Annotated in this window: 228 protein-coding genes, 2 tRNA genes, 4 pseudogenes and 2 riboswitches (2 of these 236 cut by a window edge); of the genes and pseudogenes, 103 read left to right on the forward strand and 131 right to left on the reverse strand. The window is 70.9% G+C overall.

Annotation, left to right across the window (positions count from 1 at the left end):
• Window positions 1–620: the 5' portion of a gephyrin-like molybdotransferase Glp gene (gene glp, locus KV097_RS13470; protein ID WP_220343582.1), read on the reverse strand. 601 nt of this gene lie to the left of the window's left edge; only the first 620 of its 1,221 coding nucleotides appear in the window; the start codon lies at window positions 618–620; its stop codon lies off the left edge, out of view.
• Window positions 621–630: 10 nt separating this feature from the next.
• Window positions 631–2,016, reverse strand: a complete 1,386-nt coding sequence (locus KV097_RS13475) for a UTP--glucose-1-phosphate uridylyltransferase (RefSeq protein ID WP_220366167.1) — start codon at window positions 2,014–2,016, stop codon at window positions 631–633.
• Window positions 2,017–2,046: 30 nt separating this feature from the next.
• Between KV097_RS13475 and KV097_RS13480 the strand changes: the two genes are divergently transcribed.
• Complete coding sequence (locus KV097_RS13480) at window positions 2,047–2,616, forward strand: 5-formyltetrahydrofolate cyclo-ligase (RefSeq protein WP_220366168.1); 570 nt, start codon at window positions 2,047–2,049, stop codon at window positions 2,614–2,616.
• Between the two features lie 9 nt (window positions 2,617–2,625).
• Here the strand turns inward: KV097_RS13480 and KV097_RS13485 are convergent, their stop codons facing one another.
• The 3 genes from KV097_RS13485 to KV097_RS13495 are packed head-to-tail and all read right to left on the reverse strand — an operon-like array spanning window position 2,626 to window position 7,692.
• Window positions 2,626–5,259: a penicillin acylase family protein gene (locus tag KV097_RS13485; protein WP_308289426.1), complete on the reverse strand. Its 2,634-nt coding sequence runs from the start codon at window positions 5,257–5,259 to the stop codon at window positions 2,626–2,628.
• Between the two features lie 16 nt (window positions 5,260–5,275).
• A complete protein-coding gene (locus KV097_RS13490; protein ID WP_220343579.1) occupies window positions 5,276–6,334 on the reverse strand; it encodes a hemolysin family protein in 1,059 nt (352 codons plus the stop codon).
• The gene (locus KV097_RS13495) at window positions 6,331–7,692 is read right to left on the reverse strand and encodes a hemolysin family protein (protein WP_220366169.1); all 1,362 of its coding nucleotides are present in this window, start codon (window positions 7,690–7,692) and stop codon (window positions 6,331–6,333) included. Before KV097_RS13495 ends, KV097_RS13490 begins: the two co-directional genes overlap by 4 nt.
• A 145-nt stretch (window positions 7,693–7,837) precedes the next feature.
• Between KV097_RS13495 and KV097_RS13500 the strand changes: the two genes are divergently transcribed.
• From KV097_RS13500 to mscL, 3 genes are all read left to right on the forward strand, one after another.
• The gene (locus tag KV097_RS13500) at window positions 7,838–8,170 is read left to right on the forward strand and encodes an FmdB family zinc ribbon protein (RefSeq protein ID WP_220366170.1); all 333 of its coding nucleotides are present in this window, start codon (window positions 7,838–7,840) and stop codon (window positions 8,168–8,170) included.
• Between the two features lie 109 nt (window positions 8,171–8,279).
• Window positions 8,280–8,903, forward strand: coding sequence for an SAF domain-containing protein (locus KV097_RS13505; protein WP_220343576.1), 624 nt, complete (start codon window positions 8,280–8,282; stop codon window positions 8,901–8,903).
• An 80-nt stretch (window positions 8,904–8,983) separates the two neighbouring features.
• Window positions 8,984–9,439 (forward strand): large conductance mechanosensitive channel protein MscL, encoded by a 456-nt coding sequence (mscL, locus tag KV097_RS13510; protein ID WP_255559637.1) that lies wholly within the window; start codon window positions 8,984–8,986, stop codon window positions 9,437–9,439.
• Between the two features lie 17 nt (window positions 9,440–9,456).
• On the opposite strand, the gene KV097_RS13515 is transcribed toward mscL, so the two are convergent.
• The 5 genes from KV097_RS13515 to KV097_RS13535 form a co-directional block, all read right to left on the reverse strand.
• On the reverse strand, window positions 9,457–9,675 hold the full coding sequence (locus tag KV097_RS13515; protein ID WP_220346171.1) for a hypothetical protein: 219 nt from the start codon (window positions 9,673–9,675) through the stop codon (window positions 9,457–9,459).
• A complete protein-coding gene (locus KV097_RS13520) occupies window positions 9,668–10,624 on the reverse strand; it encodes an NAD(P)-dependent oxidoreductase (RefSeq protein ID WP_308289427.1) in 957 nt (318 codons plus the stop codon). The genes KV097_RS13515 and KV097_RS13520 overlap by 8 nt, the downstream gene beginning before the upstream one ends.
• Before the next feature lie 62 nt (window positions 10,625–10,686).
• A complete protein-coding gene (gene mgrA, locus KV097_RS13525; RefSeq protein WP_220343573.1) occupies window positions 10,687–11,760 on the reverse strand; it encodes an L-glyceraldehyde 3-phosphate reductase in 1,074 nt (357 codons plus the stop codon).
• Window positions 11,753–12,664 carry an HAD-IIA family hydrolase gene (locus KV097_RS13530; RefSeq protein ID WP_374106997.1) on the reverse strand — a complete coding sequence of 304 codons (912 nt, stop codon included), beginning with the start codon at window positions 12,662–12,664 and terminating at the stop codon, window positions 11,753–11,755. Before KV097_RS13530 ends, mgrA begins: the two co-directional genes overlap by 8 nt.
• Window positions 12,633–13,241 carry a TetR/AcrR family transcriptional regulator gene (locus KV097_RS13535; protein ID WP_220343571.1) on the reverse strand — a complete coding sequence of 203 codons (609 nt, stop codon included), beginning with the start codon at window positions 13,239–13,241 and terminating at the stop codon, window positions 12,633–12,635. Before KV097_RS13535 ends, KV097_RS13530 begins: the two co-directional genes overlap by 32 nt.
• Window positions 13,242–13,314: 73 nt before the next feature.
• On the opposite strand from KV097_RS13535, the gene KV097_RS13540 reads away from it, so the two are divergent.
• Window positions 13,315–14,343 carry a hypothetical protein gene (locus KV097_RS13540; protein WP_220366171.1) on the forward strand — a complete coding sequence of 343 codons (1,029 nt, stop codon included), beginning with the start codon at window positions 13,315–13,317 and terminating at the stop codon, window positions 14,341–14,343.
• A gap of 9 nt (window positions 14,344–14,352) precedes the next feature.
• On the opposite strand, the gene KV097_RS13545 is transcribed toward KV097_RS13540, so the two are convergent.
• Both KV097_RS13545 and KV097_RS13550 read right to left on the reverse strand, forming a co-directional pair.
• Window positions 14,353–15,372, reverse strand: coding sequence for a CNNM domain-containing protein (locus KV097_RS13545; protein ID WP_220366172.1), 1,020 nt, complete (start codon window positions 15,370–15,372; stop codon window positions 14,353–14,355).
• Window positions 15,369–16,736, reverse strand: a complete 1,368-nt coding sequence (locus tag KV097_RS13550; protein WP_220366173.1) for a hemolysin family protein — start codon at window positions 16,734–16,736, stop codon at window positions 15,369–15,371. The genes KV097_RS13545 and KV097_RS13550 overlap by 4 nt, the downstream gene beginning before the upstream one ends.
• Before the next feature lie 144 nt (window positions 16,737–16,880).
• Between KV097_RS13550 and KV097_RS13555 the strand changes: the two genes are divergently transcribed.
• The gene (locus KV097_RS13555; RefSeq protein ID WP_220366174.1) at window positions 16,881–17,912 is read left to right on the forward strand and encodes an LLM class flavin-dependent oxidoreductase; all 1,032 of its coding nucleotides are present in this window, start codon (window positions 16,881–16,883) and stop codon (window positions 17,910–17,912) included.
• Window positions 17,912–18,403, forward strand: a complete 492-nt coding sequence (locus KV097_RS13560) for a GNAT family N-acetyltransferase (RefSeq protein ID WP_220346164.1) — start codon at window positions 17,912–17,914, stop codon at window positions 18,401–18,403. Before KV097_RS13555 ends, KV097_RS13560 begins: the two co-directional genes overlap by 1 nt.
• A 6-nt stretch (window positions 18,404–18,409) precedes the next feature.
• On the opposite strand, the gene KV097_RS13565 is transcribed toward KV097_RS13560, so the two are convergent.
• From KV097_RS13565 to KV097_RS13575, 3 genes are all read right to left on the reverse strand, one after another.
• On the reverse strand, window positions 18,410–18,838 hold the full coding sequence (locus KV097_RS13565; protein ID WP_220343566.1) for a protein-tyrosine phosphatase family protein: 429 nt from the start codon (window positions 18,836–18,838) through the stop codon (window positions 18,410–18,412).
• A 16-nt stretch (window positions 18,839–18,854) separates the two neighbouring features.
• Window positions 18,855–18,927, reverse strand: a tRNA-Arg gene (locus KV097_RS13570).
• A 26-nt stretch (window positions 18,928–18,953) separates the two neighbouring features.
• On the reverse strand, window positions 18,954–19,523 hold the full coding sequence (locus KV097_RS13575) for a protein-L-isoaspartate O-methyltransferase (protein WP_220366175.1): 570 nt from the start codon (window positions 19,521–19,523) through the stop codon (window positions 18,954–18,956).
• A gap of 22 nt (window positions 19,524–19,545) precedes the next feature.
• Between KV097_RS13575 and KV097_RS13580 the strand changes: the two genes are divergently transcribed.
• Window positions 19,546–19,890 carry a hypothetical protein gene (locus tag KV097_RS13580; RefSeq protein WP_220346161.1) on the forward strand — a complete coding sequence of 115 codons (345 nt, stop codon included), beginning with the start codon at window positions 19,546–19,548 and terminating at the stop codon, window positions 19,888–19,890.
• A gap of 35 nt (window positions 19,891–19,925) precedes the next feature.
• Here the strand turns inward: KV097_RS13580 and KV097_RS13585 are convergent, their stop codons facing one another.
• The 3 genes from KV097_RS13585 to KV097_RS13595 all read right to left on the reverse strand — a co-directional run bounded on the left by KV097_RS13585 (window position 19,926) and on the right by KV097_RS13595 (window position 23,715).
• Entirely contained in the window at window positions 19,926–20,465 is a 540-nt protein-coding gene (locus KV097_RS13585) for a PGPGW domain-containing protein (RefSeq protein ID WP_220343563.1), read from the reverse strand.
• Window positions 20,466–20,538: 73 nt separating this feature from the next.
• Window positions 20,539–22,881: a bifunctional diguanylate cyclase/phosphodiesterase gene (locus KV097_RS13590; RefSeq protein WP_220343562.1), complete on the reverse strand. Its 2,343-nt coding sequence runs from the start codon at window positions 22,879–22,881 to the stop codon at window positions 20,539–20,541.
• 132 nt (window positions 22,882–23,013) lie between these two features.
• On the reverse strand, window positions 23,014–23,715 hold the full coding sequence (locus KV097_RS13595; RefSeq protein ID WP_220343561.1) for a metal-dependent transcriptional regulator: 702 nt from the start codon (window positions 23,713–23,715) through the stop codon (window positions 23,014–23,016).
• Between the two features lie 54 nt (window positions 23,716–23,769).
• Here KV097_RS13595 and KV097_RS13600 point away from each other — a divergent pair, with 54 nt between their 5' ends.
• The 4 genes from KV097_RS13600 (at window position 23,770) to KV097_RS13615 (ending at window position 28,350) form a co-directional block, all read left to right on the forward strand.
• Window positions 23,770–25,116, forward strand: coding sequence for a deoxyribodipyrimidine photo-lyase (locus KV097_RS13600; RefSeq protein WP_220366176.1), 1,347 nt, complete (start codon window positions 23,770–23,772; stop codon window positions 25,114–25,116).
• 44 nt (window positions 25,117–25,160) lie between these two features.
• The gene (locus tag KV097_RS13605) at window positions 25,161–25,913 is read left to right on the forward strand and encodes a hypothetical protein (RefSeq protein WP_220366177.1); all 753 of its coding nucleotides are present in this window, start codon (window positions 25,161–25,163) and stop codon (window positions 25,911–25,913) included.
• Between the two features lie 70 nt (window positions 25,914–25,983).
• Window positions 25,984–27,600 (forward strand): glycoside hydrolase family 13 protein, encoded by a 1,617-nt coding sequence (locus tag KV097_RS13610; RefSeq protein ID WP_220343558.1) that lies wholly within the window; start codon window positions 25,984–25,986, stop codon window positions 27,598–27,600.
• 126 nt (window positions 27,601–27,726) lie between these two features.
• Window positions 27,727–28,350 carry a PadR family transcriptional regulator gene (locus KV097_RS13615; protein ID WP_220366178.1) on the forward strand — a complete coding sequence of 208 codons (624 nt, stop codon included), beginning with the start codon at window positions 27,727–27,729 and terminating at the stop codon, window positions 28,348–28,350.
• On the opposite strand, the gene KV097_RS13620 is transcribed toward KV097_RS13615, so the two are convergent.
• Complete coding sequence (locus KV097_RS13620) at window positions 28,351–29,619, reverse strand: MFS transporter (protein ID WP_220366179.1); 1,269 nt, start codon at window positions 29,617–29,619, stop codon at window positions 28,351–28,353.
• 313 nt (window positions 29,620–29,932) lie between these two features.
• The gene (gene pdxH / locus KV097_RS13625) at window positions 29,933–30,574 is read right to left on the reverse strand and encodes a pyridoxamine 5'-phosphate oxidase (RefSeq protein WP_220366180.1); all 642 of its coding nucleotides are present in this window, start codon (window positions 30,572–30,574) and stop codon (window positions 29,933–29,935) included.
• 52 nt (window positions 30,575–30,626) lie between these two features.
• Between pdxH and KV097_RS13630 the strand changes: the two genes are divergently transcribed.
• Window positions 30,627–31,745, forward strand: a complete 1,119-nt coding sequence (locus KV097_RS13630; RefSeq protein WP_220343554.1) for a citrate synthase 2 — start codon at window positions 30,627–30,629, stop codon at window positions 31,743–31,745.
• Window positions 31,746–31,850: 105 nt separating this feature from the next.
• Here KV097_RS13630 and meaB read toward each other — a convergent pair whose 3' ends face one another.
• From meaB to KV097_RS13655, 5 genes and pseudogenes are all read right to left on the reverse strand, one after another.
• Complete coding sequence (gene meaB / locus KV097_RS13635) at window positions 31,851–32,825, reverse strand: methylmalonyl Co-A mutase-associated GTPase MeaB (protein ID WP_220366181.1); 975 nt, start codon at window positions 32,823–32,825, stop codon at window positions 31,851–31,853.
• A pseudogene (gene scpA, locus KV097_RS13640) lies at window positions 32,825–34,906 on the reverse strand (methylmalonyl-CoA mutase); the annotation flags it as partial. The gene meaB and the pseudogene scpA, both read right to left, overlap by 1 nt.
• A 98-nt stretch (window positions 34,907–35,004) precedes the next feature.
• The gene (locus KV097_RS13645) at window positions 35,005–36,852 is read right to left on the reverse strand and encodes a methylmalonyl-CoA mutase family protein (protein WP_220366183.1); all 1,848 of its coding nucleotides are present in this window, start codon (window positions 36,850–36,852) and stop codon (window positions 35,005–35,007) included.
• Window positions 36,853–36,937: 85 nt separating this feature from the next.
• On the reverse strand, window positions 36,938–37,762 hold the full coding sequence (locus KV097_RS13650; protein ID WP_220343550.1) for an ABC transporter permease: 825 nt from the start codon (window positions 37,760–37,762) through the stop codon (window positions 36,938–36,940).
• Complete coding sequence (locus KV097_RS13655) at window positions 37,759–38,769, reverse strand: ABC transporter ATP-binding protein (protein WP_255559639.1); 1,011 nt, start codon at window positions 38,767–38,769, stop codon at window positions 37,759–37,761. The genes KV097_RS13650 and KV097_RS13655 overlap by 4 nt, the downstream gene beginning before the upstream one ends.
• 57 nt (window positions 38,770–38,826) lie before the next feature.
• Between KV097_RS13655 and KV097_RS13660 the strand changes: the two genes are divergently transcribed.
• A complete protein-coding gene (locus KV097_RS13660; RefSeq protein WP_220366184.1) occupies window positions 38,827–39,648 on the forward strand; it encodes a TetR/AcrR family transcriptional regulator in 822 nt (273 codons plus the stop codon).
• Here KV097_RS13660 and KV097_RS13665 read toward each other — a convergent pair.
• The 3 genes and pseudogenes from KV097_RS13665 to KV097_RS13670 all read right to left on the reverse strand — a co-directional run.
• Window positions 39,639–40,589 carry an alpha/beta hydrolase gene (locus KV097_RS13665; RefSeq protein ID WP_308289474.1) on the reverse strand — a complete coding sequence of 317 codons (951 nt, stop codon included), beginning with the start codon at window positions 40,587–40,589 and terminating at the stop codon, window positions 39,639–39,641. The two genes, KV097_RS13660 and KV097_RS13665, sit on opposite strands and share 10 nt — an antisense overlap.
• Window positions 40,565–40,693: pseudogene (locus KV097_RS19360) on the reverse strand (DNA-binding response regulator); the annotation flags it as partial. The gene KV097_RS13665 and the pseudogene KV097_RS19360, both read right to left, overlap by 25 nt.
• A 94-nt stretch (window positions 40,694–40,787) precedes the next feature.
• Window positions 40,788–41,162, reverse strand: a pseudogene (locus tag KV097_RS13670) (ATP-binding cassette domain-containing protein); the annotation flags it as partial.
• Between the two features lie 29 nt (window positions 41,163–41,191).
• Here KV097_RS13670 and serC point away from each other — a divergent pair.
• The gene (serC, locus tag KV097_RS13675; RefSeq protein ID WP_220343543.1) at window positions 41,192–42,298 is read left to right on the forward strand and encodes a phosphoserine transaminase; all 1,107 of its coding nucleotides are present in this window, start codon (window positions 41,192–41,194) and stop codon (window positions 42,296–42,298) included.
• Here the strand turns inward: serC and KV097_RS13680 are convergent.
• From KV097_RS13680 to KV097_RS13700, 5 genes are all read right to left on the reverse strand, one after another.
• Complete coding sequence (locus KV097_RS13680; RefSeq protein WP_220343542.1) at window positions 42,295–43,194, reverse strand: esterase-like activity of phytase family protein; 900 nt, start codon at window positions 43,192–43,194, stop codon at window positions 42,295–42,297. The genes serC and KV097_RS13680 overlap by 4 nt on opposite strands.
• A 104-nt stretch (window positions 43,195–43,298) precedes the next feature.
• Complete coding sequence (locus KV097_RS13685) at window positions 43,299–44,111, reverse strand: maleylpyruvate isomerase family mycothiol-dependent enzyme (RefSeq protein WP_220366185.1); 813 nt, start codon at window positions 44,109–44,111, stop codon at window positions 43,299–43,301.
• A gap of 2 nt (window positions 44,112–44,113) precedes the next feature.
• Window positions 44,114–45,541 carry an MFS transporter gene (locus KV097_RS13690; RefSeq protein ID WP_220366186.1) on the reverse strand — a complete coding sequence of 476 codons (1,428 nt, stop codon included), beginning with the start codon at window positions 45,539–45,541 and terminating at the stop codon, window positions 44,114–44,116.
• The gene (locus tag KV097_RS13695) at window positions 45,538–45,951 is read right to left on the reverse strand and encodes a MarR family winged helix-turn-helix transcriptional regulator (RefSeq protein ID WP_255559640.1); all 414 of its coding nucleotides are present in this window, start codon (window positions 45,949–45,951) and stop codon (window positions 45,538–45,540) included. Before KV097_RS13695 ends, KV097_RS13690 begins: the two co-directional genes overlap by 4 nt.
• Before the next feature lie 105 nt (window positions 45,952–46,056).
• Entirely contained in the window at window positions 46,057–47,508 is a 1,452-nt protein-coding gene (locus KV097_RS13700) for an NCS2 family permease (RefSeq protein ID WP_220346138.1), read from the reverse strand.
• Between the two features lie 55 nt (window positions 47,509–47,563).
• Between KV097_RS13700 and KV097_RS19800 the strand changes: the two genes are divergently transcribed.
• A complete protein-coding gene (locus tag KV097_RS19800) occupies window positions 47,564–48,151 on the forward strand; it encodes a DUF2530 domain-containing protein (protein ID WP_308289428.1) in 588 nt (195 codons plus the stop codon).
• Window positions 48,152–48,212: 61 nt separating this feature from the next.
• Here KV097_RS19800 and KV097_RS13710 read toward each other — a convergent pair whose 3' ends face one another.
• The 9 genes from KV097_RS13710 to lon all read right to left on the reverse strand — a co-directional run bounded on the left by KV097_RS13710 (window position 48,213) and on the right by lon (window position 59,114).
• A complete protein-coding gene (locus tag KV097_RS13710) occupies window positions 48,213–49,784 on the reverse strand; it encodes an MFS transporter (RefSeq protein ID WP_308289429.1) in 1,572 nt (523 codons plus the stop codon).
• A complete protein-coding gene (locus KV097_RS13715) occupies window positions 49,781–50,314 on the reverse strand; it encodes a MarR family winged helix-turn-helix transcriptional regulator (protein WP_220366187.1) in 534 nt (177 codons plus the stop codon). Before KV097_RS13715 ends, KV097_RS13710 begins: the two co-directional genes overlap by 4 nt.
• Before the next feature lie 173 nt (window positions 50,315–50,487).
• On the reverse strand, window positions 50,488–51,300 hold the full coding sequence (locus KV097_RS13720) for a DUF3027 domain-containing protein (protein ID WP_220366188.1): 813 nt from the start codon (window positions 51,298–51,300) through the stop codon (window positions 50,488–50,490).
• A gap of 52 nt (window positions 51,301–51,352) precedes the next feature.
• Window positions 51,353–51,748: a cold shock domain-containing protein gene (locus tag KV097_RS13725; RefSeq protein WP_220343535.1), complete on the reverse strand. Its 396-nt coding sequence runs from the start codon at window positions 51,746–51,748 to the stop codon at window positions 51,353–51,355.
• Window positions 51,749–51,802: 54 nt separating this feature from the next.
• Window positions 51,803–52,444 (reverse strand): HAD family hydrolase, encoded by a 642-nt coding sequence (locus KV097_RS13730; protein WP_308289430.1) that lies wholly within the window; start codon window positions 52,442–52,444, stop codon window positions 51,803–51,805.
• A gap of 271 nt (window positions 52,445–52,715) precedes the next feature.
• Window positions 52,716–55,337 carry an FtsX-like permease family protein gene (locus tag KV097_RS13735; protein ID WP_220366189.1) on the reverse strand — a complete coding sequence of 874 codons (2,622 nt, stop codon included), beginning with the start codon at window positions 55,335–55,337 and terminating at the stop codon, window positions 52,716–52,718.
• Entirely contained in the window at window positions 55,334–56,074 is a 741-nt protein-coding gene (locus tag KV097_RS13740) for an ABC transporter ATP-binding protein (RefSeq protein WP_220366190.1), read from the reverse strand. Before KV097_RS13740 ends, KV097_RS13735 begins: the two co-directional genes overlap by 4 nt.
• On the reverse strand, window positions 56,071–56,631 hold the full coding sequence (locus KV097_RS13745; RefSeq protein ID WP_220366191.1) for a PadR family transcriptional regulator: 561 nt from the start codon (window positions 56,629–56,631) through the stop codon (window positions 56,071–56,073). Before KV097_RS13745 ends, KV097_RS13740 begins: the two co-directional genes overlap by 4 nt.
• Before the next feature lie 143 nt (window positions 56,632–56,774).
• Window positions 56,775–59,114, reverse strand: a complete 2,340-nt coding sequence (lon, locus tag KV097_RS13750; RefSeq protein WP_220366192.1) for an endopeptidase La — start codon at window positions 59,112–59,114, stop codon at window positions 56,775–56,777.
• A gap of 140 nt (window positions 59,115–59,254) precedes the next feature.
• Between lon and KV097_RS13755 the strand changes: the two genes are divergently transcribed.
• The 4 genes from KV097_RS13755 (at window position 59,255) to KV097_RS13770 (ending at window position 62,652) form a co-directional block, all read left to right on the forward strand.
• On the forward strand, window positions 59,255–59,845 hold the full coding sequence (locus KV097_RS13755) for a TetR/AcrR family transcriptional regulator (RefSeq protein WP_220366193.1): 591 nt from the start codon (window positions 59,255–59,257) through the stop codon (window positions 59,843–59,845).
• A gap of 73 nt (window positions 59,846–59,918) precedes the next feature.
• Entirely contained in the window at window positions 59,919–60,968 is a 1,050-nt protein-coding gene (locus tag KV097_RS13760; protein WP_255559702.1) for an ABC transporter permease, read from the forward strand.
• Entirely contained in the window at window positions 60,965–61,792 is an 828-nt protein-coding gene (locus KV097_RS13765) for an ABC transporter ATP-binding protein (RefSeq protein ID WP_220366195.1), read from the forward strand. The genes KV097_RS13760 and KV097_RS13765 overlap by 4 nt, the downstream gene beginning before the upstream one ends.
• On the forward strand, window positions 61,789–62,652 hold the full coding sequence (locus KV097_RS13770) for an ABC transporter ATP-binding protein (protein WP_220366196.1): 864 nt from the start codon (window positions 61,789–61,791) through the stop codon (window positions 62,650–62,652). The genes KV097_RS13765 and KV097_RS13770 overlap by 4 nt, the downstream gene beginning before the upstream one ends.
• Before the next feature lie 7 nt (window positions 62,653–62,659).
• On the opposite strand, the gene KV097_RS13775 is transcribed toward KV097_RS13770, so the two are convergent.
• Window positions 62,660–63,694 (reverse strand): YihY/virulence factor BrkB family protein, encoded by a 1,035-nt coding sequence (locus KV097_RS13775; RefSeq protein WP_220366197.1) that lies wholly within the window; start codon window positions 63,692–63,694, stop codon window positions 62,660–62,662.
• Between the two features lie 72 nt (window positions 63,695–63,766).
• Window positions 63,767–64,150 (reverse strand): VOC family protein, encoded by a 384-nt coding sequence (locus tag KV097_RS13780; protein WP_308289431.1) that lies wholly within the window; start codon window positions 64,148–64,150, stop codon window positions 63,767–63,769.
• A 201-nt stretch (window positions 64,151–64,351) separates the two neighbouring features.
• On the opposite strand from KV097_RS13780, the gene KV097_RS19365 reads away from it, so the two are divergent.
• Entirely contained in the window at window positions 64,352–64,828 is a 477-nt protein-coding gene (locus tag KV097_RS19365) for a CGNR zinc finger domain-containing protein (protein ID WP_255559641.1), read from the forward strand.
• 16 nt (window positions 64,829–64,844) lie between these two features.
• On the opposite strand, the gene KV097_RS13790 is transcribed toward KV097_RS19365, so the two are convergent.
• Window positions 64,845–65,333 carry a type II toxin-antitoxin system PemK/MazF family toxin gene (locus KV097_RS13790; protein ID WP_255559642.1) on the reverse strand — a complete coding sequence of 163 codons (489 nt, stop codon included), beginning with the start codon at window positions 65,331–65,333 and terminating at the stop codon, window positions 64,845–64,847.
• A gap of 50 nt (window positions 65,334–65,383) precedes the next feature.
• On the opposite strand from KV097_RS13790, the gene KV097_RS13795 reads away from it, so the two are divergent.
• From KV097_RS13795 to KV097_RS13820, 6 genes are all read left to right on the forward strand, one after another.
• The gene (locus KV097_RS13795) at window positions 65,384–67,249 is read left to right on the forward strand and encodes a helicase-associated domain-containing protein (RefSeq protein WP_220366199.1); all 1,866 of its coding nucleotides are present in this window, start codon (window positions 65,384–65,386) and stop codon (window positions 67,247–67,249) included.
• Window positions 67,246–68,094: a thioesterase family protein gene (locus KV097_RS13800; protein WP_301022138.1), complete on the forward strand. Its 849-nt coding sequence runs from the start codon at window positions 67,246–67,248 to the stop codon at window positions 68,092–68,094. Before KV097_RS13795 ends, KV097_RS13800 begins: the two co-directional genes overlap by 4 nt.
• 175 nt (window positions 68,095–68,269) lie before the next feature.
• The gene (locus KV097_RS13805) at window positions 68,270–68,860 is read left to right on the forward strand and encodes a CGNR zinc finger domain-containing protein (protein ID WP_220343522.1); all 591 of its coding nucleotides are present in this window, start codon (window positions 68,270–68,272) and stop codon (window positions 68,858–68,860) included.
• Complete coding sequence (locus KV097_RS13810) at window positions 68,857–70,491, forward strand: DNA repair helicase XPB (protein WP_220343521.1); 1,635 nt, start codon at window positions 68,857–68,859, stop codon at window positions 70,489–70,491. The genes KV097_RS13805 and KV097_RS13810 overlap by 4 nt, the downstream gene beginning before the upstream one ends.
• 295 nt (window positions 70,492–70,786) lie before the next feature.
• Window positions 70,787–71,371, forward strand: a complete 585-nt coding sequence (locus tag KV097_RS13815) for a TIGR03086 family metal-binding protein (protein ID WP_220366201.1) — start codon at window positions 70,787–70,789, stop codon at window positions 71,369–71,371.
• A gap of 80 nt (window positions 71,372–71,451) precedes the next feature.
• Window positions 71,452–72,021, forward strand: coding sequence for a calcium-binding protein (locus KV097_RS13820; RefSeq protein ID WP_220366202.1), 570 nt, complete (start codon window positions 71,452–71,454; stop codon window positions 72,019–72,021).
• Between the two features lie 3 nt (window positions 72,022–72,024).
• Here KV097_RS13820 and pflA read toward each other — a convergent pair whose 3' ends face one another.
• A complete protein-coding gene (pflA, locus tag KV097_RS13825) occupies window positions 72,025–72,834 on the reverse strand; it encodes a pyruvate formate-lyase-activating protein (RefSeq protein WP_220343519.1) in 810 nt (269 codons plus the stop codon).
• Complete coding sequence (gene pflB / locus KV097_RS13830) at window positions 72,834–75,101, reverse strand: formate C-acetyltransferase (protein ID WP_220366203.1); 2,268 nt, start codon at window positions 75,099–75,101, stop codon at window positions 72,834–72,836. The genes pflA and pflB overlap by 1 nt, the downstream gene beginning before the upstream one ends.
• Before the next feature lie 186 nt (window positions 75,102–75,287).
• Here pflB and KV097_RS13835 point away from each other — a divergent pair, with 186 nt between their 5' ends.
• From KV097_RS13835 to KV097_RS13910, 16 genes are all read left to right on the forward strand, one after another.
• Window positions 75,288–75,977 (forward strand): GntR family transcriptional regulator, encoded by a 690-nt coding sequence (locus tag KV097_RS13835; RefSeq protein ID WP_220343517.1) that lies wholly within the window; start codon window positions 75,288–75,290, stop codon window positions 75,975–75,977.
• A gap of 107 nt (window positions 75,978–76,084) precedes the next feature.
• Entirely contained in the window at window positions 76,085–77,266 is a 1,182-nt protein-coding gene (locus KV097_RS13840; RefSeq protein WP_220366204.1) for a branched-chain amino acid ABC transporter substrate-binding protein, read from the forward strand.
• Window positions 77,267–77,333: 67 nt separating this feature from the next.
• Entirely contained in the window at window positions 77,334–78,227 is an 894-nt protein-coding gene (locus KV097_RS13845) for a branched-chain amino acid ABC transporter permease (RefSeq protein ID WP_220343515.1), read from the forward strand.
• A gap of 4 nt (window positions 78,228–78,231) precedes the next feature.
• On the forward strand, window positions 78,232–79,404 hold the full coding sequence (locus KV097_RS13850; RefSeq protein WP_220343514.1) for a branched-chain amino acid ABC transporter permease: 1,173 nt from the start codon (window positions 78,232–78,234) through the stop codon (window positions 79,402–79,404).
• Window positions 79,401–80,201: an ABC transporter ATP-binding protein gene (locus KV097_RS13855; protein WP_220343513.1), complete on the forward strand. Its 801-nt coding sequence runs from the start codon at window positions 79,401–79,403 to the stop codon at window positions 80,199–80,201. The genes KV097_RS13850 and KV097_RS13855 overlap by 4 nt, the downstream gene beginning before the upstream one ends.
• Window positions 80,198–80,908: an ABC transporter ATP-binding protein gene (locus KV097_RS13860; RefSeq protein WP_220343512.1), complete on the forward strand. Its 711-nt coding sequence runs from the start codon at window positions 80,198–80,200 to the stop codon at window positions 80,906–80,908. The genes KV097_RS13855 and KV097_RS13860 overlap by 4 nt, the downstream gene beginning before the upstream one ends.
• Window positions 80,909–81,012: 104 nt before the next feature.
• Entirely contained in the window at window positions 81,013–82,191 is a 1,179-nt protein-coding gene (locus KV097_RS13865; protein ID WP_220366205.1) for an FAD-binding oxidoreductase, read from the forward strand.
• A complete protein-coding gene (locus tag KV097_RS13870) occupies window positions 82,188–82,517 on the forward strand; it encodes a (2Fe-2S)-binding protein (protein ID WP_308289433.1) in 330 nt (109 codons plus the stop codon). The genes KV097_RS13865 and KV097_RS13870 overlap by 4 nt, the downstream gene beginning before the upstream one ends.
• A gap of 1 nt (window position 82,518) precedes the next feature.
• Entirely contained in the window at window positions 82,519–83,964 is a 1,446-nt protein-coding gene (locus KV097_RS19805) for an FAD/NAD(P)-binding oxidoreductase (protein WP_308289434.1), read from the forward strand.
• Entirely contained in the window at window positions 83,961–84,875 is a 915-nt protein-coding gene (locus tag KV097_RS13880; RefSeq protein WP_220346121.1) for a dihydrodipicolinate synthase family protein, read from the forward strand. The genes KV097_RS19805 and KV097_RS13880 overlap by 4 nt, the downstream gene beginning before the upstream one ends.
• A 48-nt stretch (window positions 84,876–84,923) precedes the next feature.
• On the forward strand, window positions 84,924–85,925 hold the full coding sequence (locus tag KV097_RS13885; protein ID WP_220366206.1) for a proline racemase family protein: 1,002 nt from the start codon (window positions 84,924–84,926) through the stop codon (window positions 85,923–85,925).
• Window positions 85,926–85,933: 8 nt separating this feature from the next.
• Complete coding sequence (locus tag KV097_RS13890) at window positions 85,934–87,421, forward strand: aldehyde dehydrogenase (NADP(+)) (RefSeq protein WP_255559643.1); 1,488 nt, start codon at window positions 85,934–85,936, stop codon at window positions 87,419–87,421.
• Complete coding sequence (locus KV097_RS13895; protein ID WP_220346118.1) at window positions 87,421–88,470, forward strand: proline racemase family protein; 1,050 nt, start codon at window positions 87,421–87,423, stop codon at window positions 88,468–88,470. The genes KV097_RS13890 and KV097_RS13895 overlap by 1 nt, the downstream gene beginning before the upstream one ends.
• Window positions 88,467–89,447 (forward strand): ornithine cyclodeaminase family protein, encoded by a 981-nt coding sequence (locus KV097_RS13900; RefSeq protein WP_220346117.1) that lies wholly within the window; start codon window positions 88,467–88,469, stop codon window positions 89,445–89,447. Before KV097_RS13895 ends, KV097_RS13900 begins: the two co-directional genes overlap by 4 nt.
• A 10-nt stretch (window positions 89,448–89,457) precedes the next feature.
• Window positions 89,458–90,030, forward strand: coding sequence for a metal-dependent phosphohydrolase (locus KV097_RS13905; RefSeq protein ID WP_220343504.1), 573 nt, complete (start codon window positions 89,458–89,460; stop codon window positions 90,028–90,030).
• Between the two features lie 29 nt (window positions 90,031–90,059).
• On the forward strand, window positions 90,060–90,419 hold the full coding sequence (locus KV097_RS13910; protein WP_220366208.1) for a hypothetical protein: 360 nt from the start codon (window positions 90,060–90,062) through the stop codon (window positions 90,417–90,419).
• Window positions 90,420–90,427: 8 nt separating this feature from the next.
• On the opposite strand, the gene KV097_RS13915 is transcribed toward KV097_RS13910, so the two are convergent.
• The 8 genes from KV097_RS13915 to KV097_RS13950 all read right to left on the reverse strand — a co-directional run bounded on the left by KV097_RS13915 (window position 90,428) and on the right by KV097_RS13950 (window position 99,058).
• Window positions 90,428–91,201 (reverse strand): SRPBCC family protein, encoded by a 774-nt coding sequence (locus tag KV097_RS13915; RefSeq protein WP_220366209.1) that lies wholly within the window; start codon window positions 91,199–91,201, stop codon window positions 90,428–90,430.
• The gene (locus KV097_RS13920) at window positions 91,201–92,055 is read right to left on the reverse strand and encodes a xanthine dehydrogenase family protein subunit M (protein ID WP_220343501.1); all 855 of its coding nucleotides are present in this window, start codon (window positions 92,053–92,055) and stop codon (window positions 91,201–91,203) included. Before KV097_RS13920 ends, KV097_RS13915 begins: the two co-directional genes overlap by 1 nt.
• A complete protein-coding gene (locus KV097_RS13925; protein ID WP_220366210.1) occupies window positions 92,052–94,529 on the reverse strand; it encodes a xanthine dehydrogenase family protein molybdopterin-binding subunit in 2,478 nt (825 codons plus the stop codon). Before KV097_RS13925 ends, KV097_RS13920 begins: the two co-directional genes overlap by 4 nt.
• On the reverse strand, window positions 94,526–95,035 hold the full coding sequence (locus KV097_RS13930) for a (2Fe-2S)-binding protein (protein ID WP_220366211.1): 510 nt from the start codon (window positions 95,033–95,035) through the stop codon (window positions 94,526–94,528). Before KV097_RS13930 ends, KV097_RS13925 begins: the two co-directional genes overlap by 4 nt.
• A gap of 222 nt (window positions 95,036–95,257) precedes the next feature.
• The gene (locus tag KV097_RS13935) at window positions 95,258–96,391 is read right to left on the reverse strand and encodes an XdhC/CoxI family protein (protein WP_220366212.1); all 1,134 of its coding nucleotides are present in this window, start codon (window positions 96,389–96,391) and stop codon (window positions 95,258–95,260) included.
• Between the two features lie 27 nt (window positions 96,392–96,418).
• Window positions 96,419–97,513, reverse strand: coding sequence for a VWA domain-containing protein (locus KV097_RS13940; protein ID WP_220366213.1), 1,095 nt, complete (start codon window positions 97,511–97,513; stop codon window positions 96,419–96,421).
• Between the two features lie 3 nt (window positions 97,514–97,516).
• Complete coding sequence (locus KV097_RS13945; protein WP_301022390.1) at window positions 97,517–98,398, reverse strand: MoxR family ATPase; 882 nt, start codon at window positions 98,396–98,398, stop codon at window positions 97,517–97,519.
• 9 nt (window positions 98,399–98,407) lie between these two features.
• A complete protein-coding gene (locus KV097_RS13950; protein WP_220366214.1) occupies window positions 98,408–99,058 on the reverse strand; it encodes an NTP transferase domain-containing protein in 651 nt (216 codons plus the stop codon).
• A gap of 57 nt (window positions 99,059–99,115) precedes the next feature.
• Between KV097_RS13950 and KV097_RS13955 the strand changes: the two genes are divergently transcribed.
• The gene (locus tag KV097_RS13955) at window positions 99,116–100,378 is read left to right on the forward strand and encodes an ArgE/DapE family deacylase (protein ID WP_301022388.1); all 1,263 of its coding nucleotides are present in this window, start codon (window positions 99,116–99,118) and stop codon (window positions 100,376–100,378) included.
• A 45-nt stretch (window positions 100,379–100,423) separates the two neighbouring features.
• Here KV097_RS13955 and KV097_RS13960 read toward each other — a convergent pair whose 3' ends face one another.
• Window positions 100,424–100,561 carry a hypothetical protein gene (locus KV097_RS13960; RefSeq protein WP_220343494.1) on the reverse strand — a complete coding sequence of 46 codons (138 nt, stop codon included), beginning with the start codon at window positions 100,559–100,561 and terminating at the stop codon, window positions 100,424–100,426.
• Window positions 100,562–100,598: 37 nt separating this feature from the next.
• Here KV097_RS13960 and KV097_RS13965 point away from each other — a divergent pair, with 37 nt between their 5' ends.
• Together KV097_RS13965 and KV097_RS13970 are read left to right on the forward strand one after the other, a co-directional pair.
• Window positions 100,599–101,411: an N-acetylmuramoyl-L-alanine amidase gene (locus KV097_RS13965; RefSeq protein ID WP_220366215.1), complete on the forward strand. Its 813-nt coding sequence runs from the start codon at window positions 100,599–100,601 to the stop codon at window positions 101,409–101,411.
• A 2-nt stretch (window positions 101,412–101,413) separates the two neighbouring features.
• Window positions 101,414–102,286 carry a metallophosphoesterase gene (locus KV097_RS13970; RefSeq protein WP_308289435.1) on the forward strand — a complete coding sequence of 291 codons (873 nt, stop codon included), beginning with the start codon at window positions 101,414–101,416 and terminating at the stop codon, window positions 102,284–102,286.
• Here the strand turns inward: KV097_RS13970 and KV097_RS13975 are convergent.
• The 3 genes from KV097_RS13975 to KV097_RS13985 form a co-directional block, all read right to left on the reverse strand.
• Entirely contained in the window at window positions 102,241–102,900 is a 660-nt protein-coding gene (locus tag KV097_RS13975) for an FMN-binding negative transcriptional regulator (protein WP_220343491.1), read from the reverse strand. The two genes, KV097_RS13970 and KV097_RS13975, sit on opposite strands and share 46 nt — an antisense overlap.
• An 86-nt stretch (window positions 102,901–102,986) precedes the next feature.
• Complete coding sequence (groL, locus tag KV097_RS13980) at window positions 102,987–104,618, reverse strand: chaperonin GroEL (RefSeq protein WP_220343490.1); 1,632 nt, start codon at window positions 104,616–104,618, stop codon at window positions 102,987–102,989.
• A gap of 225 nt (window positions 104,619–104,843) precedes the next feature.
• Window positions 104,844–105,761: a LysR family transcriptional regulator gene (locus KV097_RS13985; protein ID WP_220343489.1), complete on the reverse strand. Its 918-nt coding sequence runs from the start codon at window positions 105,759–105,761 to the stop codon at window positions 104,844–104,846.
• A 74-nt stretch (window positions 105,762–105,835) separates the two neighbouring features.
• On the opposite strand from KV097_RS13985, the gene KV097_RS13990 reads away from it, so the two are divergent.
• From KV097_RS13990 to KV097_RS14005, 4 genes are all read left to right on the forward strand, one after another.
• On the forward strand, window positions 105,836–106,726 hold the full coding sequence (locus KV097_RS13990) for an EamA family transporter (protein ID WP_220366217.1): 891 nt from the start codon (window positions 105,836–105,838) through the stop codon (window positions 106,724–106,726).
• A gap of 22 nt (window positions 106,727–106,748) precedes the next feature.
• Window positions 106,749–106,833, forward strand: a riboswitch (TPP riboswitch).
• Window positions 106,834–106,841: 8 nt separating this feature from the next.
• A complete protein-coding gene (gene thiO, locus KV097_RS13995; protein WP_220366218.1) occupies window positions 106,842–107,999 on the forward strand; it encodes a glycine oxidase ThiO in 1,158 nt (385 codons plus the stop codon).
• The gene (thiS, locus tag KV097_RS14000; RefSeq protein ID WP_220343486.1) at window positions 107,996–108,196 is read left to right on the forward strand and encodes a sulfur carrier protein ThiS; all 201 of its coding nucleotides are present in this window, start codon (window positions 107,996–107,998) and stop codon (window positions 108,194–108,196) included. Before thiO ends, thiS begins: the two co-directional genes overlap by 4 nt.
• A gap of 5 nt (window positions 108,197–108,201) precedes the next feature.
• On the forward strand, window positions 108,202–108,987 hold the full coding sequence (locus KV097_RS14005) for a thiazole synthase (protein WP_308289436.1): 786 nt from the start codon (window positions 108,202–108,204) through the stop codon (window positions 108,985–108,987).
• Between the two features lie 27 nt (window positions 108,988–109,014).
• On the opposite strand, the gene KV097_RS14010 is transcribed toward KV097_RS14005, so the two are convergent.
• From KV097_RS14010 to KV097_RS14030, 5 genes are all read right to left on the reverse strand, one after another.
• Window positions 109,015–109,290 (reverse strand): MoaD/ThiS family protein, encoded by a 276-nt coding sequence (locus KV097_RS14010; RefSeq protein ID WP_220346103.1) that lies wholly within the window; start codon window positions 109,288–109,290, stop codon window positions 109,015–109,017.
• A gap of 13 nt (window positions 109,291–109,303) precedes the next feature.
• A complete protein-coding gene (gene thrC / locus KV097_RS14015) occupies window positions 109,304–110,578 on the reverse strand; it encodes a threonine synthase (protein WP_220343483.1) in 1,275 nt (424 codons plus the stop codon).
• A gap of 9 nt (window positions 110,579–110,587) precedes the next feature.
• Window positions 110,588–110,729: riboswitch (SAM riboswitch) on the reverse strand.
• Window positions 110,730–110,801: 72 nt separating this feature from the next.
• Window positions 110,802–111,650 (reverse strand): trehalose-phosphatase, encoded by an 849-nt coding sequence (gene otsB / locus KV097_RS14020; RefSeq protein WP_220343482.1) that lies wholly within the window; start codon window positions 111,648–111,650, stop codon window positions 110,802–110,804.
• Window positions 111,651–111,769: 119 nt separating this feature from the next.
• Entirely contained in the window at window positions 111,770–112,318 is a 549-nt protein-coding gene (locus tag KV097_RS14025) for a LytR C-terminal domain-containing protein (protein WP_220366220.1), read from the reverse strand.
• Window positions 112,319–112,327: 9 nt separating this feature from the next.
• A complete protein-coding gene (locus tag KV097_RS14030) occupies window positions 112,328–112,657 on the reverse strand; it encodes a DUF3263 domain-containing protein (protein WP_220366221.1) in 330 nt (109 codons plus the stop codon).
• An 89-nt stretch (window positions 112,658–112,746) separates the two neighbouring features.
• On the opposite strand from KV097_RS14030, the gene KV097_RS14035 reads away from it, so the two are divergent.
• Genes KV097_RS14035 through KV097_RS14045 form a run of 3 tightly spaced genes read left to right on the forward strand, consistent with a single transcriptional unit; the run spans window position 112,747 to window position 115,935 of the window.
• Window positions 112,747–113,763: a Gfo/Idh/MocA family protein gene (locus tag KV097_RS14035; protein ID WP_220366222.1), complete on the forward strand. Its 1,017-nt coding sequence runs from the start codon at window positions 112,747–112,749 to the stop codon at window positions 113,761–113,763.
• A 53-nt stretch (window positions 113,764–113,816) separates the two neighbouring features.
• The gene (locus tag KV097_RS14040) at window positions 113,817–115,292 is read left to right on the forward strand and encodes a trehalose-6-phosphate synthase (protein WP_220366223.1); all 1,476 of its coding nucleotides are present in this window, start codon (window positions 113,817–113,819) and stop codon (window positions 115,290–115,292) included.
• 52 nt (window positions 115,293–115,344) lie between these two features.
• Entirely contained in the window at window positions 115,345–115,935 is a 591-nt protein-coding gene (locus KV097_RS14045) for a GNAT family N-acetyltransferase (protein ID WP_220366224.1), read from the forward strand.
• Between the two features lie 4 nt (window positions 115,936–115,939).
• Here the strand turns inward: KV097_RS14045 and KV097_RS14050 are convergent, their stop codons facing one another.
• From KV097_RS14050 to KV097_RS14060, 3 genes are all read right to left on the reverse strand, one after another.
• The gene (locus KV097_RS14050) at window positions 115,940–117,148 is read right to left on the reverse strand and encodes an MFS transporter (protein WP_220366225.1); all 1,209 of its coding nucleotides are present in this window, start codon (window positions 117,146–117,148) and stop codon (window positions 115,940–115,942) included.
• A gap of 98 nt (window positions 117,149–117,246) precedes the next feature.
• Window positions 117,247–118,191 (reverse strand): hypothetical protein, encoded by a 945-nt coding sequence (locus tag KV097_RS14055; RefSeq protein ID WP_220366226.1) that lies wholly within the window; start codon window positions 118,189–118,191, stop codon window positions 117,247–117,249.
• Window positions 118,188–118,694: an RNA polymerase sigma factor gene (locus tag KV097_RS14060; protein ID WP_220343474.1), complete on the reverse strand. Its 507-nt coding sequence runs from the start codon at window positions 118,692–118,694 to the stop codon at window positions 118,188–118,190. The genes KV097_RS14055 and KV097_RS14060 overlap by 4 nt, the downstream gene beginning before the upstream one ends.
• Window positions 118,695–118,846: 152 nt before the next feature.
• Here KV097_RS14060 and KV097_RS14065 point away from each other — a divergent pair, with 152 nt between their 5' ends.
• From KV097_RS14065 to KV097_RS14085, 5 genes are all read left to right on the forward strand, one after another.
• Window positions 118,847–119,521: a uracil-DNA glycosylase gene (locus KV097_RS14065; protein ID WP_308289437.1), complete on the forward strand. Its 675-nt coding sequence runs from the start codon at window positions 118,847–118,849 to the stop codon at window positions 119,519–119,521.
• Between the two features lie 18 nt (window positions 119,522–119,539).
• The gene (locus KV097_RS14070; protein WP_220343472.1) at window positions 119,540–120,715 is read left to right on the forward strand and encodes an AI-2E family transporter; all 1,176 of its coding nucleotides are present in this window, start codon (window positions 119,540–119,542) and stop codon (window positions 120,713–120,715) included.
• Between the two features lie 346 nt (window positions 120,716–121,061).
• Window positions 121,062–122,090: an iron-containing redox enzyme family protein gene (locus KV097_RS14075; protein WP_220343471.1), complete on the forward strand. Its 1,029-nt coding sequence runs from the start codon at window positions 121,062–121,064 to the stop codon at window positions 122,088–122,090.
• Window positions 122,087–122,329, forward strand: coding sequence for a CDGSH iron-sulfur domain-containing protein (locus KV097_RS14080; RefSeq protein ID WP_220343470.1), 243 nt, complete (start codon window positions 122,087–122,089; stop codon window positions 122,327–122,329). Before KV097_RS14075 ends, KV097_RS14080 begins: the two co-directional genes overlap by 4 nt.
• A gap of 131 nt (window positions 122,330–122,460) precedes the next feature.
• Window positions 122,461–122,931, forward strand: coding sequence for a DUF6328 family protein (locus tag KV097_RS14085; protein ID WP_220343469.1), 471 nt, complete (start codon window positions 122,461–122,463; stop codon window positions 122,929–122,931).
• On the opposite strand, the gene KV097_RS14090 is transcribed toward KV097_RS14085, so the two are convergent.
• Both KV097_RS14090 and KV097_RS14095 read right to left on the reverse strand, forming a co-directional pair.
• Complete coding sequence (locus KV097_RS14090) at window positions 122,887–123,621, reverse strand: GAF and ANTAR domain-containing protein (RefSeq protein ID WP_220366227.1); 735 nt, start codon at window positions 123,619–123,621, stop codon at window positions 122,887–122,889. The genes KV097_RS14085 and KV097_RS14090 overlap by 45 nt on opposite strands.
• Before the next feature lie 102 nt (window positions 123,622–123,723).
• On the reverse strand, window positions 123,724–124,644 hold the full coding sequence (locus tag KV097_RS14095; protein ID WP_220343467.1) for a glycosyltransferase family 2 protein: 921 nt from the start codon (window positions 124,642–124,644) through the stop codon (window positions 123,724–123,726).
• A 138-nt stretch (window positions 124,645–124,782) separates the two neighbouring features.
• On the opposite strand from KV097_RS14095, the gene KV097_RS14100 reads away from it, so the two are divergent.
• From KV097_RS14100 to KV097_RS14130, 7 genes are read left to right on the forward strand one after another with little or no spacing between them, the layout of a single operon-like run.
• Window positions 124,783–125,862 carry a glycosyltransferase family 9 protein gene (locus KV097_RS14100; RefSeq protein WP_220366228.1) on the forward strand — a complete coding sequence of 360 codons (1,080 nt, stop codon included), beginning with the start codon at window positions 124,783–124,785 and terminating at the stop codon, window positions 125,860–125,862.
• Complete coding sequence (locus KV097_RS14105) at window positions 125,859–127,058, forward strand: glycosyltransferase (RefSeq protein ID WP_220343465.1); 1,200 nt, start codon at window positions 125,859–125,861, stop codon at window positions 127,056–127,058. Before KV097_RS14100 ends, KV097_RS14105 begins: the two co-directional genes overlap by 4 nt.
• The gene (locus KV097_RS14110) at window positions 127,055–127,654 is read left to right on the forward strand and encodes an SIS domain-containing protein (protein WP_220343464.1); all 600 of its coding nucleotides are present in this window, start codon (window positions 127,055–127,057) and stop codon (window positions 127,652–127,654) included. Before KV097_RS14105 ends, KV097_RS14110 begins: the two co-directional genes overlap by 4 nt.
• A complete protein-coding gene (locus tag KV097_RS14115; protein WP_220366229.1) occupies window positions 127,651–129,036 on the forward strand; it encodes a PfkB family carbohydrate kinase in 1,386 nt (461 codons plus the stop codon). Before KV097_RS14110 ends, KV097_RS14115 begins: the two co-directional genes overlap by 4 nt.
• Window positions 129,037–129,072: 36 nt before the next feature.
• Complete coding sequence (locus tag KV097_RS14120) at window positions 129,073–129,756, forward strand: SDR family oxidoreductase (RefSeq protein ID WP_220346098.1); 684 nt, start codon at window positions 129,073–129,075, stop codon at window positions 129,754–129,756.
• Window positions 129,753–130,754: a glycosyltransferase family 9 protein gene (locus KV097_RS14125; protein WP_220366230.1), complete on the forward strand. Its 1,002-nt coding sequence runs from the start codon at window positions 129,753–129,755 to the stop codon at window positions 130,752–130,754. The genes KV097_RS14120 and KV097_RS14125 overlap by 4 nt, the downstream gene beginning before the upstream one ends.
• Complete coding sequence (locus KV097_RS14130) at window positions 130,751–131,827, forward strand: NAD-dependent epimerase/dehydratase family protein (RefSeq protein WP_255559645.1); 1,077 nt, start codon at window positions 130,751–130,753, stop codon at window positions 131,825–131,827. Before KV097_RS14125 ends, KV097_RS14130 begins: the two co-directional genes overlap by 4 nt.
• Here KV097_RS14130 and KV097_RS19810 read toward each other — a convergent pair.
• Both KV097_RS19810 and KV097_RS14140 read right to left on the reverse strand, forming a co-directional pair.
• Window positions 131,730–133,271 carry an HAD-IIIA family hydrolase gene (locus KV097_RS19810; RefSeq protein WP_308289438.1) on the reverse strand — a complete coding sequence of 514 codons (1,542 nt, stop codon included), beginning with the start codon at window positions 133,269–133,271 and terminating at the stop codon, window positions 131,730–131,732. The two genes, KV097_RS14130 and KV097_RS19810, sit on opposite strands and share 98 nt — an antisense overlap.
• Window positions 133,268–134,923 carry a carbamoyltransferase C-terminal domain-containing protein gene (locus KV097_RS14140; protein WP_220366231.1) on the reverse strand — a complete coding sequence of 552 codons (1,656 nt, stop codon included), beginning with the start codon at window positions 134,921–134,923 and terminating at the stop codon, window positions 133,268–133,270. Before KV097_RS14140 ends, KV097_RS19810 begins: the two co-directional genes overlap by 4 nt.
• Before the next feature lie 78 nt (window positions 134,924–135,001).
• Between KV097_RS14140 and KV097_RS14145 the strand changes: the two genes are divergently transcribed.
• Together KV097_RS14145 and KV097_RS14150 are read left to right on the forward strand one after the other, a co-directional pair.
• On the forward strand, window positions 135,002–136,306 hold the full coding sequence (locus KV097_RS14145) for a UDP-glucose/GDP-mannose dehydrogenase family protein (RefSeq protein WP_220366232.1): 1,305 nt from the start codon (window positions 135,002–135,004) through the stop codon (window positions 136,304–136,306).
• Window positions 136,294–137,277, forward strand: coding sequence for a glycosyltransferase (locus KV097_RS14150; RefSeq protein ID WP_220366233.1), 984 nt, complete (start codon window positions 136,294–136,296; stop codon window positions 137,275–137,277). The genes KV097_RS14145 and KV097_RS14150 overlap by 13 nt, the downstream gene beginning before the upstream one ends.
• On the opposite strand, the gene KV097_RS14155 is transcribed toward KV097_RS14150, so the two are convergent.
• The 8 genes from KV097_RS14155 to KV097_RS14190 all read right to left on the reverse strand — a co-directional run bounded on the left by KV097_RS14155 (window position 137,252) and on the right by KV097_RS14190 (window position 142,304).
• Window positions 137,252–137,527: a DUF4235 domain-containing protein gene (locus KV097_RS14155; RefSeq protein ID WP_220343457.1), complete on the reverse strand. Its 276-nt coding sequence runs from the start codon at window positions 137,525–137,527 to the stop codon at window positions 137,252–137,254. The genes KV097_RS14150 and KV097_RS14155 overlap by 26 nt on opposite strands.
• The gene (locus KV097_RS14160) at window positions 137,527–137,817 is read right to left on the reverse strand and encodes a hypothetical protein (RefSeq protein WP_220343456.1); all 291 of its coding nucleotides are present in this window, start codon (window positions 137,815–137,817) and stop codon (window positions 137,527–137,529) included. The genes KV097_RS14155 and KV097_RS14160 overlap by 1 nt, the downstream gene beginning before the upstream one ends.
• Window positions 137,818–137,856: 39 nt before the next feature.
• Window positions 137,857–138,282, reverse strand: coding sequence for a ChaB family protein (locus KV097_RS14165; protein ID WP_220343455.1), 426 nt, complete (start codon window positions 138,280–138,282; stop codon window positions 137,857–137,859).
• Between the two features lie 24 nt (window positions 138,283–138,306).
• On the reverse strand, window positions 138,307–139,320 hold the full coding sequence (locus tag KV097_RS14170; protein ID WP_220366234.1) for a DNA topoisomerase IB: 1,014 nt from the start codon (window positions 139,318–139,320) through the stop codon (window positions 138,307–138,309).
• An 11-nt stretch (window positions 139,321–139,331) separates the two neighbouring features.
• Entirely contained in the window at window positions 139,332–140,147 is an 816-nt protein-coding gene (locus KV097_RS14175) for a sigma-70 family RNA polymerase sigma factor (protein ID WP_220366235.1), read from the reverse strand.
• Window positions 140,148–140,272: 125 nt separating this feature from the next.
• Complete coding sequence (locus KV097_RS14180) at window positions 140,273–141,031, reverse strand: MBL fold metallo-hydrolase (protein WP_220366236.1); 759 nt, start codon at window positions 141,029–141,031, stop codon at window positions 140,273–140,275.
• Between the two features lie 22 nt (window positions 141,032–141,053).
• The gene (locus tag KV097_RS14185; RefSeq protein ID WP_220366237.1) at window positions 141,054–141,608 is read right to left on the reverse strand and encodes a hypothetical protein; all 555 of its coding nucleotides are present in this window, start codon (window positions 141,606–141,608) and stop codon (window positions 141,054–141,056) included.
• A gap of 162 nt (window positions 141,609–141,770) precedes the next feature.
• Complete coding sequence (locus KV097_RS14190) at window positions 141,771–142,304, reverse strand: MarR family winged helix-turn-helix transcriptional regulator (RefSeq protein WP_220366238.1); 534 nt, start codon at window positions 142,302–142,304, stop codon at window positions 141,771–141,773.
• Window positions 142,305–142,360: 56 nt separating this feature from the next.
• On the opposite strand from KV097_RS14190, the gene icmF reads away from it, so the two are divergent.
• The 5 genes from icmF to KV097_RS14215 all read left to right on the forward strand — a co-directional run bounded on the left by icmF (window position 142,361) and on the right by KV097_RS14215 (window position 150,003).
• The gene (gene icmF / locus KV097_RS14195) at window positions 142,361–145,582 is read left to right on the forward strand and encodes a fused isobutyryl-CoA mutase/GTPase IcmF (protein WP_220366239.1); all 3,222 of its coding nucleotides are present in this window, start codon (window positions 142,361–142,363) and stop codon (window positions 145,580–145,582) included.
• Between the two features lie 95 nt (window positions 145,583–145,677).
• Window positions 145,678–146,427 carry an MSCRAMM family adhesin SdrC gene (locus KV097_RS14200; RefSeq protein ID WP_220343448.1) on the forward strand — a complete coding sequence of 250 codons (750 nt, stop codon included), beginning with the start codon at window positions 145,678–145,680 and terminating at the stop codon, window positions 146,425–146,427.
• Window positions 146,424–147,218 (forward strand): helical backbone metal receptor, encoded by a 795-nt coding sequence (locus KV097_RS14205; protein WP_220366548.1) that lies wholly within the window; start codon window positions 146,424–146,426, stop codon window positions 147,216–147,218. The genes KV097_RS14200 and KV097_RS14205 overlap by 4 nt, the downstream gene beginning before the upstream one ends.
• 58 nt (window positions 147,219–147,276) lie before the next feature.
• Window positions 147,277–148,611: a M20/M25/M40 family metallo-hydrolase gene (locus tag KV097_RS14210; protein WP_220366240.1), complete on the forward strand. Its 1,335-nt coding sequence runs from the start codon at window positions 147,277–147,279 to the stop codon at window positions 148,609–148,611.
• 48 nt (window positions 148,612–148,659) lie between these two features.
• A complete protein-coding gene (locus tag KV097_RS14215) occupies window positions 148,660–150,003 on the forward strand; it encodes an anaerobic C4-dicarboxylate transporter family protein (RefSeq protein WP_220343446.1) in 1,344 nt (447 codons plus the stop codon).
• Between the two features lie 3 nt (window positions 150,004–150,006).
• Here KV097_RS14215 and KV097_RS14220 read toward each other — a convergent pair whose 3' ends face one another.
• The 3 genes from KV097_RS14220 to KV097_RS14230 form a co-directional block, all read right to left on the reverse strand.
• Window positions 150,007–150,339, reverse strand: a complete 333-nt coding sequence (locus KV097_RS14220; protein ID WP_220366241.1) for a hypothetical protein — start codon at window positions 150,337–150,339, stop codon at window positions 150,007–150,009.
• A gap of 117 nt (window positions 150,340–150,456) precedes the next feature.
• Window positions 150,457–150,618: a hypothetical protein gene (locus tag KV097_RS14225; protein ID WP_220343443.1), complete on the reverse strand. Its 162-nt coding sequence runs from the start codon at window positions 150,616–150,618 to the stop codon at window positions 150,457–150,459.
• A 14-nt stretch (window positions 150,619–150,632) separates the two neighbouring features.
• Window positions 150,633–151,565: a hypothetical protein gene (locus KV097_RS14230; protein ID WP_220343442.1), complete on the reverse strand. Its 933-nt coding sequence runs from the start codon at window positions 151,563–151,565 to the stop codon at window positions 150,633–150,635.
• A gap of 146 nt (window positions 151,566–151,711) precedes the next feature.
• Between KV097_RS14230 and KV097_RS14235 the strand changes: the two genes are divergently transcribed.
• Genes KV097_RS14235 through KV097_RS14245 form a run of 3 tightly spaced genes read left to right on the forward strand, consistent with a single transcriptional unit; the run spans window position 151,712 to window position 153,425 of the window.
• Window positions 151,712–152,182, forward strand: a complete 471-nt coding sequence (locus KV097_RS14235; protein ID WP_220343441.1) for a MarR family winged helix-turn-helix transcriptional regulator — start codon at window positions 151,712–151,714, stop codon at window positions 152,180–152,182.
• Window positions 152,179–152,520: a hypothetical protein gene (locus tag KV097_RS14240; RefSeq protein ID WP_220366242.1), complete on the forward strand. Its 342-nt coding sequence runs from the start codon at window positions 152,179–152,181 to the stop codon at window positions 152,518–152,520. Before KV097_RS14235 ends, KV097_RS14240 begins: the two co-directional genes overlap by 4 nt.
• 41 nt (window positions 152,521–152,561) lie before the next feature.
• Window positions 152,562–153,425: an SDR family oxidoreductase gene (locus tag KV097_RS14245; RefSeq protein WP_220366243.1), complete on the forward strand. Its 864-nt coding sequence runs from the start codon at window positions 152,562–152,564 to the stop codon at window positions 153,423–153,425.
• Window positions 153,426–153,431: 6 nt separating this feature from the next.
• Here the strand turns inward: KV097_RS14245 and KV097_RS14250 are convergent, their stop codons facing one another.
• The 7 genes from KV097_RS14250 to KV097_RS14280 form a co-directional block, all read right to left on the reverse strand.
• On the reverse strand, window positions 153,432–153,854 hold the full coding sequence (locus KV097_RS14250) for a P1 family peptidase (RefSeq protein ID WP_366525439.1): 423 nt from the start codon (window positions 153,852–153,854) through the stop codon (window positions 153,432–153,434).
• Between the two features lie 330 nt (window positions 153,855–154,184).
• Window positions 154,185–154,859, reverse strand: coding sequence for a response regulator transcription factor (locus tag KV097_RS14255; RefSeq protein WP_139105428.1), 675 nt, complete (start codon window positions 154,857–154,859; stop codon window positions 154,185–154,187).
• Window positions 154,856–155,935: a sensor histidine kinase gene (locus KV097_RS14260; protein WP_220366245.1), complete on the reverse strand. Its 1,080-nt coding sequence runs from the start codon at window positions 155,933–155,935 to the stop codon at window positions 154,856–154,858. The genes KV097_RS14255 and KV097_RS14260 overlap by 4 nt, the downstream gene beginning before the upstream one ends.
• A 17-nt stretch (window positions 155,936–155,952) precedes the next feature.
• Window positions 155,953–156,762, reverse strand: a complete 810-nt coding sequence (locus tag KV097_RS14265; protein ID WP_220366246.1) for an ABC transporter permease — start codon at window positions 156,760–156,762, stop codon at window positions 155,953–155,955.
• Entirely contained in the window at window positions 156,759–157,739 is a 981-nt protein-coding gene (locus tag KV097_RS14270) for an ABC transporter ATP-binding protein (RefSeq protein WP_166138369.1), read from the reverse strand. The genes KV097_RS14265 and KV097_RS14270 overlap by 4 nt, the downstream gene beginning before the upstream one ends.
• A 908-nt stretch (window positions 157,740–158,647) precedes the next feature.
• Window positions 158,648–159,286, reverse strand: a complete 639-nt coding sequence (locus tag KV097_RS14275) for a P1 family peptidase (RefSeq protein WP_301021602.1) — start codon at window positions 159,284–159,286, stop codon at window positions 158,648–158,650.
• 44 nt (window positions 159,287–159,330) lie between these two features.
• Window positions 159,331–161,133, reverse strand: coding sequence for an acyl-CoA dehydrogenase (locus tag KV097_RS14280; RefSeq protein ID WP_220366247.1), 1,803 nt, complete (start codon window positions 161,131–161,133; stop codon window positions 159,331–159,333).
• 114 nt (window positions 161,134–161,247) lie between these two features.
• Here KV097_RS14280 and KV097_RS14285 point away from each other — a divergent pair, with 114 nt between their 5' ends.
• The 3 genes from KV097_RS14285 to ppk2 all read left to right on the forward strand — a co-directional run bounded on the left by KV097_RS14285 (window position 161,248) and on the right by ppk2 (window position 164,105).
• Window positions 161,248–162,450: an exonuclease domain-containing protein gene (locus KV097_RS14285; RefSeq protein WP_220346084.1), complete on the forward strand. Its 1,203-nt coding sequence runs from the start codon at window positions 161,248–161,250 to the stop codon at window positions 162,448–162,450.
• A gap of 61 nt (window positions 162,451–162,511) precedes the next feature.
• Window positions 162,512–163,189 (forward strand): GAF and ANTAR domain-containing protein, encoded by a 678-nt coding sequence (locus KV097_RS14290; RefSeq protein WP_220346083.1) that lies wholly within the window; start codon window positions 162,512–162,514, stop codon window positions 163,187–163,189.
• A gap of 22 nt (window positions 163,190–163,211) precedes the next feature.
• Entirely contained in the window at window positions 163,212–164,105 is an 894-nt protein-coding gene (gene ppk2 / locus KV097_RS14295; protein WP_220346082.1) for a polyphosphate kinase 2, read from the forward strand.
• 550 nt (window positions 164,106–164,655) lie between these two features.
• Here ppk2 and KV097_RS14300 read toward each other — a convergent pair.
• From KV097_RS14300 to KV097_RS14310, 3 genes are all read right to left on the reverse strand, one after another.
• Window positions 164,656–165,234 (reverse strand): hypothetical protein, encoded by a 579-nt coding sequence (locus KV097_RS14300; protein ID WP_220346081.1) that lies wholly within the window; start codon window positions 165,232–165,234, stop codon window positions 164,656–164,658.
• A gap of 212 nt (window positions 165,235–165,446) precedes the next feature.
• On the reverse strand, window positions 165,447–165,710 hold the full coding sequence (locus tag KV097_RS14305; RefSeq protein ID WP_220343430.1) for a hypothetical protein: 264 nt from the start codon (window positions 165,708–165,710) through the stop codon (window positions 165,447–165,449).
• A 429-nt stretch (window positions 165,711–166,139) separates the two neighbouring features.
• Window positions 166,140–166,646, reverse strand: coding sequence for a hypothetical protein (locus tag KV097_RS14310; RefSeq protein ID WP_220366248.1), 507 nt, complete (start codon window positions 166,644–166,646; stop codon window positions 166,140–166,142).
• 491 nt (window positions 166,647–167,137) lie between these two features.
• On the opposite strand from KV097_RS14310, the gene ddaH reads away from it, so the two are divergent.
• Complete coding sequence (gene ddaH / locus KV097_RS14315; protein ID WP_255559646.1) at window positions 167,138–168,007, forward strand: dimethylargininase; 870 nt, start codon at window positions 167,138–167,140, stop codon at window positions 168,005–168,007.
• Window positions 168,004–169,056, forward strand: coding sequence for an ornithine cyclodeaminase (locus KV097_RS14320; protein WP_220366249.1), 1,053 nt, complete (start codon window positions 168,004–168,006; stop codon window positions 169,054–169,056). The genes ddaH and KV097_RS14320 overlap by 4 nt, the downstream gene beginning before the upstream one ends.
• Window positions 169,057–169,069: 13 nt before the next feature.
• On the opposite strand, the gene KV097_RS14325 is transcribed toward KV097_RS14320, so the two are convergent.
• Window positions 169,070–169,969: a LysR family transcriptional regulator gene (locus KV097_RS14325; protein WP_220346079.1), complete on the reverse strand. Its 900-nt coding sequence runs from the start codon at window positions 169,967–169,969 to the stop codon at window positions 169,070–169,072.
• 121 nt (window positions 169,970–170,090) lie between these two features.
• Here KV097_RS14325 and KV097_RS14330 point away from each other — a divergent pair, with 121 nt between their 5' ends.
• Together KV097_RS14330 and KV097_RS14335 are read left to right on the forward strand one after the other, a co-directional pair.
• Window positions 170,091–173,546 (forward strand): bifunctional proline dehydrogenase/L-glutamate gamma-semialdehyde dehydrogenase, encoded by a 3,456-nt coding sequence (locus KV097_RS14330; protein ID WP_220366250.1) that lies wholly within the window; start codon window positions 170,091–170,093, stop codon window positions 173,544–173,546.
• A gap of 36 nt (window positions 173,547–173,582) precedes the next feature.
• Window positions 173,583–174,290: a sortase domain-bontaining protein gene (locus tag KV097_RS14335; RefSeq protein WP_220343425.1), complete on the forward strand. Its 708-nt coding sequence runs from the start codon at window positions 173,583–173,585 to the stop codon at window positions 174,288–174,290.
• Window positions 174,291–174,326: 36 nt separating this feature from the next.
• Here the strand turns inward: KV097_RS14335 and KV097_RS14340 are convergent, their stop codons facing one another.
• Window positions 174,327–174,488: a hypothetical protein gene (locus tag KV097_RS14340; RefSeq protein WP_220346076.1), complete on the reverse strand. Its 162-nt coding sequence runs from the start codon at window positions 174,486–174,488 to the stop codon at window positions 174,327–174,329.
• On the opposite strand from KV097_RS14340, the gene KV097_RS19815 reads away from it, so the two are divergent.
• Together KV097_RS19815 and KV097_RS14350 are read left to right on the forward strand one after the other, a co-directional pair.
• The gene (locus KV097_RS19815; RefSeq protein ID WP_220346075.1) at window positions 174,447–175,136 is read left to right on the forward strand and encodes a GlxA family transcriptional regulator; all 690 of its coding nucleotides are present in this window, start codon (window positions 174,447–174,449) and stop codon (window positions 175,134–175,136) included. The two genes, KV097_RS14340 and KV097_RS19815, sit on opposite strands and share 42 nt — an antisense overlap.
• A 65-nt stretch (window positions 175,137–175,201) precedes the next feature.
• Window positions 175,202–176,419: an MFS transporter gene (locus tag KV097_RS14350; protein WP_220366251.1), complete on the forward strand. Its 1,218-nt coding sequence runs from the start codon at window positions 175,202–175,204 to the stop codon at window positions 176,417–176,419.
• Here the strand turns inward: KV097_RS14350 and KV097_RS14355 are convergent.
• From KV097_RS14355 to KV097_RS14380, 6 genes are all read right to left on the reverse strand, one after another.
• Complete coding sequence (locus KV097_RS14355) at window positions 176,404–176,787, reverse strand: hypothetical protein (RefSeq protein WP_220343421.1); 384 nt, start codon at window positions 176,785–176,787, stop codon at window positions 176,404–176,406. The genes KV097_RS14350 and KV097_RS14355 overlap by 16 nt on opposite strands.
• Entirely contained in the window at window positions 176,780–178,234 is a 1,455-nt protein-coding gene (locus KV097_RS14360) for an amino acid permease (protein WP_255559648.1), read from the reverse strand. Before KV097_RS14360 ends, KV097_RS14355 begins: the two co-directional genes overlap by 8 nt.
• An 8-nt stretch (window positions 178,235–178,242) precedes the next feature.
• Entirely contained in the window at window positions 178,243–179,622 is a 1,380-nt protein-coding gene (locus KV097_RS14365) for a glutamate decarboxylase (protein ID WP_255559649.1), read from the reverse strand.
• A gap of 118 nt (window positions 179,623–179,740) precedes the next feature.
• Window positions 179,741–180,112, reverse strand: coding sequence for a methyltransferase domain-containing protein (locus tag KV097_RS14370; RefSeq protein WP_308289476.1), 372 nt, complete (start codon window positions 180,110–180,112; stop codon window positions 179,741–179,743).
• Window positions 180,088–180,276, reverse strand: coding sequence for a hypothetical protein (locus KV097_RS14375; RefSeq protein ID WP_220366253.1), 189 nt, complete (start codon window positions 180,274–180,276; stop codon window positions 180,088–180,090). Before KV097_RS14375 ends, KV097_RS14370 begins: the two co-directional genes overlap by 25 nt.
• Window positions 180,277–180,285: 9 nt before the next feature.
• Complete coding sequence (locus tag KV097_RS14380; protein ID WP_220366254.1) at window positions 180,286–181,617, reverse strand: FAD-binding oxidoreductase; 1,332 nt, start codon at window positions 181,615–181,617, stop codon at window positions 180,286–180,288.
• 81 nt (window positions 181,618–181,698) lie between these two features.
• Here KV097_RS14380 and KV097_RS14385 point away from each other — a divergent pair, with 81 nt between their 5' ends.
• Window positions 181,699–182,388 carry an HD domain-containing protein gene (locus tag KV097_RS14385; RefSeq protein ID WP_308289439.1) on the forward strand — a complete coding sequence of 230 codons (690 nt, stop codon included), beginning with the start codon at window positions 181,699–181,701 and terminating at the stop codon, window positions 182,386–182,388.
• Here the strand turns inward: KV097_RS14385 and KV097_RS14390 are convergent.
• The 5 genes from KV097_RS14390 to KV097_RS14410 form a co-directional block, all read right to left on the reverse strand.
• Complete coding sequence (locus KV097_RS14390; protein WP_220366255.1) at window positions 182,372–183,331, reverse strand: alkaline phosphatase family protein; 960 nt, start codon at window positions 183,329–183,331, stop codon at window positions 182,372–182,374. The two genes, KV097_RS14385 and KV097_RS14390, sit on opposite strands and share 17 nt — an antisense overlap.
• A 128-nt stretch (window positions 183,332–183,459) precedes the next feature.
• Complete coding sequence (locus tag KV097_RS14395; RefSeq protein ID WP_220366256.1) at window positions 183,460–185,247, reverse strand: serine hydrolase domain-containing protein; 1,788 nt, start codon at window positions 185,245–185,247, stop codon at window positions 183,460–183,462.
• A 17-nt stretch (window positions 185,248–185,264) separates the two neighbouring features.
• Window positions 185,265–186,575 (reverse strand): exo-beta-N-acetylmuramidase NamZ domain-containing protein, encoded by a 1,311-nt coding sequence (locus KV097_RS14400; protein ID WP_220366257.1) that lies wholly within the window; start codon window positions 186,573–186,575, stop codon window positions 185,265–185,267.
• A gap of 149 nt (window positions 186,576–186,724) precedes the next feature.
• The gene (locus KV097_RS14405) at window positions 186,725–187,123 is read right to left on the reverse strand and encodes a hypothetical protein (protein ID WP_220366258.1); all 399 of its coding nucleotides are present in this window, start codon (window positions 187,121–187,123) and stop codon (window positions 186,725–186,727) included.
• 63 nt (window positions 187,124–187,186) lie between these two features.
• Entirely contained in the window at window positions 187,187–188,302 is a 1,116-nt protein-coding gene (locus KV097_RS14410) for a YbdK family carboxylate-amine ligase (RefSeq protein WP_220366259.1), read from the reverse strand.
• 151 nt (window positions 188,303–188,453) lie between these two features.
• Here KV097_RS14410 and KV097_RS14415 point away from each other — a divergent pair, with 151 nt between their 5' ends.
• Together KV097_RS14415 and KV097_RS19905 are read left to right on the forward strand one after the other, a co-directional pair.
• Complete coding sequence (locus KV097_RS14415; RefSeq protein ID WP_220366260.1) at window positions 188,454–189,017, forward strand: trypsin-like serine protease; 564 nt, start codon at window positions 188,454–188,456, stop codon at window positions 189,015–189,017.
• Window positions 189,018–189,029: 12 nt separating this feature from the next.
• Window positions 189,030–189,134, forward strand: a pseudogene (locus tag KV097_RS19905) (helix-turn-helix domain-containing protein); the annotation flags it as partial.
• Window positions 189,135–189,146: 12 nt separating this feature from the next.
• On the opposite strand, the gene KV097_RS19400 reads toward KV097_RS19905, so the two are convergent.
• The 5 genes from KV097_RS19400 to KV097_RS14440 form a co-directional block, all read right to left on the reverse strand.
• Window positions 189,147–189,338, reverse strand: coding sequence for a hypothetical protein (locus KV097_RS19400; protein ID WP_255559651.1), 192 nt, complete (start codon window positions 189,336–189,338; stop codon window positions 189,147–189,149).
• On the reverse strand, window positions 189,278–189,865 hold the full coding sequence (locus tag KV097_RS19910) for a colicin D domain-containing protein (RefSeq protein ID WP_374106992.1): 588 nt from the start codon (window positions 189,863–189,865) through the stop codon (window positions 189,278–189,280). The genes KV097_RS19400 and KV097_RS19910 overlap by 61 nt, the downstream gene beginning before the upstream one ends.
• 169 nt (window positions 189,866–190,034) lie before the next feature.
• Entirely contained in the window at window positions 190,035–190,649 is a 615-nt protein-coding gene (locus KV097_RS14430) for a hypothetical protein (protein ID WP_220366262.1), read from the reverse strand.
• Window positions 190,646–191,413, reverse strand: a complete 768-nt coding sequence (locus KV097_RS14435) for a polymorphic toxin-type HINT domain-containing protein (protein ID WP_220366263.1) — start codon at window positions 191,411–191,413, stop codon at window positions 190,646–190,648. The genes KV097_RS14430 and KV097_RS14435 overlap by 4 nt, the downstream gene beginning before the upstream one ends.
• Window positions 191,410–191,562, reverse strand: a complete 153-nt coding sequence (locus KV097_RS14440) for a hypothetical protein (protein WP_220366264.1) — start codon at window positions 191,560–191,562, stop codon at window positions 191,410–191,412. The genes KV097_RS14435 and KV097_RS14440 overlap by 4 nt, the downstream gene beginning before the upstream one ends.
• 280 nt (window positions 191,563–191,842) lie before the next feature.
• Here KV097_RS14440 and KV097_RS14445 point away from each other — a divergent pair, with 280 nt between their 5' ends.
• Both KV097_RS14445 and KV097_RS14450 read left to right on the forward strand, forming a co-directional pair.
• The gene (locus tag KV097_RS14445) at window positions 191,843–192,379 is read left to right on the forward strand and encodes an RNA polymerase sigma factor (RefSeq protein WP_220346057.1); all 537 of its coding nucleotides are present in this window, start codon (window positions 191,843–191,845) and stop codon (window positions 192,377–192,379) included.
• Complete coding sequence (locus KV097_RS14450; protein WP_220366265.1) at window positions 192,376–193,005, forward strand: hypothetical protein; 630 nt, start codon at window positions 192,376–192,378, stop codon at window positions 193,003–193,005. The genes KV097_RS14445 and KV097_RS14450 overlap by 4 nt, the downstream gene beginning before the upstream one ends.
• 129 nt (window positions 193,006–193,134) lie before the next feature.
• On the opposite strand, the gene KV097_RS14455 is transcribed toward KV097_RS14450, so the two are convergent.
• Window positions 193,135–193,207 (reverse strand) — tRNA-Thr (locus tag KV097_RS14455).
• Window positions 193,208–193,239: 32 nt separating this feature from the next.
• The gene (locus KV097_RS14460; RefSeq protein ID WP_220366266.1) at window positions 193,240–193,866 is read right to left on the reverse strand and encodes a DUF4203 domain-containing protein; all 627 of its coding nucleotides are present in this window, start codon (window positions 193,864–193,866) and stop codon (window positions 193,240–193,242) included.
• An 84-nt stretch (window positions 193,867–193,950) separates the two neighbouring features.
• Between KV097_RS14460 and KV097_RS14465 the strand changes: the two genes are divergently transcribed.
• From KV097_RS14465 to KV097_RS14480, 4 genes are read left to right on the forward strand one after another with little or no spacing between them, the layout of a single operon-like run.
• A complete protein-coding gene (locus tag KV097_RS14465; protein ID WP_220366267.1) occupies window positions 193,951–194,361 on the forward strand; it encodes a phage holin family protein in 411 nt (136 codons plus the stop codon).
• A complete protein-coding gene (locus KV097_RS14470; RefSeq protein WP_220343388.1) occupies window positions 194,351–194,623 on the forward strand; it encodes a DUF3618 domain-containing protein in 273 nt (90 codons plus the stop codon). Before KV097_RS14465 ends, KV097_RS14470 begins: the two co-directional genes overlap by 11 nt.
• 59 nt (window positions 194,624–194,682) lie before the next feature.
• Window positions 194,683–195,879, forward strand: a complete 1,197-nt coding sequence (locus tag KV097_RS14475; RefSeq protein WP_308289440.1) for an alanine racemase — start codon at window positions 194,683–194,685, stop codon at window positions 195,877–195,879.
• On the forward strand, window positions 195,876–197,195 hold the full coding sequence (locus KV097_RS14480; RefSeq protein ID WP_220366268.1) for a D-arabinono-1,4-lactone oxidase: 1,320 nt from the start codon (window positions 195,876–195,878) through the stop codon (window positions 197,193–197,195). The genes KV097_RS14475 and KV097_RS14480 overlap by 4 nt, the downstream gene beginning before the upstream one ends.
• 66 nt (window positions 197,196–197,261) lie before the next feature.
• On the opposite strand, the gene KV097_RS14485 is transcribed toward KV097_RS14480, so the two are convergent.
• From KV097_RS14485 to KV097_RS14495, 3 genes are all read right to left on the reverse strand, one after another.
• On the reverse strand, window positions 197,262–198,560 hold the full coding sequence (locus tag KV097_RS14485) for a hypothetical protein (protein ID WP_220366269.1): 1,299 nt from the start codon (window positions 198,558–198,560) through the stop codon (window positions 197,262–197,264).
• Window positions 198,561–198,664: 104 nt separating this feature from the next.
• Window positions 198,665–199,324, reverse strand: coding sequence for a response regulator transcription factor (locus KV097_RS14490; protein ID WP_220346051.1), 660 nt, complete (start codon window positions 199,322–199,324; stop codon window positions 198,665–198,667).
• Window positions 199,321–201,207 carry a sensor histidine kinase gene (locus KV097_RS14495; protein WP_220366270.1) on the reverse strand — a complete coding sequence of 629 codons (1,887 nt, stop codon included), beginning with the start codon at window positions 201,205–201,207 and terminating at the stop codon, window positions 199,321–199,323. Before KV097_RS14495 ends, KV097_RS14490 begins: the two co-directional genes overlap by 4 nt.
• 105 nt (window positions 201,208–201,312) lie before the next feature.
• Between KV097_RS14495 and KV097_RS14500 the strand changes: the two genes are divergently transcribed.
• The gene (locus KV097_RS14500; protein WP_220366271.1) at window positions 201,313–202,536 is read left to right on the forward strand and encodes a DUF4032 domain-containing protein; all 1,224 of its coding nucleotides are present in this window, start codon (window positions 201,313–201,315) and stop codon (window positions 202,534–202,536) included.
• Between the two features lie 80 nt (window positions 202,537–202,616).
• Entirely contained in the window at window positions 202,617–202,904 is a 288-nt protein-coding gene (locus KV097_RS14505) for a hypothetical protein (RefSeq protein ID WP_220366272.1), read from the forward strand.
• Here KV097_RS14505 and KV097_RS14510 read toward each other — a convergent pair.
• The 4 genes from KV097_RS14510 to KV097_RS14525 all read right to left on the reverse strand — a co-directional run bounded on the left by KV097_RS14510 (window position 202,889) and on the right by KV097_RS14525 (window position 206,850).
• Window positions 202,889–204,541: an FAD-binding dehydrogenase gene (locus tag KV097_RS14510; protein ID WP_220343382.1), complete on the reverse strand. Its 1,653-nt coding sequence runs from the start codon at window positions 204,539–204,541 to the stop codon at window positions 202,889–202,891. The two genes, KV097_RS14505 and KV097_RS14510, sit on opposite strands and share 16 nt — an antisense overlap.
• A 74-nt stretch (window positions 204,542–204,615) precedes the next feature.
• Window positions 204,616–205,032 (reverse strand): tetratricopeptide repeat protein, encoded by a 417-nt coding sequence (locus KV097_RS14515; protein WP_220343381.1) that lies wholly within the window; start codon window positions 205,030–205,032, stop codon window positions 204,616–204,618.
• Window positions 205,033–205,123: 91 nt separating this feature from the next.
• Complete coding sequence (locus KV097_RS14520; protein WP_220343380.1) at window positions 205,124–205,915, reverse strand: ABC transporter permease; 792 nt, start codon at window positions 205,913–205,915, stop codon at window positions 205,124–205,126.
• Window positions 205,912–206,850, reverse strand: a complete 939-nt coding sequence (locus KV097_RS14525) for an ABC transporter ATP-binding protein (RefSeq protein ID WP_220366273.1) — start codon at window positions 206,848–206,850, stop codon at window positions 205,912–205,914. The genes KV097_RS14520 and KV097_RS14525 overlap by 4 nt, the downstream gene beginning before the upstream one ends.
• A 66-nt stretch (window positions 206,851–206,916) precedes the next feature.
• Between KV097_RS14525 and KV097_RS14530 the strand changes: the two genes are divergently transcribed.
• The gene (locus KV097_RS14530; RefSeq protein ID WP_220366274.1) at window positions 206,917–207,489 is read left to right on the forward strand and encodes a hypothetical protein; all 573 of its coding nucleotides are present in this window, start codon (window positions 206,917–206,919) and stop codon (window positions 207,487–207,489) included.
• Between the two features lie 87 nt (window positions 207,490–207,576).
• On the opposite strand, the gene KV097_RS14535 is transcribed toward KV097_RS14530, so the two are convergent.
• The 3 genes from KV097_RS14535 to cysS all read right to left on the reverse strand — a co-directional run bounded on the left by KV097_RS14535 (window position 207,577) and on the right by cysS (window position 212,583).
• Window positions 207,577–210,120 carry a carboxylate--amine ligase/circularly permuted type 2 ATP-grasp protein gene (locus KV097_RS14535; RefSeq protein WP_220366275.1) on the reverse strand — a complete coding sequence of 848 codons (2,544 nt, stop codon included), beginning with the start codon at window positions 210,118–210,120 and terminating at the stop codon, window positions 207,577–207,579.
• Between the two features lie 61 nt (window positions 210,121–210,181).
• Window positions 210,182–211,123, reverse strand: a complete 942-nt coding sequence (rlmB, locus tag KV097_RS14540; RefSeq protein ID WP_220343376.1) for a 23S rRNA (guanosine(2251)-2'-O)-methyltransferase RlmB — start codon at window positions 211,121–211,123, stop codon at window positions 210,182–210,184.
• Window positions 211,123–212,583 (reverse strand): cysteine--tRNA ligase, encoded by a 1,461-nt coding sequence (gene cysS, locus KV097_RS14545; protein WP_220366276.1) that lies wholly within the window; start codon window positions 212,581–212,583, stop codon window positions 211,123–211,125. Before cysS ends, rlmB begins: the two co-directional genes overlap by 1 nt.
• Window positions 212,584–212,629: 46 nt before the next feature.
• Here cysS and KV097_RS14550 point away from each other — a divergent pair, with 46 nt between their 5' ends.
• The 3 genes from KV097_RS14550 to ispF all read left to right on the forward strand — a co-directional run bounded on the left by KV097_RS14550 (window position 212,630) and on the right by ispF (window position 214,704).
• The gene (locus tag KV097_RS14550) at window positions 212,630–213,877 is read left to right on the forward strand and encodes a C39 family peptidase (protein ID WP_220366277.1); all 1,248 of its coding nucleotides are present in this window, start codon (window positions 212,630–212,632) and stop codon (window positions 213,875–213,877) included.
• 58 nt (window positions 213,878–213,935) lie between these two features.
• Window positions 213,936–214,154, forward strand: coding sequence for a hypothetical protein (locus KV097_RS14555; protein WP_220343373.1), 219 nt, complete (start codon window positions 213,936–213,938; stop codon window positions 214,152–214,154).
• Between the two features lie 61 nt (window positions 214,155–214,215).
• Window positions 214,216–214,704, forward strand: a complete 489-nt coding sequence (ispF, locus tag KV097_RS14560) for a 2-C-methyl-D-erythritol 2,4-cyclodiphosphate synthase (protein ID WP_220366278.1) — start codon at window positions 214,216–214,218, stop codon at window positions 214,702–214,704.
• Here ispF and KV097_RS14565 read toward each other — a convergent pair.
• Both KV097_RS14565 and KV097_RS14570 read right to left on the reverse strand, forming a co-directional pair.
• Window positions 214,688–215,041, reverse strand: coding sequence for a nitrite reductase (NAD(P)H) small subunit (locus KV097_RS14565; protein ID WP_220343371.1), 354 nt, complete (start codon window positions 215,039–215,041; stop codon window positions 214,688–214,690). The two genes, ispF and KV097_RS14565, sit on opposite strands and share 17 nt — an antisense overlap.
• Window positions 215,042–215,179: 138 nt before the next feature.
• Window positions 215,180–215,665, reverse strand: a complete 486-nt coding sequence (locus KV097_RS14570; protein ID WP_220343370.1) for a CarD family transcriptional regulator — start codon at window positions 215,663–215,665, stop codon at window positions 215,180–215,182.
• 228 nt (window positions 215,666–215,893) lie between these two features.
• On the opposite strand from KV097_RS14570, the gene KV097_RS14575 reads away from it, so the two are divergent.
• Window positions 215,894–216,475 carry a hypothetical protein gene (locus tag KV097_RS14575; RefSeq protein WP_220366279.1) on the forward strand — a complete coding sequence of 194 codons (582 nt, stop codon included), beginning with the start codon at window positions 215,894–215,896 and terminating at the stop codon, window positions 216,473–216,475.
• A 10-nt stretch (window positions 216,476–216,485) separates the two neighbouring features.
• On the opposite strand, the gene KV097_RS14580 is transcribed toward KV097_RS14575, so the two are convergent.
• The 3 genes from KV097_RS14580 to KV097_RS14590 form a co-directional block, all read right to left on the reverse strand.
• Window positions 216,486–217,283 (reverse strand): deoxyribonuclease IV, encoded by a 798-nt coding sequence (locus tag KV097_RS14580; RefSeq protein WP_220343368.1) that lies wholly within the window; start codon window positions 217,281–217,283, stop codon window positions 216,486–216,488.
• 73 nt (window positions 217,284–217,356) lie between these two features.
• A complete protein-coding gene (locus KV097_RS14585; protein ID WP_220343367.1) occupies window positions 217,357–218,037 on the reverse strand; it encodes a response regulator transcription factor in 681 nt (226 codons plus the stop codon).
• Entirely contained in the window at window positions 218,034–219,233 is a 1,200-nt protein-coding gene (locus tag KV097_RS14590) for a cell wall metabolism sensor histidine kinase WalK (RefSeq protein WP_301021613.1), read from the reverse strand. Before KV097_RS14590 ends, KV097_RS14585 begins: the two co-directional genes overlap by 4 nt.
• Window positions 219,234–219,364: 131 nt before the next feature.
• Here KV097_RS14590 and phoU point away from each other — a divergent pair, with 131 nt between their 5' ends.
• Window positions 219,365–220,012, forward strand: coding sequence for a phosphate signaling complex protein PhoU (phoU, locus tag KV097_RS14595; RefSeq protein ID WP_220343366.1), 648 nt, complete (start codon window positions 219,365–219,367; stop codon window positions 220,010–220,012).
• 28 nt (window positions 220,013–220,040) lie between these two features.
• Here the strand turns inward: phoU and KV097_RS14600 are convergent, their stop codons facing one another.
• Both KV097_RS14600 and KV097_RS14605 read right to left on the reverse strand, forming a co-directional pair.
• On the reverse strand, window positions 220,041–220,850 hold the full coding sequence (locus KV097_RS14600) for a sulfite exporter TauE/SafE family protein (RefSeq protein WP_374106998.1): 810 nt from the start codon (window positions 220,848–220,850) through the stop codon (window positions 220,041–220,043).
• A gap of 3 nt (window positions 220,851–220,853) precedes the next feature.
• Window positions 220,854–221,603, reverse strand: a complete 750-nt coding sequence (locus tag KV097_RS14605) for a phosphoglyceromutase (RefSeq protein WP_220366281.1) — start codon at window positions 221,601–221,603, stop codon at window positions 220,854–220,856.
• 79 nt (window positions 221,604–221,682) lie between these two features.
• On the opposite strand from KV097_RS14605, the gene KV097_RS14610 reads away from it, so the two are divergent.
• Window positions 221,683–222,699: an NAD-dependent epimerase/dehydratase family protein gene (locus tag KV097_RS14610; RefSeq protein WP_220343363.1), complete on the forward strand. Its 1,017-nt coding sequence runs from the start codon at window positions 221,683–221,685 to the stop codon at window positions 222,697–222,699.
• Between the two features lie 18 nt (window positions 222,700–222,717).
• On the opposite strand, the gene KV097_RS14615 is transcribed toward KV097_RS14610, so the two are convergent.
• Together KV097_RS14615 and mshA are read right to left on the reverse strand one after the other, a co-directional pair.
• Window positions 222,718–223,251 (reverse strand): YbjN domain-containing protein, encoded by a 534-nt coding sequence (locus KV097_RS14615; RefSeq protein ID WP_374106993.1) that lies wholly within the window; start codon window positions 223,249–223,251, stop codon window positions 222,718–222,720.
• A 19-nt stretch (window positions 223,252–223,270) separates the two neighbouring features.
• On the reverse strand, window positions 223,271–224,512 hold the full coding sequence (mshA, locus tag KV097_RS14620; protein WP_220366552.1) for a D-inositol-3-phosphate glycosyltransferase: 1,242 nt from the start codon (window positions 224,510–224,512) through the stop codon (window positions 223,271–223,273).
• Between the two features lie 111 nt (window positions 224,513–224,623).
• Between mshA and KV097_RS14625 the strand changes: the two genes are divergently transcribed.
• Window positions 224,624–224,803, forward strand: partial view of an SDR family NAD(P)-dependent oxidoreductase gene (locus tag KV097_RS14625; protein WP_220343362.1) — the start only. It continues 579 nt past the right edge of the window; the window shows 180 of its 759 coding nt (coding positions 1–180); the start codon lies at window positions 224,624–224,626; the stop codon falls past the right edge of the window.

The following is a 224,803-nucleotide window of genomic DNA, read 5'->3' on the forward strand; positions in this document are numbered from 1 at the left end:
AGCATGTAGGAGTTGCCGTCGTAGATGGAGTCGTAGTCCAGGCGGGCACCAGGCTCACGCAGCTCGGTCCCGGTCGACAGGACCACGACGCGCGGGCGCGGACGCGCCTTGAGCCGGGCGAAACCGAGCGAGGCGAGGAGCCCCACCTCGCGCGGGCCGAGCACGGTGCCGGCCTCCGCGACCAGCTCACCCGCGGCCACGTCCTCGCCGGAGGGGCGGACGTTCTCGCCGGCCCGACGGGCCTGGTAGACCTGCACCTCGGCGTCGCCGCCGTCGGTCAGCTCGATCGGCACCACCGTGTCGGCCCCGGACGGCAGCGGTGCACCGGTCATGATCTTGACCGCGGTCTTGGAGGTCAGCGCCATCGGCGTGCTGGAGCCGGCGGCCTGCTCGCCCACGACGGGCAGCCGCACCGGGAACTCCCGGTTGGCACCGTGCACGTCGACCGCACGGACGGCGTAGCCGTCCATCGCGGAGTTCGTGAACCGCGGGAGGTCGATCGGGCTCACGACGTCGTCCACGAGCGGCAAGCCCATGGACTCCAGCAGCGGCTGCTCGTACGGCTGGAGCGGGCCGATCAGGTCGAGCAGCTTCGCGAGGTGCTCGTCGACGGTACGCATGAGCGACAGCCTAAGACCCTTCGAGCACCGTTCCGCCGTCGATCGTCCCCGGTGAGCCCTCGGCGGGCACCGTGACCTCCCCGACGACACGGACACCGGCCCCGAAGGTCCAGTCCCCCTGCACCGTGAACGCCGTGGCGTCGGCCAGCGAGACAGGTCCACGGGGGAACCGCGCGTCGAAGTCGCGGACCAGCTTGTAGTGCTCCTTGTCGAGCCTCACCAGCGGCGCGTCCTCGCGGCGCGCGACGAGGTGGAAGTCCTCGTCGAGGTCGTAGAAGTCCGACCGGACCAGCAGCAGGTCGTCGGTCGTCTTGACCGGCAGGAAGCGTTCGCGCTCCACCTCGATGGCGACGGCACCGTCGAAGACCTCGACCGCCGCACCCATCGCGGACTCGACCTGGATCACCTCCGGCGAGGTCGGGTCCGTCGGGTCGACGGTCTTGACGTTCTTGATCAGCGGGAGCCCCAGGACGCCGTCGCGCGCCTCGATGACGGCCGCGAGCGCCTCGAGGTCGAACCAGAGGTTGTTGGTGTGGAACCAGCGGTGGCGGGTGGTGTCGTCGGCGAGCGCCTGGTCCTCCTTCGGCGTCTGTGCCGTCTCGCGCAGCACGAGCCGACCGTCGGACTTGCGACGGACGAGGTAGCCGCCCTTGACGTCGGCCGGAGTGCGGCGGCACACCTCGGCGGCGTACGGCGCGGAGGACTGCGCGAACCACCCGGCCATCCGCGGGCTGGGATAGCTGCCGAGGTTGTCGGAGTTCGAGACGGAGGCGTAGCGGTACCCGGCCTCGATCAGAGCCGCGAGCGTGCCGGACGCGTCGAGCGCGGTGTAGAGGTCTCCGTGGCCGGGCGGAGTCCACTCCAGGGTCGGGTCCTTCGGCCACGACACCGGCGTGAGGTCGTCGGCACGCAGCTTGGGCTCCTTGTTCTGGAGGAAGTCCAACGGAAGGCCCTCGACCGGGACGTCCGGGTGCTGGGTCAGCGCGTCCAGCGTGTCCTCGCGGGTCCGGAAGCTGTCCATCAGGATCAGCGGGAGGTCGGTGTCGTAGACGCTGCGCACGCGCCGTACCTGCTCCACCACGATGTCGAGGAACGTCCGCTCGCCACGGACCGGCAGCAGCGACTTGGCCTTGTCCATGCCCATCGAGGTCCCGAGCCCGCCGTTGAGCTTGATGACGACCGTGCGCGCCAGAGCGTCGCGCATCTGGCTCTCGCCCACCTGGGCGTCGGCCAGCCTCGGCGGCGGGTCGAGCGGGTCGATGTCGGACTCGTGGATCATGCCGGTCGCGCCGGCCTCAAGCTCGGCGTAGTGGTGGGCGAAGACCTCGATCGCCCGAGGAGGGACTCCCGCCGCCTCCATCGTCTCCCGAGCCGCGGTCAGTCCCTGTTCACTCATGCCGCTCATCGTAGGCACTACCGTCGTCGTGTGACGGACAAGAGACTGCTGCGCGAGCAGCTGCTCGAGGCCCGCGCCGACCTCGACGAGGCCGCGGTGGCCGCCGCCGGCACGGCCCTGGGCCGTCGCGCCCACGCTCTCGTCCGCGAGCACGCCGGACGTTCGGTGGCGGCGTACCTGTCGGTCGGTCGGGAGCCGCCCACCTGGCCACTGCTCGACGCGCTGCTCGCCGAGGACGTCGAGGTCGTCGTCCCCCGGGCGCTCCCCCGCAGGCAGCTGAGCTGGGTCCGGTATGCCGGCCGGGACGCGCTGGTCATCGGTCGGTTCGGCATCCCCGAGCCTCGTGGCGAGGCAGTCCCCGACGCCCTGGCGGGCACCGACGTCGCGATCGTGCCCGCGCTCGCGGTCGACGCCGCCGGGTTCCGTCTCGGCCGCGGCGGCGGCTACTACGACGAGGCGCTCGCGTCGTGCGAGCGTCCCCTGCGGGTCGCGCTCGTCTACGACCACGAGCTCGTCGACGACGTCCACCCGGAGGCTCACGACCAACGCGTCGACGTGGCGCTCAGCCCGGCCAGGACCGTCGAGCTGCCTCCGCGCTGACGAGGTCGCTCAGTGTTCGAGCCGGGGCGTCAGCGTCAGCTCGTCGTCGGCCGCCGCCTTGACCTTCTCAGGCGAGAACGGCCAGGCCAGGGTCTTGCCGTCCGCCCACAACGAGGTCTGGTCGACGTAGTTGCCGTGGAACGCGTGCCCGGAGACGCCCGTCAGGTTGATCCACCGTGAGCGGTCCAGGTCGTCCAGGTCGACGACCATCCGCATCGACGGCACCGCGGTCACCTCGTAGCCCTTCGCCGCGTCCCACGCGGTCGCGTCGACGAGACCGGACCCGCCGGCGACAGCGTACGGCCCGCGGTTGAACAGCCGCTCGACGAGCGCGATCCCCGACGTCCCGAGCGTCTGGTTCTCCAGAGTCAGCGTGTGCACCCGTCCCCACGTCCACCGGGTGGGATCCAGCGACTGCAGCCGCGTCATCTCGTCGCGGGCGTCCCGCATCGCCGTCCGAAGGACGTCGTCGCGCGTCTCGCGCTCCCGCTTGGTCGTCCGATCGTCCCACCAGCTGCTGTCGGGTGCGTTGAGGAGCCGGCGGACCACCTCGAACCAGCGCTCGCCACCCGCCGGCCACACGTCCTGGGGCAGGTCGTCGTGGAACGTGCGGGCCAGCAGGTTGCGCCACACCGAGGCGAAGTAGGCAGCGGCCCCGGAGTCGCGGTCCTGCTTCATGTCCCAGTCCCGAAGGAGGTCCTGCCCGTCGGCGTAGTAGCCCGAGCCGAGGTCGACCTCGAGGAGGTACGGCATCAGGGTGTTGGCCTGGCTGTTGTAGGTGTCGTTCTGGATCCGGGACATGTCGTCGACGTCCAGCTTGGACGTCGACGACAGGAGGTCGATGATCCGCTGGCTGCGGTAGCCGGCCGCCTGCCCGGTCCCGATCAGGTACGGGTACTGCCGGCCGATCACCTGCTGGTTGGCCGAGACCACGTAGCCCTCGGCAGGGTTGAGGACCGACGGCAGCTCGGCGTACGGGATGAAGCCCTTCCAGCGGTACGTCCGGTCCCAGCCCGGGACCGGCCACCGACCGTCGCCGCGCGCCCGGATCGGGATCGAGCCCGGCGCCTGGTAGCCGATGTTGCCCGAGCGGTCGGCGTAGACGAGGTTCTGCGACGGCACGGCGAAGTGGCGAGCGGCCTTGCGGAAGCCTGCCCAGTCGCTGGCCTTGCCGATGCCGAAGACGGCGTCCATGGTGCGTCCCGGTGTGAGGGCGGTCCACTGCAGCGAGACGCCGAACTCCGTCCCGCCTCCCTCCCGCTCGGCGACGTCCTCGAGCGTCTCGTCGACGTCGGAGAGGACAGGGCCGTGCCGGGTCTCGCGGACGGTGATCGTCTCCGGCTCGTCCTGGCCCGCGACCTCGAACGTCTCCGTCCGGCGGATCAGCGGACGCCACGTGCCGTCGTACAGATAGCGGTCACCCTCGATCCGCTCGACGTAGAGGTCGGTGACGTCGGCGTACATCGTGGTGAACCCCCAGGCGATGTCGGCGTTGTGGCCGATCACCACCCCTGGCATGCCGGAGAACGTGAATCCGGCGACGTCGAACGGGCAGTCGTCGTCGACCACGCGGCAGTGCAGGCCCATCTGGTGCCAGATGCCGGGCATGCTCGGCGCCAGGTGGGGGTCGTTGGCCAGGATCGGCTGGCCCGTCGCGCTGCGCTCGCCGGAGACCGCCCACGCGTTGGAGCCGGTCCCCTCCCCGAAGCCGAGCAACGTCGGAAGGCCCGCGGCGACCTGGGAGACACCCCGCATCGACCCGACGAGGTCCTTCAGGCCGTCGGCGTCGAGTGCGGGGGAGACCGACGACGACTCGTCGACGGCCGCCACCGCGTCCGCGCTGTCCGGAGCCGCCTCCGCGCGGTCGGTGTCGGCGTTGCGTCGGCGACCAGCCGACTGGTCGAACGCGTCACCGTCCACCGTCCCCCGGGTCACGATCGGGTCGTGCCGGCGGAACGGGAAGCCCGGATAGAGGGTGTCGACCTGCGAACGGGTCAGCTTCTCGGTCGAGAGCACCCGGTCGATCTCGTCGCCCATGTTGCTGCGCAGGTCCCACGCCATCGCCTTGAGCCAGGCCAGCGAGTCGACCGGTGTCCACGGCTCCGGCTCGTAGTCGGGACCGGTGAGCGCGAGGACGGAGTACTCGAGGCCCAGCGCGGCGGGCTCGCGATCGCCGACGTAGGCGTTGACACCACGGGCGTACGCCTCGAGGTAGCGACGCGTCGACGGCGACACCTTGGCGAGCTCCTGCTCGGCGACCCGCCGCCAGCCCATCGTCCGTACGACCTTGTCGGTCTCGAGAGCCGACTCGCCGAAGAGCTCGGCAAGCCGGCCGGCCGTGACGTGGCGACGGAAGTCCATCTCGAAGAAGCGGTCCTGCGCGTGGACGTAGCCCTGCGCCAGGAACAGGTCCTCGGCGGTGTCGGCATAGACCTGCGGGATGCCGCGGTCGTCACGCAGGACCTCCACCTCGGCACTCAGCCCGGGGATCTGGACGGAACCGGTGCGGTCGGGGAACGGCCGACGCACGGTCACCACGGCGACCGCCGCCATCGCGACGAGAGCGACCGCGAGGACGATCGCGACGACCACGACGAGGCGCCGGGTCAGGACAGGACGGAGTCGCAGGGCCAGGGCACGCACCTGTGCATTGTGCCGCTCACGTCCCTCCGCCGGCACGGCGGGACGGGTCACGGACCTCGGCGCGGACTTCTCCGACCAGCTCCTCGAGGACGTCCTCGAGCATCACGACCCCCAGCTCGGCGCCGTCGTCGCCCACCACACGGGCCATGTGGGCGCCTCTCTGCTGCATCAGGCGGAGAGCGTCGTAGAGCCGCGACCCTCGGCGTACGGAGCCGAGCGGGCGGATCCACTTCGCCGGGATCGGGCGTGTCGCCTCCGAGACCTCGAGCGCGTCCTTGATGTGCAGGTAGCCGACGAGCGCGTCGTGGGAGTCGGTCACCGGGAAGCGCGAGTAGCCCGTCCGGGCGCAGGCCTCCTCGACGTCGGCACGGGTCGCCCCGACCGGGACCGCGACGAGCTCGCCGCGTGGCAGCAGGACCCGCTCCACCGTGCCCGCCTCGAAGCCGAGCGCTCCGGACACCAGCTCGTACTCCTCGGAGTCGAGCAGACCCTCGCGGTGCGACTCGTCGATCAGACCGGCGACCTCGTCGGAGGTGAAGGTGCTGCCGACCTCGTCCTTCGGCTCGAGACGGGCCAGGCGGACGGCACCGTTGGCGATCGCGTTCAGCGCGACGACGAACGGCTTCAGCAACCAGATCATCCCGAGCATGAACGGTCCGAGCCACAGCACGGCCCGGTCGGGACCGGCCAGTGCGATGTTCTTCGGGACCATCTCGCCCAGCACGACGTGCAGGTAGGTGACGATCGCCATCGCGATCACGAAAGAGATCGGGTGGACGAGCGCGTGGGGTACGGCGAGCGCCTCGAAGAGCGGCTCGAACAGGTGCGCGATGGCGGGCTCGCCGACGGCACCGAGCCCGAGGGAGCAGAGCGTGATGCCGAGCTGCGCGGCGGCCATCGCGAGGCTGACCCGCTGCATCGCGCGGATCGCCAGCCTGGCGGGTCTCGAGCCCGCGCGCGCCTTCGGCTCCAGCTGGGTGCGGCGCGCGGAGATCAACGCGAACTCGGCGGCGACGAAGAGCGCGTTGAGGGCGAGCAGCACGATGACGAGGAGGATCGCGAGCAGGGGGTTCATCGGCCGTCCTCCTCGTCGTCGACCGGGTCCGCGTCGACGACGAGGATGACGCGGTCGATCCGACGACCGTCCATCCGGTCGACCCGCAGCCGGACCGCGACGGTGGTCACCTGCTCGCCCGCGACCACGGGCACCACGAGCGAGACCACGTCACCGACCGTCGCCAGTCGGCCGAGGTGCTGCACGATCAGGCCGGCGACCGTCTCGTAGTCGTCGCCCTCCGGCAACGGCACGCCGGTCTGCGCACGCACCTCGTCGGGACGCAGCATCCCCGACAGCACCCAGGTGCCGTCGGGCCGTGACCGCAGCTGCGCCGACGCGCGGTCGTGCTCGTCGGAGATGTCGCCGACGAGCTCCTCGACGAGGTCCTCCAGCGTCACGACGCCGTCGGTCCCGCCGTACTCGTCGAGCACGACCGCGATCTGGAGCCGCTGCTCGCGCAGCAGGACCAGCAGCGGATCCAGCTCGATCGAGTCCGGGACCGTCAGTGCGGGCGACGCGAGCTCCGCGAGGCGGACCGTGCGCCGTCGGTCGGGGGGTACGGAGACCGCGTCCTTGACGTGGACGACGCCGACGAGGTCGTCGAGGTTCTCGCCGATCACCGGGAAGCGCGAGTGCCCTGAGGACCGCACGGCGTCGACGAGGTCCTGCGCGGTGTCGCGGCGGTCGAGGAACTTCACCCGGACCCGTGGCGTCCGGACGTCGGCGGCCGTGCGGTCACCGAACTCGATCGACCGGGCGACCAGGTCGGCCGTCGGACGGTCCAGCGCGCCCTCGTCGGCCGACCGCCGCACCAGCGAGCTGAGCTCGTACGGCGAGCGCGCCGACCGCAACTCCTCCTGCGGCTCGATGCCGATGCTGCGGAGCAGCGCGTTGGCGGACCCGTTCAGAGCGCGGATGGGCAGCGCCATCGCGGTCGTGAACCCGCGCTGAAGGCCTTGCACGGCACGAGCGGTGGCCATCGGCGCGGTGAGCGCGAGGTTCTTGGGGATCAGCTCGCCCACGAGCATCGTGACGAAGGTGCTGAGCAGGAGCGCCACCAGGTAGGACGTCGCCGACAGCGAACCGCCGGTGATCCCCGCTCCCTCGAGCGGCCCGCGCAGGAGCTGGCCGATCGCCGGCTCGGCGAGGAAGCCGATCACCAGGTTGGTGATCGTGATGCCCAGCTGGGCGCTGCTCAGCTGGGTCGACAGCGTCCGAAGCCCGCCGAGCAGACCCACGGCCCGCTTGTCGCCGGCGGCGGCGGCGCGCTCGACCGAGGGCCGGTCGACGGTGACGAAGGAGAATTCGGCGGCGACGAAGACGCCGCAGGCGAGCATGAGGAGGAAGGAGGTGAGAAGGAGTAACCACTCGGTCATCAGAGAACCAGCGTAGCGGGGCGCCAGGGAATCTCAGGTGGGGCCGACGTTGTTCTCCCAGGTGGCGCCCCGCACAATGGGCGCTGGAATCGGTACGGCTGCCCGCCCGGGGCGGCCGTACGCGCGAGCGCCAGAAGGAACGACCGTGCCGACTTACCAGTACCAGTGCACCGACTGCGGCGAACCGCTGGAGGTGCAGCAGAGCTTCACCGACGACGCCCTGACGGTGTGCCCGTCCTGCGAGGGACGCCTGCGCAAGGTGTTCAACGCGGTGGGTGTCGTCTTCAAGGGCAGCGGGTTCTACCGCAACGACAGCCGCTCGACCTCCTCGAGCGCCTCACCGGCGACACCGTCGTCCTCGTCGAGCGACGGGGGAAGCGGCTCGTCAGGCACCACGACCGACACCGCGTCCTCGTCGAGCACCTCCTCGTCGAGCACCTCGTCGTCGACCACCAGCCCCGCCAAGACGACCGCCTGACCCGACCACCTCGTCCGCACCCCGTCTCCCTGTGGAGACGGGGTGCGCGACTGTCGGCGGCTGTGGACGGTGGTGACGGGCGCCACCGTCGTCGCGCCAGAGTGCGGTCATGCCCGCCTCGCGCCTTCTCGACGTCCTGGGACCGTGGCGCCGTCGCATCCGGACTCACCGCCGCCCTCTCGCGGCTGCCTGCGCGGCGGCGTCGGTCCTCGTGGCCATCCACGCGGCGCGCCCTGATCCCGGTCCGACCGCGACGGTCCTGGTTGCGACAGAGACTTTGAGGTCCGGGAGCCGGCTGGGCCCTGGCGAGGTCGAGCAGGTCGCGGTGCCCACCGACCTCGCGCCTGCCGAGGCGCTCTCGTCGCTCGAGGAGGCCCACGGACGTGTGGTCGCGGCTCCGGTCCCGGACGGAGCGGTCCTCACCCGGTTCTCCGTCGTCGGGCCTGGTCTCCTCGAGGGTTACCGTCGTGGCACCGCCCTGGTCAGCGTGCGGCTCGCTGACCCGGCGACGGTGACGCCGGTGCGCGTGGGCGACAGCGTGGACGTGGTGGGCACCGACCCCCGCGGCAGCGCGCCGCCACGAGTGCTCGCCCGGAGAGCGCAGGTCGCAGCGCTCCCCGCGGCCGAGGGCGACGACCGCGCCGTGCTGGTCCTCGCCGTGGATGCGACGACCGCGCGGACGCTCTCCGGTGCCGGCGTCTCCTGGCACCTGTCGGTGACCGTGGTCGTCTGAGGGGGGCGACGGGTCGCCCCAGGGGGGCCGATTGTGGTGAGGTTGGTGCGTCACACCACCGCATTCACGGGAGGCTCCGCATGGCCGGGATGGTCGCAGGGTTCAAAGAGTTCATCATGCGCGGCAACGTCGTGGACCTCGCGGTCGCGGTCGTCATGGGCACAGCCGTCACCCAGCTGGTGACCGCCTTCACCGCGTCCTTCATCGATCCCCTCCTGGCAGCGATCGGTGGGACGGACGCCAACGGGCTGGGCTTCCAGCTCACCGGCTCCGGAAAGGACACGTTCGTCGACGTCGGCGCGTTCATCACCGCGGTGATCAACTTCCTGATCATCGCCGCGGTGCTGTATTTCCTCATCGTGCTGCCGATGAACAGGTTCCGAGAGCGGTTCGCCAAGCCGAGCGACGACGCGCCCCCGCCCGAGGACGTGGCGCTGCTGCGCGACATCCGGGACGAGCTGCGCCTGAGCCGCGAAGGCCGCAACCGCCCGAGTGACGGACCGAGCAACCGCCCGAGCGCCACGCCCGACGCCTGACCGACGAAGGTCGTCAGTCAGCCGCCGTGGTGCGGCGGGACGTCTCGGCGCATCTCCTCGTCACGGCCGCCCTCGCGCTCGCTCCATCCCTCGGCGGTCTCGTCGCGGGTCGTCGCCGGGACGATGTCTCCGAGCAGGCGGGCTGCTCGGAGACGTCGCTGGCGCGCCTGCTCGGCCGTGCGGACATCGGACGTCTGCGGAGACGTCCGGTCAGGACCAGGGGCGTCCTCAGGCACTCGCGGCCTCCATCACCATCGGTGCGAGCCACCCGGCGTCGAACCGCGGGTGGGCGGGTGTCCATCCGGTCGCGCGATGGAACCGCTCGGAGCTGACCCGCTGCGACCGCGTCAGCCACTCGAGGCGGTCCCCGCCGAGACGGAGCACGAGGCGTCGGTAGAACCCCGCCTGCTCCTGCCCCACCGCCTCGGCGAACGCAGCGACCAGCTCGCTGCGACGGACTGGCTCCGCCCCGACGTTGTAGGTGCCCGACGGCGCGTCGAGGGCGGCGAGCACCGCGCCCCCGATGTCGTCAGGGTGGACGACGTGGGTCCATGACTGCGGTCTGCCCATGCCGACCGCCTGGCCGGCGCGCGCGCGGGCCAGACGCCACCGGGTGACCGCGTCGTCGCCGACGATCGTCCCGAACCGGAGGACCACGGCCGCCCGGTGCGCTGACGCGAACTGGTCGGCGTGGGTCTCGGCAAGGACGACGGGCTCCGCGGCGCACGACACGGCGATGGGGCTGTCCTCGTCGATCAACCGGTTGCCGTGGTCGGCGTACACGAACGAGACGCTCTCCTGGACCAGTCTCGTGACACCGGCCTCCGCTGCGGCCTCGGCGACGTTGCGAGAGCCCTCGACGTGGATGCGGTCGTTCGACTTCCACGCACCGGGCCTGATGCCGGTGGTGCCGACGGGCATGTGCGTGGCGAGGTTGGCGACGGCCTGGCAGCCTCGCATGGCGTCGACGAGACCAGCGCGGTCGAACAGGCTCGCCCGGACGGAGGCGATGCCACGCGCCCGGTGGGTCGCGGCATTGTCATCGCTGCGGGCGAGGGCGACGACCTCGTGACCGGCGCCCTGGAGGGCTGCGGTCACGGAGCGACCCATCACTCCGGTGCCGCCTGTGACGAAGACTCTCACCGTGGTGCTGCTCCAGGTGCTGTCCGGGGCAGATCGGGCCACGAACGGGGGGGTTCCATCACAAAAGGATAACGGACGTGTCGAAGATCGTCACCGCAGGAGGCTCAGGCGTCGCTCGAGCCCGCCCAGATGTTGAGATTCCCGTTCACCGCGTGCTCGTCGATCCGTCGGATCTCGTCGTCGTCGAAGTCGAGCGTCTTGAGCGCGCCGAGACTGTCCTCGAGCTGCGTCACGCTGGACGCGCCGACGAGTGCGGAGGTCACCCGCGAGTCCCGGAGCACCCACGCGATCGCCATCTGCGCCAGGGTCTGGCCCCGCTCCCGGGCGATGCCGTCGAGGGCTCGGACGTGGGCGAGGTTCTCCTCGATCATCTGCGGGTCGAGCGACTTGTCCTCCGCGGCCCTCGACCCGGCCGGGACGCCGTCGAGGTAGCGGTTGGTCAGGACCCCCTGCGCGAGGGGCGAGAAGGCGATGCACCCGACGCCGGCGTCCTCCAGCTCGTCGAGGAGCCCGTCCTCGACCCAGCGGTTGAGCATCGAGTACGACGGCTGGTGGATGAGCAGCGGGGTCCCGAGACCGCGGAGGATCTCGACCGCCTCGCGGGTGCGCTCCGGGCCGTACGAGCTGATCCCGACGTAGCGCGCCTTGCCGGCACGGACCGCGGCGTCGAGCGCCCCCATGGTCTCCTCCAGCGGGGTGTGCGGGTCGAAGCGGTGGCTGTAGAAGATGTCGACGTGGTCGAGACCCATCCGCTGCAGGGAGTCGTCGAGGCTGGAGAGGAGGTACTTCCTGGAGCCGAGGAACCCGTACGGTCCGGGCCACATGTCCCAGCCTGCCTTGGTCGAGATCACGAGCTCGTTGCGGTACGGCGCGAAGTCCTCGGCGAGGATCCGCCCGAAGTTCTTCTCCGCCGCGCCGTACGGGGGTCCGTAGTTGTTGGCGAGGTCGAAGTGCGTCACGCCGAGGTCGAAGGCACGGCGAAGGATCGCCCGTTGGGTGGCCAGCGGCTTGTCGTCACCGAAGTTGTGCCACAGGCCCAGCGAGACCGCCGGCAGCTGGAGGCCCGAGCGTCCGCAGCGGCGGAACGACGCGAGCCCGCCGTCGTCGGGGCCGGCGTAGCGGTCGTCCGACGCGCGGTAGAGGTCGTGCGGGTCCAGGATCGTGCGTCGCTCACTCATGGTCACTCCGGTCGTTGGGGGGCGGGACGACGTCGTCCACGAGGTCGGCGATCGACTCGACGACGCGTGTCGGACGGTACGGGAAACGCTCGATGTGCTCCTGACGGGTCGAGCCGGTGAGGACGAGGACGGTTCGCAGGCCGGCCTCGATCCCCGACACCACATCGGTATCCATCCTGTCGCCGACCATGACCGTGGTCTCGGAGTGAGCCTCGATGCGGTTGAGGGCGTTGCGCATCATCAGCGGGTTCGGCTTGCCGACGAAGTACGGAGCCACACCGGTCGCGCGGGTGATCAGGGCAGCGACGGACCCGGTCGCCGGGAGCGGGCCGGCCGGCGACGGGCCGGTGGAGTCGGGGTTCGTGGCGATGAAGCGAGCGCCCTTGACGATCAGCTGGATGGCGGCGGTGATGGCCTCGAAGGAGTACGTGCGCGTCTCGCCGAGGACCACGTAGTCGGGGCGCGACCGGGTCAGCACGTAGCCGACCTCGTGCAGCGCCGTGGTCATGCCCGCCTCGCCGACGACGTACGCGCTGCCGCCCGGGCGCTGGTCGGAGAGGAACTTGGCGGTCGCGAGCGCAGAGGTCCAGATGTTCTTCTCCGGGACGTCGAGTCCCGACTCGGCCAGCCGCGCCCTCAGGTCGCGAGGCGTGTAGATCGAGTTGTTGGTCAGCACGAGGAACTTGCAGCCCGACTCGGTGAGCCGGCGGAGGAACTCCGCAGCGCCTGGGATCGCGTCCTCCTCGCGGACGAGGACGCCGTCCATGTCGGTGAGCCACGTCGTGACGGGCCGGTTCTCGGTCATGGCCGAAGTATCGCTGTCCGGACCAGGGCGAGCGACCCAGACGCGGCTCCCCGCGGCGAGGGCGAGCTCACGGTGTCGCAGCGGGGGGTGTGGCGAGATCGGCGAGGTGCGCGCGTACGACCGCCCGCGACATCCGTCCTGCGTCGTCGGTCGTCGCGAGGAGCCCGTGCACGATCAGCCCGTCGACGAGCGCGGAGAGCCGCTCGGCCTCCAGGGCAGGGTCGCGCCCCGCGCCGAGCAGGCCGGCACCGGCCAGGTGGTCGACCATCGATCCGAACGCCTGCTCCAGCCGGCGGTTGGTCAGGGCCCGCTGCTCCGCGAGGTGCTGGTCGGTCAGCGACCGGACGGCGAAGGCGATCCAGACCGTGCACTCGGCCCGGCGTTCGTCGTCGAGCGGCAGCATCTCCTCGATCATCGCCGGAACGAAGACCTGCGGGCCCGCACTCCTGTCGACGCCGACGATGCGTCGCTCGATGCGGTCACCCACCAGCTCGAGCGCGAACCCGAGCAGCTCGGAGTGAGATCCGAACGAGTGCCGGAGCGACCCTGTCGACAGGCCTGCCTCGGCGGCGACGTTGCGCACCGACGCGTGGTCGAGGCCGTCGCGCACGATCACCCGCCACACCGCTCGCCCCAGCGCGTGGTGACGCTCCCGCCTGTCGATGGTCCTCGGCATTGACATTTTCTAGCACACCTGTGATGGTCAGGATCTAGCACGGTCGTACTACTACGTTGCCGGGGAGACTCCGATGAGCCAGGAAACCTCAGCCCCACCGGCTCCTGGGGTGTTCACCCACCCCCGACGGTGGATCGCTGCTGCCGCGGCCGCCTGGATCGCCTCGGCGGTGGTCCTGGTGCTGCTCGGAGGGGACCCTCTCCCTCTGGGGGACGGGCACCACGCGCCGTGGAGCACCGCCGAAAGGCTGACCGCGACGACGGTGGTGGCGGTCGACCTCGCCCTTCTCTCCGTCGTCGTCGTCCTTCTCACGCGGCGCCACCCCGGCCGGCTGATGGCCGGTCGCGGCGACATGGCCGGTCGAGCGCGGGCACGTGGCGATCTTCTGCTCCTCGCCGCGTACGCCGTCGTCGCTCAGATCGTCGGCGCCGTGCTCGGCGAGCAGATCGGAGGCACGGCGATCAGCTCCCACCTGGCGGGATCGATCCACAGCAGCGACGCCACACCCACGGTGGGGTCGGTGCTGGCGTGGGTGACGTTCAACGTGACTGCGTACGTCGTCGTCCCGCTCTGGTGGTTCGCCCGGCGCGGATCGCTCGATCGTCGGTGGTTCCACTCCCACGACCGCGGGACGGACGTCCGGGTGGTGCTGATCGTCCTCGTCTGGGAGTCGGCGTTCCAGATGCTCGTGTTCGGGGCCGCGTTCTTCGCGCTCACCGGCCGGCAGATGGCGGTCGGATCCGTGATCGCCCTGATCGTCTCGTTCCTGGGGACGGTGCTCCCGACCTTGGTGATGGTCACCGCGCTGGTGGTGCCCCTCGTCCTGAGGGCGAGCGGCTCAGCCGCCACCGCCGTCGTCTGCGGAGGTCTGGCGTACACCGCGCTCCACGCCTTCGACGGCTGGACCGACTACCGGTCGGTCACGGCGGCGGTCCTGTCCGTGGCTCTCCTGGTCCTCCAGTACCTGCTGCCCGGCATGTTCAAGGCGCTGCTCACCGTACGGACGGGCAACGTCTGGGTGCATGCGTGGGCGTACCACGCGGTCGCCCCGCACGTCTGGGCGGACACCCCGCTGATGGTCCGCGTCTTCGGCGTCCGGTGACGGTGACGCTCACGCCACCGCGGTCCCTGGGAACAGCATCCGGAGGACGTCGGCGAGGGTGATGACACCGACGGCGCTCTCGTCCGGCCCCGTCACGACCACCAGGTGGTTGCGCCCCTCGCGCATCTGCGCCAGCGCTCGAGACAGCGGCGTCGTCGCCCCCAGCGCGAGGACCGGCCGAGCGACCGGAGCGGCCGGCGCGTCCGCCGGCAGGTCCAACGTGTCGCGGACGTGCACGACCTCACGCAGGTCTGCGCCGTCACCGAGGAGCAGGCGCAGGTGCCCCGACCGCCGGGTGGCGTCCTGCACGTCGGCGACGGTCGCTCCCCGCGGCACGGAGGTGGGTGTCGAGCCGGCGTCGCGCACCAGGTCTCCGAGGGTCGTCGAGTCGAGGTCCAGGGCGCCCGACAGCTGGGCCGAGTACGACGCGTCGAGCGCACCGACGTTCGCCGAGTGCTCGAGCAGCTGGCGCAGTGCGCGCGGGTCCTGACCGGAGGCCGCCTCGTCGACCGGCTCGACGCCCACGGCTCGCACGCACCGGTTGGCCAGTGCGTTGAGCCCGATCAGCACGGGTCGGAAGACGGTCATGAACGCACGCATGGGGATCGCCAGCGCGATCGCCGAGCGTTCCGGGTGCGCGATCGCCCACGACTTGGGGGCCATCTCGCCGACGACGAGGTGGAGGAACGTCACGACCACCAGCGCCAGCACGAAGGAGGCGACGTCGGCGGTCCACAAGGGCATGCCCCACGCCTCGAGCACCGGGGTGATCGCGTGGTGGACGGCCGGCTTGGTGACGGCGCCGAGCGCCAACGTGCACGCGGTGATCCCGAGCTGCGAGCCCGCCAGGACGATCGTGAGCTCGGCGGAGCTGCGCAGGGCGGCGCGCGCCGACCTGCTGGATGCCGCCGCATCCTCGAGTCGGTGCCGCCTGGCCGCCAGCAGAGCGAACTCGACCGCCACGAAGAACGCACTGAGGGCGATGATGACGACGGTCGCCGCCACGACGACCCAGGGTTGGCTGCTCATCGGTCGACCTCCGGCGTACGAGGCGCGAGCACCTGCACGCGCAGTCGGGACGGGACGTGGCGCCCGACGTCGAGCACCACCAGGCGCAGGACAGCACGCGGCGGGTCGTCGTCGAGAGCGAGCTCGGCGGGGTCTGGCGGCAGGACCACGTCGACCGAGTCTCCAACCTCGGGGAACGCGCCTCGGTAGGCGATCGCGAGGCCGGCGACAGTCTCGAAGTCGCCATCGGGGACGACGTGGTCGACGAGACGTGCCAGCTCGTCCAGCGGCAGGTCCCCGGCCGTGACCCAGATGCCGTCACCGACGGACTCGACGAAGACGTCCACGGGGTCGTGCTCGTCGGCGATCTCTCCGACCAGCTCCTCGGCGAGGTCCTCGGAGGTGAGGACGCCGACGAAGCCGCCGTACTCGTCGAGCACGCACACCAGCTGCTCGCTCCCCTCGACCATGGTGTCGAGCACGTTGGGCAGCGTCATGGAGGTCGGCACGAACAGTGGCCGGCGCATCAGGTCTGCGGCGCTCGCCCGGGCATCCTCCCGGTCGCGCACGAGCAGGTCCTCGAGGTGGACGACACCCAAGACGTCCTGGTCCGCGCCGAGAACGGGGTAGCGGGAGTGTCCGTGGCTCATCCTCGCGCGCACCTCCGCCAGGGAGGCGGACGGACCCAAGGTGTCGACACGCGAGCGCGGGATCATCGCGTGCTCGGCATCGCGGTGAGGGAAGTCGAGGATGCGGTCGAGCAGGACCGACAGGTGGGGCGAGAGGTCACCGGACTCGCGGGAGTCGGCCACGATGTGCGCGAGGTCTCGTACGGTCGCCGCGTGCTCGACGTCGTGCACCGGCTCGATGCGCAGGGCCCGCAGCAGCAGGTTGGACGCGCGGTCGAAGACGGCGATGAGCCAGCCGAAGATCTTCAGGTAGAGCACCGTCGAGCGCGCCAGCGCGAGCGCGAGCGGCTGGGGCCTGGCGATCGCGAGGTTCTTCGGGAAGAGCTCACCGAACAGCATCTGCACGAACGTCGAGAACACCAGGGCCAGCACCGTGCCGACGGCGATGCCGACACCGCGCGGGACGTCGGCTCCACCGAGAAGGTCGCCGATCGCCTGGCCGATCAAGGGCTCGGCGACGTACCCGACGAGGAGACCGGTCACCGTGATGCCCAGCTGGGCTCCCGAGAGCATGAACGACGTCCGTCGCGTCACGGAGAGCGCACGCTCGGCTGCGGTCGAGCCGTCCGCCGCCCCGGCCCGCAGGGCCGAGCGGTCGACGGACATGTAGGCGAACTCCTGGGCCACGAAGTACGCCGTGACCGCCGTGATCGCGAGGACGACGACGACGCCGGCCAGCAGCGACAAGAACGTCACCACCGCCGTTCACCCCCTCCCAGAACCCGTTCCGGAAGGGGGTCGATACTGCCTGAGCTCATCTCACACTCTCGGTCTGGGGATCGGGCTCATCAGGACGAACGCGCCCCGCTGACGTTCGTTCCCCGCGCTAGTGTCGGGTTCGTGAGCGACCTCGAGCTGGGCCTCGACACGTTCGGCGACATCTCGGCCGACTCTAGCGGTGAGCCGCTGCCCGCCCCGGTGGTGCTTCGCCAGGTGGTGGAGCAGGCCGTGCGCGCCGACGAGGTCGGGCTCGCGTTCATCGGCCTCGGTGAGCATCATCGCGCCGACTTCGCCATCACCGCGCCGGACATCGTGCTGGCGACCGTCGCCGGTCGCACCGAGCGCATCCGCCTCGGCTCCGCGGTCACGGTCCTCAGCTCGGACGACCCGATCCGGGTGTACGAGCGCTTCTCGACGCTCGACGCCCTCTCGAACGGGCGCGCCGAGGTGATCCTCGGCCGTGGCTCGTTCATCGAGTCGTTCGGGCTGTTCGGGCTGGACCTCGACGACTACGAGGTGCTGTTCGACGAGAAGCTGGACCTGTTCGCACGTCTGCTCGAGGAGAAGCCGGTCACGTGGTCGGGCACGATCCGTCCCCCGTTGACCGACCAGCGCGTCTATCCGCCGATCGAGTCGGGTCGGCTGCGCACGTGGATCGGTGTCGGCGGCACACCGGCCTCGGTCGAGCGCGCGGTGCGCTACCGGATCCCGATGATGCTCGCCATCATCGGTGGTCCACCGCTGCAGTTCGTCCCGTACGCCGACCACTACCGCCGCCGCCTCGCGGAGGAGGGTGTCGGCCCTCTCCCGGTCGGGATGCACTCCCCGGGTTACGTGGCCGAGAGCGACGAGCAGGCACGCGAGGAGCTTCACGACCACTGGATGGCACAGCGCGCGCAGATCGGGCGAGAGCGAGGATGGCCGCCGCCGAGCCGCAACGAGTTCGCCCAGGCGGCCGGCCCCGACGGCGCCCTGTACGTCGGATCGCCGGAGACGGTCGCCCGTAAGATCGCTCGCAACGCCGCCGCGCTCGGCGTGAGCCGCTTCGACCTCAAGTACGCCAACGGCGCGATGCGGCACGACCAGCTCCTGCGGTGCATCGAGCTGTACGGCACGCAGGTCGCACCGCTCGTGTACGACATGCTGGCCTGATGCAGATCCGTCCGGCGCTCGAGGCCGACTGGCCGTCCATCTGGCCGTTCTTCACGACCATCGTCGACTCCGGCGACTCCTACGCCTATCCCCTGGACCTCGACCTCGCGTCGGCACGGGAGCTGTGGATGGAGCGGCCCCAGGGTCGTACGACCGTGGCCGTCGACGACGAGGGCGTGGTGATCGGCTCGGCCACGATGGGACCGAACCGGCCCGGCCGCGGCGCGCACGTCGCGACGGCCAGCTTCATGGTGGATCCGGCCGTTCGCCGGGCAGGCGTGGGGCGAGCGCTCGGCGTCGAGATGATCTCCTGGGCACGCGAGGCCGGCTACCGCGCGATCCAGTTCAACGCGGTGGTGGAGACCAACACGGCCGCCGTCGCGCTGTGGCGCGACCTCGGCTTCGAGATCGTCGGGACCGTCCCCGAGGCGTTCGACCACGCGACGCGAGGCCTCGTGGGTCTGCACGTGATGCACAAGCGGCTGGTCTAGCCTGCGTCACCGCGTGACCAACCCCCCGATCCACCGCCGTTGCCGACGGGTCTCCACCGCACGCGGGTGGTAGTGCCGGCGTACCCACGTCACGGCCTCGTCGACGTCCAGTCCGCCCATGACGGCAAGGGCGGCCAGCGCCGTCCCGGTCCGCCCGACGCCGCCTCCGCACGCGATCTCCACACGCTCGACGGCTGCTCGCTCGTGAGCCGATCGCAGCGCCGTCACGGCGTCGACGGTCGAGGCCGGCAGACCGAAGTCGCGCCAACGGACCCAGCGATAGGGCCAGTCGCTGACCCGCGGGTCACGACCGAGCAGGTAGACAGCGAAGTCGGGCGGGGCGACCCCGCGCCGAGGGCGGCGCAGGCCTGTCCCCCGCACACGTCGGCCGTCGGGCAGCTCCACCACCCCGACGACGGCGCCCCAGGAGTCCACGACCCCACGCTAGTCGTGCCCCCGGCTGGATTCGAACCAGCGACACCCGCTTTAGGAGAGCGGTGCTCTATCCCCTGAGCTACGGGGGCGCACCGCCCAAGACTAGCGGGGAGCCTCACCAGTCGAGCAGCGGCACGAAGCGGTACGACCCGTGCTCGCTGACGGCGACCTCCCCGCCCGCCTGACGGGCGACACGAGTCATCCGCCCGCGAACCGGGACGACCATGGCACCCTGCTCTGCCAGCTGCTCGACGAGAGGCGTGGGGAGCGATCGCGCCTGCGCCGACACCAGCACTCGGTCGTACGGCGCATCGACCGGCCAGCCCAGGACGCCCCGCTCCGCCAGCTCGACCCGAGCCTGGTCGAGATGCAGCCTCCCGAGTGCCGCAGTCGCGCGGACGCGAAGCTGGGGGACGAGCTCCACCCCCACGACCTGACCCTCCGCCCCGACCAAGGTCGCGAGAAGAGCCGTCGTCCATCCAGAACCGGCTCCGACGTCGAGGACCCGCATGCCGGGCAACACGTCGAGCAGCCGCAGCATCGCCGCGACGGTCCTCGGCTGCGAGCTGGTCTGCCCCCACCCGATCGGCAGCGGCTCGTCCAGGTCTGCGAAGCGCTTCTGGTCGTCCGGGAGGAAGTCCTCGCGTCGCAGGCGCCCCATCACCTCACTGATCTGATCCCCCATGGCCTCAAGTATGGTTCGGCCCATGGAGACGCTTCGACTCGTCCTGCTCGCGATCCACCTTCTTTCCTGGGCATTCGTGGTGGGGGCGTGGGCATCACGACTGCGGACCCCGGTCCCGATCGCCAAAGGCGTCTGGCACGCCGCGGCGACCGCTCTGGTGACCGGTCTGCTGCTCGTCGGCGTCCGCGAGATGGACGACCTCGACGTGAACCACGTCAAGATCGGCATCAAGCTGGTCGTCGCGATCGTCGTCACCGTGCTCGCGTTCGTGGCCACCCGCAAGGGCGACCGCGCCCCAGTCTGGATGGCGCACGCGATCGGAGGGCTCGCAGTCCTCAACGTGCTGATCGCGGTGCTCTGGCAGTAGCGCCGCCCGCGCGGCCGGGGCCTCCGGTGCTGCGGCTAGCGGTCCTCGGCATCGCGTCGGCCGTCCTCGCGATCACCGACCTCGGCCTCGAGCAGCTCGGCCTCCACGAGGTCGCCGTCCACCCGTTCGTCGTCGTCACCGCCGTAGCGGAAGCGCGCCACGCTGAAGCCGAGCAGGCCCAGCGCGATGACCGAGGAGATCATGAGGCTCAGTCCGGTGCCCCACCCGCTGAACGGCAGCTCCGGGCCGAGCGGTCCCACGGTCGGGACGGCCGGAGCCATCCACCAGATGACGCCGAAGGCCATCACCGAGAGCGCGCCGAGGACGCTCAGAGCGATCCTGGGCCAGGTCGCGACGCCGTAGCGGGCAGCCTCGAAGGCCTTGGCCTTGACCGGCTCGACCCGCCGCCTCGCCCACTCGTAGCGGTTGGACAGGACCGCGAGGCCCCCGAACACCATGAGCAGACCGGGGCCGGGCAGCACCAGCGCGGCGATGCCGGCCACCACGAGCAGCCATCCCAGCAGCTCCGTCCCCGTGGCGCGCAGCCACGAACCGAATCCTCGTACGGTGCTCATCACCCTCCCTCGTCCCACCGGACCAGCATGCCAAAGCGTCTGAAACGGCCGACCGTCCTGCGGCCCACCGTGGTCACCGCCGCCGCAGCGAGGCCGCCCGCGCCCGCTGCCCCGACCAGCGGACAAGAGTCGCCGGACTCATCGGTCCGCCGAAGTAGTAGCCCTGGAGCGCGAGCGTGCGACGCCCGCGAGCACTCAGGTCCGAGAGGACGGCCTCCACCTGCGACCGCCGCTCGATGCCCTCCACGACCGTCTTGAGATTCGTGGCCGACGCCATCTCGAGCATCGAGGTGAGGAACGCCGCCTGCTCCTCGCCCGTGTCGACGTCTCGCGAGAAGACCCGGTCGAGCTTCAGCACCTGCACGGGCAGCCGCATCAACCGTTCGAGCGAGGAGAATCCCACCCCGAAGTCGTCGACCGCCAGGATCGCCCCGCGTTCGACCAGGTCCTCCATCACCCTCGACTCGATGACCTCCTCACTGATCGTCTCCGTCTCGGTGATCTCGAGCGTCAGCGGATGCGGGGCCAGCAGGCCGATGGCGCGATGGATGCGAGCGAGAAACCGCGGCGAGTCGAGCTGACGCGCAGACAGGTTGATCGCGATCGCGGTGTCGGGGTCGAGCGCGTGACCGAGCTGCTCCAGGTCGTCGCAGACCTGGTCGAGCACCAGCTCACCGATCGGCTCGATGAGGTTGGCATCCTCGGCGAGCGGGATGAACTCCTCCGGTGAGACGACCTCGCCGTCCTCGGTCCACCGGGCCAGTGCCTCCACGGCAAGGAGCCGCTGCTCGTCGGCGGAGACGATCGGTTGGTACACGACACGGAGCCGGCGCTCGTCGATCGCCCGGCGCAACCGGTCGACCAGCTCCAAGGACCGCACGCGCTCCTCCCCCATGGCCGCACGGTAGACGACGACGCGGCCACCGCCTTCTCGTTTGGCCACGTACATCGCGATGTCGGCGTTGCGCAGGAGCTCGGAGGCACTCACGCGTTCCGTGTCGGTCCAGGAGACGCCGATGCTGGTGGCGATCTCGATCGTGCGGGCGTCCAGCACCATCGGTCGGGCGACGATCTCGCCGACCTGCGCGGCGAGATCCATCGTGCGCTCGCGGAGTCCGACCGCTCCGCTCGCCGACGCCGTCACGAGGATGGCGAACTCGTCGCCACCGAGGCGAGCCACCCGCACGTCGTCAGGAAGGTCGGCGACGAGGCGGCGCGCGATCTCCACCAGCGCTGCGTCGCCGCTCGCATGTCCCAGCTGGTCGTTGACCCGCTTGAAGCCGTCGAGGTCGCAGAACAGGATCGCGCACGACTGTCTCCCGCCCTCGGCGGACAACGCCTCGTCCACGGTGTCGAGGAAGACCGCGCGGTTGCTCAACCGCGTCAGCGGATCGCGCTCCGCGCTGTCGACGAGGTCACGGTTCATCCGCATCCGCGAGAGCGCCTCCTCGGCCTGCTGGGCGATCGACTCCAGGGCCTCCGTGCGTCGGAGCGTCGCGGCCTGCGGGCCACCGGTGCCGTGGATCACGAGCCAGTAGACGTCGTCGCCGGAGATGAAGAGCCGCCGGACGTCACCGGGAGCGGGCAGCTCGCTCCGCAGTCCGGAGCCGGCGGACTTCCCGAGTCGCCGGACCCCCGCGTCGAGCACGGCCAGCACCTCCCCCTCCGTCGAGGCGGAGTGGAGCGCGTTCGCGGTCTCGAACAGCACCTTGAGCCGCCGCGCGGTCTCGCGCTCGCGGGTGAGACCCTTCACCGCCATCAGCACGATCGCCAGCGCAGGCAGGACCGCGAGAAGCGCCCACGGTGACACCGCCCGGTAGAGGAGCACCGAGACGTACCCCATCGCGGTCACCCCGACGTACAGCCCGTAGAGGGTGAGGACCTCGTATCCCCGCGCCGCGATGCTCCCGGGGTCGGGCGGCTCGGCGGCGTGGACACGCAGCACCGAGACACCGATGTCGATCAGGAACGCGAGCGTGAAGGCCGCCCCGACAACCATCACCTCGCGATAGCCGGACGTCCCGGTGCCCAGGATCGACACCACGGCGACGGCGACGGCACCGCAGACGATGGAGAGCGACGCGTCGAACGCTCGAGGGGCCCGCGCCACCGGCACGAGCTGGGCCAGCACGACGCCGATGATCCAGAGGGAGAGGGCCTGCGGCCAGTCGAGCGCGAGCGACAGCATCACCAGGACGCAGAACTCGGTGCCCACCGCCAGCCAGTCGTCATAGCGGTCGAGGTAGAGCGGCGCCGCGCTGGTGAGCACGATCGCCGGGACGGCGAGCAGCCACCACGGGTCGAGAGACTCTCCCTGCGCGACGAGCGCCGCCACGGTGAGCACGGTGACGACGACGGCCGCGAGCACCACCGAGGCGCTGAGGAACCAGCGTGCGTGACGCTGCGCTGCGTTCATCGTGTCCCCCCGGTCGTCGGTCGACCTAGCAGCCCGCCGACCTCATGAGCACCCTGCACCATCGGTCCGGCAGCCCGCGAGTCCGAGCGTCGCGGGCACGACGCCGCGAGGAGCCGGAGCCGGAGGCGACGCTCACGGCCGCGTGACGAAGATGTGGCTGGCGGCGTCCGCGTCGATCTCCGCCGTCTCGCCGCCCCGCGCGACGACGACACCGCCGTCGGGCGCCGAGGACACGAGAACGTCGTTGCCGGGGAGCACACCGACGCGACGCAGGACCGACATCGCGGTCGTGTCCTTCTGCAGCTCCTCGCCGATGCGTCGCACCACGAGCCGCGACGCATCACCGTTGGTCGCCAGGGTCGCCGTCAGGTGCATCACGCCGGCCCCGAGGAACGCCTCGGCCTGCACCGCCGCCTCGTCCAGCTCGCCCAGCCCGGGGATGGGCGTGCCGTACGGCGACTCGGTCGGGTGCTCGAGCAGTCGGACCAGCTTGCGCTCGACCTGCTCGGAGATGACGTGCTCCCAACGGCACGCCTCCTCGTGCACGTACTCGATCTCGAGCCCGATGATGTCGGTCAGGAGGCGCTCGGCGAGGCGGTGCTTGCGCATCACCCGCGTGGCGAGCGCGCGCCCCTGGTCGGACAGCTCGAGGTGGCGGTCGCCCTCGACCGTGAGCAGCCCGTCCCGCTCCATCCGGGCTACCGTCTGGCTGACCGTGGGCCCGCTCTGGTGGAGACGCTCGGCGATGCGCGCGCGCAGAGGGACGATGCCCTCTTCCTCGAGCTCGTAGATGGTCCGCAGGTACATCTCGGTGGTGTCGATCAGGTCGCTCACGCGCCTATTGTTCCAGATCGTGCACAGACCCCGTGCACCGTCGAGGATGGGCGGATGCCGATCTCGGTGCTGTGGTTCCGGCGAGACCTCCGCCTCGGGGACAACCCGGCCCTCGTGACGGCGTTGGAGGCCGGCGGCGACGGCGTCGTCCCGCTCTTCGTCCTGGACCCGCGGTTGTGGGACGCGGCCCCGCCGCCGAGACGGGCCTACCTCGCGGGCTCGCTGCGCGACCTCTCCCGACGACTGGGCGCCACGGGACTCCACGTGGTCGCCGGGGACCCTGCGAGAGAGGTGGTCGGGGTGGCCCGCCGGGTCGGCGCGGCCAGCGTGCACGTCGCGGGCGACCACACGCCGTACGGACGCCGCCGAGACACCCGGGTCGCCGACGCCCTCGGCGAGCACGGCGTCGCGCTCGTCCGCACCGGCTCGCCGTACGCGGTCGCTCCCGGCCGGGTGACCAGGCGCGACGGGGGCCGCTACCAGGTCTTCACCCCCTACTACGCCGCGTGGCTCGAGCACGGTTGGCGGGCCCCCGCACGAGACCCCTACGACGGGGCGTGGGTGTCGCCAGGGCCGCCCACCGTCGAGGTCCCGGACGCCGAGCTGCCGGACGGTCTCGCCCTCCCCGTCCCAGGAGAGGTCGCGGCCCGACGGCGGTGGGACGAGTTCGTGGCCGACGGCCTCGACGACTACGCGACCGAACGGGACCTTCCCGGTGACGACCGCACCTCACGGATGTCGGTGCACCTGCGGTGGGGCGAGATCCACCCCCGCACCCTGCTCGCCGGGCTCGGACGTGGCCCAGGCTCCGAGGCGTACCGTCGGGAGCTGGCGTTCCGCGAGTTCTACGCCGACGTGCTCGACCAGCGCCCGGACTCGGCGTGGGATCCGTGGGTGCCGGCCTTCGCCTCGATGGCCTACGACACTCCCGCGGGCGACCTCGAGGCGTGGAAGGAGGGACGTACGGGGATCCCGGTCGTGGACGCGGGCATGCGGCAGCTGCTCGCGCAGGGGTGGATGCACAACCGCGTGCGGATGATCGTGGCGAGCTTCCTGGTGAAGGACCTGCATCTGGCGTGGCAGCACGGCGCACGTCACTTCGCCGAGCACCTCGTCGACTTCGACCTCGCCTCCAACCAGCACAACTGGCAGTGGGTGGCCGGCTGCGGCACGGACGCGGCGCCCTACTTCCGGGTCTTCAACCCGGTCACCCAGGCGAAGAAGTTCGACCGAGACGGCACCTACGTACGCCGGTGGGTTCCCGAGCTCGCCGACGTCCCGACCCGGTGGGTGCACGAACCCTGGCTGCTCCCGGACCCGCCGGCGAGCTATCCGCCGCCACTGGTCGACCACGCCGAAGAGCGCCGGGAGGCGCTGCGGAGGTACGAGGAGATCCGCTGACCCGCCCTGGTCCGACGGGCGCCGCCGCATGAGAGCGTGGCCCGATGACGACCACGACCATCTCGCGGCAGTTCAACGGACCGGACAGCTCCGGCAACGGAGGCTACGTCGCCGGACTGGTCTCGCACCCCGTCGCCGACCACGGCGCCGCCGTGGTGACGTCGACGCTGCGGGTCCCGCCGCCGCTCGACGTCCCGCTGGACCTCGCCTTCGACGGGCACCGGTCGGTGCTCTCCGACGGCGCGACAGTGGTGGCCGACGCGGTCGCAGGAGCCTTCGACGTGGATCCCGCGCCGTTCGTCGGGGAGGTCCTCGCCCGCTTGGGGAGCGAGGCGTACGAGGGGCGTCTCGAGCATCCGTTCCCGCACTGCTTCACCTGCGGGACGGCGCGGACGCCCGGTGACGGGTTGCTCGTGTTCTCGGGTCCGGTCGACGACCCGGGGTTCCCCGGCACGGTGGCGGCGAGCTGGACGCCGCACCCGGCCTTCGCCGACGCCGAGGGCCGTCTCGGCACGGAGGTCGTCTGGGCGGCGATCGACTGCCCGGGCGGCTGGGCAGCACACATCGACCGGACCCCGATGGTGTTGGGGCGGATGACCGGTCAGATCCTCTCGCCCGTCGTCACCGGGCACGACTACGTCAGCGTGGGCACGCTTCGCGGCGTCGACGGGCGCAAGCACCGCACCGGCACCGCGCTCTACGGCGTCGACGGGACGCTCGTCGCGCGTGCGGAGCAGACCTGGATCGCGATCGACATCACCGACTTCCGCCGACCGACTCGTCACGTACCCGCCTAGACTTGTCGTGCCCTGCTCGCACCGCTGAGGGCCGCGGACGCGACCGCCGCCCCCCACGGAGGAACCACTCGTGACCCAGTCCTCAGAGTCTGTCGTGCCATGGTGGCGCAACGCCGTCTGCTACGAGATCTACGTCCGCTCGTTCGCCGACGCCGACGGTGACGGGGTCGGCGACCTCTTGGGCGTCACCTCTCGGCTCGACTACCTGGAGCAGCTCAACGTCGACGCGCTGTGGCTCACGCCGTTCTACCGCTCGCCGCAGGCCGACCACGGCTACGACGTGGCCGACTACCGCGACGTCGACCCGCTCTTCGGCACGCTCGCCGACTTCGACGAGATGCTCGCCGGCGCCCACGAGCGCGGTCTCAAGGTCATCGTCGACCTCGTGCCCAACCACACGGCCTCGGCTCACCCGTGGTTCCAGGAAGCCCTCCGGGCGGGCCGGGGCAGCTCGGCACGAGAGCGCTACCTCTTCCGGGACGGCCGCGGACCCGACGGCTCGCTGCCGCCCAACAACTGGCAGTCGGTGTTCGGCGGCCCGGCGTGGACCCGGGTCGAGGACGGCCAGTGGTACCTCCACCTGTTCGACGCCGGGCAGCCCGACCTCAACTGGGATCACCCGGAGGTCGGCGAGGAGTTCGAGTCGGTGCTGCGCTTCTGGCTCGACAGGGGCGTGGACGGCTTCCGCGTCGACGTGGCGCACGGCCTCTTCAAGGCGTCCGGCATGCCCGACGTCGAAGGGCTCGGACCCGCGGGCGAGACGCTCGACGCCACGATGACCGAGTGGGACCGCCCCTACTGGAACCAGCCGGGCGTGCACGAGGTCTACCGCGGCTGGCGCACGGTGCTCGACTCCTACCCCGGTGACCGGATGATGATCGGTGAGGCGTGGGTCGGCTCGGCCGAGGCGATGGCGCACTACGTCCGCCCTGACGAGATGCACCAGGTCTTCAACTTCCACTGGCTCTCGACTCCCTTCTCCGCGCCCGCGCTACGCCGCGTCCTGGACGAGACGTACGCCGCGGTGGGCCCGGTCGGCGCGAGCCCCACGTGGGTGCTCTCCAACCACGACGTCGTCCGTACGGTCACCCACTACGGTGGCGGCGACCTCGGGCTGTCTCGGGCCAAGGCGGCGATGTTGACGATGCTGGCTCTGCCCGGGTCCGCGTACGTCTACCAGGGCGAAGAGCTCGGCCTCCCCCAGGTCGACGTGGCTCCCGAGGACCGGCAGGACCCGACCTGGCTGCGTGGCGGCGGTGTGGGCCGCGACGGCTGCCGGGTCCCGATGCCGTGGTCGGGCTCGGAGCCTCCGTTCGGCTTCTCCCCCGGCGGACCCGGGGAGGTCCGCACGTGGATCCCGCAGCCAGACTGGTTCCGTGATTACACCGTCGAGCACGAGACCCGCGACCCGTACTCGACGCTGAACTTCCTCACGTTCGCCCTGCAGCAACGTCGAGAGCTCGTCGGCGGCCTCTCGACGACCTTCGAGATGCTGGAGCGCGGTGACGACGTGGTCGCGTTCCGGCGTGACGGTGTCGACGGTGCGCGTGGTCTGGTGTGCGTCGTCAACTGCGGAACGGTCGACCATCCGGTCGACGATCTCGGCACGCCGGTCGTGCTCTCCGCGGCGCTCGCCGAGGGCACCGGTCAGCTCCTTCCCGACTCGGCGGCCTGGTTCCTGTCCTGACGCCGTTCGCCGAGCCCTTCGTCGAGCCGATCGAGATGAACGCAGGCGCTGCGGCGTGCGCGATTGCGTAACGATATATCGCGTTCTATCATCGATACTCCAACGCTTGCCACAGGAGGATGCCTCGTGCGAAACCCAGACTTCGACCTCAGAGAGACCTTCGATCCCACCTCCGGGCGTCGCCGACCGCGTCCAGGTCGTCGCGACCCGCGCGGCCGCGGTCACGGCCATGGTCCCGGATTCGGCCCTGACTTCGGCCCCGGCTCAGGTCCCGGCTTCGGACCGGGCTTCGGCGAGCGCCGGCGTGGCGGGCCCCGCGCCCGCCGTGGCGCCGTACGCCTCGCCGCGCTCTCGGTCCTGGCCGACGGCCCGACCAACGGGTACGGCCTGATCACCACCTTCACCGAGCGCACCGAGGGACGGTGGCGGCCCAGCCCGGGGTCCATCTACCCCGTGCTCCGACGGCTGACCGCGGACGGCCTCGTCGAGCCCGTCGACGCGGAGGGCACCCAGTTCCAGATCACCGAGGACGGTGCCGCCTACCTCGCCGATCACGCCGCGGAGGTCGCGCAGGCCTGGGACAGCGGGCGACCCGGCTCGCAGACCCAGGAGGAGCTGCACGTCAGCGCACGCAAGCTCGTACGGGCCGCCCGCCAGGTGGGCGAGGACGGCAGCGACGACCAGCGCGAGCGGGCCGCTCAGATCCTGGACGAGGCGCGCCGTCAGCTCTACGGCCTGCTGGCCGAGTGACTACGGCGACGGGTCGCGTGCGTCGTAGGTGAGGAAGCCCCGCTGGAGGGCGACCGCCACCAGCGTCCCGACGACGCACGCGACTCCGCCGCAGAGCATCGCGACCCCGATCGTCGTGATCTCGGCGAGCGATCCGGCCAGGAACTCGCCGAGGCGCGGGCCACCGGCGACGACGACCGTGAACAGACCCTGGAGCCTCCCCCGCAGCGCGTCGGGGGCCGCCTGCTGGAGCATCGTGCTCCGGTACGCCGCGCTCACCATGTCGGCCGATCCCGAGAACGCCAGCATCGTCACCACGAGCCACATCAACCCCGGCGCACCGATCGCACTCGCACCCGCGAGCGCCACGGCGACCCCGTACGCGACGACGGCCACCACGATCGCGACCCCGTGACGGTGCACGCGCCCGACCCATCCCGAGAGCATGAACGCCACCAAGGACCCGATCGCCGGCGCGGCCTGCAGCAGCCCGAGCGCCGACGGCCCGCCCGCATAGACCGTCAGCGCGAGCGCGGGGAACAGCGCCCGGGGCTGCGCCAACACCATCGCGCACAGGTCGAGGACGAACGTCATGCGCAGGTTCGGCGCGCGCCGCAACCACGCCATCCCCTCGACCACCGACCGGAAGCCCGGCACCCCCCGAGGCGCCTCGAGGGGCGGGATCGGCGGCAGGCGCACCAGCGCGTAGACGGCGGCGGTGAACGTCACGAGGTCGATCGCGTACGTCGCCGCCACCCCGAGCCAGGCGATCACGACACCGCCGACCAACGGGCCCACGGTGAAGCCCAGGTTGTACGCCGCCATGCTCAGCGCGTTGGCCGCCGGGAGCAGGTGCGCCGGGATCAGCCGCGGGATGATCGCGGACCGCGCCGGGCTGTTCACCGCGAACAGACCCGACTGGACCGCGACCACGGCGTACAGCAGGACCACCGACTCGAGGCCCACCAGCGCCTGCGCCAACAGCACCGCCGTGCACACCCAGAGCCCGACCGCGGTCACGAGCGCGACCGTCCGCCGGTCGAAGTGGTCGACCAGCGCCCCGCCGTACAGGCCGAGCACGATCAACGGGACCAGGGCGACGATCCCGACGACCCCGACCGCGAAGGAAGAGTCGGTGATCACGAAGACCTGGTAGGCGACCGTGACCGTCGCCATCTGCTGACCCAGCTGAGACACCGTGTGACCGACCCAGAGACGCCGGTAGTCGACCGACTCCCGGAGCGGACGGATGTCGGTGAGGATCCGCCCTACGCCCCGTGGTGCCGTCACGGGAACGATTGTCCCGCCCTGCGGATCACCCTGGGGATCGCCTCTGGAACCGGCCCGGGAAAGGGGTTGGCCCGGGCGGGAGCGCGGCGTAATCTCGTCCGTACACGGGAAGGAGGTGGTCCGAAGAATGATTGACTTCAGGACATGTGAGGTGGCTGTCAGCTAGCCACGGTGCCGTGGGAACGCCAGCACCGTGCGGCGAATCCCAGGCAGCCACCCGACCCGCGGGGGCCGAGAGCAAAGTCCGCTCGGCACGCAAACCCCGCGGGTCGTTCCTGTCTTCACCCTCCTGCGGCCCGGCCCTCTGCCCGGCCTACGGCGCGAGGCGCTCGCGAAGCCATTGCCCACCGACGGCACGGAAGCGGATCCGGTCGTGCATGCGGCCCGAGCGTCCCTGCCAGAACTCGATCGAGTCGATGGACACGCGATAGCCGCCCCACCACATGGGACGCGCCACGTCGTCGGGGTACGAGACCTCCGCCGCGTCGTACGCCCGCTCGAGGGCGACCCGGTCGGCGACCACCCGCGACTGGTCGGAGGCGACGGCGCCCAGCTGGGACGCCCGAGGCCGTGAGCTGAAGTAGTCATCGCTCTCGCTGTCAGACACCCGCGTCACCGAGCCCTCGATCCGGACCTGCCGCTGCAACGGGTGCCACAGCATCACCAACGCCGCGTGCGGGTTGCCCTCGAGGTCGTCGCCCTTGCGCGACTCACGGTTGGTGTAGAAGACCGCCCCCTCGGCGTCGAAGCCCTTGAGGAGCACGATCCGGACCGACGGCAGCGCACCGGGCGTCGCCGTCGCCAGCGCCATCGCGTTCGGCTCGTGCATCCCCGAGGCGACCGCCTGGTCGAACCACGTCCCGAAGAGCCACACCGGGTCGTGCCCGGCGTCGGCCTCGCTCAGTCCGGATGCCTCGTACTCCTCGCGCAGTGCCGCGATCGCGTGGGACTCCATGGACAGCACCCTACGAGACCTGGCGTTGCGCGGGCGGGGCAGAATGACTGGCATGACTGACGCATCCGAGACGGTGAAGGTCCACGAGGGCCTCGAAGGCGTCGTCGCCTTCGCCACAGAGATCGCCGAGCCGGACAAGGAAGGCTCCGCGCTGCGCTACCGCGGCGTCGACATCGAGGACCTCGTGGGGCGAGTGCCCTTCGAGAAGATCTGGGGCCTCCTGGTCGACGGCACGTACGAGCCGGGCCTCCCGCCCGCCGAGCCCTTCCCCATCCCTGTGCACTCGGGTGACATCCGGGTGGATGTCCAGAGCGCGATCGCACTGACCGCTCCCGCCTGGGGCCTCCGCCAGCTGTACGACATCGATCCTGAGCAGGCTCGCGACGACCTCGCCCGTACGGCCGTCATGGTGCTGTCGTACGTCGCCCAGGCCGCACGGGGCGTCGGTCAGCCGATGGTCCCGCAGACCGAGATCGACAAGGCGAGCACCATCACCGAGCGGTTCCTCACCCGGTGGCGCGGCGAGGCCAACCCCGCTCACGTCAAGGCCATCGACGCCTACTGGGCCTCCGCCGCCGAGCACGGCATGAACGCCTCCACGTTCACCGCACGCGTGATCGCCTCGACCGGCGCCGACGTCGCTGCCGCGCTGTCGGGTGCCGTCGGCGCGATGTCGGGTCCGCTGCACGGCGGCGCGCCGTCGCGCGTGCTCGGCATGATCGGTGATGTCGAGAAGTCCGGCGACGCGCGGACCTATGTCAAGGGCCTGCTCGACGCCGGCGAACGCCTGATGGGGTTCGGCCACCGCGTCTACCGCGCCGAGGACCCGCGCGCCCGTGTCCTGCGCCGGACCGCGCGCGAGCTCAACGCCCCGCGGTACGCGGTGGCCGAGGCGCTGGAGGACGCCGCGCTCGCCGAGCTGCGCGAGCGCCGCCCGGACCGGGTGCTGGAGACGAACGTCGAGTTCTGGGCAGCGATCGTCCTCGACTTCGCCGAGATCCCGCCGCACATGTTCACGTCGATGTTCACGTGCGCTCGCACGGCCGGATGGAGTGCGCACATCCTCGAGCAGAAGCGCACGGGGCGGCTGATCCGTCCGTCCGCTATCTACACCGGCCCGCCGTCGCGCAAGCCGGAGGACGTCGAGGGCTGGGACCCGGCCTGGGCCTGACCTCCCCCTCGTGCATCCCCGATCCGACGGGTTGCGCACCGGATCGGCACGTGATCTCGGTGCACAACCCGTCGGATCACGGGGCGCAGCGGATGCGGGAAGCGGTCAGGGGCGGTCGTAGGCAGCCAGGATCGCGTCCGCGGCACTCGTCGCGGGCATGTCACCGGAGAGCACCTCGGCACGGACCTCGTCGAGCACCCCGCGTACGGCCTCCGAGCGCCGCAGCCGTTGCTCGAGCTCGTCGCGCACCAGCGCCCACATGAACTCGAGCTGCTGCGCCGCCCGCTTGTCGCGCAGGCCGCCGGCACCGAGGAACTCGCGGTGCCTCAGCACCCGCATCCACACCGTGTCCACCTCCGTGCCCTCGAGCCCGGAGCAGGTCAGCACCGGCGGGACCCACCCGGTGGTCCCGGCGTGGACGAGGCGGATCGCCCCGGCGAGGTCGCGGGCAGCGACGCGTGCCTCCGGCTCACGGTCACCGTCGGCCTTGTTGACCGCGATGACGTCAGCGATCTCGAGGATGCCCTTCTTGATGCCCTGGAGCTGGTCACCGGTCCGCGCGAGCGTGAGGAACAGGAACGTGTCGACCATCCCGGCGACGGTCACCTCCGACTGCCCGACGCCGACCGTCTCCACGAGCACCACGTCGAATCCGGCCGCCTCGAGCACGAGGATCGCCTGGGTCGTCGCGCGCGCGACGCCGCCGAGGGTGCCGGCCGACGGCGAGGGGCGGATGTACGCCCGGGGGCTCGCCGCGAGCTCCGGCATCCGCGTCTTGTCGCCGAGGACCGAGCCCCCCGTACGCACCGACGACGGGTCCACCGCGAGGACCCCGACCTTGTGGTCGGTCGCGGTCAGGTGGGTGCCCAGCGCCTCGATGAACGTCGACTTCCCGACCCCCGGGACCCCCGAGATCCCCACGCGGACAGCGCCACCCGAGTGCGGGGTGAGCAGCGCAAGCAGCTCCCGTGCCGCCTCTCGGTGGTCGGGTCGACGAGACTCGACGAGGGTGATGGCTCGCGCGACCGCAGCACGCTGCCCGGCGCGTACGCGGTCAGCGAGCTCGTCGACGTCGACCATCAGTGCTGCAGCGTCGCCCGGAGCTTGTCCAGCAGCTCGAGCGCCGACTCGGCGATGACCGTGCCCGGCAGGAAGACCGAGGCCGCGCCCATCTGCTTGAGCGTCTCCACGTCGTCCGGCGGGATCACGCCGCCCACGACCACGAGGACGTCGGGGCGGCCCAGCTCGGCCAGCGCGTCACGGAGCGCCGGCACGAGCGTCAGGTGGCCCGCAGCCAGGGACGAGACGCCCACCACGTGGACGTCGGCGTCGACCGCCTGCTGCGCCACCTCCTCCGGCGTGGAGAAGAGCGGGCCCACATCGACGTCGAAGCCCATGTCGGCGAAGGCGGAGACGATGACCTTCTGGCCCCGGTCGTGCCCGTCCTGGCCCATCTTGGCCACCAGGATGCGTGGACGTCGTCCCTCGGCCTCCTCGAAGGCGTCGGTCGCCGCGATCACGCGCTCGACGTTCTCGGCCTTGCCTGCCTCGGATCGGTACACACCAGAGATCGTACGGATGACCGCCTTGTGGCGTCCGTAGACCTTCTCGAGCGCGTCGGAGATCTCGCCCACCGTGGCCTTGGCCCGGGCGGCGTCGACGGCCAGCGCGAGGAGGTTGCCGTCGAGCGAGCCGTCCTTGCTCGCCCCACGTCCCGCCGACTCGGTCAGGGCGTGCAGCGTACGGCGGACCTCGTCGTCGTCACGCTCGGCCCGCAGCCGCTCCAGCTTGGCGACCTGCGCGGCGTAGACCGCGCGGTTGTCGACCTTGAGGACCTCGAAGGGTTCCTCGGTGTCGACGCGGTAGGTGTTGACGCCGATGACGGCCTGGTGCCCGGCGTCGATCCGCGCCTGGGTGCGGGCGGCAGCCTCCTCGACGCGCATCTTGGGGATCCCGGCCTCGATGGCCTTGGCCATGCCGCCGGCCCGCTCGACCTCCTCGATGTGCGACCAGGCACGGCGGGCGAGGTCATGGGTGAGGCGCTCGACGTAGTAGGAGCCGCCCCACGGGTCGATCGTCGCCGTGGTGCCCGACTCCTGCTGGAGCAGGAGCTGGGTGTTGCGGGCGATCCGCGCGGAGAAGTCGGTCGGCAGGGCGATCGCCTCGTCGAGCGCGTTGGTGTGCAGCGACTGCGTATGCCCCTGGGTCGCCGCCATCGCCTCGATGGCCGTCCGCTGCACGTTGTTGAACACGTCCTGCGCCGTCAGCGACCACCCCGACGTCTGGGAGTGGGTCCGCAGCGAGCTCGACTTGGGGTTCTTCGGGTCGAACGGGGCGACGAGCCGTGACCAGAGGGCGCGCGCAGCCCGGAGCTTGGCGACCTCCATGAAGAAGTTCATCCCGATCGCCCAGAAGAACGACAGCCGCGGCGCGAACGCGTCGATGTCGAGCCCGACGTCGAGGCCCGCGCGGAGGTACTCGACACCGTCGGCCAGGGTGTAGGCGAGCTCGAGGTCGTTCGTCGCTCCGGCCTCCTGGATGTGGTAGCCGGAGATCGAGATCGAGTTGAACTTCGGCATCCGCTGCGCGGTGTAGGCGAAGATGTCGGAGATGATCCGCATCGACGGCGCCGGCGGATAGATGTAGGTGTTGCGGACCATGAACTCCTTGAGGATGTCGTTCTGGATGGTCCCCATGAGCTGCTCCGGCTTCACCCCCTGCTCCTCGGCCGCCACGATGTAGAGCGCGAGCACCGGGAGCACCGCACCGTTCATCGTCATCGAGACGCTCATCTTGTCCAGCGGGATGCCCTCGAAGAGGGTGCGCGCGTCGTAGATCGAGTCGATCGCGACCCCGGCCATGCCCACGTCGCCCACGACGCGAGGGTTGTCCGAGTCGTAGCCGCGGTGGGTCGCGAGGTCGAAGGCGACCGACAGGCCCTTCTGGCCCGCGGCGAGGTTGCGCCGGTAGAAGGCGTTCGACTCCTCCGCCGTGGAGAACCCCGCGTACTGGCGGATCGTCCACGGCTGGGTGGTGTACATCGTCGGGTACGGACCCCGCAGGAACGGCGCGAGCCCGGGGTACGTGTCGAGCGCGTCCAGACCCTGGACGTCGGCCCCCGTGTAGAGCGGCGCGATGTCGATGCCCTCGGGCGCAGGCCAGGGCTCGGCACCGTCGGCGGCGCGGTCGTAGGCCGTACGGTCGGCCGCGTACGGCTGGTCCGGGTCGAGCGGCAACCCGGCGAAGGACTCGGGGATGCTCATGCGTCTGCTCCGTTCTCGGCCGCGGGTCCGCCCGCGGCTCGCGCCGCGCCGAGGTGTCCGCGCGTCTCGTGCAAGAAGGCCAGGGCGTCGACGCCGGTCGCCGCCGTGGCGTCGACGGCGACACCGTCGACGGGCTTCCCGGCGAGGATCACCCACTGCGCCCCGGCCGCGCGCAGTGCGGTCACGAGGTCGGCGCCCCACTCGGCGTAGGCACTGTCGGGTCCGGCGAGGCAGACCACCGGAGCTCCGTCGTACGCCGCGAGGACGGCGTCGACGCCGGCCGTCGGGCCGGCGGTCACCGTCTCGATGCCACCCGCCGCCAGCAGGCTGGCGATGAAGGTGACCCGCGCGGTGTGCGCCGAGATCGGCCCCATGGTGGCGAGGAAGACAGGCGTGGGGACGGGGTTGTCCCGCAGCGCCTCGAAGGCCGCACCGTAACGCTGGACGGGCTCGGCGCCCTCGGGGTACGGAGTGCGCTCAGGCAGCACCTCACGCAGGTTCGGGAACTCCGACAGACCGGTGAGCGGGCGCTTGCGCCGGGCGATCTGGCTCTCCCGCTCGCGGGCGACGGCGCGGTGGCGCCCGACGAGCGACCCGTCCTCGATCGCGTCGACGGCGCCGCCTGCCTCCTCGATGCGGCCGAGCTCGTCCCAGGCCGCGCGGGCGAGGTCGTCGGTGAGGCGCTCCACGGCGTACGCGCCGCCGGCGGGGTCGGTGACGGCGCCGACGTGCGCCTCGGCGGTCAGCAGCGACGACGTGTTGCGCGCGATCCGACGGCTGAACGCGTCGGGGAGCCCCAGCGGGGCGTCGAACGGCAGCACGGTCACCGACGAGGCGCCACCGACGCCCGCAGCGAACGCGGCGACCGTGGTCCGCAGCATGTTGACCCAGGGGTCGTACTTGCTGAGCATCACCCGGGAGGTGACCACGTGCTGGACCTGGCCGCGTGCCACGTCCGCAGCACCGCAGAGCTCGGCGAGGCGGTTCCAGGTGCCGCGTGCGGCGCGAAGCTTGGCGATGGTCGTGAACTGCTCGTCCGTCGCGGCGAACCGGAACTCGATCATCGCGAGTGCGTCCTCGACCGAGAACCCGGCAGCGGTGAGGAGGCGCAGGTACGCCGCACCGACCGCGAGCGCGTAGCCGACCTCCTGCGCCTCGGACGCTCCACCGTCGTGCGCCGCGGTCGCGTCGACCACGAACGCGGCGATGCCACGCTCGGCCGCCTTGCGGGCGCCCTCGACGACCACGGTCTCGAGCACCATCTCACCGGTGTATCCGCGCAGCGAAGCACCGATCGGGTCGAGCCCGAGGTTGGTGCCGGGGGCCGGTGTGACCCCACGCTCGTCGAGGTAACGGCAGAACGCGTCGGCGGCGCCCAGGCCGTCGGCCCGTGCCTCGACGACGACGGGCGCGAGATCGACGAACACCCGGTCGAGCACCGTGCCGAGGGCAGCGGGGTCGATCGCCTCGGGGCCGAGTCGCAGCCACACGGAGGTGGCGCCGTTCTCGAGGTCGTCGAGCACCGCCTCGGCGGTGTGCGTCGCGTCCGGGTCCTCGTGCAGCACCCGGATGTCCCACGAGCCGTCGTCACGTCGCGCGCGGGTCCCGCGGACGTACGGCGCCTGACCCGGCAGTCCGGGATCCGGGAGGCCGGCGGCGAGCTCCGGCGTACCCAGCGGGGTGACGGCGATGCCGTCGAGCGTGCGGGTCGTCAGTGCCTCCCACACCGCGGCGTCGGGCTGGTCGTCCGACAGCCGTCGGGCCTTGCGGAGCACAGCCGCCGCGGCCTTCTCCCACGCTTCGCGGGAGGAGACCGCGCCGCCGCTCAACGACAACTCGCTCATGCTGCGCATCGTACGGATGACGCCGGTGTTACAGCCACCCGCCGGGCGTTGGTGTGACGCACCGCACCCTCGCGGGGCGGGCGGGTCAGATCGTCCGCTTGACCTTCCAGATGCCGACCCACAGGCCGACCGCGCACGTCGCGAGCGCGGCGAGCAGGCCCCACGCGACGGTCGAGTCCCACATCGTGCCGGCGAAGAGCGCGCGCTCGGCGTCGACGATGTAGGTCAACGGGTTGAACTTCGAGACGACCCGCATCCACTCCGGCCCCGCCTCCAGCGGCAGCATCATGCCCGCCAGGAGCAGCAGCGGAAAGATCAGCGACTGCTGAACGCCCCAGAACACCCACTCCCGATTCTTCGAGGCCAGCCCCAGCGCGTAGGACAGGGAGCCCAGCCCGATTCCGAAGATGCCCAGGATGAGCAGCCCGAGCAACACGTGCGCCGGATAGAACGCCAGCCCGAACGGGATCGCCACCACCGTGATCAGCAGCGCCTGCACGACCAGCGGCGCGAACTCCTTGAGGGCGCGCCCGACCAGGATCGACGAGCGGTCGAGCGGTGTCGCGAGGATCCGCTCGTACGCTCCGGTCATCAGCTCGTAGAGCAGGTTGCCGCCGACCATGCCGGTCCCGAAGACCGCGATCATCACGAGCACCCCGGGCAGGAACCACTGCAGCGCCGACTCGCCGTCGATCGCCGCGTCCCCCAGCATCCCGTCGAGCAGCGGACCGAAGAGGCCGAGGAAGACCAGCGGCTGCAGCAGCGAGAAGATCAGCGTGAACGGATCGCGCAGCGTCACGAGGATCTCTCGGACGAAGACCGCGGCGGTGTCGTGGAGCCACTTCGCCGAGCGCGACCGCTCCGGCAACGGGCTCGCGACCTGGACGTGGGTCTGGATCGTGGTGGTCATGCTGCCTCCTCGCGCAGGCTCCGGCCGGTCAGGTTGAGGAAGACGTCGTCCAGCGACGCCTGCTTGACGTCCGCCGACCCCACGGTCACGCCCACCGCCTCGAGCGAGCGCAGGACGGTCGGCACGAGATCCGGCCCGTGGTTGGTCGACAGGACGAGCCGGACGGACCCGTCGTCCTCGTGGTGGTCCTCGACGCGGCTGATCTCGTCGGGGAGGACGGAGCGGGCCTTCTCCACGACGACGGCAGTGGTGTCGGCGCCTGGGACGAGCCCGAGCGTCACGACGTCGTCGGCGAAGTCGCGCTTGAGCGAGGTCGGGGTCGCGTCGGCGATCACCGTGCCGTGGTCGATGAGGACGATGCGCTCGGCCATCGAGTCGGCCTCGTCGAGGTAGTGGGTGGTCAGGAGCATCGTCATGGTGTTCTCGACCCGCAGGCGCATGATGTGCTCCCACAGGTTGGCCCGCGCGTGCGGGTCGAGCCCCGTGGTGGGCTCGTCGAGGAACAGCAGGCCCGGATGGTTCATCAGCCCCATGGCGACGTCGAGCCGTCGGCGCTGGCCCCCAGAGAGCGACAGCACCGTGCGCTTCTCCATCCCCGAGAGCTCGAGCGCCTCGAGCAGCTCGCCGGCCCGCCGCCGGGCCACGTCGGCCGGCACCGAATAGAAGCGTCCCTGGTTCTGGAGCTCGTCACCCACCCGGTACGAGTAGCCGCCGGCGTTGCCCTGACCGATGTAGCCGATGCGGGCTCGTACCTCGGCGGGGTCACGCACCACGTCATAGCCGGCGACGGTCGCAGTGCCGGCTGTCGGTCGGAGCAGCGACGTGAGCATCCGCAGGGTGGTCGACTTGCCTGCGCCGTTGGGACCGAGGAAGGCGACCAGCTCCCCGTCCGCGACGTCGAGGTCGACGTCCTTGACTGCCTCGACGACCTCCTTCTTCCGTGTGAAGGTCTTCGTGAGACCTCGTGCAGAGACCATACTTGTCGTACGGCGTACTGAATCTGTCATGCGAGCAACGGTACGCTGTACGATAAAGTCCGGCAAGGCCTTTTCCAGGAGACTCCGATGACCGACCCAGATCCCCCACGGCACCGCTACGCCGCCCTGTGGGAATCGCCGGTCGCGTCGACCCGGGGCCGACCGGCGAGGGTGAGCCGCCCCCAGGTCGTGGACGCCGCTGTCGCGATCGCGGACGCCCAGGGCCTGGACGCGGTCTCGATGCGGTCTGTCGCCCGGTCCCTCGGTGTCGGGGCGATGACGCTGTACTCGCACGTGCCAGGTCGCGACGAGCTCCTCGACGCGATGGTCGACCGGGCCTACGCCGACGTCGACCTGCCCGAGCCGGGCCTGCCGTGGCGTCCGGCGCTCGAGCGCTATGCGCGCGGCTACTGGCAGCTGCTGCGCCGGCACCCGTGGCTGCTCGACGTCAACCGGTGGCGTCTCCCCCTGGCACCACACGTCTTCGCGTTCGACGAGGCGGGCTACCAGATCCTCATCGACACCGGGCTCACAGCCAGCCAGGTGATCGACACGATCGGCATCGTGCACGACACGGTCGTCGGGTCGGCCCGCGCTGCTGCGGCCGAGGACGCCGACCGGCGCAGCCAAGGCACCGACTACGCCGCCTACTGGGCGTCCACGAGCGACTTCTGGGAGGAGACCTTCGACCCGTCCCGGTTCCCGGCGATGACGAGGCTCTGGAGCGTGGGGGCCTTCGAGAACGCCTCCACCCCGTTCGACCCCCACATCAAGGGCCTGCTCGACACGCTCGAGCTGCTCATCGACCGTGCACAGGCCGAGGGCGGCAGCCCGATCCCGTCGTTCGAGGAGTGCATGGCGCGCTACACCGCAGCTCTCGACGAGCAGCGGGAGGCAGGTCAGGCCTGACCGTCGAGCACCTCCCGCAGCGCCTTGGCGAAGTCGTCGGGCTGGCCGGTCATCCCGTACTCACCACCGAGGAAGCCCGCGTGGTCACCCGGGAACACGGTGACCGAGGTGCCGAGCAGGTCGGCCAGGGCGTACGTCGCGCGCGACGCCAGCTGCTCGGCCGACTCCGCCCCGGCGACCAGGACGATGCGCGACAGGACCTCGCGCAGCGCATCGACGTCGGGAGCGAAGTGCGTGCAGGACACGAGGTTCTGGGCGAGCAGGACGTCGTCGCGCGATCCATCGTCCTCCACCGGCAGCCCGAACGCGGACGGCTCCGGCGCGGGCATCTCGACGAACCCGTCAGGGACCGGCCCCTGGTGCGAGACGAGCATGATGAAGCGCACCATCGCGGGTCCGAGACCGTCCTCCAGGTAGGTCCGTCGGATGCCGGTGGTTGCCGCGAGCGCCTGGTCCCGATCCGGCAGCAGCTGGGCCAAGGGCGGCTCGTGCGCCACCAGGGTCCGGATGAGGTCGGGATGCTCGGCCACGAGCGCGAGGGCGTTGACCGCCCCGCCGCTGGTGGCGAACACGTCGACCGGTCCCCCGCCCGTCGCCTCGATGAGTCGGATGAGGTCGTCGGCGTGCTCCGTGGGGGTCGACTCGCTCGCTCCGTCGGTCCGGACGCTGCGCTCGGCGCCACGGGGGTCGTAGGTGACGACCGTCCGGTCGGAGAAGTGGCCCGCGAGCGTACCGAACCCCGACGCGGCCATCGGGGACCCGATGACGAGCAGCGGCGGAACGGAGGCGGAGGGCTGCGGACGGACGTCGTAGGCGATCTCGGCGCCGGGCACGGTCAGTCGGTGGGTGTGAGGCTCGGTCATAGCGGCTCCTCGATCGGTGCTTTGAGGGGGTTGACCGTGCGCCACCACCGAACTCATCCCTGCTCGCCGAGCAGCCATCCGTTCTCCACCGCGATCCGCACCGCCTCGGCACGTGTCCGCGCCGACGTCTTGCCGATCGCGCTCGACAGATGATTGCGGACGGTCCCCTCGGAGAGGGCGAGCACGATCGCGCGCGATCCGTGAGCGCTCTTCTTGCAGCCGCGCATCGCTGAGCTCACGCTCGGTGGCCAGGAGGGCCCGCTGCGTCTCACCGACGGTGAAGTCCTTCAGCAGACCACCGGTCTGCATCACCGCGGACACGGCGCCTCGCGCGACAGCGGCCCTCGGGGTCGCCCCGTGCACGCGCACGGTGCCCGCGTCCGGGTCGGACAGGCCGAGCATCATGTCGACGGTGGTCGTCTTGCCGGCTCCGTTGGGGCCGAGGAACGCCACCACCTCGCCTGGGCGTACGACGAGCGAGAGGTGGTCCACGGCGGTGACGTCCCCGCCAGGGGCGCGAAACGTCTTGACGACGTCGTCCAGGAGCACCGCAGGGGTGCTGTCGGAATCTTGGGTCTTGGTCATGTCGTCGATCGTCGTCCGGGACGGCCACGTACCCGTACGCCGAACGTCACGACCTTGCCCTGACATCTGTCACGTGCACCCGGGAGAATGAGCACGTGCAGATCCCGAAGAAGCTCCGCCCCTCCGACGGCCGATTCGGCTCCGGTCCCTCCAAGGTTCCTCACGAGGCCATGCAGGCACTCGCCTCCTCCCCGGTGATCGGGACGTCGCACCGGCAGGCGCCGGTCCGCGAGCTGGTCGGGTCTGTCCGCGCCCAGATGCGGGCGCTTTTCTCGCTGCCCGACGACTACGAGGTCGTGCTCGGCATCGGCGGCTCGACGGCGTTCTTCGACGCCGCGACGTTCGGCCTCGTGCGTGAGCGCAGCCAGCACCTGTCGTTCGGCGAGTTCGGTGCGAAGTTCGCGACCGCGACGACCCGCGCGCCTTTCCTCGGCTCCCCGACGGTGATCGAGAGCGAGCCCGGCTCGCACCCCGTCCCGTCCGCCGAGAGCGGCGTGGACGTCTATGCATGGGCGCACAACGAGACGTCGACCGGTGTCACCGCGCCCGTACGACGTGTCGAGGGCGCCGACAGCGACGCGCTGGTGGTGATCGACGGGACCTCGGCGGCCGGAGCGCTGCCGCTCGACGTCACCCAGAGCGACGTCTACTTCTTCGCCCCGCAGAAGGCGCTCGCCTCCGACGCCGGGCTGTGGTTCGCACTGATGTCACCCGCAGCCCTCGCGAGGGTCGAGGAGATCGCTGGCTCCGGCCGTTGGATCCCCGCCTTCCTCGACCTCTCCAAGGCGGTGGAGAGCTCGCGCAAGGACCAGACCTACAACACCCCGCCGCTCGCATCGCTGTTCTGGACCGACCACCAGCTGAGCTGGATCCTCGCCAACGGAGGGCTTCCCTGGTCGGTGGCTCGTTGCGAGGACTCCTCGTCGCGGCTGTACGGGTGGGCCGAGCAGTCGTCGTACGCGACGCCGTTCGTCTCCGATCCCGGCAAGCAGTCCGCGACGGTCGTCACGATCGACCTCGAGGGCGTGGACGCCGCTGCGGTCTGCGCGGCGCTGCGCGACAACGACATCGTCGACGTCGAGGGCTATCGCGGCCTCGGGCGCAACCAGCTCCGGATCGCGACGTTTCCTGCGATCGAGCCCGACGACATCTCGCTGCTCACCCAGAGCATCGACTACGTGGTCGAGAACCTCGACGACTAGTCGAGGTCGAAGACCCCGCTCGCCGGCGCGAGCATCGCCGCGCGCTGGTCCTCGGGGAGGGTGATCCGCGTGATCGGCGACGGCAGGCCTTCGCTGCCGACGATGACGGACGTGCCGTCGGGCGCTGCGGCCAGCGACTCGCTCTGACGGGTCTCGGGGATGGCTGCCGACCACGTCTGCTTCCACGTCCGGGCGTCGAGGACGTGCACGCCCGTGTAGGTCCTCAGGATGACCCGGGCACCGTCGGGAAGGTAGTCGCCGTCGGTGACCATGGCTGGGATCTCGGCCTCGGCGACCGGCTCGGCCTCGTTGACACCGGTCGTGCGCAGGGTGCTGGGAAGGCGGTAGACCTGGCCCCCGAGGAGGCCCTTGGACACGATGTACATGCCGTCGCCGGTGGGGTCGGAGAGCAGCGCCTCGGCGTCGGTGTTGCCGTCGGCGTAGCGGACGCGGTAGCGGGTCGGCTTGGTCTGCTTGGTGCCGATGACCGGCTCGTCCAGCGCGTAGAGCGACACGGTCGAGCGGACAGCGTCGTTGTCACCGATGTCGGCCACCCACAACGTGCCGTCACGGTCGATGGTGAGCGCCTCCGGGTCCACGAGCCGGTGTCCGACCAGGCGGGTGGCGCCGACCACCTCGCCGGTCGAGACCTCGATTGCGAAGACCGTCGGCTCGTGGCCCGAGTCGTTGATCGTGTAGGCGAGGGCGGGGTCGCGCTTGCTGAAGACCAACGCGCTCGACTCCGGGATGCGTGCATCGGTGACCGTGCTGAGCCGGTCGACCACGGGATCGCCCTCCGCGGCGCGTGCCTCTCGCGCGAGCGCCGTGACGACCACGATGACGAGCAGGATCACGAGAAGGCCGGGGATGAGGGCCCTGCGGTGTCGCGGATTCATGGACTCCGGGTCACTCCTGCTCGTTGTCGGCGCTGCCCCCGACGGACGAGATTAGCCCCTCGTCCCGTCCGGCGTACAGGCGCGCCGCCTGCACCGGTGGAGAACTAGTCGCCCGACTCCGCAAAACGGCCTGCCAGCTCGTCGAGCAGCTCCTTGCGGCCGTCGAGGGCGAGCGCGGACGCGGTGCCTCGACTCCACAGCCAGAGGTAGAGGTCGTGCGGGCTCCCCTCGATCGTGAGGTCGGCCTCCCCCTCGTCCCCCTGGACCACGACGACCTGCCTCGCCGACAGGTCGAGCGTCCATGCCCTCCCGCCGGAACGGATCCGTACGACGGCGTCGACCGGGTAGGGGGTCTCGTCCCCACCGTCCCACCACGGGCCTCCGACGATGATGGTGAGGAATTCGTCGATGCCGTCGAGCGCCACCTCGTCCTCGATGGGCGTGACCTGCGCCCCGGCCGCCTGCTCGGCGTCGACCCGGTGCACCGTGCCCTCGAGCGCCATCCGGCGGAACCAGAAGCCGTTGGACTGGTCGGAAGGGTTCCAGGTGTAGCGGACCTGACGAGGCCCTCGCTGCTGGAGCTCGGCGAGCAGGGTCGCCGACTCCTCGGCCAGCAGGCGGCGGACGTCGGAGGTGTCTCTGTCGTCGACAGGCCACGGGGGCTCGCTCGCACTGCGGATCGACTCGACCTTGTGCCGGAAGACGAGGGCCACGTGCTCGAGCAGGTCACGCACCGTCCAGCCGGGACAGTTGGGGACCGCCGCGTCGAGGTCGGCAGCGGCCTCGAGCATGCGGTCCACCTCGGTACGGATCACCGTGAGATAGAGATCCCACGGGAGCCGGTTCTCGACGTCTGTCGACACCATGCCCTCCAGGGTGCCACGCGCACCGAGCGGCACCAGGGTTTCGTGCGCCATGGTCATGCGTCGGACCGCGCGCGGGAACGCTGCTCGAGCGGCCGCTCGACCGGCCGGGACGATTCGGACGGCTCGGGGGCGGACTCGCCCGCGTCGAGCCGGTCGGTCTGGTCCAGCGCCCCAGCAGCGTCGGCTCTCCGGTCCGCGGCGGCCGCAGCGCGGGGGTCGCGCGGGACCACCCTGATCCGCGGACGCTGTCGAAGGTCGACCTGCAGGTGCATGCCCGCCCGCAGGAGGTAGAACGCCGTGGCGGACAGGATCCCGACCGCGGCGACGAGGCCGCCGAGGATCAGCGTCCAGCGGGCCCCGAAGGTGTCACCGATCCATCCGATCACGGGTGCTCCGAACGGGGTTCCGCCCATGAACACCATCAGGTAGAGAGCCGCCACCCGCCCGCGCATCTGGGGCGTCACGGTGAGCTGGATGTAGGCGTTGGCGGCCGTCACCATCGTCAGGGCGCTCAACCCGAGCAGCGGGAGGATGACGGCGAAGGCGAGATAGGTCGGCATCAGGCCGGCCGCGATCTCGACCAGCACGAAGGAGAGGGCCGCACCGACGACCAGGCGCCGGGTCGGCAGCTCCCGGCGGGCAGCGACGAGCGCCCCGGCGAGGGAGCCGATCGCCATGATCGACCCGAGGATCCCGTACTCGGTGGCGCCCTTGTCGAACACCTCGGTCGCCATCAGCGCCGACGTCATCTGGAAGTTCATCCCGAACGTGCCGACGAAGAAGACCGTCGTCAGGATGAGGACGAGGTCGGGGCGGGAGCGTACGTAGCCGACTCCTGCGCGGACCGCCCCCCTCCCGCGCGGGGAGGGTGTGGCTGGCCGCAGGTCGTGGACGCGCAGGGCCGCCAGGGAGAGGAAGACCGCGGCATAGCTCACGGCGTTCAGGAGGATGACCCATCCGGTGGCCACGACGCCCGAGCCGAGCGCGGCGATCATCACGCCGGCTACCGCCGGACCGATCATCCGCCCCGAGTTGAACGAGGCGCTGTTGAGACCGACGGCGTTGGCGAGGTCGTCCCTGCCGACCATCTCCACGACGAACGACTGACGCGCGGGTGCGTCGAAGGCCGTCCCGACGCCGAAGAGGAACGCGAGGACGTAGACGTGCCATGCCTGGGCGACGCCGGTGATGGCGAGCACACCCAGGACGGCTGCGGGCACGGCCATCGCGATCTGCGTGACCATGAGGACGCGACGCTTGGGGAAGCGGTCGGCGACGACTCCCGCGACCGGGGAGAAGAGGAGTGCGGGGAGCAGCTGAAGACCGGTCGTGATGCCGAGGGCCGTGCCGCTCCCGGTGAGCGCGAGCACGAGCCAGTCCTGGGCGACGCGCTGCATCCACGTCCCGATGTTGGAGACGAGCCCTCCGGTGGCGTAGACCCGGTAGTTGCGGACGGACAGCGAGCGGAAGGTGGGGCTCACTCACTCACCACCAGCTTCTCGAGAAGCGCGGTGGCGTCACGGAGCAGCGCGCGCTCCTGGGTGGGCAGGGCGGCGAGACGGGACGCGAGCCAGGAGTCGCGGCGGGCACGCTCGGTGTCCACGACGGCGGCGCCCTCGTCGCTGATCGTGACGACGACCTGGCGGCGGTCGGACGGGTTGGCGGCTCGGGCGACCAGGCCCTTGTCGAACAGGCAGTTGAGCGTACGGGTGACCGAGGGCGGCTGGACGCGCTCGAGCGCGGCGATGGCTCCTGGTGTCAACGGCCCGTGGTTGCGCAGCACCCCGAGCACGCTCATCTGGTTGGGCGTCAGGTCGGAGTGGCGCTCCTGCCGGAGCCGACGGTTGAGACGAGCCACCGACGTCGCGAGCTTCTGGGCATCAGTGGGCATACGACCAGGATAGGTCGTTGCCATTGTTAATTAAAGCCGTTAAGGATGTCGTGCGTCACCCCGGGCGGCGGGCGCGCCACGGCCCACCGCCCGGGATGGTCGAGATCAGCTGATCCAACCCGTGATCGGGTCGATCGCGAAGTAGAGCACGAACAACGCCGCCACGATCCACATCAGCACGTGGACGTCACGAGCCTTGCCGCGCACCGCCTTGATGAGCACGTACGTCACGAAGCCGGCACCGATGCCGGCGCTGATCGAGTAGGTGAACGGCATGAGGGCGATGGTGAGGAACGCGGGGATCGCGAGCTCGATGTCGTCCCACGGGATGTCGACGACCTGCTGCATCATCAGGAAGCCGACGAGCACGAGCGCCGGGACGGCGGCCTCGTTGGGGATGTGCACGACGACCGGCGAGAGGACCGTCGCCAGCAGGAACAGCAGGCCGGTGACGATGCCTGCCAGCCCGGTGCGCGCACCGTCTCCCACACCGGAGGCCGACTCGACGTATGCGGTGTTGCTCGACACGCTGGCCGCGCCGCCGGCGACAGCGCCGAGCGAGTCGACGATGAGGATCCGCTGAGCACCTTCCGGTGTGCCGTCCTCGTCGTTGAGTCCGGCCTCGGCGCCGATCGCGGTCATCGTGCCCATCGTGTCGAAGAAGTCGGCGAGCAGGAGCGTGAAGACGAGCAGGACGGTCGTCACGAACCCGACCTGCTCGAACGACCCCAGGAGGGAGAACTGGCCCAGCAGGGAGAAGTCGGGCAGATCCACGAAGGCGTCGGGGACGGTCGGGACGTTGAGGTTCCAGCCCTTCGACTGCGGGTCGCCCCCCGAGGCGCCGGAGTCGGTGATCGCCTCGACGACGACAGCGATGACGGTGGTCGCCAGGATGCCCAGCAGGATCGCGCCGTGCACACCGCGGGCGTACAGGGCCAGCATGATCAGCAACCCGACGCAGAAGACGAGGACCGGCCATCCGGAGAGCGTGCCCCCGATGCCGAGGCCGATCGGCGGGGAGGCGTTGCCCGTCGTCCGTACGACTCCGGCGTTGACGAGCCCGACCAGGGCGATGAACAGGCCGATGCCCACCGAGATCGCGGTCTTGATCGGCAGCGGGACGGCGTCGAAGACCGCCTTGCGGAAGCCGGTGAGGACCAGCACGAGGATGATGAGGCCCTCGAGCACCACGAGCCCCATGGCGTCGGCCCACGTCATCCGGTTGGCGATCGAGTACGCGACGAACGCGTTGAGGCCGAGTCCGGCCGCCATGGCGAGCGGGAAGTTGGCGACGGCGCCCATCAGGATGCTCATGACGCCCGCGACCAGCGCCGTACCGGCCGCTACGAGCGCGAAGGCCTCCGCCTGCGACCCGCCGCCCAGGTAGTTACCGTCCACGTCCTGCACACCGGCGATGATGATCGGGTTCAGCACGATGATGTAGGCCATCGTGAAGAACGTGACGACACCGCCGCGGATCTCGCGGGTGACGCTCGAACCTCGTTCTGAGATCTTGAAGAACCGGTCGAGAGACCCGGTCTCGGTCTGGGTGGACATGACGCTCCTGACAGGACGAATGAGGACGGAATCCGCCGCGGGGTACTGTATGGGCGTGGCGGAAGGCAGGCGGAAGCTCAACTCGGACGCGGCCCCCAAGCGTGGTCGCGGCCGAGCCGAGACCCGTCGCGCCGGGAGCCGCAAGGCTGATCGTGCCGTGCCGAAGGACCGACCCGCAAGCACTCGCCGCGCCGGACAGGCTGTGGCCCCGGTCACGGCGGCACCGGCACCTGAGCCGGTGCGCGCCGAGCCGCCGCCACAGGCACGTCCCGAGCCGCAGCCCGGGCCACGCCACGAGCCGAAGGCAGACCCATCACCGCCTCGTCGTCGGGCCCACGGGCTGGACCGCCCAGAGGTCACCGAGCTGGAGATCGGCAGCACGGTCCACCGCGTGGTCCCCGACCCCAAGCCGCTCGACGTCGACGGCATCCGCACGATGACGGTCGGATCCATCCTGTGGCTCGCCGCAGGGCTGGCGCTCCTTCCCTTCCTCGGCACGCTGCAGCGCAACGGTGACGTGTGGTGGCTGTGGACCTGTCTCGCCGGGTTCGGGCTGGGGCTGCTCGGCGTCGAGTACTGTCGCCGACGCAAGCTCGCGCTCGAGGCCGACGACCTGGCCGACGAGGCCGAGCCGAGCCGCTGACCCCGTACGACGAGGAGGGCCGCCCCCGGTGGGGGCGGCCCTCCTCGCGCTCACGCGGGTGTCAGCGTGTGCCGACGGTCTCCGAGACGACGTCCTCGGCCTCGACGTCGTGCTTGCGCACGGTGGTCCGCAAGGGGACCTCCTTGATGAAGATGACCGCCAGGAGCGCGACCAGCGCGACACCCGCGGCTACCAGGAAGACCTCGCCCGTCGCGTCCCCGTACGACATCCTGACCACGTCGGCGACGGGCCCGGGCATGCCGTCGAGGTCGAGCGTGCCGCTGCCGCCGGACTGAGAGGCGGGGATGCCCAGCCTCACCAGGCCGACGCTGATCTTGTCCGTGACGCTGGAGGCGAGGATCGCACCGAGGACGGAGACGCCGACGGTGCCGCCGAGCGAGCGGAAGAACGCGACGGCGCCAGACGTCATGCCCACCTCGGTGATGTCGACGGTGTTCTGGACGGCGAGCACCAGGTTCTGCATGAGCATGCCCATGCCGAGACCCATCAGCGCCATGAAGGTCCACAGCTGCCAGAGCGCCGTTGCGTGATCGATGGTGCCGAGCAGTCCGAGCCCGGCGATCAGCAGGGTGGCGCCTCCCACGAGGAAGCCCTTCCACCGCCCGTAGCGGACGATCAGGTTGCCTGAGCCCACCGTGCCGATCAACGAGCCGATCATCATCGGGATGGTGATCAGGCCGGCCTCCGTCGGCGTGTAGCCGCGGGCGACCTGCAGGTACTGGCCCAGGAACACCGAGCTGCCGAACATCGCGATGCCCACGGCGATGCTCGCGACGATCGCGAGAGCCGTGGTCCGGTCGCGGAAGACCTTCAGCGGGACCAGCGGCTCGGGGACGATCGACTCGACCACCACGAACGCGACGGTGGCGACGATCGTGCCGCCGATGAAGAGCGCGCTGGTCCAGGAGACCCAGGCGTACGAGCTGCCCGCGAAGGTGACCCACAGCAGCGGAAGGCTGGCCGCGACGGCGATGAGCACCGCGCCGGCGTAGTCGACCTTGACGTCCTTCACGAGCGTCGGGAGACGCAGGTAGCGCTGCAGCACGAAAAGGCTGAGCACCGCGAAGGGCACGCAGACGAAGAAGGTCCAGCGCCAGCCGAGCGGGGAGTCGACGATCACGCCGCCGACGAGCGGACCGCTGATGGTCGCGAGCGTCATCACGGCGCCCATGTAGCCGCTGTAGCGACCGCGCTCCCGCGGCGGGATGATCGAGCCGATGATCGCCTGCGCGAGTGCTGTCAGGCCACCCATCGCCAGCCCTTGGAGGGCTCGCGCGGCGAGGAGCGTCGGCACGTCGTGGGCGAACCCGGCCAGCACCGATCCCACCACGAAGGTGACGAGGGAGATCTGGATCAGCAGCTTCTTGTTGAGCAGGTCCGAGAGCTTGGCCCAGATCGGTGTCGACACCGTCATCGCGAGCAACGACGACGTCACGACCCAGGTGTATTGCGCCTGGGTCCCGTCGAGGTCTCCGATGATCGTGGGCAGTGCGTTGGCGACGATCGTCGTGCTCAGCATGGCGGTGAAGAGCGCGGCGAGGATGCCGACCATCACCTCCATGATCGCGCGGTGGTCGAGCTCGTCGTGGCTCTGGGGTGGAGCGGTGGTCACGAGGTGGGGTTCCTGTCGGTCGTACGGTCGGGGGATGCGGCGACCGCGGTCGCTGCATCGGTGTCTGTGGTGAGGTGGCGGTCGAGGACCCGTTCACGCTCGTGGACCAGACGCTCAGCGAGCTGGCTGATGAGGTCTGCCACGCGCTCGGTCTCGGTGTCGTCCCAGTCGGCCAGCGCCGACTGGACGACGCCGACGGAGCGGCGCGTGACGTGCTCGAGCCGGGCACGACCGAGATCGGACAGACGGATCAGGCCCACGCGGGCGTCGGTGGGATCGGCACGTCGCTCGACGAGCCCGTCCTGCTCGAGGGTCGTGATCTGCCGGCTGATGACCGAGGCTGTCACGCACTGGGCGTCGGCGAGATCACTCACGCGCTGCTCACCGTGCCGTTGGAGCCGTCGGAGCAGCGTCAGGTCGCTGCCCCGCATGCCGACAGCAAGCTCCCACCGATGGCTGGACGAGCGCAGCGCCCGGTTGAGCGTGCCGAGCACGCCGACCATCCGCTCCGCCGTCTCGACCGTGAGCATCCGCGTTCCACCTCAACGTTAGTTGGTTGTGAAAGGCAACCTTAATTCGGATGCTTTCGTCACGCAACTAAGTGAGCTCAAACGTTGCCACATCGCCCGAAAGGTCACCTCAGACAGCGAGGACGGAGGTCAGCGGGACAGAGTCTGATCCCGCTCGACGTGTCAGGTGGGGGTCAGACCGACTCGACCTCGGACATGTCGTCCGTGAGGGTGTCGTGCACGGTGGGGGCGACCGGCACGGTCGCCTGCTTCACCCGAGCCGCCGAGTGCGCTCCGCAACCGTGGTCGAACGAGACCACGCCGCCGTCGTCGTTCGCCATCGCGTTGGCGCAGACCCCGAACATGGTGCCGAGCGGCGGCGAGAGCCACACCATGAAGCCGCAGGTGCGGCATCGCCCCGGCGCCTGACGAGACATCGGCGTGTCGGGTCCGTGGTCACTGTCATACCAGCGCTGGGCGGCATCGTCGCGGCCCTGGATCGACAGCACTTCCGTACGGCCGAGGCCGACCTCGGCGGCGATCGGCCGGACCGACGTCGGATCGATCTCGGCATCGACCGCGTCGTCCCCCACGAACCATGCCGGCGCCAGACGGGAGTCGTCCTCCTCCGGAGGCAGGACGTCACCGGGGGTCATGTCGCCGGACCGCACACGGTCCTTGTAGGGGGTCCAGTCGGGCGCGAGGATCGCGTCGTCGCCCGGCAGCAGCACGATCTCGTCGACCGTGACCTTCTTCTGGCGCGGTGCCCGGGCGACGGTCACCGACCAGTGCCAGCCGCGGTATCCGGCCTGAGCCGACTCGAACAGGTGGGTCACGACCCGATCACCCTCGGCACGTACGCCGAGGTGCTCGCCCACCTGTCGCTCCCCCACCTCGTCGACGAGGGCGTCGCGGGCGACGTCGACCGCGGCGGCAGCGACGGCGTCCAGCTTGGGCGCGCGCCCTGAGGACGCGCGGGAGCCCGCGGCACGACTGATGGGAGGCATAGGCTCATTCTTCCGTACGAGGCAAGTCTTCACCAGGCCGGGGGCAGCCCTCTCAGGAGGACAGCTCGTCGGCCAGCGCCCGCAGGAGCGCGGCCGTCTGCTTGGACGTCCGCCCCTCAGGGAACCGGCCGGCGCGGAAGGTGCCTTCGAGCTGGTCGAGCAGACGGATGGTGTCCTCGACGATGACGACCATGTCCTCCGGAGGCTTGCGGCGAGCCTTCGCCTGCTGCTTGGCGACCGACGGCGTCGGGTCCAGCACCCGGACCTGCAACGCCTGGTCCCCTCGGCGCCCGGCAGCGATCCCGAACTCGACCCGGGTGCCCGGCTTCAGGGTGGTCACACCGGCCGGCAGCGCGTCGGCGCGTAGGAAGACGTCGTCACCGTCCTCGCGGCTCACGAACCCGAACCCCTTGTCGGAGTCGTACCACTTGACCTTGCCAACAGGCACGGCTTGACCTCACCTTCGTCGCGGGCGGCGGCACCACAGGGACAGATTCCCAGCCTAGGCCACGGCGCGCGGCGGCCACACGGCGTCCAGGACCGCGGGCAGCTCCTCGAGCGAGCCGACGACACGAGACGCCCCTGCAGCCGCCAGCTCAGCAGGGGTGCACGGGCCTGTCGACACGGCGAGACCGGGGACGCCGGCGAGCTGCGCCGCCTCCATGTCGTGCACGTGGTCGCCGACGTAGGCCACGGCCCCCAGCTCGCGCAGCGCGTCGGCCTTCCCCGACCGCCACGCCCTGCCTCGGACCTCGTCGGCACGGAGCCCGAGGTGATCGAGGTGTCGGGCTGCGTCGGCGGTGTTCTTCGCCGTGATGACGGCAAGCCGTGCCCCACGAGCACGCACCGCCTCGAACGCCACGGCTGCACCCGGGAGCGGCCTCACCCGCTCGATCGCCAGGTCCGGGTAGAGCGCGCGATAGAGATCGGCCATCTCGGGAACGTCGGACGCCGCGAACCAGTGGCCGAGCTCAACCTCCACGGGCGGACCGAGCCGCGACACGACGAGATCGGAGTCGATCGCCACCCCGGTGCGGGCGGCGAGCTCGTCATAGACCGCCTTGATCCCCGGACGCGAGTCGATCAGCGTCATGTCGAGGTCGAAGCCGACGAGCGGAGAGGTCCCGAGATCTGTGGTGGGCACTCCCGCAGGCTACGCGGTCAGGACGAGGACTTGACCTCCCTGGTGACCCGCTCCGCGCCATCGGCGGCTGCCCGCCGGAGTGCGACCAGCTGCGCGATGCGCAGCCGTGCGGCCCTTCTCTGTCGTTCTGCAAGATCGATGTGCGACATCAGTGCCCCCTACACCTTGTGCCGTACCTTATGAACACTGTAAACGCGGCAGGTACTCAGATGCTGTCCGTTCCGCGATAACGGTTCTGTAACACCAAGTGACAGCGACGTGAGTGCCGACCTCATTGAGCGAGCCTGCGGGTGAGCGGAACCCGGCCACGGGTGACGATCGCGGACGCCACCGCGGCGATCAGCGGGACCACAAAGACGAGGGTCGCGAGGATCCCCCAAGGAACGTCGATGACCGGCCCGCTGCCGGTTCCCTCAAGCGCTCCCCACCGCCCGGAGGTCAACGGCCAGGCCGCCGCGAGCCCGGGCGCGAAGCCCACAAGGACGCCGAGCAGTGCCCCGAGAGCGCCGAGCACCACTGCCTGGGCGGCAGCGACTCCCCGACGAGTCCGAGGCCCGGCACCGACCGCCGCGAGCGTGGCGAAGTCCGGACGGGCATCGGCGAGCGCCAGGCCGGTCGCGCTGAGCGTGCCGATCAGGACCGCGATCCCACCGGCGCCGACCAGGAGCAGCAGCTGGACGGTGAACGTCCCGTCGAACCCCTGCTCGGTCCATGTGCTCTGCTCCCCGGGCAGCTCACGCAGGGCCGCGCGGACGTCGCGGAGCTGCTGGGCCGTGAGGGTCGAGTCGGCGAGCGCCCTGCTCCGCTCGTACGGGATGGCCTGGGCCTGCGCGGTCTGCGGGGCGATCACGGCGAGCGCGACGACGGGTTCGCGCCCTTGCGGTACCGCCCCCATGCCGAGGTCGGCGGCCGAACCGTCGAGCGCGACCGTGCGCGGGTCCTCCGAGGCCCCGTCGGACGTTTCCTCGTACGTCCCCAGCGTGACCCGCCCGTCACCATCGAGCAGGGAGGGTCCGGCGACCAGCGCGCCCCCGGTGCGAAGGGTCTCGCCCTGTTCGGGTGTCAGCTCGATCCCCCACCCGGCAAGCTCCTCGGGTGTCGCGACGGCGACCTCACGGGTGTCCCACCGACCCCAGTCCTCGGTCTCCACCGCGACGTCGATCCATCCCTCGCCGGCCGCGTCGCTCCCTCGTTGCCCGGCCGTCCCGATCGGGGTGAAGGTGACGCGGGCAGCCTCGCCGGCCGCCTGCGCCGCCGTATCGACCGGCCCGCTTTCTTCGCTGAGCATGGTCGTCCCGAGCGGATAGGTGAACTCGTAAGACCGGCGGTCGTGCTCGAAGTCGCTCGCGTTCGCGATCGCGAGCGCGGTGAGACCGGCGACGGTCGCCATCACGGCCGCGATGGCAGGCGTGCTGCGGGAGCGCTGCCGGGCAGTGTCGCGCACCGCCAGGCGAAGCGTCAGCGGCATGCGTCCACCGACCCTGCCCACCAGCCCAATGACCAACGGCGTGAGGAACACTGTGCCGAGGACGATCGCGACCGTGCTGGCGGCGACCGCCGTCTCGCCACCAGGCTGGATCCCTGCGGTGAAGCAGACACCCAGCCCGACGGCCACCAGCACGAGACCGACGAGCGGCCACCCGTTGCGCCGGCTCGGCGCGGCGCGGCGCCCGACAAGGGCGGCGGTGACGTCCTGGTTCGCGACCTGCCGCGCCGGGACCAGCGCCGCGAGCAGCGAAGCCGCCACCCCGAGGACGACCGCCGCGGTGACCGCCGGCCACATCACGTCGTACGGCCCGAACCCCTCGTCGAACCATCGCGGCAGGACCGCGATCACGAGCGGAGACAACGCGAGCCCGAGCGCGGCACCGACGACGGACGAGCCCGCGCCCAGGACCGCCGCCTGAGCGAGCACCGTACGGCGGACGTCGGCCGGCGTCCCGCCCGCAGCGGCCAGGAGTGCGAGGTCGCGGCGCTGGCGTCGCGCTCCGACAGCGAACGCCGGACCCGCGAGCAGCACGACCTGGAGGAGCACCGCGGTCACGATGATCACGAGGACGGCTTCCGCGGATGTGTCCCGCCCCCCGTCCCACGCGTCGAGGTCGTACCGGGCCGACGCGGGCGGCGGGTTCTCGAGAACGTGCCGCGAGATGACCCAGAAGCCCTCGCTGTTGAGGCGCTTCACGTCCTCCCAGGTGACGGGCGCGTCACGGTCGACGAGGTACTCGCGCTCCGCGCCGTCGCTCTCGCCGAGGTCAAACGTGCCCGGGAACCCGACAGCGCCGGACGCAAAGGGATTCGGGTCGACCGACCCGAACGTCCCCACGCCGACCACGGTCACGTCCCGACCGGCGACGTCGACCGTCTCGCCGAGGGCGGCGTCCAGGCGGTCGCGCACGTGCGGCGTGAGCACGATCTCGCCGACGCGCTCCGGCGTACGCCCCTCGGTGAGGTCGACGAGGCCGTCGGCCATCGGAGGCGTGGTGTCGACCTCGCGGAGCCGGCCGGTGCCGGCTCGCCCGACGAAGGTGACGTACGTCGACCGCACCTCGAGGATCTCGGCTCCCGGCAGGAGCGCGCGGACGCCGCCCGGGCCCGGGTCGGGCTCAGGGGCGCGGTCCTCAGCGCTCGAGCCGCCACCTTCCTGGCCGTCCGGCGACTGCTCGATCGGGTAGCCGTGCCACGACAACCGCGCATCGGACGAGCCGAGCTGAGCGGTCATGTCCTCAAGCGGTGTGACGTCGTCGGTGGCGTAGAGCGTCGAGAGCATCACCGCGAGCATGACCGGCGTCCCCACCATCACGGCGACGAGAGCGCTGCGACCCTTGGAGCGCCGGACGTCGCGTCGGGCCATGCGCAGCGCGAGCCGCCAACGGGCGAGTGCGGCGCTCATGCGGGTGCCACCTCGCCAAGACCGGACAGGCTGCCGCGCACGGAGCTGTCGTCGACGACCAGCCCGTCGCGGAGGAACACGACGCGGTCGGCCCATGCGGCATGGCGTGGTTCGTGAGTGACCAGGAGCCCGCCTGCACCGGCGTCGACGCGGGCACGCAGCACCGCGAGCACCTCCTCGCCCGTCTCCGAGTCGAGGGCGCCGGTCGGCTCGTCCGCGAGCAGCACGCGACGCGGTCCGACGAGGGCGCGCGCGATCGCGACTCGCTGCTGCTGACCTCCGGACATCTCGTCGGGAAACCGCTCGGCGCTCGATGCCAGGCCGACCTCGTCCAGCGACCGCAGCGCCTCGGTACGGGCGTCCTTCGCCCGGACGCCGTCGAGCTCGAGCGGCAGCGCGACGTTCTCCGCAGCCGACAGGGTCGGGATGAGGTTGAGATCCTGGAAGACGAAACCGAGGCGCCGGCGCCGTACGCGGGCCAGCTCGCTGCGTCCGTACGAGCGCAGCGGCGTCCCCTCGACGACGACCTCCCCCGAGGTCGGCGAGTCCAGGCCGCCCGCGATGTTGAGAAGCGTCGACTTGCCGGAGCCGGAGGGGCCCATCACGGCGACGAGCTCCCCGGCACGCAGCGTCAGGTCGACGCCGCGTAGCGCGTGGACCGTGGCAGCCCCGTCACCGTGGGTGCGGTGCACACCGCGCAGCTCGAGCAGGGTCTCCGGGTGGTGCGCAGCGGTCATCGGTCTGTCTCCTCTTCGGCAGGCGGGGTGGTCGTGCGGCGGCGGGCGCGGCGGATCCGGGACTCCATGTGGTCGAGCCAGCGGACCTGCGCCTCGATCGCGAAGATGGAGCGCTCGACGACGAGCTCCCGGGCGAGGTCGTCCGTGGCGACCGCGTCGCGCTTGTCGCGCGTCAGGGCCTGAAGGTGGCGCAGAGAGTCGGCACGTTGGGTCTGGACGACCTCTCCGACGTCGACGTCGGAGAGGGTCACGCCGAGCGCGACCTTGATCGTGAGCTCGTCGCGCGGCGCGGAGTCCGGCGACACCGACGAGGCGAACCACTCCCCCACGGAGGTCCGCCCGGCATCGGTGAGCCCGTACGTGATCCGACCTTCGTCGTCCCCCTCGCCGTCAGCCTCGACGAGGCCGTCGCGCTGGAGCCGGCCCAACGTCGTGTAGACCTGCCCGACGTTGAGCGGCCACGTGCCCGCGGTGCGGCGCTCGAACTCCGACCGCAGCTGCGCGCCGTACATCGGCTGCTCCGAGAGCAGCGCGAGCATGGCTTGGCGGATCGACATCCTGGCCCCCTATACCGAGTATTCATCCAGGTAGAGAGATGTATACCGGGTATACCCCGCAGCCCGCAAGCGGCGAGACAGAACGATGAGACGTTCCGACCACCGGGTGGTCGGAACGTCTCATCTCGTGGAGGGGTCAGGCGTCAGGCCGCGACCTGGGACGCCCCCTCGGCCGCCGGCTCGAGCGCCTGCGCGACGATCTCGGCCACGTCCGTCATCGGACGGACGTCGATCGCCTCGCGGACCTCGGCCGGGACCTCGTCGAGGTCGGGCTCGTTGCGGTGCGGGACGAACACCGTCGTGAGCCCAGCCCGCTGGGCGGCGAGCAGCTTCTGCTTCACGCCGCCGATCGGCAGCACCCGCCCGTTGAGCGTCACCTCGCCGGTCATGCCGACCTCGGAGCGGACCTTGCGGCCCGTCGCGGCCGACACGAGCGCCGTCACCATCGTCACGCCCGCCGACGGCCCGTCCTTGGGGATGGCCCCCGCCGGGACGTGGATGTGGACGTGGTGGTCGAAGAACGCCGGGTCGACCCCGAGCGCCTCGGCGTGCGAGCGGACGTAGGAGTGGGCGATCTGCGCCGACTCCTTCATCACGTCACCGAGCTGACCTGTGAGCGTGATGCCGGGCTTGCCGTCGGTCGGTGTCGCCTCGATGTAGAGGACGTCACCCCCGAAGCCGGTGACCGCGAGACCGGTCGCCACGCCGGGGACCGCCGTACGTTCGTCGGACTCCGGAGTGAACCGTGGACGACCGAGGTACTCCTTCAGATCCGCCTCGTCGACGACGACGGTCTCTTGCCCCGTCGCCCCGGCCAGCTTCGTGGCCACCTTGCGGAGGATCTTGGCCAGCAGCCGCTCGAGCTGGCGTACGCCCGGCTCGCGGGTGTAGTCGGCCACGATCTTCGCGAGCGCGGCGTCGGTCAGCGTGACCTCGTCGGCGTCGAGCGCCGCGCGCTCCAGCTGGCGGGGCCAGAGGAAGTCACGGGCGATCGCGGCCTTGTCGTCGGCGGTGTAGCCGTCGAGGGTCACGAGCTCCATCCGGTCGAGCAGCGCCTGCGGGATCTGCTCGACGACGTTGGCCGTCGCGAGGAACAGCACGTCCGAGAGGTCCAGGTCGAGGTCCAGGTAGTGATCGCGGAACGTGTGGTTCTGCGCCGGGTCCAGGACCTCCAGCAGCGCCGCTGCCGGGTCTCCACGGAAGTCCGCGCCGAGCTTGTCGACCTCGTCGAGCAGCACGACCGGGTTCATCGAGCCGGCCTCGTTGATCGCGCGGACGATGCGGCCCGGAAGGGCACCGACGTACGTACGACGGTGGCCGCGGATCTCCGCCTCGTCACGGACGCCGCCGAGGGCGACGCGGACGAACGTCCGGCCGAGGGCGCGGGCGACCGACTCGCCGAGCGAGGTCTTGCCGACTCCCGGCGGTCCGGCGAGCACCATCACGGCACCGGACCCTCGTCCACCGACGACCTGCAGACCGCGCTGCGCACGACGCGACCGCACGGCGAGGTACTCGACGATCCGGTCCTTGACGTCGTCCAGGCCGTGGTGGTCGGCGTCGAGCACCGCACGAGCCGCCTCGACGTCGTCGTTGTCGTCGGTCTTCACGCTCCACGGGATCTCGAGGACCGTGTCGAGCCAGGTACGGATGTAGCCGGTCTCCGGGTTCTGCTCCGAGGACCGCTCCAGCTTGTCGACCTCGCGCAGCGCGGCCGTCCGGACGCCGTCGGGCAGGTCGGCCGCCTCGACACGCTCGCGGTACGAGTCGGCGCCGTCCGGCTCGTCCTCGCCGAGCTCCTTGCGGATCGCGGCGAGCTGCTGGCGCAGCAGGAACTCGCGCTGCGTCTTGTCCATGCCCTCGCGGACGTCCTCGGCGATCTTCTCGGCCACGTCGGCCTCGGCGATGGTGGCCTTGGTCCACCCGAGCAGCACCTCGAGGCGCTCGGCCGTGTCCGGCGTCTCGAGCAGCTGGCGCTTCTGGACGTCGGTGAAGTAGGGGGCGTAGCCGGCCATGTCGGCCAGCGCCGACGGGTCGGTGACCTTGTTGACCATGTCGACGACCTGCCAGGCGTCACGGCGCTGCAGGTTGGCGATCACGAGCGACTTGTATTCCTTGGCGAGCTCGGGGATGCGCTCGTCGTCGAGATTCTCGTCGACCTCCTCGGCCTCCACCCAGAGGGCGGCACCGGGGCCGGTCACGCCGGTGCCGATCCGGGCACGGCGCTCCGCCTTGAGGACGGCGGCGGACTCGCCGGACTGCGTACGGCCGGTCTGCAGGATCTCGGCCACGACACCGAACGAGGCGTAGCGGTCCTCGAGCCGGGGAGCGACCAGGAGTCGGTCGCCGGAGCTGGCGCGCGCGGCGTCGACCGCGGCGCGGGCAGCCTCGTCGAGCTCGATCGGCACCACCATCCCAGGGAGGAGGACGGGCTCGGTCAGGAACAGGACGGGCAGCTGCTGGGGGGTGCGTGGCTCAGTCATGAGCAACCTTTCAAAGTTGAGCGTGCCCTACTCAACCTCGCGTCGGCCCGGGGTGTTCCCGTCCCGCGCGCCACGACGTTCGCCCCGCGCGAACAAGCGCGCGAACGCGGCAGAAGGCGACTGCGCCCTAGGCTCGGCGCATGACCTCAGAGGAACCGGCACCCGCTCCGCGCGAGCCGGGCCGCGGCGCCCCCGGCGCCGCACGGACGTCGATCCTGCAGTCGGCCCGTGCCGAGTTCGCGCGCGTCGGGTACGGCGCGGCGACCGTCCGTGCGATCGCCCGCGGCGCGTCCGTGGACCCGGCGCTCGTGATCCACTACTTCGGCAGCAAGGAAAACCTGTTCGCCGCCACCATCGCCGACGCCGGCTTCGTCGCCGACCAGGTCCGAGCGGCCGTCGACGGTCCGTCGGAGGCCTTCAGCGAGCGGTTCGCCCGCGCCTACTTCGGCGCCTGGGAGCACCCGGACACCTCCCTGGTCCTGCACAGCGTCGTGCGCTCCGCAGCGAGCTCGTCGACCGCGGCCCGAGTCGTCAGGACGACCATCGAGAGCGCACTGTCCGTGGACGGGACGTCGCACTGGGCCCCCGAACGCCTCAACCTGCTGGGAGCGCAGGTCTTCGGGATCGCGATGGCGCGCTACGTCCTCGGCACCGAGCCGCTCGCCTCGATGGCCCTGGAGGACCTGGTCGCGACGGTCTCCCCTCCGCTCCAGGCTCTCCTGAACGAGTGACCAGGCATCTGACCTGCTTCAACACCTGTTGAGGATCTGATGAACCTGTCGTAACGTGTCGTGGGTGAGAGCCATGATCATCAAGGAGTTCCGCGAGCTCGTCCGGGACCACCGGACCCTTGCGCTGCTGGTCGCGATGCCGCTGCTGCTGCTCGTCGTCTTCGGCTACGCGGCCAACTTCTCCGTCGACAGGGTCGACACCGCTGTCGTCGGGCCCGAGGCAGAGCAGGTCGCCGGCACCTTGCCGGGCTTCTTCGACGTCTCGACGACGGAGCCGTCGGAGGGCGAGGACGACGCGCGGGACCTCCTGCGCGACGACATCGTCGACGTGGCGCTGGTGACCGGCGAGGGCGGCACCCGAGCGCTCGTCGACGGCTCCAACCTGTTCGCTGCCCAGTCCGCGGTGGCCGCGCTCAAGACCTCGGGCCAGGGAATGACGGTCGAGGTCCTCTACAACCCCGACCTGAAGACGTCGTGGGTCATGATCCCGGCGATCATCGGACTGATCCTGACGTTCATCGGCACGATCATCACGAGCATCGGACTGGTCCGCGAGCGCGAAGCGGGCACGCTGGAGCAGCTGGCCGTGATGCCGATCGGTCCGAGCACCGTCATCCTCGGGAAGGTCACCCCGTACTTCGTCCTCGCCGCGCTCGACATGGCGGTCGTCACCGTCCTCGGGATGCTGCTCTTCGACGTCCCGTTCAACGGGCACGTCCTCACCTTCGCCCTGGGCGCGGTGCTCTTCCTGCTGGTGGTCCTCGGGATCGGCATCTTCATCTCGACGATCTCCCAGACCGCGGGCCAGGCGATCCAGAGCGCGTTCTTCGTGCTGCTTCCCCAGATCCTGCTGTCGGGGATGATCTTCCCGCTCGAGGCGATGGCAGCCGGCGTCAGGTGGATCGGCTACCTGCTGCCGCTCACGTACTTCACGATGATCTCGCAGGGCGTCATGCTGCGCGGCGCACCGATCACTGCCCTGTGGTTGCCCCTGGTGGTCCTGGCCGTCATGGCACTGGTCGTGTTCACCGCGGCCACGCTGCGCTTCCGTCGAGACCTCGCACCCGAGCGCAAGGTCAAGGACCAACCCCGGTCCACCGACCGTTCCCGGAGCCCGGCATGACGTACGGATTGGACTCGGTCGACGTGTCGTTCGGAGGCGTGCCGGCCCTGCACGGCGTCACGGTGGAGATTCCCGCGGGCGAGGTCGTCACGATCGTCGGGGGCGACGGTGCCGGCAAGACGACGCTCCTCCGCACGTTGGTACGCGAGGTGGCGCCCGAGGCCGGCGAGGTCGACGCACCGCCGAAGGCGGAGATCGGCTTCCTGCCCGCCTCGTCCGGCAGCTGGGCCGCCCTGACCGTGACGCAGAACCTCGACTTCGCCGGCGGCGCGTACGGCGTCCGTGGCGCGGAGCTCGACGAGCGACGGACGACCCTGCTCACCGCGGCGGGGCTGAGTCAGGCCGCCGACCGGCTCGCCTCCCAGCTGTCCGGCGGCATGCGGCGCAAGCTCGGCGTGTGCATGGCGATCGTCCACCGCCCGCGGCTGCTGGTCCTCGATGAACCCAGCACCGGCGTCGACCCGGTCAGCCGCGTCGACCTCTGGCGGATGGTCTCCGAGACAGCGGCGGCGGGCTCGGCGGTGGTGATGTCCACGACGTACCTCGACGAGGCCGAGCGGGCGAGCCGTCTGGTCGTCCTCGACGCGGGACACATACTCGTCCAGGGCTCGTACGACGAGGTCCGCGCCGGTTTCCAGGGGACGGTGACCCGGGCCGACCCCAGCGTCCGCCCCGAGTGGTCATGGCGGCGAGGCCGGGAGCGGCACGAGTACTGGCCCGACGGTGACGCCCCTCCTCACCTGCCGGTCGTCGAGCCCGATCTCGAGGACATCGTGATCGCGCTCTCGCTGGTACGTCGCGCCGACCGCGGAGCAGCGGCATGACCGCCACGGTGCTCGAAGCGCGTTCGGTCACGAGGCGGTTCGGGTCGTTCACGGCCGTGGACGACGTGACCATGGACGTGGCGCCGGGGGAGGTCGTGGGACTGCTGGGGGCGAACGGCGCCGGCAAGACGACGCTGATGCGGATGCTCCTCGGGCTGCTCCCCACGACGGAGGGAACCGTCCAGATGCTCGGCGGACCTCCTCGTCGCGAGCGGCGTCGTCGGCTCGGCTACGTCCCTCAGAACCTCGGGCTGTACCGCGACCTCACGCTGACCGAGAACCTCGCCTTCGTCGCCGACGCGTACGGCACCACCGTCCCGGTCCTGCCCGACGGCATCTCCCGGTACGCCGACGAGCTCGTCGCCGACATGCCCCTCGGCGCTCAGCGTCAGGGCGCCTTCGTCGCCGCGTTGTCGCACCAGCCGGAGGCGGTGCTGCTCGACGAGCCGACCTCGGGCGTCGACGCACTCGCGCGGGCCACGTTGTGGGACACCATCCGGGCACAGGCCGACCGAGGTGTGGGGGTCTTGATCACCACGCACTACATGCAGGAGGCGCAGCAGTGCGACCGGCTGCTGCTGATGTCGCAGGGCAGGCTCGTCGCACAGGGCAGCGAGACCGACATCATCGGACCCACCCGCGCCCTCGTCGTACGGACCGACGACTGGGCCGCCGCGTTCTCCGCGCTCAACGACGCCGGGGCCGCGGTGATCCTGGACGGACGCACCGTACGCGTCGCCGATGCCGGACGCGACGAGATCACCCGGATCCTCACCGCCGCACGCGTCGACGCGTCGGTCGAGCCCGTACCCGCAACCATCGAGGAACGCATGCTCGTCCTCGCTCGCGAGGCGCGCTAACGCGCCCTCACTCGCGGACGGCAGGCCGGTCCGCGCGCTTCACGGGCGGCGGGAGCTCGACCCGGGGCCACTCCTCTGGCCGACCGAAAATCACGCGGATCGACTCGAACCCCTTGTGGCGCTGCGCCTTCGCGTAGTCGGAGTACGCCCGCTGGTCGGCCTTGGTGAGGTTGACGTTGTCGGTGAACGGCGTGAGGAGCGCACGTGGATAGAGGCGCTTGGTCCTGACCACGTTGATCTGGACGCCGATCATCGCCATCACCGCACCGATGTAGATCAGCCCCATCATCCCGAGGACGACGGCGAAGATCTGGTTGAGGTTGCTCGATCGCCCGATCACGTTCTGGACGTACGCCGTCCCGGCCAGCTGCAGGCCCTGCCACATGACCGCGACCGCGAAGGCGCCCGGAGCCGCCGACCGGAAGCTGTGCTTGCGCGCCGACGCCAGCAGGAACAGCACCGTGAACGCAGCGCCGCTCAGCACCAGCGTGCCGCCGCGCACCAGCCATCCCGCCCAGGAGTGCTGGTCGTCGAACCACGGGTTGGTCGACAGGAACCCGGTCAGTGCGGCGATCACGAGCAGCGCGAGCCCGGCGAACCCGAGCATCACCAGGCTCACGCCGCGCCCGATGAACGGGTTCGGTCGCGAGTTGCGCGGGACGGCCCACGCCACGTTCATCGCGTACTGCGACGACTGCCCGAGCCCGAGCACGCCGTACAGAGCGACGAGGGCTCCGAACACCACCGCGGTCGTCGAGCCGTGCAGGCCCTCGGTGCTCTCGATCTGGTCGGCGATGATCGGGAAGCTGCCGATCGCGGTATCGAGCAGCTGCTCGCGGAGCTTGCCGTCGTTCTGGAGGAAGAAGCCGAGGATGCTCGACCCGATGAGCAGCAGCGGGAAGATCGCGACGAACGCGTAGTAGGTGACGGCCGCGGCGAGGTAGTTGCTCGAGTCGTCGAAGAACTTGTAGGTGACAGCGATCGGGAACCCGACGAACGGGTGACTCCGCTGGAAGCGGTCGATCCGCTCGACGACTGACACCTGGCAAAACTACCCGTTGCCGGGACCGCATGTGTCGGCAGCGCTCGACTGGCTCCCCGCTCGAGGCCCGCCTCAGTCGCAGGTGCAGAGACAGAAGGGATGCCCTGCGGGGTCGGCGTAGACGCGGAAACCGCGCGAGAAGGAGGGGGCCGGAGGCTCGACGGGATCGAGCGGCGTGGCGCCGAGCGAGATCGCCAGCGCGTGCGGCGCCTCGTACGAGTCCACCGCCAGGTCGAGGTGCGCCTGCTGCGGGAGACCGTCCGGCCACCGGGGCGGCTCGTAGTCGGCGACACGCTGGAACGCCAGTGTGGGGCCGTCACCGGCGAGCTCCACCCACCGGTCGGTGCTGTCGTCGGCGACCGGGAGGCCGAGCATGCTCCCGTAGAAGCGGGCCAGCGCGAGCGGGTCGGGGCAGTCGAGGACGTAGGCGCCGATCCGGACCTCCGTCCCGCTCACAGGGCGCACCCCCTGGCCCGGGCGTGCCGGGACGGCGCTCTGGTCTCCGCCCGCCGTCGACGCTCCTCGCGGGCGAGGTAGTCCTGACTGATCAGATATGCGGCCCACGGGTGCATGGTGTCCCCTCCGTTAGTAACTGTCATACGGACTTTGCCAGTTAGTCGGATCAGGCGCAACCAGTCAAGCAAGTACGGTGGTTGCATGAGCGAGTACGAGGATGCCGGCAACGATCCCGCCGACCAGGTGGTGGCCTTCCTCAACACGCTCGATGTCGAGGGCGTGGTCGACCGGCTCGCGACGACGTCGGAGTACGCCGACTGGTCGGGCCGACCGCAGACCGACCGTGACCTCGAGGTCGCGCGGAGCCTGCGCGACCACCTCCGGGCCCTCGCTGCCGGAGAGCCGCCACCGGAGGACCCTCTGCGGGTCCCGATCGAGGTGACGGTGGACGCAGGCGCTCGGCTCAGCGGAGCCGGAGTCGTGGGCGAGGTCGCCGCGGCAGCGGCGCGGCTCGCGATCGAGGGGAGGCTCGGGCGCGTCAAGATCTGCCCGGCCGACGACTGCCGCTGGGCGTTCTACGACCGCTCCAAGAACCACTCCCGCCAGTGGTGCTCGATGGAGGTGTGCGGCAACCGCGCCAAGGTCCGCAACCACCGGGAGCGCAGCGCGTCCACCTGAGGGCCGCCGGCCGCAGTCAGCCCACGTCGGCGTACTGGCGGACACCCGCGACGACGGCGTCGAAGCGCGGCCGGTCGAGCACCGCACCCTCCCGCCGGACGCGGCTCGGATCGACCGTGATCAGGCGGTCGAGCCGCACCTCGCTGGGACGCCGCCGAGGGTCCCACCCGCCGGCCCCGATGTCGAGCCACTGGCGTCCCCACCGGGCCTCGTCGGCAGCATCCCGGTCGTGGTCCTTGCTGCTCAGCATCACGCCGACCAGCCCGGGTCCGCGCCGGCCGACGACCAGCACGGGGCGGTCCTTGCCCTGACTCGGGTCATCCTCGTACGCGACCCACGTCCAGACGATCTCGCCCGGGTCGGGCCGTCCGTCCGGCGTCGGCCCGTACGTCATGTCGAGAGCGCCTGACGCTCCTGCCGTGCTCTGCGACGTCCGCGGAGACGACGCGCGACCACGAGTCAGCGTGGAGACGAGACGGGACAGGAGATCGCGCGTACGAGGCATGGGGGAAGCGTAGTGCGGGACGCTCCCGCCCCCGGACTACCGTGGGAGGGATGACGATGTCCGACGCCCCACCGCGCACCCTCGCGGACGACCTCCGGGCCCGTAGCGACGAGGCGCTGGTCGTCCTGCTGCGCGCACGTCCGGACCTTGGGGCGACCCCGCCGGCCGATATCGGACAGCTCGCGTCTCGAGCCGCCTCGCGACCCTCGGTGCTGTGGGCCCTGGACCGGCTCGACACCGCTCACCTCTCGACGCTCGCCGCGATGGCGGCCCTCGAGCCGCCGGTGTCGCTGGACGGACTGCGCCGGCAGGTCGACGCCGACGACGCCCGCATCGCGGCGATGGTGGCCCGTCTGCACGCGAGCGCACTGGTCTGGGGGCGTGACGGCGCGTGGCACGTCGTCCGCGAGGCGCGAGAGGTGCTGCGGACCTACGGGCCACGAGGCCCCTACGACGGGCCGCCGCCGGTGCGCACCCGCGAGGTCGACGACCGCCGTCATCGCAACGCGAGCGCGGGCACGGTGATGGAGGTCCTGCAACGTCTCGAGCACCTGCTCGGGTCGTGGGGCGAGAGTCCTCCACCGGTCCTCCGCTCCGGCGGGCGAGGCGTCCGCGACGTCCGCAACGCCGCCACAGCACTCGGCGTCACGGTCGACCACGTCGAGTTCCTGCTCGACCTCACCGAGTCCGCCGGTCTGCTGGCCCGCGCACCGGATGACGGCGCCGGTGAGGTGTGGGCCCCCACGACACTGTTCGACACGTGGCGCGACAGCCCGCCCGCCGCCCGGTGGGTGGCGGTCGCCACGGCGTGGCTCGCCGGCCCTGGGCGCCGGGTGCGGACACAGGTGCTCCGCGTGCTGTCGTCGCTCGACGGGGCCGCCTACGTCGACGCCGAAGAGGTCGTCGAAGCAGTGGCGTGGGCCGTGCCTCGGGCCGACGCCGATCGCGACGACCTGGTGCGACGAACGCTCGTCGAGGCGACCCGGCTCGGTGTCGTCACCCTGGATGCGTTGAGTCCTGCCGGCGCCGGTCTCGGGCTCCCGGACGCCGCGGCGGTCGTGGAGGGGCTGCTGCCGTCCCGGGTCGACCACGTTCTCGTTCAGGCTGACCTCACCGCGGTCGCCCCTGGCCCGCTCGAGCCCGCCGTCCGTGACCGGCTCGAGGACGTCGCCGACGTCGAGTCGCGCGGCGGTGCGACCGTCTACCGCTTCACGGCCGACTCCGTACGCCGCGCTCTCGACCGCGGTTGGCCGGCCAGCGAGATCCACGCCTTCGTCGAGCAGGTGTCGGTGACGCCGATCCCGCAGCCGCTGACCTACCTCGTCGACGACACCGCACGGCAGCACGGCCGGCTGCGGATCGGCGACGCGTCGGCGTACCTCCGCTCCGACGACCCCGCGGAGCTCGAGGCGCTGCTCGCCGACCCGACCATCGGCCCGATGCTGCACCGGATCGCCCCGACCGTCGCCGTCAGCACGGTCCGGCACGAGGTGCTCGCCGACCGGCTCTCGACCGCAGGGCACCGACCTGTCGGCGAGGAGCCGGGCGGCGTCCTGCGGGTGCGCCGTCGCGACCAGCGCCGCGCCGAGGTGGTCGACGCCGGCGTCCGGAGGATGGGCGACCCGGCCGAGGCCGTACGCGCGATCCGCGCCGGTGAGCGTGCGGCGTCGTTGCGACCGGCCGGCGGCCGCGACGAGCACCAGGGCTCGCTCGCGACCATGGCCCAGCTGCGGGAGGCCGCGGACGCGCAGGAGCCGGTCTGGGTCGCCTACATGGACCAGGCGGGCACCCGGACCGAGCGGGTCGTGGAGCCGCTGCGGGTGGACGCGGGATGGCTCACCGCCTTCGATCACCGTTCCCAGCGTGTGCAGCGCTTCGCGGTCCACCGGATCGTGCAGGTAGCGTCCGCTCCGTGAGCGAACTCTCCACGTCGAGCACGACGGTGCCGCTGCCCGAGCTCCCCGCCGCGAGCTTCTACGAGCGCGAGGACGACCACGCCTTCCGATCGACCGCAGCCACCGAGAGCCCGTGGGATCCCCGTGCGCAGCACGGGGGACCGCCGTCGGCGCTGCTCGCCCGCGCGATCGAGCACGGCGTGGACGACGCGTCGATGGCCGTGGCCAAGATCGACGTCGACTTCCTCGGCCCGATCCCGCAGGGCGTCTGCGAGGTCGCCGTCACGACGCTCCGCCCGGGCCGCCGCGTGCGGCTGGTGGAGGCGACGCTGACGGCGGACAGGCGGGCCGCCGCCAGCGCCCGGGCGTGGCTGGTGTCCCACGAGGACGGGCGCGCCCCCGCCACCGGCGCCACCACCGCCGTGCCCGGACTCCCTGCCCCGCAGCCTCATCCGCCGATGGTCGGGGTGCGGCCGGACTGGGGGTACGGGCGGGCGATCGAGTGGCGGTACGTCGTCGGCGCGCCGGACGGACAGGCGTCGGCCGACGACGGCGCGACCAGCGTCTGGATGCGCGCGCGGGTCCCGCTCGTGGCGGGCGAGGACACCTCGGCCCTCGCGCGGCTGATGGTGGTCGCGGACTCCGCGAACGGCGTGAGCGCGAACCTGGACCTGCGTGACTGGCTCTTCATCCCGCCAGGTCTCGGCGTGACGCTCCAGCGGCCGCCGTCGTCGGAGTGGGTGCACCTCGAGGCGGCCTCGTGGTCGCAGCCGCGCGGCACCGGGGTCGCCCACGCGGTCGCCAGCGACACGGACGGGCTCTGCGGCTTCGTGATGCAGCCGCTCCTGGTCGCGCCACGGCGCTGACGCCCTCGACCCCGCACACGACATCACCCTCGCCATGTCGGGGGGGTACATCGGCGAGGGTGACGGGTAACAGGCATCTCTGCCGCTACGTCTTACATACTACCGGGCGGTAGGTGAGGTCCAAAGCGGCTTCCAGGCCTTACCGCCGACGGGAGTGCGCCAGTAGGATGGAGGGATGGACTTCGTCGGGTACGCCGAGCGCGCCGCCGAGCTCGTGAACGCCCGCCTGGTCACCGTCGACGACGTCCGCGCCCACCTCCGCGAGCGCCAGTGGCTGGTCCGGCAGGCCACCGAGCGCGACGTCCGCGCGCTCCGACGCTTCCAGCGTCGGCTGCGCACGGTCTTCGAGCAGGGCAGCGCCGGACAGCCCGACGCGGTGGTCTACTCCCTCAACGCACTGCTCGCGTCGCACCGGATCACGCCTCTCATCGTCCCCACCGACGCAACGGCCACCGACACCGCCACCGACACCACGAAGGTCGCCGACGGCGCCGCGAGCGGATGGCGGCTGCACGTCGCCGACCGCGCGGCCTCGGTCGCGGAGCTGCTGGTGGCCGAGTCCCTCATGGGACTCGCCACGCTCGTCTGTGACCTGACGCCGGCGAGGCTCGGCGTGTGCGCCGCCCATGCGTGCACCAACACCTATGTCGACCTCTCACCCAACCGCTCGCGGCGATTCTGCTCCGAGCGGTGCTCCTCCCGCGCGAACGTCGCGGCCTACCGGGCACGCCAGAAGTCGCGCCCGATCCCTGGAGGTATCGCATGACCGACGGACCGCTGATCGTGCAGTCCGACAAGACGCTGCTGCTCGAGGTCGACCACGAGCAGGCTGCCGAGTGTCGTCGGGTCATCGCGCCCTTCGCCGAGCTGGAGCGCTCGCCCGAGCACATCCACACCTACCGGATCACCCCGCTCGGACTGTGGAACGCCCGGGCCGCCGGCCACGACGCCGAGCAGGTCGTGGACGCCTTGATGGACTACTCGCGCTATCCCGTCCCGCACGCGCTGCTGGTCGACGTCGCGGAGACCATGTCTCGCTACGGCCGCCTCCGACTCGAGAACCACCCGGTGCACGGCCTCGTTCTCTCCACCACCGACCGGCCCGTGCTCGAGGAGGTCGTCCGTGCCAAGCGCATCCAGGGCATGCTCGGCGACCGCATCGACGACGACACCGTCGTGGTCCACCCCAGCGAGCGCGGGTCCCTCAAGCAGGCGCTGCTCAAGGTGGGCTGGCCCGCGGAGGACCTCGCCGGGTACGTCGACGGCGAGGCTCACGCCATCAGCCTGTCCGACGGCGAGTGGCACCTGCGGCCGTACCAGTCGGAGGCGGTCGAGTCCTTCTGGCACGGCGGGTCCGGCGTCGTCGTGCTGCCGTGCGGTGCGGGCAAGACGATCGTCGGTGCCGCGGCGATGGCCCAGGCCAGCTCGACGACCTTGATCCTCGTGACCAACACGGTCTCGGCGCGGCAGTGGAAGGAGGAGCTGCTCCGTCGTACGACGTTGACCGAGGACGAGATCGGTGAGTACTCCGGCGCCAAGAAGGAGGTCCGCCCGGTCACCATCGCGACCTATCAGGTGATGACCACGCGGCGGAAGGGGGTCTATCCCCACCTCGAGCTGTTCGACGCGCGCGACTGGGGCCTGATCATCTATGACGAGGTCCACCTGCTGCCGGCTCCGATCTTCCGGATGACCGCCGACCTGCAGGCCCGCCGCCGCATCGGCCTCACGGCGACCCTGGTGCGCGAGGACGGTCACGAGGGTGACGTCTTCAGCCTGATCGGCCCGAAGCGGTACGACGCGCCGTGGAAGGACATCGAGGCGCAGGGCTACATCGCCCCCGCGGACTGCGTCGAGGTGCGGGTGACCCTGAGCGACTCCGAGCGGATCGTCTACGCCACGGCCGAGGCCGACGTGCGCTACCGGCTCGCGGCCTCGACCGACCGCAAGACCGACGTCGTCGAGCGACTCGTGGAGGAGCACCGCGGCGAGCCGACGCTGGTGATCGGCCAGTACATCGACCAGCTGGACGACCTCGCCGAGCGCCTGGGCGCTCCGCTGATCAAGGGCGAGACGTCGGTCAAGGAGCGCGAGGCGCTGTTCGCAGCCTTCCGTACCGGGGAGATCGGGCTCCTCGTCGTCTCCAAGGTCGCCAACTTCTCCGTCGACCTGCCCGAGGCGTCCGTCGCGATCCAGGTGTCGGGCTCGTTCGGGTCGCGGCAGGAGGAGGCGCAGCGTCTCGGGCGCCTGCTGCGCCCCAAGGGCGACGGCCGTACGGCGCGCTTCTACGCCGTCGTCGCCCGGGACACCGTCGACGCGGAGTTCGCCCAGCACCGGCAGCGGTTCCTCGCCGAGCAGGGCTACGCCTACCGGATCGTCGACGCCGCCGACGTCTGAGCCGGCTCGCGCAGGCGGGGAGACATGGACCGGATCCACCGACCCCGAGGCTGTGGTCTTCGACATGCTGGGCACGCTGGTCGACGAGCCGAGCGGTCGCAGCAGTACATCGCGCAAGGACGCCGTGGGTACGTCAGCACCGAGGTCGTCGATCGCGAGACCGCGCAGCTCGTCGCCGACCTGACGGGCTGAGGGACTGATGGGCTGACGGACTGATGGGTTGGCGTGCCGATGATTTTGGGAGGCTTGCCGAGTCGGGGATGTGACCGGACCCGAAACGACGAGAGGCTCACCCGTGCCTGATCTTCTGGACCTCGGCCCCGCCGCCCGTCGCGTCAGCGCTCTGCTCGAGGGCGTCGACGACGGCGAGCTCGGTCGACCGACCCCGTGCGAGTACGACGTCGCGACCCTGCTGGACCATCTCGACGGACTTGCCCTCGCCTTCACGCTCGCGGCCCGCAAGTCCGACGACCCGGCGCTCGCCGCCCCACCGCAACCGTCGGACGCAGGTCTCTCCCCGGGGTGGCGAGAGCGGATCCCGCAGCGCCTCGATGCGCTCGCCGAGGCCTGGCGGTCTCCGGAGGCGTGGACAGGTGAGGCGACGGCGGGAGGCGTCACGATGCCTGCGGAGATCGCCGGCGTCGTGGCCCTGGACGAGATCGTGCTGCACGGTTGGGACCTCGCCCGCGCCACCGGCCAGCCGTACGAGGTCGACCCGGAAGCCCTCACCATCGTCCACCGCTTCGTCGAGGAGTCGGCGGCGCCGGAGCAGGCCGAGGCGCGCGAGGGGTTGTTCGGGCCTCCGCTGCCGGTGGCTGCGGACGCTCCCCCTGCTCGACCGGGTCGTCGCGCTCGCCGGGCGCTCTCCCTCCTGGCCTGACTGAGCCGTTCGTGCAGAGCGGCCCGATCGGGGGTTGTCTGGAGGGACAGCGACCAGATCCCCTGCCGAAGGAGAGACCCATGACTCGCACCAGCATCCGCCGCCGGAGCGCGGCCCTCGGAGCGGCATCCGTGCTCGGGATCGCCGGCCTTGCCCTCACGGCCGGCTCCGCGGACGCTGCCCAGGCAGCCACCTGCGGTGGTCTCCGGGCCACGATCGTCGGCACCGCCGGCGACGACAACATCCGCGGCACCGGTGGGCGGGACGTGATCGCCGGGCTCGGCGGCGAGGACGACATCCGGGGGCTCGGCGGCAACGACGTCATCTGCGGCGGCGCCGGCGAGGACGACCTCGAGGGCGGCACCGGCAGCGACCGCCTGTACGGCGGGTCCCGAGGCGACGACATCGAGGGCGGCTCCGGCAACGACCGCATCTGGGGCGGCTCCGGCAACGACGACCTGCAGGGCGGCGTGGGCAACGACCGTCTCCGCGGCGGGTCGGGCAACGACGACATTGAGGGCAACCGTGGGCGCGACCGCCTGTGGGGTGGCCCGGGCAACGACACGCTCGAGGGTGGTCCAGGCAGGGACGTCCTGCGGGGCGGCCCGGGACGCGACCGCCTCTACCAGGGCAGCGAGCGCGACGACTGAGGGTCAGCCGACGTACGTCGGCAGACCGTGCGCCTCGAACTGGCGGCGGACCCGCGCGACCAGCTCGGGTGAGGGCGGCGCGACGTCGGCGAGCGCGTACGGGGTGTCGAGCCGCTCCCACTTCCCGCGGCCCAGCTGGTGGAAGGGGAGGATCTCGACGCGGGTGACGTTGGGCCAGCGCTCGACGATCCGCGCCACGTTCTCGACGTTGTCGACAGCGTCGGTCAGCCCGGGAACGAGCACGAACCGCACCCAGACCTCGGTTCCCCGCGCTGCCAGGCGGTCTCCGAAGTCGATCGTCGGTCGGAGGGTGCGGCCGGTCGCACGCCGGTAGGTCTCCTCGTCCCCGGCCTTGACGTCGAGCAGCACCAGGTCGACGTCGTCGAGCATCTCGTCGGTCGCGGCGGCACCGAGGAAGCCCGAGGTGTCGAGCGCCGTACGCACCCCCAGCTGCTTCACCCCGCGCAGGACACGGGCGACGAACCGCGGCTGCATCAACGGCTCACCGCCCGACAGCGTGAGGCCGCCGCCGGTCGCCTCGAACACCGGCCGGTAGCGCGCGACGCGGGCGACCAGGTCGTCGGCGCGCACCTCTGTGCCGTCACGCATCCTCCAGGTGTCGGGGTTCTGGCAGTAGAGGCAGCGCAACGGGCATCCGGTCAGGAACGTCGTCATCCGGGTCCCAGGCCCGTCGACCGCCGTCACGAGCTCCCAGGAGTGGACCGCCCCCACCTCGCCGGAGCGCATCGCCGCCAGCCGCTCCTCGCGGTCGAGCTCGACCGCGGGGAGGTCGGCGAGAACGGTGGCGGTCATCAGGCGACGGCCCCGTGGAACGTGCGCGACAGCACGTCGAGCTGCTGCTCGCGCGTGAGGCGGACGAAGTTCACTGCGTACCCCGACACCCGGACGGTGAGCTGCGGGTACTTCTCCGGGTGCTCCATCGCGTCCTCGAGGGTCTCGCGGTTCAGGACGTTGACGTTCATGTGGTAGCCGTCGGAGCCGGTGTAGGCGTCGAGGAGGCCGACGAGGTTCGTGACCTGCTCCTCCTTCGTGCGACCGAGTCCCGACGGCACCACGGTGTTCGTCAGCGAGATGCCGTCCTGCGCGTCGTCGTAGGCGAGCTTCGCCACCGACAGCGCGCTGGCGAGCATCCCGTGGGTGTCACGCCCGTTCATCGGGTTGGCGCCCGGCGCGAACGGCTCGCCCCGGCGGCGTCCGTCCGGGGTGTTGCCGGTGGCCTTGCCGTAGACGACGTTGGACGTGATGGTGAGGACCGACTGCGTGTGAAGCGCGTCCCGGTAGGTCGGGTAGGCGCGCAGCTTCTCCATGAACCGCTCGACGAGGTCGCGCGCGATGGCGTCGACCCGGTCGTCGTCGTTGCCGAAGGTCGGGAAGTCGCCGGTGGTGTCGAAGTCCACGACGATCCCTCGCTCGTCGAAGACCGGGACCACGCGTGCGTACTTGATCGCCGACAACGAGTCCGCGGCCACCGACAGCCCTGCGATGCCGCACGCCATCGTCCGCAGCACGTCGGTGTCGTGCAGCGCCATCTCGAGCCGCTCGTAGGCGTACTTGTCGTGCATGTAGTGGATGACGTTGAGCGCCTCCACGTACGTCCCGGCGAGCCAGTCCATCTCGGCGTCGAAGCGCTTCATCACGTCGCGGTAGTCCAGCGGTCCCTCGTCGACCGGCGAGGCGGCCGGTCCGACCTGCTTGCCGGTGATCTCGTCGCGGCCGCCGTTGATGGCGTAGAGCAAGGTCTTGGCGAGGTTCACCCGCGCGCCGAAGAACTGCATCTGCTTGCCGACGCGCATCGGGGACACACAGCACGCGATGGCCGCGTCGTCACCCCACCACTCACGGATGTGGTGGTCGGACTCGTACTGGATGGCCGACGTGTCGATCGAGACCTGCGCGGCGAAGCGCTTGAATCCCTCGGGGAGTCGGTCGCTCCACAGCACGGTGAGGTTCGGCTCCGGCGCGGGACCGAGGTTGTAGAGGGTCTGGAGGTAGCGGAACGTCGTCTTGGTGACCAGAGGGCGCCCGTCGTCGCCCATGCCCGCGAGCGACTCCGTCACCCAGGTCGGGTCGCCGCTGAACAGGGCGTCGTACTCGGGCGTCCGAAGGAAGCGGACGATGCGCAGCTTGATGACGAAGTCGTCGATCAGCTCCTGCGCCTGAGACTCGGTCAGGTCGCCACGGGCCAGGTCGCGCTCGAGGTAGATGTCGAGGAAGGTCGCCGTGCGACCGAGCGACATCGCGGCACCGTTCTGCTCCTTCACGGCGCCGAGGTAGGCGAAGTAGGTCCACTGGACGGCCTCACGGGCGTTCGTCGCCGGCTGCGAGATGTCGAACCCGTACGAGGCGGCCATCTGCCCGAGCTCCTGGAGCGCGCGGATCTGCTCGCTGTTCTCCTCGCGGGCGCGGATGATGTCCTCCGACGCAGGCTGGCGGTCGAGGAGGGCCCGGTCGTTGCGCTTGTCGGCGATGAGGGCGTCGACCCCGTACAGCGCCACGCGGCGGTAGTCGCCGATGATGCGGCCTCGTCCGTAGGCGTCCGGGAGGCCGGTGATGACGTGCGACGAACGGGCCGCTCGCACCGAGGGCGGGTAGGCGTCGAAGACACCCTGGTTGTGGGTCTTGCGGTACTCGGTGAAGACCTTCTTGAGCATCGGGTCGACCGGGTAGCCGTACGTCTCGAGGGCGTTCTCGACCATGCGCCACCCACCGTTGGGCATCATCGCCCGCTTGAGCGGAGCATCGGTCTGAAGCCCGACGATGAGCTCGTTCGCCCGGTCGATGTAGCCGGGCGCGTGGGCGGTGATGCCGGCCGGAGTGTGCCAGTCGACGTCGTAGACGCCCTTCTCGCGCTCCTCGGGGAAGAGACTGCTGACCCGGCGCCAGAGCGCGCTGGTCCGTTCGGTCGGGCCGGCGAGGAACGCACTGTCGCCGTCGTACGGCGTGTAGTTGCGCTGGATGAAGTCCCGGACGTCGATGCGGGTCTGCCACGGCCCGTCGACGAAGCCCTCCCAGCCGCGGCCACGGCCGGTCTCGGTGCGCAGTTCGGTCGCGATGGTCATGCCCTTTCCCCTCGTCGCTGGTGGGATGCTCTCGCTATGTCCAACGCCGGACGAATTGTTGTTCGAGTCGCCAAACGGTGTGGTGTTCGCCATATCCGGCACCTCTCGTCGAGATACGAGGACCAAGGTGCCCACGGTGCAAGGGTCGGTACTATGTGACGCATCACTGATCGAGGAGTGGGTCCATTGCCGACCTGGACGTCCCGCCGGATCGAGCCCGGTCACAGCCTGCGCGAGCAGATCGAGGAGTCGCTGACCGCGGCGATCGTCACCGGCCTCGTGGAACCGCACGAGCTGCTCACCGTCCCTGTGCTCGCGTCACAGTACGAGGTGTCGGCCACGCCGGTGCGCGAGGCGATGCTCAACCTCGCTCGTCGCGGTTTCGTCGTCCCCGTGCGCAACAAGGGCTTCCGCGTCCGCGAGGTCGGGCGTGACGAGCTCTCCAACCTCGTACGGACCAGGCGCCTGCTGGAGTGCCCCACGATGCTCGACGTCGCCGAGCGGTTCACCGCGGCGGACCGGCCCGCCTTCGACGCGCTCGTCGTCCGCGTCCGCGACGCGGCCGACGCGCGGGACTTCCCGACCTACGTCCGGGCCGACAAGGAGCTTCACCTCGGTCTCCTCGCGCTCCTGGGCAACCCGATCCTCGTCGAGGTTGTCGGCAACCTGCGCGACCAGACACGCACGGTGGGCATCGCCGCCAAGATCACCCGCGAGCAGCTCCGGGCGTCGATCGACGAGCACGAGGCCCTCCTCGACTTCCTGGAGGCCGGCGACGGGGCGGCGGCGAGCGAGCTGATGTCACGCCACATCGGTCACGTCCTCGGCTGGTGGAGCGGTGTGGCGGAGGACACCACGCCGTCGGCGACGTTGTAACCCAACTGTTTTCCCTATCTACTTCCGCGTAATCCGCGTCACGTGATATGTAATATGTCACATATCAAGGCACGGCGATGACCCGCGCCGACGAGGAAGGAACACGCATGAAGAGCACTCGGTCCGCGTCGGTCTGGCGGCGCGCCCGCTATCTGGCCGCCAGCGTCGCTCTCGCGACTGCCGTCGCAGGTTGCGGCGGTGGCGTCGGTGGAAGCGACGACGAGAAGTCCGGCGACACGATCAAGTTCGGCATGCTCGCCCCCTTCTCCGGTACGGAGAGCGCGTTCGGCGACTACATGAAGAACGGCGCCGCCCTCGCCGTCGAGGAGATCAACGCCGACGGCGGCATCGACGGCAAGGACATCGAGCTCGTGACCCAGGACGACGGGTGCGACGCGACGACCGCCGTCGCGGCCGCCAACAAGCTCGTCTCCCAGGGAGTCGTGGCGTCGGTGGGCGGCTACTGCTCGGGCGCGACGCTCCCGACGCTCCCGATCTTCCTGCAGGCCGAGGTGCCGATGGTCATCCCGGCGGCCAACTCCAACGCGCTCGTCGAGGCCGACCAGGAGAACGTCTTCCTCATCAACGGCACCGGCACCCAGCAGGCCGCCGCCGCCGTCGCGTTCGCGAAGAAGGAGGGTGCCTCCAAGATCGCGGTGATCGACGACTCGACCGACTACTCCGTCGACCTCGCCGACTCGTTCGTCGAGCAGGCCAAGTCCGCCGGTCTCGACGTCGTGCTGGACGCGACCATGACGCCGAAGGAGAAGGACTACTCCGCCGAGGCCAACAAGCTCGTGAAGTCCGGCGCCGACTTCGTCTACTGGACGGGCTACTACCAGGAGGGCGGCCTGCTGAACCGCCAGTCCAAGGACGCCGGCTACAAGGGCACGTTCCTCGCCGGTGACGGCTCGGTCGATGCCAGCTTCGCGGAGATCTCCGGCAAGGACTACACCGACAACGTCTACGCGACCTTCACCCAGACGCCCGACATGCTCGAGGGTGCCGAGGACTGGATCGCCGACTACACGAAGAAGTTCGGCGACGAGCCTGGCCCGTACTCGACGCAGTCCTACGACGCGGTCCGGGTGATGGCCGAGGCGATCAAGAACGCCGACTCCACCGAGATGAAGGACGTCAACGCCGCGCTGCGCGACCTCGACGGGTTCCCCGCCTTCTCCGGTCCGATCACCTTCACCGAGGAAGGCACCCTCGCCGAGGGCGGCTTCGCGATCGTGACGATCGGCGACGACGGCTCGTTCGTCCTGCACGACGACCTGCAGGGCTGACGTCTGAGAGGGGTCCCGGCTCCTGTGGGGCCGGGACCCCGTATCGCTGGATCACGATCGGAGCCTCATGTCGCAGATCATCATCAACGGCCTGTTCGTCGGGTCGTTCTACGCCCTCATCGCGCTCGGCTACAGCATGGTGTACGGGATCATCAAGCTGCTCAACTTCGCCCACGGCGACGTCTACATGATCGGCGCCTTCGTCGGCTTCGTCCTGCTGACGTCCTTCGGTGGCCTCGCCGCAGCGGCCACCATCCCGACACTCGTCCTGCTCGTGCTGGTCGCGATGATCTTCACCGGGCTGCTCGGGGTGACGGTCGAGCGCGTGGCGTACAGACCGTTGAGATCGTCACCACGGTTGGCGGTCCTCATCACCGCGGTGGGCATGTCCTTCACCCTCGAGTACGCGGTCCGCCAGATCTTCGGCCCGTCCCCCAAGGCGTACCCCGTGCGGGTCAGCGGAGGCAGCGTCGAGTTCATCGGTGCTCGCATCTCCACCGCACAGCTGGTGCTGATGGCCCTCGCCGCACTCCTGATGGTCGTGCTCGCGTTCTACGTGAACCGCACGCGGGAGGGCCGCGCGATGCGCGCCATCGCCCTGGACCCCGCGGCCTCGACCCTGATGGGCATCAACGTCAACCGCGTCATCTCGCGGGTCTTCTTCATCGGCTCGGCACTGGCCGGCGCCGCAGGCGTCATGGCCGGCGCCTACTACGGCTCGATCGACTTCCTCATGGGGTTCGTGATCGGCATCAAGGCATTCACGGCCGCGGTGATCGGCGGCATCGGGAACCTGTACGGCGCGATGCTCGGCGGACTGACGCTCGGTCTGCTCGAGTCCTTCGGGACCGCCTGGCTCGGAGGGGAGTGGCGCGACGTGTTCTCGTTCGCCTGTCTGATCATCTTCTTGTCGTTCAAGCCGACCGGCATCCTCGGTGCCCGCGTCGTCGAGCGGATGTGACCCGATGAAGACTCAGGCCTCCATCACCGCGCCCGCCCCGACCCGCGCCCGTCCCGAGCGTTCCCGTGGTTGGCGCAGCGACGACAGCGTGCTGCGGCTGCTCGGCATCGCCGCATTCGCCTTCGTGCTGCTCCTGCCGTTCATCAACGCGTCGCCGTACACGATCTCGATCATGACCACGGCACTCATCTACGTGATGCTCGCGCTCGGTCTCAACGTCGTGGTCGGCTATGCGGGCCTCCTCGACCTCGGTTACATCGCGTTCTTCGCGGTCGGCGCCTACACGTCGGGCATCCTGACCACCCACTTCGGCTGGTCGATGGTCTTCGCCGTGCCCGGCGTCATCGTCGCCTGCATCATCGCCGGCATCGTCATCGGCGGTCCGACGCTGCGGCTGCGCAGCGACTACCTCGCGATCGTCACGCTCGGGTTCGGCGAGATCATCCGCCTGACGGCCAACAACCTGGAGATCACCGGGGGCCCGTCCGGCATCCACGGGATCCCCTCGTGGCAGCTCTTCGGCTGGGACCTCGCCGACGGCGTCACCATCGCGGGCATCTTCTTCAACGGCAAGGTCGTCTTCTACTACTTCGTCGCCGTGATCGTCGGCCTCGTCGGAGTGGTAGCACTCGGGCGACTCGCCCGCGGCAAGATGGGCCGCGCGTGGAAGGCGGTCCGCGACGACGAGGACGCCGCCGAGGCGATGGGCATCAACACCTACGTCACCAAGATCACCGCCTACATCATCGGTGCGGTCTGGGCGGGACTCGCCGGGCAGCTGATGGGGACGCACCTCACCGCGATCTCCCCCAACAGCTTCTTGTTCCTCTACTCGGCGTTGATCCTCATGGCCGTCGTGCTCGGCGGGATGGGCTCGGTGCCCGGCGTCATCATCGGCGCGCTGTTCGTCTCGCTGGCGCCTGAGTTCCTGCGGGAGTTCGCGGAGTGGCGGTTCCTGCTCTTCGGTGTGCTGCTGGTCGTGACCATGATCTTCCGTCCGACGGGCATCTGGCCCGCGACGGCCGTCCTCCCGTGGTCCAAGGACAAGCACGTCGACGAGGACGTCGACGAGGTGGAGCAGGACTCGGCCCCTGAGACGCGCGACGAGGCTGAGCTGAACGAGGGCGAGGACACCGGCGGCGACCTGCTCGCCCGCCGGGAAGGAGAGAACCGATGACCGCGACCACCACGGAGACCGGAGAGGTCCTGCTCGAGGTCACCGACCTGCACCTGGCCTTCGGCGGCGTGAAGGCCGTGGACGGACTGTCGATGTCGGTGCGCTCGGGCGAGATCCTCTCGGTCATCGGTCCGAACGGGGCGGGCAAGACGTCCGCCTTCAACTGCATCTCCGGGTTCTACCGTCCCACCAGCGGATCGATCACGTTCAAGGGCCGCTCGATCGTACGGTCGCTGCCGTCGACGATCACGAAGGCGGGGATGGCACGCACCTTCCAGAACCTGCGGCTGTTCCGGGAGCTGTCGGTCCTCGACAACGTGAAGACCGCGATGCACGCTGCCCTGCGTCAGCGCTGGTACGACGCCATGCTGCACACCCCGCGTTACAAGCGCAGCGAGCGGCAGTGCCTCGAGGAGGCGCGTGGGTGGCTCGACTTCGTCGGCTTCACCGGCGACGAGGACCTCTACGTGACCCAGCTCCCGTACGGCGAGCAGCGTCGGGTGGAGATCGCTCGTGCCCTCGCCACGAAGCCCCGCCTGCTGCTGCTCGACGAGCCGGCCGCCGGCCTGAACCACAACGAGAAGCAGCAGCTGGTCGCCCTCATCCGGCGGATCCGCGACCTGGGGATCGGCATCGTCCTCATCGAGCACGACATGGGGCTGGTGATGGACATCTCCGAGCGCATCATCGTGCTCAACCACGGCAAGGAGATCGCCGACGGGACTCCCGCGGAGATCAAGAGCGACCCGAAGGTGATCGAGGCGTATCTCGGCTCCGAGGACGAGGAGGACGCATGAGCGGGCTGGTCGTCGAGGACGTGGACGTCTACTACGGACGGGTCCACGCGCTGCGTTCGCTGAGCTTCCACGTGGACCAGGGCGAGATCGTCGCGCTGCTCGGCAACAACGGCGCCGGCAAGACCACGACGATGAACCTCATCTCGGGACTGGTCAAGCCGTCGTCGGGGTCGGTGACCTGGGACGGGACCGACCTGCGGTCGGTGCCGGCACACGACCTCGTCCCTCGCGGCGTGGTCCACGTGCCCGAGGGCCGGCGGATCTTCAGCACGATGACGGTGCACGAGAACCTCATGCTCGGCGGCTACCGCGTGCGCGACACCTCGGTGATCGACGAGCGCGTCGAGCGGGTCTACGCCTTGATGCCGCGCCTGCTCGAGCGGCGGCGCCAGCAGGGCGGCACGCTGTCGGGCGGCGAGCAGCAGATGCTGGCGATCGGCCGCGCCCTCGTGGCCGATCCGCGACTGCTCCTGCTCGACGAGCCGTCGATGGGCCTTGCTCCGCTGATCGTCAAGCAGGTCATGGAGATCATCGCCGAGGTCAACGCCCAGGGGACCACCGTGCTCCTGGTGGAGCAGAACGCGAAGGCGGCGCTGCGCATCGCCGACCGTGCGTACGTCGTCGAGACAGGGCGTGTGACGTTGTCGGGCGCCGCCGACGAGCTCGCGGGAGACGCGCGCGTCGTCGAGGCGTACCTCGGCTCCTGATCCCGCGACTCGACGTCACGCCAGAACACAGCCCGACCCGAGAGATCGCTCCGTCCCTACCAGTAATATGTGATATATTACTGACTCCCGAACGAGGAGGCACCATGCGCGCCATCGTGGTCGGCGCCGGCATCGTCGGTGCCGCCTGTGCCCGGAGCCTCGCCCGGGCCGGGGTCGACGTTCTCGTCCTCGAGCGGGGCGCCGCCGTCGGAGGCACGTCGGCGGCCTGCGAGGGCAATCTCCTCGTCTCCGACAAGACACCCGGACCGGAGCTCGACCTCTCGCTGCTGGCGGCCGACCGGTGGGCCACGGTCGCCGCCGAGCTGCACGAGGAGCTCGGGGCGGCCTTCCCCTCGGTCGAGTACGAACGCAAGGGCGGGCTCGTCGTCTCCACGACCGCCGACGGCGCCGACGCCCTGCGGGCGTTCGCCGCGACGCAGCGCACGGCAGGTGTCGACGCGCAGGACGTCGACACCGCCGGGGCGCTGGCCCTCGAGCCGTACCTCACCCGCGACGTCACCGCAGGCGTGCTCTATCCGCAGGATGCCCAGGTGCAGCCGGTGACGGCGGCCGAGGCGCTGCTGGCCTCCGCCCGCCACGCGGGGGCGATCGTCCTCACCGAGACCGAGGTCGTCGGGGCCGTCCGCAGCACAGACGGTCGCCTGATCGGTGTCTCGACACCCGCAGGCGACCACGGTGGAGACGTCGTCGTGAACGCGGCCGGCCCGTGGGCAGGCGACGTCGCCCGACGTCTCGGCGTCCACCTGCCGGTCCTCCCCCGGCGCGGGATGGTGCTCGTCACGACACGGATGCCGCACCGCGTGCTCCACAAGGTCTACGACGCCGACTACGTCGGTGCCACCCAGTCCGCGGACGCCGACCTCCAGACCTCGACCGTGGTGGAGTCCACCGCGGCCGGCACGGTCCTCATCGGCTCCTCTCGCCAGCGTGTCGGCTTCGACGACCGCCTCGACGTCGAGGTCGTCCGTGAGATCGCGGCGAAGTCGCTGCGCATCTTCCCGTTCCTCACCAGCGCGTCGGTGCTGCGCACGTACGGCGGCTTCCGCCCCTACATGCCCGACCACCTGCCGCTCGTCGGGGCTGATCCCCGCCTACCCGGGCTCTTCCACGTCACCGGCCACGAAGGCGCCGGCATCGGCCTCTCGGTGCCCTCGGCCGACCTGCTCCACGCGCTGGTGACCGGCTCCGCGGCCCCACTCGACCCGGCGGCGTTCGCGGTCGACCGCCCCACGCTCGCGCCCTACCTCGAGGAGGCATCGTGACCCCGCGTCCTGTCGACCCCGCCCGCGATCCCGCGGAGCCGGCCCTCGCCACGACGGTGACCATCGAGTTCGAGGGGCGCCGGTACGAGGGCGTGCGCGGCCAGACCGTCGCCGGCATCCTGCTCTCCCACGACGTCCTCGACTGGCGTACGACGTCGGTCTCCGGAGCGGGCCGGGGCCTCTTCTGCGGGATCGGCGTCTGCTTCGACTGCGTCGTGAGCGTCGACGGTGTCCGCGACGTCCGTGCGTGCCAGCGACGCGCCCGCGGCGGCGAGCTGGTCGAGCGCCAGCACGACCGGCTGCCCCAGCCCCGAGAGGAGCGATGACGTGGACGTCCTCGTGATCGGCGCCGGGCCTGCCGGCATGGCCGCGGCGCACGCAGCGCGAGCCGCCGGAGCGACCGTCCGCGTGCTCGACGCCTCCGACGGGACCGGCGGCCAGTACTGGCGCCACCTGCCGGCCAGCAGGCCCGCCGCACGCGAGCGCGTGCTCCACCACCAGTGGGACCGTTATCGGCGGCTCCACCAGAGCCTCCAGTCCGACCCCGGCGTCACGGTGAGCCTGGAGGCGCACGTGTGGGCGATCGGCCAGGACGACGCCGGTCTCACGGTGCACGTCTCCCACGGTGACGTCGACGGCACCGGACAGCGCACGGAGACGCTGCGACCCCAGCGGCTGGTCCTTGCCACCGGGGCGCACGACCGTACGCTGCCGGTCCCCGGCTGGACCCTGCCCGGCGTCGTGACCGCCGGAGCGGCCCAGGCCCTCGCCAAGGGCGAGCGGCTCGCGATCGGCGAGCGGGTCGTGGTCGCCGGATCCGGGCCGTTCCTGCTGCCGGTCACCGCCTCGCTGCTCCAGGCGGGCGCCTCCGTCGTCGGCGTCCACGAGGCCGCGCGTCCTCGACGCCTCGCCCGCGAGTGGCTCGCGCGACCGTGGGAGCTGGTCGGCACGACCCACAAGGTGAGCGAGCTCGCGGGGTACGCGAGACACCAGGTCCGCAGCCGCGTCCCGTACCGCACCGGCTCGGCGGTCGTCCGCATCCACGGAGAGGGCCGCGTCGAGGGCGTGACCGTCGCCGACGTCGATGACCGGTGGCAGCCCGTGGCCGGAACCGAGAGTGAGGTGTCGTGCGACGCCGTCTGCCTCGGCCACGGCTTCGTCCCGCGCCTCGAGCTCGCGATCGCCGCCGGCTGCGGACTCACCGACCAGCGCTTCGTCGCCGTCGACGCCCACCAGCGCACCACGGTCGCGGGTGTGCTCGCGGCTGGTGAGCTGACGCAGATCGGCGGCGTGGACCTCGCCCTCGCCGAGGGTGAGATCGCCGGCTGGGTGGCCGGGGGCGGCGATCCGTCCGCGGCGCACCTGTCACACGCCCGCCGCGCCCGCAGCCGTTTCCGACGGTTCGCCGACCGCATCGAGGCCGCCCACGGCATCGGACCGGGATGGACGCGCTGGCTCGACGACGACACGGTCGTGTGCCGGTGCGAGGAGGTCGGCTACGGCACGCTGACCCGCGTCGCTTCCGACACCTCGTCCGTTGGACTGCGCTCACTCAAGCTGACCACCCGAGCCGGTCTCGGCCTCTGCCAGGGGAGGGTCTGCGGCCGCACGGTCGAGACCATCCTCTCCGCGGCGAGCGGACGAGGATCCGTCCCGTTCGCCGACCACACCTCCACCGACCGGCGGCCGATCGCCGTGCCGGTCCGGGTGGGCGACCTCGCCCGACCCGCATCCCCCGACGTTCCGTCCCCCTCCCGAAAGGACCCAGCATGACCAGCACCATCGATCTCGGCGGCGTCGTCGTCGCGACCGCCCTCGCGTTCAAGGAGGACCCGTCGGCGCCCGCCGGGCTCGCGGTCGACTACGACAAGTTCGGCGAGCACGTCGACTTCCTCATGGCGAACGGGTGCCGCGGAGTCGGCCCCAACGGGTCGCTCGGCGAGTACTCCTCGCTGACCGACGAGGAACGCCGCAAGGTCGTCCAGGTCGCGGTCGACGCCGTCGACGGACGGGGCGTCGTCGTCGCCGGCGTACACGGTGTCGGCTGGCACCAGGCGCAGGAGTGGGCGCGCAACGCCCAGGCCGACGGGGCCGACGGCGTGCTCCTGCTCCCGCCGACCCTCTATCGCTCCAACCCCGACGAGGTCGTCGAGCACTTCCGCAAGGTGGCGGAGGTCGGGATGCCGATCATGGCCTACAACAACCCCTTCGACACCAAGGTCGACGTGACCCCCGACCTCGTCGCCCGACTCGCCGAGATCCCCGAGGTCGTCGCGATCAAGGAGTTCTCCGGTGACGTCCGCCGGGTCTACGAGATCAAGGAGAAGTGCGACATCGACGTCATCGCCGGCGCCGACGACGTGCTCTTCGAGCTCATGGTCAACGGTGCCGTCGGCTGGTTCGCCGGCTACCCCAACGCCTTCCCCAAGGAGGCCGTCGCGCTGTACGACCTCTGCGTGGCGGGCAAGTGGCAGGAGGCCCAGCAGCTCTACGCGCAGCTCGTCGCGGTCTTCCGGTGGGACTCCCGTACGGAGTTCGTGCAGGCGATCAAGCTCTCGATGGACATCTGCGGCAACTCGTACGGCGGGCCGACGCGACCGCCCCGCGGCCCGCTCAGCCCCGAGCAGGTCGCTGCGGTGACCGCTGACACCGAGCGCGCGCTCGCCGCGATCGCCGCACGCTGACGTCCGAGCGCCCACGCCACCGATCCATACTCGAGTCAGGAGGTCACCATGCGATCCACACGCATCTTCCATGCCGTCGACTCCCACACCGAAGGCATGCCCACCCGAGTGGTCACCGGCGGCGTGGGCGTGGTCCCGGGTGCGACGATGAACGAGCGCCGGCTCCACTTCATCGAGCACCTCGACCACATCCGTCGGCTGCTCATGAGCGAGCCCCGCGGGCACGCCTCGATGTCCGGGGCGATCCTGCAGCCACCCGCCCGGGACGACTGCGACTTCGGGATCATCTTCATCGAGGCCAGCGGCTGCCTGCCGATGTGCGGGCACGGCACGATCGGCGTCGCCACCGTGCTGGTCGAGACCGGGATGGTCGAGGCGACCGAGCCGGTGACCGAGATCCGGCTCGACACCCCCGCCGGTCTCGTCGTCGCCCGGGTCGCTGTGCAGGACGGGCGAGCCACGTCGGTGACCCTCGCCAACGTGGCGAGCTTCACCGAGCGACTCGACCAGAAGATCGAGGTGCCCGGCCTCGGCACGGTGCCGTACTCGGTGGCGTTCGGCGGCAACTTCTATGCGATGGTCGACCTCGACGACGTCGGCCTGCCGTTCGACCGCGCGCGTCAGAACGACATCGCCGCCGCCGGTCTGGCCATCATGGCGGCGATCAACGAGACCGCACCCCCGCACCACCCCACGATCGAAGGCGTCGACCACGTCCACCACGTGGAGTTCATCGCTCCCGGGTCAGACGCCGTGCGGTCCCGGCACGCGATGGCGATCTATCCCGGGTGGTTCGACCGGTCGCCCTGCGGCACCGGCACCTCCGCGCGGATGGCCGAGCTGTACACGCGGGGTGAGCTGGCGCTGCACACCGACTTCGTCAACGAGTCGTTCATCGGGTCGGAGTTCACCGGGCGGCTCGTCGCCACGACCACCGTCGGTGACCACGAGGCGGTGCTGCCGGAGATCACCGGCCGGGCCTGGATCACCGGCACGGCCCAGTACCTGCTCGACCCCCACGACCCGTTCCCCACCGGATTCGACTTCTGAGGATGGCGATGACCGACCTGTTCACCACGCTGGACGCCGCCGACGCGGCGGCCCCCCTCCTGGCCCGCACGACGCCGCGCGACCGCGCAGCCGCCCTGGTCGCGGTCGCTGATCGCCTCGAGCTCGCGGCCGACGAGATCGTCGCGCTCGGCACCGAGGAGACCGGCCTCACGGAGGGCCGGCTACGAGGAGAGCTGAACCGTACGACGCAGCAGCTGCGCCTGTTCGCCGAGGTCGTCGTCGAGGGTGCCTACCTCGACGCCCGGATCGATGCCGCCGACCCCGACTACGCGGTCGGTCCCCGGCCCGACGTGCGCAGGGCCAACGTCCCGGTCGGACCCGTGCTGAACTACGCCGCCTCCAACTTCCCGCTGGCCTTCTCCGTCGCCGGCGGTGACACCGCAGCCGCACTGGCCGCGGGCAACCCGGTCGTGGTCAAGGCCCACGACGGACACCCGCGGCTCAGCGCACTCGTCGCGACGATCGTGACCGAGGCCCTCCGCGAGGCCGGGATGCCCCACGGGTCGTTCGCCGTGATCTTCGACCGTGAGGACGGGGTCGCGGCCCTCAAGGACGACCGCATCCGCGCGGCGGCGTTCACCGGCTCGACGACGGTCGGTCGGATGCTCGCCGACGTCGCCGCGGCCCGCCCGGTGCCGATCCCCTTCTACGGCGAGCTGGGCAGCGTCAACCCCGTCGTCGTGACCCCGGCTGCGCTCGCCGCCGGCGCCGATGCTCTCGCCGCCGCGTACGTCGGCAGCGTCTCGGGCTCGTGCGGTCAGCTGTGCACCAAGCCCGGTTTCCTCCTCGTCCCCGGCGTGGAGCCGCTGACCGATGCCCTCGTCACCGCGGCGGCAGAGGTGCCCGAGCACCGCCTGCTGACCGCCGGGATCACCGCCGGCTACCGCGAGCGCCGTGAGGCCGTCCTCGCTGCCGCCGGTGTCTCGGTGCTGGTCGAGGGAGAGGTCCGGGTCGGCGCCGACGGTCTCGGCTGGGCCACGCCCACGCTGGTGTCGATGTCCCTCGCCGACCTCGAGAAGGCCGGAGACACGGTCCTCGACGAGTCGTTCGGACCGTTGTCGGTCGTCGTCGAGTACGGCACCGCGGCGGAGCTCCCCGCTGCTTTCGAGCGCCTCTTCCCGGGCAACCTGACCGCGACGGTGCACCTCGCTCCGACCGAGGACACGGCAGCCCTCGAGCCTCTCCTCGACGCCCTGGCCCGCACGAGCGGACGCGTGCTCTTCGGGGCATGGCCCACCGGTGTCTCCGTGACGGCGGCGATGCAGCACGGTGGCCCGTACCCGGCGACCACGCACGACGCCACGTCGGTGGGGACCGCGGCGATCGGACGGTTCCTCCGCGCGGTGGCCTACCAGGGCGCGCCGCAGTCGGTCCTTCCTCCGCCGCTGCGCGACGACAACCCCTGGGGGGTGCCGCAGCGCCGCAGCCCGGCCGGACTGTCGCGGCAGTGGGGCGAGCTCACCGGGCGGTACTGATGGCGAGCACCCCGACGGCATCGGACACCGCCGAGTGGGAGGGCGTGACGACCGTCGACTACCACACCGGCGGCGAGCCCTTCCGGATCGTCGCCGACCCGCCCGTCGCGCTGCCCGGTGACGGGGTCGCCGACCGGCGGGTCAGGGCGGCGGCCGACCCCGACGTCCAGCACCTGCGTCGGGTGCTCTGCCACGAGCCGCGGGGCCACGCCGACATGTACGGCGGCTTCATCACCCCGCCCGACGACGACGGTGCCCACTTCGGTGTGCTGTTCTGGCACAAGGACGGCTTCTCGACCGCCTGCGGCCACGGCACGATCGCCCTCGGGACGTGGGCGGTGGAGTCGGGCCTCGTCCAGGCACCCGCCGACGGCGTCGTCGACGTCAGGATCGACGTCCCCTCGGGACGGGTGACCGCACGCGTGCACGTGGCGCAGGGCCGCGTCTCCCACACCGACTTCGTCAACGTGCCCAGCCATGCGATCGCCCGAGACGTGGAGGTCGCGACGTCACGGGGTCCGCTGCGCGTCGACGTCGGCTTCGGTGGCGCGATCTACGCGCAGCTCGACGCCCGGACCGCCGCGCTGGCCGTCGTGCCCGAGCAGGTCGACGACCTCATCGCCCTCGGTCGCGAGATCAAGTGGGCCCTGAACGACCACGCCGTGGCCCAGCACCCGACCGACACCCGCCTGAGCGGTGTCTACGGGACGACGATCTACGACGATCTCGGCACCACCGACGACGGCAGGGCGCACCAGCGCAACGTCACCGTCTTCGCCGACGGCGAGGTCGACCGATCCCCCTGCGGCTCCGGCACGTGTGCTCGCGTCGCGGTGCTGGACGCCCACGGCGATCTCCCCGACGGGCGCGACCTCGTGCACGACTCGCTGGTCGGCTCGCGCTTCCTCGCACGTGTGGAGGAGCGGACGGTCGTCGACGGGCACGAGGCCGTGGTGGTGTCGGTGAGCGGCACCGCGCACCGCACCGGCGAGCACCGCTTCGTGGTGGACCCGGCCGACTCCCTGACACCCGGGTTCGTGCTGCGATGACGACGCTGCCGTACCTCGACGCCTCCGCCGTCTCGGCGCTTCGCCCACGCGACGCCGTCGAGGCGCTCCTCACCGCGCTGCGCGACGGCCTGGACCCCACCCAGGGCACCCCGCGGACCTTCGTCCCGCTCACCCACGGCGAGTACATCGTGATGCCCGCCGAGAACGGCGCCGACACCGGCGTCAAGATCGTGACGGTCGCGCCCCGCAACCGCGAGCGAGGGCTGCCGCGGATCCAAGGGATCTACGTGCTCTTCGACGCCCGGACGCTCGCTCCGCGCGCGTTGCTCGACGGGATCGAGCTGACGGCGCTCCGCACCCCGGCGGTCTCTCTCGCCGGTGTCCGCCAGCACCTCCTCGCCGACACCGGCCCGCTGCACGTCGTCGCCTACGGCGTCGGCATCCAGGCCGTACGCCACGTGGCGACCGCCGCCGACGTCGTCGAGGGCGTGCGCACGGTCGCCTCGGTCACCTATGTCGCCCGCGATCCGCGTACGGCCGAGGTCCCCGAGCTCGTCGGCGTCCCCACCCGAGTCGTGGCCGTCGACAGCGCCGCCGCCGCCGAGGCCGTGGGTGCGGCAGGGCTGATCCTGTGCGCCACGTCGGCGCGCGAGCCCGTGTTCGACGGGACCCTCGTCGCCGACGACGCGATCGTCGTGGCCGTCGGGTCGCACGACCCGGACGCACGCGAGGTTGACGAGCACCTGGTCGGCCGGTCGAGGGTCGTGGTCGAGGATCGCCGGACGGCGCTCCGCGAGGCCGGCGACGTCGTGATGGCCGTCGCGGCCGGGACGCTCGACCCCTTGTCCCTCGTCACCCTGGCCGAGGTTGCGGCCGAGCCGGTGCACGCGGCCGGACGGCCGGTGTTCTTCAAGTCCGTCGGCATGGCGTGGGAGGACCTGGTCGTGGCGGCCGCGGCGCTCGACGCGGTGACAGGATTCTCCGCCACGCCTGCGGTCGTCGCGGAGGCCCCGTAGATTGGACCAGGTGCACCCCAGCATCCGGCTCGAGCTGGCGAAGCGCTGGTCGGAGCCTCACCGCGAACACCACGGGGCCGATCACCTGGCAGAGGTGGTCCGCGCCGTGGACCTGCTTGCAGCGCTGGGCCTGACGTTCGACGTGGAGACCGTCCGCACCGCCGCGTGGTTCCACGACGCGATCTACGACGTGCATCGCGCCGACAACGTCGAGCGGTCCGCCGCGCTCGCCCAGCGCTGGCTCGACCCGGGCACCGGGGACCGCGTGGCCGAGATCGTGATGGCCACCCGTGACCACGTCGCACCGCCGGGAGACCTCGAGGCAGCCGTCCTGTGCGACGCCGACCTGAGCGTCCTCGGGTCCGATCCCGAGCGCTACGACCGGTACGCCCGCGCGATCCGCGCCGAGAACCTGCACGTCCCCGACTCGGAGTACCGGCGGCTCCGCTCCCGGGTTCTCGCGCGCTACCAGGCGCGGCCCCACTTCTTCGCGACCCGACCCGCCCGTGCCCTCTGGGAGACGTGCGCGAGGTCCAACATCACGCGCGAGCTGAGGTCGCTCGGTCGTCCGGTCGCGGTCTAGGGTTTGCCCGGCCGCTTAACCTGGACGCCGTGACGGAGTTCCTCCTCGAGGCGCGGGCCCGCGTGCTGCACGACCTCGCCGCCTACCGCATGGCCGACGCCTCGGCGGTCTCCGTCCTGGAGGAGGCGCTCAGCCAGCGTGGCTGGTGGGTCGCCCAGTGGCCGGACGGTGCAGCGTTCCTCGCCGGCCTCATCGCGCAGGACGTCCAGGACGCCCTCTTCGACGCGGGCAGCCGGTGGCCCCGCTGCCGCGCCTGCGGGCCAGGCCCCGAGCACAGCCTCGGGGTCGAGCCGGAGCTCGGCGAGGACCCTCGTTGGGTGTGCACCGAGTCCGGCCTCGAGGTCGCACCGGTCGGGGCGCTGCGAGCGCTCGACCAGTCGACCGGCTGAGCGCCGAGTCAGCGCCTGCGGCGCACCAGCCACCAGGCGAGCGCCAGGGCGACCGTGCCGACGGCCACCGCCGGCCCGTAGCGACGGGCGAGCACGGGGACCACGGTCGACCCCAGGTCGAGCTCGGCCGCCGACTCGAGAGGATCTCCGTGAGGGCTGCTCGCCGTCCCGGACGAGGCACCACCGGACGAGACGTCTGACGACGGAGTCGCGGCGGGCTCGCGCACGGACGCGGCATGCCGTCCACCCTCGACCACGTCCGCCTCCTCGACCTCGGCCGGCGTCTGGGCGGTCTCCACGCCCTCCAGCCCCGACCCGCGCTCCGCAGAAGGGGTCGAGCCCGCCGAGAGGCTGTCACTGATGCACCCGACGAACTGCGACAACAGCTTGTCGCTCACGTCCTGGATGACGCCGCGACCGAACTGCGCCGGTTTGCCGGTGATCGCGAGGTCGGTGCGCACCTCGACCCGCGTCCCCCCGCCCTCCGGCACGAGCCGGGCCGTCACCTTCGCCCCCGCCGTACCCTGACCGCGCTTGTCCTTGCCCTTCGCGTCGATCACGACCCGGCGGCCGGCCTCGTCGCGCTCGATGTACGTCCCCGAACCGGCATAGACCAGCGAGATCGGCCCCAGCTTGATCTTGATCGTGCCCGTGAAGTCGTTGTCGTCGACCACCGTGACGACGGCGCCCGGCATGCACGGAGCGATCGACTCGGGGTCGTTGAACGCCGCCCAGGTGGTCTCGATCGGCGCCGGGACGGAGAAGGTGTGGGTGAGCTCCATCAGGCACCAGCTGCCCGCACCACGGCCCGACGGGCCAGGACGCGCGCGAGGTGGCGACGGTAGTCCGCCGTCCCGTTGAGGTCGTCGGGTGGTGTCGTGCCTGCGGCAACGTCGGCGACGGCGCCCTCGACCGCCTCGCCCACGGGGGCGAGCCCGACCAGGTTCTGCTCCACGGCCGCGGGGCGGATCGGTGTCGAACCCATGTTGGTGAGCCCGAGGCGGGCATCGGCGATGACGCCGTCCTCGACACGGACGGTCGCGGCGACGGCCACGATCGACCACTGCTGGGCCACCCGGACGAACTTCTCGTAGGCCGCGGTCCAGCCGGTCCGCTTCGGCACCCGCACGGCGGTGAGGATCTCGTCCTCACCGACCGCGGTGGTGAACAGGTCGACGAAGAAGTCCTCCGCGGCGACCGTACGGACGCCGGCGGGCCCGGCGATCTCGAACGATGCCCCGAGCGCGAGCGCCGGCGCGGGCAGGTCGCCCGCGGGGTCGGCGTGCACCAGGGCGCCACCGAAGGTGCCACGATGACGCACCTGCGGGTCGGCGACCGTGCCCGCGGCCTCGACCAGCAGCGCCGCGTGCTCACGCACCAGGGCGCTCGTCGCCACCTCGTGGTGCGGTGTGGTCGCCCCGATGACCAGCGCGTCCCCGTCCTCGCGGACGCCGCGCAGCCCTTCGATGCGGCCGAGGTCGACGATGAGCTCGGGCCCGGCGAGGCGGAGCTTGAGGACCGGGATGAGGCTCTGGCCCCCGGCGAGGACCTTGACGTCCTCACCTCCCTCGGCAAGGAGCCTCAGCGCATCCTCGACGGTAGTCGGCGACTCGTACTCGAAAGCTGTCGGAATCACTGCTGCTCCCCCTGGTCCGTACCCGTCTGGACCGCGCCGGTCGACGCGATGTCGCGGTCGGCGACCTCGGGGCTGTTCACCGTCGGTACGGCGGCTTCGGCCCCCCGGCCCTTGTCCGCGCCCTGCAGCGCCGCCCAGACACGGCCGGGCGAGCATGGCATGAGGATGTCATCGACTCCGAGATGTCGCACGGCGTCGATGACCCCGTTGACGATCGCCGGCGTCGAGGCGATGGTCCCCGCCTCACCGACGCCCTTGACCCCCAGGACGTTCGTCGTCGACGCGGTCTCGGTGCGATCGGTGATGAACGACGGCACGTCGGCCGCGCTCGGGACCAGGTAGTCCACGAAGGATCCCGTCACGAGCGTCCCGGACTCGTCGTGGACGGCTTCCTCGAAGAGCGCCTGGGCGATGCCCTGGACGAGCCCACCGTGGATCTGCCCCTCGACGATCAACGGGTTGATCACGGTGCCGACGTCGTCGACGCAGACGTACGAGCGGAGTGTGACCTGCCCGGTCTCGGTGTCGACCTCCATCGCGGCCAGGTGGGTGCCGTGCGGGAACGAGAAGTTCTCCGGGTCGAAGGTCGCGTCGGAGTCCAGGCTGGGCTCCACCCCGTCGGGCAGGTCGTGGGCCGCGAACGTCGCGAGCGCGACGTCACCGAGGGCGACCCCCTGGTCCGTGCCCCGCACCGTGAATCTCCCGTCGGTGAACTCGAGGTCATCATCGGCGGCCTCGAGCATGTGGGCCGCGATGACCCTGGCCTTCGCGATCACCTTGTCGGCGGCGGCGACCACGGCCATGCCCCCGACGGCGAGCGAGCGGGAGCCGTACGTGTCGAGCCCGCGCTGGGCGATCGCCGTGTCGCCGTGGAGCACCTGGACGTCGTCGAACGGCACGCCGAGGCGGTCGGCGACGATCTGGCTCCACGCCGTCTCGTGGCCCTGGCCGTGCGCGCTGACCCCGGTCACGACCTCCACGTTGCCGGTCGGCAGCATCCGGACCTGCGCGTACTCCCAGCCGCCCGCGCCGTAGTCCAACGACCCGAGGACCCGCGACGGAGCGAGGCCGCACATCTCCGTGAACGTCGAGACACCGATCCCGAGCTGGACCGGGTCACCGTCGTCGCGGCGACGCCTCTGCTCGGCTCGCAGCTCGTCGTACCCGAAGAGCTCGAGCGCCCGCGCGGTCGCCGCCTCGTAGTTGCCGGTGTCGTACTCCAGCCCGCAGACGGTCGTGAACGGGAACTCCTCGTGGGCGATCCAGTTCTTGCGGCGCAGCTCGATCGGGTCCATGTCGAGCTCGGCGGCCAGGTCGTCCATCAGACGCTCGATCGCGAAGGTCGCCTCCGGTCTCCCCGCGCCGCGGTAGGCGTCGGTCCACGCCTTGTTGGTGAAGAGGTTGGTGCACTCGAACCGGTACGACGGGAACTTGTAGATCGCCGGGAACATGAACGCGCCCAGGATCGGGACACCTGAGGTGACGAGACCGAGGTAGGACCCCATGTCGGCGAGGAGCTGGACCTTGAGCCCTGTGACCGTGCCGTCACGGCGAGCGGACAGCGCCAGCCGCTGCACCTGCCCACGTCCGTGGTGGGCGGCCATGAGGGACTCCGAGCGGGTCTCGGTGAACTTGCACGGCTTGCCGGTCCGCCGTGCGGCCAGCATGGTGATGACCTCCTCAGGAGTCACCTGCAGCTTGCCGCCGAACCCGCCGCCCACGTCCGGCGCGATCACCCGAACCTTGGACTCGGGGATGCCCAGCGTGAGGGCGAGCATGAGACGGAGGATGTGCGGCACCTGCGTCGACGACCACATCGTGATCTGGTCCGCGGTCGGGTCGACGACGGTGGAGCGCGGCTCCATGAACGCCGGGATCAGACGCTGCTGGTAGTAGGTCCGCTCGAGGAGGATCTGGTCGTCGGCGCCGGCGGCGGCGAGCGCGTCCTCCACGTCGCCGCCCGTCCCGGCCTCGGCGGAGTCGAAGACCCAGAAGGCCGACCGGTTGGTGCCGAGGTCGGGGTGCGCCAGGACGTCGTCCTTCTCGGCCTCTTCCAGGTCGAGGACCACCGGCAGCTCGTCGTAGTCGACGTCGACCAGGTCGGCGGCGTCCTGGGCCTCGTGCCGCGACCGCGCGACGACGACCGCGACGATCTCGCCGGCGAAGGTCACCCGGTCCACGGCGATGGCGGGGTGCGGCGGCGCAACCTGGTCGGGCGTGATGGGCCACGCGTTGGGCAGGCTGCCCTGGGCCTCGGCCACGTCGGCGCCGGTGAGCACGGTGACGACGCCGGGCGCGGTGACGGCCGCGGACGTGTCGACCCCGGTGATGCGCGCGTGCGCGAACGGGCTGCGTACGGCGGCGAGGTGCAGCATGCCCGGCAGCACCATGTTGTCGGTGTAGCGCGAGCGCCCGGTGATGAGGCGCTGGTCTTCCTTGCGCTTGCGAGGGCTGCCGATCTCCGTGACGGTCATGCCGCACCCGCCTCGGTCGCGTCCGGCGTGCCACCGGCCATCTGCCGCGCGCCGGCCTGCACCGCCTTGACGATGTTCTGGTAGCCCGTGCAGCGGCAGAGGTTGCCCTCGAGGTTCTCCCGCACCGTCGCCTCGTCCGGGTCGGGGTGCTCGGTGACGATGTCGAGGGACTGCATGATCATGCCGGGGGTGCAGAACCCGCACTGCAGCGCGTGCGAGTCGTGGAAGGCCTGCTGCATCGGATGGAGCGCCCCGTCGTCCGAGGCGATCCCCTCGATCGTCGTCACCGCGTGGCCGTCGGCCTGGACGGCGAACATCGTGCACGACTTCACGCTGCGACCATCGAGGTGGACGGTGCACGCGCCGCAGTTGGTGGTGTCGCAGCCGACGAGCGTCCCGGTCTTGCCGAGCTGGTCGCGAAGGTACTGGACGAGGAGGGTTCGGGGTTCGACGTCGTCGGTGCAGGACACTCCGTCGACGGTGACGGTGATCGGCTTCTTTGCCATGGACTGGACTCCACTCGGTCGGCGGCAGGCTCACCCGTGCTGGTTGAAGCCTTTCCTACACCGGAGTGACGTGGATCACAATGCGATGTCGTGGACTCGCCTCTCGCACCCGGCCACGGGACCTCCCGCGTTTGAGGTGCTCGCACCCCAGAGGTCGCGACCGCACCGCGAATACGAGGTGTGATCCGTACGGACGAGGTGCGAGCACCTCAAACGGGGAGGTCAGTCCGCCTCGTGGTGGATGCGCCCGTCGCGCTCGCTCAGCCGGTCGCCGTGCCCGCCCCACTGGAGGGCGATGATCTCGGCCGCGATCGAGACGGCCGTCTCCTCCGGCGTACGAGCGCCGAGGTCGAGCCCGATGGGGCTGGAGAGCCGCGCGATCTCGCTCTCCCCCACGCCCACCTCGCGCAGCCTCGCGAGCCGGTCCTCGTGAGTCCGCCGCGACCCCATCGCTCCCACGAAGGCCGGGCGGTGCGGCGGCTCGAGACGCAGGGCCAGCTCGAGCAGCGGCACGTCGAACTTCGGGTCGTGGGTGAGCAGGCAGATGACGGTGCGCTCGTCGACGAGACGGGCCTCGACCTGTTTCGCGAGGTACTTGTGGGGCCAGGACACGACGACCTCGTGAGCGTCGGGGAAGCGTGCCGCGGTGGCGAACACCGGCCGGGCGTCACACACCGTCACCTGATAGCCGAGGAAGGCCCCCTGCCGCGCGACGGCCGCCGCGAAGTCGATCGCGCCGAAGACGAGCATCCGCGGCTTCGGAGCGTACGAGGCCACGAAGACGCGCATCCCCTCTCCGCGGCGTTCACCGTGAGGGCCGTACGTCAAGGTCGCCGTCCGACCCGCGGCGAGCAGCCCGCGGACGTCGTCGGCGACCGCGGCGTCGGCCCGGTCGGACCCCAGACCACCCGTCGTCCCCTCAGGTCGGACGACCAGGCGGCGCCCCACCCACGTGGTGTCGGGATGGGCGATCACGGTCGCCACCGCGACAGGGGTGCCCGCCTCGATGTCGGCCGCGACGTCGCCGAGCTCGGGGAACGTCGTCTTCGACACCGGCTCCACGAAGACGTCGAGGATGCCGCCGCAGGTGAGACCGACCGCGAACGCGTCGTCGTCGCTGACGCCGTAGCGGTGCAGCACCGCCTCCCCCGCGACCACGACCTCCTGCGCGAGCCCGTAGACCGCGCCCTCGACGCAGCCACCCGACACCGAGCCGTACGCGCTGGCGTCGGGCGCCACGACCATCGACGCACCGGCCGGACGAGGCGCGGACCGGAAGGTCTGCACCACGGTGGCCACCCCGGCGGTCTCTCCCGCCTTCCACGTCTCCATCAGCTCATCGAGCACGTCACGCATGTGATCCACGCTACGCGGTGCACGACCTCAGCGTCCCACCTCGTCGAGGAGCGCCTGGAACGCCGCGACCGAGTGACCGGCCACCAGCGCGTCCAGGTGCGGGTGGACCGCGGCGATCCCGCCCTGCACCGGCGCATAGCCGGCGCGGCCACGGTGCGGGTTGGCCCAGAGCACGCGGTGCGCGAGCCGTTGCAGGCGCGCGACCTGGTCACCGAGCAGCACCGGATCACCCCGCTCCCACCCGTCCGACGCGATCACGACGACCGCCCCCCGCGCCATGCCTCTCTGCCCCCACCGGTCGATGAAGGCACGCAGCACCTCACCGAGCCGAGTCCCGCCCGACCAGTCCGGCACGGTCGCCCCGGCGGCGGCGAGCGCGTCCTCGGGGTCGCGCAGCCGCATCGCAGCAGTCACGCGGGTCAGCCGAGTGCCGAGCGTGAAGACCTCGACCTGCCTCGGCGACGCGGCGGCCAGCCGGTGCGCCAGCCGAAGGAGGCTGTCGGCATAGGCGCTCATCGAGCCGGAGACGTCGACGAGGATCACCACGCGGCGGGGTCTGCGGCGGGGCGCGCGGAAGCGCAGCGGGCCGGGCTCTCCCGCCCTGCGGAGCTGGTCTCGCAGCGTCCGGGTCGGATCGAGGTCTCCGTGCCGGCGAGGCGTACGGCGAGGGCTGCGGCGCCTCGGCACCGTCACGTCGAGCCCCGCGAACATCCGCGCCACGACCGCGCGCTCGCCGACCGACAGCGAGGCGACATCACGGTGGCGCAGCGTCTCGGTCACGCTCGCGAGCATGGCGACCTGCTGGTCGTCGCCCGCCTCCGCCGACCCCCTCGGCGCCTCGTCGAGACCCGCCTGCACGACGACCTGTCGGTCCTGCCGGCTGCGCGTCCGCGCTCTCGGCTCCTCGGCTGAGAACCAGCTCGCGAAGACGGCGTCGTACGTCGCCAGGTCGTCTGGCTCGGCGCAGAGCGTCGCGCGGCCGGCCCAGTAGACGTCACGGCGCCGGTCGGGACCGACGAGGCTCACCGCCTCCAGGAACGTGCGGGTCCGGTCCGCGGTCACACCGGCCCCGGCCGCCCGCAGCGCCTTCGCGAAGCCGGCGAAGATCGCGACGTCGGACACGGCTCAGGCCAGCATCGACGAGAGCGCGTCGCGGACGCGGTCGATGTCCTCGCGGTACTTGCACACCGCGCCGATCGTCGCGGCTGCGGTCTCGAGGTCCAGGTCGTCGCACTCGAGCCGCACCAGGGCTGCCGTCCAGTCGAGCGTCTCGGCCACGCCCGGCGGCTTGAGCAGGTCACCTCGGGAGCGGAGGTCGGAGACCACGCCGGCGACCTGCTCGGCGAGGCGCTGGGAGACCTCGGGCATCCGGGTACGGACGATCTCGATCTCGCGGGCCAGGGCTGGGTGCTCGATCCAGTGGTAGAGGCAGCGGCGCTTGAGGGCGTCGTGGAGCTCGCGGGTCCGGTTGGACGTCAGCACGACGATCGGCGGAACGGTCGCCCGCACGGTCCCGAGCTCGGGGATCGTCACCTGGTTCGTCGACAGCACCTCGAGGAGGAACGCCTCGAACTCGTCGTCGGCACGGTCGATCTCGTCGACCAGCAGGACGGCGGGCGCCTCCCGCAGCGCCCGCAGGATCGGCCGCGCGAGGAGGAAGCGCTCGTCGAACAGTGACTGCTCGACGGACTCCGCATCGACCTGCGACCGGTCGGCCGTGGCCTCCACCGTGCGCAGGTGGAGGATCTGCCGGGGGAAGTCCCAGTCGTAGAGCGCCTGGGTGGCGTCGATCCCCTCGTAGCACTGCAGCCGGATCAGCGGGAGGCCGTACGCGCGGGCGAGCGCCTCGGCGAGCGCGGTCTTGCCCGTCCCTGGCTCGCCCTCGAGGAGGAGCGGCCGCTGCATGGCCAGGGCGAGGTATGCGATGGTCGCGAGCCCTTCGTCGGCGAGGTAGCCGACCTCACCGAGGTCGCGCCCGAGCTCGTCGCTGCTTCGAGGCTGCTTCACGCCATCACCCTATTCCGGTCCGGGCGTACGGGTGGGCGTGTCCTGGTCCCGCCCGGTCGCGAGATCACCGCACTCGATCAGGGTCGCGCCGTGCTCGGCCAGGTAGTGGCGGCCGCCCTCGTCGCCGGAGAGCGTCGCCGCCATCGGGCCCCAGTGGTCGCGCCCGATCAGCACGGGGTGCCCCGGTCGCCCGTCGTACGTCGCGCGGGCGAGGACGGCACCCCGGGCCTCCGCCCCGTCGACGTGGTCGAGGACGCGGCGTACGACGTCGGGGCCGACGTCGGGAAGGTCGACGAGCATCACGAGGACAGCGTCGACGGACCCGTCACCAGGTCCTTGCTCGAGCACCGCTCGGAGCGACGCACCCATCCCCTCACGCCAGTCCGTGGCCACGAGCACCTCTGGACCGCCTCCGCGGCGACGCCCGGGCGAGATCTCGCCGGCCGTACGGAGCTCTCCCTGGACGTGCGCCGCTCGGGCCCCGATGACCGCGACGAGGTCGTCGCACCCGCCGTCGGCCAGCGCGTCGAGCGTCCGACCCAACCACGTCCGCCCGTCCGCCGTGCGGACGAGCGCCTTCGGCATCCCCATCCGACGCCCCTCGCCGGCGGCGAGGACCACGCCCCGTACGTGGGCGTGCACCCTGCGCGGTCCGACCATGCCCGCGATCCTGCCATCCCGCCGCGGTCGGGGCGGGTCATGACGCACACTGAGGTCGTGACCGCTCTGGACCCCCGCGACGTCCTCGACCACCTCGACGAAGAGCAGATCGCCGCCGACCTCACGTCCCTCGTCGCACTCGCACCGCTCGACGGATCGCTCGGCGAGGTCGCCGCCAGCCACTGGTGCGCCGATCGGCTCGGTGACCTGGGCGCCGACGTCGACCACTGGGAGATCGACCTGCCGACTCTCCGCCAGGAGCCGGACTTCCCCGGCATGGAGGTCGAACGCGCCGAGGCCTGGGGCACCGTCGGGGTCGTCCCCGGCGAGGACGCCGGCGTGCCCGCGCTGGCGCTGTCGGGCCACATCGACGTGGTGCCGCCCGGCGACTCAGGCCTCTGGTCCGACAACGACCCGTTCACCCTGCGTGAACAGGGAGGGCGTTGGTACGGACGGGGCGCGTGCGACATGCTCGGCGGTGTCGCCGCGATCCTGGGGGCGGTGCACGCGATCCGTGCCAGCGGGGTGAGCCTCCGCCGTCCGCTCGCGATCCACACCGTCGTCGGGGAGGAGGACGGCGGTCTCGGCGCCTACGCCACTCTCCGCCGCGGCCACACCGCCGACGCCTGCGTGATCGCCGAGCCGACCGCGGGGACGGTCGTCACCGACAACGCCGGGGCCCTGACGTTCCGGATGGTGGTCCGTGGACGCGCTGCGCACGGATCGATGCGCACGAGCGGCATCAGCGCCCTGGATGCGCTCGACACCGTCCGCGCCGTGCTGAGGACGCTGGAGGATCAGCGCAACACTGACGTCGGGGAGCGCTTCGCGCATCTGCCGGTCCCGTTCCCGATCTCGATCGGGACGGTGCAGGCCGGCGACTGGGCGAGCACGGTCCCCGATCTGTGCATCGTCGAGGGCCGCTACGGCGTACGCCCCGGCGAGTCCGTCGCCGCCGCCCAGTCCGCCCTGCGTTCCGCGGTCGCGGGAGCGTCGAACGGCGACCTCTGGCTCCGGGACAACCCGGCGACGGTGTCGTTCCCCGGCGGCACGTTCGCCCCAGGGCGACTTCCTGATCTCCACCCGCTCCTGGAGGTCGTGCAGGACGCCGCCGAGGCTTCCGGATCGCCCCGTCCAGCGGCGGCGGGAGCCCCGTACGGGTCCGACCTGCGCCTCTACAGCGCGGCGGGGGTCCCCACGGTGCAGTACGGCCCCGGGGACATCGCCCACGCCCACTCCGTCGACGAGAGCGTCCCGGTGGACGAGGTGATGCGGTGCGCCCGCGCGTACGTGCTCATGGCGCTGCGGCTGTGCCGCTGACCGGGATCGAGGAGCGGCTGGGCGGCGAGCCCGGAGGCTCGCGGACTAGCGGCGGTCGCCCTTGCGACGCTCGAGCATCCGACGGACACGCGTCTGGTCCTGTCCGAGCACCTTGGACAGGAGCTGGACCCGGTACACGTACGCGAGCACGACGACCCCGACGATGATCAGCAGCCAAAGCATGGGGACAGCCTACGCGTCCGCACGTTAGCCTCGTGCGATGCGTCGTCTCACCTGCCTGCTCGCCGCCGTCGCGCTCGCCGCGTCCGGCACCGCCGCCGCCGCGACCACGGGTGCCCCAGCCAGGTCCACCGCCCACGACGGTCCCGCGGCCGGAGTGCGTTCCAGCGCCGACGACGCCGGCCCGCTGGCCGGTCGCACGATCGTCATCGATCCCGGGCACCAGCTCGGCAACAGCCGCTTCCCCCGCCGCATCAACCGCCCTGTCGACGCCGGCGGTCTGCGCAAGGCGTGCAACACCACGGGGACGGCCACCGCGAGCGGCTTCGCGGAGGCGACGTTCGCCTGGCGGGTGGCCAAACGGCTGCGCGCGGAGCTGCGCGCAGCCGGCGCGACGGTGGTGATGACCCGCAGCCGCAACAGCCGGAAGCTCTGGGGGCCCTGCGTCGACGTCCGGGGACGGCTCGGCAACGCGGGCGTTCGCGGCCGCGAACGCGCGGCCGACCTCAAGATCAGCATCCACGGCGACGGGGCGGCGCGGTCGGGGCGCGGCTTCCACGTGATCGTCACCAAGAAGCGGGGCGCGGTGGCGCGGTCGCTGCGGCTGGGGCGCATCACCCGCGCAGAGCTGCAGAGGGTGGGGTTCCGGCGCTCGACCTACACCGGGGGCGGGCGCGGGCTGGTCAAGCGGGCCGACCTCGGCACGCTCAACCTCAGCCGCATCCCGACCGCGATGGTGGAGCTCGGCAACATGCGCAACCCTCGCGACGCCCGGGCGATGCGCTCCGCGGCAGGCCAGCGCCGGTACGCCACGGCCCTTGCAGCGGCCGCCACGCGCTATCTCAGGCGGTGACCGTGGCGCACCGGATCCTCCACCTCTCCGACACCCACGTCAGCCGGACCGGCCCCGACGAGGACGGCGTCGACGCCGTCAGCGCGCTCGAGCGGATCCTCCACGACGCGCGTCACGTCCCCGACCTCGACCTCGTGCTCGTCACCGGCGACATCGCCGACGACGGGTCGTATGAGGGATGTGTCGCCGTCCGCGAGATGGTGGGCGCGTACGCCGCCGAGCGCGGCGTACCGCACGTCTACACGACGGGCAACCACGACGACCGGGCCGCGTTCACGCGGGCGCTCGGGTCCGGGCACCTCGACGACGGCGGACGCGACGTCGGCAGGCTCGCGGGTGGGTCGGCGGGCAAGCGCGCCGCGGTCAGCGACGTCGGGGGCCTGCGGGTGATCACGCTCGACAGCCTCGTGCCGGGATCGGTGCACGGTGAGCTGGACGGCGGTCAGGTCGCGTGGCTCCGTGGCCAGCTCGCGACCCCCGCGCCGTACGGGTCTGTCGTCGCGCTCCACCATCCGCCTCTGCACGTCGACTGGGCGCCGTTCATGCGCAACGACGGTCTCCGCGACCGGAACCTGCTCGCCGACGCTGTGGCCGGGACGGACGTCCGAGCGGTCCTGTGCGGCCACTTCCACCTCCAGCTCTCCGGCACCATGAACGGCGTGCCGGTGTGGACGACCCCGGGTGTCGTCACCAGGAACGACCGCACGTGCCCACCAGACCGGATCCGCGGGGTTCTGGGCGCCGGAGCGACGGTTGTCGACCTCGGAGGGCCGTTCTCCCCGGTGTTCCTCACGCTGCACGCACGCGACCCGCGCGCGGGTGAGCAGGTCTACCTCGTCGACGCGGTCTCGTGGGACGACGTCGACGAGGACTGATCCATCGTGCCCGCGACAGCGTGCGCCTCGGCGTCGCCTTCGCGGCGCAGGCCGTGCACCACACCGTCGCGATCCTCTGCCGAGCGGTTCTGGCTGAGCTTGGCCTTGCCCTCGACCGAGGTCACGGCCACCTCGACGCCGACGATGCCGCGCAGCTGGCCGTCCACGAACGGCGCGGGCGCATCGGTCACCGCCCAGGGATCGGGCCGCGACCGCTCGTGGAGGTCGGTGAGACGGGTGACGGCGTCGCGGATCCACTCGGTCTCACGACGGACGCGCACCGTGCCGCGCAGCTCGACGCGGCTGTAGTTCCACGTCGGGACGACCCTGCCGTGCTGGGCCTTGGTCGCGTACCACGACGGCGAGACGTACGCCTGCGGTCCGCTCACCACGACCAGGGCCGGCGATCCGTCGCCGATCGTGCGCCAGTGCGGGTTGGCGAGGGCCACGTGCGCGATCACGCGACCCTCCTCGCGCAGCCACACCAGCGGCAGCCGGGTCGCGTACGGCATGCCGTCCGCGCCCACCGTGACGAGGTCGCCGGCACCGACGGCGGCGATGAGGCCGTCGATCGCCGCTGCGTCGTCGAGGGAGTTGAAGCGCGGCACGTACACCGGCCCACCGTACGACGACGCCCCGCCGGTCCGGAGACCGACGGGGCGCCGCGTGGTGCGTCGAGCGTGAGCTCAGGCGGGGTGGCTCAGAAGCCCATGCCGCCCATGTCGCCCATGTCGCCACCCGGCATGGCCGGGGGGTTCTTCTCGGGCTTGTCGGCGACGACGGCCTCGGTGGTGAGGAAGAGCGCCGCGATCGAGGCTGCGTTCTGCAGCGCCGAGCGGGTCACCTTGGCCGGGTCGAGGATGCCCTCGGCGATGAGGTCGACGTACTCGCCGGTCGCCGCGTTGAGGCCGTGACCCGCGGGAAGGCCCTGGACCTTCTCCGCCACGACGCCGCCCTCGAGGCCGGCGTTGATCGCGATCTGCTTCAGCGGGGCGGTCGAGGCGGAGCGCACGATCTGCGCACCGGTCGCCTCGTCACCGACGAGATCGAGCTTCTCGAACGCCGCGGCGGTCGCCTGGACGAGCGCGACGCCGCCACCGGCGACGATGCCCTCCTCGACGGCAGCCTTCGCGTTGCGAACGGCGTCCTCGATGCGGTGCTTGCGCTCCTTGAGCTCGACCTCCGTGGCCGCGCCGACCTTGATGACCGCAACGCCGCCGGCGAGCTTCGCCAGCCGCTCCTGCAGCTTCTCGCGGTCGTAGTCGGAGTCGGAGTTCTCGATCTCGGCGCGGATCTGGTTGACCCGGCCGGTGATCTGGTCCTCCGAGCCACCGCCGTCGACGATGGTCGTCTCGTCCTTGGTCACGACGACCTTGCGGGCCGTACCGAGCAGCGAGATGTCGGCGTTCTCGAGCTTGAGACCGAGCTCCTCGCTGATGACCTCGCCACCGGTGAGGATGGCGATGTCGGTCAGCATGGCCTTGCGGCGGTCGCCGAAGCCCGGAGCCTTGACGGCGACGGACTTGAACGTGCCCTTGACCTTGTTGACGATCAGGGTGGCCAGCGCCTCGCCCTCGATGTCCTCGGCGATGATCAGCAGCGGCTTGCCCGACTGGATGACCTTCTCGAGGACCGGCACGAGGTCCTTGACGGCGCTGATCTTGGAGTTGGCGATCAGGATGTAGGGATCCTCGAGCACCGCCTCCATGCGCTCGGGATCGGTGTAGAAGTACTGCGAGATGTAGCCCTTGTCGAAGCGCATGCCCTCGGTGAGCTCGAGCTCGAGCCCGAAGGTGTTGCTCTCCTCGACGGTGATGACGCCTTCCTTGCCGACCTTGTCCATCGCCTCGGCGATGATCTCGCCGACCGACGGATCAGCAGCGGAGATCGCGGCCGTGGACGCGATCTGCTCCTTGGTCTCGACGTCCTTGGCCATCCCGAGCAGCTGGGCGCTGACGGCCTCGACGGCCTTCTCGATGCCACGCTTGAGCGCGATCGGGTTGGCGCCGGCCGCGACGTTGCGCAGGCCCTCGCGCACGAGCGCCTGGGCGAGCACGGTGGCGGTGGTGGTGCCGTCGCCGGCGACGTCGTCGGTCTTCTTGGCGACCTCCTTGACGAGCTCGGCGCCGATCTTCTCGTAGGGATCCTCGAGCTCGATCTCCTTGGCGATGCTGACACCATCGTTGGTGATGGTGGGAGCGCCCCACTTCTTCTCGAGGACGACGTTGCGGCCCTTGGGACCGAGGGTCACCTTCACGGCGTCGGCGAGGATGTTCATCCCGCGCTCGAGGCCGCGACGGGCTTCCTCGTTGAATGCAATGGTCTTCGGCATATCTCCCGCGATTCCTCCGCGTAGAGGTGGATGGCCCAGGGGATGCCCGCGACGGACGACCCGCGTCCACGGCAAACCCTTCTCGCCGCGACCTTCGGACCTCATCGTCCTGGCCCGTTTGGAACGTTGGCACTCAGATGATCCGAGTGCTAACGCTCTCCTTTCTAGCACTCGGGCCTGGAGAGTGCAAAGAGTGGGCCGGTGCAGCGAGCGAGGGCGACACCCTCATCTCGCCTCGTCGGCGATCTCCAGGAGGGCGTCGAGGACGCATCGGACAGCCGCGCGTTCGGCACGGTCGGGCCTTGCGAGCGCGAACACGTGGCGCCCCGCCCGCACGCCGTCGAGCGGGAGCAGCGTGACGCCGCGTGCCTCCGCTGCTCTTCGCCACAGCCGCGGCAACAGCGCCACACCCTGCCCGGCCGCGACGAACGCGGCCGTGACGTGGTTGTCGAGGAACCGTTGCTCGACACGAGGGGACTGTCCGTCGACGGCGAGCATGGGGAGCAGCAGGTCGAAGGGATGGCCGACAGGGACGCCGATCCAGCGCTCTCCGACGAGGTCCTCGGGTCGCACCCGGTCGCGGCCGGCGAGGCGGTGATCCTGGGGCACGGCCACGTCCAGCGGCTCACGAAGGAGCGGCGTGACGTGCAGGCCCGTCGCCGCAGGGTCCGGCACCGCGACCACCGAGTGCCCGACGACCACGTCGTGGTCGGCGGTGGCCGCTCGGAGCTCGTACTCCGCGAGGTCGAGGTCGCTCAGCCGTACGGTCACGCCGGGCGCACGCGTCGCGAGCCGCGGCGCGAGCGGAGCCAGCAGCATCTCGGCGCCGCTCGGGAAGGCTGTCACGGCGACCTCGCCCGCCACCTCGCCGCGGAACTCCTCGAGGCGGGCCCGGGTGCGCGCGACGACCTGGGCGATCTCGACGGCGCCCTCGGCGAGCAGCCGGCCGGCCTCGGTGAGCCTGACCCCACGGCCCTCACGCTCGACGAGGACGGTCCCGAGGTCACGCTCGAGGGCCTTGATCGTCTGCGAGACCGCCGACGGCGTCCGGTACGTCGCCGCAGCGACCGCCGTGATGCTCCCCCGCTCGGCGAGCTCCCGCACGATCGCGAGCTTGTCGACGTCGATGCCAGCATCCTTCATTGAAGCAACGCTACATCGTAGTCGTAGGAGTATTCGATTGTGCTTCACCCAGGCGCAAGCGCACGCTGGCTCTCGTGACCACCCGCGACCGTCTCCTCGCCGTACTGGTGGCGATCACCTGGGGACTGAACTTCATCGCCATCCACGCCTCGCTCGAGCACTTCCCGCCGATGTTCTGCGTCGCGCTGCGCTTCGGGCTGCTCGCCGTCCCGACCGTGCTTCTCGTCCCGCGCCCGGACGTCAGGCTGCGCTGGTTGATCGGGTACGGCGCAGGCTTCGGGATCGCACAGTTCTTCTTCCTGTACGTAGGCATGCGTGCGGGCATGCCCGCCGGACTCGCCTCGTTGGTGCTCCAGGCCTCCGCGCCCTTCACGGTGGTGCTCGCCGGCGTCCTGCTGCGCGAACGGCTCAGCGGCCGGCAGATTCTCGGCATCGTGATCGCGATCGCCGGGCTCGCCGGCGTGGCGTGGCACCGGTCGCAGACGGCAGCCCTGCTCCCCGTGGTGCTCACGCTGCTGGCCGCGCTCGGCTGGGCGTTCGGCAATCTCGCGAACCGCCAGGCGCACCCCTCCAACCCGCTCCACCTCACGCTGTGGATGTCGGTGGTCCCCCCGATCCCGATGCTGGTGGTCTCGCTGCTCTTCGAGGGGCCGGGCGCCGTCGGAGAGTCGCTCGTGACCGCCTTCACCCCCGAGGCGGTGCCCGCCGTGCTGGGTCTCCTCTACACGGTCGTCATCGGGACCGTCGTGGGCTCGGGACTGTGGACGCTGCTGATGACGCGCTATCCGTCGAGCACCGTCGCGCCGTTCTCACTGCTCGTCCCGGTGGTGGGGATGAGCGCGAGCGCTCTTCTCCTGAGCGAACGCCTCGACCCGTTCGAGCTCGCATCCGGCGCGGTGGTCATCGCCGGCGTCCTTCTCGGCTCGACCCGCGGGCGCCGGGCCCGCTTGACGACGTCGTCGTAGCCCGCCTACGGTGCGGAGGTCCCCACGGGAGCCCGGGCACGGGCTGAGAGGGAGCCGATGCCGCTCCGACCGTCGAACCTGATCCGGGTCATGCCGGCGAAGGGAGGCAGGAGCAGTGTCGCGCTCTCACCGGCCAGCCGGCCGCGACGTCGCCGTCGTCGGTGGTGGAGTCGTCGGGCTCACCGTCGCGTGGTCGCTCGCACGTCGTGGTCACCGTGTCACGACGTACGACCCCGCGCCCGCCCGTGGGGCCTCGTGGGCGGCCGCGGGGATGCTCTCCCCTGCAGGTGAGGCGTGGTACGGCGAGGAGGCGCTGCTGCGGGTCGGCGTCGCGTCGCTCGCACGGTGGCCGGACATGGCGGCCGCCCTCGAACGCGATGCCGGGCGAGCGTTGGAGGTCCGTGGGGAGGGCACGCTGCTCGCCGCCGCCACCGAGGACGATGCCCGCGAGCAGGAGCGGGTCACCGCGCTGCTCGACACCCACACGATCCCGTACCACCCGCTCACCCGGCGGGAGGTGCGCGCCCGGGAGCCGGCGCTGCACCCAGCGCTGCGCGCCGTCGTCGAGATCCCCGGTGACCGCAGCGTCCACAACCGCACTCTGCTCGCTGCTCTGCTGGCGGCATGCGCGCGTCGGCACGTGACCGCCGTCGATGACGCGGTCGACCTGGTGCGAGACGGCGACACGCTGCACGTCCGCACCAGGCAGGACGGGCGCGCGCGCGGCCACGACGTGGTGGTCCTCGCCAACGGCGTCGGGCTACGCACCACCGAGGGCGCACCCGAGTGGCTGCGCGACGCCGTGCGCCCGGTCAAGGGCGAGATCCTGCGGCTGCATGCCTCCCGGCCCATGCTGGCCCGGACGGTGCGCGCCGCGGTGCGCGGCCGACCTGTCTATCTGGTCCCGCGCAACGACGGCGAGATCGTGGTCGGCGCGACCATGCTCGAGCGGGGGTACGACACGACCGTCACCGTGGAGGGGGTGCACGACCTCCTTCACGACGCGGTCGAGGTCGTGCCGGAGCTGCGTGACTGCGCCTTCGTGGAGGCGGCAGCCGGCTTGCGTCCCTCGAGCTCGGACCACCTGCCGCTGGTCGGGGCCACCGGCATCCCCGGTCTCCTCGTCGCCGCCGGGCACCATCGTGGCGGCGTGCTCCTCGCGCCCTGGACCGCCGACGTGATCACCGCGCTCGTCGAGGAGTCCTCGCCACCTGAGGGGTCGGGTCACACCGACCCGCTTCGCCTGTCGCCGACACTCCAGGAGGCCCGATGACCATCCGTCTCAACGGCCAGGCCCACGCGCTCGCCGAGCCGCTCACGGTGCTCGCGCTGCTCCGCACGCTCGCGCTGCCACGTACCGACGTGGCAGTCGCCGTCGACGGCATCGTCGTGCCGCGCTCCCGATGGGAGGACCACCTCGTCCGCGACGGCGCCGAGGTCGACGTCGTCACCGCCGTCCAAGGAGGGTGAGAGTCGTGCTGACGACCACCGACCCGTCCCCGCTCACCGTGGCCGGAGTGCCGTTCACGAGCCGGCTGTTCCTCGGTACCGGAGGGGTTCCGAGCCCCGCGGTCCTCCGTCGGTGCCTGGAGATGAGCGGCACGGAGCTCGTCACCGTCTCGATGCGCCGGGTCGACCCGGGAGCGCCGAGCTCGATCCTCGACGTCGTCCGCGAGCACGGCGCACGGCTGCTCCCCAACACCGCGGGCTGTCGCACCGCGCGTGAGGCGGTCCTCACCGCGAACCTCGCGCGCGAGGCCCTCGGCACCGCCTGGGTGAAGCTGGAGGTCGTCGCCGACGACGTGACGCTGCTGCCCGACGTGGTCGAGCTCCTCGACGCCGCCGAGACCCTGGTGCGCGAGAGCTTCACGGTGCTCGCCTACACGAACACCGACCTCGTCACCGCCCGCCGCCTCGCCGACGTCGGCTGCGCGGCCGTGATGCCGCTCGGCTCGCCGATCGGCTCCGGCCTCGGTGTCACCGACCCTCGCGCGATCGCCGCGATCGCGGAGGCGGTCGCGGTCCCGGTGGTGCTCGACGCCGGCATCGGCACCGCCTCCGACGCCGCACTCGCGATGGAGCTCGGATGCGACGCCGTGCTCTGCGCGACCGCGATCACCCGTGCGGGCGACCCGCCCGCGATGGCGTCGGCCATGGCCGGCGCGGTGCGCGCCGGTCGCACGGCGTACGGGGCGGGCCGGATCCCTCGACGCGAGACGAGCCTGGCCTCCAGCCCGACAACCGGTCTCGTCGGCACCTGACGCCGGCGGGCCCCCGCCGGTCCGGCGTCAGCCGCCGGCGACCGCCGGGATGATCGAGACCTGCTGCCCGGCGGGCACCGAGGTCTCGAGCCCGTCGGCGAAGCGCACGTCCTCGGTGCCGACGTACACGTTCACGAACCGGCGGATCGCGCCGGTCTCGTCGACGACGCGCGCCTTGATCCCGGGGAACGACGCCTCCAGGGCCTCGATGACACCGGCGACGGTCTCGCCGTCGACGGTCACCTCCGAGTCGCCCTTGGTGTAGGTGCGCAGGATCGTGGGGATGCGGACGGAGACGCTCATGGTGTCCTCTCGGTCAGACGAGGTTCGCGGCGGTGAAGGCCGTGTAGGTCGGGTCGATGGTCGCGGCGGGGCCGACCCGGTCCGCGATGGCGTCGAGCGTCTTGAGCCCGTCGCCGGTGTTGAAGACGACCGTCTCCGCCTCGGGGTCGAGCCGGCCGTCGGCGAGCAGCTTCTTGAGCGTCGCGATCGTCACGCCTCCCGCGGTCTCGGCGAAGATGCCCTCCGTACGGGCGAGGAGCTGGATGCCGTCACGCACCTCGTCGTCGGAGACGTCCTCGACGGCACCACCGGTCCGCCGGCAGGTGTCGAGCACGTACGGCCCGTCGGCGGGGTTGCCGATCGCGAGGGACTTGGCGATCGTGTCGGGCTTGACCGGACGGACGACGTCGTTGCCCTCCCGGAACGCCTGCGCGACGGGCGAGCAGCCGGTCGCCTGCGCGCCGAAGATCTTGTACGGCGTCGGGTCGACCAGGCCGAGCCGGCCGAGCTCGGTGAATCCCTTGTCGACCTTGGTCAGCTGCGACCCGGAGGCGACCGGGATCACCACCTGCTCCGGCAGCCGCCAGCCGAGCTGCTCCGCGGTCTCGTACGCGAGCGTCTTGGAGCCCTCCGCGTAGTAGGGACGGACGTTGACGTTGACGAACGCCCAGCCCTCCTCCTCGCCGGCGATCTCGCTGGCGAGCTTGTTGACGTCGTCGTAGTTGCCGCGCACGGCGACCAGCGTGCCGCCGTACACGGCGGTCGTGAGGATCTTGGGGCGCTCGAGGTTCTCCGGGATGAAGACGACGCTCTTGATGCCGGCACGGGCCGCGGCCGCGGCGACGGCGTTGGCGAGGTTGCCCGTCGACGGGCACGCGAGGACCGTCATGCCGAGCTCGCGGGCGGCCGAGAGGGCGACGGCGACGACGCGGTCCTTGAAGGAGTGGGTCGGGTTGCCGGAGTCGTCCTTGACCCAGAGCGTCTTGATGCCGAGCTCACGGGCGAGGTTGTCCGCCTTCACGAGCCGCGTGAAGCCGGGGTCGGTGTTGGGGAAGGACGCGATGTCGGCGGGGACTGGCAGCAGCGACTGGTAGCGCCAGATGCTCTTCGGGCCGCTCTCGATCTGCTCGCGCGTGATCGCCGGGAAGTCGTACGCGACCTCGAGCGGTCCGAAGCACTCGAGACAGGCGTAGTGGGGTCCGAGCTCCTGCCCGGCACCGCAGGCGCGACACACCAGGCCGGTCGCGTTGCCGAAGGCGCCGTCACGGGCGTTCGTACGATCAGGGGTTTGCAGCGTGCTCGCGCTCACGAGGCCTCCTCGTCATCTTCCCTGCGCGCGACTGTCGCCACAGGACGGACTTGGCACCATGCCTGACGGCGGCCTCGCGGGGTCGCGAGCTCACGTCAGGTGGTTGCCGGGGCTTCGTCGGGCCGTGTCCCTCCGCCCCTCGTGATGAGCTGAGCCAAGCGTACGTGCGCGTCTCACATACTGTCCACTCGTTCCAACATGCGGACAGTGGTCTCCCGGCAGGTCAGCAGCCGAGAGCGTCCGCGAGCCGCTCGAGCCAGGCCGAGAGCTCCTCGGGCCCGTGGACGACGAGGTCGGCCCGGGGCGTCAGGGCCTGCTGCTCGTCGGAGGCGACGGCCACCAGCATGACCTCGGCCTCGCCGTGGTCGCGCATGGCCGTGAGCGCCGCGTAGGCCGGGATATCACCGAGGTCGTCGCCGGCGTAGACGATCGTCCGGAGTCCGGTCTCGGCGACCAGCGTCCGCAGGGCGGCCCCCTTGTCGACGGACGGGTCGCGCACCTCCACGACGTACCGTCCGGGTTCTGCGGCGAGGCCGTGCTCTCGCGCCAGCTCCGCGACCGGACCCTCCAGGCGCTCGAGGGCCGCACCGGGATCGTCGAGGAGACGGGTGTGCACCACCACCGCGCGCCCCTTGTCCTCGATCCTGACGCCGGCAAGACCGAGCGAGTCGAGCAGCGCCGGCAGAGCCGCACGGACCTCGGCGACCGCGGCGGGCGGTGGCGGCACCGACTCCGCACCGGTGTCGGCGTCCCACCTCTCGGCCCCGTACTGGCCGAGGATCGTGAGGTGGCTCAGGCCGTCGTGGTCGCCGAAGCCACCCAGTCTGAGCGCGGTGCGCACGGGACGTCCGGTGACGACGGCCACCTTGCCGACGCACGGTCCGATGCGCTGGAGCGCGTGGACCGAGCGCTTGCTGGCGTGCGCGTGCTCAGGGTCGTCGACGATCGGGGCCAACGTGCCGTCGAAGTCGAATGCGAGCATCGCCTGCTCGGGGGCGGCCAGCAGCGCCGCCAGGGCGGCCGCTCCGGCTTCGGTGCGGGGCTGTGGCTCGAGCACCACGGGAAGGGACATGACCACCATCATCCCAGGCCGGCCTCAGGCGTCGGGAGGGGTTCCGCCTCACGACGAGCAGGTGACCTCGCGTCGCCCCGCCGGGCGGCCGTGAGTGAGACCAGGGAGTACGCGTGCGGCTACGGTGCGCCTGTCAGGATCAGGGTGAGCCGGTCGAACTTCATCGGCTCGACCGCCGGCCGGACCCGGTCGATCCTCAGGTCGGCGGCGAGGCGCTCGGCCTGCTCCTTGAGCTTCGCGGGGTAGTACACGGTGCTCTCGGGGATCCGTCCGTACCAGTTGTCGACCCCGACGACCTTCCAGCCGGCGTCCTCGACCCGCGCCGCGGTGGAGTCGGCGAGTCCGGTGGCGCCGGAGTTGTTGAAGACCTCGACGAACGCCCGAGGGACCTCCGCGGTCGCCGGCGCGGCCGAGGTCGGCGCTGCCGTGGCCACAGGCTCGGCCGTCGGCTCGGGCGTGGCCTCGGCGGTGGCGGTCGGAGACGGCGTGGTGGCGGTCGGAGTGTCGTCCCCGCCGTTGCCGACGAGAAGGCCGATCGCCGCGACGGCCACCACGAGCAGCGCGCCCAGCAGCGCCACCGACGGGATCGACCGCGGTGCGACACGCGTGCGCTGGGCGACCCGCGGACGGGGCTCCGTCGAGGGTTCGTCCACGCGAGGCTCGGTCACGAGTCTTCCTCAGGCATCGGCGTCGAGGCGCCGGGCGGAGCGGGAGCGACGCCGACTCGCCCTCATCCGCCGGAGCCGCTTGACCAGGAGGGGATCGTGGGCGAGCGCGTCCTCGCGGTCGATCAGCGCGTTGAGCACCTGGTAGTAGCGGGTCGCCGAGAGGCCGAACTCCGCTCGGATCGCCTGCTCCTTGACGCCCGCGTACTTCCACCACCCACGCTCGAAGGCGAGCACCCGCTCCTCTCGCGCGGTCAGCCCCGTAGCCCGGTCCGCGGTCTCGTCCGCGGTCTGGTCCGCAGAGGTGACGTGGGCATCGTGGGAGGAGAGAGCGGGATCCATGCCCCCATCGTAGGTCGCCGAATGACACCGTTGGGATTCCCCGCGCCCGGCGTGGCGGTCCGCCGGGCCTGCCCGCCATGATGGCGAGCATGACGTCTCCCGCCGAGCACCCGTCCGCCGAGTCCCCGGCGCCCGTGCGCTGGGGCATCCTCGCCACCGGTGACATCGCCCACTCGTTCGCCCGCGACCTGGCCCTCGTCGACGGCGCCGTCCTGCACGCGGTCGGCTCGCGCTCGCTGCCGCCGGCGCGCGCCTTCGCCGAGCAGTACGCGGATGAGAAGGCCAGTCCGGTGCCCTACGGCTCGTACGCCGAGCTGCTCGCCGACGGCGACGTGGATGTCGTCTACGTCGCCACGCCGCACGGTCGCCACACCGAGGACGTGCTCGCGTGCTTCGAGGCCGGCAAGGCGGTGCTGTGCGAGAAGGCGCTGACGCTCGACGCCCCCTCGGCCCGGCTCCTGGTCGACGAGGCCCGGCGACGCGGGCTGTTCTTCGCCGAGGCGATGTGGATGCGGACCAACCCCAACATCCGGCGGCTTCGCGCGATGGCCGCCGAAGGAGCGTGCGGCACGGTCACGCACGTCCGGGCCGACCTCGGCTTCGTCGCCCCCCGCGACAAGGCGCGGCTGTGGGACCCCGCGCTCGGGGCCAGCGCTCTGCTGGACGTCGGCATCTACCCGCTGACGTTCGCGTACCTGATCCTCGGCCGGCCCGTCGAGGTCCGGGCGGTCGCCACGCTGAGCGACCTCGGCGTCGACCTCGCCGGGGGCGCGACCCTGCGCTTCGACGGTGGCGCGATCGCCTCGATCAGCTGGACCCAGACCGGGTGGCCCGACACCCGCGCCTCGGTGGCCGGGGATGGAGGGCGGCTGGAGCTCCCGTCGCCGTTCCACCACCCGCAGTCGTTCACCTACGCCCGGAACTGGGAGGCCGACGAGATCGCCGAGCCCCTCATCGGCGCGGGGTACGCCCACGAGATCATCGAGGTCGGCCGCTGCCTCCGCGAAGGTCTGACGGAGTCGCCGCTGCTGCCGCTCGACGAGACGGTGGACATCCTCGCGATCATGGACGAGATCCGGGAGCAGGTCGGCGCGACCACCGGGTGATCCCGGTGCCTGGTCGTCTGCCGCCCCTGCGGATTCGCAGATAGGGTCGACCCATGAGTCACGCGCGCGGTTCGAGCCCGGTAGCGAAGAGCCTGCGAGGACACGAGGACTCAGCGTCGTTCGTCGTCGTCGCCAACCGCCTGCCGGTCGACCGCGTGCAGACTCCCGACGGGTCCACCACGTGGCGCACCTCCCCCGGCGGCCTCGTCACCGCGCTCGAGCCGGTCCTGCGCAAGCAGGGCGGAGCATGGATCGGGTGGACCGGCGCGGCCGACGAGGAGCTCGAGCCGTTCGACCTCGAAGGCATCCAGCTGGTCCCGCTCCCGATCCGCGCGCAGGAGGTCGAGGAATACTACGAGGGGTTCTCCAACGCGACCCTGTGGCCGCTCTACCACGACGTCATCGCGACCCCGGAGTTCCACCGTGAGTGGTGGGACTCCTACGTCGCCGTCAACCACCGCTTCGCGGAGTACGCGGCGGCGATCGCCGAGAAGGACGCGGTCGTCTGGGTTCAGGACTACCAGCTCCAGCTCGTCCCTCAGATGCTGCGTGAGCTGCGGCCGGACCTGCGGATCGGCTACTTCCTGCACGTGCCGTTCCCGCCGGCGGAGCTCTTCACCCAGCTCCCGTGGCGGCGACGGATCCTCGAAGGCCTGCTCGGCGCGGACCTGATCGGCTTCCAGACGACCGGCGCCGCCCAGAACTTCGTCCGCCTCGTCCGCATGCGCGTCGGCAACAAGACCCACCGCGACACGATCTATCTCGACGACGGCCGCACGGTCATGGCCAAGGCGTTCCCGATCTCGATCGATTCCAACGCCTACGAGGAGCTGGCCCGCCGTCCCTCGACCCAGGCGCGCGCCGACGAGATCCGGGCCAGCCTCGGCAACCCCAAGTTCGTGCTGCTCGGCGTCGACCGCCTCGACTACACCAAGGGCATGCCCCAGCGGCTCCGCGCCTTTGGCGAGCTGGCCCAGGAAGGACTCCTCGACCCGGCGGACGCGGTGTTCGTCCAGGTGGCACCGCCCTCGCGAGAGCGGGTCGACCAGTACCGCCGCCTCCGCGACGAGATCGACCGCCTGGTCGGACGCATCAACGGCGACGTCGGCCGCATCGGGCAGCCCCCGATCACCTACCTCCACTCTTCCTACCCGCGCGACGAGATGGCGGCGCTCTACCGCGCGGCCGACGTGATGGTCGTGACGCCTCTGCGCGACGGGATGAACCTGGTGGCGAAGGAGTACGTCGCCTGCCGGTACGAGGAGACCGGGGCGCTCGTGCTGAGTGAGTTCGCCGGAGCCGCCGCCGAGCTCAAGCAGGCCTACCTCGTCAACCCGTACGACATCAACGGCATGAAGGCCACCATGCTCAAGGCCATCACCGACCCGCCGAGGGAGAAGGCGAAGCGGATGCGTGCCATGCGCCGCCAGGTCATGGAGCACGACATCGACAAGTGGGCCCAGAACTTCCTCGAGGACCTGGAGACCATCCGCGAGCCTCACGGCAAGAGGACACGTCCGGTCGGCTGAGGACCAGACGTCGACCCGCCTCCCGAGGTGCGCTCTTCGTTAGGGTCGACGCATGCGACCGAGTCAGTGGTACGAAGCCCAGGACATGTTCGGCGATCACGTCACCCTCACGCAGCTGCGCCCGCACCACGCCCAGGGCGTGCTGGCAGCCGCCGATGACGACGACGTCTTCTCGTGGATGTCCTTCGACCGGCCTACGACGCAGGCTGAGGCCGCCGAGGTGATCGCGCGCTACCTCGCGACGCCCGACACGAACGCCTGGGCCCAGGTCGACACGAAGTCCGGGGAGCTGGCGGGGATTACGACGTACTACGAGATCAGCCCCGAGCGCAGGTCGCTGATCATCGGCGGCACCTGGCTCGGGGAGCGGTTCCAGCGCACCGGCATCAACACCGAGGCGAAGCTCATGCTGCTGACCCACGCCTTCGACACGCTGGGCGCGGTGCGCGTCGCGTGGGAGACCGACGAGCGCAACGAGCAGTCCCAGACCGCGATCGCGCGACTGGGGGCGACCCGCGAAGGGCTCTTGCGCAAGCACAAGCGCCGCAAGGACGGGTCGTGGCGCAACACGGTGCTCTACAGCGTCGTCGACGACGATTGGCCCGAGGTCCGCGACACGCTCCGGAGCGCACTCACCCGCTGAGTCGTCAGCGGTGCGGGGCGGCGCCCAGGATGCGCTGTCCGGCGAGGGCGAGGATCAGCGCGAGCCACGCCGCGGTGATGGTGACGCCGAGCGCGGGCGCGTAGCCGCCGAGGTCCGCGAGCCTCCCGGCGACCGTCGACCCGATCGCGTACCCGATGCCGGTGGCACCGGCCAGCAGGGTCATCGCCTGGCCGACCCGGCTGAGGGGGACGATGCGCTCGCAGAGGGTGAAGTTGCTGATCATGTACGGGGCGACCGCGAAGCCGAGCACCAGCACGACGGCGACCATGCCGGCGATGCTCGAGACGAGCACGAGCGGCGCCGAGAGGACGGCGAGCGCCGCCGCCGCGACGAGGATGCGCTTGTCGAAGCCGATCCGGGCCGGCACCCACGCCATCGACAGACCCGCCATGACCGAGCCCACCCCCAGCGTCGCGTGGATGAGCCCGGACACCCCGGGCACGCCCTCGGCGGTCGCGAGCGCCGTCGCCCCGGTCTGGATCGACCCGAACAGCACGCCCACCAGGAGCTGCGCCCCGACCAGGATGACGAACGCCGCGGACACGATGCCGGCCTTCGCGGCGTGCCCGACCCTGGACCCGCGCACGAGCGCGGCCGTCGGATGCAGGGCGAACCATCCACCGAACACCACGAGCAGGCCGGCCGCCACGAGCAGAGCGCCGGCGGGGTCGATCAGCACCGCGACGGCACCGACGAGTGCCGGGCCGAGGACGAACGACGCCTCGTCGGCCGCACCCTCGTAGGAGAATGCCGCGTCCACGAGCTGAGGCGACTCGCGGCCCGCCCGGCCGGTGATGGGCCGCCAGCGGACACGCGCCAGCGGGCCGACCTGCGGCATCGCGGCGCCGGTGAGCCCGGCGACGGCGATCAGCCAGCCTCCGCCGGCTCCGCCCTGGGCGAGGATCACGATCGCGGCGAGGCCGGCGCTACCGACAAAGGACTGCGCAAGAACGACGGGACGCTGTCCGATGCGGTCGGCGAGGGCACCGGCGATCGGCGATCCGACGGCGTTGGCGACGGCCAGGGCGCCCGCGGCGAGCCCGCCGAGGGTGTAGGCGCCGGTCGCGGACGACACGAGCAGGAGCGTGCCCATCTGGCTCATGGCCAGCGGCAGCCGCCCCAGGAAGGCGACGAGGACGTACACGGGGCCGACGAGCGAGAAGAGTCGACGGTACGCGGTGATCGGGGACAACGGGTTCCTCAGGGTAGGGCGACACTGGCGCGCCTACCCTCCACCAGAACGCACCAGGAACCCTGAACCCGTCAAGTCTAACCGGCGGCCGCAGCGGGCTAACGCGGGACGCCTTCGAGCTCCACGAGCACCGAGGATCCGACGTCGACGACGGATCCCGCTCGTGGGGTGACCCGCGCCTGCGCGAAGCGCGTCGAGGTCGCGCCGTCCCGCGTCACCACGTCCAGCTCGAGGCCGACACGCGCGAGCCGGCGCCGCATCTCGCGCACGGTGGGCAGCGCGGAGTGACCGCCCGCCCCGCCACTGACTCCCGCGCCCAGCTGGGGAACGGCGACCTGGTCGGGCGCCAGCACGCGCAGCGTCGAGATCAGCAGCTCGACCGAGCCGGCGGGGCCGCGGACCGTGAGGCGGACGTCGTGCGCGGGCACGACCACGACGGCCGTCGTGACGCCCGCCCTGGTCGACCGTGCCACGCCGTAGGGGACTCCGTCGAGGCGCGACGTCGGCCGGGGGTCACGCGACGACCCGCCGGTCGCCACCAGCGAGTCGAGCTGCACTGTCGTGATGCCGGCAGGTCTGGACGAGTGACAGGCGCGGAAGACCCCGACGGTGAAGAAGTAGCCGTCGACGACGGGTTCGTCGCACTGCGGCTGCACCGACCTCCACGACACCGGGACGTCGATCACGATGCGGCCCCGTCCGACCGGACGGACCCCCTGGTCCATCATCTCCGCGAGCGGGAGAGCCGAGGGCGTCGCGACGGCCGAAGGCACGGTGTCAGAACGCCCGGCGTCGGAGGGCCGCGACAGATCGTCGTCGCTCGCCGAGCCCCCGAGGAGCGACGGCACGAACGCGACCGCGAGGACCAGTACCGCGCAGGCCGCCGCCGCGAGCAGCGGGGCGACCCTCCTGCTGCGGGTCGGCGGAGGACCGGGGAGCCGCCCGGTACGGCGTCGCGCGGCGATGCGGTCGAGCAGCTCGTCTCCGTCGGGAGCCCGGTCTGCCACGGCGTCGAGGCGTTGCCGAAGATCGTCGTCGTTCATGCCGTGGGCCCTTCGTCGGGGTCGGCGAGGTCGTCGCGCAACCGTGCGATGCCTCGCGCGAGCAGGCTGCGGACGGTCGCCGGTCGGCAGTCGAGCGCCTCGCCGATCGTCGCGTCGTCGAGGTCGACCCAGTAGCGGAGCACGATCGCCTTGCGTTGTCGATCGGTCAGCCGGTCGAGGCCGCGCCGCAGCGCGTCGACATCCTCGATGCCGACACCGCTGCCGGGATCGACGTGGAGGGCAGCGTCGTACGTGACCTCGTGCGGTCGGCGGCGCCGCCAACGGCTGCGCTGGAGGTTGGCCATGATCGTGGCGACGTACGCCTGCGGGTCGTCGGCGGCGGAGACCACCGGCCACGAGCGCCACAGCCTCTCGCACGTCTCCTGCGCGAGGTCGAGCGCGTCCTCGCGCGAGCCGGAGAGGAGGTAGGCGAGACGGACCAGCCACGTGGCGTGCTGGCGGACGAACGCGTCGGCGTCCGTCAGCGGAGGAGAGCCCGTCATGGTCACACATCATGGACGCTCATGGAGACCGATGTGTTGCAGGTGGAGCCGACCCGCGGCGAGACCCGCAACCTCGTCGTCGGCGGGGTCGTCCTGAGTCGGGACGGCGGTGCTCGTCCTGTCGTTGCGGTGACACCACTACGCTGGCGACCGTGCCAGCGCCCCTGACCGAGCTCGTCGCCCCCGACTGGGCCGAGGCCCTCGAACCCGTCGCCCCGCAGGTGACAGCGATGGGGCACTTCCTCCGGGCGGAGATCGCGGCCGGCCGAAGCTATCTCCCCGAGGGAAGCAAGGTGCTGCGCGCCTTCGCCGAGCCGATGGCCTCGGTCAAGGTGCTCGTCGTCGGACAGGACCCCTACCCGACACCGGGGCACGCCGTCGGGCTCTCGTTCTCGGTCGCTCCCCACGTACGGCCGGTGCCGCGCAGCCTGATGAACATCTTCGCCGAGATGCGGACCGACCTCGGCATCCCCGAGCCCACCTCCGGCGACCTGACACCGTGGGCGAAGCAGGGTGTCCTCCTCCTCAACAGGGTCCTGACCGTCGAGCCTGGTCGCCCCGCGAGTCACCGCGGCAAGGGCTGGGAGGCCGTCACCGAGCAGGCGATCAAGGCGCTCGTCGCGCGGGACCAGCCTCTGGTCGCGCTGCTGTGGGGCCGTGACGCCCAGTCCCTGCAACCGTGGCTCGGAGACACCCCCGTGGTTGCCTCCCCGCACCCGAGCCCGCTCTCGGCGTCACGAGGCTTCTTCGGCTCCCGTCCGTTCAGCCGGGTCAACGGGGCGCTCTCGTCTCTCGGCAGTGCGCCTGTCGACTGGCGACTGCCCTGATGCCCTAGCCTCGATCCCGTGACCCGAGACCGCTCCGCAGTCCTCGCCAGTGGCTACAGCACGCTCGCGCGATGGTCCTGGCAGCTGATCGCCATCGCGATCGGCCTCTACATCCTGGGCTGGATCGTCGGCAAGTTCTGGATGATCGGCTACCCGGTCATGCTCGCCCTCATCGTGACCACCCTCCTGGGGCCGCCGGCGGCCTGGCTGCGAGGGCGGGGAGTGCCCGCGGCGGTGGCAGCCGTGATCGTGGTGCTGAGCTTCCTCGCGGTCCTGACCGGCGTGGTCGCCGTCCTCGCGCCGCAGGTCGCGGGACAGGTCGGGGACATCGCCGCCGAGGGCGCGCGAGGTCTGCAGGCGATCCAGGACTGGGTCCAGGATGGCCCGCTCGGGGTCACTGAGAACCAGCTCGACAACGCGATCGAGTCGCTGCAGGACAAGCTCCGCGACAGCGCCGACGTCATCAGTGCCGGCGCGCTGTCCACCCTGGGCGCAGCGACCAACGTGCTCGTCAACACCGTCCTGGTGCTGATGCTGACGTTCTTCTTCGTCAAGGACGGCCACAAGTTCCTCCCCTGGATGCGCCGGACCCTGGGAGGACGCGCCGGGACCCACCTGAGCGAGGCCGGCAGCCGCGCCTGGGACACCCTCGGCGGGTTCATCCGCACCCAGGCGCTCGTCTCGTTCGTCGACGCGGTGTTCATCGGCATCGGGCTGGTGGTCCTCGACGTCCCCCTGGCGGTGCCGCTCGCCGTCATCGTGTTCTTCGGCGGGTTCATCCCGATCGTGGGTGCCTTCGTCACCGGCGCGCTCGCCGTGCTGGTCACGCTGGTGACCAACGACTTCCGCGACGCCGTCATCATGCTCCTGGTGATCGTCGCCGTCCAGCAGCTCGAGGGCAACGTGCTCTCGCCCTGGCTCCAGGGCAAGGCGATGGACCTGCAGGCGGCGATCGTGCTGCTGGCGATCACCGCCGGCAGCTCGTTGTTCGGGATCACCGGCGCGTTCCTCGCCGTACCGGCCGTGGCGACCGCCGCCGCGGTGCTCCGCTACGTCAACGAGCAGATCGCCCTGCGGTCGGGGGAGCCGTCGGATCCCCCGGACGACCCCGGTCCGGGGGATGCGACGCCCGGCGAGCCCGCCACCGGTGACCCGTCCCCGCGCGACCCGGGAGCGGAGCCGACACCGGCCTGAGCGTGGCCGAGGCGCCCGCGGCGGTCTGCGCACCCCTGCGGCGGGTGGGAGAATCGAGGGCGTGCTCGGTACGCGTACGACTCTCGTGGCGGTGACTTCTCCGTTCCTCCCACCCTGAGCGAGCACCCCCGCGAAGCGTTTGCGGGGAGCGGCTGCCGGGTACTTCAGGGCGCAGGAGGTGTGCCCATGTACGGATCCCGCGGAACTGCCGCGGCGAGCTCCAACCCGTCACCACGCACGGTTGCGCTCCGCTCCCGACGCTCGCCTCGGCCGTCACCACGGTGACCCCGTGACGCGACCCGAGTGACAGCGAACCCACACTGACAGCCACGCAGGAGACCGCCTGATGCTTCTTCCCCGACCCCGCGGGCCGCTGAGCGCCCGCCTGCGTCGCCTCCTCCTCGACGGGGTCGAGGAGATCGACGACCTCGAGACCGCTACGGAAGGTCACGCCTCGTCGGTTCCTCCCGACTCGGTGCTGCACGACGAGGACCTCCAGCTGAGCCTCTGGATGATCTACGAGCTGAGCTTCCGTGGCTTCGACGACGTCGATGACCGGTGGGAGTGGGCTCCCGAGATCGCGGGCCTCCGTACGGTGCTCGAGCGGCCGTTCGAGCAGTGGCTGCGTGACGTGACCGAGGGATGGGTGAGCCGGACCCTCGCGGTCGAGGGTGACGTCGCCGACAAGATCTTTGCTCTCACCGACGGCTTCGACGAGGGGCCGGACCTGTCCCGCTTCATCCGCAAGGAGGCGACGCCCGACCACGTGCGCGACTTCCTGCGTCAACGCAGCATCTACCACCTCAAGGAGTCCGACCCCCACACGTTCGTCATCCCCCGACTCACCGGTCCCGCCAAGGCTCACCTGGTGGAGCTGCAGTACGACGAGTACGGCGGCGGACGCCCCGGGTTCCTGCACCACGAGCTGTTCGCGGTCACCCTTCGTGAGGCCGGGCTCGACGACGCGTACGGCGCCTACATCGAGGAGGCCGACGGACCCACCCTCGCCGCCACGAACGCCATGTCGCTCTTGTGCCTCCACCGGCGCCTCCGCGGGGTGGCGATGGGCCATCTCGCCGCCTTCGAGGCGACGAGCTCCATCCCCTGCCGCAGGATCGCCGCCGGCCTCCGTCGTACGGGGTTCAGCGACGACGCTGCGCGCTACTACGACGAGCACGTCGAGGCCGACGCCGTCCACGAGCAGCTCGCCGCCCGCGAGATCTGCGGCACGCTCGTCGACTCCGGTGACGTCTCCGTGCGCGACGTCGTCTTCGGTGCGGCCGCGTGCCTCGTCCTCGACCGCTATCAGTCCGAGAGCCTGATGGCCCGCTGGGACGGCGCCCACACGCCCGACCAGCTGGAGGCGGCCCGGTGAGCGGCTCGCTCGGCCGGCCCCGTCCCGAGGTGGTGCTCTGCCCGGGAGGCCCTGCCCTCATCCGCAGCGACGTCCCTGCGGTCGACGTGGTCGTCACCGACGCGCAGCAGACGGTGGACAGGCCTGTGGTCGCCTTCTGCCGGTGCGGACGGACGGGACGCGAGCCCTGGTGCGACGGCACCCACAAGCTCGCGCGTGGCGCCGGCGCACCCAGGAAGCTGCCTCGATCGGATCGGTGAGACCTCGCGCACGACGAGGCCCGGCCGACTCGGCGCCGCAGGGCGTGCCGACAGCCATCGCGGCCCTTGCCGCCAACCGGTCGCGTCCCGCAGGGTGGAGGGGACCGACGATCCCGGAGACGAGGACCTCCATGCCTGAAGAGAGGCGCGTGCAGGGCGAGACGCTCGACGAGCGGCTGACCCGCAACTGGAGTGAGCTCCTCCAAGAGCTGAGGGTCGTGCAGACCGGTGTGCAGATCATCACCGCGTTCCTGCTCACGGTCGTGTTCACGAACCGCTTCGCCGAGCTGTCTCACGGCCAGGAGCTCGTCTACCTGGCGGTCCTGTCCGGCTCGGTCCTCGCCACGGCACTGCTCGTCGCGCCGGTGGCCATCCACCGCGCCCTGTTCCGGAAGGGGCAGCGGCTGTGGCTCGTGTCGGCGGCGCACGTGTGCGCGAGCCTGGGCCTGACGGCCTTCGCCTTCACCGTCTCCGGCGTGATGTGGCTGGTGTTCGACGTGGTCGTGGGACCGGTGTGGGCGTGGTGGGCGTTCGGCGCCTCAACGGTGGTGTTCGGATCACTCTGGGTGGGCCTGCCGCTGATCAACCGGCGTACGCGTTGACGCCTCGGGAGCAGGCGGCAGCCTGCGTGTGGCGACGAACCGCTCGGCGACGAGCCGCAGCTTGAGGTTGTGGTGCTGGGAGTAGCGCTTGAGCACCTCGAACGCCCGTCGCTCGTCGAGGCCGAACCGCTCCATCAGGATGCCCTGCGCCTGGCCGATGAGCTTGCGTGCGTCGAGGGCGATGGTGAGATTGACCTCCTGCTCGGCTCGTGCCAACGCGATCGCCGCATGCCGGGCGAGCAGGTGCGCGAGGGCCTCGTCGTCGTCGAAGAAGAACCGCGGCTTCTCGGAGTAGAGCGAGACCATGCCGATGCGACGCCCGTCGTGGACCAGGCTGACCGCGAGAAGGCTCACAAGGTCCATCGCCGTGACCGCTGCGCACCACCGCGGCCACCGCGCCTCGTGCGCGAGATCGTTCGACCTGAGCGTCCGGTCTCGACTCGCGGAGTACCACGGCCCCTCGTCCAGCTCGCGCTGCAGCTCGTCGGCACGACGGACGACGTCGGCCGTGGCGGCGACCGTCTCGAAGTTTCCGCCGGCGCGGAGCATCTCGACCCCGGCGTGGTCCATCTCGAGGAGCTCGCAGAGGTACTTGACGACCTGCTCGGCGGTCGCCCGAGGGGAGTCCGCCGCGTGCAGCTCGACTGCGAGGTCGGTGAGCTCCTGAAGGTCGAGGACGTCGTCAGCCATACGGTCTCGCCATCTCCGGAAGGAAGACTGCTGAGACCCTCACACTAGTCCCGGGCGGTTGTCGGGATCAACGACGGCCGCTCGTTCGGCTCGCCGGCGGTGTCAGCGGGTCGGCGCCGGTGTCAGGTGCGGCCGTCGCAGGGCCGAGCGGTCGGCAAGGTCGAGGATCCGAGACTGCACCTCGACCTCGGGGCAGACAGGGCGGCGCAGGGCGAGGGCTTGAGGGAGTCGGGTGAGCGCGTCGACGACCCCCAGGACCTCTGCCCACCCGGCGCGCGAGTGCCGGACGATCCTCCGCGCCACGGTGCGCGCCGGAAGCCGCATGACCGCGGTGAGGACGTCGTTGCGGGCCAGGCGTCGCCGGCGGCCGCGGGTGTCCTTGGCCGGGGCCGGCACATGGCGGGCGACGACGTCGTCCAGGTAGCACAGACGGTGTCCGGCGTCGGCGAGGTCCAGCGCCACCCGTTCCTCCTCGCCGTAGATCTGCACCAAGGGATCGAAGCCGCCGACGTCGAGGAGCGCGTCGCGACGTACGACGGCGGCGCAGGCCATGAACCCGAGCACCGTCGTCCCGGGGTCAGAGGTCGTCCGCGGAAGGGGTGAGCGGGCCAGCGCGTCGCAGAACGGATCAGGCGTCGCGTCCTCGCCGACGAGCACGCGGGCTGCGACGAGACCGATCGACGGGTGGGCGTCCATGACGTCGGCGGCGAGCGCCAACGAGCCCGGAGCCCACCACGAGTCGTCGTCGGCGAACGCCACGTAGCGCGACGTGGCCGCCCGCGTGCCGACGTTGCGCGCGACAGCGCCGGTGTTCTCGTCGAGCTCGATCACCCGTGCTTCGGGAACGAGCTCACGGGCCCTGTCGGAGGAACCGTCGGTCGAGCCGTTGTCGACGACGATGAGCGGGGGCTGGTTGTGGACGAGGGACCTCTCGAGTCGGGCTCGGCCGTCACGGGTGATTACGACGGTCGTGACCCGGTCGTCGGTCTCTGGGCGCTGCTGCGCTGCCGGTGACATGGTCATGGCTGGCCGGTGCCCATCGGTCACCACAGCAATCGATCCACGGGCGGTTGATCCGTGGACCATCTGCCGCGGACCACCGCGGAGAAGCGTTTGTCCGAGAACCGTTTCTCCGGTCGGCTTCCGGGGAACCGTGCCTCCATGGACAACAGCAGAGGCGGTTCCAGACTGCTCGCGGTCCGGCTCGACAGTGCGGGTGACGTCCTCCTCGCCGGGCCGGCCGTACGAGCGATGGCCGCCCGCGGAACCGTGGATCTGCTCACCGGTCCGGCCGGAGCCGACGCGGCTCGTCTCCTTCCCGGTGTGGACGAGGTCCACACCTGGTCCTGCCCATGGATCGTCGCCGACCCGCCTGCGGTCGATCCGGCCTCGACCGACGGGCTCGTCACGATGCTCGCCGGTCGCTACGACCATGCGGTCGTGTTCACGTCCTTCCACCAGTCGGCCCTCCCGACCGCACTCCTGTTGAGGCTGGCCGGGGTGCGACGGATCAGTGCCTTCAGCGAGGACTACCCCGGTTCGCTCCTCGACGACCGGGTGGCGCCGCCCGGGGACGTGCCGGAGGCTGAGCGGGCGCTGCACCTGGCGACCCAGGCCGGCTTCGCGCTGCCCGTCGGGGACGACGGCCTGCTCAGCGTCCGCACGGCTGCGGCCCCCGAGGGACTCGACCGAGGCCGGTTCGTCGTCGTCCACCCTGGCACGAGTGCTCCCGCACGGGCGTGGCCCGCGCAGCGGTGGCGCGACTGCGTCCGAGCGCTCGACGAGGCGGGGCACCGTGTCCTCGTCTCGGGCAGCCCCTCCGAACGCGAGCTCACCGCCGTCGTCGCCGGGTCGCGCGGAGTCGACCTCGGTGGACGGACCACCCTCGCGCAGCTGGCAGCCCTGCTGTCACGTGCCGACGCTCTCGTGGTGGCCAACACCGGACCGGCCCACCTCGCAGCGGCGACCCGCACACCCGTCGTCTCGCTCTTCGCGCCGACGGTGCCGTTGCGCCGGTGGGCGCCGTACGGTGTCCCGCTCGCCGTCCTGGGTGATCAGCAGGCGCCGTGCCGCGGGACGCGGGCTGTGCAGTGCCCGGTGCCGAACCACCCCTGCCTCGGGTCGGTGACGGCTACCGACGTCGTGGAGGCGCTCGAAGAGCTGCTGCGACGGACGAACGGCCGCGGCACCTCATCCGCCGCGACGAATCCCCCTCCTAGGAAAAACGAGGTACACGCATGAGGATCGCGATGGTCTCGGAGCATGCGAGTCCGCTGGCGACGCTGGGAGGCGTCGACGCCGGCGGTCAGAACGTTCACGTGGACGCCCTCGCGGCCGGGCTGGCGGCACGTGGCAACGACGTCGTCGTCTACACCCGCCGTGACTCGCCCCGTCTCGCCGACCGAGTCCTCACGCCCAGCGGCTACGTCGTGGAGCACGTCCCTGCCGGCCCGCCTACGGAGGTGCCGAAGGACGACCTGTGGCCGTTCATGGAGGACTTCGCCGCCTACCTGGCCCAGCGCTGGGACGAGGACCCGCCGGACGTGGTCCACGCGCACTTCTGGATGAGCGGCGCTGCCACCACGTGGGCCGCGCGACGTGTCGGCATCCCGGTGGCCCAGACCTTCCACGCGCTCGGCACGGTCAAACGTCGCCATCAGGGCAGCGCCGACACGAGCCCTCCCGCCCGCCTCGACATCGAGGCGGAGCTCTGTCGCTCGGTGGACCTCGTCGTCGCCACCTGCACCGACGAGGTGCGGGAGCTGGTGGCGATGGGGGCGGACCCGGCGCGTGTCCGCGTGGTCCCGTGCGGCGTCGACACCGGTCTCTTCCGACCCCGCCCGGCGGAGTCGCCGATCCGTCCGCGGATCCTCAGCGTCGGGCGGCTCGTCGAGCGCAAGGGAGTCGCTGACGTCGTCGCTGCCCTGGGTCGGCTCCCCGAGGTCGAGCTGCACGTCGTCGGAGGCCCGTCGCGCGACGGGCTGGACCTCGACCCGGAGGTCGAGCGACTTCGTTCCATCGCCGCCGAGCACCAGGTCGAGGACCGCGTCGTCTTCCACGGCGGCGTCGCTCGAGAGCGGATGCCCGAGGTGTTCGCCGCCGCCGACGTCGTGGTCTCGACACCCTGGTACGAGCCGTTCGGGATCGTGCCGCTCGAGGCCATGGCCTGCGGGCGCCCTGTCGTGGGCACGGCCGTGGGCGGCCTCCTCGACACGATCGAGCCCGGTGTCACCGGCGAGCTCGTCCCGCCGCGCGACCCGGCAGCGCTCGCCGAGGCGCTGGCGGGCCTCCTCGCCGACCCGGCCCGACGCAAGGCCTACGGCCACGCCGGTGCGGCGCGCGCCGCGGCGTACGCCTGGGAGGACGTCTCCCGGCGGACGGAGGAGGCGCTGCGTGCCCTGGTCGTCGCCGGCCGTGGAGAGGTGGTCCCGCGATGACGACCACCGATCACGTCGCCCACCTGCGAGAGGCGCTCGACACCTTCGACGAGGGCTGCGCGGTCCTGGAGTCCTGGGGCGCCGCGATGGTCCCGATGCTGACCTCCGGAGGGCGGCTCCTCGCGGTCGGCAACGGCGGGAGCGCCGCGCAGGCCCAGCACCTGACCGCTGAGCTCGTCGGCCGCTACCAGGGTGACCGCCGTCCGTTCTCGGCCATCTGCCTGAGCGCGGAGACGTCCAGCCTGACCGCCATCACCAACGACTACCCGCCCGAGGAGCTGTTCGCCCGACAGGTCGAGGCGCACGGTCGGCCGGGCGACATCCTGGTCGCGCTCTCGACCAGCGGCTCCAGCCCCAACGTCGTCGCGGCCGCTGAACGCGCCCGGGCGTGCGGTCTGGACGTCTGGGCCCTGACCGGGCCCGCCCCGAACCCCCTCGCCGAGGTGGCGGACGCGGTGGTGGCCATCGACGCGAAGTCGACCGCCACGGTCCAGGAGATGCACCTGGTCGCGCTGCACCTCCTCTGCGAGGCGTTCGATGAGCGCCTCGCAGAGAGCGACTCGTCGGGCCGGGTCGACGACGAGGCGCAGCGGTGACGCCGCGCGTGCTGGTCGTCGGGGAGGCCATGCTCGACGTCGACCTCGACGGACGGGCCTCGCGGTTGTCCCCCGATGCACCGGTGGCCGTCGTCGACGACCCGGTCGAGCGACCGCGCCCCGGCGGCGCCGCGCTTGCCGCGGCCCTCGCCGCCTCCGACGGTGCGCGCGTCGTCCTCGCGACACCGCTCGGCAACGACGCCGACGCCGACCGTCTTCGTGCCCTTCTCCCGCCGGAGGTGGAGGTCGTAGCCCTGCCGTCCGACGGGGGGACGCCCGTGAAGCGGCGCGTCCTGGCCGCCGGTCAGGTGCTCGTGCGGCTGGACACCGGCGGCACGAGCGGCAGCTGGGAGACGCCGCCCGCCGACCTGGAGGCCGCCGTGAGTGCCGCCGACGCCGTGCTCGTCGCCGACTACGGCCGCGGGCTGACATCCCTTCCCGCTCTGCGGGAGCTCGTCGCCCGGGCCGCCGAGCGGGTCCCGGTCGTCTGGGACCCGCACCCGCGTGGAGGGAGGCCGGCCGACAGCACGTGGCTGTGCCTGCCGAACCAGAGCGAGCTGGCACGGCTCGACGGCAGTGAGCCCACAGGGATCGGCGAGGTCGGAGACGCCGCCCGCCGGGTGCGCGAGCGGCTGGGCACCCGCGCGCTCGCCGTGACGCTCGGGGAGCGCGGCGCGCTCCTGGTCCAGGGCGACGCGCCGCCCGCGGTGTTCGTCGTCGACCCCGTCCGAGGCGAGGACACGTGCGGCGCTGGCGACAGGTTCGCTGCCTCGGCGACCGTACGGCTCGCGCGGGGTGACCTGATGTCCGAGGCCGTCGAGCACGCCGCCCGGGCGGCGGCAGGCTTCGTCGCCGCGGGCGGGGCGACGGCGTACGGCGCCGACGCCACTCCGACACCCTCGGACGACGTCCCGTCCCACCACGACGGCTCCACAGCGCGCGACACCGTCGCCCGGGTCCGCGCAGGCGGCGGTGTCGTCGTCGCCACCGGCGGGTGCTTCGACCTGCTGCACGCCGGCCACGTGGCCACCCTCCAGGCTGCACGCCGGCTGGGTGACTGCCTCGTCGTGCTGCTCAACTCCGACGCCTCCGTCCGCGGGCTCAAGGGCCCGGGCCGACCACTGGTCCCGGCCCGCGACCGGGCGCGCGTGCTCGCGTCGCTGGCCTGCGTGGACGCCGTCGTCGTCTTCGAGGAGGACCGGCCGGACGCCGCGTTGCAGGAGATCCGACCCGACCTGTGGGTCAAGGGCGGCGACTACGCCGGCGGACCGCTGCCCGAGCAGCAGGTCCTGGACCGGTGGGGCGGGCGGAGCATGGTGCTCCCCTACCTGAGCGGGCGCTCCACGACCGGCCTGGTCGCGGCCGCCAACCGGAACGCCTGAGCGGCATCCGGACGAACGTCCACGAGAGGAGAAGCGATGAGTGTAGGAACCGTTCTCGTCACCGGAGGCGCCTCGGGCCTCGGAGCGGCGGTCGCCGCAGCGGTCGACAAGGCCGGCGGGCGACCGTACGTCCTCGACCGGGTCGCCCCCGACTCGCCGTACGACCACACCGTGGTCGACCTGGCTGACACCGGCGCCGCGACCCGGGCCGTGGAGGAGGCGATCGAGCGCACAGGCGGTCTGCACGGGGTCGTCACGTGCGCCGGCACCGACGCCTGCGGCAAGCTCGAGGACGTGCCGCTCGCGGACTGGGAGCGCGTGATCGCCGTGAACCTGCTCGGCACGGCAGCCGTCGTCCGAGCCGCCCTGCCGTCGCTGCGGACCGAGCGGGGTCGCATCGTGACGGTCGCCTCGACGCTCGGGCTGCGCGCCCTTCCCGATGCGACGGCGTACTGCGCGTCGAAGTTCGGCGTCGTCGGCTTCAGCCGAGCACTCGCCGCCGAGCTCGCCGGAGACGTCGGTGTGACGATGCTCGTCCCGGGCGGGATGCAGACGGCATTCTTCGACGGGCGCACCGAGCAGTACAAGCCTCCAGCCGACGCGATGCTCAACGCACCCGAGGACGTCGCGCGGGCCGTGCTCTTCGCGCTGGAGACGCCTGCCGGGTGCGAGGTCCGGGAGCTCGTCGTGACACCGTCGGTCGAGCCCTCGTGGCCATGACGCCGCCGCCCGCAGCACCTCACCCCACGCGGGTGGTGGTGCTGCGGGCACTCGGGCTCGGCGACCTCCTGGCCGCCGTACCCGCCCTCCGGGCACTGCGCGGCGCTCTCCCCGACGCCTCCGTCACCCTCCTCGGTCCCCGCGACGTCGGTGGGCTCCTCCGCGACGCGGGACTCGTCGACGCGGTCGTTGCCCACCAGGGGCTCGATCCGCTTCCCGAGGCGGTCCACGGCGCGGACCTGGCCGTGAACCTCCACGGGAAGGGCCCGCAGAGCCACCGGCTCCTCCGCGCGACGCGTCCCGGCCGCCTGGCCGGCTTCGCGGACGTGACCACCGGAACCGTGGGGCCGGTGTGGGACGACACGGAGCACGAGCGCGCGCGGTGGTGCCGCCTCGTCCGCGAGACGTTCGGGGTCAGCGCCGACCCCGACGACGCCCGCATCTCTCCAGAGCTGCCGGAGCCCTTGGCTCGCGCGGCGGTGGTCGTGCATCCCGGAGCCGCGGCCGGGTCCCGCCGGTGGCCCGCGGAACGCTGGGCGGAGGTCGCCGCGCGGATGGCCGCCCACGGCGACGTGGTGGTCACCGGTTCCCCCGCCGAGCGCACGCTCGCCCGGGAGGTGGCCGCCGGCGCCTCCCTCCCGCCGGAGTCCGTGCTCGCCGGCACCACTGACGTACGCGACCTGGCCGCCCTGGTCGCCTCGGCCCGGCTGGTGCTCTCCTCCGACACCGGCGTGGCTCACCTCGCCCCGGCCTTCGGCACGCCGTCCGTCACGCTGTTCGGGCCCACGTCGCCCACGACGTGGGGTCCGCCCCCCGGGCATACGCACCGGGTCCTCTGGCGCGGAGACACCGGCGGCGCCTCCTACCAGGGGGATCCGCACGGTGCCCTGATCGACCCCGTGCTGGGCTCGATCGAGGTCGCCGAGGTCGTCGCGGCGGCGGAGGCCGCTCTCGCCCAGGGCATGCGCCCCCCGTCCGCGGGTACCCCGCAGGCATGAGGGAACCGATGACCCGGCAGCGCGACCTCGACGACGCACACGTGCTCGTCACCGGCGGAGCCGGCTTCCTCGGCTCCGCGCTGTGCGAGGCGATGCTGTCGCACGGCGCCCGGGTCACCTGCGTGGACGACGAGTCCACCGGGTCGGCGGCCAACGTCGCCGGTGCCGGCACGAACCCCCGCTTCCGTCTCCTGATCACCGACGTCGTCGAGGTCGACCTCCCTGCGATCCGTGCGGAGCAGGGTGCCGTGGACGTCGTCATGCACCTCGCGGCGACGGCGTCGCCCGTGCACTACCTGCGGATGCCGGTGCACACGCTGCGCACGGGCAGCGTCGGGACGCTGCGCGCGCTCGAGGCCGCAGCCGCCGACGGCGCGCGCTTCGTGCTGGCCTCGACGTCGGAGGTGTACGGCGACGCGCAGGTCAGCCCGCAGCACGAGGCCTACTGGGGCAACGTGAACCCGATCGGGCCACGCGCGGTGTACGACGAGGCCAAGCGCTTCTCGGAGGCTGCCGCGTTCGCGTTCCGGCGCTCGCTCGACCTCGACGTCGGCGTCGTCCGCATCTTCAACACCTACGGTCCTCAGATGGGGCTCGACGACGGCCGGGTGGTGTCGACGTTCCTGGCCCAGGCGCTGCGCGGCGAGCCGCTCACCATCCAGGGGGACGGCTCCCAGACGCGGTCGTTCTGCTACGTCGAGGACACCGTGCGTGCGCTCGTGGCGATGGCGACGGCGGACGAGCCCGGACCGGTCAACGTCGGCAACCCGCACGAGATCACGGTGCTGGAGCTGGCACAGCGCGTCCTCGCCGTGACCGGCTCCCGGTCGCCGGTCGTGCACGTCGGCCTCCCGGAGGACGACCCGGCGCGGCGCTGTCCCGACATCACGCGCGCCGGCGAGACCTTGGGCTGGAAGCCCGAGGTCGACCTCGACGACGGTCTCGCCCGGACCGCCGCCTGGGTCCGCGAGCAGGTCAGCGCACCTGCGCCACCCACTTCAGCACCTCGTCGACCGCGGAGCGAAGATCTGGTCGTACGAACGCTGCTGCCGCGACCTCCTCGGGACGCGTGACGTCGTTCGGGACCATGATCCCGCGCGCGCCCGCGGCCCGGGCCGCCTCGACGTCGGCACCGATGTCCCCGATCACGACGCACCGCTCGACGGGCACGCCCAGCGCTGCGCACGCCTCCAGCACCATCCGCGGCGCGGGTTTGCGGCACGCGCACCCGTCCTCGGGGGCGTGCGGGCAGATCTTCTCGACGTCGAACGGCCCGAGCAGCTGCTCGACCCGGCGGTTCACGGCGTCGACCTGCTCACGCTCGAGGAACCCCCGCCCGACGCCTGACTGGTTGGTGATGATCCCGACGTACGCGCCGGCGCCGCGCAGCCTCTGCAGGGCCTCGGCGCCCCCCTCGACCGGGTCGACCTTCTCGGGGTCCCCGTTGTAGGGGACGTCGTGCACCAGCGTCCCGTCGCGGTCGAAGAGGACCAGCCATCGACGATCCGGCCAGGCCTCCACCCGACGGTGCAGGACCGCTCCGCGCAGGGCGTGCCAGCTCGCGGTCGGCGGGATGACGGCGCTGGTCCACAGCATGCGGACCGTCTCGGCGCGTGAGCGCGACCCGGGGAGCCAGCGCGCCAGGAAGAGCTCGGACGTGCCCGCCGCCCATCCCGCGAGGGCGGCCACCGCTGTGCGTCGGCGCCCCGCTGCCAGGGCCAGCGCGCCGCCCGCGCCGAGCGCCGTGATCGCGAGGTGCCGGACGAGCCGTCCCGGTGGAGCCTCGGCGAGGGTGCGCCAACGCGGTCCGTGCAGCGCACGCATCAACCGGTCGTCGGCGTTGCCCCGCTGCGCACGCACGCTCACCCCTGCGCGCTCGGTGCGCACCGGGTGCACCACGGTGCGCGCACCACGGACGAGCTGCGCACCGTTCGCCCTCATCCGCAGCGCCATGTCGGCGTCCTCTCGGTAGGCCCGCGGGAAGCGCTCGTCGAATCCTCCGACGGCGACGAAGGCTGTGCGTCGGTAGGTCATGTCGGCGGTGATCCACCGCGCCGTCGCGAGGCCGGCCGTCGCGCGCGCGAAGTCGTCCGGTCGTCGGTCGGTCGGCAGCGGGACCTCGACCCGACCTTGAGTTCCCGCCACGTCCGGGGCGAGGCCGTCGAGGTCCTCGACGAGGCGCGCGGTCCACGCCGCCTCCGGCTCGACGTCGTCGTCGAGGAAGGAGATCCACGTCGTCCAGGCCTCCGCTGCGCCGAGGTTGCGCGCCGCCGCCGGCCCACGACCGTACGAGCGGACGACGCTCAACCACGACCGGCTCCCGTCCGGCGGGAGCGCCGCTACAACCTCCTGCAACGGACGGTCGTCGTCAGCCGGCCGATCATCCACCACCACGACGGCCGCCACACCCGGGCGCGGGGGCGCCAGGAACGTCGCGAGCACGCGCGCGAGCGACGGACGTCCGACGGTGGGGACGACGACCGTCGTGTCCACGACCGGTTGCCGCACGGCGCTCACCGATCCCTCTGTGCGGCGGTGTCCGGTGTCGGACGCGTGAGGACGTACGGGCCCATCACCAGCATCGAGACCGGGGCCGACCCGAACAGCTCCAGCGCGTCGCGCGGCGAGTCGACCATCGGCCGCCCGGCGGTGTTCAGGCTGGTGTTGACGAGCACGGGCACGCCGGTCCGTTCCTCGAAGGCCTCGAGCAGCGCGGCGAGGCGCGGCGTCCGCGTCCGGTCGACCGTCTGGACGCGTGCCGTGCCGTCGACGTGGACGACCGCCGGGATCCGCTCGCGCCACGGCGGCCGGACGTCGTGGACGAAGAGCATGTGCGGGGACGGCAGCGGGCCCCGGGTGAAGATGTCGGGCGCCCGGTCCTCCAGGACCATCGGCGCCACGGGGCGGAAGCTCTCCCTGCCCTTGACCGCGTTGAGACGGTCGAGGTTCTGCGGGTCGCGCGGGTCAGCGAGCAGCGAACGATGTCCGAGCGCCCGCGGGCCGAACTCGCTCGCCCCCTGGAACCATGCGACGATGCCGCCCTCGGCAAGCGTGTCGGCGACCATGCCCGCCAGGTCGTCGGGCCGCTCCGCCGGCCAGTGGGCGGCCCGCAGGGCCTGCTCGATCTCGTCGTCGTCGAACCGCCGCCCCAGGTCGGCCCCGGGCACAGGTCGCGTCGGTCCGTGCTCGGCCGCGACGGTCAGCGCCGCCCCGAGAGCCGTGCCCGCGTCGCCCGCTGCCGGCTGCGGCAGCACGTGCTCGTACGGCGTCTCGGCGAAGATCCTGGTGTTGGCGACACAGTTGAGGGCGACACCGCCGGCGAGCGCCAGGCGGTCGCCGCCGGTCTGTCCGTGCAGCCACCGCGCGAGGTCGATCACCGTGTCCTCCAGCACGCGCTGGGCGCTCGCGGCGAGGTCGGCGTGGTCGCGGGTCCACGGCTCGTCGGCGGCACGCTGCTTCGCGATCGCCGACCAGTCGACACGCTCGGTGACGAACCCGCCCTCGCCGTCGGCGTGGACGCGCTCGCGCAGGGCGTCGGCGTGCCGCGGCGTGCCGTACGAGGCGAGGGCCATGACCTTGTACTCGTCGCTGCTGCGGAGGAAGCCGAGGTGCTCGGTGAGGTCCTCGTAGAGCAGGCCCAGCGAGTGCGGGAGCCGCTGCCCCGCGAGCGGGTGGAGGACCCCTCCCTCATACCGTCCGGCGAGGTGGCTGGTGGCCTCACCACGCCCGTCGAGGACGAGCACGTCGGCGTGCCCGTCGGTCAGCGCCAGACCGGCCGATGCGGCGTGCGCGACGTGGTGCGGCACGAAGCGCACGTCGTCGGGGTCGAGCCCCGGGAGCGCGGCCGCCAGGAAGGCGGGGGCGCGGTCGGCGTACGTCTGGCGCAGGTCGTCCCACGGGTCGTGCAGACCGAGCGCGTCGATCGGCTCTGCCAGTGCCGGGTCGTAGGCGTAGGCGACGGCGTCCAGGTCGGACGGCTTCAGGCCCGCGTGGGCAAGGCACCAGCGCATCGCCTGCTCCGGCAGCTCCCACGCGGCGAACGGGACCGGGCGCTTGCCGTGCTTGCGGCGGCTGAACCTCTCCTCCTCCGCGGCGGCGACGACGGACCCGTCGACGACGAGGGCTGCCGAGGGGTCGTGGAAGAGGGCGTTCACTCCGAGGACCTTCATGGCGGTCGGGTTCCCCGAACCACGGCCGGGAAACGCTTCTCCACGCATAACCACCCGGGTGCCGGGAACCGCCTGGCCGTGAAGACATCGGTGATCGGGACGGGATACCTGGGCGCGACCCACGCCGCCTGCCTCGCGGCGGCGGGTCACGAGGTGGTGGCGTACGACGTCGATCGGGAGCGCCTCGCCGCACTGGCCGAGGGGCGCGTCCCGTTCCACGAGCCGGGCCTCGCCGACCTGCTCCGCTCCGGGGTCGCGAGCGGACGCCTCGTCTTCACCCACGACGTCGCCGACGTCGCGGACGCGGAGGTCCACTTCCTCTGCGTCGGCACACCCCAGGAGCGCGGGGGACGGGCCGCCGACCTGAGCGCCCTGCGTACGTCGGCGGTCGAGGTCGCCCGCCACGCGAGCCGCGAGTGCCTGGTGGTCGGACGCTCCACCGTCCCCGTCGGCACCGCCGACGACCTGGCCTGGCTGATGGCCGGCGAGGCTGACGTGCCGGTCTCCGTCGCGTGGAACCCCGAGTTCCTGCGCGAGGGGCACGCGGTCGACGACTCGCTCCACCCCGACCGGCTCGTCCTCGGCGTGCACGACGACGCGGCGTACGCGGTCCTCACCGAGGTCTACGCGCGGTGGGGGCGTCAAGGGACGCCGATCATCCGCACCGACCTGCGGACCGCCGAGCTCGCCAAGGTCTCGGCCAACGTCATGCTGGCGGCACGCATCTCCGTGGTGAACGTCCTCGCAGAGGTGTGCGAGCGTGCCGGCGCCGACGTCGACGACCTCGTCCGTGTGCTGGCGGCCGACCCCAGGATCGGCCCGGACGTCCTCCAGCCCGGTCTCGGCTACGGCGGGAGCTGCCTGCCCAAGGACACGCGCGCGTTCGTCGCGCGAGCGCACGAGCTCGACGTGGAGTCCGCCGCGCTCCTGCACCACGTCGACCTCGTCAACATGAGGCAGCGGGCCCGTACCGTCGACCTGGTGCGTGGCGTGTGGGGAGAGCGACGACGAGTCGCAGTCCTCGGGATCGCGTTCAAGCCCGGTTCCGACGACGTCCGGGACTCACCCGCCCTCGACGTCGCGACGACCCTCCACCGCCTCGGTGCCGAGGTCCGCGTGCACGACCCGCGTGCCGCCGCGCAGGCCGCACGCGTGGCCGACCACCTCACGTACGCGTCCTCCGTCGAGGAGACCTGCGCCGACGCCGACGTCGTCACCGTGCTCACCGCCTGGGACGACTACACCGCGCTCGACCCGGTGGCGCTCCGCGAGGAGGTCACCGCTCCGGTGGTGGTCGACGGCCGGACCTGCCTCGACGCGGACAAGTGGCGAGCTGCGGGATGGGACTTCCACGGACTGGGGAGGCCGGCATGCGCGTCCTGATCTGGCACGTCCACGGCTCGTGGGCGACGTCGTTCCTCCAGGGGCCCCACGAGTACCTCGTCCCCGTCAACGCCGAGCGCGACGCCGACGGACGCGGGCGCGCACGCACGTGGGACTGGCCGGGCTCCGTCCGGGAGGTGACCGCCGACGAGCTCGCCACGACGCCGTTCGACCTCGTGGTCCTGCAACGACCGCACGAGGAGCAGCTGCTGCGGAGCTGGACCGGCCTGCGTGCCGGCGAGGACGTCCCGGCGGTCTACGTCGAGCACAACACTCCCCCTGGCGACGCCGTCCGGAGCGTCCACCCGCTCGCCGACCGTCCCGACGTGCCGATCGTCCATGTCACGCCCTTCAACCGTGCGTACTGGGACTGCGGCACGACACCGACGCACGTCGTCGAGCACGGCGTCGTCGATCCCGGGCACCGCTACAGCGGGGAGTGGCCTCGCGCGGCGGTCGTCATGAACGAACCGGTGCGCCGCACGCGGGTGCTCGGGACCGACCTCCTCCCCACCATCGCCGAGTCGGTTCCTCTCGACGTGTTCGGGATGGGCGTCACGCCGCTCGCAGAGGCCGACTGGGCCCGCCGGGTCTGGACGTACGAGGACCTCCCGCAGGACATCATGCACGACGAGGTGGCCCGCCGGCGCGTGTACGTCCACACCGCGCGATGGACCTCTCTCGGCCTGTCGCTGATCGAGGCGATGTTCCTCGGGCTGCCGGTTGTCGCCTTCGCGGGCACGGAGGCACCCCGCGCGGTCGGCGACGGCGGCGTCACCTCCGCCGACCCGCGGGCGATGCGCGACGCGGCCGCCCGGTTCGTCGCCGAGCCGATGCTCGCCGAGGAGACCGGGGCGGCCGCGCGGGAACGTGCGCGCGCGAGGTTCGGCCTCGAACGGTTTCTCGCCGACTGGGAGGCCGTCCTGGACGACGTCGCGGACGGGGTCAGGAGCCCGGCCACGCTCCGGTGACCCGCTGGAACCCGCGGGCACCGGCCCGGTCGATGCTGGCCTTCACGACCGCGTAGATCATGCCCTGGATCGCCGACGCGAGCAGGAGCTCCCGCCAGCCGTAGGAGGACTCCGCGAGCGGGTCGGGCGTCTCGTCCTCGTCGGAGATCCGCTTCCAGACCTGCTTGAAGATCATCCCGGCGATCATGCCTCCGGCCATGCCGGAGATCAGTCCGATGGGGCGGTACGCCAGCTTCGCAGCGTTGGGCATCACGTGCTCCTCTCGTCGGACTCGCCTGGGGCGAGACCGGGCTCGTTCGGTTCTTCCGGCTGCGGCTCGTTGGGCCGCGGGGAACCGGGGTTCGTGCGCGGGTCGGTCCGGGGGTCGGTGACGGGGTCGTCGCCTTCGGGCTCGGTCTTCGGTCGTGCGCCCCCATCGTCACCGGTCTGAGCGGTCGCCACCACCCTCACCCCGCACCGCTGCTCGGGCAGTACCTGCTCCGACCGGCCGAGCAGCCCGAAGCCGGTCTCCTCCTGCACCTTCTCGATCGTGGCAGTCATGTGCAGCGGGTGCCCGGAAGCCCGGGAACCATGCGTGCGTCAGGATCCGGCCCGCGCGTCGGCGTTCGCCCGGTCGTTCGCCCGCTGGATCGCTGTGACGAGCTCGTCCTTGGTCATCTGGGAGCGACCGGACACGTCGAGGCGGCGCGCCAGGTCGTACAGGTGCTTCTTGCTGGCGTTGGCGTCGACACCCCCGGCGGTGGGACGGTTCGTGCCGCGCCCGCCGCGTGCCTGGGCGTCCGACGGCCCTCGGTCGTCCTTCGGCTCCCAGTGGTCGCCGACCTTCTCGAAGCTGTGCTTCAGCGCTGCGTACCCGACCTGGTGCGCCCGTCGGCCCTCTCCGTACTCCTCCGCGGCGGAGTCGTGCGCCTTGGCGAACGTCCGCTGCGCCTTGGCGCTCGATCGGCGGATCGGGGCGGGGAGCTCCTCCTTGCGGGGCTGTCCGTCCTTGCGTGTCTTCGGCATGGTGCGCTCCTCCTCGTTCGTCGGTCAGGCTTCGTCGGTCAGCAGGTTGAGGACGGCGCGTTCCAGCGTCGGGCGGTCGCGCTCCTCGTCGATCCGCGGTCCGAGCATGCGCAGCGTCGGCGCGACGGTCACGCCGTCCTCGAAGAGCTCGATCACGCGAGGGTTCACGTACGACGACCTCGCGACCGTGGGCGTGTTGCCGAGCACGTCGGAGACCTCACGCATGGTGGAGGCGACCGCGCGTCGCCGTGCAGCCGCCGTGCGCGACGCCTCGTCCTTCGACGCGAGGGACACCGCGGCGAGGACGGTGGCGTGCCAGGTGCGGAAGTCCTTCGCCGTCATGTCGGCACACACCCGCTCCTGCAGGTACGCGTTGACGTCGGGGCTGGAGAGCTCGGTCCAACGCCGTCTCTCCTGGAAGGCCAGCAACGTCTCCCCGCCTCGGCGGCGACGCATCGGCCCGACCACCTCGTAGGTGAGCGGGTCGGTGACCTGGATGCGTTGCGAGACGCCGGACTTGCCCTCGTAGGCGAACTCCATCGTCGACCTGTCACGGCGGAGCGTGACGTGGTCCTTGCGCAGGGTGGCCAGTCCGTACCCGCCTCCGTTGGCGGCGTAGCGGTCGTTGCCCACCCGGAAGAGACCGCGGTCGAGGAGCCGGAAGGCCGCCCCCAGCGCCTTGTCGCGGGGCACGCCCGCCGCGTCGAGGTCGCGCAGCACCCGCTCACGGCCCTCGGGAAGGCGGTGCGCGACGTCGAGCACGCGCTCGTGCTTCTGCCGCTCCATGCGCTCGCGCCACAGCGGGTGGTACAGGTACTGGACCCGCCCGGCAGCATCGATGCCTGTGGCCTGCAGGTGCCCCGAGGGCCACCGGCAGATCCAGACGTCCTCCCACGCGGGCGGGATCGCGAGCGACTCGCAACGGGCCCGGTCCTCCCCGCCAAGGGGATGCCCCTGCTCATCGAGGTACCGAAACCCCTGACCCACCCGTCGGCGGCTCCATCCACGCTCGCTGCGCGAGACCGTACGGAACCTCATGCGATGGACGGCTACGCCGCCAGCGTGCCGTCGCCGAGCTGCTCGCGGAGCTGGGCGATGATGCGACTGAGGATCCGGGAGACCTGCATCTGAGTGACGCCGAGCCGCCCCGCGATCTGCTCCTGGGTCCACTGGTGGAAGTAGCGCAACGCCAGCGTCTCGCGATCACGGTCGCTCAGCCTGCGCACCAACGGCGCGAGCGAGGCCTTCTCCTCCGCCCGCGCGAACGCGTCGTCGGTCTCGCCGAGGACGTCGGCGAGCGACCCCACGCCGTTGATGCCGGGCGAGTCCAGCGAGGAGGGGTGGTAGCAGCCGTCGGCAGCCATCGCCTCGTTGACCTCCTCGACCGGCAGCGCGAGGTGCTGTGCCACAGCCTCTGGGGTCGGGGTCTCGCCGAGCGTCTGGACCAGCTCTTCGACGCAGGCCACGACTTGGGCGCGGGTCTCCTGGACGCGCCGTACCGGACGCACCATCCAGCAGCTGTCTCGGAACCAGCGGCGCACTTCGCCGCGGATCGTCGGGACGGCGTAGGTGAGGAAGTCGTGTCCACGCGCGGGGTCGAACCCGCGGGCGGCCTTGGCCAGGCCGACGTAGGCGACCTGCTCGAGATCGTCGAGGTCGACACCGCGGTTGCGGTACTGGGAGGCGACCGCACGGGCCACGCCCATGTTGACCTCGACCAGACGCGCCTGGAGCAGGTCGCGGTGGGCCTCGTTGCAGTCGGCAAGGGCTTCGCACAGCTCGGTGGTCACGGTCCGGCGCTCTTCGCGGCTCAGATCGCGAGGAAGAGCGTGCGGGCGGTCGAGGGTCGTTGCGCTAACAGACATGCCACGCTCCGTTCACAAGTGCGAGAACGTGGCGCGCTGTTTGACCACTGAATAGGGCTGCCTGTCCTTTCTAACAGTCTTCTCGACTGCTGTCGACCTGAGCAGGCTGCGTAGATCCCCTGATGTCAGGGACGCCAGGGTCCGGCGGTCGCCCGCGCCTGACCGGCTGCGTCCCGCATGCTCCCCGCCCATACGGCGCCGTGCCCGGGGAAGATCGTGCCGGCATCGACGCTCGCGATCGCGTCGAGCGAGTCGACCGTCGCGTCGCGGTCGTGGGAGAACGGGCGGACGATCAGCTGTGGCCCCCGGAGCCGCGAGACGGGGTGACCTGTGATCAGCGCGTCACCACTCACCAGGACGCCCGAGCCGGGGATCAGGTACGAGGTGTGGCCGTCGGTGTGTCCGAGCGTCGGTACGGCCACCGGAGAGCCGGGCAGGTCGAGCCGGGATGCGTCGTAGGCGCCCACCTGGTCGATGCCGCCGCGGTCGGTGCCGCCGAGCCGGGTGATGTCGAGCAGCCACCCGAGGGCGCCCCGACGCCACAGCACCAGCGGGAGCCGCGCCGGTGACAGCTGCTGGAGGTAGTCGCGGCGCGCGTGCGGGACCTCGACGGGCCCGGTCCACGTGTCGATCGAGTGCCGGGAGGCGATACGCGCCGCGCCACCGAGGTGGTCGACGTGCGCGTGGGTGAGCAGGATCCCGCGGATGTCGCGCACCTGGTGCCCGATATCGCGGATGGAGCGCTCCACGTCGACGGTGTTCCCGGGATAGCCGCCGTCGATGAGCGTGAGGTCGTGCCCGTCCTCGACGAGCACCCAGTTCACGTCGCGCGTCGAGACGAGGTACGCGTCGCCGACGCGGGTGATCGTGTAGGGCGTCGTCATCGGCACTCTCCTCGCTCGTCGGTCACCGCCGTTCCCGGACCTGCCCGAGGCCCGGGGGGCGTAGGGCCCGCGCGCGGATCATCTCGAACCGAGACATGCCCCAGGCGACAGCATCACGCAACCACGACGCCGCCGCCGGGTCGCGCACCCCGATCCGCATCGAGCGCGCCGCACGCGTGGCCGACCAGAAGCACAGCGGGATCGGGCCGAAGGCGACGGCCAGGACGACGAGGATCAGTCCGAGCACGGCGCCGGGATCAAGGTCACCCACGAGCGCCACGGGGGAGAACCACAACGCCGCCGCGAACAGCCCGGAGGACACGAGCGCGATCTCCGGTCGCGTCCACCGGTCCTGCACCCGCACGACCAGTGCGGTGACGGCGACGACGGCCGCCGCTCCGGCGAGCAGGGAGACGGGCTGGAACGCCACCGGGACCAGCAGGAGCAAAAAGGCCGGTCCCGCGACGTAGAGCGAGGCGATGAGCACGCCGAGCGCCCATGGCGGCCCGATGACTGCGGTGGCGAAGGTGAGCGCCTCCAGCGGGGTCACAGGGTCGTTCTTTCGTGCAACCCTCACGTCGCCTCCGTCACCCCTACCTCGACCTCTCGTCGAGCCCCCGAACGGTGCGGCACGACGGCCGACCCGCGGCGAACCTAGTGCGTCACGGCATCAAGCGTCAACCTGCACTCGAGGGTGCTGGACAGCCCGGTCACGCGGGCTGTGGAGCGGGCCGGTCGCTCAGCCGCTGACTGACCTCTCCGGCGCCTTCTCCGGGAAGTCACCGGCGGCCGAACGCAGCCGCCGCAGCAGGGCGAACGCGTCGTCCTGCTCGCGTGCGGTGAGACCGTCGACGGCGAAGTCGATCGCTGTCAAGGCGGCCGTCGCTTCGATGACGAGCTCGCGACCGGCCGGCGTGAGGGAGGCCAGCGTCCGCCTCCGGTCGCTGGGGTCGGTCTGACGCAGGACGAGCCCCTGGGCCTCGAGCCGATCGATCGCGTTCGTCACCGAGGTCGGGTGCACCATCAGCCGCTCGCCGATCTTGCTCAGCGGCAGCGTGCCCGCCTGACTGAACGTCAGCAGCACCAGCACCTCGTAGCGCGCGAACGTGATGGCGTACGGCTTGAGTGCCGCGTCCAGCTCGGCGAGCAGCAGCTGCTGCACCCGCATCACCGAGGTCGCGAGCCGCATGGCGGTGGCGTCACCGAAGTGGCTCTCCCAGAGCTCGCCGGCGCGCTCGACGGGGTCGAACGGCAGTCGGGGTCGCTCTGGCATGGACCTCACCCTATCGAGACTCGACATTACTTGGAAGTCCAACTATTTTACGTCCTATGGAAACTGCGGATGCCCTGCGGGTACGGATCGTCACCGCCTCGAGCCTCTTCGACGGCCACGACGCCTCGATCAACATCATGCGCCGCATCCTGCAGTCGCAGGGGTGCGAGGTGATCCACCTCGGTCACAACCGTTCGGTCGTCGAGGTCGTGGACGCCGCGATCGAGGAGGACGCGCACGGAGTCGCGGTCTCCTCCTACCAGGGCGGCCACGTGGAGTACTTCGAGTACCTCGTGCAGCTCCTCGCCGAGCGGGGCGCCGGGCACGTCAAGGTCTTCGGCGGCGGAGGCGGCGTCATCGTCCCCTCCGAGATCGCCCGCCTGCGTGAGAGCGGCGTCCTGATCTTCTCTCCCGAGGACGGGCAGCGCCTCGGCCTCCCCGGGATGATCGCCGAGGTGGTCGAGGCCTGCCGCGCCGACCTGTGGGACCAGCACCGTCCCGACCCCGAGGCCGTGCTCGCGGGTGACCGGGTGTCGCTCGCGCGCGCTGTCACCGGTGCCGAGCAGGGCCGGCTCGACGGTCCGCTCGCCCGCGCCGTCCGCGCCGCGTCCGAGGCGTCGAGGACGCCTGTGCTGGGCATCACCGGCACCGGCGGCTCGGGCAAGTCCTCGCTCACCGACGAGCTGGTCCGACGCCTGCGCATCGACCAGCAGGACAAGCTCCGCATCGCCGTGCTCGCGGTCGACCCGACCCGTCGTCGGGGCGGAGGAGCGCTGCTCGGTGACCGGATTCGGATGAACGCCCTCGACGGCGTCCACACGTTCTTCCGCTCGCTCGCGACGCGCGGGGCCCACGAGCTCCCCGACACGCTGAACGACGTCATCGCGGTCGTGAAGGCAGCGGGATACGACCTCGTGGTGCTCGAGACTCCAGGCATCGGCCAGGGCGACGCCGCGGTCGTGCCGTTCGTCGACACCTCCTTGTACGTCATGACGCCGGAGTTCGGCGCCGCGTCGCAGCTGGAGAAGATCGACATGCTCGACCTCGCCGACGTCGTGGCGATCAACAAGTACGAGCGCCGCGGCGCGGCCGACGCCCTGCGCGACGTCGGGCGGCAGATGGTGCGCAACCGCGAGGCGTTCGGCAGCCGACCCGAGGACATGCCTGTGTTCGGGACGTCCGCGGCGACCTTCAACGACGACGGCGTGACCGCGCTGTTCCAAGAGCTCGTGCGCCTCCTGGGCGAGCAAGGGCTCTCGCTCGAGGAGGGCGCGCTCCCCCGCGTCGACGTGCGCCACTCGACCAGGTTCGCCGCGATCGTCCCCCCGAACCGCTCTCGCTACCTGTCCGAGATCGCCGAGACCGTCCGCGACTACCACGCCGCCACCGAGCGCATCGCCGACACGGCCCGCCGCGCGCAGGCGCTCGAGTCGGCGGCACAGGACCTGGCAGCGGCGGGGCTCGGCACGGACGACGCCCGCTCGCTCGCGGAGACGACCGCGGCGACACTGCCCGACGAGGTGCGAGCCCGGATACGTGACTGGCCGACGGTGGTGGCGTCGTACCAGGGCGACGAGCAGGTCGTCACCGTGCGCGCCCGCGAGCTCCGCACGCGACTGGCCCGTGAGTCCTTGTCCGGCACGCGGGTGCCGAGGGTGGCACTGCCCCGCACGACCGACCACGGCGACCTCGTGCGCTACTGGCGCAGCGAGAACCTGCCCGGCCACTTCCCCTACACCGCGGGCGTCTTCTCGTTCAAGCGCGACGGCGAGGACCCGGCACGCATGTTCGCCGGAGAGGGCGATCCGTTCCGTACCAACCGCCGGTTCAAGCTCCTGTCGTCCGACGGCGAGGCGACCCGGCTCTCGACCGCGTTCGACTCGGTCACGCTGTACGGACGCGATCCCGGCGAACGGCCCGACGTCTACGGCAAGGTCGGGACCTCGGGGGTGTCGGTCGCGACGCTGGACGACATGAAGGTGCTTTACGACGGGTTCGACCTCGTCTCCCCCTCCACGTCGGTGTCGATGACGATCAACGGCCCGGCCCCGACGGTGCTCGCGTTCTTCCTCAACACCGTCATCGACCAGCAGCGCGACCGCTTCCGCGACGAGAACGGACGCGAACCGTCGCCGGAGGAGGACGCCGACCTCGTCGCGTACGCCGTCGGCAACGTCCGCGGCACGGTCCAGGCGGACATCCTCAAGGAGGACCAGGGCCAGAACACCTGCCTGTTCTCGACGGAGTTCAGCCTGCGGATGATGGCCGACATCCAGGAGTGGTTCGTCCAGCGCCAGGTCCGCAACTTCTACTCCGTGTCGATCTCCGGCTACCACATCGCCGAGGCTGGGGCGAACCCGCTGAGCCAGCTGGCGTTCACGCTCGCGAACGGCTTCACCTACGTCGAGGCCTACCTCGCCCGCGGGATGGACATCGACGACTTCGCACCCAACCTGTCGTTCTTCTTCTCCAACGGGATGGACCCGGAGTACTCCGTGATCGGCCGCGTGGCGCGCCGCATCTGGGCGGTCGCCATGCGCGAGCGGTACGGCGCCAACGAGCGTTCGCAGAAGCTGAAGTACCACGTGCAGACCTCGGGACGGTCCCTGCACGCGCAGGAGATGAGCTTCAACGACATCCGGACGACGCTCCAGGCGTTGATCGCGATCTACGACAACGCCAACAGCCTCCACACCAACGCCTACGACGAGGCGGTGACGACACCGACCGAGGAGTCCGTGCGCCGCGCGCTGGCGATCCAGATGATCATCAACAAGGAGTGGGGTCTCGCGATGAACGAGAACCCGCAGCAGGGGTCGTACGTGATCGAGGAGCTGACCGACCTCGTCGAGCAGGCCGTGCTCGAGGAGTTCGACCGGATCACCGAGCGCGGCGGCGTGCTCGGTGCGATGGAGACCGGATACCAGCGTGGCCGCATCCAGGACGAGTCCATGCTGTACGAGCACCGCAAGCACGACGGCTCACTGCCGATCGTCGGTGTGAACACCTTCCGCAACCCGCGGGCCGGGGGGGAGCACGGACCGATCGAGCTCGCCCGCGCGACCGAGGACGAGAAGCGGTCGCAGCTCGCCCGCGTCCACGCGTTCCAGGAGACACACCGCGACGAGGCACAGGCAGCGTTGGCGCGGCTGAAGGACGCCGCGGCGTCGGACGAGAACGCGTTCGACGTGTTGATGGACGCGGCACGGGTGTGTTCGCTCCAGCAGGTCACGGAGGCGTTCTTCGAGGTCGGAGGCCAATACCGGCGCAACGTCTGAGCCTGCGCTCGCAACCGGTGAACGGGGGCAGAACTGGGTACTGTGCCGGACACGTACGGCCGCATCCCCGAGCGGCCCGGCTTGAGGAGTTCGACATGGATGACATTCCCTGGTGGGTCTGGGTCATCATCGCCGTCGTCGTGGTGGCGTTGATCGCACTGGCGGCCCTGGCCGCACAGCGCAAGAGCCGCGAGCGTGCAGCCGCACAGCGGCGCGAGGAGGCCAATGCCCTCCGCGCGCAGGCGCAGGACACCCAGCTGGAAGCCAGCCGTCGCGATGCCGAGGCGGCGCGAGCACGCGCCGATGCCGAGGAGGCACGGGTCGCGGCCGAGCAGCGCGAGCGTGAGGCGCGTGAGCACCAGGAGCACGCGCAGCGCACCCGCTCCGAGGTCGACGAGAAGCTCGCGAGGGCCGACGAGCTCGATCCCGACGGCGGTCGCGACGACCGCCCGGCCGGCGCCTACGCCGCGGGCGCGAGCGGGGACTACGTCGCTGACTCGAGCGGGGACTACACCACCGACTCGCAGGGCGACTACACCACCGGCACGGACACCGGCACGCACGCCGACGGCACGACCGACGCCGGCGCCTACACCACCGGCACGACTGAGCCCGGCACGCACGCCGACGGCACCGCCGACACCGGCACGCACGCCGACAGCACGACCGACGCCGGTGCCTACACCACCGGCACGACCGAGCCCGGCACGCACGCCGACGGCACGACCGACCCTCGCACCGATGCCGCGACCGACGAGACGGTCGAGGTGACCGAGACCTACGAGGTCCCGGCCGACGAGACCGAGCCGCGTCAGCGCGACGCCGACGGCCGGCACCAGGCCTGACCACGGACGCCCGGACCAGCGACGACCTCGGCACCCCGGTTGCGCACCCGCGCACCGCGTGCCGTGTCGTCTCACTGGTTCCGTCGCTCACCGAGGCGATCGCCGCGACCCGCGGCGACGCCTTGGTGGGCGCGACCGACTGGTGCACCCACCCCGCCGACCTCGACGTCGTCCGGGTTCGTGGCACCAAGAACCCTGACCTTCGGGCGGTCACCGACCTCTCTCCCGACCTGGTGGTCGCCAACCAGGAGGAGAACCGCGAGCTCGACGTCCGACGTCTGCGCGAGGCGGGCGTCGCCGTCTGGGTGACCAGGATCCAGACCGTCGACGAAGCGGTCGCGTCGATGCGGCGACTGTTCGCCGAGGCCCTGGGCTGGGGCGTCCCCGGCTGGCTCGACACTGTCGCAGCCGCGTGGGCGGCTCCCTCGCGGCCCACCACCGGCGCCCCCGCGCTCCGCGCGGCAGTCGCCGTCTGGCGCGACCCCTGGATGGTCGTCGGACGCGACACCTTCACCGGTGACCTGGTCTCCCGGCTCGGTTGGCAGCACGCGTACGCGCAAGCCGACGGCCGATACCCGCACGTCCCGCTCGAAGACCTCGACCGTGCCGACCTCGACGTCGTGCTGCTGCCCGACGAGCCGTACCCCTTCGGTCCGTCCGACGGTCCCGAGGCGTTCACCCGTGTGCCGACCGTGCTGGTGCCCGGTCGGCTCCTCACCTGGTACGGGCCGTCGCTGCTCGAGGCGCGTACGGCGCTGGCCGATCTCGTGACCCGCTGCGCGACCGCCTGACCCGCACCGCCGGAGCGCTCGACGCGCCGAGAGACGGGTCGCGGTTTACGTTCGCGCCATGGACGATTCTTCGCTGCGGACGACGATCGCCGCGCTGATGCCCGCCATCCGCGACGAGCTGGAGTCGATGGTCGCCATCCCCTCGTGCGCGTTCCCGGGCTTCCCGCCCGAGCCTGTGCACTCCATGGCGCAGTCCGTCGTCGACGCGTTCGGCCGGTACGGCGTGCCAGCGATGATCACCGAGATCCCCGGCGGTTACCCGGCGGTGACCGCGGAGATCCCGGCGCCCGAGGGACGGCCCACGGTCGTGCTCTACGCCCACTACGACGTCCAGCCGGCTCCCCCCGAGCAGGGCTGGGAGACCGACCCGTTCGCGCCGACGTGGCGCGACGGCCGGTTGTACGGCCGCGGCGCCGCCGACGACAAGTCGGGCATCGCGATCCACCTCGCGACTCTCGCCGCGTTCGACGGGAGACCGCCGGTCGGTGTCCGTCTCATCGTCGAGGGTGAGGAGGAGACCGTCAGCCACCTCGAGGCCTGGGTCACCGCCAATCCGGACAGGGTCGAGGCCGACGCCATGATCGTCGCCGACATGGGCAACCTCACCGTCGGCGAGCCGGTGCTGAGCGTGGGGCTGCGCGGTCATGTGAAGGCTGTGGTCGAGGTGCGGACGCTCGAGCAGCCGGTGCACTCGGGTCTCTTCGGCGGTGCAGCCCCCGACGCCTTGATGGCGCTGATCACCATGCTCGCGACGCTGGTCGACGAGGAGGGGAACTGTCTCGTGGAAGGCATCGCGTCCGGAGACTGGGAAGGCGCCGACTATCCCGAGGAGATGCTGCGCCGCAACGCCGGCGTCCTTGACGGCGTCGGGCTGGTAGGGACGGGCACGATCGCCTCGCGTCTGTGGGCCCGGCCGTCAGTCAGTGTGCTCGGCCTGGACGCGGTGCCGGTCGACCGGGCGTCGAACGTCCTGCAGCCGAGCGCGCGGGCGGTGGTGGGGATGCGCATCCCGCCCGGGCAGGACCCCCGCGACGCGATCGACGCCCTGATGGCGCACCTGCGCTCCGTCGCACCCTGGAACGCGCGGGTCGACGTGCACGCGGACAAGGTGAGCCCTGCGTTCTCGCAGGGGACGGACGGGCGGGCTTTCGGCTTGATGCGCGAGGCGCTCGCCACCGCGTACGGCGCGGACGTCCAGACCGTCGGGTCGGGCGGGTCGATCCCGCTCCTCGAGACGCTGCACGAGGCCGTTCCGACGGCGGACTTCGTCCTGATCGGAGCCCAGGACGCCGAGCACGCCCACATCCATGGCCCCGACGAGTCGGTCGACCCTTCGGAGATCGAGCGCATGGCGCTCGCGCAGGCCCTCCTCCTCGAAGCACTCGCCCACTAGCAGCTCGCCCGGCCGTACGAGAGCGGCAGAGGCTCGAAAGGGGACGCCGTGGACACCTTCCTCCTGATCCTGCAGGCGCTCGTGGTCGTCGGCGCCATCTACATGGGCGTGCGCCTCGGTGGTGTCGGCCTCGGCCTCTGGGGTGCGGTCGGCGTCCTGGTCCTCGTGTTCGTGTTCGGTGCGCCACCGGGCGAGATCCCGAGCGACGCCATCCTCGTCATCATCGCCGTGATCACGGCGGCATCGGCGATGCAGGCGGCCGGCGGCATCGACTACCTCGTCCACCTTGCCGAGAAGGTGATCCGCTCACGTCCGAGGCTCGTGAACTACCTCGCACCGCTGATCACGTTCGCGTTCTGCGCCGGGTCGGGCACGGGGAACATCATCTTCCCGCTGCTGCCGGTGATCTACGAGGTCTCTTACGAGCGCGGCATCCGTCCGGAGCGTCCGCTCGCCACGTCGGTCGCGGTGTCGGGCTTCGCGCTGGCAGCGAGCCCCGTCGCCGCAGCGATGGCAGCGTTCGTCGGCCTGACCGGCGACGAGGACGGCGCCCTGAGCCTGGGCGAGATCCTGCTCATCACCTTCCCCGCCGTGCTGCTCGGGACCATCGTGGCGGCGGTCGTGCAGAGCCGAGTCGGTCGCGATCTCGCCGACGACCCGGAGTTCCAGCGACGTCTCGCTGCCGGCCTCATCGAACCGCCGGCCTCCGAGACGGGCGAGGACAAGGGCGCCGACGTGCCTGCGACGGCCAAGCGCGCAGCCGGCGTCTTCTTCGCGGGAGTCCTCGCGGTCGTGCTCCTCGGCGCGTTCGACGAGCTGCTCCCCACGTACGAGGTTGACGGCACCACCGAGACGCTGTCGCTGACGACGCTGCTGATCATGGTGATGCTCGTCGTCGCGCTCGCGGTGATGGCCGTCGGCAAGGTGCGGCCCGGCGCCGTCCTGGACGCGCCGCTCACGAAGTCGGGCCTCACCGCGATCATCGCCCTTCTCGGCATCGCCTGGTTGGCGAACACGTTCATCACCGGGAACGAGGACACCGTGATCGGAGGCCTCACCGACATCGCCGAGGAGGCCCCGTGGTTCCTGGCGATCGGGTTGTTCCTGGTGGCCGCGGCGACCACCAGCCAGTCGGCCTCGGTGAACACGATGATCCCGCTCGGGATCAGCCTGGGCGTGCCGGTCGCGACGTTGGCCGCCTACCTCCCGGCGATGGGCGGCGTCATGACGCTCCCCGCCAACGGGTCGCAGCTCGCGGCGGTGGAGATCGACCAGACCGGCTCGACCACGATCGGCCGGTACGTCCTGAACCACTCGTTCATCCTGCCGACGCTGGTGATCGCCGTCGTGTCGGTGCCCACGGCGCTCCTGATCTCCAGGCTGTTCGTCTGACGGTCAGCGGTGACGGCGCCCGGACCTCTCCGAACGCGCCAGGCGCAGGAGGCGTTCGGCCTCGGGCAGTCCTCCGTCGACGGCCGTCGACGGAGCGATCGACGTGAGTGGGGCGATCTCGGTGCGTGGGCTCACCGTGGCGCCGAGCACGACGGGCCCCCCGAGATCGCTCGTCTCGGGTGCCGACGGCGGGGTGACGACGACCGTGGCGTCCAGCCGGAGCAGCCGAACGCCCAGCAGTCGCGCGACCACGTGAGCCCTGACGACCGCCCCGTCGGCGAGCGTCGGACCCCCGTCAGGAGACGCGTGACCCGCCTGCGCCATCAGGGTCCCCATACTGCTCGATCCGTTGTCCGGCACGCCTGGCGGCCGCGACGATCTGCTCGTAGCGGTCACGGCCTGCCTTCGTCCCCAACACGTAGCCGATCCCGAACACCGCGAGCGTCCGGAGCTTCACCGGCTGCCCTGCCTGTCACGGATCGCGCTCACCGCGGCGCTGACCGCCGACAAGCCGATCAGCCCGGCAGCCGTGATGGCGCCACCTCGTACGGCGCTGCCCCCGGGAATCTTCTCGACAACGCGCTCCAAGGGCGTCTTGCGATGGAAGAACTTCACGTGGATCTCTCCGTTCAGTGGTTGCGCGAGGCGCGACGGATGGCGTTGACGAGCTGCGTCTTGGTCTTCTGAGACGTGTCCTCGACGCCGAGCGAGGTGGCGAGCTCGATGAGCTCGGCCTTGGTACGGCGCGGGAGGCTCGTCGGCAGCTCCTGGGTCTGCTCGGCACGCACCGCCCGCGCGGTCGTCGTGACGACGGCGTCCCGCGCGGCCGAGGCACGGGCACGCGTCTGGTCGGCCGCACCGGCCTGCTCCTGCGCCTTGGCGACGAGACGGTCGGCTTCTTCGCGTGCTTTCCGTGCGGCCTCCTCGGCCGCCTCGGTGGCCTCGTCGGCGAGGCGGCGGGCCTCGCTCATCGACGAGTGCGCCGCGTCGATCCGTGCCTGGGCGTCGGCAGCGGCACTGTCGGCCTTCGCGCGGATCCGCTCGACGTCGCGCTCCAACGCCTCACGGAGCTTCTCGTAGCGCTGTCGTGCCTCGTCCTGAGCCTCACGGCGTACGGACTCGACCATCTCGTCCGCACGGCGACGTGCCTCACGGACCCGCTGCCCGACGTGGTCGTCCGCCTCCTTCTTGGCGGCGCGGCTCCGGTCGCGCGCCTCCTTCTCCGCAGCACTCGCCTGCTCGGCGAGCTGCTTGGCCTCCTGGGCGTGGACGAGGGCGTCCTGCTCCTCGGAGCGTGCGCGCTCGACCGCCGAGTGCGCACGCGCGAGCCTCGACTCGACGGAGTCCGTCCCGGGGACCTTGTCAGCCACCGCGGCAGTCGCGCGGCGTGTCTGGTCCACCACCGCGTGCTTGGAGCCGTTAGCGACGCTGGTCGCGGTGTCCTGGACACCTCCACCCAGGTCGACGGTCTTCGACAGAATCCACGCGGCATTGCGCGGCAAATCCTTCAGGCCACCGGCCATGCGTACGGACGCACGGCGCAGGACTCCCTGGCTCGACATGTGATCTCCCCTCGGATGGTTCTACCCGTTTCTACCCCGATAAGGGTGATCCATGCCATATGAGACAAGATCGACGCAGATCAGACATCGGGAACAGCGAGGCCTGCATTTTTGTGAGTGCGCTAACGGTTCGTACACTGATCACCATGGACGCGGACGACCCCCTCTCCCTCGAGCACCAGGTGTGCTTCGCGCTCGCGGTGGCCTCGCGCGCCGTCGTCGCGGCCTACCGGCCTGTGCTCGAGCCGCTCGGCCTCAGCCACCCCCAGTACCTCGTGATGCTGGCCCTCTGGGAACGCGACGGCCAATCGCTCAAAGAACTCAGCGCCGCCCTCCACCTCGAGCCGGCCACCACGTCGCCGCTGGTCAAGCGGCTCGAGGCCGTGGGCCTGGTGGCGCGTGAGCGGTCGCCGCACGACGAGCGCGCCCTGACGATCTCGCTCACGTCCGGAGGACGGGCGCTGCGCGCCCGGGCCGTCGACGTTCCCGGCACCATGCTCGAGCGTCTCGGCATGTCGACCGGCGAGCTCACCGAGGCCAACGCCTTCCTCCACCGCCTGATCAGCTCGGCGCACCGCGCGTCCGACCCCTTCCCCTCCAGGAGCACTCCCGCATGACCCAAGGTCCTCTGCCCTCAGCCCCCACGCCGCGGAAGTCACGCGAGCAGCGTGACGCCGAGCAGCGCGCGCTGCGGGTCGTCCAGCGCCGCGTCGCGGCGATCGGGTTCTTCGCGATCACCGTGCACGGCGTCTTCGGCTGCATCGGTCTCGGCCTCGTCCTCGACAACCAGGGCCGCCACAGTGACGCCATCGCCATCACCGTGATGTCCGGGGTGATCGCCGCCATCACGTATGCCGGGGTACGGGTGATCCTCCAGCGCTCGCTGTGGGCGCCCGTGTGGATTGCCGTCGCTGCACTGCCCACGATCGCGGCACTCGTCTGGCTCCTGCGCTGAGGCTGAGGCATACCGACGCCACTCGCGGGTACGGGAGGCCCATGAGCGACAACTCTTTCCCGGCCCAGCAGCAGGACCCTCCAGGCTCGACCGCGGCGATGGACCCGGTCCCGGACCACGGCGAGGAGTCCTACCGCGGCTCCGGTCGACTGAAGGGCCTGCGCGCCCTCATCACCGGCGGCGACTCCGGCATCGGGCGTGCCGTCGCCATCGCGTACGCCCGCGAGGGCGCCGACGTGGCGATCTCGTACCTGCCTGAGGAGAAGCAGGACGCCGAGGACACCGCGTCCTGGGTCGAGCGCGAGGGACGGCGGGTGCAGCTCCTCCCCGGAGACATCACCGACAGCGAGACGGCGCGCAGCCTCCCGCAGCGGGTCGTCGACGAGCTCGGCTCCCTCGACGTGCTGGTCAACAACGCGGGCTTCCAGATGGCGCGCCGGTCCGGCGACGACCTGGACGGCATCGCCGACGACGAGCTCGACCGTGTCTTCAAGACCAACCTCTATGCACTGTTCTGGATCACCCGCGCCGCCGTCCCGTTGATGCGAGAGGGGTCGAGCATCATCAACTGCACCTCGATCCAGGCGTACGACCCGTCGCCGGCGCTGCTCGACTACGCCGCGACGAAGGCGGCGATCAACAACGTCACCGCCAACCTCGCCTCGGCGCTCGGGCCGAAGGGCATCCGCGTCAACGCGGTCGCCCCCGGTCCGATCTGGACACCGCTGCAGCCGGCAACGCAGCCGACCGAGAAGATCGAGAGCTTCGGCGAGGACACGCCGCTGGGGCGCGCCGGCCAGCCCGCCGAGGTCGCACCGGCCTTCGTGTTCCTCGCCTCGCCGTCGGACGCGAGCTACGTGACAGGCACCGTCATCGGGGTGACCGGCGGCAAGCCGGTGTTCTGAGCGGCGTCACGCCACCACCACGCCGGCGCGGCGCAGCCGCTCCCGGACCACGCCACCGGGCACTCCGAGCACGGTGCGGCCGTGTCGTCCGTGCGTGGTGGTCGCCGCGAGGACCGAGTTCAGCAGCGCTTCCTCGACCGCGTCCATCGTCGACCCCAAGATCGGGTCGAGGGCCTCGTCGGCAGGGGGCTGGCCCGTGCCGACCGAGAACGCCAGGGCGTAGTCGCCACTCCCCTGGGCGTAGTCCGCGCCGACCCGGGCCATCGCGAAGACGGCACGCCGGGCGACCCGCCCGAGCTGGCGCGCGTCGAGCGGGGCGTCGGTCGCGACCACGATCATGCAGGAGTTGCCGACGGTCTGGGCGGGAGGAGCGCCGACCAGGTCCGCGGACGGCATCCGCACGCCCGCGATGGTGAGCACGCCGTCCATGTCCCAGAGGACGGCCGCGGGCAGCCTCTGACCAGCTTCCTCGTGCTGACCTGCAGGTTCACGAGAAGACGCGGTGTTCAGAATGCCCTCCAACAAGCTCCATGCGACTAACGATGCGACTATGCACCCTAGGTGCGCCCCCTGCCCCATTGACGGGCATCCCGGTGAACGGCTGACATCCGGCGGGGTTGAGCCGCTTCACGTGGTCGACCGCTCACACCTGACATGCATGAGCAACCACACGATCGCCGCCCCGATCAGATGGGGAGCCTGACCTGCGCTAACCATCCGTGCGCCGTAAAGCGGCACAGGCAGCGGCCAAGCCCAACCTCACCCGGAGCGGCGCCCCGGCTGGACCAGCCCGTGGTCGAAGGCGAAGACCACGGCGGCAGCGCGGTCGCGCAGGCCGAGCTTGGCGAAGATGTGCCCGATGTGGGTCTTGATCGTGCCCTCGCCGAGGAACAGGTTGGCGGCGATCTCGGTGTTGTTGAGGCCGGCGCCGATCAGGGCGAGCACCTCTCGCTCCCGTGGCGTGAGCGTCTCGACAGCCGCGCCGGACACCGGTGGGGCCTGCGCTCCGCGGTAGGCCGTGAGCACCCGGCCGGTGACGGCCGGGTCCAGCCACGAGTCGCCGGCGGCGACCGCCCGGACAGCGCGCTGGAGGTCCTCGGCCGGGACAGACTTGAGCAGGAAGCCGGCCGCCCCGGCGCGGAGCGCCCCGGCGAGCACCTCCTCGTCCTCGAACGTCGTCAGCACCAGCACCGGTGGCGCATCGGGTACGTCGGCCAGCAACCGGGTCGCGGCGACGCCGTCGACCCGGGGCATCCGCACGTCCATCACCACCACGTCGGGGCGCAGGGACGCCACCGCGTCGACGATGCCCTCGCCGCTCGCCAGCTCACCGACGATCTCGAACCCGAACCGGGAGCGCAGGATCCCGCGCAGCCCTGTGCGGACGAGCTCCTGGTCATCGACCAGGAGCACCCGGACCACCTCCTGGGTCATGACGGCAGCACCGCCTCGACCAGCCAGCCCTGCGGGACCGGACCGGCGGTGAGTCGGCCACCGACGCTTTCGGCGCGCTCGCGCATGCCGTCGAGGCCGGAACCGGGGGTGGCCGCGGGGTCGGGCGTCCCGCCGTTGCGCACCGTCACCGTGACGTCTGCCTTGCCGGCGATCACGCAGACAGCGACTGGCTCGCCGGCGGCGTGCCGAGCGGCGTTGGTCAGTGCCTCCTGGACGATCCGGTAGGCAGCCAGTCCCCGGGTGGATCCCAAAGAGGAAAGGTCTCCCTCGACCTTGAGCTCGACGGCAGCGCCGGCTCGGCGGAACGAGTCCACGAGGTCGGCGATGTCACGGGCGTCGGGCAGCGGCGCCATCCGGACGGGGTCGTCGGTGCGCATCAGGCCGACGGTGGCGCGGACCTCCTCCAGGCTCTGTCGGGCCAACCTCTCCGCCTCGACCAGGGAGGCGCGCGCTTCCTCGGGCTCGTCGTCGAGTGCGAGCCGGGCGCTGCCGATGTGCAGCAGCGAGACGGTCAGGGCGTGGCCGATCACGTCGTGCACCTCATCGGCGATCCGGCTGCGCTCCTCGGCCCTGCTGCGCTCGGCCAGCTCGGCCCGGGTGCGGTTGAGCTCGACCACGGTCAGTCGCAGTCGCCGGGCGAACACGCAGGCGATGGTCGTGAACGCCGTACCGATGATCCAGGCACCCCATCCGGGTTCCGAGGGGTGGATCGCCCACTCCCCGACGGGTCCTGCGAGGAGTACGACGAGCGTGGTCAGGGCCACCGGCAACGCAGACGACAGCGCGGCCCAGGCGGCGATGACGCACAGCCCCATCCAGGACAGGTTGGAGGACTGCTCGTGACCGAGCACCACCAGCCCCGCGATCGGGATGACCAACCCCGCCGCGAGCCGCCAGCCCGACGGCGCCCACTTCGCCAGCGCCAGCGCCGCAGCGACGATGCCCGCGGCCGACCACAGCGCCACCGGGGTCGACTGGCGCGTCATCAGCACTCCCAGGAGCGCGAAGAACGCGAGCGCGGCAGGTGCCGCGGCTCGCGTTCCCCACTCCGTCATAGGAGCGACCCTAGACGTCACAGGGCGCTGCGCCGTGCCGCCAGGGCCATGGCGCCGACCGCGATCACGGTGACGGCCACCAGGGCGACCGTGGCGTCGCCGATCCCGAGCCACGGTTCCCGGATCGCCTGGTTGGCCAGCGACAGCGGCAGCCGCTCGGAGATCTCCCGCAGCGCATCCGACATCACCGCCGGCGGTGGGCCGCCGACACCGAGCAGGAAGGAGGGGAAGAACAGCAGCAGCCCGACGGCCTGTGCCGCCCGCGCCGAGGGCAGCATCGTCCCGAGCAGCACCCCGATGCTGGCGAACGCCACGGAGGCAACGACCACGCCGGCCACGACCCGCACCGGGTCCTCGACGCTCGGGATGCCGTAGACCGGTGCGGCGACGGCCAGCAGGAGCGCACCCGAGATCGCGATCGCGGTGAGGCCGACCATGAGCTGGGCCAACGCGAACGACCACCGTGGGAACCCCGACGCCGCGAACCGGCGCAGCACTCCTCGCTCCCGGTAGGTGGCGATGTGCACCGGCAGCATGATCAGTCCAGTCGCCCCGATCACCACGGTGAAGTAGGAAGCGACGTACCAGTGCGACGGGTTCACCGGGAAGGCGTCGTCGGGCTGGGTCCCGAACGAGCCGCCGATGATCAGCATGGAGACGATCGGGAACACCAGCACGAAGGTCAGGGCGAACGGCTCGCGGCTGAGCAGCCGGAGCTCGGTGGTGACGAGTCGGCGGGTGGCCGAGCGGTGCTTGGGCGCGGGCGCGGCGGTGGAGCGCGGATCGGCGCCGGCAGTGTCCGGCTGGATGGGGACGAACGTGCTCATGATGCGACCTTCCTGGTCTCGGGGAGATCGGTGGACTGGTCGAGCAGGGTCAGCAGCGCCGACTCGAGATCGGGGATGTCGACCCGGAGATCGACCGGCACGGGGTGTCCGCTCGCGACGAGCCAGGCCCCCACGTGGGCGATGGCCTCGCGCGCGCCCTCGATCGCGACCTGGTCGCGCTCCTGGCTCACCCGGTGTACGCCGGGAAGTCGATCGAGCTCGCCGCGGATCGCCGAACCCCCGGCACCCGGAAGCCCGAAGCGGACCGTGACTCCAGGGGCGTGGCGGGCGACCAGCTCGGCGGGCGTGCCCTGGTCGAGCACCCGCCCCTGTCGCATGGCGACGACACGCTCGCACAGTGCCTCCGCCTCGTCGAGCTCGTGCGTCACGAGCATGACGGTGGTGCCCTCGTCACGCAGCTGCGCAACGGCGGACCACACCTCACGCCGTGCGGCGGGGTCCAGGCCCTGGGTGAGCTCGTCGAGGATGACCAGGCGCGGCCGGTTGAGCAGCGCGAGCACGAGGAACAACCGCTGCCGCTCTCCCCCGCTCAGCCCCGCGAACGGGGAGCGACGCAGCCGCCCGAGGCCGAACTGCTCGAGCAGCCGGTCCCGGTCCTGGGCGTGCGGGCCGGCGAACAGGTCCACCGCCTCGGTGACCCGCAGCCGGTCGGGCAACCCAGAGCTCTGCAGCTGGCTGCCCACCTGCAGGCGCAGGCGATCGGCCTGCTTGACCGGGTCCAGGCCGAGGACCCGGATCACCCCGGAGTCGGGCGTCCGCAGGCCCTGCAGGCACTCGACGGTGGTGGTCTTGCCGGCACCGTTGGCGCCGATGAGACCGACGATCTCACCAGCCCCCACGTGCAGGTCGAGATTGTCGACGACGACTCGTCCGCCGTACGACTTGGTCAGTCCGCGCACGGTGACGACCGGCCCAGAGATGTGCTCGGTGGCGTGGCGCATGGGTGTTGGTTGCATGCCCCCATTCCATGTCGCGGGGACCCTCGGCACATCGGCCCGGAGGCAGAACCCGACCTCTGCCCCCGGGCAGAGGTCCCTGGAGACTGTAAGCAGTGCAGACGAACCCGACCAGGTCCCTGGACCGGCCCTGCGACGGCCACGCGACGGCCACGCCATGACCGTGGTGACCTTCGGCGCAGTCAGGTAGGTGCGCCCCAGGGCGATCCGCTGGAGCACCTGGGTGTGGTCGCGCAGATCCTCGCCCTGGCCGAACAGGTCCCGCCGGCCACGGCCTCGCGGGCGCAGCTGTGGCGGCGTACGGCGAAACCGTCGTCCGCCTCCTGTAGACCAAGATGGTCGGGCAGCTAACGCAGCCACAAGGTGGGTGCCGACACGGGTGTCTAAGGCGCGATGGCGGTAGCCGTTGCGCTGTGCGGCGCGGCCCGGGTTGGGCCGTCTCCATTCCGCGCCAACGACAGCGTCGGCAGCGTTCTCCTCGATGAGGTGTCAGGCAGTCAGCGCGGGCAGGTCATCAGCTCCGATCTCGGGTTCGGTCACTACGCGGGACTTGACCGGCGTCAGCTCGGCCCGCAACCTCTTCGGGGGCGTCCGGCGTATCGAGCAGGGCGGCTCGCCCGGGCTCGGCAAGCGACGCTAGACCCGCACTGGATCACCCGACGCGGGGTCACGATGCGACTATCGATGCGACGGTTCAGCGCTCAACGCATCAGTCAGGGATGTCGTGTGACCGGCTGGCAGGACGGGCGCCTCCACTCAGCCGACCAGCGGGAGGATGCATGACGTCGGGCCTTGAGCGCCATGCGACTATCCATGCGGCTATACGCTACAGATTCGAATGCGCCCCTATGCCTCTGAACGCCCGCTGAGGACGCCGACGGCCCACCTGACCTGCGCTAACGTGTAGGTCAACGCACCTGGAAGTACCCCAGAGCACCCGGCGTGCCGTCCATGTTGGACTGCACGAGCGCGCCGACCGTGACGGTGCGTCCCGCGAGCTCGACCAGGCGAGACGAGGTGCCGATCCCTCCCTTGTAGCCGAGCGCCGTCGTGCCCGTCCCGGCTCCGACGCACCCCTCGACGACGCGCCCACCACTCGCCGACGCGAGGGCCTCCTCGACGTGCTCGGCGCCGACCGCGCGGGCGCGGACATCGGAGAGGTGGCCGTCGTTCGTCTCGCCGACGACAGGGTTGAGCGTGGCGACGTCCTCGTAGCCGGGACGCGCCAGGACGTGGGCGACCAGCGCGTCGGCCACCCGGAACACCGAGAGCGTGCTGGTGAGCAGCACCGGCGTCTCGAGCGCCCCGAGCTCGACCAGCTGGGTCGCCCCGACGAGCTTGCCGAACCCGTTGCCCACCGACAGCCCGGCGGGCAGCCGGCGACGCGACGGCCCGAGCGCGTCCGGCACGATCGCGGTCACCCCCGTCCGCAGGTCCCCGCGGGCGATCGTCGCGTGCCCGACGCGCACGCCCTCGACGTCGGTGATCGCTCCGTACCGGCCCCGTGGATGGGGGCCGAGGGTGAGCGGCAGCTCGTCGACGCGCACGATGTGGACGCTACCGCGTCAGAGCACGAATCGACGCGGCCGCGTCAGAGCGACGCGACGTCGAGGTCGAGCGTCGTACGGTCGCCCGAGGCGACGAGGTCGAGGCGCGGCCCGACCGTGGGCAGCTCGTAGGTGAAGAAGTAGCGGGCCGCGGCACGCTTCCCCTCGTAGAACACGTCCTGCCCATCACCGGCCGCGAGCAGCTGCTCCAGCCAGATCCAGGCCACGACGACGTGACCCGCCGCCTCCAGGTAGGCCGACGCGTTCGCCAACGCCACCGCAGCGTCGCCCTGGGCCCAGGCGGTGCGCGTCACCTCGACCAGCCGCCCGAGCACCGGCTCCAGGGCGTCGGCGTACGAGGCGGCGTCTCCTCCCGCCTTGCGGGCCTGGGCAACCGACGCGCCGATCGTCGCCGCGAGCAGAGCGAGGCCCGCGCCGCCGTCGGCGACGACCTTGCGGCCGAGCAGGTCGAGCGCCTGGATGCCGTGGGTCCCCTCGTGAATCGGGTTGAGCCGGTTGTCGCGATAGAGCTGCTCCACCGGGTAGTCGCGGGTGTATCCGTAGCCCCCGTGCACCTGGATCGCGAGATCGTTGGCCGCGAGGCACCACTGCGACGGCCAGGACTTGGCGATGGGGGTCAGAACCTCCAGCAGCGTGTGCGCGCGTGCCCGCGCCTCGGCGTCGGGCCCGGTCGCCTCCTCGTCGACGAGCCGGGCGCAGTAGAGGACGAGGGCGAGTCCGCCCTCGACGTACGCCTTCGACGCAAGGAGCATGCGGCGGACGTCGGCGTGCTCGATGATCGGCACCGGCGGCGCGAGCGCGTCCTTGGCGCCGACCGGGCGCCCCTGGGTCCGCGTCTTCGCGTAGTCGAGCGCATGGAGGTAGCCCGTGTAGCCGAGCGCGACCGCACCAGCGCCGACACCGATCCGGGCCGCGTTCATCATGTGGAACATGGCGGCGAGGCCGCGGTGCTCCTCGCCCACGAGGAAGCCGATCGCCCCCGCCTGCCCGCCTGGCTCGGCGAAGCCCTCGCCGAAGTTCAGCAGCGTGTTGGTCGTGCCGCGGAAGCCCATCTTGTGGTTGAGGCCGACCAGCGCGACGTCGTTGCGCTCGCCAGCCTCGCCCGCCGCGTCCGGAAGGTGCTTCGGGACGATGAAGAGGGAGATACCGCGGACGCCGGGCGGCGCCCCGGGTGTCTTGGCGAGGACCAGGTGCACGATGTTCTCGCCGAGCTCGTGGTCACCACCCGAGATCCACATCTTGGTCCCGGTGACCCGGTAGGAACCGTCGTCCTGCGGCACCGCACGGGTGGTGATGTCGGTGAGCGAGGAGCCGGCCTGCGGCTCCGACAGGCACATCGTCCCGTACCAGCGGCCCTCGATCACCGGCTTCGCGTACGTCTCGATCTGCTCGGGCGTGCCGTAGGTCAGGATCAGGTGCGCGTTGCCCGCCGCGAGCGAGGGGTACGAGTGGACGCCGACGCTCGCCGCCTGGAACCACATCGCCGACGCCCGCTGGAGGGTGAAGGGCAGCTGGAGACCACCGTGCTCGGCGTCGAAGGCCAGGCCCGGGAACCCGGCGGCGTTGTACGCCGAGAGGGCCTCCGCCACGCCGGGAAGCATCTCGACGTGGCCGTCCGCGCCGACGCGGGGCTCCTCGATGTCGAGAGCGCGGCTGAGCGGGGCGAACTTCTCCGTCGCGATCGTCTCCGACAGCGCGAGAACCGCGTCGAACGTGTCGCGGTCGTGCTCGGCGTACCGCTCTCGAGACGTGAGCTCTTCGACGTCGAGCCACTCGTGCAGGAGGAACTCGAGGTCGCGCCGCGAGAGGATCCGGGAATCGGCCATGCGGCTGATACTAAGCGCTCGCTTAGTCAGCGTGTGAGCCCGGTCTCAGGCGGACGCTCTCCTGTCGGTGCCGACGGCTAGGTTGCTGATCACGACCCAGGAGCGCGAGGTGCTATGTACGCCGTGATCGACACCGAGACGACCGGGCTCAGTCCGGCGTTCCACCACCGCGTGGCCGAGGTCGCCGTCGTCCTCGTCGATGCCGACGGCCGGGTCGAGCACGAGTGGTCCACTCTGGTCAACCCCGAGCGAGACCTCGGACCCCAGCGCATCCACGGCATCCGTGCCGTCGACGCCGTGCGCGCACCGCGGTTCTCCGAGGTCGCCGCGCACCTGGTGTCGCTCCTCCGCGGCCGCACGCTCGTCGCCCACAACCTCCCGTTCGACCTGACGTTCCTCGTGGCGGAGTTCGACCGGATGGGGCTCGTCTTTCCCGTGGCTCACGACGCCGGACTGTGCACGATGACCCTGAGTGCCGACCTTCTCCCGGGCACGGGACGCTCGCTCGGAGACTGCTGCGCTGCGGCGGGGGTCCCTCTCGACGGATGGCACGCCGCCGCGGCCGACACCCGCGCGACCGCCGCGCTGCTCGCCCACTACCTCCGTCGCGTCGGGACACCACCTCCCTGGCACGACGTCGTCGACCGGGCGCGCGACGTCGCGTGGCCCGAGATCGCACCGCGGCGGTTCCGCGCGGTGCCGCGCCCCGACGATGCCTCGGCCGCGCGCCCGACCGGCTTCATGGCCGGCCTCGTCGGCGACCTCCCGCGAGACTCGGCGTCGGACCTCGCCGACCCGTACCTCGCGGTGCTCGACCGAGCGCTGACGGACCACGAGCTGGCGGCCGACGCCCCGGCCATGCTGGCGGCGGTCTCTCGCTCGCTCGGTCTGGGAGCCTCGGATGTCACTCGCATGCACCGCGACTACCTCCGTGCTCTCGCCCGGCTCGCCACCCGCGACCGGACCTGCACCGACGCTGAACGACGAGAGCTCGAGCGCGTCGCCGACGCTCTCGGCCTCGACGGGTCCGACCTCGACGCTGCCCTGGCCGGCGCGGCCGTGCCGATGATCGTCGCCCCGTTCGCGCTCCCGCGCAGCGCCCGGGTGGTCTTCACCGGTGAGATGTCCGAGCCGCACGACGCCTGGGCCCGGCGCGCCACGGCGGCCGGGTTGCAGGTCCTCGACGGCGTCACGACCGAGGTCGACGTGGTGGTGGCCGCCGACTCGTGCACGATGTCGGTCAAGGCCAAGAAGGCACGCGGATACGGCATCCCGGTGATCACCGTGGAGGAGTTCGCACGCCACCTCGACCGCTGACCCTCGGCGCACCCGGACACCGGGGGTTAGGCTGCACCATCGGCTTCGAGGAGGACGTCCGATGGCAGAGCACAATGAGATCGTGAGCACGGTCGTGCGCGAGCTCAGCAGCATCCGGGGCCTGGAGCCGTCGATCGAGAAGGTGACGCAGTCCGCCCGACTCCTCTTCGACGCCGACCAGGCGGGGGTCACGCTCATCCGTTCGCGCGGCGAGCTCGAGACCGTCGGGCCGACGCACGAGATCGTGACCGAGCTGGACTCGCTGCAGTACGCGCTCGGCCAGGGTCCGTGCGTCGATGCGGTCACCGAGCAGCACGTCGTCATCGCCAACGATCTCGACTCCGACCCGCGCTGGCCGGAGTGGGGTCCACGGGCATGCAGCGTCGGCATCCAGAGCATCGTGGCGGCCGACCTCCAGGCCGACGGCAGGAGGATCGGCGCTCTCAACCTGTACGGTTCTCGCACCAACCAGTTCAAGGACACCGACGCCGCACTGCTGCTGTCGTTCTCGGCCCACGCGTCCGCGGCGCTCGCCGCCGCCCGCACGATCGAGTCGCTGAGCGCCGCGCTCGACACGCGCACCGTCATCGGCCAGGCGGAGGGCATCATCATGGAGCGGTTCGGTGTCGACCCGGTGACGGCGTTCGCGATCCTCAAGCGCTACTCCCAGGATTCCAACACGCGTCTGCGCGAGATCGCCGAGCAGATCGTCGAGCGACGAGAGCTGCCGAGCAGCTAGTCGCACACCGGACGGGGGCATCATGATCCAGAACTTCCGCGAGTACCTCGAGGACCTGGTCGTCGCGGGCTACACGGTCAGGCACGACGGCCATGGCTCGGACCCGGATCTCATCGATCCCGGCGGCCACCCGATCGAGACCTGGCGCGAGGACTACCCATACACGACACGGATGGACCGCGACCACTACGAGGCGGAGAAGTACCGCCTGCAGGTCGAGCTCCTCAAGTTCCAATACTGGGCCCAGGACAGCGGCACCAAGCACGTCATCCTCTTCGAGGGCCGTGACGCCGCCGGCAAGGGCGGCACCATCAAGCGCTTCACCGAGCACCTCAACCCCCGCAGTGCACGTGTGGTCGCCCTCACCCGACCGACGGAGACCGAGCGTGGCCAGTGGTACTTCCAGCGCTACGTCGAGCGGTTGCCGACCTCCGGCGAGATCGTCATGTTCGACCGCTCCTGGTACAACCGGGCGGGGGTCGAGAAGGTCATGGGCTTCTGCACCGACGTCGAGTACGAGCGCTTCATGCGCCAGGCGCCGCTCTTCGAGCAGATGCTGATCGACAGCGGGGTGTCGCTCACCAAGCTGTGGTTCTCGGTGACCCAGCACGAGCAGCGGACGCGCTTCGCCATCCGCCAGATCGACCCCGTACGCCGGTGGAAGCTGTCCCCGATGGACATCGAGTCGCTCGACCGGTGGGACGACTACAGCGACGCGAAGGAGGCGATGATGCGGCACACCGACACCGACGTCTCCCCCTGGACCGCGATCAAGAGCAACGACAAGAAGCGCGGTCGCATCAACGCCATGCGCTTCTTCCTGAGCCAGTTCGACTACGAGGACAAGGACACCGCGGTCGTCGGCTATCCGGACCCCAAGCTCGTCCGTCGCGGCAAGGAGTCGGTCGGCGACTGAGCGCCGGGGGCTCCTGCCGGGCAGATCTCTTGCGACCGCCCGTGGACGTCACGATGAGGCCTCGTCCGTACCGGAAGCCGCCGGAAATGCACTCGCCAAGATTTCCTGTGCCCATTCGTCTGAGTACTCGTCCGTAAGCGAGTCGATCAGATCGCGAGCTTCGCTCTCCCGTCCAGTTTCGACGAGCAGTCTCACAAGATCGTCAGCCGCCTCCAGAGCGTCCAGACACAGTCACGCAGCGCTGCCTCGGCGAGTGCATCCTTGCCCAGCATTCGTTGCGCCAAGGCATACCCGCGCGCACCTCGCACGTTCCCGTCCAACGCGAGGTCGAGGAAGATTTCCGCTGCGAGCTCGGGATCCTCGGACAGTGTGAGATGGCCAAGAAATGATCTTCCGCCTCATCTTCGTCCCCGGCATGAGCAGCGACCACGCCCAGAAGCCTGTGGGTCGGCACTGAGACACCCCGCTCTAGCGCGTCGCCCAGATGTCGGCGGAGACGTCATCCGCACTTCGAGGAGCACCTCACCGTTTGCTCGCCGCGCCGTCTGCGTCAGCCTTCCGCGACGAAGACTGGCTTGTTCCCGGTGAGATCACGAAGACGCTCTAACCATTCGTCCGTGGAGCATCGTTCCAACTCCCCGGTGCCGATGACGACAGCAGACCACGCCGCTCGTTCGAGGCCTTGCGCCTCCACGGAGAACCACGAGCCTCCCGACTCGGCGTACCGCAGGAACACCTCACCCAACCCAACTGGATCTCCGTTGTCTATCCCTACCCCCACCAGCGGAGGAGCACCACCTTCGAACGCCTCTCGGTCAACGACGGAGTAGTCGGTTCTCGCGATAACTGAGATCTGGGTCGACGACTCCGCGGGATCAAACATGTCGATTCCGGGCGCGTGAAATTCGTCCTCATCCTCGGCGGCGAAGGGAGGAACAGTATTGGCATAATCCGATAGCGCATCCGAGTACCCCTCAATGGCATGGACAAGCGGGTCGTCGAAAGAGAAGGCCTCGCGAGTTTCCGAGCTTGACGTGAGGTTCGACATCGACTCGGTGTACTCGAGGATCGCGCGCGCCAACTTCTCTCCCGACCTGACAAACGCGTCGCGCTCTTCAACAGTCCACATACCACTTCCCTGCTTTCCCTTATTTCATTGCGTGCAGCGACATCCGAGACGAGTCCGGGGAACGAGGACGAACAACGTTCGCACAAGTTATCCCGGAGGCGCACCGCGTCCCGGCGTTCGCCAACATGGTTCGAGCCTCAGTGCCGAGTCGAGTCAACCCGGCGAAGGGCTGCCCGTCCGGTCGCGCTCGTTCGCGTCACGGCAGCGCCTCATCATGACGACGTCTCGAACGTGGGCCCTTCCAGAAGGTAGGAATCGCCTTCCACTGCGAGCCGCAAGCCGTGCCTAGTCCGACCGCGAATCGGCCGTATCGCGCACCATTCACCTTCACCATCGAAATAGGAAACAGAGAGGCGCACCATGAGGCGGAATACTTCGTCCCACGAATCCACGCAGTCATCGATCTCGATGAGACCGAATCCACCCTCGATCGCAAGCTCGAACAGGCCGGCTCCCGAGAGCTCGATGAAGGCCATCTCCCTCCGGAGAGGCTCGACCGGGGCTTGCTTGCGGCTCATCGTGAGGGCTAGGCCACGCCTCCGTCTCTCGGATTCCACGATGAGGGGCCGATCACCAACTATGGCGCGAGCAGTGGCCCGAGCGATCTCCGGATCGAGGAGTTGAGCACCATACTTCGTCAATGTCGTCCGCCCTGGGATGCGATACGTCGTGGAGCAGCCGTGCCTACTGCGCCGTTGTCGCGGCGGGGGCCCATCAACCACAGGCCGCCGACGATGCCGACATCTTGGCAGGGTCTTGCAAGGGGTCGATCAGTGGTCTGCTCTAGTGGTTGAGACCTCAGAGCGGGTCCACCCACGGATGGAGCTCGAGCGGCTGAGCGACGATTCCGAGCAGACGGACCGCATCCGCCGTGAGCCCCGGAGGAGGACTCAGGTCAGACGGACTCAGCGTTCGGGCCCGTTGACGTCAAACTCGTCCAGCTCAACTGTGTTCCCCGCTGACAGCGCCACGAGGGCAGCCGCTGCGACCGCAACCAGCACCTCGCCGCGGTCAGCGCCTTTGGGATCCTCCAGAACCACGTCGAGAGCAGACTCGAGAAGCCCGATGGTTTCGCCCTTCTCAGCGGCATCGTCCATCTCGAAACAGAAGTCCGCGACCTCGTCACTGCCGAAGATCACAGTGGCCCCTACACCCATCCGCGGCAACCCCGCGACAGGCGATGAGTCAACACGCAGCCAACGAAGCGCCCCCGTGACACGTTCAAGGAGATCGGGCCGACCTTCCAGCACCTCAAGGTGCGCCAGTCGAGGTGCCGAGACACCTGTAACAACGACATCTGCCCGTCCAGTCAGTTCGGTGAGATTTGTGAGCCCCGAAAGATCGACCGGACCCGCAGACTCGAGCTCCTGGTCAAGTTGAAGGAGCTCGAACTGACGAAACTCGTCGAGCATTGACAGGTCGACGCCAGACCCGCCCCTCAGGACCAGATCGCGCAGTGTCCGGGCGAGCGGAAGGAGCGGTTCGAGCGATGTTGCCCCCAGGGCAGCTCGAGAACAACCCCCAACCGCGAGACGAAATCTCCTTCAGCGCTTCCGGGCTCGGCCACCGCTGCCCAGCATCGAAACGCGGCCAGACCGGGTGGGACAGATACGCCTGTCTCATGAGACTGCCACCTCAGCCGAGATCAATTGACCGGATCAATATGCAATAGCGGACGCAGGGAAGAGCGATCAGGGTCCCGACGGCCGCCCCCGGTGCCGCCGTGTCACGGTCGCCGTCGTCGAGGGCGCCCTCGCGGGTCGGCTGCACGAGACCCGCTGACGAATCCGCGTCAACCCCACAACAGATCGCTGGTCGGGGCCTGATCTTCGCAACGAATGCGGCCCACTGGCGGAACGCTTGTCGACATACCTTCGAGTCACCGATGACACGGAGGTACTCGATGACGATCACCACCCGCGCTCCGCTGCCCTCGCCGGCGGAGCACGCGGTCAGCTCGAGGACGGCCGGCGAGGCCATCCCTCGCCGGTTTCTCATGTGCCGACCAGAGCACTTCGACGTGACCTATGCGATCAACCCGTGGATGGATCCCACCAAGCCGGTCGACACCGACCTGGCGGTGGCCCAGTGGGAGGTGCTGCGCGCCACTTACGAGAGCCTCGGCCACCGCGTCGAGCTGATCCAGCCGGTGGAGGGACTCCCGGACATGGTGTACGCGGCCAACGGCGGGGTGGTCTACGACGGGAAGGCCATGGCGGCCAGCTTCACGTTCGCCGAGCGTCAGCCGGAGGGTGCGGCCTATCACGCATGGTTCGACGAGGCCGGGCTCCGACCGACCATCCAGGCGGCCGCGCAGAACGAGGGCGAGGGCGACTTCCTCGTCGTCGGCCGCCTGATCCTCGCCGGCACCGGCTTCCGTACGTCAGTGGCCGCCCACCACGAGGCCCGTGAGTTCTTCGGCGCACCGGTGATCTCGCTGGAGCTGGTCGACCCCCGCTTCTATCACCTCGACACGGCCCTCGCGGCGATCGACGACCAGACGATCGCCTACTACCCGCTCGCCTTCAGCGCCGCGAGCAACGCGATCCTGCGTCAGCTGTTCCCCGACGCCATCGTCGCGACCGCGGCCGACGCCGAGGTGCTCGGCCTCAACGCCGTCTCCGACGGCTACAACGTGGTCCTGACCGACAAGGCCGTGCACCTGCACGAGCGCCTGCGGGAGAGGGGCTTCAACCCGATCGGCGTCGACCTGAGCGAGCTGCTCAAGGGCGGCGGAAGCGTGAAGTGCTGCACCTTGGAGGTACGCGCATGACCACCGTCTCGTTCGTCGACGTCCCCGGCATGCGCCGCTGGATCGCCGAGCAGGGCGCCGAGCAGATCATCGGCGACATGGTGACGGCACTGGAGGGCGACTTCCGCCGCTGGCCGCAGTTCGACAAGTCGCCCCGCCACGCCGTTCACACCCGCGAGGGCGTGATGGAGCTGATGCCGACCAGCGACGGCGACGAGTACGGCTTCAAGTACGTCAACGGGCACCCGAAGAACCCCCTGCGGGGCTTCCAGACCGTCACCGCCTTCGGTGTGCTCGCACAGGTCGACAACGGATACCCGACGTTCATCGCCGAGATGACGCTGCTCACGGCCCTCCGGACGGCGGCCACCTCGGCGATGGCGGCGCGCTGGCTCGCCCGTCGCGACGCCTCCACGATGGCGATGATCGGGACGGGGTCGCAGGCGGAGTTCCAGGCGCTCGGGTTCCGGGCGGCCCTGGGCATCGACCGGCTCCGGGTCTGGGACACCGACCCGGCCGCGATGCAGAAGCTCGTCCGCAACCTCGAGCCGCTCGGCTTCGAGGTGACAGTCGCGAGCAGCGCGGCCGACGCGGTCCTCGGCGCCGACGTGATCACCACGTGCACCGCCGACAAGACCAATGCGACCGTGCTCCGCGACGCCGACGTGGTCCCCGGGGTCCACATCAATGCGATCGGCGGTGACTGCCCGGGCAAGACCGAGCTCGACCAGGCCATCCTCGAACGCGCGTCGGTGTTCGTGGAGTATCCGGAGCAGACCCGTGTCGAGGGTGAGATCCAGGCCTTCGGTCCTGAGTTCCCGGTCACCGAGCTGTGGACGGTCGTCGCCGGAGAGGCCCTGGGTCGTACGTCGGCCGACGAGATCACCGTCTTCGACTCCGTCGGCTTTGCGATCGAGGACTTCACCGCGCTGCGCTTCGTCCGCGATGCCGTCCGCGGCACCTCGTACGAGGCGGCGCTCGACCTCGTCGCCGAGCCGAGCGATCCCAAGGACCTCTTCGCGATGGTGACGCCGGCGCAGGTGCGCGAGCCGGTCGCCGCCGTGCACTGAGGCGACGGTGGCGTCAGCGCGGCGACTCGGCGGCGTACGCGAGGGCACGCCGGCACGAGGCGATGCCAGGACTCGACGCCGCCGAGAGCCGCGCGGACGTGAAGATCGAGCGTTGCGGGTCGTCCGGAAGGGGGCACAGCCGCGCCGGTGCGGGCAGCCCCTTCCAGAGGATGTCGGGGAGCAGGGCGACCGCGTGACCGGACTGCACCAGCCGCAGGTGCGCCTGGAGATCGGCGGTCTCGAACCGTACGTCGGGCTCGAAGCCCGCACGTCGGCACGCCTGCTCGGCCCAGTGCCGCGACGCCGCTCCGACGGGCTCCATCACCCACGGCACGTGCGCCGCGTCCTCGATGCGCTCGATCCGGCGGTGCTCGGCAGCATCGGGCGAGACGGCGAGCCAGAGCGTGTCGGTCGTGAGCGGCAGCCGGTCGAGGCCCGGATGGCGCGGTGCAGCGTGGTGCGGGTACTCCTCGGCGACGACCAGGTCGAAGTCACGTGCCCAGGTCTCCGCGAGAGCGGTCTCGGGCTCCCGCTGGACGACCGTGACGCGGAGATCGGAGTGCTCGGCGTCCAGCCACGTGAGGGCCGCGGGAAGCAGGGCGAGCGCCGCGGACTGGAAGACGGCCACCCGCACCGAGCCGGACGGGCGCTCGAGGGAGGCCGCGACATCGGACTCCGCCCGCTCCAGCCGCGCGAGCATCGCCTCGGTGTGCTCGACGAGGATCTCGGCCTGCGGCGTCAGGCGCACGCCGCGACCGGACTTGAAGAGCAGCGGGACGCCGACCTCGCGCTCGAGCTGGGTCAGCTGCTGGGAGACCGACGAAGGGCTCTGGTGCAGCGCCTCGGCGACGCGGGCGAGGGTCCCGCGCAGGGCCAGCTCCCGGAGGAGACGGAGCCGCCGAACCTCGAGCACGACGCCCGCCTTTCATCAGAGATCCTGACGGATCATCATCAACAATCGTTACTTTACCTAACGACACCCCGAGCGCACACTGAACACGACACGCTCGACGACCCTGGGACGGCGAAACCTCATGACCTCGACCACTGAGACTGACGCTCTCGCCACCGACCTCTCCGACGAGGTCGAGTCGCTCGTACGGCAGTGGCTGGACACCGCGAGGGACATCCCGGCCGACCGGTCCGCCGAGCAGCTCGCGGCCGTGCTGAAGGACCCCAAGGGCCTGCCGTTCGCCGTCGGCTTCGTCGACGGCGTGATCCGGCCCGAAGACCCTCGCGTGGCCGCGCAGGCCTTCGCCGACCTCGCGGGCGACCTGCCGCGCTTCCTTCCCCTGCACCTGCGCACAGCGGTCAAGGCGGGTGCCGTCGCGGCGCGGGTCGCCCCCGGGCTGGTGATCCCGGTCGTCCGCCGCGTCCTGCGCGCGATGGTCGGCCATCTCGTCGTCGACGCCTCCGACCGCCGGCTCGGCCCGGCCATCTCCCGGATCCGCAGCCGTGGAGTGCGGCTCAACGTGAACCTCCTCGGCGAGGCGGTCCTCGGCGAGCGCGAGGCAGCCCGTCGACTGGACGGGACGCACCGTCTCCTGGCCCGCGACGACGTCGACTACGTGTCGATCAAGGTCTCCTCGACGGTGGCGCCGCACTCCCCGTTCGCGTTCGACGAGACGGTCGACCACGTCGTCGAACAGCTCCGTCCCCTCTACCGGCGTGCCGCCGCGGCGTCCCCGCAGAAGTTCATCAACCTCGACATGGAGGAGTACCGTGACCTCGACCTGACGGTCGCCGTCTTCACCCGCCTCCTCGACGAGCCCGAGCTGCTGGACCTCGAGGGCGGGATCGTGCTCCAGGCCTACCTGCCCGACACGCTCGCGACCATGGCGCACCTCCAGGACTGGGCCGCGGCTCGGCGAGCGCGCGGTGGTGCGGGCATCAAGGTCAGGCTCGTCAAGGGAGCGAACCTCCCGATGGAGACCGTCGAGGCGTCCGTACGCGACTGGCCGCTCGCGACCTGGGGCTCCAAGCAGGAGACCGACACGCACTACAAGCGGATCCTCGACTACGCCCTCCACCCCGACCGCATCGCGAACGTCCGGCTCGGTGTGGCCGGGCACAACCTGTTCGACATCGCGTTCGCGTGGCTGCTCGCCGGTCGTCGCGGCGTCCGTGACGGCGTCGACTTCGAGATGCTGCTCGGCATGGCCCAGGGCCAGGCCGAGGCCGTCCGCCGTACCGTCGGTGACCTGCTCCTCTACACGCCGGTGGTACGCGCCTCAGAGTTCGACACGGCGATCGCGTACCTGGTGCGGCGCCTCGAGGAGGGCGCGAGCCAGGAGAACTTCATGTCCGCGGTGTTCGACCTGGACAGCGACGAACGGCTCTTCGCGCGTGAGCGGGCGCGGTTCCTCGCCTCGCTCCGGGCGCTCGACGCGACGGTCCCGGAGCCGAACCGCCGTCAGGACCGCCGTACCGACAGCGTCCCCGTACCGCCCGCCGGCTTCGAGAACACCCCTGACACCGACCCTGCGCTCCCTGGCAACCGCAAGTGGGCACGCGACATCCTCGACCGTGCCACCACGACCACCCGCGGCGAGGACCTCGTCCGCGACCACACGGTGACGTCGCCGGAGGCGCTGGAGAGCATCGTCGCCGCGGCCGTCGGCGCGCAGCCGGCGTGGTCCTCGCTCGGCGGCGACGGACGTGCGGAGGTGCTGCGGCAGGCCGCTGCCGAGCTCGAGCGCCGTCGCGCCGACCTCGTCGAGGTGATGGCGGCCGAGTGCGGCAAGACGATCGACCAGGCAGACCCGGAGGTGTCGGAGGCGATCGACTTCGCCCGGTTCTATGCCGAGTCGGCCGCGATGCTCGACCGTACCGATGGTGCCCGGCCGGTGCCTGTGCGCCTCACCGTCGTCACGCCCCCGTGGAACTTCCCCGTCGCCATCCCCGCGGGGTCGATGCTCGCGGCTCTCGCGTCGGGCTCGTCGGTGGTCGTGAAGCCGGCACCCCAGGCCCAGCGGTGCGGGTCACTGGTCGTCGAGGCGCTGTGGGCCGCCGGGGTCCCCCGTGACGTCCTCCACCTCGCCCACGTCGAGGAGTCCGACCTGGGGCGGCGCCTCGTCTCGGACCCGCGGGTGGACCGGCTCATCCTCACCGGTGCGTACGAGACGGCCGAGCTGTTCCGGACGTTCCGGCCCGACCTGCCGCTGCTCGCCGAGACGAGCGGCAAGAACGCGATCATCGTCACCCCGAGCGCCGACCTCGACCTCGCGGTCAAGGACCTGGTCGCCTCGGCGTTCGGGCACGCCGGACAGAAGTGCTCAGCGGCCTCGCTGGCCATCCTGGTCGGTCCGATCGCCACCTCACGCCGGTTCCGCGACCAGCTCGCCGACACCGTCCGCTCCCTCAAGGTCGGCTACCCCACCGACGCCACCAGCCAGGTCGGCCCGGTGATCGAGCCGGTCCACGGCAAGCTTCGTGACGCGCTCACCTCGCTCGAGACCGGTGAGTCGTGGCTCGTCGAGCCCCATCAGCTCGACGCCGACCAGCCCGACGGCGGTGGCCGGCTCTGGTCGCCGGGAGTGAAGGTCGGCGTCGCGCCGGGCTCACAGACCCATCTGGTCGAGTTCTTCGGGCCGGTCCTCGGCATCATGACGGCTGCGACGCTCGAGGAGGCGATCGCTCTGCAGAACGCCCCCTCGTACGGCCTCACCGCGGGCATCCACTCGCTCGACCCGCACGAGATCGCCACCTGGGTCGACGGTGTGCAGGCCGGAAACCTCTACGTCAACCGCGGCATCACCGGCGCGATCGTACGGCGACAGCCGTTCGGCGGCTGGAAGCGCTCGGCGGTCGGTGCCGGGACGAAGGCCGGCGGCCCGAGCTACCTCCACGGGCTCGTCGACTGGGAGCCGGCCGAGGCCACGGCGACCGACCCCGTGCTCGACGTGCAGCGGCCGTTCCTCGAGTCGGCCGGCGCCGCGGGTGCCGCTGTGCACGACCTCCGCACGCTCGAGCGTGCGCTGCGCAGCGACGCAGCCGCGTGGCGTACCGAGCTCGGGAGCCCGACCGATGTCACCGGCATCCCGTTCGAGCGCAACGTCCTGCGCCACCTGCCCGTGCCCGTCACCGTGCGCTACGACGGGTCGCGGCCGTTGGTCGAGCTGATCCGTGTCGTCGCCGCGGGCGCCCTGACCGGGTCGACCATCTCGGCCAGCTCCGCTGTGCCGCTGCCGGACGCCGTACGCGCCGCGTTCGGACGTGCACGAGCCTCGGTCGTCGTGGAGCCGGAGGACGCGTGGTTCGCGCGTGCCGCCGAGCTCCCGTCCGGGCGGGTCCGGCTCGTCGGTGGCGACGCGGCAGCCCTGGCGCGGGCGACGGGCGGTCGACCGGACCTCGCCGTCTACGGGCACGCGGTGACCGAGGCGGGGCGGGTCGAGCTGCTGCCGTTCCTGCACGAGCAGGCCGTGAGCATGACCGCCCACCGGTTCGGCACGCTCGACGGACTGACGGAGCAGGTGCTGCCGACGGTGTAGGGCGCCCGCGCCCCAGTGCGCGGGTACCGTCGAGAGATGCGTCGACTCGTCGTCCTGCTCGCAGGAGGCGCCGGCCTGGTCGTCACCGGGTGCGGTGTCTCCCAGGAGACGCGCACGCCGTCGCCACCACAGAGTGCCCCCTCTTCGACGACCGAGCGAGCAACGTCGCCTGCGACGCCGCCCGTAGCGCCGACCGAGCCCGTCGAGGCCAGACCTGCGACGCCTGCGAACCCTCCCCGCGACGCCGTCCTCTCGATACCCGCGATCGGCGTCGACGGTCTCCGTGTCGTCGCGTACCGGGGTCGGACCGACGACGCCGCCGGGACCCGCATCCAGAACCGCGGTCGCGCGGCGAGTCCGCACGGGCCTCGCGGCGGCGCCGGCCCCGGCGGTGTGGGCAACTACCAGGTCACCGCGCACCGGTTGTCGTCGACGCGCGCCTTCCTCGACCTTCCGGACCTGGATCGCGGTGACCGGGTGCACGTGACCGCCGGCGGGACCCGATGGACGTACGAGATCGTCCGCACCCGCTCGACGTCCTTCCGCTCCGCCCGCTCCCTCGCCGAGCAGCGGGCAGCCGTCCCCGGGCAACCCGGTCGTGAGCCGCGCCGTGCTTTCATCACGCTGTCGACCTGCGCGACGCCAGAGGACCACGCGCAGGGCAACTACTGGTCCGACGCCTTCGACAACCCCGAGCACCGCATCGACAAGATCGGCGTGCTCGTCCGCACCTCGGCCTCCTGAGCTCACCGGCGCGGCATCAAGCGGCGGGCTCCGTCCTCAGCGCAGCACGATCACCAGCACGCCGACCCCGAGCACCAGGTCGAGCGTCCCGCACCACTCCGCGAAGGGCCTGCTGACGACGGCATCCTCGTGCCAGTGGACGGCGTCCCAGGCGGCGTGCCCGATCAGCCCGACCCCGGCGACGGTGCCGGCGAGCACCGGGCTGGCGTACGCGCCGACGAGCCCAGCGACGAGGAACACCGCGGTGAGGTACGGACGACCCACTGGCAGTTCGCCGCACGACTGGCGCGGCACCATCCGTCCGTCGTCGTCGATGCGGAGCCCATCTTCATCCGCGACGGATCCATCGCCACCGCTGCCGGAGTCACCAGCGCACCCGACCTGACGCTGGCGTTCATCGAGGAGGACCACGGCGCTGAGCTCGCTCGGCAGGTCGCGCGCTACCTGGTCACGTATCTGCAGCGTCCCGGTAGCCAGGCGCAGATGAGCATCCACACCTCTGCGCCGGCACCCGACAGTCCGGTCCTCCGCCGTGTCACCGCGTACGTGACTACCGATCCGGCCGCTCCAGCCGACAGCACGGCGCTCGCCGACGTGGCGGGCGTGAGCGTGCGACACCTCGCTCGGGTGTTCGCCTCGGAGCTGGGGACGACACCCGCACGCTATGTCCGTACGGTGCGGCTGGAGGCCGCATCGCACCTGCTCGAAGAGACGTCCGAGCCGCTCTCGGTCGTCGCCCGACGGTGCGGCTTCGGCTCGGCGGAGATGCTGCGGCAGTCGTTCGTACGCCACTACGGGACGACGCCGTCGGCCTACCGCCGTGCGCACGCACGGGCGCATGCCTGAGCGCACGGCGGCAAAGCGTACGGAATGCGGGCGACCCCGACGGACGCATGACCTATCGTCGTCCGGTGACCGCGACCCTCGACCCGACCCTGCGTCGCGCCCGCACCGCCGTGGCCGTGCTGTTCCTCACGAACGGGGCGATCTTCGCGAACGTGCTCCCGCGCTATCCCGGCGTCAAAGACGACCTCGAGCTCACGAACGCCTCGTACGGCTTCGCGATCGCCGCCCTGCCCGTGGGCTCGCTGGTGGCGGGCCTGGCGGCCGGCGTGCTGATCCGCCGCTTCCGGTCGTCCCGGGTCGCCGTCGTCGGCACCATCCTCACCGGGATCGGCGCGTTCGGGATCGGTCTCGCCCCCACCCTCGCGTCGTTCGCGACAGCGCTGTTCCTCCTCGGGGCGATGGATGCCATCACCGACGTGGCGCAGAACGCGCACGGGCTGCGGGTGCAACGGCGTTACGGCCGCTCGATCCTGAACTCCTTCCACGCGGTGTGGTCCGCGGGCGCGGTGCTCGGCGGCCTCATGGGTGCCGGGGCGGTCGCGCTGGGCCTCTCGCGCGCGGTGCACCTCGGGCTGTCCTCCGCGCTGTTCGCCCTCGTCGCGGTCGCGGCGTTCCCCTTCCTCCTCCGCGGCCCGGAGGCGGACCCTCTCGAGCCCACCGAGGCGGGCGCCGCCTCCGCGGCGCGACGCCTCTCCCGCGGGGGCGGCCCCACTCCCCGCACGCTCTTGGTGCTCGGCGCGCTCGTCCTCCTCGGCGTCGCGGACGCCCTCGTCGAGGACGCGGGCAGCACGTGGGCCGCGGTCTACCTGAGCGACTCGCTCGGAGCCCCCGGGTCGATCGCGGCGTTCGGGTACGTCGCGCTGGTCGGCGCACAGTTCGTCGGCCGTGTGCTCGGCGACCGTCTCGTCGACAGGTTCGGGCAGCGTGCCGTCGTGCGGGTCGGAGGCCTCATCACCACCGTGGGCATGGGCGCTGCTCTGGCGCTCCCCACCGTGCCGGGGACCATCGCAGGCTTCGCAGCGGCCGGCTTCGGTGTCGCCACCGTGTTCCCGGCGGCGATGCACGGTGCCGACGAGCTGCCGGGGTTCAAGCCCGGCACCGGTCTCACGCTGCTGACGTGGTTGATGCGGATCGGCTTCCTGGTGTCGCCGCCGCTCGTCGGTCTCATCGCCGACGCCACCAGCCTGCGTGTCGGTCTGCTCGTCGTCCCGCTCGCGGGCATCACCCTGCTGGCGCTTGCAGGCGTGCTCGACGGACGTCGCCGCCCTCAGTCAGGGTCGTAGTTGAGGTCGTCAAGGAGGGCATTGAACGTCGCCTCCTTGTCGGGGCAGTAGACGTCCACGACGACGCGGTCATAGTCCACGAGCTCCTTCACGTGCTCGCTCGGCATCCGGTGCGTCCGCGTCCACGCCCACGGCAGCGCGACGTCGTCCGGCTGGTCGTCCAGCGCCGCGCAGACCGCACCGCCATCGTCGCCGTAGAGCGACTTGGCCAGCTCGGGCGTCATCTCCGGCGCCACCCCCGAGTCGACGGCAGCCTTGGTGAAGTCAGAGGCCAACCCGTCCGCCGTGTCCTCGTTCGTCGACCCGCACCCCGCGGCCAGTCCCACGACGGCGACCAGCAGCGCGCCTCTCCTCAGCAGATCACGCATGGCTGTCCCCTCCCGCCGTGGCCTGCCCCTTCTCATGCTCGTCGCGCTGATCCCAGGCAGGTTTTCGGAACGCGTAGAAGAGCAGCGGCGGGACGCCCAGGACGATGATCACGGCGCCCATCACCCACGGGTATGCGCTGGACGGGATCCCCGCCAGGCCGGACGGCGGGATGAATCCCAGCAGGAATGCCGCCAAAGACGCGAAGAACCCGACCCCCGCGACCAGCGGCATGAGCGGCACCCGGTAGTCGCGCTTGACGTTCGGTGCCTTCTTCCGCAGCGTGATCGCGGAGGCGAACATCAGCATGTACATGATCAAGTAGAGCGCCGCTGCCATGTCGACCAGCGTGAAGAACGCCGCGCTGACGTTGGGGATCACCACGAACAGCCCGGCGAGGATCGTCACGATCACGCCCTGTGAGATGAGGATCCCGATCTGCACGCCGGCCTTGTTCTCCTTCTGGAGCCACGGTGGCAGCAAGCCCGTCCGACCGGCTGCGAGCAGCCCTTTGCTCGGACCGGCGATCCACGTGACGACCGATGCGAGCGCACCCAGTGCGATCGCCGCGGAGATGATCGCGGTCGCCCAGCCGATGCTCCAGTGGTCGAAGTACGCCTGGAACGCGATGTTGATCCCGGTTGTCAGCCCGAGCTGGCTCTTCGGGACGACGAAAGCGATGGCGAGGGTCGGCAGGATGAAGACGAGAAGGATCAGACCGGCCGCGATGAAGATCGACCGCGGATACTCCTTGCCCGGTCGCTTCATGTCGTTCGCATGGACGGCGTTGACCTCCATGCCCGCGTAGGCGAGGAAGTTGCTGACGATCAGCACGATGCTCGCGAGACCGGTGAACGGCGGGATGACGTCGCTCGTCTCCATCGGGACCTGGCTCTTGTTGCCGGCGATCAGCCACACCGCCCCGAGCACGATGAGGATGACCCCGGGGATCAGGGTGCCGATGAGTCCACCCCATGAGCCGACCTTCGCGAAGAGCCCGCCTCCACGAAGGTTCAGCAGGGTGCAGATCCAGTAGAAGACGACGATGACGATCGCCGTGTAGATGCCGGAGTTGGCCAGGTCGTTGTCTCCGAACACGAACGCGATGCTGGCGGCGATGAAAGCGAGCTGGACGGGGTACCAGACGACGTTCTGGACCCACTGGAGCCAGATCGCCTGGAAGCCCCACCTGTTGCCGAACGCCTCGCGCACCCATGCGTAGACCCCGCCGCGCCACCCGGTGGCCAGCTCTGCCGCCACCAGCGCGGTCGGCACCAGGAACAGCAGCGCAGGGATCAGGTAGAGCGTGATGCTTCCCAGCCCGTACCCCGACATCGCCGGCAGGCTGCGCAGGCTGGCGACGGCGACGACCGTCAAGATCGAGACCTGGAACATCGAGAGGTAGACCTTGGCGGCCCTCTGCCCGGGCGTGCTTCGCGTGTCGCTCATCATGCCCCTCAGTGGTGGAACTGCTGCTTCGACACAGCGTGGGGGATCGGGGCGGGCAGGCTGTCGAGGTCCTTGGTGGCCGAGGCGATGTCACCGAGCAGCTTGTCTGCCAGGTCGATGCTCAGCCCGTTGCGGACGACGATGCGCTGGACGGTGAGGTCGGACAGGTTGTCGGGCATCGGGTACGCCGGCACCTGCCACCCGTACGTGCGCAAGCGGTCCGACAGGTCGTACAGCGTCCAGTTGTCGGTGTGGCCCTCCCTGAGCCGCCACGCGAAGACGGGGATGTCGCTGCCGTCGTTCCACAGCTCGAACGCGCCGTGCTGCGCGATCCCCTCGGCGAGGTGCTTCGCGGTGTCCTGCGAGGCTTGCTGCACGGCCGTGTAGCCGTTGCGGCCCAGGCGCAGGAAGTTGAAGTACTGCAGGAGGACCTGCGCACCCGGACGTGAGAAGTTCAGCGCGAACGTCGGCATATCGCCGCCGAGATAGCTCACGTAGAAGATCAAGTCGTCGGGCAGGAGGTCGCGCGAGCGCCAGACGACCCAGCCGAGCCCCGGGTAGACGAGACCGTACTTGTGACCCGAGGTGTTGATCGAGTGCACCCGGTCGACGCGGAAGTCCCACTGGAGATCCTCCTGCAGGAACGGGGCGATCATCCCGCCGGAGGCGCCGTCCACGTGGATAGGGACGTCGAGACCGGTGCTCTTCTGGATCTCGTCGAGCGCCGCCGCGACCTTCGTCACCGGCTCGTACATGCCCGTGTACGTGACACCCATGATGACGACCACGCCGATCGTGTTCTCGTCGACGTACTTGTCGAGGTCGTGTCCGTCGAGGGTCTTGTGCTCCTCGGAGATCGGGACGTAGCGCGCCTCGACGTCCCAGTAGTTGCAGAACTTCTCCCACACCACCTGGACCGCCGAGCTCATCACGAGATTCGGCGTAGCAGCCGGCTTGCCCGCGGCCTTGCGAGCGTTCTGCCAGCGCCGCTTGAACGCCAGACCGGCGAGCATGCAGGCCTCGGACGAGCCGATCGTGGAGGTGCCGATCGAGTTGGCGGGGTCAGGCGCGTTCCACAGGTCGGCGACCATCCGCCAGCAGCGTTCCTCGATCGCCGCGGTCGCCGGGTACTCGTCCTTGTCGATCATGTTCTTGTCGAACGTCTCCGAGTACAGCTTCTCGGCGTACGGGCCCATCCAGGTGCCCACGAACGTCGCCAGGTTGAGTCGTGCGTTGCCGTCGAGCATGACCTCGTCGTGCACGATCTGATAAGCCGTCTCCGGAAGCATCGGGTCGTCCTGCAGCGCCGTGCGGGAGTAGGTCGTCTGCTCCCCCGGACGTGCGAACAACGGGTTGACCTCGCGGGTTCCCACCTCTGGTTCTGCCATCATTCCTCCAGACTGCGCGCTGAACTCAGCGCAACGAAACCGGACCCGGGGGAGGCACTTCGTCGAAGCGGTCGCTCTACGGTCCTAACACAGCCCTTCGCACAGTGCAGCCTGGAAGTCAGGCGCGTCGGCGAGCCAGCACGTACGCCTGGCGAGTGCGCTCGCCTGCCTCGACATCGGCGGCACGGACCGTGGTCGCATCAACGTCGAGACCGTGGCTGTCCAGCAGCTTGCCGAATGCGGCCGGGTCTGGCCGGTGGAACTCCAGCGACACCGCGATGTCCCTGAGCTGGTTCGGACGGAAGGTCTCGGCATCGGTCTGGAACGCAGCGAGCAGCCAGCCGCCGGGCTCGAGCACTCGAACGAGCTCCGCGACAGCACCGGGCAGCGCCTCAGGCGGGACATGGATCAGCGAGTACCAGGCGACCACACCGACGTACGACTCGTCGTCGAAGCGCAGGTCCGTCAGCGACCCGACCTCGAAGCGCAGCCCGCGTCGAGCACACGCCCGCGCCCCGCGACGTGTCGGGCGAACACGCCGAGCACGGCGTCGTCCCACGGACTGGTCGCCAGCTCGCGGACCCACGTCGCATACTCGTCGGCGAGCGCGTCGTACGAGGTCCGCGTGCGGGTGAGGAAGTCGGGTTCGGCCACCTTGGGATCCTAGGTCGCCGCGCTCCCGGAGGGCGGGATGTTCTGGTTGAGGTGGAAGACGTTGTCGGGGTCGAAGGCGTCCTTGAGGGCAGTGAGCCGGGCGAGCTTCGCGGGTGGGTACGCCCGTCGTACGCCGGCGGCTCCGTCGTCGCTGAGCACGTTGACGTAGACCCCGCTGGCGAAGTGCTCCAGGCGCGCACCCGCGTCGCGCGCGGACTGCATCCGCGCCTCGTCCTCGGTGGGATCGGTCCACCGGACCGCGGCGACGTACTCGAACGCCGTACCGCGCTGGCTGTAGGCGGTCGCGTCGTCGGCCACGTCCGCGATCGCGCCACCGTAGGCTTGGAGACTCGCCGCGACGGCGGGGTCTTGCGCGACCAGGACCTCGATCGCGGCATCGGTGAGCTCACGGAAGTAGTGCCCCTTCCAGTAGCGCCGCAACGAGTGGCCTTCGACGGAGTCGCCGATGCGCTGAAGGTCGATGTAGGACAGCTCGTCGACACGTCGCTCGAGGGGCGTGTCGAGCGCATCGAGGACGCGTGCGTGCGCTCGCCCCTCCTCGGGGTCACCGATCCAGACGAAGCCGAGCGTCACGACACCACCTGCGATGTCGGCCGTGTACGTCGCCTGCCGCGGCGCGGTCGCGCTCAGGTCGCGCCACCGCGCGACGGCGGGTGCCGCACCCGAAGCGGGGAAGTCGAGCTCCACGGTGAGCGCCCGGGTCCCTGTCTCATGCAGCTCGAACTCGAACTCCGTCACGACACCGAAGTTGCCACCACCACCGCGAAGCCCCCAGAACAGCTCCGGCTCCTCCTCGGCCGACGCCCGGACGATGTCACCGCCGGCCGTGACCAGCTCGAACGACACGACGTTGTCGCAGGCCAGACCGTACTGACGGGCGAGCCACCCCATGCCGCCACCCAGCGTCAGTCCGCCGACGCCGGTGTGGCTGACGTTGCCGGCGGTGGTCGCGAGCCCGTACGGCTGGGTGGCCGCGTCGAGCGCGCCGAGCAGCGCGCCGCCCTGCACCCACGCTCGTCGGCGGTCCGGATCCACACGGACAGCGCCCATCGGCGTCAGGTCAATCATCAGTCCCCCGTCGGGCACCGCGTGCCCGATCACGCTGTGGCCACCGCACCGGACACCGATCTCCAGGCCCTCCTGACGGGCGTGCTCGATGGCCGCGGCGACGTCGTCGGGCGTACGGCAGGGCACGATCATCGCGGGCCGGTGGTCCACCATCGCGTTCCAGACCTGACGCGCACCGTCATACCCGTCGTCGCCTGGTCGCAGGACCTCGGTGTCAGAGATCGGGGTCGACTGTCTCCGGATGGTCGCCATCGGTTCGCTCCTCGCATTCGGCCGTTCTGAGAGCACTGACCGACGACGACGGCGCAACTCATCGCGTGAGAGTGTCGAGTGGTGGACCACAACGTGGACGACGACGACCTCATCATCACGGGCAACCCGTTCCCGGACGGGATCGACGACCGCCTCTCCGCGCAGCTGGCCTTCATCGCCGAGGCCGACAAGCTCAAGACGATCGTGCGTGCCTCACCGTTGGCGGCAGCTGATCGACGGGAGAACGACGCCGAGCACTCGTGGCACCTCGCGCTGATGGTCATGCTGCTCGCGGAGCACGCGAGCGAGCCGATCGACGTCGGTCACACCCTGAAGCTCGTCATCATCCACGACCTGGTCGAGATCTACGCCGGAGACAGCCCCGTCTTCGACGCAGCCTCGCGCCTCGATCAGCGGGAGCGTGAGGAATCGGCGGCTGACCGGCTGTTCCCGCTGCTGCCCGCCGACCAAGCACAGGACATCCGGGCGCTGTGGGACGAGTTCGAGGCCGGCGCGACACCGGAGGCGCGCTTCGCGAAGGCGATCGACCGGCTGGAGCCGATGGTGCTCAACTGGTTCAACGAGGGCGGGACGTGGCGGCTGCCGGGTGCGACCCTCGACAAGATCCGTGCCCGTGCCGCCGGCGTCGTCGCGGGGTCCACGGCGCTCGGTGATGCGACGGGCATGCTGGTGGACGAGGGCCTGCGCCGCGGGTGGATCCGCGAGCCGGGGTCCGGGGGCGAGGACTCCGACGTCAGCGGAACGCGTTGAGGCGGCGACTGCGGTTGAACGTCGACCCGGGGACTCGAGGCAGATCGAGGACGTCGGTCACCAGGTTGGCGAGGTCGCCGTTGCGGATCGGCTGACGCCCGCGGTAGGTCGTGCGAGCCGAGCCGGGGCCTCGGTAGCCACGGCTGAGGCCGTACAGGTTCCGCCCGGCGGCGACGCCCGGACCCCACACCAGGAACGGCACCCGGTAGTTGGCCGCCCTACGAGCGTCGGCGTGCGTGGCACCGGAGCCGCCGTGGTCGGCGGTGAGGGCGACGAGGGTGTGCTTGCGCAGCGCCGGCCGGGAACGGACGGTGGACAGGATCCGTCCGAGCAGCCGGTCGGATCGGCGGACCGCCCGCAGGTAGGCCGCACTCATGAATCCGTGGGCGTGGCCCGCCTGGTCGGGCAGCGACAGGTGGACGAAGGTGAACGTCCGAGGCGACCGCCGCAGCGAGGCGGTCACCTTCCTCACGAGTCGGGCATTGTCGGTGTCGACGGTGAAACGGTCGATCTTGGGCTTCCAGCTGCGCTGGAAGAGCGCGAACTTCGTCTTCGTGGAGAAGAGCGCCGTCGAACGGCCGTGGTCGTGCACGACGTCGAACACGCTGGAGACATACCGGCCCGCGGCACGGTGCACGGTCGTGCCGGTGTCGGTGTTGAACGACACGCCGTGCCCGCCGCGGCGCGCGTCGATCCGCCGACCGGTCAGCATGCCTGTGTGGTTCGGCAGCGTCAGGGTCAGCTCGCGCGCGGTACGGGCGTTCAAGGTGGACGCTCCTTGCCGCATCATCCGGTGGAAGTTCGGAGTGCGGGACCGGCCCAGCACACGGATCGCCCTGGGATTCAGGCCGTCCATCGAGATCGCGACGACACGGTTCACCGGGTCGTCGGCTGACCTGCCGGCAGCCGGCGTGACCGTGGGTCGCGCGGTCGAACCAGCCATGTCGGTCTGGGCTGTCGGAGCTACGAGCAGTCCAACGAGGATCAGCCCGATTCCCGAGCTGACAGCGGCACGCCGAAGCATCATCAGCACCTCAGTCGTCGATCGAGTTGCTTTCCACCGAGCCTAGGTCAGTTCCTCGACTCCACCCAGCCGTCCGCGACGAAGCGGGCAGCGTCGGACCGCCGTTGGCCGTTGAACAGCGCTCCACCGAGATCCCGGGCCATCACACCGTCGACGTACACGCCGCGCCCGCGCGACGGGGTCGCGCGCAGGCCGGTGTAGCTCCAGCGGACGTGGGTCGCTCCCGCGGGCAGGGCGGCGTCCGCCTTCAGCCACTGGCGTCCTTCGAATCCGGAGAAGGTGCCGTCGGTGGACCACCGGTTCTTCCCCGCCCTGAGGTCGAGCGGCAGCAGCTGCCAGGTCGCACCGCCGTCGGTGGACGCCTCGACCCGACCCACGTCGTAGCCGGCCTCGGTGTCGTACCAGAGCCGGAACGTCAGCCGTGCCCAGTCCTTTGCCGGACGCGACAAGGGTGCGGTCAGCGTGTGCGTCGTGGTGCTCGGTCGCCCGGCGAACCACGCCGTACGACCGACGGCCGGCCGTACGGGGATGGCGCGGCCGACGTTGCGGGCGACGGACTGTCGCGCGCCGTTGTTCGAGCCCCACGCGCGGTTGGGGTGGACGCGGTTGGTGAGCAGGACGACGAGCGACCGCGACACCGGGTCGAGGACCAGCGAGGTGCCGGTGAACCCGGTGTGCCCGAACGTCACCGGTGAGTCGAGCGAGGCCATGTAGAAGGACTGGTTGAGCTCGAACCCGAGACCGCGGCGAGATGTGACCGCGGGCGGGATGCCGACGTTCTGGTCGGTGATCGCCTCCCGCATGATGTCCTCGGAGAGGATCCGATGCTTGCCGTACCGGCCGCCGTTCAGCAGCATCTGGCCGAAGACGGCGAGGTCGCCGGCGGTGGAGAAGAGCCCGGCGTGGCCCGCGACGCCGCCCAGCGACCACGCGTTCTCGTCGTGCACCACTCCGTGGACCATGCCGCGCCCGATCGACGACATGTCCTCGGTGGCCGCGATGCGCGGGCGCAGCGACTCCGGCGGGTTGAACATGGTGTCGGTCATGCCCAACGGCTCGGTGATGCGCTCGGCGACGAGCTGGTCGAGCGTCTGGCCGGTGACGCGTTCGGCGAGCGTGCCCAGCGTGATGAGACCCAGGTCGGAGTAGACGTACGCCGTGCCCGGCGGGGTCACGAGGGTCTGCGCGTAGACAGCCGCGATCCGCGCCTCCGGCGTCGGGTACGCCGAGTAGAGGTTGACCCAGCTCCGCAGGCCCGACGTGTGGGTCAACAGGTGTCTGACGGTGATCGTGCCCTTGCCGTTCTGCGCGAACTCGGGGATGTAGTCGGCCACCGGGGTGTCGAGACCGACGACGCCCTGGTCCACCAGCTGCAGCGTCACGACGACGGTGAAGAGCTTGGTGATGGAGGCGAGGTCGAAGATGGTGTCCTCGCTCATCGCGATCTGCTGAGCCTCGGGCAGCTCGGTGCCGTCGGCGCTCGCGTAGCGCACCGCGTCGCCCACCGCGCCGTGCTCGACGACGACACCGTCCTTCGCGACGAGCGCCACGGCACCGGCGTACATGGGGAAGTTCGGGTTCTCGGGCGTGGTGCCGAGGTATGCGACCAGGTCGGGCATGATCCGCTCGATGTGCTCGGGGAGGAGCCCCGCCTTCTCGGGCGAGCCCGTACGGAGGGTCCGAGGAGGCGAGAACCGGACGTCCTCACCGGTCACGGTCGGCGGCCCGGTCTCGTGCCCTGGCGGATCGACCGCTCCTGCCGGCGCGGCGAAGGATCCGACGACGACCGCCACCGCGAGTGCCACACCCCAGCTGGTCCGACGTGTACGACGCATCGCTCCCCTCCGTCCTGCTACCGACGACCCCGCACCTGGTGGTAGATGAGGTACTTCTTGCGCGTCCGCCGGAACTCGGCGAGCTCGTCCTGCCAACCGGCGACGATCTCGTCGACGTCCCCACCGGCGTCGATGACGAGGCGCGCGCGGTCGGATCCGGTGAGCTTGTCGAGCCAGAACGAGGTGACGTCCTGGCTCCTCCATCGGTACTCGGGAAACTCCTGGCGCTGGGTGACGATCATCGCCAGACCCGTGGTGATCGGGTCGAAGGTGTCACGGTCCTCGACGTACACCTGGACACCGCCGCAGACCTTGTTGGCCTGCTTGGAGATGGTCGGCGTGAAGTACGCCTCGCGGAAGCGCACACCGGGCAGCTCGCGGGCGTTGAGCGCCTCCGCCCAGCGGTGGTCGATGCCGGGTGCGCCGATCAGCTCGAACGGGCGAGTCGTGCCGCGGCCCTCCGACAGCGCGGTGGCCTCGAACAGCGCCGTACCGGGGTAGACGACCGCCGTGTCCACCGTCGGCATGTTGGGCGACGGCAGCACCCACGGCAGGCCGGTCTCCTCGTACCACATGTCGCGGGACCAGTTCTTCATCGGAACGACGGTCAGGTCGACCTGCTTGCCGATCGCGGGCGGGAGGAACTCCCCGTTGAAGTACTGCGCGAGCTCGCCGACGGTCATGCCGTGCTGCTGGCTGATCGGCTTGAGCCCGACGAAGGTCGAATGCTCCGGGTGGAGCACCGGCCCCTCGGCCTGCAGGCCGGTGATCGGGTTGGGGCGGTCGAGGACGACGAACCGAAGGTCGAGCTCGGCGGCCGCCTCCATGGCGAGGTACATCGTCCAGATGTAGGTGTAGAAGCGGGCCCCGACGTCCTGGATGTCGAAGACGACGGTGTCGATGCCGGCTGCCGCGAACTGGTCGGACATCCGGGCGGCGTCGTTGTAGGCGTTGTAGACCGGCAGGCCGGTCTTGGCGTCGATGAAGAAGTCCTCGCCCTGGCCGGCCTGCGAGACGCCGCGGAAGCCGTGCTCGGGACCGAAGACGGCGACGATGTCGACCTGGGGGCTGTCCGCGAGCACGTCGACCTCGTGCGTCAGGTCGCGCAGGACGCCCGTCGGGTTGGAGATCACCCCGACCCGCTGCCCGCGCAGCTCACGGAAGCCGGCGGCAGCCAGGGTCTCGAAGCCGGTACGAACCTGCCGGCCCCTCCCGTGACCCACCGGTTTGGCAGCGACGGTCGCACTCGCTGCTGCGTTGGCCGCACCGCCGAGGACCGGCACGCTGGCCACCCCCAGCATGCCTGCGAGAACATCCCTACGTCGCATGGTTTCTCCCCTGCTTGTGGGTGGTGAGAAAACGGTTTCCATCAGGAAGAGCGAGAGCAGAACAGGATTTTCATCAACTGGCGCGAACGTAGTGGGCGCGTCGTTATCGGGTCAAGAGGTCAGCGTTCGGGCGGCGAACATGCACCGACTCACTGCGTCGATCCCGACACCAACCAACGGCCGTCCTGCTCCTGCATCCAAAACCCGAGGACTCGTGACCCGTTCTTCGCCTGCACGAGCGCCTCGCCGGACGGATCCCACACAGGGATGTCCACCTCGGCCTCAGCAGGCGGCAGTGCCGTCGCCGCGTTCGAAGCCAACGCTGTCAATGCGCGACCACAGTCGGCTGCCTGAGGTTTCGACGTCGACGCGGCTGCCAGCTCGCGGCGGTAATCGTCCGTCATGTGGCCGCAGGCGGCTTCGTCGCGCTGGTGAACGGCGACGAGCCAGTCTCTGAATCCCGCTTCGACAGCGACGTAAGGGTCACCGCCGCAGCCGGACATCAGGACCGCAAGAGCGACCACGGGAACAACATCGACTCGCGCCACGGCGACCCTTCCAGATCTGCGGGAGCGTCATGGTCGCACGGATCACAGCCGAACCGTCGTATTTCAGCCGTCGAGATCTGCTGTGCGCGCGGCGAGGTCGGCCAGCAGGGCCGGCATCCCGTCTCGCTCGTACAAGGCCCGCTGGCGGACGTACTCAGGGGGCTCGACGAGGATCGCCTGCACCGCGTCGAGGAGTCCGCCCGATCCGTCAGGTGTCAGCTGCTTGCGTGCGTCGTCGAGCGCACGTGCCGCAATTTCACGCATGGGTCGTCGTGACCCGTCCGCATCGACGACCGACGCTTCGAGCCCGTAGCGGCACGCGCGGAGGTCGTTGGCGATGACGACCTCGTCCGGCAGGTCCTGAAGATCAGGCGACTCCACGGCATGGCGTGCCAGCCCCTGCACCAGGGCGGTCAGTCCGGCGGCGCGGGCGAGTGACGACTGCGCGTCCATGACCCGCACCTCGATCGTCCCGAGTCGCGGTTGGGGCCGGAGCTCCCAGCACACATAGCTGTAGTCGGGCACCTCGTGCGCCCACACGGCGAGCTCGATCGCCTCGACGTACTCCTCCCAGGTGGGGAGCGCGGGCGGCATGGTCGTCCGGGGGTACGACCTGAGGATGGCTGGACGGACGCAGGCGAGTCCGGAGTCGCGGGCGTGCCAGTACGGCGATCCTGCGGCGAGCGCGCGGAAGACGGACAGGCGGTTGCGCAGCCCGCGGTAGACCTTCAGGGCGGTGGCCGGGTCCGGCACGCCGACGTGCACCTGGAAGGCCGCGGTCGGCGTGCGCAGCAGGCCGGCGAACTCGCCGCCGATCCGGTCGTACCGAGGAGACGCCGCAAGGTCCGCCGCGCCGAAGCCGGCGCTCGGGTGGAGGCCGACTGCCATCGGTCGCACGCCCTCGGCGACCAGTGAGCTTCGCAGCCGTTGAAGCGACCGGTGCACTCCCTCGGCATCCGAGCAGATAGGTGTCTCGAGCTCGATCTCGTCGACGAAGATCTCGCCCTTGAGGGTGCCGTGAGGTCCGCGTGCGGAGAGGGTGGACATCACCGACTCCGCCGCCGGGCCGAGCATCAACCCTCGCTGGTCGACGAGGAACAGCTCGTCCTCACCACCCAGGGTGAAGTCGCCCCCTGGGTGCCAGTCGAGGTCGCTGATCTCTGGCGAACGACGAGCCACTGAGGGCCTCCCCCTGATGCGTACGGACTTCCTGATGAGAGGTACCCCCGTCAGCCGCCCGCAACCGCCGACGATCGGCTCTCCCTTCTCTTGACGCGTCCCGCACCCGGCGTGAAGGTGGAAGTCCATCCCGCTGGCCCCAGGAGTCGAAATGCACCGTCGCCTGCTCGCTCTTCTTCTCCTCCTCACCTTCGGCATGGGCTCGGCGGTGGTCGTCGGATCACCGGCGACGGCGATCATCAACGGCACCCTCGACGGCGAAGGGCATCCAGCGGTCGGCGGGCTCGTCTCCCCGACCCAGTACTCCGACGGCACCTGGACCTATTGCTCCGGCACACTGATCTCGCCGACCGTCTTCCTCACCGCCGCACACTGCGGCGCCGAGGGCGAGCGGGTCGCCGTGACGTTCGACAGCGACTACGAGCGCGGCGACCCCATCTATGACGGAACGTTCCACGCCGACCCGCTCTACCCGGGCAACCAGAGCGACGCGCACGACATCGCCGTCGTCGTCTTCGACGAGCCCGTCGAGGGAATCACTCCCGCTCAGCTGCCCGAGGCCGGCTCACTCTCTGACCTCCCTCGGAAGCAGCGGTTCACGTCCGTGGGGTACGGCGCGTACGAGGTGACCAACGGGCCCGGAGGCCACCGCTACCTGTACGACGACCGCCGCATGGTGGCCACCGGCCAACTGAACGCCATCAAGGCTTGCTGATCCCAGGCCGCACTCGCCGAGAAGGTCGGCTCCGACGCCCGTCAGGTCTCCCGCTACGAGAACTCCAAGGTCGCCCTCGGTCTCGAAGCCGTCATCCGCGTCGCCGAGACCTTCAACGTCACCGTCAGGTCATTCATCGGGGTCTCTGATGCGGTCGCGAGCGGCCTTCAACCGTTGGAGATAGTCGCCCGCGAAAAGCGTCGGGTTTGCCGACTCCAATGCGGCCTCGAGGTCCCAGGCCGCCCGCTGCTCGGCCTGATCTACGAAGGTGACCTGCGAAGTCTCGCTGATGCGATGCAGCCATTCGAAGAGAACCAGCACCTCGTCGGCTGACAGCTCGATCGAAATCTTGGGTACCCGAGGCGGTACGCGGTGACGAAGTTGCCACCCAGATCTGACACGACGTTGAGGGCTGATGCCGGATCCAAGTAGTGCGTCGCTGGCGCGTTGCGGTAGGTGCCCACGATGCTCTGCGTACCACCGGCGTTCATGTGTTCGTGCATCGCGGAACTGAACTTGGCGGCGTTGCCCTTGCTGTAGTTGCCGGTGACGCCGAAAACCCCAGCGTGATTGAACTTCTTCTGGAGTTGGGTCGGACTGCGGAGCAGGACCGTGCTGACATCACCTGCGCCGTTTGCGGCAACACGCCAACGCTGAATCGACGAGAGAACCCCGTCGCCGACCACAACTTGCCAACCCGTCGTAGTCGTAGCGTCAGAGCCCAATACCCGCGTCGCGGGAGCAGCGTCGGTCGTCCACGCGAGGGGTGTGGATCCACTTGGGCGTGCCAAAGCGCCGCTCGACCCCTGACCGTCGGCGTTGTAGGTGGTGTCGGGATCGCACGTCACCGGCGGGCCGCGCTCGTTGGTCGTGCAGGTTGACTCAGCAGCGTCGTGCTGGGTGTGTCGTAGGTGTAAGTCAGAGCACTGCGCACACTTTGGGTGGCTGCTGACGTTGACGAGGTGCCCATCAACAGCGCGATGACAGCCGAAAGAACTCCGAAGGCAAGGCGGCGGATCACGTCAGCACACCTCGCGTTCGCATGTTGGCGACGAAGCTGGTGCGTTCACGGTCCGACAGCGGAACCTTGAAGTCTGGCTCGGTGAAGTCAGCGAGGGCCGTTTCAACCGACACGAAGTCCACGCCTGCCGACAACCATGTGCCCCCTGACCGCTGCGTCAGAACAATGGCGATGTCCCAAGATCGCTCGGCCCAGACGGCCCACTCCCCAGAACTGCCCACGATGCCCACAACGTTGGCCGTGTAGGCAGCCGAGCCAGTGGGATCGTCCCCAGGCTCGTGGGCAACTGCGTCCCAATAGGTGCGTGCAATTGTCGGCCCAGACAAGGTGAAGCCGGGGTACGAACCGTAGCTCTCGCGGTAGTAATCCGGTGTCGGATCGAGGACTGCAAAACTTACGCGGGCGTCCCCGTGGGCATCGACGAGGTGCTGCAGAACCGAGCCGAATGGCCCCTCGATCGCGAGACTGAACTGGCACACGTCGGCATTGCCGACCGGAACCTTAAAGGGCCAATCCGGGAGTCGGCGTTCGGGCTCAAGGAGTTGCGCGACGTCACCGAGAATCTGTGCGAAAGAGTCGCCGCTGACAGGGTAAAGGAGCGGATCGGTCACGGGGTGTACCTCAATCGGATCTCTAACGTATGCCGCGTCAATCCGGCCGGCGTGAAGTCGGCGGTCCATCCGGCATAGCCGCTGGAGTTCTTACTCCTGAGGACGTACTTGGCCCCGTCTCGCTGGAAGATCTGGACCGCCCCGTCCTTTGATGTCCGCGAAGCCCAGCCCGCGCCGGTCAGGTTGTCGGCGAATTCGGTGTGCGACGCATTCGTTCCAACATTTCGAATGGAACTGGGCTTGGTCAGGTCGATGTAGGTGCGGGCGTCACCGATGCCCTCGATGGCGTCGTCACCGTACTTTGCGGCAACACCGGTCGCGCACATGTTGTGCACCAACACGTCGAGCGCACCGACATGGTAGGTGTGGATGCCCTGAATCGACAAGTTGTAGGCCAGCGCCTGGCGTCCTGCCCGCGCACCCACCACGCCGCCGACGACTCGCTGCTTCCCATCGGCACTCAGCACCCGCTCGCCCAGGCTCAACTCGTCGGCACGTTCGAAGGTCTGGCTGTCGACCGACCAGAAGGGATGGTCCTCGGTCGTGGTGATGACCTCTCCGTCGACCTTGATGTCGGTGACGATGTCCTTGTGGACGTGGACGGCCTCGACCCGGCGTGCGGCCTGCTCGTCGGTTTGCGGATCGGATGCCATGACGCGGTCGCCGACCTTGATGTCTTCGATCGACCTGCGCGAACGGCACTCGGTTTCCTGAGCATTCGATGTCGATACGGCTGACAGCGCGCGACGGTACTCGTCCGTCACGTGCTCTCACGCGCGGCCTCGTCGCGCTGGTCCACGGCGAGGAGCCAGTCTCTGAATCCTTCTTCGACGGCGACGTACGGGTCACCGCCGCAGCCGGACATCGCGACCGCGAGAGCAACCGCCGGAACAACAACACGTCCTCGTGACACGGGCGCCCCTTCGAGATGTGCGGGAGCGTCATCGTCGCATGCACCGCAGCCTGACTCATCGAGTCCCGCGGCGCCGAGACCGGCGCATGGCGGGGCGACGTGAAGCCGACCGGCGACGTCGACCCGTTGGACGAGACGCACCGCCACGGAGCGGCGCTGGGTACTGACAGGGAGGCCGTCCCCCCGGATCCGGGGGGACGGCCTCTGCCGTGCAGCGGGGTTCGCGCGGCGTTTGTTTCAACGTGGCGTCACAAAGGTCGGGCCCCGGACACTTCAAGGTATGAACGATCCCCAGGAGCGGTTCACGGAGATGTGGCACGCGGAGGCGCCTCATGTGCTCGCCTTTGCTCGCCGCCATGTCGGAGTCGAGGCTGCCCATGACGTCGTGGCAGAGACCTTCATGATCGCGTGGCGCCGCTGGGACGACATCTCCGCTCCGCCGATCGCGTGGCTCCTGGTGACGGCGCGCAAGGTGATCCAGAACCGGGCTCGCGCCACCCGCCGCAGCCGGGCCCTGACGGAGCGGATCGCACTTCTTGACGGGGTCGCGTCTCACGCGACCGCTACTGCCGAGGCGGCGATCACACGACGTGAGGCACTCGAACGACTCGCCAGGCTCGACGACCAACACCGCGAGGCGCTGCTCCTCGTCAGCTGGGACGGGCTCACGAACGATCAGGCAGCAACGGTCCTGGGCATCAAGCCCGCGGCGTTTCGTCGGCGACTCAGCCGGGCTCGTGCCGCCCTCGAACCACCGCGCACATCCGGATCGACCGACTCGGACCCCCAGCACATTCCTGCGCAGGAGCTCTCATGAACACGCTCGAACGACTCCGCCCTGAGGTCCGCCCCCTTGACGCCGAGTGGTCGGCATCGACGCTGGACGCGATCCTGGCCAGCCGCCCCGGCACCGCCCCCGAACCGCAGGCCTGGCTCTCACGCTCACGGCGGCCGCGGCTGATGCTCGGAGCGGCCGCCGCAATCGCCGCCGCCACGATGGTCGTGGTGGTCCCCGGGCTCGGCACCACGGCGGCGTATTCCGTGCAGGAAGGAAACTCCGGCACGATCACCGTGGAAGTCCGACGACTCGAGAACGCCAACGGACTCGAGCGTGAGCTGGCGAAGCACAAGGTGACAGCAGACATCACATACCTGCCCGGCAAGCAGGTGTGCGCGCCAGGGCGGTACGCACCAGTAGACCGACGGCTCTCCGGAATGTCGATCTCGATCGGTTCGGACGGGCTGCGCGTGACTCTCCCACCCGGCACCGTGCGCGACGGCGAGATCTTCGTCATGTCTGTCTCGGGTGAGGACGTACCGCCGCCCGCCTCTCTGCCGACCGAGGACGGCATCACCGAAGGGGGATTCAGCAGCAGGTCCGACTTCGACGTGACCGCCGGACCGGTACGACCCTGCACCGCGGTGTCCGGCACTGGAAGTTGACGAGCGGACTCGCGACGAGTTGAGAACGACTGCAATACGGTGGTCCGATGCCGAAACTGAAGGGGACCCTCACTCTACGGATGATGTCCGCATCGTGGTCCAACCCTGCCTGACCTGCAGAACACCCAGAGCCGGTGACAGGAGTCGAACCCGCGACATCCTCATTACAAGTGAGGCGCTCTACCAACTGAGCTACACCGGCAGGGCCCCGCGACCTCCGGAGCCGCGCCCATCCTAACTGTCGACGCTCTCCGACCGACGCCGCGAGGTCATCCCCAGCTGGGCCAGGAGACCCACGACGAACAGCGCGATGGCTGCGGCGTACCAGGGCCATGCCGGCTCGACGGCAGTGAACGCCCGGTTGATCTGGCGCTCGCTGATCTCACCGACCAGCAGCATCACGCCGATCACCACCAGGATGGCGCCCGACCAGGCGCTCGCGATCACGAGCAGCAGGGATGGGAGTGACATGGCGATCGCGATCACGACGAGCACCGCGGCGACGACCAGACCCACCGTGGTGAGGACCCAGCTGTCGTCCGCGCCGAACACGGCGGCGACCGAGACGCCGAGCACGTACCCCATCGCGCCGACCCAGATCACCACGCCGAGCCAGTACCAGACGTACGCGAGGATGCCGAGCACCAGCGCGCCGACGACCGCGGCGATCCACCCGCCGGGGGTGCCGAGCAGCTCGCCCCCGACTCGCTCCTGCACGATCTCCGCGCCGAGGAAGAAGCCGATGAACGCGCCCGCCAGGGCAATCAGTGCTCGCAGCGCGGTGCCTCCCCAGAAGACCAGGATCGCCCCGAGGCCGATCAGGATCAACGCGAGCACCGACTCGTTCACTCCAGCATCCATGCCCGCGAGCCTAGGACGCCGGGCGCATGTACGCCCCGCGGAAGGGCACCTGTGTGGCATGACCGACAGAGGGGAGCACCCCAAATGACACAACCTGATTCGCGGGCCGACGAGTCGATCGCCGATCTCGTCCGCGACCTGTCCGAGCAGACCTCTCGCCTCGTGCGTGACGAGATGCGCCTCGCGCAGGCCGAGCTCAAGGACAAGGGCACGAAGGCCGGCGTAGGGCTCGGAGGTTTTGGCGCCGCCGGGCTTCTCGCGCTGTACGGCCTCGCCGCCCTCTTCACCGCCATCATCGCGGCCCTGGCCCTGGTGATGGACCTGTGGCTCGCCGCACTGATCGTCGCCGTCGTGCTCTTCATCATCGCGGCCGTGCTCGCGCTGCTGGGCAAGAAGAAGCTGCAGCAGGTGGGATCACCAGTTCCCGAGCATGCCGTGGAGAACGTCAAGGCCGACATCGCCGAGGTGAAGGAGGCGCGCAACCGTGAGCACTGATCCCAACGACATCCAGCGCGAGATCGAAGAGACCCGCGAAGACCTCGGCCGTACGGTTGAGCAGCTGACCGACCGCCTGGACGTCAAGAAGCAGGCCAAGGCCCGCGTCGACGAGGTCAAGTCCGAGGTGAAGTCCGAGGCGGAGCAACGGCTCGAGTACGTCAAGCAGAATGCGCGCGACAACCCGCAGCTCCCGGCGATCATCGTCGGCGGCGTGCTGCTGCTGATCGTGGCGCGGGTGTGGAGGAAGCGCCGGAGCTGAATCTGAGGAGTCCTCCTGGTCGGGTGTCCAAAGTCACGTTCCTGGCGCATACTGGTGCCGTGGCTATTGGACGCTTGCCCAACATGGAGCGACTGGAGCGCCTGACGCGCGACCTCGAGACCCCGTACGCGGTGGTCGACGGGGCCGCGCTCGCGCACAACACCGCCGAGCTCGTACGCCGAGCCGGCGGTGTTCCTGTGCGTGTGGCGTCGAAGTCCCTGCGTGTCCGCGAGATCCTCGACCGCACCCTCGCCCACGACGGCTACGCGGGAGTCATGTCCTACAGCCTCGACGAGTCGATCTGGCTCGCCGACGAGGGACACACGGACCTGCTGCTCGCCTATCCCACGGTGCATCGCGCCGGCCTCCACGACCTCGTCGCGAAGGAGCACCGCTCGACAGCGATCACCGTGATGGTCGACTCGCTCGCGCACCTCGACCACATCGACGCCGTCGTGGGCACCGCCCGCCCCCGGATCCGCGTCTGCATCGACGTGGACTCGTCGCTGGAGCCGTTCCGCCGGGTGCACCTCGGTGCTCGTCGGTCGCCGATCCACAGCCCGGGTGACGCGATCGCGCTCGCCCGGGCGATCACCGCTCGGCCGGGCTACGAGCTGGTCGGCCTGATGTTCTACGACGCGCAGATCGCCGGCCTCCCCGACAGCTCCCCCGCCGTCCGCTTCGTCAAGGTTCGCAGCGCCGCCGACATCGCCGAACGCCGCGCGCGCATCGTCGAGAGCATCCGCGAGACCACCGACCTCCGCTTCGTCAACGCCGGCGGCACCGGGAGCCTCGAGGTCATGCGCGACGACCCCTACATCACCGAGCTCACCTCGGGCTCGGGCCTGTTCATGCCGACGCTGTTCGACTCCTACGACGCCTTCGAGTCGACTCCCGCGGCGTTCTACGCGCTGTCGGTGGTCCGCAAGCCGACGCCCGACATCGCCACGCTCTTCTCCGGCGGGTACGCCGCCTCGGGTGCTGCCGGCAAGAGCCGGTTGCCCACGCCCGCCTGGCCCGAGGGTCTGTCGCTGATCGGCACCGAAGGCGCAGGAGAGGTGCAGACCCCCGTCCGTGGGCCGGTCGCCCGCAGTCTTCGGCTCGGCGACCGCGTCTTCATGCGGCACGCGAAGGCCGGCGAGATGTGCGAGCGGTTCGACGCCGTGCACCTCGTCCACACCGAGGAGTCGACCCATGGCGCGGCGACCGTCGAGGTGCTGCCGACCTACCGCGGCGAAGGGAAGAACTTCGGATGACCACGACCTCCCAGCACACCGCTGCTCGCTGGACCAACTGGGGCCGCTGCGCGAGCGCGGAGCCCGCCGACGTCGTCCGCCCGCGCTCGACCGCCGAGGTCGCCGAGGTCGTACGCTCCGCCGCCGCGCGAGGACAGCGCGTCAAGGCGGTCGGCGCCGGGCACTCGTTCACCTCGATCGCGGCCACCGACGGCGTGATGCTTCGGATGGACCGCATCGCCGGCATCCAGCGTGTCGACCGCGGCACCGGACACGTGACCGTGGGCGCCGGCATGAGGCTCCGCGACCTCAACCGCGCGCTCGACCAGATCGGCCTCGCGCTCCCCAACATGGGCGACGTCGACCCGCAGACGGTGTCAGGCGCCACCTCCACCGGCACCCACGGCACAGGGGCGCGACTCACCGGCATCGCGGGCGCGATCGCAGGTCTGGAGATCGTCACCGGCGACGGCACCGTCTTGACCGTGAGCCCCGACGACCACGAGCTGTTCGGCGCCGCACGCGTCGGTCTCGGCGCGCTCGGCATCATCACGTCGCTGACCTTCGCCTGCGTCCCGTCGTTCCTCCTACGCGCCCGGGAGGAGCCGATGCGTCTCCCCGACGTGGTCGCCGGGCTCGACGCGCTCGTCGAGGACAACGACCACTTCGAGTTCTACTGGTTCCCGCACACCGACCGCGCGCTGGTCAAGCGCAACAACCGTGTCCCTGAGGGCACCGAGCGTCAGCCGCTGTCCAAGGCGCGCTTCCTCATCGACGACGAGGTGCTGTCCAACGGGCTCTTCGAGGTCGTCAACCGCATCGGGACCCATCAGCCGCGGTGGATCCCGCGGCTCAACGCGCTCTCCGGCCGCGCCCTCGGCGCCCGCGAGTACACCGACCGGGCGCCCGCGGTCTTCATCTCTCCGCGCCGCGTGCGGTTCCGAGAGATGGAGTACGCCGTGCCGCGCGCCGCGCTGCCTGCCGTGCTGAGTGAGATCGACAGATGGGTCAACCGGTCTGGCGAGACGGTGTCGTTCCCGATCGAGGTGCGCTTCGCCGCTCCGGACGACATCTGGCTGTCGACGGGCTACGAGCGGGCCAACGCCTACGTCGCCGTCCACCAGTACCACCAGATGGACTACCGCCGCTATTTCGAGGGCGTCGAGGCGATCTTCGGCGAGCACGAGGGCCGGCCGCACTGGGGCAAGCTGCACACCCTCGAGCCCGACACGTTGCGCGCCCGCTATCCGCGCTTCGACGACTTCCGCTCCGTACGCGACCGGCTCGACCCGCAGCGGACGTTCGCCAACGCGTACCTCGACCGGGTCCTCGGCTGAGGCCACACGTCGGCCGACGTCTCGCCTCGGCTGAGGCCACAGGTCGGCCGACATCTCGGGCGACGGTCAGCGCCTCACCTTCGCGGTTCGCGTGGACCAGACCGACGTCGACTTGTAGCCGGAGCGCTTCACAGTGACCTTCACCCGCAGCCTCTTGCCACGGTCAGCCTTCTTGAGCTTGTAGACCCGCTTCGCACCGGCCTTGCCCTTGATGGCCTTCGCACCCCGGTACCAGCGGTATGTGACCTTCGTCGGACGTGGCGACCACGTGCCCGCGGTGACCGACACCTTCTTGCCGACCTTCGCCTTGCCCTTGACCCGCGGCTTCTTCGTGACCACGAACGTCTTCGGCTTCGGCGGCGCCGGCTTCGCCACCGCCGGTGGGTTCAGCGACGCGGGCGACCAGTGCGGCTGGGATCCACCCACGATCAGGAGTGACGGCTGCGGCGTGTCGCACGAGCTCAGACCTCGCTTGACCCAGATGCCGTCCGGCTCCTCCCACGCGAGGCCCTGGCTGTCCGGGCTGAAGGTCGGACCGGCGAACCCCGCAGCCTCGTTCGTGTTGCACAGCGCGGTCGGCGGCGCCGGAGGCGTTCCCGTCCTCGCGTTCCCTCGGACGGTGTACCAGGCGATCTGCGTCGAGTCGCCGTACCCGCGGACGGCCGCGAGGTACTTGCCGTCTCGGCTCAGCTCCGAGTCCCCGAGATCCGTCGAGGCGGCGAACACGTCGTCGTCGTTGAACCACAGCTTCGGGGTCGTCGTGAGGTCGTGCAGCATGACGTGAGAGCCGTAGCCGCCGCCCTGCAGCGTGCGGGTGCCGCTCACCCAGGACGGGTTCCGGAAGTACGTGCTCCGCCCGGCCGACTGATACCTGCCGGCCGCGGTGTAGCCGGTCGCCGAGCGGATCCCGCAGCTCACCCCGACCGGACACTGGTACGCCGACACCGACCAGGCGATCGTGCTGCCGTCGGGAGAGATGACGCTGTCGGGGACGCCGTCGACAGGGCTTCCCGCCGACCCGGGGAGCGGGGGCGGGTCGATCCGGTTGAGGACGACGCCGTTCTGGCGCATCCGAACGATCGCGTAGCCCTTCGACACAGCGACGATGCCGGCGTCGGACATCGACGGGGACGAGTACGGCGAGCCGGCGGTGCCGTCCGTGGTCACCCGGTGGTGGCGCCGACCGTCGGCGGTGGAGATCCAGACGTTGTGCGCCTTGATGTAGACGAGCGTGCCGGTCGCGCCGACGGCGGCCGGGGCGACAGCGGACTGGTTCACTGCGGGCGTCGCCGAGGCCGAGGCAGGTGTTGCGGTTAACGCGCCGGCCGCCAACGCCAGGGCCGCGATCGTCGTCAGGGCACGCATCGTTGTTCCTCCAGGTGTGGTTGTGGGTCGGGTCCCACGATGACCCGCCGCCCACCACCGCCACATCGTCCGGTCGGAGTAGCCCTCTCCTCCTGCCGGACGGTTCAGAGGTCCGCGCGGGGCTCCAAGAATCCTGATTCGTAGGCGAGCACCACCGCCTGGACGCGGTCTCGCAGCCCTGTCTTGGCGAGGATCCGGGCGACGTGCGACTTCACCGTCAGCTCGCTCACCGTGAGCGCCACGGCGATCTCGGCGTTCGTCAGCCCGCGCGACATCAGCCCGAACACCTCGAGCTCACGCTCGGTCAGGTCGTCCAACGGGCTCGGCGTGCCGGTCGGGCGCGCCGTGCGCATGAACCGGCCGACGAGGCGGCGGGTGATCTCGCTGTCGAGCGACAGTGCGCCGGCATGGGCCTGACGTACGGCAGCGACGAGTTCCGCGCGCCCGGCAGTCTTGAGGAGGTAGCCGACTGCCCCGGCACCGAGGGCCGCCCCGACATGCTCGTCGAGGTCGAACGTCGTGAGCATGACGACCTTCGTCCGCGGGTTGGCGCGCGCTGTCAGTGTGACCCCCTCGATGCCTCCCGTGCCGGGCATCTCCACGTCCATCAGGACCACGTCCGCGTCGAGCTCGCGCGAGGCCCGCGCTGCCTCGTGCCCGTCGCCCACCTCGGCGACGACCTCGATGCCAGGCTCCACCGACAAGATCGCGGCGAGACCCGAGCGCACGACCTCGTGGTCGTCGGCGAGCACGACACGGATCACCGGCCGATCTCCTCAGGCGTCGGTCGGACGACCGCGTGCGGCGTCGCAGGCTCACCCAGGGCCTGCGCGTGTATCGGGATCCGTGCACGCACCGAGAAGCCGGTGCCGGCGGGTGCGGCCCACAGCCGCCCACCAGCCCGTTCGACGAGCTCGGCCTGCGTCAGCAGCCCGAATCCCGTTCCTGGCGGCTCGCTGCGAGGCCGGTGTCCCCCGTCGTCGACGACGGTGACGCACACCTCACCGCCGATGCGACGCACCCGCAGCGAGACGCGGGCACCAGGGGCGTGCTTGGCGGCGTTGGCGAGCGCCTCGGCGACGACGTGGCGGGCTGCGGTCGTCGCCGCACGCTCGGCGACGGGCACCTCGATCCGGGCCTCGACCTGCAGCCCGAGGGCGTCCGCGTCGGCGAGGAGGCGGTCCCAGGGATCACCCTCGCCCGGCCCCTCGTCGTACAGCACCCGGCACAGCCGCTCGAGCTCGACGTCGGCCCGCGAGGCCGCATCCATGACCACATCCATCGACCGCTGCGCGCGGGCGGGGTCGGTCTCGGCGAGGGCCACGGCTGCTTCGGCGTGGACGGCGACGACGCCGATCATCCGGCTCACGTCGTCGTGAAGGTCACGGGCCAGGCCGCGCCCGACTGCGACGAGCATCGGCTCGGCCTGTCCCCACACCGCTTCCTCGTACGCCCGTGCCGTCGACGTCGCGTGGTCTCTGTCCTGCACCACGTGGTGCCACACGAACGACGCGACCGCCACGAACGCGACGAGCGACCCCGTGACGAGGGGGTAGAGCGAGTCCGGATGCGTGGGCGCGAGCACGACGGTCACGCCCAGGAGCGCGCACGCCGCCCACGTCCGACGGTCCTCCGCGGCCACGGCGGACCAGGCGAGCAGCCCCAGGGTGGTCAGCGTGGCGAGGCCGAGCACGAGCTCCGTCCCGGCCACCGCGGCGACGACGAAGGGGACAGTCGCCCCCAGGCACGCACGGCCGGGCGAGACGCTCCGCCACGGCAGCGCGACGACGCAGACGAGTCCGAGCCACGCCATCAGCCCGGCGTCGGGGATGACGCGTCCGACGATGACGGTGTCCATCGCGGCGACGGCTGCCACCGCAAGCGTCAGCGCGATGTCGGCTCGCAGTCGTGCTCGCCCGTGCCGCCCACGATCGCCCGTCGGATCGGCGCCCGCGGGGGTGGCGGGTTCGGGCGACCGGAGGGAGACGAGCAGCGTACGGAGGTCCCCGATCGTGGACTGAGCGAGCCCGTGCACGCTCCGCAGGGCGGCGACGTCGACCCGTCCCCCGGTGGCAAGCACGATCTCCCTGATCGCGGCGACGGATCCGCACAGTGTCGCCAGGACGTCGAGCTCCATCCGGCGCCGTTCTGCCGCGACCACCAGCGACACCCAGGTCTCCATGTCGCCGGCCCGCCATGCGCGCGACCGCGAGCGCGCCTCGTCGACCGTGCGGTCGGCGTGCCGCAAGGCGACGCCGAGGCCCCAGACGACGAGTTGGACCGCCATCCCGATCACGTGACCGGCGAGCGGCATCTCGCTCGCCGCGATCGCCACCAGGAAGCACCCGATGACCGGCAGGCCCTCCCGGACCGTGGTCAGGCGGCCAAGAAGGAACGTGACGGTGATCCCGGCGAGGAGGACGGCAGGGTTGTCGGGCGGGATGCCCATCACGACGACGGCGACCTCGGCCAGCAGCACGATGAGCGCGCCGGGCACGACTCGTCGCACGCCCACGTACGAGCCCACAGCGACCAGCGGGACGATCACCGCCTGCTCGAGCGGGCCACCCCAGAGCCATCCAACGGCCCACATCGCGCAGACGACCGGCAACCACGCACGCCAGAAGGGCACGACCGCCGTACGCATGCCTGGGATCGTAGGAGAGTCCGAGGGCCACGACAGCGGAACGTGCAAACGTCTTCTCGGGGGTTTCGACTGGCTTCGAGCGTTCCGTCCCGCGAGGCTAGGCGCATGCCGGTCCACGTCCTCTCCGCACGGCCCCGAAGCGGACTCGTCTCGCTACCGTGGCGCGAACCGCTGATCGACTGGCCGGAAGACCTCGATGTGTCCCTGCCGCGCGGCATCCACCGCCACGTCGTGCGCTTCGTCCGTGTCGACGGCGCCGTGCTCGTCGTGAAGGAGACGACCGAGCACTACGCGCGCCGCGAGTACGGGCTGCTCCGTCACCTCGTACGCCTCGACCTCCCGACGGTGGAGCCGGTCGCGGTGGTGACCGGACGCACGGCCAGGGACGGTTCGCCGCTGGGGGCGGCGCTGGTGACGGCGCACCTCCCGCACTCCCTCCCGTACCGCTCGCTGTTCGAGCACCCGTTGTCCGAGAACACGCTCGACGCCGTCATCGACGCGCTGGTCGTCCTGCTCGTACGTCTGCACGTGGACGGGTTCTTCTGGGGGGACTGCTCGTTGTCCAACACGCTGTTCCGCCGCAGCGCCGGCGAGTTCGCGGCGTACCTCGTCGACGCCGAGACCGGCGCGTTGCACGACACCCTGTCCGACGGGCAGCGCGGCGAGGACCTCGACCTGGTCCGTACGAACACCTTCGGAGAGCTGCTCGACCTCCAGGCCGGCGGGCTGCTCGACCCCAGCGTCGACCCGCACGCACTGGTCGACCACATCGTCGAACGGTACGGGGAGCTCTGGGAGGCGCTGACCGGCGTGGAGGAGTTCGGCCTCGACGACATGTGGCGCATCGAGCAGCGCATCGAGCAGCTCAACCAGCTCGGATTCGACGTCGACGAGCTCGACATCGTCACCGACTGGGACGGTGACAGCGTCCGCATCCAACCCAAGGTCGTCGAGCCCGACCACCACGCCCGACGACTGCAGGGCTTGACCGGTCTCGACCTCGAGGAGGCGCAGGCCCGGCGCCTGCTCAACGACCTCGACGCCTTCACCGGTGCGCACCAGCTTCAGCAGGAGGACGCGATGGTCGTCGCGCACCGCTGGCTCACCGAGGTGTGGGAGCCGCTCACGCGGATGATCCCCGACGAGTACCGCGACGTCGTCGAGCCGGCGGAGTTCTTCCACGACGTGCTGGTCCACCGGTGGCACCTCTCGCAGCAGGCGGGGAACGAGGTCGAGATCTTCGAGGCCGCGGAGGACTACGTAGGCACCCAGCTCGCGGGCCAGGCAGCCACCATCCGCGCCGCGTCGGGAGGCGCCACCTCCCCGTGACGTCGCGCGGGGACGCCGACGCATACGTCGCCCGACGGCGGGTACCTGTGCGGCCGTCCCCCCGTCATGAAGGAGCAGCGATGACACGTCCCGACAGCCCTGACCGAGAGAGCCACCGCCCCACGGTCGACGACGTCGACCCGTCGGTCCTCGCGGTGAACTCCACCCCCGACACCGTCCGTACGCACGGCAACATGGACGAGACCGAGGTCGTCCAGCGCGGTGACGGAGCGGTCGGCCCTGTCGACGAGCTCGCCGACGTCCCCGAGGACGCCGAGCCGACCGACGTCACCCCTGCGGGTGAGGTCGACCCGGAGAACCTCTCCGGAGACGTCGACCCCGACACGGGCGATCAGCCCACCGCCTGAGCGGCAGCACGGCCGGCCGTACGCCCGGAGAAGAGGCACCCTCCGAGGAAGGTGCCCTCGAGCGCGCGGTAGCCGTGCACGCCACCTCCGCCGAACCCGGCGACCTCGCCGGCGGCGTACAGGCCCTCCAACACGGAGCCGTCCTCACGCAGGACGCGCGCCTCGAGGTCGGTCTCCAGACCGCCCAGCGTCTTGCGCGTGATGACCCGCAGCCGGACCGCGATCAGCGGTCCGGCTGCGGGGTCGAGGATGCGGTGCGGCGCCGCCGTACGGATCAGCCTGTCGCCGCGGTACGCCCGAGCTCCGCGCAGCGCGACGACCTGCATGTCCTTGCCGAACGGGTTGTCGATCTCGCGGTCGCGCGCCTCGATCTGCCGCCGCATCGCCGCCGGCTCGAGCAACGGCTCGGGCGTCAACTTGTTCATCCCGTCGACGAGGTCCTCGAGCGTGTCGGCGACGACGAAGTCCTCGCCCCGCTGCTTGAACGCCTCCACCGGCGCAGGAGCGCCGGGCCGCACCCGTGACAGCACCGCACGGACGTCGCGTCCGGTGAGGTCGGGGTTCTGCTCCGACCCCGACAGCGCGAACTCCTTCTCGATGATCTTCTGCGTCAGCACGAACCAGCTGTGGTCGTAGCCGGTGGTCCGCAGGTGCTCCAGCGTGCCCAGGGTGTCGAACCCCGGATAGAGAGGCACAGGGAGGCGGTTGCCGCGCGCGTCGAACCACAGCGACGACGGGCCGGGCAGGATGCGGATGCCGTGACCGGGCCAGATCGGGTCCCAGTTCTTGATGCCCTCGACGTAGTGCCAGCCGCGGTCGGGGTTGATCATGTGCGCGCCGGACTCGATCGCGATCTGCTGCATGCGCCCGTCGACGTAGGCGGGGACACCGGTGAGCATGTCCTCCGGCGGGTTGCCCAGCCGTTCGGTCGGCCACGTCCTGCGGACCAGCTCGTGGTTGCCGCCGATCCCGCCGGAGGTCACCACCACGGCCTGGGCGGACAGTGCGAAGTCACCGTCCACGGTGCGGTTGCTGGCCACGCCACGAGGGGCTCCGTCGGGAGCGAGGACGGCACCGGTGATCCCGGTGACGGCACCGTCGGTGATGGTCAGACCGTCGACGCGGTGACGGAACCGGAAGGTGACGAGACCCTTGGCCACTCCGTCCCGAACCCGTCGCTCGAACGGCTCCACCACTCCAGGACCGGTGCCCCAGGTGATGTGGAAGCGCGGCACCGAGTTGCCGGGGCCCACCGCGCCATAGCCACCTCGCTCCGCCCAGCCGACGACGGGGAAGATCTTGAGGCCCTGCGCGCGAAGCCACGCCCGCTTCTCGCCCGCGGCGAAGTCGACGTACGCCTCCGCCCACCGTCGCGGCCAGGTGTCCTCGGGCCGGTCGAAGCCGGCGTTGCCCATCCAGTCCTGGAGCGCCAGCTCGTGAGAGTCCTTGATGCCCATGCGGCGCTGCTCAGGGGTGTCGACGAAGAAGAGTCCGCCAAACGACCAGAACGCCTGGCCGCCGAGGTTGGCCTCGGACTCTTGGTCGACGAGGATCACCCGCTTCCCCGCGTCGACCAGCTCCGCGGTGGCGGCGAGCCCGGCCAGACCCGCCCCGACGACGATCACATCAGCATCCATGCTGCTCATCGTACGGTCGAGATATGGGTCGGCGGGACGTCGCTGACGATCACGCGACCGCCGCTAGCGACCGCTCAGGCGCGACCGTCGGTGGCGACCAGCTTGGGTCGCCGGTCCTGGTCGGGATCGAGCACGGCCGCCATCCGGTGGTAGGTCGCTCCTTCGCGGTGCCGCGACTGACGGTCCAGGGTCAGACCGAGCGCCACGTGCGCCCATCCGCTCGCGGGCTCGAGCTCGATGAGGCGACGGAACGCGTCCTCGGCCGGCCGGAGCAGCGCCGCGGCGAAGTAGGCACGCCCCAACAGCTCCCAGGCGGCCGCGCTGTCGGGGGCTTCGTCGACGACACCGGTCAGCATCTTGATCGCTTCGCGCGGATGGCGGTTGGCCACCATCTCCTCCGCGTGGCGGAAGCGGTCGTACAGCGGCATCTCGGCGATCATCGCATCGTTGAAGATCGGCTTGATGGTCAGGGGACGGAAGTCCTCGGTCATGCTGGCGCACCTCCTCGAGGCGTCGGTGTCACCCCTCCCAACGGCGCGACACGCGGCGTCATTCCCGAGGCTACGCCGAGCTCCTGGTCCCTCAGGTGATGTCGCGCCGGAGCGTCGTCCATCGACCGATCGCGGCGAGCACGACGCCGTACGCGAGGAACACCAGAGCGCCCGCCCAGCGGTCGAGCAGCTCCGACATGCCCAACGACGCGTAGGTGCTCGCTCCCACCAAGGCCTCCGACGCCGCGCCCGGGAGGAACTTCGCCACACCCTCGAGCGCGTCGACAGCACTGAACCCGACGCGGAGGATCGGCTCTACGAACTGGGTGAACGCGAGCACGACCACGATGGCCGCGACCTGGTTGGTGATGAGGCTCCCGACCCCGACGCCGACGAACGCCCAGATCGCCAGCGCCACGACCGACAGGGCGATCGGAGCGAGGACGTCTCCCTCCGTCAGGAACGCGCCGTCACCGCGCAGGGAGAGGATCGGCGCGCCGCCCGCCACGCTGGCCGCCGTGCCGACCACACCGAACGCGAGTCCGATGACGGCGGCCGACACGAGCTTGGCGCCGAGGAAGACACCGCGGCGAGGATCGCCGAGCAGCGATGGCGTGATCGTCTGGTAGCGGAACTCCGACGTCATCGACATGGCCCCGGCGAGCAGGGGGAAGACGTATCCGAGCCCGTTGCCGAGCGTATAGACGGTCAGCGCCGCGTCCACACCCCCGACAGGCGCCGTCCCTCCTGTCGGCGCGAGCGTGAGCGAGAACGCCATCACCACCGCGAGGAAGGCCATGTAGGCGGCCATGATCACGAGCAGCACCCACCAGAGGCGGGTGGTCGTCCACTTCCGGAGCTCGGAGGTGAGCGCGGCCCTCATGCGGCCACCTCCGCAGCCGCGGGAGCGCCGGCCGAGGTGGGCGTGCCGTCCTGGCCGGTGAGCGACAGGAACACGTCCTCCAGCTCGACCTCGCGCTGTGTCAGCGTGTGCAGCTCGACGCTGGCGCCGAACGCGGCCGCACCGACCTCCGCCGCGCTCACCTGGGAGACGTCGAAGCCGCGAACGCCTTCGCGTGACGCCGGGGCGTACGACCACCCTCGGTCGTCGAGGACCGCACGCAGCGCCTCGGCATCAGGGGAGACGACCTCGACGTGCCGCACCGCCATCGCCGCCAGCTCGGCCAGCGGGGAGGCGTGCACGAGCCTGCCCTGCGCGATGATCACCACGTCGTCGACGGTCTGCTGGACCTCCGACAGCACGTGGCTCGAGACGAGAACCGTACGGCCCTCTCCGGCGAAGAACCGCAACAGCTCGCGGAGCCACCGGATGCCGCCGGGGTCGAGGCCGTTGGCCGGCTCGTCGAGGATGAGAACGGGCGGGTCACCCAGCAGCGTGGTCGCGAGCGCGAGCCGCTGGCGCATGCCGAGGGAGAACCCGCCGACGCGGCGGTCGGCCGCGTCCGCGAGGCCGACCATGGCGAGCAGCTCGCGGCACCGGGCGTCGGACACACCCATCGACGGTGCGAACACCCGCAGGTGGTCGAGCGCCGTCCGGCCCGGATGGAAGCTCGCGGCCTCCAGCGCGGCCCCGACAACCCGGCCGGGACGCTCGAGGTCGGCGTAGCGCCGACCGTCGATCGTCGCGCTTCCGGACGTGGGCGCCACGAGGCCGAGGAGCATCCGCAGCGTGGTGGTCTTGCCGGCTCCGTTGGGTCCGAGGAACCCGGTGACCGCGCCTGGCCGGACCTCGAAGGTGAGGTCGTCCACGGCGCGAACGGTGCCGAAGGTCTTGGTGAGACGGTCGACGGAGATCATCGCCGACCACGGTATCCGACGTCGGTGGTCGGCCGACCACCCCCTCGGGGTCTAGGCTCGCCGGTCATGAGCCAACCGGTCGATCGCCCCCAAGCGAGCCCTACGAAGCCGATCCCCACCTCCGACTCACGTTCCTACGACGCCGACCCCTACGGCCCGTCCTCCTCCGGATCCTCGTCCACCGACGGGGACGACACCCCCCGCCGCGGCGGTGCAGCCCGCCACGTCGTGAGCCTCCTGGCGGGACTCGTCCTGCCCCCGGTCGCGATCGTGGGCTTCGACTGGGCGTTCGGCCGCTACTGGTTCGATGCGACCAACTTCCGCTCCTTCAGCGACGGGGAGACGTGGCCGTTCGCGGTCGCGGCCGTCTCCGGCCTCCTCCTGCTCCTGACCGCCGCGGCGGGACGGCTGTCACCGGTCGGACCGATGATCGCCGCTGTCCTGTACGGCGCCGTCCCCGCCGCTGTGATCGTCCTGGCGCGCGAGGAGATCTTCCGTGCCGCCGCTGAGATCCGTGACTGGGACTGGCTCTATTCGCAGCCGCTGGTCAACCTGCCGCTCTACGGCTTCGTGCTCTTCCCCACGATCGCCGCACTGCTCCTGGGCACCGCGATCGCCTCTGCCGGTCGCCGGCGCTGACCGCCCGCACCACCCCGTACGCCCGACGCACGCGAGGCCCCGACCACCAGGTGGTCGGGGCCTCGCGTCGTGACGGCGGGTGTCGGGTCAGTCCTGGATGATCCAGGTGTCCTTGGCGCTGCCGCCCTGCGAGCTGTTGACGATGAGGCTGCCGGGGCCGGCGACGCGGGTCAGCGCGACCGGGACGGCCTTGACCTGACCCGGCTCGGTGCCGGTCACGTGCACGAACACGCGCAGATCGACGTGGCGCGGCTCCAGCCGGCCGTGGTCGAGCGTCGGGTGCGAGCTGAGCGCGACCGTCTCCTGCGCGACCCAGCCCTCGGTGTCACGGGCGATCTCCTTGCGCCGCCGCACGATCTCGCCCTGCGAGGCGAGCGGACCGACGAGCACGCCGTGACCGCCGTAGCCGTCGACGGGCTTGGTGACCAGCTCGTCGACCCGCTCGAGGACGATCTGCCGCTCGTCGTCGTCATCGGTGCGGTACGTCGGCACCGACTCGATGAGCGGACGCTCGTCGAGGTAGTAGCCGATGAGCTCGGGGACCACGCGGTAGGTCGCCTTGTCGTCGGCAACCCCGTTGCCCGGAGCGTTCGCGAGCACCACGGCTCCCGCCGCGGCCACGTCGATGATCTCGGCACCGAGCGCCCGACCGTCCTCCGTCGTCAATTCGCCGAGCTCCTCGTCCAGCCGGACGTAGATCCCGTCGACCGCGCGGTCACCGTCGACGAGGCGTACGCGGCCTTCACGGACCACGAGGTCCTCGCTCGTCGCCAGGACGAGACCGCCCTCCTTGGCGAGACGCTGGTGCTCGTACCACGAGACGCTGGACGGTCCGGTCGCGAGCAGGACGAGGGCGCCCTCGTCCCCCGCGCCGACACCGGCACGCTCGACGCAGGTCCGCAACGTCTGGCCGACCATCGGCAGCGACGCACGAGGATCGATGAGACCGGCCGGTCGCGGCATGTCCGGGACCACCGTGTCGAGCATCTCCCGCGCCGCGGCCGCATAGGCCAGGCCGCTGGGGTTGCGCAGGTTGTCCTCGAGCACCTGCCATTCGCCGCGGTCGTTGCGCACCAGGTCGAAGCCCATGATCGGCGCCCGCACCACCGCCTGCGGCAACCGGGTCCCGTCCTCGCGCCACCCCGGGCAGGAGTGGAGATCGGCTTCGGCCACGACGCCGTGAGCGAGCGCCCGACCCGGGCCGTACACGTCCTGGAGGAACATCTCCAGTGCGCGAGCGCGCTGCTCGAGGCCCTCGCTGAGCATCTCCCACTCGTGGGCGTTGATGATCCGCGGCACCAGGTCGACCTCGAACCGGTTGGTCTCGCCGTCGAGGACGACCGTGAGGCCCTCGTCGTCCGACCAGGTGTCGCGCTGGTGCTGGAGCTTCTCGAGGTCCTCGCGGCTCCGGTCGCGGATGTAGGCCATCACGTCGCTGTAGACGGGCCGCGGACGCGACCCGAGCCCGATCACCTCGTCACCGGCACGGGCCGGGTAGGACCGCAGTGCCGGAACCTCCGGCGGCAGCCCCGACGGCGGACCGTGCGTCTCGGCGACGACCTGGTCCATGACGTCGTCCAGCGACCCGCTCTCGGCGAAGGCGGCACGCTGACGGTCCGCCGAGGTGCCCTGCGCCAGGGTCCGCGCGGCGAGCTCGGAGACCTCGTCGTAGTCGCCGAGCTCCTCCAGCGCCGGGCGCAGTCGCTCGATCAGCGACCGGACCACGCCCGGGGCGGGGACCCGCTCGGCGTGCGTGCTCGGATCGAGCAGGCTGCCCGCCAGGCCCGCGCGGGCAGCCTGCCAGGTTGCCGCGCGCTGCAACGGCGCTGGCACCGGCGTGTACGGAACACCGTGCTCGATGTCGAGCTCGGCGGCCCGCACCATCGCGCGGAAGAGACCGGCGATCAAGATCGCGTCGTCCACCACCGGGCACGCGTCGGCCACCCGCAGCTCGAGCGTCGGCGCGTGCGACGACGGACGGACGTCGAAGTAGGCCATCTTGGCGTCGGCGATCACGCCGCTCGCGACCAGGTCGTCGAGGAGCGCCTCGTACTCCTTCGCCGACCCGAGCGGTGGCAGGGCCCCGGTGGTGGGCCAGCGCCCCCAGAGGATCGTGCGCATGCTCGCGTAGCCGGTGTCCTGCTCGTTCCAGTAGGGCGAGCTGGCCGAGAGCGCGAGCAGGGTCGGGAGGTCGCGGCCGATCCGCTGCGCGATGTCGATGGCGACGTCACGGTCGGAGACGCCGACGTGGATCTGCGTCCCGCAGATGAGCTGCTCGTTGACGAGCAACCGGTACTCCTGCTGCATCCGGCCGAACCGGCCGGTGGCGGTCAGCCCGAAGTCCTCGTCGTAGGAGGACCGCGGGGCCGTGCCGACGGCGGCGACGCCGATTCCCTCTGACTCGGCGACCGTGATCAGCTGCTTGCGCAAGGAGATGAGCTCCTCGCGAAGCCCGGCGAGACCCGTCACCACGTTGGTGTTGGTCTCGATCGTCGACCGCTGGAGCTCGGCCGAGAAGTTCTCACCCGGCAGCCGGGACAGCAGCCGCGGCGCGGATGGCGACAGCGTCCGGCTCTCGCGGTCGATCAGATGAAGCTCTTCTTCGGCCCCTAGTGTCAGCTCAGCAGTCATCCCTTAAACGTACGGGTTCCAGACGAGCGACAACGATTGCCGTTGTCCGACCGGGCCGTCGCTAAACCTGCCGACGCTGGTCGATCGCGTACAGCGCGATGCCGGCTGCGACGCCCGCGTTCAGCGACTCCAGCGACGACGCCATCGGGATCGACACGAGCACGTCGCACGTCTCCGACACCAAGCGGGAGAGGCCCTTGCCCTCGCTCCCGACCACCAGGACGAGCGGGCCGTCGGCGAGGTCGAGATCGGGCAGGGAGACGTCGCCGTCGGCCGAGAGACCGGCGATCATCAGGCCTTGCTCGGCGTACGCCTTGAGCTGCCGTGTGAGATTGGTCGCCCGGGCCACCGGCACCCTTGCCGCGGCACCGGCGGACGTCTTCCATGCCGAGGCCGTCATGGATGCTGTGCGCCGCTCCGGGATCACCACCCCGTGTGCGCCGAAGCCGGCGGCGCTGCGGATCACCGCTCCCAGGTTGCGCGGGTCGGTGATGCCGTCGACGACGATGATCAGCGGCACCTCACCTGCCTCCTCGGCGGCGGCGAGCAGGTCGTCGGGGTGCGCGTACTCGTAGGGCGGGAGCTTGGCCGCGACGCCCTGGTGCACCGCGCCTTCGGTGAACCGGTCGAGCTCGGCCTTGGTCGCGTCCAGGATCGACAGGCGCTTGTCGACGGCGAGCGCGAGGATCTCGGTGATGCGGTCGTCGCGGTCGATGCCCTCGGCGACATAGAGCGTGCTCACCGGCACGTCGGCGCGCAGCAGCTCGACCACGGAGTTGCGTCCGGCTGCCCACTCGCTGGAGTCCCCGCGCTTGCGGGGTGCGGGCTGACGGCGCTTGTCGGCGGCGCGCGCCATCTTGTACTTCTTGTGGTTGGGTCGCTCCTCGGCCTTTGGGGTCGGCCCCTTGCCCTCAAGACCCCGGCGGCGGTGGCCGCCGGTCCCGACCGACGCACCCTTCTTGCCCTTGTTGATCGCGCCCCGGCGCTGGCTGTTCCCGGCCATCAGCTCACTGGTCCCTTGTTCGTCGCGTGGTCCCCGCCGACGGACCAGCGTGGTCCTGCGGGGGTGTCCTCGACCTCGACCCCAGCTGCCTTCAGCTGGTCGCGGACACGGTCCGCGGTGACGAAGTCCTTCTCTGTCCGGGCGGTCGCCCGCTGCTCCAGCAGCGCCTCGACGAGCGTCCCGAGTGCGGCGTGAGCCGCACCGGCGCCGTCTCCGCCGTCGTCCCACTGCGACGCGTACGGGTCGAGCCCCAGCACGTCAAGCATGCGCCGTACCGCCGAGAGCGTGCTCACCAGGGCATAACGCTGCTCGTCGCCGGCCGCGAGCTGCTTGTTGCCGTCGCGGACCAGCTCCTGGACCTGGGCGAGCGCTGCGGGCACCGCCAGGTCGTCGTCCATCGCCTCCGCGAAGCCCGGCGTGACCGCACCGCCGAGCTCGCGCAGGTCGGTGCTGGCCCCTGTCGCCTCGGTCGCCCGGCGGACGAAACCCTCGATGCGCTGGTAGGTCGTCGCAGCGTCGGCGAGCGACTCCTCGGAGTAGTCGATGACCGACCGGTAGTGCGCGGCGACGAGGTAGTAGCGCACGTCGACCGGCCGGAAGCGCTTGACCACCTCGCTCACCAGCAGGGAGTTGCCGACCGACTTGCTCATCTTCTCGCCCCCGATGCGGACGAGCTGGTTGTGCATCCAGGACCGGGAGAACGGCATGCCGGCCGCTCGGGCCTGAGCGAGCTCGTTCTCGTGGTGGGGGAAGCGCAGGTCGATGCCGCCGCCGTGGATGTCGAACTCGGGGCCGAGGTACTTCGTGGCCATCGCCGAGCACTCGATGTGCCAGCCGGGGCGGCCACGACCCCACGGCGAGGGCCACGACGCCGTCTCCGGCTCCCCCTCCTTGTGCCCCTTCCAGAGCGCGAAGTCGCGCGGGTCGCGCTTGCCGCGCGGGTCGGCGTCCTCGGCGTCGCGCATGTCGTCGAGCTTCTGGTGCGACAGCTCGCCGTAGTCGGGCCACGAGCGCACGTCGAAGTAGACGTCGCCCGAGCCGTCTGGCGCGGCGTAGGCGTGGCCGCGGTCGATCAGGGTCTCCACGAGCTCGATGATCTCGGGGACGTGCCCGGTCGCGCGGGGCTCGTACGTCGGCGGGAGGCAGCCCAGCACGTCGTAGGCGGCGTGCAGGGCGCGCTCGTTCTCGTAGGCGACGGCCCACCACGGCCGGTCCTGCTCGGCGCCCTTAACGAGGATCTTGTCGTCGATGTCGGTGACGTTGGCGACCAGCGTGACCTCGAAGCCCTCGTGGGTCAGCCAGCGCCGCAGCACGTCGAAGGCCACCTCCTTGCGGATGTGGCCGAGGTGCGGCGGGCCCTGGACCGTGAGCCCACAGTGATAGATGCCGACCCGTCCGGGGACGAGGGGCTCGAGGGCGTGGGTCTGCGTGGTCGCAGAGTCGTAGAGGCGCACGGTCACGCTGACCAGAGTAGTGGCTTGCCCTGATCCGACTTAGCATCGATCAATGGGCAACCGTACGGTTCGTACCTCGCTCGTCCTCGCCAGCGCCCTGACCAGTGCCGGCCTGGTGGCGGGCACCATGACCGCCCCGGCGCAGGCCGCGGCCCCGCGCATCGCCTCGCAGCGGTGGACGACCTCGGGGCAGCTGTCGACCGGGAGCACCGCCGGCACGAGCGTCAGCGGTGGCGCAGTGCGGTTCTCGCGTGCAACCGGCCGCACCAGGCTCGCCGGGCGCACCTACGAGAAGGCCCGCTGGACCTCGGCCTGGTCGTCGACCGGTTTCGGTGCCGACGAGGTGGTGCCGTCCTGGAACGCGCGCACCCCCGGCAGGTCCGCCCTGATCGTCTCCGTGCGGGTGCGGACGACGAACGGGCGCACCGGGAGCTGGGACACCCTCGGACGGTGGGCAGAGAAGGAGAGCACGGTCCGCCGCACGTCGGGGCCGGCCCAGTCCGACGACGTCGCCCGTGTCGTGACCGATGCCGTCCGGGCGAACGGGAGCGCGCGCGTCGCGGCCTGGCAGGTGCGCGTCACCCTGCTCCGCCCGGTGAGGGCGAGGGCGAAGCCTCGCCTGCTCTCGGTCGGCGCCGTCGCGTCGGCCGCGGCGAGGTCGGCGAGACCGGTGTCGGCGACCACGATGAGGCGGACGGTCGAGCTCGCCGTCCCGCGGTACTCGCAGATGGTGCACCGCGGTCAGTACCGCCAGTACGACGGAGGCGGAGCCGCGTGGTGCTCCCCCACCTCGACCACGATGGTCCTGCGCAGTCTGGGCAGAGGGCCGACGAAGGCGCAGTACGCGTGGGTCCGACGCGGGATCAGGCAACGCTTCGTCGTGCACGGCGCCCGCCGGACGTACGACGTCCGCTACGGGGGCACGGGCAACTGGGGCTTCAACACCGCTTATGCCGGCACCCGGGGTGCCGACGCGTTCGTCGCGCGACTGTCCTCGCTGCGCGACGCCGAGGCGTTCGTGAGGGCGGGGATCCCGTTGGTGGTGTCGGTCGCCTTCGGCCGTGGCGGTCTGACCGGTGCGCCGATCCGCTCCACCGCCGGCCACCTCTTCGTGATCCGCGGGTTCACCGCCACGGGTGACGTCATCGTCAACGACCCTGCCGCTCCCCGGGTTTCGAGCGTCCGGCGCGTGTATCGCCGGGCCCAGCTCGAGCGGGCGTGGCTGCGCGGCAGCGGCGGCACGGCGTACGTGATCCGGACGGGCAGGGCGCTGCCGACGATCACCGGTCACCGCTGGTGAGGACGAGCCGGTACGACGCGACGGGCATGCCGCCGGCCAGCGTGGGTAACGATCGGCCATGACTGAACAGGACAGGATCACCGCCATCCAGGCCGTCGTCGACCGCGTGACCTCGTGGCAGGACGGCGCGACCGAGGGCACGGTCGAGGACGAGCTGCGCCGCGGCGTCGAGGAGGTCGGCGTCGAGATCAGCGACGACGAGATCCGGCGTCTCGCCGACGTCATCCAGGACCGTCACGGGGCGGTCTCGGCGGCCGAGGTCCTCTCGGCCGGCTGACCCGAGGGGCGCGCGGCCCGCCGGTCGCCCGCTCGACCGGACGGCGCGCGATGATGGCCCCATGGCGCACTCCCCGATCCCCCGCGTCGGCACCGGCACCGACGTCCACGCGTACGAGGCCGGACGACCCATGTGGTGCGCCGGACTGCTGTGGCCCGACGAACCGGCAGGACTCGCGGGGCACTCCGACGCCGACGTGGTCGCTCACGCCGTGTGCGACGCCTTGCTCGCAGCGTCGGGACTCGGCGACCTCGGGAGCAACTACGGGACGTCCAATCCGGAGTGGGCCGGCGCCTCCGGCGTCGCGTTCGTCACCGAGACCGCCCGCAGGGTCGTCGACGCCGGGTTCACGATCGGCAACGTGAGCGTCCAGCTCGTCGGCAACCGACCCAAGGTCGGGACGCGGCGCGACGAGGCGCAGCGGGTGCTCTCGGACGCCGTCGGAGCGCCGGTGAGCGTGTCCGGGACGACGACCGACGGGCTCGGTCTCACCGGGCGCGGAGAGGGTGCCGCGGCGATCGCCACGGCGATCGTCATCCCCGTACGGTGATGCACACCTCGGCAAATCCATTGACGAGACGCACCGGATAGAGCGCGAGTCTGGTCATCGGGTCGTCGATGCAGACGCCGGTCTCGAGGTCGAACAGCTCTCGACCCGCCGGTGCGGCCAGGAGGGTCCGCCCGTCTCGCTCGACGACCAGGCCCCGGGCCATCGTCTGGGTCCCGGAGTAGGGATCGCGGTTGCCGACGGCACGAAGCTCTCGCTCACCGGTCTTGAACAGCGCCACCTGCTTGCCGCGGACGAGTGCGGAGACACCGATGCCCACGACGAGCTCTCCCGCGTCGCACACCTTGACCCAGGTCGCCACTCCGCCCGACGTCGCCATGCCGCGACGCTAGGCAGCGCGGGTTTCGTACCGGTTACGGCACGCAACAGCCGGAATAAGAAACGCCGTCGCACGACGAAGCCGCTGCCATAGTCACGGCAGCGGCTTCGTCACGAGTGGTCGAGGACCACGATCAGGTCAGGACGCGAGCACCTCGTCGAGCAGCGTCTCGGCCTTGTCCTCGTTGGTGTTCTCGGCGAGCGCGAGCTCGGAGACGAGGATCTGACGCGCCTTGGCCAGCATCCGCTTCTCGCCTGCCGAGAGACCCCGGTCGCGTTCGCGGCGCCACAGGTCACGCACGACCTCGGCGACCTTCATCACGTCACCGGAGTGCAGCTTCTCGAGATTGGCCTTGTAACGACGGGACCAGTTGGTCGGCTCCTCCGCGTGCTCCGCCCGAAGCACACCGAAGACCCGGTCCAGCCCCTCCTTGTCCACCACGTCGCGCACCCCGACCAGGTCGAGATTGCACGCCGGCACCCGTACGACGAGATCGTTCTGGGCGACGATGCGCAGCACGAGGTACTGACGCTCTTCGCCCTTGATCGTGCGGACTTCGATGTCCTCGATGACCGCCGCACCGTGATTGGGGTAGACAACCGTTTCGCCAACAGTGAAAGTCATATGTCCATAGCCCTTTCTTAGGTGACTAGGGTAACACGGGGAACCACAGCCCTCCGGATCGTTTCTGCAGGTCAGGAGCCTCATCGGGACTTGACAAAGTCTCGCCGGAGTGGCAGTCGAGGGTGTCCGCACGACCTCGTCGCACGGCCCGGGCGGCCCGCGGATACGCTGGGTGCGTCGCCGCGCACCACCTGGTCGCGCTCGTAGGAATGAAGAAAGGGTCGGGCTGTGCTCACTCGCTCCCGCCGTGCTCTCGCCACCGCCGTCGTCGGCGGACTCGCTGTCCTCCTCGCAGGATGTGGCACCGGCTTCGAGGCACAGACCAACTCCGTCTACGAGGCCAGCGTCGGCACCGACGACCGCTCGAGCGACGTCCAGGTGCTCAACGCGCTCTTCGTGAAGAACGACGACGGCTCCGGGACCCTGTCAGCCGGCCTGGTCAACCAGACGCTGAAGGCCGACCGGCTTGTCGAGGTCGAGGTCAGCACGCTCGACGGCACACCGGTCGACGTCACCTTCGACGGTCCCGTGCCGGTCCCGGCCCGCCGTCTGGAGACGCTCGGCACCAAGCCTCAGGTGGTCATCGAGGGCTCGGAGCTCTTCGCCGGCCAGTTCCTCGTGATCACCTACACGTTCGCCAACGCCGGTGACGTCGACATGCAGCTCCCCATCGTGACCCGGATCCCGATGTACGACTCGGTGGCCGAGCCGGGCGCGAGCACCCCCACCAGCCCCGCCACGCCGAAGGCGTCCTCGGCCGTCGACCAGGACACCCCCGGCGAAGAGGACGAGGGCGCCGGCACCGACTGAGGTCGGGTCGCTACTGCGCGACCTGGTCGCGGAGCCACGCGATGTCGTCGCCGGTCTGGTCGTCGGCGTGGGTCTCGATGATGACCGGCGCACCAGCCGAGCGGACCACGTCCACGAGCAGCTCCGGCGGGATCGTCCCTGCCGTCAGGTGAGCGTGGCGGTCGGCTCCTGAGTCGAAGGCGTCGCGGCTGTTGTTGCAGTGCACGAGGTCGATCCTGCCCGTCACCGCCGTGATCCGGTCGACGATGCCCTCGAGCTCGATGCCGCCCGCCCAGGCGTGGCAGGTGTCGAGGCAGAAGCCCCACGAGTCTCCGGCACCGCCGGCCTGGATCGCCTCCCACGTCCGCTCGATCCGCTCGAACCGTCGCGCCATCGAGTAGTCGCCTCCCGCGGTGTTCTCGAGAAGCACCGGCACCTTGGCGTCGATCGCCTCGACGGCCTTGCGCCAGTTGTCGAACCCCTTGTCGAGGTCGTCCTCGGACTCGACGTAGCCACCGTGGAGGATCACCCCCGCGGCACCGATCGCGGCGGCACCGTCGACGGCGTTCTGGACGAGCTTGCGGCTGGGGATGCGCACGCGGTTGTTGAGGCTCGCCACGTTGAGCAGGTAGGGAGCGTGGACGTAGAGCGGGACGTCTCGCGCCGCCGCGTCGTCACGGAGCCCGTCGGCGCCGCCGGCGTACTCGTACTTCGGCCACTTCCAGCTCTGCGGGTCGCCCAAGAACATCTGGGCGACGTCGGCGCCGACCCGGTCGACGTCGTCGAAGGGGTGGGCCTGGTCGACGTGGGTCCCGATCCGTGTCTTCATGCGATCAGCCTAGGGGCCACCACGGACGTCGCGCCTCGTGCGGCAGAGCAGCCGGCCGCCGGCCATCGGCGTCCTAGACGTCGTACTTGTATCCCAGCCCTCGCACCGTCACCAGCGTCGAGGGGCGTGACGGATCGGGCTCGATCTTGGCGCGGAGCCGCTTGACGTGGACGTCGAGCGTCTTGGTGTCGCCGACGTAGTCCGAGCCCCAGACGCGGTCGATGAGCTGACCCCGCGTGAGCACCCGCCCGACGTTGCGGAGAAAGAGCTCCAGCAGCTCGAACTCCTTCAGGGGCAGCCGGACCTCGTCGCCGTCGACGGTGACCACGTGCCGGTCGACGTCCATCCTGACCCGGCCCACCTCGAGGGCGGTGTCATCGGCGGCACCCTGGTCGGCGCCGCGGCGGAGGACCGCCCGGATCCGGGCGACCAGCTCGCGAGGGCTGTACGGCTTGGTGACGTAGTCGTCGGCGCCGAGCTCGAGACCGACCACCTTGTCGACCTCGGAGTCCTTGGCGCTCACCATGATCACCGGCACCGACGACGACGCACGGAGCTTGCGGCACACCTCGGTCCCGCTGATGCCGGGGAGCATGAGGTCGAGGAGGACGATGTCGGCTCCGGTGCGGTCGAACTCCTCGAGCGCCGCGTAGCCGTCGGTCGCGACGGCCACCTCGAAGCCCTCCTTGCGCAGCACGTACGACAGCGCGTCGATGTAGCTCTCCTCGTCCTCGACGACGAGCACTCGGGTCATGGGCGTGCCTCCTGGGCGGACGGGCGTACCGGGGTCTGGGCGTCGGACGAGGCGGATGCGTCGTCGTCGAGGTCGCGCGTGCGGGCCGCGGCGGGGAGCACCAGCGTGAACGACGAGCCGTGGCCGGGCTCGCTCCACACCTCGACGGCACCGGCGTGGCTGGCGGCGACGTGCTTGACGATCGAGAGGCCGAGCCCCGTGCCACCCGTGCTGCGCGCCCGTGCCGGATCCACGCGATAGAAGCGCTCGAAGATCCGCTCGATCTCCGCCTGGGCGATGCCGACGCCCTGGTCTCGCACGGCGATGCGGACCTCGTCGTCGACGCGAGCGGCGTCCACGGTCACGCTCGTGCCCTCCTCGGAGTACGCGATGGCGTTCTCGACCAGGTTGTTGACCGCCTGGAGCAGCTGCTCGCCGTCACCGTGGACGTACAGGTCGTCGGCACTGCGGACGGCGACGTCGATCCCCCGGGCCTCCGCGTCGACCGCGTTGCGCTCCACCGCCGCGGCGACCAGCGTCGCGACGTCGACCTCGTGCGGGTCTTCGACCAGGGCGTCGCCCTGAAGGCGGGAGAGCTCGATGATCTGCTGGACGAGGCGGGTGAGGCGAGCGCCCTCGCGCTTCATCCGTCCGCTGAACCGGACGACCGCCTCCGGGTCGTCGCGAGCCTCGCCGACGGCCTCGGCCAGCAGGTTGAGCGCCCCGACCGGGGTCTTGAGCTCGTGACTCACGTTGGCCACGAAGTCGCGGCGGATCATCTCCACGCGCCGCTCGGAGGTCCGGTCCTCGACGAGCACGAGCACCAGGCGCGAGGTGAGCGGAGCGACCCGGACGAGCACGTGCCGCTGACCGCCGCGTCCCAGCCCGAGGGCGAGCTCCTCCGTACGGACCTGACCGTCGCGCCGGACGAGCCGGACCATGTCGCGGAGTGTCTCGTGCTCGAGGCGGGTGTCCTGGAGCAGACCCATGGCGTGCGCCGGGGCGGAGGCCCTCACCACCCTGTCGGCGGCGTCGACGATGACCGCCGACGAGCGCAGGACGGCAAGGACGGCCTCGGCGCCGGCCGGGACCTCGGGCTCGGGCCGGGCCGGGATGTGCTCCTGCTGCCGCTCGCTGTAGCGCCACGCCCACAACACCCCGGCCCCCATCAGAAGGCCTACGGCGGCGCCGAACGCGAACGCGATGTCCGGTTCCACACCTCGATCGTACGCAGGGGCCCTGGTCCTTGATGAACGTGCGGGGCGACCGACGGGGTCGTTCGTCCAGAGTTCACCGCTCGTTCATCGCAGGTCGGTGACGGTTCACCTGGACTCTCTAGGGTCCGAGCATGCGCGACTTCTATGACGACCGGCTGGATGCGCTCGACGCCGACCTCGTGGCGATGACCACGGCGGTGCGCTTCTCGCTCGCTCGGGCGAGCGCGGCCCTCCTCGACGGGGACCTCGGCGCGGCCGAGCTGGTCATCAGCGGAGACGCGGTGATCGACGCCGCCCGTGAGTCGTGCGAGAGCGATGCGATCTCCCTGCTCGCGACTCAACAGCCGGTGGCCACAGACCTCCGTCGCGTGGTGGCCGGGTTGCGGATCGCCGGTGACCTCGAGCGGATCGGTGACCTCGCCGTCCACGTCGCGGAGCTCGCCCGCATGCGCATGCCGGAGCTGGCGGTCCCTGCGGAGGCCCGACCGACGGTTGCGGAGATGGCCCGGGTCGCCGGCGGCATGCTCGAGTCCGTCGCGATCGTGCTCGGAACCCACGACCTCGACGCCGCGGCCGCGCTGCTCTCGGCCGACGACGAGATGGACAGTCTCTACCGGACGATGTTCCACCGGCTGCTCGGCGACGGCTGGACCGGTGGGGTGGAGTCGGCGGTCGACGTCGCGCTCCTCGCGCGCTACTACGAGCGGACCGGCGACCACGCGGTCTCGATCGCGCGCCGCGTGGTCTACCAGGTGACCGGCGAGGTGCCTCAGGTCTGAGCGTCGGGTCGCCCGCAACCGTCGGCGGTCAGCGCATGCCGATGATGGTGTAGAGCGCGACGAGGCCGAGCACCACGATGCAGGCACGGAGCAGCAGCGACGGGAGACGCCGCCCGATGCGGGCGCCGAGGTACCCGCCCACCAGCGAACCCGCGGCGACGAGTCCGACGGCGGTCCAGTCGATCGGGTGCGTCCCACCGCCCCAGGTGGCGACCACCACGTACGTCGTCGCCGAGACCACGTTGACCCCCAGCACGAGCACGTTCTTGAGCGCGTTCATGCGCTGCAGCGCCAACGGCAGCAGCATCCCCAGGAGCCCGATCAGGAGGATCCCCTGGGCAGCGGCGAAGTAGCCCCCGTAGATCCCGCACGCGAACACCGTGACCAGCGCGGCAAGACTGCGCGGCGGGCTCATCGCGTCGAGCGCGACCTCGTCGACGCCGCTGGCCTCGCGCCGCGCCTTGAGCCACCTCTGGAGCGGCGGCTGCGCGACCACCATGACCAGCGCCACCACGAGCAGCACCGGCACCACCGCGATGAACGTGTCCTCGGGAAGGTTCAGCAGCAGGTACGCCCCGACGAGCGAGCCGAGGAGGGAGGCGGGCAGGAACCTTCTGACGAGGAAGCCCTGCCCGGCGAGCTCTCGCCGGTAGCCGAACGAGCCGGTGATGTTGCCGGGCACCAGGCCCACCGCGTTGCTCATCGTCGCCGTCACCGGCGGCACCCCGAACGCCACGAGCGTCGGGAAGGTGATCAGGGTCCCCGAGCCGACGATCGTGTTGATGACACCCGCGCCGACCCCCGCGAGGAGGACCAGCGCCATCTCGACGCCGGACAGGTGTCAGCGCCCCTGGTTGGCGACCGCCTCGGCCGCGGCGCGAGCCGCCTCCGGGTCGAGGTAGCGGCCGCCCTTGGTGAGCGGCCGCATGTCCTCGTCCAGCTCGTACAGCAGCGGCATCCCGGTCGGGATGTTGAGGCCGACGACGGCCTCCTCGGACATGTCGTCGAGGTGCTTCACGAGCGCCCGCAGCGAGTTGCCGTGCGCCGCCACCAGGACCGTCCGCCCCAGCCGCAGGTCGGGGACGATCGCGTCGTACCAGTACGGGAGGAACCGGTGGAGCACGTTGGCGAGCGCCTCCGTACGCGGCCGGACCTCCGGAGGGAGATCGGCGTAGCGGACGTCGTGGAACTGGCTGAACTCGGCGTCCGCGTCCAACGGCGGCGGCGGCACGTCGTACGAGCGCCGCCACTCCATGAACTGCTCCTCGCCGAACTCCTCCAGCGTCGCCTTCTTGTCCTTGCCCTGGAGCGCCCCGTAGTGGCGCTCGTTCAGCCGCCACGACCGCCGCACCGGGATCCAGTGGCGGTCGATGCCGTCGAGGGCGATCTGGCCGGTGCGGATCGCGCGGCGCAGCAGCGACGTGTGCATCACGTCGGGGAACAGACCGGCCTCGGCCATCAGGAGTGCCGCGGCGCGGGCCTCGGCCTCACCCTTCTCGGTGAGGTCGACATCGACCCAGCCGGTGAAGAGGTTCTTCTTGTTCCACTGGCTCTCGCCGTGGCGCAGCAGGACGAGGGTGTAGGCACTCATGCGCTCACCCTAGCGACGACGGCTCCGCCCTGAGCGGAAGACCTTGCCGCCCGGGCGCGCGATCGGCCAGGCTCGAGACATGCGCCTGCTCATCCTCGGAGGGACCCACCACGTCGGCCGCGCCGCCGTCGAGGCCGCGCTGGCCCGTGGCCACGACGTCACCACCGTGACCCGGGGCACCAGCGGATCGCCCGCGCGGGGTGCCGACGCCCGGTACGCCGACCGCCGCGACGCCCGAGCCTTCGCCGACGCGCTCGCCGGTGAGACGTGGGACGCCGTCCTCGACACCTGGTCGGACGAGCCGAGCGTGGTGCGTGACTCCGCACGGCTGTTGGCCGATCGCGTGTCGCACTACGGCTACGTCTCCAGCCGGTCGGTCTACGCCTGGCCGCTCGTGCCGGGGGCCGACGAGAGTGCTCCTGTCGTCGACGGCGATCCCGACGCCACCACCGCCGACGACTACGGGGCGGCGAAGCGAGGCGCCGAGCTTGCGGTCCTCGACGCGTTCGGCGACCGTGCGCTGCTGGCGCGGGCGGGGCTGGTGATCGGCCCGTACGAGGTCGTCGGCCGCCTTCCCTGGTGGCTGCGGCGAGTCGCTGCGGGCGGGGACGTGCTCGCTCCCGGCCCGGGCGAGCGACCGCTCCAGTACGTGGACGGACGGGACCTCGCGGGGTGGATGCTCGACCGCGCCGAGACAGCCGGCCGGGGCGGCGAGGGTGGAGGCACGTACAACGTGGTCAGCCCTCCCGGGCACACCACGACGCGTGAGCTGCTCGAGTCGTGCCTGGCCGTGACGGTGGCGGACGCGACCCTCGTCTGGGTGCCGGCCGAGGTGCTCCTGGAGGAGGGTGTCACCGGATGGGTGGACCTACCGATCTGGGTGCCCCCGACCGGGGAGCTGGCCGGGCTGCACGACGGTGACATTTCGGCTGCCCACGCGGCCGGGCTGCGGTGCCGGCCGGTCGAGGAGACGGTCGCGGACACCTGGACGTGGTTGCGAGCCGAGGGTCCGACGGCGTCGCCTCACCCCGAGCGCCAGCCTGCGGGGATCGACGCGGAGACCGAGGCGCGGATCCTCGCGCGGGTGCGGGGCTGAGCGGGCCGCACGGCACCGTCAGCCCTGGGCCGAGTCCTTCTCGAGCAGATGACGGAACGCCTCCAGGTTGCGCGTCGACTCACCGCGCGAGAGCCGCCACTCCCACTCCTTGCGGATCGAGCTGGCGAACCCGAGCTCGAGGATCATGTTGAACGAGTCGTCGGCGTAGGTGAGCACCGATCCGAGGACGCGGTCGACCTCGTCCTCGGTGATGGCGTGCAGCGGGAGGCGGCCGTCGAGATAGATGTCGCCCGCGCTGTCGACGGCGAACGCCACGGCGTACATCCGCAGGTTGCGCTCGAGGAGCCAGCGGTAGACGGCCTCGTGGTTCTCGTCGGGGCGCCGCGCGACGAAGGCGTGGATGCCGAGTGCGTGGTCACCGACCTCGAGACGGCAGGTGGTCTGGAGCTTGCGGACGCCGGGCAGCGTGACCTCGAAGACACCTGGCCGGAACTCCGTGTGCTCGAGGTCGGCTGCTGCCAGAGCGCTCCTGATCGTCGCGGCAACCGCCCATGGCGCGCCCTGCTCGTCCGGCTCCGTACGACCGTCCACGGCCTCCCCTTTCGCTGCGTTACTGACCGACGGCGGTCGGCAACGGCAGAGGCTGGCCGACCGCGTCCTCGTAGACCGCGAGCGTACGCTCGGCCGTCACGTCCCAGCCGAAGCGCCGCGCGTGGTGCACGGCGGCCTCCCGCATCGAGGCGTGCAGTCCCGACTGGTCGAGGACCTGGGCGAAGGCCGCCGCGTAGTCGACGGGCTCGTGCCCGTCGACCAGCAGCCCGGTCACACCGTCGTGGACGGCGGTCGTCAGACCACCGACCTTGGCCGCCACCACCGGGGTGCCGCACGCCTGCGCCTCGATCGCGACCAGGCCGAAGGACTCGTTGTGCGAGGGGACGCAGACGATCGACGCCGCGGCGTACCAGAGCGCGAGCCGGTCCTGCGCGACCGGCGGGACGAACCGGACGCGGTCGGAGATGCCGAGTGCGGCGGCGAGCTCGAGGAGGACGGTCGGCCGGTCGATCCCGCTGCCGGAGGGCCCTCCCACCACCGCGACGACGGTGCGGTCGCGACGACCGCCCGCCATCAGGTGCGCGGCGGCCTCGAGCACGACGTCGGGGGCCTTGAGCGGCTGGATACGGCCGGCGAACAGGATGACGTCGGCGTCCTGCGGCAGGCCCAGGGCCACCCGTGCCGCGACCCTGTCGGTCGGCCGGAAGCGGTCGAGGTCGACGCCGGGATGGACGACCGAGACCCGCTGCGAGTCGGCGGCGTACCGCGTGACCAGCTGGTCGCGCTCGTCGGCGGTGTTGGCGATCAGCCGGTCGGCGGAGGCGACGAGCTGCTCCTCCCCTGCCACCCGACCGGCCGGCTCGACGAGGTCGCCGACCGCGAGGTTGGCGTTCTTGACCTTGGCCATCGTGTGCATCGAGTGGACCAGCGGGACACCCCACCGGTCGGCGGCGACCTGCCCCACCTGGCCGGACAGCCAGTAGTGCGAGTGCACGACGTCGAACCACCCGGCCGGCCGCGTGGCCTCGGCGCGCAGGACGTCGCGGGCGAACGTGCACAGCTGGGCCGGGAGGTCCTCCTTGGGAAGCCCTTCGAACGGACCCGCCGGCACGTGGCGGACCGTGACGCCCGGGAGCGCCTCGGTGACCGGAGGCTGCTCGGAGGACGTCGCCCGGGTGAAGATCTCCACCTCCACCGAGCGGGCAGCCAGCTGACGCGCCAGCTCCAGCACGTACACGTTCATGCCGCCGGCATCGCCGTTGCCGGGCTGCTCGAGCGGCGACGTGTGCGCCGACACCATGGCGACACGACGGACGTGGAGGGCTGTCACGCCTCCATCCTAGGCAGGCGTTCCAGGCCCCGAGCGGGACTCCCCGCACCGTCGGAAGCCCCCCGTGGCAGCATCTGAGGCATGCAGGAGAGCACCGCCGAGAACCGGCGCACCGCGGTCGTGACCGGAGCGAGCAGTGGGATCGGAGCCGCCACCGCTCGGCGTCTGGCCGCCGACGGCTTCCACGTGCTCTGCGCGGCCCGCCGCGCCGACCGGGTCGAGGCGCTGGCCAATGAGATCGGCGGCACCGCAGTCGTGTGC

The organism is Mumia sp. zg.B17, assembly GCF_019550915.1.
Taxonomy (GTDB): domain Bacteria; phylum Actinomycetota; class Actinomycetes; order Propionibacteriales; family Nocardioidaceae; genus Mumia.

Bases quoted from the DNA above. Each gene is read 5' to 3' on its own strand.
- KV097_RS13685 (WP_220366185.1), bottom strand. From the start codon at position 44,111: ATGGCGCACGAAACCCTGGTGCCGCTCGGTGCGCGTGGCACCCTGGAG.
- KV097_RS13930 (WP_220366211.1), bottom strand. From the start codon at position 95,035: ATGGCAAAGAAGCCGATCACCGTCACCGTCGACGGAGTGTCCTGCACC.
- pdxH (WP_220366180.1), bottom strand. From the start codon at position 30,574: ATGGAGTCCCACGCGATCGCGGCACTGCGCGAGGAGTACGAGGCATCC.
- KV097_RS13545 (WP_220366172.1), bottom strand. From the start codon at position 15,372: ATGAGCAGCCAACCCTGGGTCGTCGTGGCGGCGACCGTCGTCATCATC.
- KV097_RS13645 (WP_220366183.1), bottom strand. From the start codon at position 36,852: ATGAGCGAGTTGTCGTTGAGCGGCGGCGCGGTCTCCTCCCGCGAAGCG.
- KV097_RS14415 (WP_220366260.1), top strand. From the start codon at position 188,454: ATGCACCGTCGCCTGCTCGCTCTTCTTCTCCTCCTCACCTTCGGCATG.
- KV097_RS13965 (WP_220366215.1), top strand. From the start codon at position 100,599: ATGCGTCGTCTCACCTGCCTGCTCGCCGCCGTCGCGCTCGCCGCGTCC.
- KV097_RS13845 (WP_220343515.1), top strand. From the start codon at position 77,334: ATGTCGCAGATCATCATCAACGGCCTGTTCGTCGGGTCGTTCTACGCC.
- KV097_RS13960 (WP_220343494.1), bottom strand. From the start codon at position 100,561: ATGCTTTGGCTGCTGATCATCGTCGGGGTCGTCGTGCTCGCGTACGTG.
- KV097_RS14055 (WP_220366226.1), bottom strand. From the start codon at position 118,191: ATGAACGACGACGATCTTCGGCAACGCCTCGACGCCGTGGCAGACCGG.
- KV097_RS14480 (WP_220366268.1), top strand. From the start codon at position 195,876: ATGACCACGACCTCCCAGCACACCGCTGCTCGCTGGACCAACTGGGGC.
- KV097_RS13535 (WP_220343571.1), bottom strand. From the start codon at position 13,241: ATGCCGAGGACCATCGACAGGCGGGAGCGTCACCACGCGCTGGGGCGA.
- KV097_RS14310 (WP_220366248.1), bottom strand. From the start codon at position 166,646: ATGCTCGACGAGTTTCGTCAGTTCGAGCTCCTTCAACTTGACCAGGAG.
- pflB (WP_220366203.1), bottom strand. From the start codon at position 75,101: ATGACCATCGCGACCGAACTGCGCACCGAGACCGGCCGTGGCCGCGGC.
- KV097_RS14535 (WP_220366275.1), bottom strand. From the start codon at position 210,120: ATGACTGCTGAGCTGACACTAGGGGCCGAAGAAGAGCTTCATCTGATC.
- KV097_RS14555 (WP_220343373.1), top strand. From the start codon at position 213,936: ATGACTGAACAGGACAGGATCACCGCCATCCAGGCCGTCGTCGACCGC.
- mgrA (WP_220343573.1), bottom strand. From the start codon at position 11,760: ATGAGTGAGCGACGCACGATCCTGGACCCGCACGACCTCTACCGCGCG.
- KV097_RS13720 (WP_220366188.1), bottom strand. From the start codon at position 51,300: ATGCCTCCCATCAGTCGTGCCGCGGGCTCCCGCGCGTCCTCAGGGCGC.
- KV097_RS13860 (WP_220343512.1), top strand. From the start codon at position 80,198: ATGAGCGGGCTGGTCGTCGAGGACGTGGACGTCTACTACGGACGGGTC.
- KV097_RS13820 (WP_220366202.1), top strand. From the start codon at position 71,452: ATGACTCGCACCAGCATCCGCCGCCGGAGCGCGGCCCTCGGAGCGGCA.
- KV097_RS13680 (WP_220343542.1), bottom strand. From the start codon at position 43,194: ATGAATCCGCGACACCGCAGGGCCCTCATCCCCGGCCTTCTCGTGATC.
- KV097_RS13745 (WP_220366191.1), bottom strand. From the start codon at position 56,631: ATGTCGATCCGCCAAGCCATGCTCGCGCTGCTCTCGGAGCAGCCGATG.
- KV097_RS13900 (WP_220346117.1), top strand. From the start codon at position 88,467: ATGACGACGCTGCCGTACCTCGACGCCTCCGCCGTCTCGGCGCTTCGC.
- KV097_RS13495 (WP_220366169.1), bottom strand. From the start codon at position 7,692: ATGACCGAGTGGTTACTCCTTCTCACCTCCTTCCTCCTCATGCTCGCC.
- KV097_RS13865 (WP_220366205.1), top strand. From the start codon at position 81,013: ATGCGCGCCATCGTGGTCGGCGCCGGCATCGTCGGTGCCGCCTGTGCC.
- KV097_RS14395 (WP_220366256.1), bottom strand. From the start codon at position 185,247: ATGCGTCGTACACGTCGGACCAGCTGGGGTGTGGCACTCGCGGTGGCG.
- KV097_RS14285 (WP_220346084.1), top strand. From the start codon at position 161,248: ATGTACGCCGTGATCGACACCGAGACGACCGGGCTCAGTCCGGCGTTC.
- KV097_RS14140 (WP_220366231.1), bottom strand. From the start codon at position 134,923: ATGAAGGTCCTCGGAGTGAACGCCCTCTTCCACGACCCCTCGGCAGCC.
- KV097_RS14565 (WP_220343371.1), bottom strand. From the start codon at position 215,041: ATGGCGACGTCGGGCGGAGTGGCGACCTGGGTCAAGGTGTGCGACGCG.
- KV097_RS14460 (WP_220366266.1), bottom strand. From the start codon at position 193,866: ATGGATGCTGGAGTGAACGAGTCGGTGCTCGCGTTGATCCTGATCGGC.
- KV097_RS14235 (WP_220343441.1), top strand. From the start codon at position 151,712: ATGGACGCGGACGACCCCCTCTCCCTCGAGCACCAGGTGTGCTTCGCG.
- KV097_RS14155 (WP_220343457.1), bottom strand. From the start codon at position 137,527: ATGCCCAACGCTGCGAAGCTGGCGTACCGCCCCATCGGACTGATCTCC.
- KV097_RS13795 (WP_220366199.1), top strand. From the start codon at position 65,384: ATGACGATGTCCGACGCCCCACCGCGCACCCTCGCGGACGACCTCCGG.
- KV097_RS14450 (WP_220366265.1), top strand. From the start codon at position 192,376: ATGAACACGCTCGAACGACTCCGCCCTGAGGTCCGCCCCCTTGACGCC.
- mshA (WP_220366552.1), bottom strand. From the start codon at position 224,512: ATGGTGTCGGCGCACACGTCGCCGCTCGAGCAGCCCGGCAACGGCGAT.
- KV097_RS13765 (WP_220366195.1), top strand. From the start codon at position 60,965: ATGACGTACGGATTGGACTCGGTCGACGTGTCGTTCGGAGGCGTGCCG.
- KV097_RS13505 (WP_220343576.1), top strand. From the start codon at position 8,280: ATGCCCGCCTCGCGCCTTCTCGACGTCCTGGGACCGTGGCGCCGTCGC.
- KV097_RS13950 (WP_220366214.1), bottom strand. From the start codon at position 99,058: ATGGTCGGACCGCGCAGGGTGCACGCCCACGTACGGGGCGTGGTCCTC.
- KV097_RS13605 (WP_220366177.1), top strand. From the start codon at position 25,161: ATGACGACCACGACCATCTCGCGGCAGTTCAACGGACCGGACAGCTCC.
- KV097_RS14040 (WP_220366223.1), top strand. From the start codon at position 113,817: ATGAGTCACGCGCGCGGTTCGAGCCCGGTAGCGAAGAGCCTGCGAGGA.
- KV097_RS14570 (WP_220343370.1), bottom strand. From the start codon at position 215,665: ATGACTTTCACTGTTGGCGAAACGGTTGTCTACCCCAATCACGGTGCG.
- KV097_RS14105 (WP_220343465.1), top strand. From the start codon at position 125,859: ATGAGGATCGCGATGGTCTCGGAGCATGCGAGTCCGCTGGCGACGCTG.
- KV097_RS14100 (WP_220366228.1), top strand. From the start codon at position 124,783: ATGGACAACAGCAGAGGCGGTTCCAGACTGCTCGCGGTCCGGCTCGAC.
- KV097_RS14030 (WP_220366221.1), bottom strand. From the start codon at position 112,657: ATGGATCCCGCTCTCTCCTCCCACGATGCCCACGTCACCTCTGCGGAC.
- KV097_RS14035 (WP_220366222.1), top strand. From the start codon at position 112,747: ATGACGTCTCCCGCCGAGCACCCGTCCGCCGAGTCCCCGGCGCCCGTG.
- KV097_RS13855 (WP_220343513.1), top strand. From the start codon at position 79,401: ATGACCGCGACCACCACGGAGACCGGAGAGGTCCTGCTCGAGGTCACC.
- KV097_RS13575 (WP_220366175.1), bottom strand. From the start codon at position 19,523: ATGGGGGATCAGATCAGTGAGGTGATGGGGCGCCTGCGACGCGAGGAC.
- KV097_RS14585 (WP_220343367.1), bottom strand. From the start codon at position 218,037: ATGACCCGAGTGCTCGTCGTCGAGGACGAGGAGAGCTACATCGACGCG.
- KV097_RS14360 (WP_255559648.1), bottom strand. From the start codon at position 178,234: ATGAGCGACACGCGAAGCACGCCCGGGCAGAGGGCCGCCAAGGTCTAC.
- KV097_RS13695 (WP_255559640.1), bottom strand. From the start codon at position 45,951: ATGCCCACTGATGCCCAGAAGCTCGCGACGTCGGTGGCTCGTCTCAAC.
- KV097_RS14230 (WP_220343442.1), bottom strand. From the start codon at position 151,565: ATGTCGAGCCAGGGAGTCCTGCGCCGTGCGTCCGTACGCATGGCCGGT.
- KV097_RS13715 (WP_220366187.1), bottom strand. From the start codon at position 50,314: ATGCTCACGGTCGAGACGGCGGAGCGGATGGTCGGCGTGCTCGGCACG.
- KV097_RS14365 (WP_255559649.1), bottom strand. From the start codon at position 179,622: ATGGCAGAACCAGAGGTGGGAACCCGCGAGGTCAACCCGTTGTTCGCA.
- KV097_RS14125 (WP_220366230.1), top strand. From the start codon at position 129,753: ATGACGCCGCCGCCCGCAGCACCTCACCCCACGCGGGTGGTGGTGCTG.
- KV097_RS14090 (WP_220366227.1), bottom strand. From the start codon at position 123,621: ATGGCTGACGACGTCCTCGACCTTCAGGAGCTCACCGACCTCGCAGTC.
- KV097_RS14495 (WP_220366270.1), bottom strand. From the start codon at position 201,207: ATGCGTACGGCGGTCGTGCCCTTCTGGCGTGCGTGGTTGCCGGTCGTC.
- KV097_RS13580 (WP_220346161.1), top strand. From the start codon at position 19,546: ATGGAGACGCTTCGACTCGTCCTGCTCGCGATCCACCTTCTTTCCTGG.
- KV097_RS14515 (WP_220343381.1), bottom strand. From the start codon at position 205,032: ATGACCGAGGACTTCCGTCCCCTGACCATCAAGCCGATCTTCAACGAT.
- thiS (WP_220343486.1), top strand. From the start codon at position 107,996: ATGACCATCCGTCTCAACGGCCAGGCCCACGCGCTCGCCGAGCCGCTC.
- KV097_RS14095 (WP_220343467.1), bottom strand. From the start codon at position 124,644: ATGACCATGTCACCGGCAGCGCAGCAGCGCCCAGAGACCGACGACCGG.
- KV097_RS14255 (WP_139105428.1), bottom strand. From the start codon at position 154,859: ATGACCCAGGAGGTGGTCCGGGTGCTCCTGGTCGATGACCAGGAGCTC.
- icmF (WP_220366239.1), top strand. From the start codon at position 142,361: ATGGAAACTGCGGATGCCCTGCGGGTACGGATCGTCACCGCCTCGAGC.
- KV097_RS13760 (WP_255559702.1), top strand. From the start codon at position 59,919: ATGATCATCAAGGAGTTCCGCGAGCTCGTCCGGGACCACCGGACCCTT.
- KV097_RS13810 (WP_220343521.1), top strand. From the start codon at position 68,857: ATGACCGACGGACCGCTGATCGTGCAGTCCGACAAGACGCTGCTGCTC.
- ppk2 (WP_220346082.1), top strand. From the start codon at position 163,212: ATGATCCAGAACTTCCGCGAGTACCTCGAGGACCTGGTCGTCGCGGGC.
- KV097_RS14190 (WP_220366238.1), bottom strand. From the start codon at position 142,304: ATGCCAGAGCGACCCCGACTGCCGTTCGACCCCGTCGAGCGCGCCGGC.
- KV097_RS13600 (WP_220366176.1), top strand. From the start codon at position 23,770: ATGCCGATCTCGGTGCTGTGGTTCCGGCGAGACCTCCGCCTCGGGGAC.
- KV097_RS13770 (WP_220366196.1), top strand. From the start codon at position 61,789: ATGACCGCCACGGTGCTCGAAGCGCGTTCGGTCACGAGGCGGTTCGGG.
- KV097_RS14110 (WP_220343464.1), top strand. From the start codon at position 127,055: ATGACGACCACCGATCACGTCGCCCACCTGCGAGAGGCGCTCGACACC.
- KV097_RS14180 (WP_220366236.1), bottom strand. From the start codon at position 141,031: ATGACGACGCCCTACACGATCACCCGCGTCGGCGACGCGTACCTCGTC.
- ispF (WP_220366278.1), top strand. From the start codon at position 214,216: ATGGCGCACTCCCCGATCCCCCGCGTCGGCACCGGCACCGACGTCCAC.
- KV097_RS14530 (WP_220366274.1), top strand. From the start codon at position 206,917: ATGAGCCAACCGGTCGATCGCCCCCAAGCGAGCCCTACGAAGCCGATC.
- ddaH (WP_255559646.1), top strand. From the start codon at position 167,138: ATGACGATCACCACCCGCGCTCCGCTGCCCTCGCCGGCGGAGCACGCG.
- KV097_RS14210 (WP_220366240.1), top strand. From the start codon at position 147,277: ATGGACGATTCTTCGCTGCGGACGACGATCGCCGCGCTGATGCCCGCC.
- KV097_RS14465 (WP_220366267.1), top strand. From the start codon at position 193,951: ATGACACAACCTGATTCGCGGGCCGACGAGTCGATCGCCGATCTCGTC.
- KV097_RS13840 (WP_220366204.1), top strand. From the start codon at position 76,085: ATGAAGAGCACTCGGTCCGCGTCGGTCTGGCGGCGCGCCCGCTATCTG.
- KV097_RS14510 (WP_220343382.1), bottom strand. From the start codon at position 204,541: ATGGATGCTGATGTGATCGTCGTCGGGGCGGGTCTGGCCGGGCTCGCC.
- KV097_RS14010 (WP_220346103.1), bottom strand. From the start codon at position 109,290: ATGAGCGTCTCCGTCCGCATCCCCACGATCCTGCGCACCTACACCAAG.
- KV097_RS13490 (WP_220343579.1), bottom strand. From the start codon at position 6,334: ATGAACCCCCTGCTCGCGATCCTCCTCGTCATCGTGCTGCTCGCCCTC.
- KV097_RS13880 (WP_220346121.1), top strand. From the start codon at position 83,961: ATGACCAGCACCATCGATCTCGGCGGCGTCGTCGTCGCGACCGCCCTC.
- KV097_RS14485 (WP_220366269.1), bottom strand. From the start codon at position 198,560: ATGCGTGCCCTGACGACGATCGCGGCCCTGGCGTTGGCGGCCGGCGCG.
- KV097_RS14060 (WP_220343474.1), bottom strand. From the start codon at position 118,694: ATGACGGGCTCTCCTCCGCTGACGGACGCCGACGCGTTCGTCCGCCAG.
- KV097_RS13630 (WP_220343554.1), top strand. From the start codon at position 30,627: ATGACTGACGCATCCGAGACGGTGAAGGTCCACGAGGGCCTCGAAGGC.
- rlmB (WP_220343376.1), bottom strand. From the start codon at position 211,123: ATGGCCGGGAACAGCCAGCGCCGGGGCGCGATCAACAAGGGCAAGAAG.
- KV097_RS14390 (WP_220366255.1), bottom strand. From the start codon at position 183,331: ATGGCTGGTTCGACCGCGCGACCCACGGTCACGCCGGCTGCCGGCAGG.
- KV097_RS14330 (WP_220366250.1), top strand. From the start codon at position 170,091: ATGACCTCGACCACTGAGACTGACGCTCTCGCCACCGACCTCTCCGAC.
- KV097_RS14045 (WP_220366224.1), top strand. From the start codon at position 115,345: ATGCGACCGAGTCAGTGGTACGAAGCCCAGGACATGTTCGGCGATCAC.
- KV097_RS14150 (WP_220366233.1), top strand. From the start codon at position 136,294: ATGCGCGTCCTGATCTGGCACGTCCACGGCTCGTGGGCGACGTCGTTC.
- KV097_RS13755 (WP_220366193.1), top strand. From the start codon at position 59,255: ATGACCTCAGAGGAACCGGCACCCGCTCCGCGCGAGCCGGGCCGCGGC.
- lon (WP_220366192.1), bottom strand. From the start codon at position 59,114: ATGACTGAGCCACGCACCCCCCAGCAGCTGCCCGTCCTGTTCCTGACC.
- KV097_RS14610 (WP_220343363.1), top strand. From the start codon at position 221,683: ATGCGCCTGCTCATCCTCGGAGGGACCCACCACGTCGGCCGCGCCGCC.
- KV097_RS14320 (WP_220366249.1), top strand. From the start codon at position 168,004: ATGACCACCGTCTCGTTCGTCGACGTCCCCGGCATGCGCCGCTGGATC.
- KV097_RS14240 (WP_220366242.1), top strand. From the start codon at position 152,179: ATGACCCAAGGTCCTCTGCCCTCAGCCCCCACGCCGCGGAAGTCACGC.
- meaB (WP_220366181.1), bottom strand. From the start codon at position 32,825: ATGGTCGACGTCGACGAGCTCGCTGACCGCGTACGCGCCGGGCAGCGT.
- KV097_RS14380 (WP_220366254.1), bottom strand. From the start codon at position 181,617: ATGGCGACCATCCGGAGACAGTCGACCCCGATCTCTGACACCGAGGTC.
- KV097_RS14300 (WP_220346081.1), bottom strand. From the start codon at position 165,234: ATGTGGACTGTTGAAGAGCGCGACGCGTTTGTCAGGTCGGGAGAGAAG.
- KV097_RS14250 (WP_366525439.1), bottom strand. From the start codon at position 153,854: ATGGACGGCGTGCTCACCATCGCGGGCGTGCGGATGCCGTCCGCGGAC.
- KV097_RS13585 (WP_220343563.1), bottom strand. From the start codon at position 20,465: ATGAGCACCGTACGAGGATTCGGTTCGTGGCTGCGCGCCACGGGGACG.
- KV097_RS14580 (WP_220343368.1), bottom strand. From the start codon at position 217,283: ATGAAGACACGGATCGGGACCCACGTCGACCAGGCCCACCCCTTCGAC.
- KV097_RS14355 (WP_220343421.1), bottom strand. From the start codon at position 176,787: ATGCGTGATCTGCTGAGGAGAGGCGCGCTGCTGGTCGCCGTCGTGGGA.
- phoU (WP_220343366.1), top strand. From the start codon at position 219,365: ATGCGCGACTTCTATGACGACCGGCTGGATGCGCTCGACGCCGACCTC.
- KV097_RS14605 (WP_220366281.1), bottom strand. From the start codon at position 221,603: ATGAGTGCCTACACCCTCGTCCTGCTGCGCCACGGCGAGAGCCAGTGG.
- KV097_RS13665 (WP_308289474.1), bottom strand. From the start codon at position 40,589: ATGGCTGCTCGGCGAGCAGGGATGAGTTCGGTGGTGGCGCACGGTCAA.
- KV097_RS13790 (WP_255559642.1), bottom strand. From the start codon at position 65,333: ATGCCTCGTACGCGCGATCTCCTGTCCCGTCTCGTCTCCACGCTGACT.
- pflA (WP_220343519.1), bottom strand. From the start codon at position 72,834: ATGACCGCCACCGTTCTCGCCGACCTCCCCGCGGTCGAGCTCGACCGC.
- KV097_RS13735 (WP_220366189.1), bottom strand. From the start codon at position 55,337: ATGAGCGCCGCACTCGCCCGTTGGCGGCTCGCGCTGCGCATGGCCCGA.
- KV097_RS14130 (WP_255559645.1), top strand. From the start codon at position 130,751: ATGAGGGAACCGATGACCCGGCAGCGCGACCTCGACGACGCACACGTG.
- KV097_RS14335 (WP_220343425.1), top strand. From the start codon at position 173,583: ATGCGTCGACTCGTCGTCCTGCTCGCAGGAGGCGCCGGCCTGGTCGTC.
- KV097_RS14075 (WP_220343471.1), top strand. From the start codon at position 121,062: ATGCTTCTTCCCCGACCCCGCGGGCCGCTGAGCGCCCGCCTGCGTCGC.
- KV097_RS14270 (WP_166138369.1), bottom strand. From the start codon at position 157,739: ATGCAACCAACACCCATGCGCCACGCCACCGAGCACATCTCTGGGCCG.
- KV097_RS13850 (WP_220343514.1), top strand. From the start codon at position 78,232: ATGAAGACTCAGGCCTCCATCACCGCGCCCGCCCCGACCCGCGCCCGT.
- KV097_RS14200 (WP_220343448.1), top strand. From the start codon at position 145,678: ATGGATGACATTCCCTGGTGGGTCTGGGTCATCATCGCCGTCGTCGTG.
- KV097_RS13935 (WP_220366212.1), bottom strand. From the start codon at position 96,391: ATGCGTGACGTGCTCGATGAGCTGATGGAGACGTGGAAGGCGGGAGAG.
- KV097_RS14445 (WP_220346057.1), top strand. From the start codon at position 191,843: ATGAACGATCCCCAGGAGCGGTTCACGGAGATGTGGCACGCGGAGGCG.
- KV097_RS14525 (WP_220366273.1), bottom strand. From the start codon at position 206,850: ATGATCTCCGTCGACCGTCTCACCAAGACCTTCGGCACCGTTCGCGCC.
- KV097_RS13985 (WP_220343489.1), bottom strand. From the start codon at position 105,761: ATGAAGGATGCTGGCATCGACGTCGACAAGCTCGCGATCGTGCGGGAG.
- otsB (WP_220343482.1), bottom strand. From the start codon at position 111,650: ATGTCCCTTCCCGTGGTGCTCGAGCCACAGCCCCGCACCGAAGCCGGA.
- groL (WP_220343490.1), bottom strand. From the start codon at position 104,618: ATGCCGAAGACCATTGCATTCAACGAGGAAGCCCGTCGCGGCCTCGAG.
- KV097_RS14165 (WP_220343455.1), bottom strand. From the start codon at position 138,282: ATGCCGAAGACACGCAAGGACGGACAGCCCCGCAAGGAGGAGCTCCCC.
- KV097_RS13895 (WP_220346118.1), top strand. From the start codon at position 87,421: ATGGCGAGCACCCCGACGGCATCGGACACCGCCGAGTGGGAGGGCGTG.
- KV097_RS13660 (WP_220366184.1), top strand. From the start codon at position 38,827: ATGACCGACCCAGATCCCCCACGGCACCGCTACGCCGCCCTGTGGGAA.
- KV097_RS14120 (WP_220346098.1), top strand. From the start codon at position 129,073: ATGAGTGTAGGAACCGTTCTCGTCACCGGAGGCGCCTCGGGCCTCGGA.
- KV097_RS13805 (WP_220343522.1), top strand. From the start codon at position 68,270: ATGGACTTCGTCGGGTACGCCGAGCGCGCCGCCGAGCTCGTGAACGCC.
- KV097_RS13915 (WP_220366209.1), bottom strand. From the start codon at position 91,201: ATGGAGCTCACCCACACCTTCTCCGTCCCGGCGCCGATCGAGACCACC.
- KV097_RS14260 (WP_220366245.1), bottom strand. From the start codon at position 155,935: ATGACGGAGTGGGGAACGCGAGCCGCGGCACCTGCCGCGCTCGCGTTC.
- KV097_RS14220 (WP_220366241.1), bottom strand. From the start codon at position 150,339: ATGGGGACCCTGATGGCGCAGGCGGGTCACGCGTCTCCTGACGGGGGT.
- KV097_RS14170 (WP_220366234.1), bottom strand. From the start codon at position 139,320: ATGAGGTTCCGTACGGTCTCGCGCAGCGAGCGTGGATGGAGCCGCCGA.
- KV097_RS13890 (WP_255559643.1), top strand. From the start codon at position 85,934: ATGACCGACCTGTTCACCACGCTGGACGCCGCCGACGCGGCGGCCCCC.
- KV097_RS14280 (WP_220366247.1), bottom strand. From the start codon at position 161,133: ATGGCCGATTCCCGGATCCTCTCGCGGCGCGACCTCGAGTTCCTCCTG.
- KV097_RS14305 (WP_220343430.1), bottom strand. From the start codon at position 165,710: ATGGCCTTCATCGAGCTCTCGGGAGCCGGCCTGTTCGAGCTTGCGATC.
- KV097_RS13475 (WP_220366167.1), bottom strand. From the start codon at position 2,016: ATGAGTGAACAGGGACTGACCGCGGCTCGGGAGACGATGGAGGCGGCG.
- KV097_RS13590 (WP_220343562.1), bottom strand. From the start codon at position 22,881: ATGAACGCAGCGCAGCGTCACGCACGCTGGTTCCTCAGCGCCTCGGTG.
- KV097_RS14505 (WP_220366272.1), top strand. From the start codon at position 202,617: ATGACACGTCCCGACAGCCCTGACCGAGAGAGCCACCGCCCCACGGTC.
- KV097_RS13885 (WP_220366206.1), top strand. From the start codon at position 84,924: ATGCGATCCACACGCATCTTCCATGCCGTCGACTCCCACACCGAAGGC.
- KV097_RS13650 (WP_220343550.1), bottom strand. From the start codon at position 37,762: ATGACCACCACGATCCAGACCCACGTCCAGGTCGCGAGCCCGTTGCCG.
- KV097_RS14160 (WP_220343456.1), bottom strand. From the start codon at position 137,817: ATGACTGCCACGATCGAGAAGGTGCAGGAGGAGACCGGCTTCGGGCTG.
- KV097_RS14265 (WP_220366246.1), bottom strand. From the start codon at position 156,762: ATGAGCACGTTCGTCCCCATCCAGCCGGACACTGCCGGCGCCGATCCG.
- KV097_RS13560 (WP_220346164.1), top strand. From the start codon at position 17,912: ATGCAGATCCGTCCGGCGCTCGAGGCCGACTGGCCGTCCATCTGGCCG.
- KV097_RS14245 (WP_220366243.1), top strand. From the start codon at position 152,562: ATGAGCGACAACTCTTTCCCGGCCCAGCAGCAGGACCCTCCAGGCTCG.
- KV097_RS14175 (WP_220366235.1), bottom strand. From the start codon at position 140,147: ATGTCTGTTAGCGCAACGACCCTCGACCGCCCGCACGCTCTTCCTCGC.
- KV097_RS13655 (WP_255559639.1), bottom strand. From the start codon at position 38,769: ATGACAGATTCAGTACGCCGTACGACAAGTATGGTCTCTGCACGAGGT.
- KV097_RS13925 (WP_220366210.1), bottom strand. From the start codon at position 94,529: ATGACCGTCACGGAGATCGGCAGCCCTCGCAAGCGCAAGGAAGACCAG.
- KV097_RS14290 (WP_220346083.1), top strand. From the start codon at position 162,512: ATGGCAGAGCACAATGAGATCGTGAGCACGGTCGTGCGCGAGCTCAGC.
- KV097_RS14085 (WP_220343469.1), top strand. From the start codon at position 122,461: ATGCCTGAAGAGAGGCGCGTGCAGGGCGAGACGCTCGACGAGCGGCTG.
- KV097_RS13540 (WP_220366171.1), top strand. From the start codon at position 13,315: ATGAGCCAGGAAACCTCAGCCCCACCGGCTCCTGGGGTGTTCACCCAC.
- KV097_RS13740 (WP_220366190.1), bottom strand. From the start codon at position 56,074: ATGACCGCTGCGCACCACCCGGAGACCCTGCTCGAGCTGCGCGGTGTG.
- KV097_RS14500 (WP_220366271.1), top strand. From the start codon at position 201,313: ATGCCGGTCCACGTCCTCTCCGCACGGCCCCGAAGCGGACTCGTCTCG.
- KV097_RS19365 (WP_255559641.1), top strand. From the start codon at position 64,352: ATGAGCGAGTACGAGGATGCCGGCAACGATCCCGCCGACCAGGTGGTG.
- KV097_RS14520 (WP_220343380.1), bottom strand. From the start codon at position 205,915: ATGAGGGCCGCGCTCACCTCCGAGCTCCGGAAGTGGACGACCACCCGC.
- KV097_RS13700 (WP_220346138.1), bottom strand. From the start codon at position 47,508: ATGTCCACCCAGACCGAGACCGGGTCTCTCGACCGGTTCTTCAAGATC.
- KV097_RS14550 (WP_220366277.1), top strand. From the start codon at position 212,630: ATGGGCAACCGTACGGTTCGTACCTCGCTCGTCCTCGCCAGCGCCCTG.
- KV097_RS14400 (WP_220366257.1), bottom strand. From the start codon at position 186,575: ATGCGACGTAGGGATGTTCTCGCAGGCATGCTGGGGGTGGCCAGCGTG.
- mscL (WP_255559637.1), top strand. From the start codon at position 8,984: ATGGCCGGGATGGTCGCAGGGTTCAAAGAGTTCATCATGCGCGGCAAC.